Raw genomic sequence first — 225,255 nt, 5'->3', positions numbered from 1 at the left:
CGATTTCAGGAACCCGATCGCGGCCTGCACTTCATCCTGCAGCGCCGCGTCGAGGCGACCGGCGATCAGGTCGGCATACACGCCGTCCTGGTTCTGGTACGACACGACGTTCGCACCTTGCTTGCCCCAGTACGTCTTCGCATACGTCTCCTGCGTCGTACCCTGCTCGACGCCGATCGATTTGCCCTTCAGCGATTCGGCGGTCGGCAGCAGCGACGAGCCTTTCTTCACGACGAGCCGCGTCGGCTGGTTGTAGATCTTCGTCGTGAAGCCGATCTGCTGCGCGCGCTGCGGCGTGATCGACATCGACGACAGCACCGCGTCGAACTTCTTCGCTTTCAGCGCCGGAATCATCCCGTCGAAATCGTTCTCGAGCCACACGCATTTCGCCTTCAGGCGCGCACAGATCTCGTTGCCGAGGTCGATGTCGAAGCCGACGAGCTTGCCGTCGGGCGCCTTCGACTCGAACGGCGCATAGCTGGCGTCGGTGCCGAAACGGATCGTGGTCCAGTCCTTCGCGACGGCGGGGCCTGCGGATACCGCGAGCAGGGCGATCGAAACAGCGGCAATGAGTCTCTTCATGGTGCGTTCCTTGGCGTGGTGCATCCGGTTTCTGTACGACACGGTCTCCACGGACACGACTCGCGCCGTGACGCGGTGTCCGCCTGGCCATTAACGCAGAAAATAAAATTTGAGTCCAGAATGGACAAAAAATATCGATTCGTAGGAGGCCCATGCGCGATCGATGGGTGCGACCCTTGCAAAAATACGAGAATGGACTAATCTTGTTAGTAAATTCGTTTCGAGACTAACGATCATGTCACAGCCTGCGTACGATTCGCATTCCGCCGTGCCGCACGCTTCGGTCGCGCAGATGTCGGCGGCCGGCCTGCGTGCGTTTTTCAACATCGCGCGCGACTGGGAGCTGACGATCGACGAGCAGATCGTGCTGCTCGGGTCGCCGGGCCGCTCGACGTTCTTCAAGTGGAAGGCCGCGCCGGAATCGGCGCGCCTGCCGCGCGATACGCTCGAGCGGCTATCGCTGCTACTCGGCATCTACAAGGGGCTGCAGATCCTGCTGCCGCAACCCGCCGCGGCCGACGCGTGGGTCAAGCGGCCGAACGACGCAGCGCCGTTCGGCGGCAAGCGCGCACTCGACCGGATGCTGGCCGGCAACGTCGGCGATCTGGTGGCCGTCCGGCAATATCTCGACGCGATGCGGGGTGGCTGGGCGTGACGACACCGATCGAAGTCAGCCGGTGGCCCACGACCACCGTCGACTGGGCGCCAGCCTATCGCGTGATTCCTACCCGTTTTCCGGCCATCAACCTGTTCGACCGCGTCGCGTCGGCGGACGACTTCGACGCGCTCTACGCGCTCGAATCGCTGACCAACGACCGCATCCGCAACGAAGTCGGCACGCTCGACCTCGTGCCGCGCGCCGAGCGCCGCTACGGGCAGGGCTGGGGGCCGATCATGGCCGCGTTCACGCATCTGAATCCGCTGGGCAGCCGCTTTTCGGACGGCAGCTACGGCGTGTTCTACTGCACGCGCGCGCGCGACACGGCGATCGCCGAAACGCGCTATCACAGCGGACTGTTCCTCGCCGCGACGAAGGAGCCGCCGATGCGCCAGCAGATGCGGCTCTATACCGTGTTCGCGCACGGCGAGGTCGCCGACGTACGCACGTGGCCGCAGCGCGATCCCGCGTTGCTGGATCCGGTCGACTACGGCGCGGGGCAGGCATTCGGCCGCGCGGTGCGCCATGCGGGCGGCGCGGGGATCGTCTACCCGTCGGTGCGCGACCCGCACGGCGAGTGTCTCGCCGCGTTCCGCACGACGCTGCTGCGCGACTGCCAGCATGCGGCCTATCTCGAATACAACTGGAACGGCTCGGCCGTCGATGCGGTGTTCGAACTGAATCAGGTCGGCTAGCGTTCGCGTGGCCGGCGTGGTGGGCCGGTGCGTTGCGCGGCGCGGGCGCCGGCCGGCGCGTCAGGGTAGCGGCCAGTCGCCCGCATGGCGTTCGCGCGCTTCGGCCTGCGTCATCGACCATGTGCGGCCGGTGCGCGGCTCGGCGAGCGTGAGCCGGCCGGCCGGCGCGAACGCACCCGTATCGATGAACCATTGCGCGCCGATCCGCTGCGGCGCACGCACCGGCGTGTGGCCGGTGCAGGTCAGCGACAGTCCGGCCTGCCGCGTCGGATCCGCCAGCCCCTGGACGAGATCGCGGCCCCACATCAGCCGCTCGCGCACGTCGTGCGGATAGTTGCCCGTATCGAGATCCGCGTCCGAGCCGAAGAATTCCGCATGCAGCACGTTGAAGCGCGCCGGGCCGTCGCCGATCACGCGCACGAGCGGCAGTGCGTCGACCCGCGCCGCATGCGCGCGCAGCCGGTCCGGCGGCAGGTCGGCGCCCCAGTCGCCGCCGATGCCGCGCCACGCGTCGGGCGGCAGCTTGCCGCGCGCGACGAGGCTCAGCACTTCCTCGTGATTGCCGCGCACGACGTGGCACCACGGCCGGTCGAGCAGATCGAGCGCGGTGTCGGAGGCCGGGCCGCGGTCGACGAGATCGCCGACCGAGAACAGCCGGTCGCGGGCCGGATCGAAGCGGACGTCGTGCAGCAGCGCGCGCAGTACGTCGACGCAGCCGTGCAGGTCGCCGACGACGAAGTCGCGGCCGGCCGTGTTCGCGGGGTGGCGGCAGAGCAGGGGGGTGGCAGTCATCCCCTTATCTTAGGCGCTCGCGCCCATCGCCACGCAACGATGGAATGGCGATAATCGGGGCGCGTTACCCGTCGGTGCGGTGCACCGGCCGAACCCTTTCCATTTGCTTTCGGAATCACGCGATGACGTTTTATCCGCAGGTATTACGCAACCGGCCGCGCATGGTCGCGGCTTTCGTCGCCGGCGTGCTATGCGCGGTGCTGCTGCCGTTTCAGCTGCGCCCCACCGCGCGGGCGCTGATCGGCTGGGATTGCGCGGTCTGGTTGTACCTGGTGCTGATGTGGGTGCGCATGGTCACCGCGCATCATCACAAGGTGCGCGAAGTCGCGATCCGCGAGGATGAAAACGCGACGACCGTGCTGACCGTCGTGTGCCTCGCGACCGTCGCGAGCGTGGCGGCGATCGCGATCGAACTCGCGACCGTGAAGAGCGTCGGCTTCAGCGCGGGACTCAGCCACTACGCGATCACGGGCGCGACGCTGTTCGGCGCGTGGTTCCTGATTCCGACGATCTTCACGCTGCACTATGCGCGGCTCTATTACGGCTCGCCGAGCAGCGATCGCGCGCTCCGTTTTCCGGACCGCAACCCGGAGCCCGACTACTGGGATTTCCTGTATTTCGCGTTCACGCTCGCGGTCGCGTCGCAGACGGCCGACGTGTCGCTCGCGAATCGCTCCGCGCGGCGCTCGGTGCTCGCGCAGTCGGTCCTGTCGTTCTACTTCAACATGGCCGTGCTCGGCTTGTCGATCAACGTCGCGGCGGGGTTGCTGAACTGACGCCGGTTACTCGGGAGGGGCGTACGGCCTCGGCGCGCGCGCCAATCGCACGGCGCGCCGCATCGACCCGTCATGCGCGCCGCACCGCGATCCACGCACCCCAGAACAGGCTCGCGAAAAAACGCAGCGGCGCATCGAAGCCCGCCTCGCGCAGCAGCGCGAACACGGCTTCCTCGGACGCGGGCGGATCGGCGCCCTGCAGGATCTTCCCGAGCTGCGCGCGCACGGCGTCGGGCGTGGCGCCTTTCATGCGCCAGCGCTGCTGCCAGGCGTCGAGCAGGCGAGGGTGGTCCGCGTAGCGGCGATGGTTGCCGGCGAGCACGAGCGGCGCGCCGGGCTTCAGGCGTCGTGCGATCGCGTGCAGCAGCGCGGCTTTCGCGTCGTCGCCCGGCACGTGATGCAGCACGCCGATCAGCGTCGCGCCGTCGAACGCGGGCGCGTCGGGCAACGCGTCGACGCCGGCTTCGACGAACGTCGTACGCGCGCCGAACCCCGCGGCTTCGACGTTCGAGCGCGCGAGCGCGAGCATCGGCGCGGATGGGTCGACGGCCGTGAATCGCCAGCCCGGTTCGAGCGCGGCCGCGACGCAGATTTCCTGTCCCGTGCCGCCCGCGCCCGCGACGAGCATCCGTGCATCGGGCACGCCGACCGCCGACGCGAGCATGCATGCGGCGAGTTCGTGGCAGGCATCGTAGCCGGCGAGCGCGATGCGCGATTGCTCGGCGTATTCGTGTGCGCGCGACGGATCGAATTTCGCGGCGCTGGCGGGAAGCGACATGGCGGAGTTCCTCGGGTCGGGGAGCGGACGACGTGTCCGCGGGGCATGACGCAGAGCGTAGGGGCACGCGGCCAGCGCAACAAGGCGAGCGGTCATTCCGGTATGCCGACTACCCGACTCGTCGGCGTGCGCCGGCCGGTTTCCACGGGGCGGTTTGCCGGGGTCGATTCGCATTTAAAAATGTCTGACCACGATGCATCGCGATGGCGAATCCAGCGCATACTCGTTTCTCTCCCCCCAGCCTGGCTTCGCATGCCGGGCCCCGATGCGCTGCGCCATCGGCGCGGCCATGCCGCTCGGTACGCACGAGGAGCGCATGATGTCAGATTGTCCGCACGATCCGTACGCGCAGCACTACATCCATTGTTTGCCGTTTGGCGCGCAGCCCTGCGGCGCGCTCTGCACGACACCGCGCACGCATTTCCGCGTGTGGGCGCCCGGCAGCGCGCACGTTCAGCTCGAACTCGATACCGGCTACGGCCCGACGCTCGTCCCGATGACGAGCGCCGGCCCGAACTGGTTCGAAGTCTTCGTCGACTGCGGCGCGGGCGCGCGTTACCGCTATCGCCTCGACGACACCGTATCGATTCCCGATCCCGCATCGCGCTCGCAACCCGAGGGGCTCAACGGCCCGAGCGAGGTCGTCGATCCGCGCGCATTCACGTGGCGCAATACGTTCTGGCACGGGCGCGCGTGGGAAGACATCGCGCTCTATGCGATCCGTCCGCACGCGGTGGGCGGCTTCGACGGCGTGCGCCGCCGCCTGCCGCAGCTCGCGCGGCTCGGCGTGACCGCGCTGGAGTTGCTCGCGTCGCCGCACGACAGCCTGCCGTTCGCGCCGCTCGCGGCCGAAGGCGGCCCCGATGCGCTGAAGGCGCTGATCGACGATGCGCACGGCTACGGTCTCGCGGTGCTGCTGGAGCTCGACTACGCGCGCTTCGGCAGCGGCACCGATGCGCTGCGTCACTACGCGGGGCCGTTCTTCCATACGCGCGACGATCCGCTGCAGGCCGCGCCGCTCGCGCTCGATCATCCGGAAGTCTGCGATTTCTTCTGCGACAACGCGCTGTACTGGATCGACGAATACCGCTGCGACGGGCTGCGCCTGCGCGAAGCCGACCGGATCGGCGTGTCGTGGCTGCGCGAGATCGCGGATCGCGTGCGCGCCGCCGTGCCGGCCGACCGGCTGATCCATCTCGTACTCGGCAGCGAGCGGCATCCGGCCCATCTCGCCGATACCCATTTCGATGCCCAGTGGAACGGCTGCGGCGAACGCGCGCTGCACCGGCTCACGGGGCGCGACACGTCGGCGCATGAAGGCATTTCCACGCACCAGTCGATTCACACGCTCGCCCGCGCGCTGACGGCGGCCGGCGCGGCGTACCAGCCGGCCGCGTCGGCGGACGGGATGGGCGTCGACGGCGGCCTGTCGCTGACGTCGCTCGTATTGTCCGACGGCGCATGGCGCGACAGCGGCCCGGGCGATCACGGGCAGGCGGCCGGTCTGGCCGGGCTTGCGCTGTCGCTGCTCACGCCGCAGATCCCGCTGATCTTCGACGAAACCGCGCGCGACATCGACCGCGCGCATTTCGTGCAGTCGGCGCTCGCGGTGCGCGCGAAGCTGATCGCGCCGCGGCTGTCCGATTGCCGGCCGCAGGACGCCCGTGCGCTGAAAGCGGACGGCGACGGCGATGCCGACGCGCTGTGCGCATCATGGCGGCTCGCCGACGACGAAACGTTGACGATCGCGTTGAACCTGTCGCCCGATGCGGTGCCGTTCGACGCGCCGCGAGGGCGGGTGGTATTCGAGACGCCGGCGCGCGCGCGCGACCGGGTCGATGACGGGGAATTGCCGCCGTATTCGCTCGTCGCGTGGCTGACGGGCGACGTCAATCGCTACGCGCTGACGCACGATGTGCGTCGCGTCGACGACGGTTCGTGGCGCGGGATGCGTCCGAACCTGAACGCCTGACGCGATGAACGCGTGAAGCACCGAAGCCGGGCGGTCCTGCCCGGCCGCGCTGCCGCAAGGCACCGAATTACCAGAACCCGCGAATGCCCGCGACGCCGTACGCGCCATGACGGCGCGCGTCGTCGAGATGCGCGCGCGTCATGCCGCCGAGCGCGAACACGGGCATCGCGGCCTGTGCGGCCAGCGTGCCGAATTGCGCCCAGCCGAGCGTCGGCGCACCGGGGTGGCTGAGCGTCGGCAGCACCGGCGACAGCGTGACGAAATCCGCGCCCGCATGCGCGGCCAGCAGCAGGTCGTCGTGCGAGTGGCACGCGGCGGACACCCGGCGCCCGGCCGGCAGCGGCCGTTGCGCGACGGCGCGCAATGCGGTGCCGTCGAGATGCCAGCCGGCGCCGTCGAGCCGCATCACGCCGGCTGCATCGATCGGGCCGTTCAGCATCAGATACGCGCCGGCTGCGTCGCAGCGCGCGAGCGCCGCGGCGGCCAGGGACGCGAACGCGGCCGCGTCGAGCGATTTCACGCGCAGTTGCACGAGCGTTTCGCCGCGCGCGAGCACGGCCGACAGCCGGTCGAGAAACGCGGCCCGATCGGCCGCCGACGCGGACGCCGGTTCCGGCGTGATCACGCAGCAGCGCGGCAGCGGCCCGTTCATCGCGCGACGCGACGCGCGGCCGTCATTCGTCGGCCTCTTTCGCGACCCTCGGATAGACGCGCACGAGCACGATGCGCGGCCCGTTCATCTTCTTCACGACGACGTCGAAGCGATCGAACACCACGCGCTGCCCTTCGGTCGGCAGGTCGCTGAGCGCCTGGATCACGAGGCCGCCGACCGATTCCGCGCGGCCTTCGTCGATGTCGATGCCGAGCGCCTGTTCGAGCGACACGACGGGCAGGCTGCCCTTGCCCATCAACGTGCCGTCGTCGAGGCGGCTCCAGTCGGCATCGCCCTGGCGGAACTCGTCGTGGATCTGGCCGACCAGCGCGCCGAGCAGGTTGTCGAGCGTCAGGAAGCCGATCGGCTTCTCGCCCTTGTTGCCGACCAGCGCGAAGTGCGGGGCGCCCTTGCGGAAGCGGCGGAACAGCTCGAGCGCCGGCGTGTCGGGCTTCACGTACTGGACCGGGCGCACGTAGTCGGACAGGTCCTCGAGCGCGGCGCCCGCGTGACGCGCGAGCAACAGGTCCTTCAGGTGGATCAGCCCGCTCACCTGTTCGCGCGACGCATCCTCGAACAGCGGATAGCGGCTGAAGCGGTGCCGCGCGACGATCTCCATGTTGTCGGGCAGCGGCAGGTCGCGCCGCAGGCCGATCATTTCATGGGCCGGCCGCATCAGGTCCGACACGGTCATCGACGAAAAATCGAGCGAGTGCGCGAGCGTGTTCCACTCGTCGTTGGTGTACGTGCCGCGCGCCGGCTGGGCCGCATTGCCGGCCGCGCTGCGGCGGCTGCGCAGGATCAGCTTCAGCTCGTCGGTCGAATAGTGCGCGTCGCCGCCGTGGTCGGCCGACAGCCCCGCGAGCCGCAGGACCGCGTTGGCGCTGGTATTGAGCACCCAGATCGCCGGATACATCGCCCAGTAGAACGCGTAGAGCGGCAGCGCGACCCACAGGCCGACCTTCTCCGGCTGACGGATCGCCATCGATTTCGGCGCGAGTTCGCCGACGACGATGTGCAGGAACGAGATCAGCGAGAACGCGAACACGAGCGAGATCAGGTGCACGACGCGTTCGGAGTGGACGCCGATCACGTCGAGCAGCGGGCCGATCAGTTGCGCGAACGCCGGTTCGCCGACCCAGCCGAGGCCGAGCGACGCGAGCGTGATGCCGAGCTGGCACGCGGAAAGATACGCGTCGAGCCGGCCATGCACGATGCTGAGGATGCGCCCGCGCAGGCCGTGCTTGCGGGCGAGGGTCTTGACGCGCGTCGCGCGGAGTTTGACGAGGCCGAATTCGGCCGCAACGAAGAACCCGTTCAGGGCCACCAGGAACAACGCGCCGATGAGCGCGAAGATCTGTAACAAAGAATCGCTCCGGTTATGACAGGCCCATCAGTATAGAGCCGGAAAGGAATTTGTAATGTGTTGGCCGCCGCGTGCTTACACCGGCGCCTCGCAGGGAATCGAGAACGTGAGGGTGGTGGCGGCGCCGTTGGCGAACATGTCGTGCGCGAACGTGCCGCCGTGCGCGAGTGCGACGCGCTGGCACAGCGCGAGCGTCCACGCGCTGCGTTTCGCGTCGCGCTCGCGCAGCATTTCGCGCCGGGCGAACGATTCGAGCGCGTGCGGCTGCGCGGGATCGACGAGCACGCCGGCGTCCACGGTGCAGGTGGCGCGCGCGGTGAACTGCGCGCCGTCGCGCGTGCATGCGAACGCGACGCGGCTGCCCGCGGCGCTGGCCTCGACGGCCGTCGTCAGCATGGTCCAGAGCGCCTGCGCGACACGTTCGCGATCGACGGTGAGCGACGGCTCGCCGTCCGGCAGCGTCGTGTCGAGCGCGACCTGCCGTGCGTCGGCGAGCGCGAACCGCACGAGCGCGATCGTCTCGTCGAGCAGCGCGCGCAGCGCGAACGGCCGCGGCGCGAGCGCGAGCATGCGCGTTTCCGCGCGCGGTGCGTCGAGCACGTCGTCGATCAGCGCGACCTGCTGGTCGATGCCCGTGCGGATGCCCGCGAGCGCGCGCTGCAGGTTCGGATCGGCATTGGCGAGCTGGCGCTCGAGCACGTAGGCCCAGCTGTGCATCGCATTCAGCGGGCTGCGCAGGTCGTGCGACGCGGTGGAGAGCGCCTGGTCGCGCAGGAACAGCGCCGCCTGGGCGGCGTAGTGCGCTGCGCGTTCGCGCAGCAGGTCGGCGGCGGGATCGACGGAAGTGGACGTCACGGAGCAGGCCTGTCGGAAGCGGTTGGCGTGGAAGTCACGCGAATCGCCATTATAGGGACGGTGGGCGTCACGCCGGCAGCGCGTCCTCGTCCTTTTTCCGTGCGTCGCCGTTCGGCAGCAACTGGCACGCGAGCAGGCCGGCCAGCATCAGCGCGCAGCCGACGAGCGCGCGCAGCGTCAGCGTTTCGCCGAGCGCGGCCCAGCCGGCGATCGCCGCGAACACGCCTTCCATGCTGAAGATCACGGCCGCGTGTGCGGGCGCCGCGTCGCGTTGCGCGACGACCTGCAGCGTATAGCCGACGCCGACCGACAGCAGCCCGCCATACAGCAGCGTCGGCAGCGCGCCGCGCAACATCGCGACGCTGACCGGTTCGACCGCCAGGCCGACCGCGAGACACGCCATGCCGCACACGACGAACTGCAGGAACGCGAGCACGAGCGGATCGTGGCGTTTCGCGAGATGGCCGACCGCCATCACGTGCCCGGCGATGATGACGGCGCCCGCGAGCTGGAACCAGTCGCCGTAGAGCACCGAGAAGTGCTCGTCGATGCTGAGGAAATACAGGCCGATCGCGGCCAGCAACGCGCCGAACCACGTGGCCGCGCCGATCCGGTGGCGCGCGAACACGCCCATCAGCGGCACGATCACGACATACAGCGAACTGATGAAGCCGGCGTTGGCGATCCGCGTGTATTGCAGGCCGAACTGCTGCAGGGAGATCGACACGGCGAGCAGCGCGCCGAGCGCGAGGCCCGGCAGCAGCAGGGCCGGTTCGCGCCGGATTGCCGCGAGCTGCGCGCGCGACGCCGTATTCACCATCAGCAGCGGCACCAGCGCGAGCGCGCCGAGCAGGAAGCGCAGCCCGGTGAACAGGAACGGCCCGATCACGTCGAGGCTCAGGCGTTGCGCGACGAAAGCGGAGCCCCAGATCGCGGCGGCGGCGAGCATCAGCAGATTGGCGCGGAGGTGCTTGCGGGCGTCGGGCTTCATCAGTTGCTCCGAGAAACCCCGTCCTTCAGGACGGGGAGGAAAGGCGTGCTGTTGACAGACAGCTTCTTCCACGGGTTAGGATCACCTGCATGATCCTTGTCTACCGCTACCGGGTGAAATCGCTCAACGGACTGCTTAACAAGCAGAGCCGCGCGGTGAACTACGTCTGGAACTTCTGCAATGACACGCAGAAGCACGCGCTCAAGTGGGGCAAGAAGTGGCCTACAGGATTCGACCTGAACGTGCTGACGACGGGGAGCAGCAAGGAACTCGACATCCACTCCGGCACGATCAACGCGACGTGCGAGCAATATGCGAAGTCGCGCAGTCAGCACCGTCGGCCCTACCTGCGCTATCGCGGCAGGAAATCGCTCGGCTGGGTGCCGCTGAAGGGACGTGACCTGAAGCGCGAGGGCGACGCGTTCCGTTTCGCCGGCAACACCTTTCGCGTGTTTAACAGCCGACCGCTTCCCGAAGGCAAGATCAAGGACGGGACCAACTTCGCGCGGGATGCGCGCGGCAACTGGTTCCTGAATATCGTGATCGAGATGCCCGATGTGCAGGCCCGCCCGATCTGCTCCGGTGTCGGCATCGATCTCGGCCTGAAAGACTTCGCCACACTTTCGACCGGCGAGAAACTGCCCAATGACCAGTTCGGTCGACGAGCGGCGGAAAAGCTGGCGAAAGCGCAGCGAGCACGAAAGCACAAGCGACATATCGCGAAGCTGCACGCCAAGGTCGCGAATGCGCGTGCCGATTTCCAACACAAGCTCGGGCTCGATCTGGTGCGGCGCTTCGATTACATCGCGGTCGGCAACGTGTCGGCCGCAAAACTCGCCAGAACCAGGATGGCGAAGAGCGTCTACGACGCATCCTGGTCGTCCTTCCGAAACAAGCTCCGCTATAAAGCGATCGCGCACGGGGCCACGTTCGAAGAAGTGGACGAAAGCGGTTCGACCCAGTCCTGTTCGGCGTGCGGATCGAAAGACAGCACGACGCGGCCGAAAGGTATCGCGGGACTGAGAATGAGAGAGTGGGCCTGCGATGGCTGTGGTGTCGTGCATGATCGTGATATCAACGCTGCGCTGAACATTCTCCGATGCGGACGTGCATCGCCAGGTGTGGGAATCCTTTCCCTTTAGGGAGAGGAGGACGTCAACGGAATTCGTCTGGAGATTGTGGCGGAGCCCGCTAGTTTACGCCGAGATTGCAAGACTGTCGGCAAACCTGCGCAGCGCGGCGGCGGCCCGGGCGTCGCGTACGCGCGAATACAGCACGACCTGCGATGGCGGCAGCGGCGGCAATCCGAATTTCGCGCCGACGTCGACCAGCGTGCGCGGGGCGACGCGCCGCGCGAGCGGGCAGACGGCAAGCCCCGCCGCGGCGGCCGCCGTGACCGCCGCGACCCCGCCGCCCGTGAAGCGCTCGCGCCATGGCAGCCCCGCGCGGTCGAGCGCGCGCAGCGCGGCGGCCCGCACGCCGCAGGGGCCGGCCAGCACCGCGAGCGGCAGCGGCTCGCCGGCGCGCGGCGCCCAGTCGGGCGCGGCGAGCCAGGCCAGCGGCTCGGTGAACAGCGGCGTGCCGTCTTCGCGCGGCGGATCTTCGCCGGGCTCGTGCCGGACGATCACCGCGTCGAGCCGCCGTTCGTCGTATTGCGGGAGCAGGCCCGTCGATGCCCCGAGATGCATTTCCAGCGACAACCCCGGATCCTGCCGGTGCAGGCTCGTGAGCACGGCCGGCAGGTCGGGCACCGCGACGTGCTCGCTGACGCCGAGCGACAGGCGGACCGTGCCGTTCGAGATCGCACCGAGCGCATGCTCGTGCGCGTCGAGCAGCGCGCGGGCGGCCGGCAGGAAATTCTCGCCGTCGGCGGCCAGCTTGACGACGCGCGGCGTGCGCGCCAGCAGCGGCTTGCCGAGATGGGTTTCCAGCCGCTTCAGCTTCAGGCTGACGGCCGATTGCGTGGTGCCGAGCGCCTCGGCGGCGCGCGTGAAGCTGGCGAGATCGGCGACCAGCACGAACGCGCGGACGGCATCGAGATCGAGGACTTTCATTTCAAATGAAAATAAATGAAATATTGATCAATGACTGTTAATTATAGATCGGCGCACCTAACCTGACGCTGTGTTTTCGTTCTTCAACGCTACTCACCGACAGGAGCAGGACCATGCCATTCACCCGTATCGCCGTACGCGAAGGCAAGCCGGCCGCCTACCGCAGGGCCCTCGTCGACGGCGTGCACCGCGCGCTCATGCAGACGTTCAACGTCCCCGAGGACGACATCTTCATGGTCGTGACCGAGCACGCGGCCGAGAACTTCGTGTTCGGCCGTCACTACTACGATATCGAGCGCAGCGACGATCTCGTGATGATCCAGATCACCGCGAACAACACGCGCACGCTCGAGCAGAAGCGGGCGCTGTATCGGACGATCGTCGAGAACCTCGCGCAGGAGCCCGGCGTACGGCAGCAAGACGTATTCATCGGTCTCGTCGAGGTGCTGAAGGAGAACTGGTCGTTCGGCAACGGCATCGCGCAATACGCCGTCTGACGTGCCGGCTTGACCTGCCGCAGGGCGACGGGGCCGGATCGACACCTGCGCGTTTTGGCGGCGTGTACTATGGAAGCTGCTTCACGAGCGACGCCGGCGCGGTCGATGCGCCGGCGATCCTTCATGTGCAGGAGCCTCCATGTCGCGTGTGCTGGAAATCGTGTTGTCGCTGTCGCTGGAAGGGTGGCCGGTCAAGGGCGCAAGCCGCGCCCGAGGCGCGCAGCGCGACTTCGGCGCCGAACTCGTGCGTGCGTGGCGGATCTGCCCGCAGGTCCGGATGCGGCGCGGCCACGAGCGCGTGACGATCGAGCCGTGCCAGATCGAGGAGGCCGAGCGGAGCCCCGGCGCGAACTGGTGGACCTGGGTCGAATCGAACGCGCATGGCACGCGGGTCGTCGCATCGCGCACCGGGACGTTCGCCCCCGGTGTCACACAGCGCGAGCTGTTCGACGCGGAGCACGCGGGTATCGTCGTCGCGACGCCGCGGCCGGTGCTCGCGACGGCCGACGCAGCCGATGCCGACGCGCCGGCTGCCGAAGTGAACGGCGTCGCGCCGAACGCCGCCGCGCACGCCGCCGACGCGCAGCCTGAAGCGTCGGCGCTGCGCCTCGTCAGCGAACGGCGGCGCGGGCGCTGGGCCGACGACAGCGGCGTCGTGGTCGAAATGACGCTCGACGACATCACGCTGCACGGCGGCGGCGAGCCGCCGCGCCGCTACGTCGAGCTGCGCCTGGCCGCGCCCGACTGGGAGACCGTGGCCGCGCGCACGGCCGCGTTGCACGCGTTGTTTGCCGCGGCGCGCGAACTGAGCGGCGCGTGGCCCGCCTTCGTGCAACTGACGAGCGTGATCGACCGCGCCTGTGCGGGCGGGCCGGTGGCTGCCGCGCTAGTCAAGGCGCAGTCCGTCGACCTGACCGGCATCCGTACCCAGCGCGCCGCGCTGTTCGCACTGGCCGGCGACATCACCGCGCAGTGGCTCGGCAACGAATGCGGCGTGCTCGATCGCGACGATCCCGAATTCGTGCACCAGATGCGCGTCGCGCTGCGCCGCCTGCGTACGCTGATGCGCTTCTTCCCGCGCTTCACCGACCGTCAATGGAAGGACACGCTCGGCGTCGACCTGCGCTGGCTCGCCGCGCTGCTCGGCACGGTGCGCGACTGGGACGTGTTCGCGACCGAGAGTCTGCCCGCGCTGATCGAGGCCGACGGCGGCGGCGGCGACTGGGACGGCACGCTCGACGCCGCCCGCGCGCAGTCGACGGCCGCGCGCGTCGAGCTGCGGCAGGCGCTGCATTCGGCTCGCTATGCGCGGCTCACGCTCGGCTGGCTCGAATGGCTGAGCGCGCTCGCGCTGCCGGCGGCCGACGGCGACGCCGCGCCGTCGCTGCGGCGTCACGCGACCAAGCGTGTGCGGCGGCTGTTCGGCCATCTCTACGGATCGCCATCGCTCACGTCGCTCGACACCGCGGCACGCCATCAGGTGCGGATCGATGCGAAGCGGCTGCGCTACGCCCTCGAATCCTTCGCGTCGCTGGCGTCGCGTCGCACGCGCAACGAGACGATCAAGACGCTGGCGCGCGTGCAGGGCGTGCTCGGCGAGGCGAACGACGCGATGGTCGCGCTGCATCATCTCGAGCAACTGGCGGCGCCGCCGTACCAGCTCGGTTTCGTGCGCGGCTACGGCGCCGCGCTCGAACAGCGGGCGGCGCGCGACGCCGAGACGCTACTGGCCAGCCTGCGGGCGCCGAAGCTCGGCGGCAAGCCGGGCTGAGCGCCGCGCGCCGCCCCTATAATGGCCGCCCGTTTCCCGCACGCATGCCGATGATGACCGACGCACCGCATTCTTCCTCGTCCGCCGGACCGCTCGAACTGGGCGGCGAGCTGTGGCTGCGCGCCGGCGAACAGACGCTCGGCGGCGCGACGCGCATCGCACTGCTCGCGGCGATCGGCGACACCGGTTCGATCACGCGCGCGGCGAAGGCCGTCGGCCTCAGCTACAAGGCCGCGTGGGACGCGGTCGACACGATGAACAATCTCGCCGGCGAACCGCTCGTCGCGCGTTCGACCGGCGGCAAGGGCGGCGGCGGCACGACGCTGACGCCGCGCGCGACGTCGCTGATCGCCGCATTCCGCACGATCGAGCGCGAGCATCGCCGCTTCATCGAGGCCGCGAGCGCGGCCGTTGCCGGCTTCGACGTCGATTGGGCGCTGATCGGCCGGATCGGGATGAAGACGAGCGCGCGCAACCAGTTGTTCGGCAAGGTCGCGGCGATCGTGCGCGGCACCGTCAACGACGAGGTGACGCTTGCGCTGCCTGGCGGGCAATTCGTCGTCGCCGTGCTGACGCACGAAAGCGCCGAGGTGCTCGGGCTGCGGGAAGGCGCGAGCGCGTGCGCGCTGGTGAAGGCGTCGTGGGTCGTGCTCGCGGTCGACGATGGCGGGCCCGCCCTGAAGGTGTCGGCGCGGAACCAGCTGTGCGGCAGCGTCGAAGCCGTCGCGGCGGGTGCGCTGAACAGCGAGGTGACGCTGGCGCTCGACGGCGGCGGGACATTGACGGCCGTCGTGACCAACGACAGCGTCGACGCGTTGCAGCTCGATGCGGGCCGGCGCGCGATCGCGCTGTTCAAGGCGTCGAGCGTGATTCTGGCGGTGACGGGCTGACCCGGCGGGCAGCGCGGCTCGCCGCGGGGCGGGGCGAAGCCGGTGCCGCACCCGTCTGCATCGCACCGGCTTCGTTTCCGCTTTCAGCATGTGCCGCAACGCGGCGTCTCTCAGGCTTCAACGTGGCGGCCAGCGCCACGGTCACGACCACGGCGTCGCGCGTTCAGGTGACGCGCGTCGGCCACTCGGCGTGCGGCGCGCTCGCCCGCACGCGTCCTTCGCTCAACTGCACGACCTGATCGCCGAAGGCGGCGACGTCGTCGGGATCGTGCGAGATCAGCACCATCGGGATGTCGAGCCGCGCCTGCAATTCGGCGAGCTCATGGCGCATGCGCTGGCGCATCGCGCCGTCGAGCGCCGCGAACGGTTCGTCGAGCAGCAGGATGCGCGGCTGCGCGACCAGCGCGCGCGCCAGCGCCACGCGCTGCTTCTGCCCGCCCGACAACTGCGACGGATATTGCCCCGCGAGCGATTCGAGGTCGAACGCGCGCAGCCAGTACGCGACCTCCGGCGGCGCCGTCTTCGCGCGCGGGTTGCGCAGCCCGGACGTGAGCCCGAACGCGATGTTCTGCCGCACGTTCAGATGCGGAAACAGCGCGTAGTCCTGGAACAGGTACGCGACACGGCGTTCGCGGGTCGGCACGTCGATGCGGCGCGCGGCGTCGAACAGCGGCTCGCCGTTCAGCGCGATCGTGCCTTCGTCGGGCGTCAGCAGTCCGGCGATCGCCTGCAGCGTCATGCTCTTGCCCGCACCCGACGGTCCGAACAGCACGACGCGCTGCGTCGTCGCCGTGAACGACATGTCGAGCGTGAAGCGGCGCTCGGCGTTTGCATAGGTCTTGCGGATATCGACGACGAGGCTCATTCGACCCTCCGCCGAAGCAGGCCGGCCGCCTGGCGACGCCGGCGATACGGACGGGACGGGCGCTTCATGTCAGCTGGCTCCGCCGGGCGCGCGACGGCACGAGCCAGCCGGTCGCGAGCAGCACGAGCACGCAGGTGATCGACGTCACCAGCACGAGGAAGTTGGCCGTGCCGTCGTCGCCGGCCTGCACGGCCGCGTAGATCGCGACCGACAGCGTCTGCGTGCGGCCGGGCAGGTTGCCGGCGATCATGAGCGTCGCGCCGAATTCGCCGAGCGCGCGCGCGAACGCGAGCAGCGCCCCCGCGAGGATCCCGCGCGCGGCGAGCGGCAGCGTCACGCGGAAAAACACCGCGACTTCGCCGAGCCCGAGCGTGCGCGCGGCGCGCTCCAGATGCGGATCGACGCCCTCGAACGCCGCGCGCGCCGATTTCAGGATTAGCGGAAACGCGACGACCATCGACGCGATCACCGCACCCTGCCACGTGAACACGAGCTCGATGCCGAGCTTGTCGAGCCATGCGCCGAATACGCCGCGCCGGCCGAGCAGCACGAGCAGGTAATAGCCGAGCACCGTCGGCGGCAGCACGAGCGGCAGCGTCAGCACGGAATCGACGACGTCGCGCAGCGGCGAGCGCCACCGCGCGAGCACGAACGCGGCCGCGACGCCGAGCACGATGTCGAGCGCGGTCGCCCAGCCGGCAACCTTCAGCGACAGCAGCAGCGGGACCCAGGCGTCTTGCATCGCGATACGCTCACTTGGTGGGCTTGAAGCCGAACGTCGACAGCACGGCCTGGCCCTGCGGCGACGCGACGAAATCGATGAACGACTGCGCCTGCGCGGCGTGGCGGCTGTCCTTGACCACGGCGATCGGGTAGGTGATGGCCGTCTGGGTCGGCACCGTCAGCGCGACTTTCACGCGGCCCGGCATGATCGCGGCGTCGGTGCCGAACACGAAGCCCGCGTCGACCTCGCCGCGCGCGACGTAGTCGAGGCTCTGGCGCACGTTGGCGGCCAGCACGCCCTTCGCGCTGACGGCGTCCCACACGCCGGCCGCGCGCAGCGCGCCCTCGGTGTAGCGGCCGACCGGCACCGAGGCAGGGTCGCCGTACGCGATGCGCTTCACGCCGGGCGCGGTCAGGTCGTTCAGCGACGTCGGCGCGGCCGCGTGGCTGTCCGCCGGCACGATCAGCACGAGCGAGTTCGCGGCGAAATCGCGGCGCGTGCCGGGCACGATCACCTTCTCGCTCACCGCGCGATCCATCGCCTTCTGATCGGCCGACGCGAACACGTCGGCCGGCGCGCCCTTGGCGATCTGCTGCATCAGCACGTCCGATGCGCCGAAGTTGAACAGCACCTTGGTGTCGGGATGCTGCTTCTCGTACGCGTCGCCGACCGCCTTGAACGCATTCGTCAGGCTGGCGGCCGCCGACACGACCAGTTCGTCGGCGGCGGAAGCAGGCGCGCTGAACGCGACCCCGGCGGCAAGCGTGACGATCGGCAGCAGGCGAAGCAGGGCGCGGCGAAGCGGACGGACGGATGAGCGCATGGCGAATTCGTTTTGAATGGGTGGAAACCGTAATCGTAATATAGGGCGGGTTATAACGCTCGACATACTGCGCATGCGACGGTGCGCATGAAATGGTCAGACGTAAAAAGGGGTAGCCGTCACGCGTGAAGCGTATGCGGTGCCGATTCGGTGCGCTGCAGCGACGACGGTTGCGATGCGGGGTGGTAGTTCGGGTTGGCCTTCCAGCGCGCGCGGACGAACGGGCGCTCGTGGCCCGACAGTTGCAGCGCGACCTGGGTGACCCAACGGTGCGACGGCACCGTGAGGCCGTGCAGCGCCACGGTGACGAGCGCGAGGCTCGCGACGACCGCCGGTACCGACCAGCGGTGCGGCGTCGCGCGCCACGAGCCGGCGATGAACGCGAGCGCGGCGAGCGCGCCGACGATGCAGCCGGTGACCGATTCGGACGGCGAATGCGCGTCGAGCGCGACCCGCGACACGCCGACCGCGACGCCGGCCGCGAGCCCGAGCGCGATGCCGGCGATCCGCACCGGCGTGCGCGTGCGGATCAGCGCGAGGAAAATCGCGACCGGATACACCGACGTCGACAGCATCGCATGCCCGCTGAACCCGGTGAAATCCCACGCACGGATGCCGATGCCCCAGCCGAGGAACGCGATCTTCGTGAGCGCCACCACGCCGATCGCGGCCGCGAGCACGCCGAGCCACGCGGCCGCGCGCTGCCACGAGTAGCCGAGCGCGAGCCAGACGGCGATCGTGATCGCGAGCGGCAAGGTCAGGCCGGCGCCGCCGAACGCGGTGATCATGATCCACAGGTGAACGGGCAAGTCGAACATCGGGAAGGGGCGAACGAAGGCGGGGAGAATGCTTAAATCAACGCGCGAGCCGGGAAGAACGACTACAACGGATACAAGCGACCAAGCCCTCAGTATAGCGCCGCGTCCGCATGAGGCCCGTTTTTGCATCGCCGCCGGGAACGATCGGCGTGCAGGAAAAATCCTGGAAACAATGTTATGGTGCATTGCACAAAGTCGAACGATGCATCCGTTACGGCGCTCTGATGGCGCCCCTATTTTTCCTGACTGCGAGCCCGATCGATGACCAAAAGTCTGACCAAGGTGTGGCTGGGCGGCGTGAAACGCATGCTGTCTCCGGCCGCCAAGCGAGCGGCGCGCGATGCGCAGCGCATCACCCGCGACGCACTCGAGGCTGCGGCCTCGCCAGCCGTGTCCGATCCGTCCCCGCCACGCGAATCGCGCGTACGGCCGCGCGCGGCCGCATGGGCGGCGGGCGAGTGGACGCGCGGCGAACATCCGATGGCGCCCGCGCTCGGCCGCCTCGTCCAGAATCTCGCGTATGGGCTTTACGTGCCGCCCGGCCGCCGGCGTGGCGCGATGCCGCTCGTCGTGATGCTGCACGGCTGTCAGCAGTCCGTCGATGAATTCGCGCAGGGCACGCGGATGAACCTCCTGGCCGACAAGCACGGCTTCGCGGTGCTGTATCCCGAGCAGTCGCTGCGCGCGCACGCGCATGGTTGCTGGCACTGGTACGAGGACACCGATCGTGCGGGGCGGGGCGAGGCGGACGCCGTGGCGTCACTGGTCGGCGCGCTGGTCGATGAGCACGGCTTCGACGCATCGCGCGTCTACGTCGCGGGGCTGTCGGCCGGCGCGGGCCTCGCATCGCTTCTTGCGCTGCACCATCCGGAGCGCTTCGCGGCGGTCGCGTTGCACTCCGGCCCCGCGCTCGGCGAGGCGAATTCCGGCATCGCCGCGATGGACGTGATGCGGCGCGGCCTGCGGGAGAACCCGGCCGCGGCGGTCGATGCGCTGGTCGAGGCCGGCGCGTATCCGGGCATGCCCGCGCTGATCGTCCAGGGCGACGGCGATCGGGTCGTCGCGCCGAAGAATGCCGACCAACTGACCGTGCAGTTCATGCGCCTGAACGGCCTCGCCGACAGCCGGGGCGCGTTGCGCGGCGGCGAGCGGGTCGAGACGCGCGAAACCGGCGCCCAGATTACCGACGTGTGCCGCGACGGCGAGCCGGTAGTGCGGCTTTGCCACGTGAAAGGGCTCGATCACGCGTGGGCCGGCGGCGACGAAGCCGTGCCGTTTCACGCGGCAGTCGGCCCCGACGCAAGTGCGATGATCTGGGCCTTTTTTGCCGCCAATCAGCGCACTGTGGCGGCCGAACGACGCATCGTTTGATTGACGCTGGCCAAAGACTAGGGTTTTCCCTATAATTCGGGAAAACCCTAGTCATAGAACCTTTGCGAGATCGAACATGTACCTGCTGAGCCACCTCTTCCTGATGCTGACCAAGAATGCTGAAAAGGCCGCGAAAGAGCGCGCCGACGCGTACCTGGCCGAAGCCACCGATATTTACGACCTCGAATTCCGCATGCGCAAGATCGATCGCGACGCGGCACTGAACCGCCCGTATTCGATCGGCGCGCGCTAAGCGGCGCACGCGGGCCTGCCGGCCCGCCATTTCGACGATTCGCGCAAAAAAGGGCGCGTGCGGCACCATGCCGCACGCGCCTTTTTTTGCATTTTGCCGAATCTGCGTCGCGTCAGACGACCGTCAGGCGCACCGGTACGTTGTTGCGCGTGGCGTTCGAATACGGGCACACGTGGTGCGCCTTGTCGACCAGCGCCTGCGCGTCGGCCTTGTCGAACCCCGGCAGCGACACGCGCAGCTCGATGTCGAGCCCGAAGCCGCCGGCATCGTTCGGGCCGATGCCCACTTCCGCCGTGACTTGCGTATCGGTCGGCAGCGCCTGCTTGTTCTGGCCCGCGACGAATTTCATCGCACTCAGGAAACAGGCCGAGTAACCTGCGGCAAACAGTTGCTCCGGATTCGTGCCTTCCGCACCCGTGCCGCCGAGTTCGCGCGGCGCGGCCAGCTTCACTTCCAGCTTGTGGTCGGCGGATACCGCGCGGCCGTCGCGGCCGCCCGTGCTCGTGGCGCTGGTCTTGTACAGAATGTTCATCGTGCAGCTCCTGTCGGGAAGAGGGGAAAAAGCGGGCCGGTGAGACGGGGTGTCGCCGGCCACGAGGAAAATATAGAACACAAATCATTAGTGTGCAAATGAAATTTGCGAGAAAAACCCGGCGGCGCCGGGGGAGTCGGTCGGCGCTCGAGTGTCAGCGGTCGTTGGCCACCGACAGCGCGTCGCGCAACTGCTGCAGATCGGCGCGCAGCCTGATCAGGAATTCGGGCGTTTGCTGCATCGCGCAAAAGAGGTCGGCGGGCACCGAGCGCGCGCGATCCTTCAGCGCACGGCCTTCCGGCGTCACGCGCACGTTGACGACGCGCTCGTCAGTCGCGCTGCGCACGCGCTCCACGTAACCGAGCGCTTCCAGCCGCTTGAGCAGCGGCGTGACCGTGGCCGGATCGAGATCGAGCCGCGCGGCGACGTCCTTCACGGCCATGTCGTCGCGTTCCCACAGCACGAGCATTGCGAGATATTGGGGGTAGGTCAGCGACAGCTTGTCGAGCAGCGGCTTGTACGCCTTCGTCATCGCGTGCGAAGTCGAGTAAAGCGCGAAGCACAGTTGCTCGTCGAGCGTCTGGGGCAGCGGAGGCAGGCGATCCATGATTCAGGGAAGCGCGGTGGTTGCGCGAACGATTTGTACGCAAATTATTTTGCGCGCAAAAGATCGCGTTGAACAGGGGCGACCCGAGGCGGTCGATACCGAAAAAGGGGGAAGACCAAACGCGCGCCGGGCGACGACCCGACGCGAGAAACGGCATGACGGCCGGCGACACGCGGCGGCCGGAAGAAGAGTCAGCGGCCCGACATCGTCGTGGTCGCGCCCGGTTCCTGTACGCCGAAGCAGCCGCGATAGGTCGCGTAGAACGAGCAGTACAGCATCGTGACGATGATGATCGTCACCGGCATCATGATCGTCAGCGCATACGCACCGGCGCCGAGCGCCTGCAGCAGCAGCGACAGCGCGAGCGACGTGCCGAGCGCGACGCTGAACCACAGCACGCCGTACACGATGAACGCGCCGCGATTGCGCCAGCAACTGACCACGCTGAAGAACAGCGCCTTCGCGGGCGGGACGTCATGCCACGCGACCAGCACCGGCGCGAACCAGAACAGCATCGCGACCGGCAGATAGAGCAGCGTCGCGAAGAACAGCGCGCCGAGCGTGCCTTGGGCAGCCAGCGTCTCGGGCGTCGTGTTCGCCTCGTCGGCCGCGCCCATCATCACGTGGAACAGCGCGCCGCCGTCCACGAACGACGAAGCGGCGAACACCAGCACCATCGACGCGACGTAGATCACGCCGAGCGCGAGCAGCCGCTGGGTCGCGACGGCGCCGTACGAGCGAAAGCCGTCGACGAGGATCGTCGGCATCACCGTCTTGCCGGCCACCGTGTCGCGGCACGCGGCCATGAAACCGACCGCGATGCCGGGAATGAACACCAGCGGCAGCGCCGCGCCGATCACGGGCACCAGCGACACCAGCGTAATGGCGAGCAGGTACGTGAAGAACAGCGTGATGAACGCGAGCGGATTCCGGCGGAACAGCCAGATGCCTTGACGGAACCAGACATAGCCCGTTTTGGCGGGCACTTCGATCAGTTGCATGCGGTTTGGATCTCGGGAAGCGCGGGCGTATGCGCGATACGCTCCCGCAGAATGCGTTCGAAATGACCGGGGTCGTGCGGCTTGAGCATCTCGGCCGCGCGCGGCAGGTAGAAGTCGTACAGGCGCGACACCCAGAAGCGGTACGCACCGGCGCGCAGCATGTCGCTCCAGTGCCGGCGTTCCTCGGCCGTGAACGGCCGGACCGTCTGGTATGCGCGCAGCAGCGCGTCGGCGCGCGCGACGTCGAGCACGCCGGTCGCGAGATCGACGCACCAGTCGTTGACGGTCACCGCCACGTCGAACAGCCACTTGTCGCAGCCCGCGAAGTAGAAGTCGAAGAAGCCGCCGAGGCGTACGTCGTGGCCGGTGCCGGGCGCCGCGTGGGCGAACAGCACGTTGTCGCGGAACAGGTCGCAATGGCACGGCCCGGCCGGCAGCGCCGCATAGTCGTCCGACGCGAAGAAGCCGGCCTGGTGCGCGAGCTCGCCTTCGAGCAGCGTACGTTGCGCGTCCGTGACGAACGGCACGATGGCCGGCACGTTCTCCTGCCACCACGGCAGGCTGCGCAGATTCGGCTGGCTGCGCGGATAGTCGCGCCCCGCGAGGTGCAGGCGCGCGAGCATCTGTCCGACCTCGATGCAGTGTTCGATCCGGGGCGCGAGTTCGGCTGCGCCGTCGAGCTTCGTGACGATCGCGGCCGGCTTGCCGTGCAGATCGCCGAACAACGCGCCGTCGTCGCGCGGGACCGGGTCCGGCACCGGCACGCCGTGGGCGGCCAGATGGCGCATCAGGTCGAGGTAGAACGGCAGCTGCTGCGCCGTGAGCTTTTCGAAGATCGTGAGGACGTATTCGCCGCGCGTCGTCGTCAGGAAGAAATTGCTGTTTTCGATACCGGACGGAATGCCGCGGAACGCAAGCACGTCGCCCAGTTCATAGTGGCGCATCCATTGCGCGAGATCGGAGTCGGAAACAGCGGTGAAAACGGCCATGCGGGATGCGTGAGGTCAGGGTGTCGGCACGCGGGCGGCGTGCATCGCGACAGCAGGTGAAGGGGCGGCGCGGCGCGATCGGCGCGCGGCGCCACGGGATCAGTAGCGCAGGTTCAGCGACGGCAGGCGCGTGATCGGGACGCCCGCGTCGTGCGGCTTCGGCGACGTGTCGGGCGTCGAGCTCATCTGGTAGCGCGTGCCGAAGTTCGACTTCACGTCGATCTCGACCGGCTTGCCGCGGTCGCGGTACTCGGTGACTTCGGTGCCGTTCTTGCTTTTTTCGTGGAAGCTCGGCGTGCGGCGGATGTCGGCGAAGTCCACTTTCGACGTGACTTCGGCGCCCGGCCGGTTGATCTTGCGGAGATCGGGCAGGCCGGCGGCTTCGTTGGCCTCGGCCCGGGCCTGCGCGTCGGCGTCAGGCGTGCCGCCGGCGGCGTGAGCGACGCTGGCGGCGGCAAACGCGACGGCAGCGGCGACGAAAATGAGCGGCTTCATGATGAGTCTCCAGTGAACCTACCGATTTTAGCAAATACTGCGCGCCGTCCGGCCCCCGCGTGCGCAGGGGCAGCCATAAAGGCGACCGGGTTCCGTGGTAATGTCGTCGGATCTGACGAGGTGATGAAAATGAAGAACGATTTGAGCCGCCGGCACCATGTGCTGACGCCCGAAAGCCCGTCGGTCGAGGCTTTCGACGATCCGATCGCCGCCGTCGCGCGGCTGTCCGCCATTTACGACACGAATACGGGCTTCCTGCGCGATGCGTTTGCGCGCTATCGCCGCCACGAAGCGATCACCGAGCACGTTCGCGCGTGCTACCCGTTCGTGCGGATCCGCACCGACGTCAACACGCACGTCGATTCGCGCCGCTCATACGGCTTCGTCGCGGGCCCCGGCGTATTCGAGACGACGGTCACGCGCCCCGATCTCTTCGCGAACTACTACCGCGAGCAACTGCGCCTGCTGTCGAAGAACCACCATGTGAAGATCGAGATCGGCGTGTCGTCGCAGCCGATTCCGATCCATTTCGCGTTTCCGGAAGGCATTCATCTCGAGGGCGAACTCGATCGCGACCGCCTGCTCGCGATGCGCGACATCTTCGACACGCCCGACCTGTCGTATCTCGACGACCGCATCGTCAACGGCACGTTCGAGCCGGCGCCGGGCGAGCCGCATCCGCTCGCGCTGTTCACGGCCGCACGCGTCGACTTCTCGCTGCACCGGCTGCGCCACTACACGGCGACGTCGCCCACGCACTTCCAGAACTACGTGCTCTACACGAACTACCAGTTCTACATCGACGAGTTCGTGAAGCTCGGCCGCGCGATGATGACGGAGAGCGACGATCCCGAGGTGCGCGCGTACCGCAGCGAGTACAGCGCGTTCGTCGAGCCGGGCGACGTCGTCACGTACAACGCGAACCTCGGCGGCGAACCGGCCGAGGGCACCGCGCCGCCGCGCCTGCCGCAGATGCCCGCGTATCACCTGAAGCGCGCGGACGGCAGCGGGATCACGATGGTCAACATCGGCGTCGGCCCGTCGAACGCGAAGACGATCACCGATCACATCGCGGTGCTGCGTCCGCACGCGTGGGTGATGCTCGGTCACTGCGCGGGGCTGCGCAACACGCAGCGTCTCGGCGACTACGTGCTCGCGCACGGTTACGTACGGGAGGATCACGTGCTCGACGCCGACCTGCCGCTGTGGGTGCCGATCCCTGCGCTGGCCGAAGTGCAGCTCGCGCTCGAGCGCGGCGTGGCCGAGGTCACGCGGCTGGAGGGCGCGGAACTGAAGCGCGTGATGCGCACCGGCACCGTCGCGAGCGTCGACAACCGCAACTGGGAGCTGCGCGACCATCGCGAGCCCGTGCAGCGGCTGTCGCAGAGCCGCGCGATTGCGCTCGACATGGAAAGCGCGACGATCGCCGCGAACGGCTTCCGCTTCCGGGTGCCGTACGGCACGTTGCTCTGCGTCTCGGACAAGCCGCTGCACGGCGAGCTGAAGCTGCCGGGCATGGCCGACACGTTCTATCGCGGGCAAGTCGATCAGCATCTGCAGATCGGCGTGAAAGCGATGGAGGTCCTGCGCACGAACGGGCTCGACAAGCTGCATAGCCGCAAGCTGAGAAGCTTCGCGGAAGTGGCGTTCCAGTAAAGACACGCCGCAACGGCGTCCATCACGACAAAGGCCGCACGCGAACTCGCGTTCGCGTGCGGCCTCGTTCTTTTCGTGTCGGCGCGAAGGCCGGATGGCCCCGTGCTTGGGCGCTCAGCACTCGCCCTTTTTCGCGTGCCCCGGCGGGCAGTGATAGCCGCCATGGCCGCGATAACGTTGATGATCTTCCCACTCGCGGCGTTCCCAGTAGCGGCGGCCGTCCCAGTAGCGGTCGCCGTGCCAGCCGACGATGACCGCCGGCGCCGGAGCGACCACGACGGGCGCGGGCGCGACGACGACCGGCGCGGGCGTGCCGATGTTGACGTCGACGTTGACGGCATGAGCGAGGCCGGACAGCGAAAGGCCGAGGCCGGCGAAAGCGAGGGCGATCAGCGAGCGTTGCATGTTCTTTTCCGTGGTGTCGTGATGAAGGAGCCGACGCGACGCGATGGAAGCGAGGGGGACCGTTCCACCGGGGGAACGCCGCGCCGACACGATGCAGTGTGCTGCCGTGCGATGGAAAACGCGAGTCGTGATTATTACGGAGGATTGGCGGCGCGCAGACGCGCGACGGGCCATCCATTTGACAGTGGCGGCCGCCGGTATGGCTGATTCCGCCACATCGCGCAGCGCCGACCGCGGGGATTTGACATTCGACCGCGCGCGGCGGCGAACGGGCATTAACGGCGCGTTACAAACTCCCGCCCGGCGGCCCGCCGGATCGCGAGGTCCGTTGCGTGAAAAGCACGACGCCGGCCGTTGGGCCGGCTGTCGTCACTGACCGGTTACAGATAGAACATCCGGTCTTCTTCCGGGCGCGGCGGATGATCTTCCTCGTCCGAGCCTTCTTCCTCGCCGCTGTCCTCGTAGAACGCGAGCACCGCGTCGAGCACCTGGTCGGGATCGTCGATCACCTGCATCAGATCCATGTCTTCCGGATTGATCAGGCCCATCGGAATCAGCTGATCGCGGAACCATTGCAGCAGCCCCTGCCAGAAGTCGCTGCCGACGAGGATGATCGGCACGAGGCGCGACTTCTTCGTCTGGATCAGCGTGAGCACTTCGGACAGCTCGTCGAGCGTGCCGAAGCCGCCCGGCATCACGATCACCGCATCCGAGTTCTTCACGAACGTGACCTTGCGCGTGAAGAAGTGGCGGAAGCGCAGCGAGATGTCCTGATAGTGGTTGCCGGCCTGCTCGTGCGGCAGCTCGATATTCAGGCCGACCGACGGCGCCTTGCCGGCGTGCGCACCCTTGTTCGCGGCTTCCATGATGCCGGGGCCGCCGCCGGAGATCACGGCGAAGCCGGCATCCGACAGCTTGCGCGCGATCTGCGCGGCGAGCTTGTAGTGCGGCGTGTCGGGTTTGAGGCGGGCAGAACCGTAGATGCTGACGGCCGGGCGGATCTCCGACAGGTACTCGGTCGCCTCGATAAACTCTGCCATAATCGTGAACATCTGCCACGATGCGCGCGCCTTCTTGGCCGTCGCGCGTTCTTGATCTGCGAGCGAACGCAGACTCGGAATCACTTTTCTCTTGTTCATAATGCCTGAAGAACGAAATCTGGAAGGTAAGACCCTGCTATTGGTTGACGGTTCGAGCTATCTGTATCGGGCTTACCATGCGATGCCTGATTTGCGTGGCCCTGGCGGGGAGCCGACCGGAGCGCTCTACGGAATCATCAACATGCTGCGCCGTATGCGCAAGGAAGTCAGTGCAGAGTATAGCGCTTGCGTGTTCGATGCAAAGGGCAAGACGTTCCGCGACGACCTTTATGCCGACTATAAGGCAAACCGTCCGTCGATGCCGCCCGATCTCGCGTTGCAGGTCGAGCCGATCCACGGCGCCGTGCGCGCGCTCGGCTGGCCGCTGCTGATGGTCGAAGGCGTCGAGGCCGACGACGTGATCGGCACGCTCGCGCGCGAGGCCGAACGGCACGGGATGAACGTGATCGTGTCGACCGGCGACAAGGATCTCGCGCAGCTCGTGACCGACCGCGTCACGCTCGTCAACACGATGACCAACGAGACGCTCGACCGCGGCGGCGTGATCGCGAAGTTCGGCGTGCCGCCGGAGCGGATCATCGACTACCTCGCGCTGATCGGCGACACCGTCGACAACGTGCCGGGCGTCGAGAAATGCGGGCCGAAGACGGCCGTGAAATGGCTGTCGCAATACGACAGCCTCGACGGCGTGATCGAACACGCGGCCGACATCAAGGGCGTGGTCGGCGACAACCTGCGCCGCGCGCTCGATTTCCTGCCGCTCGGCCGCCAGCTCGTGACGGTCGAGACGGCCTGCGATCTCGCACCGCATCTCGAATCGATCGAGGCATCGCTGAAGAGCGACGGCGAGGCGCGCGACCTGTTGCGCGACATCTTCGCGCGCTACGGCTTCAAGACCTGGCTGCGCGAAGTCGACAGCGCGCCCGCGGAAGGCGGCGGCGCCGATGCGCCGGAAGGCGAGCCGGCCCCGGTGATCCCGGCCGACGTCGTGCGCGAATACGACACGATCCAGACCTGGGAACAGTTCGACGCATGGTTCGCGAAGATCGACGCGGCCGCGCTGACCGCGTTCGACACCGAGACCACCGCGCTCGATCCGATGCTCGCGCGGCTCGTCGGCCTGTCGTTCTCGGTCGAGCCGGGCAAGGCAGCCTACCTGCCGGTCGCGCACCGCGGCCCCGACATGCCCGAGCAGCTTCCGCTCGACGACGTGCTCGCGCGCCTGAAGCCGTGGCTCGAATCGGCCGATCGCAAGAAGGTCGGCCAGCACCTGAAGTACGACGCACAGGTGCTCGCGAACTACGACATCGCGCTGAACGGCATCGAGCACGACACGCTGCTCGAATCGTACGTGGTCGAATCGCACCGCACGCACGACATGGACAGCCTCGCGCTGCGTCATCTGGGCGTCAAGACGATCAAGTACGAGGACGTGGCAGGCAAGGGCGCGAAGCAGATCGGGTTCGACGACGTGGCGCTCGCGCAGGCCGCCGAATACGCGGCCGAAGACGCCGACGTCACGCTGCAGCTCCATCACGTGCTGTATCCGCAGGTCGCGCGCGAGCCGGGCCTCGAGCGCGTGTATCGCGAGATCGAGATGCCGGTGTCGCTCGTGCTGCGCAAGATGGAGCGCACGGGCGTGCTGATCGACGATGCGCGCCTGCAGGCGCAGAGCACCGAAATCGCGACGCGTCTGATCGAGCTCGAAGGGCAGGCGTACGAACTGGCGGGCGGCGAATTCAATCTCGGCTCGCCGAAGCAGATCGGGCAGATCTTCTTCGAGAAGCTGCAGTTGCCGGTCGTGAAGAAAACCCCGAGCGGCGCGCCGTCGACCGACGAGGAAGTGCTGCAGAAGCTGGCCGAGGATTACCCGCTGCCGAAGCTGCTGCTCGAGCATCGCGGGCTGTCGAAGCTGAAGTCGACCTATACCGACAAGCTGCCGCGCATGGTGAACCCCACCACCGGCCGCGTGCACACGAACTATGCGCAAGCGGTCGCGGTGACGGGCCGACTTGCGTCGAACGATCCCAATCTTCAGAACATTCCGGTGCGCACGGCCGAAGGCCGGCGCATCCGCGAGGCGTTCATCGCATCGCCGGGCCACCGGATCGTGTCGGCCGACTATTCGCAGATCGAATTGCGGATCATGGCCCATATCTCGGGCGACGCGTCGCTGCTGCGCGCGTTCGCGCAGGGCGAGGACATCCACCGCGCGACGGCCGCCGAAGTGTTCGGCGTGACGCCGCTGGAGGTCAATTCCGACCAGCGCCGGATCGCGAAGGTGATCAACTTCGGGCTCATCTACGGGATGAGCGCGTTCGGGCTCGCGTCGAACCTCGGCATCACGCGCGACGCGGCGAAGCTCTATATCGACCGCTATTTCACCCGCTATCCGGGCGTCGCGCAGTACATGGAAGATACGCGCGCGACGGCGAAGGAGAAGGGCTACGTCGAAACCGTTTTCGGTCGCCGCCTGTGGCTGCCCGAGATCAACGGCGGCAACGGCCCGCGCCGCCAGGCGGCCGAGCGCGCGGCCATCAATGCACCGATGCAGGGCACGGCGGCCGACCTGATCAAGCTGTCGATGATCGCGGTGGACGACTGGCTCACGCGCGACGGGCTTGCATCGCGGATGATCATGCAGGTGCACGATGAACTGGTGCTCGAGGTGCCCGAAAGCGAGCTGTCGCTCGTGCGCGAGAAATTGCCGGAAATGATGTGCGGCGTCGCGAAGCTGAAGGTGCCGCTGGTCGCCGAAGTAGGTGCCGGCGCGAACTGGGAAGAGGCACACTGACGCACCCCCGAGCGGTTCCCGTTTCCCGCGGCATATTGTTGCAGGGATGCTGAATATTGAGATGGTTTGCTTGTAGTCAACGCGCAAGCTCCCGGACAATGCATGTCAGTCATGTCATTGACGCGAGGCGGCGCGCCCCGCGTTCCGGATCGGCCGCATCGAAGTGCTTCGAACTGCACATCGATGATGTCCGAACCGGTTAATCCACCGGGCGGCGCGAGTGCATCGCGTTTGCTTCATCCGGCGGCAGCAGTTTCGAATCGCAAAGGGGGAATCAGATGCATCGGATCATCATCGTAGGCGGCGGCGCGGGCGGCCTGGAACTGGCGACGCGGCTCGGCGATCGTTACGGCGCGCGCGGCAATCGTCCCGCGCGTGCGCTTGTCACGCTCGTCGACCGCAATCCGACGCACATCTGGAAACCGCTGCTGCACGAGGTCGCGGCCGGCAGCATGGACCCGTTCACGCAGGAACTCGAATATGCGGCGCAGGCGCGCTGGCACGGCTTCGAGTTCCAGCAGGGCGAGCTGACTGGGCTCGACCGCGCGGCGAAGCGTCTCACGCTGTCGGCCCTCAACGACAGCGACGGCGCGGAACTGTTGCCGGCACGCGAGCTGGAATACGACACGCTCGTGATCGCGATCGGCAGCACGACCCACTTCTTCGGCGTGCAGGGCGCCCCGGAAAACGCAATCGCACTCGACACGGTCGGGGAGGCCGAGCGCTTCCGCAAGCGGCTGATCGCGGCATGCATGCGCGCCGAGCACCAGGCGCCGGCACCGACCGCGCCGGGCGAGTCGGCCGAGCCGCGCATCCAGGTCGTGATCGTTGGCGGCGGCGCGACGGGCGTCGAGTTGTCCGCGGAACTGCGCAACACCGCGCAGGTGCTGTCGGTGTACGGGCTGCACAAGCTCGATCCGCGCCACGACGTCGGCATCGTGCTGATCGAATCGGGGCCGCGGATTCTGCCGGCACTGCAGGAGCGCGTGTCGGGGGCGACGGCCGAACTGCTGGAGAAGCTCGGCGTGCGGCTGATGCTGGGCGAGCGCGTGACCGAGGTGGCGCCCGGGTTCGTGCATACCGCGAGCGGCAAGGCGGTGCGTGCGGACCTGACGGTCTGGGCCGCCGGCATCAAGGCGCCGTCCGTGCTCTCGCATCTCGACGGCCTTCAGGTCAACAAGCTCGGGCAGCTCGACGTGCGCCGCACGCTGCAGACCTTCACCGACGACAACGTGTTCGCGCTCGGCGATTGTGCGGCCTGCGCATGGCCCGGCAACGAACGCAACGTGCCGCCGCGCGCGCAGGCGGCGCACCAGCAGGCGAGTTTCCTGCTGAAGGCGATCGGCTGCCGGCTCGAAGGGCGTCCGCTGCCCGAATTCACGTATCGCGATTTCGGTTCGCTCGTGTCGCTCGGTCACTTCAGCGCGGTCGGCAACCTGATGGGCGGGCTGATCGGCGGCAACATGCTGATCGAAGGGCTGTTCGCGCGCTTCATGTACATGTCGCTGTACCGGCTGCACGTCGCGGCGTTGCACGGTTATCCACGGATGATCCTCGACACGGTCGCGCACTGGCTGCGGCGCACGACGTTGCCGCGCGTCAAGCTGCACTGATCGCGTACTCGCGTGTGGGGCGGGTGGAGAATGCGCATGTCGTGCGGGTTCGCCGCCCGTTTTTCTTTTCGATTCGCAAGGATTGGGTCGCGCGATGTACGTCGATATGCGTAGCCACGCGGTGATTCGGCAGGCCGCCGGCAGGCTGCCGCGCCATGTCGATTCGATCGCCGCCACGCGTCGTAATCGAGTCTTACACATCTGACAGTTGACGCGACAACGGATTATTGGGCATCTTGTCCGGGTTTTCGTTCGCGGCGGCGTGCCGACCGCCGCGACATCCGCGCCGCGCGCCGGTGCGATGCCCCGTCATGCCGTATCCGCGATCGTGACGGCGGCGCCCAATCGAGGAGTGCATTCATGTTGAAACCCGAAGTCGACAGCCTGGTCCCCCATGTCCCGTTCTCGCGCCGCAAGTTCATGCAGGCCGCGCTGGGCGGCACCTTCGCGGCGGCCGTGCTGCCCGTGTCGGCGCAGACGGTCACGACCGACAGCACCGGGCTGGACGTCGACACCATCGAGATCCGCTCGGGCGATGCGAGCGTGCCGGCTTATCGCGCCCAGCCGGTCGACAAGACGAACCTGCCGGTCGTCATCGTGATTCACGAGATCTTCGGCGTGCACGCGCATATCGCCGACGTGTGCCGGCGCTTCGCGAAGCTCGGCTATCTCGCGATCGCGCCCGACCTGTTCGCCCGGCAGGGCAACGCGGCGAAGTATCCGACGATGAAGGAGCTTTACGACCACATCATCAGCAAGGTGCCGGACCGGCAGGTCACCGAGGATCTCGATGCGACCGTCGCGTGGGCCGGCAAGAACGGCGGCGACCTGACGCGTCTCGGCGTGACCGGGTTCTGCTGGGGCGGCCGCCAGGCGTGGCTGTATGCGGAACATAATCCGCACGTGCGGGCCGCCGTGGCGTGGTACGGGTTCGTCGAAGGCAAGACCGACGAGATGACGCCGTTCAACCCGGTCGACCACGCGTCGTTGCTGAAGGTGCCCGTGCTCGGGCTATACGGCGAGAAGGATCAGAACATCACGCAGGCGTCGCTCGCGGACATGCGCAAGGCGATTCAGACGAGCGATTCGAAGCTCGCGCGCGAATCGGAGATCGTCGTGTATCCGGATGCCGGTCACGCGTTCTTCGCCGATTACCGGCCGAGTTACGTGAAAGGCGATGCCGAGGACGGCTGGAAGCGCGCGATCGAGTGGTTCCACAAGTACGGCGTGATGTAAACGACAAGCGGCGGCAACTGCCGCCGCGGCAACTGCCGCCGCGGCAACTGCCGCCGCGGCATCGGCCGCCGCGGCAACTGCCGCCGCGGCATCGGCCGCCGCGGCATCGGCCGCCGCATCGTCATCGTCGCGCCGCGCGGGTGCTCAAGGATTCGGGCCGGTCGCGATCGGCCGCGACGGATCGGCGCTCCATTCGCTCCACGAGCCCGGGTACAGCGACGCGCCGTGCAGGCCCGCCACTTCCAGTGCCAGCGCGTTGTGGCATGCGGTGACGCCGGAGCCGCATTGCAGGATCACGCGGTTCGGCTCGGTGCCGGCCAGCACGGTGGCGAATGCCTCGCGCAATTCATGGCCGGTCTTGAAGCGGCCGTCGGCGGCCAGGTTGTCCTTGAAGAAGCGGTTGCGCGCACCCGGGATGTGGCCGCCCACCCGATCGATCGTTTCATTTTCGCCGCGATAGCGATCCGGTGCGCGTGCATCGATCACGACGCGCGCGGGCGACGATACGTTCGCGAGCACGGTCGCGGCGTCGACCGTCGATTCGAGCGGCGTGGCCGAGCGGAAGTCGCCGGCGGCCGGTTGCGGCACGTCGGTCGTCAGCGGCTGGCCGGCCGCTTCCCAAGCCTGCAGGCCGCCGTCGAGCACGGCAACCGAATCGTGGCCGAGCCAGCGCAGCAGCCACCACAGGCGCGCCGCATACGCGCCGCCTTGCGCGTCGTACGCGACGACCTGCTGGCCCTGCTTGAGGCCGCGGCTGGCGAGCAGCGTGGCGAGCGCGTCGCGGGTCGGCAGCGGATGGCGGCCGTTGGTGCCCGCCTTGCGGCCCGACAGATCGCGGTCGAGATGAAGATAGTGCGCGCCGGGGAGGTGGCCGGCCGCGTAGGCGGCTTCGCCGGCGCCGGGATCGGCGAGATCGAAGCGGCAGTCGAACAGCGCGACGCTGCCGGGCGCCGCGGCCAGGCGCTCGGCGAGATTGGCGGCGGAAATGAGCGTGGTGTAATGAGTGTGTGGCATGACGGCTCCCTGGAGTGCAAATGGCCTGACACTCCAAGTCTAAACAAAAAAAGACGGGCCGAAGCCCGTCTTTTCGTTTGCCGGCGGCCGCGCGGCGTCAAAGCGCCGCACCCGCTGTCAGAGGTCGCCGAGGTGGCGGCGCAGGAACTCGTGGAAGTGCTGCATGCCGTCTTCCATCGGGCTCTGGTACGGGCCCACTTGCGATTCGCCGCGGGCCATCAGCGCACGGCGGCCTGCGTCCATCCGCATCGCGATCTCGTCGTCCTCGACGGCCGTTTCCATATAGGCGGCACGCTCGGCCTCGACGAATTCGCGTTCGAACAGCGCGATTTCCTCGGGGTAATAGAACTCGACGATGTTGGTCGTCTTCTGCGGCCCGCGCGGAATCAGCCACGACACGACCAGCACGTGCGGATACCACTCGATCATCAGGCCCGGGTAGTAGACCATCCAGATCGCGCCGAACTCCGGCGGTACGCCGTTGCGGAACTTCAGCACCTGCTCGTGCCATTTCTGGTAAGTCGTGCTGCCCGGTTTCGCGAGGGCGTTGTGCACGCCGACCGTCTGCACGCTGTACCAGTCGCCGAACTCCCATTTGAGATCGTCGCACGACACGAAGCTGCCGAGGCCCGGATGGAACGGGACGACGTGATAATCCTCGAGGTAGACCTCGATGAACGTCTTCCAGTTGTAATCGCACTCGTGCACTTCGACGTGATCGAACTGGTACTCGGCGAAGTCGAAGTGATGCTTCGTGCCGAGATGGGCGAGGTCGCGCGCGACGTTGCGGCCCTCGGCCTCGAACAGCAGCCCCTGCCAGTTCTGCAGCGGGCTCTTGCCGAGGTTCAGGCACGGCTTGTCGGGGAAGTGCGGCGCGCCGAGCAGCTGGCCTTCCAGATCGTACGTCCAGCGGTGCAGCGGGCACACGATGTTCTGCGCATGGCCGCGCCCGTTGAGCATGATCGCCTGCCGGTGGCGGCACACGTTCGACAGCAGTTCGATCTGGTTCGTCTGGTTACGGACCAGCACGCGGCCTTCCTTCTCGGACGGCAGCGCAAAATAGTCCCCCGCCTCGGGCACCATCAACTCGTGCCCGACGTAACGAGGTCCTTTCTTGAAGAGGGTTTCGATCTCGCGCTCGAGTAGCGCCTCATCGAAATATGCAGTGACTGGAAGCTGGCTGTGGGCCGACTTCAACTGAAGCGCATCGCTCAGATTGGACATTCCCACTCCCGGTGTTAGCGTGAAAGCAGTGAACAACCCAACCATCGAAAAATCGATTTAGGGAAACGGGGAATTATACCCGGTTCGCCTCGCAAGGCTAGGATTAAGTGCCTGATTTGTGTCAATTTTTTGTCGGGCGACCATCGAAAGGCGCACACTGTGCATCGGAGATGGGGCCGGATTTGTGCGCGGGCGCCCACGACGGCAGGTCGGAAAATTCTCTTTTGCCGTAGAATGTCCGACTTGTTTTGAAATTTGACACCCTCGTCCATGGCGAAAACCGCATCCCCAGGCGCCACGCCGCCCGGCAATGGCACCGAACCGTTGCCGGACAATTACGAGATGGCGCTCGCGGAACTCGAGACGCTGGTTGCCCGGATGGAAGGCGGCGCGTTGAGCCTCGAGGATTCGCTGGCGGCGTATCGCCGCGGTGCGACCCTCGTTGCGTTTTGCCAACAGCAGCTTGAGAAAGTGGAGCAGCAGGTTCGCGTGCTCGACGGCGCGACGCTGAAGCCGCTTTCGTCCGGAACGGCCGCCACGGACGGCGAAGACGACGATCTATGACATTCGAACAATGGATGCGGTCCGTGCTTGACCGTGTCGAGGACGCACTCGGCCACTATCTGCCGGCCGAAACCGCGATGCCCGCGAAACTTCACGAGGCGATGCGCTACGCGGTCCTCGGTGGCGGCAAACGCGTTCGCCCGCTGCTGTGCCATGCAGCAGGCGAGCTGACCGGTGCGACGGAGGCGGCACGCAACGCCGCGGCGGCGGCGCTGGAGATGATCCACGTCTACTCGCTCGTGCACGACGACATGCCGTGCATGGACGACGACGCGCTGCGTCGCGGCAAGCCCACCGTGCACGTGCAGTACGACGAGCCGACGGCGCTGCTGGTCGGCGACGCGCTGCAATCGCAGGCGTTCGTGGCACTGACCGATGCCGATGCGCTGTCGCCGGTGCAGCAGGCGGCGCTCGTGCGCGAGCTGGCGCTCGCGAGCGGCTCGATCGGCATGGCCGGCGGGCAGGCGATCGATCTGGCGAGCGTCGGCCTGAAGCTGACGCGCGAACAGCTCGAGACGATGCACCGGATGAAGACGGGCGCATTGCTGCGCGCGGCCGTGCGGATGGGCGCACTGGCCGGCGAGACGCCTTCGGCGGAAACGATGGCGGCGCTGGATGTTTACGCGGGGGCCGTGGGTCTGGCGTTCCAGGTCGTCGACGACATTCTCGACGTCACGACCGATTCGGCGACGCTCGGCAAGACGGCCGGCAAGGACGCGGCGAACGACAAGCCGACCTATGTATCGATCCTCGGTCTCGAGGCGTCGCGCGAGCTGGCAGCGCAGCTTCGTGCCGAAGCGCACGACGCGCTGAAACCGTTCGGCGCACGCGCACAGCGTCTCGCCGAACTTGCCGACCTGGTAGTGAACCGGGTTAGCTGACGCGAAAGCCCGCCGCCGCGCACCTGTCACGGTGCGCGCAAAAGAATGCGGGCGCGTTTGATTTCCTACAATGGAACGACGATGTACGACTTGCTGAAAACCATCGACGACCCGGCGGATTTGCGCCGCCTCGATCGTCGCCAACTGCAACCGCTCGCGGATGAACTGCGCGCGTTCGTGCTCGACAGCGTGTCGAAGACGGGCGGCCACTTGTCGTCCAACCTCGGGACGGTCGAGCTGACGATCGCGTTGCACTACGTGTTCAACACGCCGAACGATCGCATCGTCTGGGACGTGGGCCACCAGACCTACCCGCACAAGATCCTGACGGGCCGCCGCGACCAGATGCATTCGCTGCGTCAGTACGACGGCATCTCGGGCTTCCCGCGCCGCAGCGAGTCGGAATACGACACGTTCGGCACCGCGCACTCGAGCACGTCGATCTCGGCCGCGCTCGGCATGGCGATCGGCAGCCAGCTGAACGGCGACGATCGCTTCTCGATCGCGGTGATCGGCGACGGCGCGATGACGGCCGGCATGGCGTTCGAGGCGATGAACAACGCGGGCGTGTCGGAAGATGCGAAGCTGCTCGTGATCCTGAACGACAACGACATGTCGATCTCGCCGCCGGTCGGCGCGCTGAATCGCCATCTCGCCCGCCTGATGTCGGGCCGCTTCTACGCGGCCGCGCGTGCGGGCGTCGAGCGCGTGCTGAGCGTGGCGCCCCCGGTGCTCGAACTCGCGCGCAAGCTCGAGGAGCACGCGAAGGGCATGGTCGTGCCGGCCACGCTGTTCGAGGAATTCGGCTTCAACTACATCGGCCCGATCGACGGTCACGATCTCGATTCGCTGATCCCGACGCTGCAGAACATCCGCGAACTGCGCGGCCCGCAGTTCCTGCACGTGGTGACGAAGAAAGGCCAGGGCTACAAGCTCGCCGAAGCCGATCCGGTGCTCTACCACGGCCCCGGCAAGTTCAACCCGGCCGAAGGCATCAAGCCTTCGACGACGCCCGCGAAGAAGACGTACACGCAGGTGTTCGGCGAGTGGCTGTGCGATGAAGCCGAGCGCGATACGCGCGTGGTCGGCATCACGCCCGCGATGCGCGAAGGCTCGGGCATGGTCGAATTCGAGAAGCGCTTCAAGGATCGCTATTACGACGTCGGCATCGCCGAGCAGCACGCGGTGACGTTCGCGGGCGGTCTCGCGACCGAAGGGCTGAAGCCCGTCGTCGCGATCTACTCGACGTTCCTGCAGCGTGCGTACGACCAGTTGATCCACGACGTCGCGCTGCAGAATCTGCCGGTCGTGTTCGCGATCGACCGCGCGGGCCTCGTCGGCGCGGACGGTGCGACGCATGCGGGCGCGTACGATCTCGCGTTCCTGCGCTGCATCCCGAACATGACGGTCATGGCCGCATCCGACGAGAACGAATGCCGCCAGATGCTGCACACGGCGCTGCAGCAACCGAACCCGACCGCGGTGCGCTATCCGCGCGGCGCGGGCACGGGCGTGGCGACGGTGAAGGAATTCACCGAGATCCCGCTCGGCAAGGGTGAAGTGCGTCGCCGGACGTCGCAGCCGGAAGGCAAGCGCGTCGCGATCCTCGCGTTCGGCACGATGGTCGCACCGTCGCTCGCCGCTGCCGAGGAGCTCGATGCAACGGTCGCGAACATGCGCTTCGTGAAACCGGTCGATGCGGCGCTCGTGCGCGAGCTGGCCGAAACGCACGATTACCTCGTCACGGTCGAGGAAGGCTGCGTGATGGGCGGCGCGGGCTCGGCCTGCGTCGAAGCCCTGATGGAGAGTGGGGTTATCCGACCCGTAATACAATTGGGCCTCCCTGACCAGTTCATCGATCACGGCGACCCCGCGAAGCTGCTGTCGCAATGCGGCCTCGACGGCGCGGGCATCGCGAAATCGATTCGCGAACGCTTTCTGAGCCCGGCGGCCGATGTCGCCGATCAGGCGAAGCGCGTCGCGTAAGCCGGCGCCGCCCGCGGGCGGTGGCGGTGCGACTGGCGCAACCGGTCTTCATTGATGCGGAAAACATGGGCCTGCGGGCCCATGTTGCTTTTCCGAGCCGCGTGACGCGGCGTGCGCGTCGTCGGACGCGCGGCTTACAAGGATTGAACAAAGATGAACCAGATGAACCCCGCCTTCGTGATGCCCGACGTGCAGAGCACGGTGGATACCCGTCAGATCCCGATTCAGCGCGTGGGCGTGAAGGCGGTCCGGCATCCGTTGACGGTGCGCACCGAAAGCGGCGACGTGCAACCGACCGTCGGCGTCTGGAACCTCGACGTCCGTCTGCCTGCCGATCAGAAGGGCACGCACATGTCGCGCTTCGTCGCGCTGCTCGAGGAGAATCGCGCACCGCTGACGGTCGAGCGCTTCCGCGAGATGCTCGCGTCGATGCTCGCGAAGCTCGAAGCCGAGGCCGGCCGCATCGAAGTCACGTTTCCGTACTTCGTGAACAAGACCGCGCCGGTGTCGGGCGTGCAGAGCCTGCTCGACTATGAAGTGACGCTCGCGGGCGAAAGCCGCAACGGCGACACGCGTCTGTTCCTGAAGGTGCTCGTGCCGGTGACGAGCCTGTGCCCGTGCTCGAAGAAGATCTCGCAATACGGCGCGCACAACCAGCGCTCGCACGTGACGATCGATGCGGAGCTGGCCGCCGATCTGCCGGTCGAAGCGCTGATCCGCATCGCCGAAGAAGAAGCGTCGTGCGAACTGTGGGGGCTGCTGAAGCGTCCGGACGAGAAGTTCGTCACCGAGCGTGCCTACGAGAATCCGAAGTTCGTCGAGGATCTCGTGCGCGATGTCGCGCAGCGTCTCGATGCGGACGAGCGGGTGGCCGCCTACGTGCTCGAAGCCGAGAACTTCGAGTCGATCCACAATCACAGCGCGTATGCGCTGATCGAGCGCGACAAGCGGCACGCTGCATGAACGCCGCGGCGTTTCGCCGCGCCAACGAGAAAGGCAGCTCGGAACCGAACCGAGCTGCCTTTTTGTTTTCCCGCTTGCGGCCGAGCGTGGCGCGATTCAGCGTGCGAGCGACGCGAGATCCCAGCGCGGCTTCACCGTGAACGCGTAGTCGGCATTCGCCTGTTCGGGCCAGCGGCCGAGCCGCAGCGCGCCCGCGAGCGCGATCATCGCGCCGTTGTCGGTGCAGAGCGCGAGATCGGGGTAGTGCACGTCGAAGCCGCGCTTGGCCGCGGCCGCCGACAGTGCCGCGCGCAACTGGCGGTTCGCGCCGACGCCGCCCGCGATCACGAGGCGCTTGAGCTTCGTCTTCTTCAGCGCGGCGAGCGACTTCGCGACGAGCACGTCGACGGCCGCATCGACGAAGCCGCGTGCCAGATCGGCCTTTGCCCGTTCGAGTGCTTCGCCGTCGAGCTTCGCCGCTTCGAATTTCTTCATCTGCGTGAGCACGGCGGTCTTCAAGCCGCTGAAGCTGAAGTCGAGATCGCCCGAATGCAGCATCGGGCGCGGCAGCACGACCGCGCCCGGCGTGCCCGTTTCCGCGAGTTTCGATACTTCGGGGCCGCCCGGATAGCCGAGGCCGATCAGTTTCGCCGTCTTGTCGAATGCTTCGCCGGCCGCGTCGTCGAGCGTTTCGCCGAGCGTCTCGTAGACGCCGACGTCGGTCACGCGCATCAGTTGCGTGTGGCCGCCGGAAACCAGCAGCGCGACGAACGGGAACGGCGGCGGCTCGTCGACCAGCAACGGCGACAGCAGGTGGCCTTCGAGGTGGTGGATGCCGACGGTCGGCTTGTTCCAGGCGAGCGCGAGCGCATTCGCGATGCTCGCGCCGACCAGCAGCGCGCCGGCGAGGCCGGGGCCCTGCGTGAACGCGATCGCGTCGATGTCGTCGCGGCGCGTGCCGCTTTGCGCCATCACTTCCTCGAGCAGCGGCAGCGCGCGGCGGATGTGGTCGCGCGACGCGAGCTCGGGCACGACGCCGCCGTATTCGCGGTGCATCGCGATCTGCGAATGGAGCGCGTGCGCGAGCAGGCCGCGCTGCGTGTCGTAGAGCGCGAGGCCGGTTTCGTCGCAGGAGCTTTCGATGCCGAGAACGAGCATGGGTACGGGCAGGGCGCGCCGTTTCGGACGCACCGCAGATAGGTCGACGTAACCGGAAAGTATAGCAGGCGGGGCAGGCCGGCGCCGGTGGCGGCCCGGCCCCGATGTCGGGCAGGTACAATCCGCGCCATGGAAACTTATGACATCGCCGTGATCGGCGCGGGCGCCGCCGGCATGATGAGCGCCGCGGTCGCCGGGCAGCTCGGCCGCCGCGTCGTGCTGATCGATCACGCGCCGCGGCTCGCCGAGAAAATCCGCATCTCGGGCGGCGGCCGCTGCAACTTCACGAACCTGTATGCCGGGCCGGACAACTACCTGTCGTCGAATCCGCATTTCGCGCGCTCGGCGCTGGCGCGCTATACGCCGCGCGACTTCCTCGGGCTGCTCAAGCGCCATCACGTGACCTGGCACGAAAAGCACAAGGGTCAGCTCTTTTGCGACCACGGCAGCGATGCGATCATCGACGTGCTGAAGCACGAGTGCGACGCGGGCGGCATCGCGTGGCGCCGGCCCGTCGTCGTCGATGCGGTGCGCCATGCGCCGTCCGACGGCTTCACGCTCGACACGCAGCAGGCCGGCCCGATCGGCGCGCGCGCGCTGATCGTCGCGACCGGCGGTCTGTCGATCCCGAAGATCGGCGCGACCGACTTCGGCTACCGGCTCGCGAAGCAGTTCGGCCACAAGCTCGTCGATACGCGTCCGGCCCTCGTGCCGCTGACGTTCGCGCCGCAGGACTGGGCGCCGTTCGCGCCGCTGTCCGGCGTATCGCTCGAAGTGCGTGTCTCGACCGGCGACAAAAAGCGCGGCGGCGAATTCGTCGAGGACCTGCTGCTGACCCATCGCGGGCTGTCCGGGCCGGGCATCCTGCAGATCTCGAGCTACTGGCAGCCAGGCGATCCGATTCGCGTCGACCTGCTGCCGCAGCGCGACACGGTGGCCGACCTGCTCGACGCGAAACGCACGTCGAAGCGCCAGATCGGTTCGCTGCTCGCCGACTGGGTGCCGTCGCGCCTCGCGCATGCGTGGCTCGACACGCATCGCGTCGCGGCCGACGCGCGGCTCGCGGACTTGCCCGACAAGACGCTGCGCCAGATCGGCGACGCGCTGTCCGGCTGGACGCTGACGCCGAACGGCACCGAAGGCTACAAGAAGGCCGAAGTGACGAAGGGCGGGGTCGATACGCGGGAGCTGTCGTCGGCGACGATGATGAGCGCACGCGTGCCGGGGCTGTTCTTCATCGGCGAGGCGGTGGACGTGACGGGCTGGCTCGGCGGCTACAACTTCCAGTGGGCGTGGGCGTCCGGCACGGCGGCCGGGCAGGCCGCGGCCGAGTACGCGCGAGCCGCGTGACGCCCGGCGCCGCGCCGTTCCGGCGGGGCCCGGCCCCGTGCCTTTGGATAATCGCTCTGCTATACTCAGTAGTCTTTCCCTGCAAACCTTTATTCGTGTCGGATCATGACGATCATTCGCGTTAAAGAGAACGAGCCGTTCGAAGTTGCAATGCGTCGCTTCAAGCGCACGATCGAGAAGAATGGTCTGCTGACCGAGCTTCGTGCGCGCGAGTTTTACGAGAAGCCGACCGCAGAACGCAAGCGCAAGAAGGCCGCTGCGGTGAAGCGTCATTACAAGCGTATTCGCAGCCAGACGCTGCCGAAGAAGCTGTACTGAACGATTGGGCGCCGCGCGGTTCGCTGAGCGGCGCACCGGCGACTCCGTGCGATCGGGTGCGATCGCGCAGCCGATCAGGCGGCGAGTCGCCGATGCCGGATTCGAGCAACCCGCTTGAGACACTGTCCCAAGCGGGTTTTTGTGTTGACGCCCATTCGCGGGCGTCGGATTCACGTTTCCATCCCGGGTGAAAGATGAGTTTGAAAGAGCAGATCAGCGAAGACATGAAGGCCGCGATGCGTGCGAAGGAAAGCGAGCGCCTGGCAACGATTCGCCTGCTGATGGCCGCGATCAAGCAGCGCGAAGTCGATGATCGGGTCACGCTCGACGACGCGGGCATCACGGCCGTGATCGACAAGATGATCAAGCAGCGCAAGGATTCGATCAGCCAGTTCCAGGCGGCCGGCCGCGACGATCTCGTCGCGAAGGAGCAGGCCGAGCTGGTCGTGCTGGGCGGCTACATGCCCGCGCAACTGTCGGACGCCGAGGTGGCGGCCGAAGTCCAGGCGGCGGTCGCGCAAACCGGCGCGGCCGGCCCGCAGGACATGGGCAAGGTGATGGGCGTGCTGAAAGGCAAGCTCGCCGGCCGTGCCGACATGACGGCCGTTTCCGCGCAGGTCAAGGCCGCGCTCACGAAGTAAAACCCGTTCCCGGCGCGCCCAGCGATGTGTGCGCCGGGCGTCGTATTGTCTTTTTTTCGCTCGATCCCACGGTGATTCCGCATTCGTTCCTGCAGGACTTGCTGAACCGCGTCGATATCGTCGACGTGGTGGGTCGGTACGTGCAGCTCAAGAAGGGCGGCGCCAATTTCATGGGGCTGTGCCCCTTCCATAACGAGAAGAGCCCGTCGTTTACCGTCAGCCCGACCAAGCAGTTCTACCACTGCTTCGGTTGCGGCGCGCACGGCACCGCGATCGGCTTCCTGATGGAGCACGCGGGGCTCACGTTCCCGGAAGCCGTGCAGGAGCTCGCGCAATCCGTCGGCCTGACCGTGCCGCACGAGCCGTCGATGCGCGGCGGCGGTGGGGGCGCGGGCGGGGGCGGCGACTATCCGGCGCCCGTGTCGAAATCGGTGGCGACCGCGCTGTCCGACGCGATGACGGCCGCGTGCGACTACTACCGCAAGCAGTTGCGCGGCGCGACCGTCGCGATCCAGTACCTGAAGAACCGGGGGCTGACCGGCGAGATCGCCGCACGTTTCGGTCTCGGCTATGCGCCGGACGGCTGGCAGAACCTCGAAGCCGCGTTCCCCGACTATCGCGACGAGTCGCTCGTCGAGGCGGGGCTCGTGATCGTCAGCGAGAAAACCGATGCGCAGGGCGTCGCGCGCCGCTACGACCGGTTCCGCGAGCGGATCATGTTCCCGATCCGCAACGTGAAGGGGCAAGTGATCGGTTTCGGCGGCCGCGTGCTCGGCAGCGGCGAACCGAAGTACCTGAACTCGCCGGAAACGCCGCTGTTCAACAAGGGCAGCGAGTTGTACGGGTTGTTCGAGGCGCGGCTCGCGATTCGCGAGCGCAAGTACGTGCTGGTCGTCGAAGGCTACATGGACGTCGTCGCGCTCGCGCAGCTCGGGTTCCCGAACGCGGTCGCGACCCTCGGCACCGCGTGCACGCCGATTCACGTGCAGAAGCTGCTGCGTCAGACCGACACGGTCATTTTCAGTTTCGACGGCGATTCGGCCGGGCGGCGCGCGGCCCGGCGCGCGCTCGAGGCATGCCTGCCGCATGCGGGCGACAACCGCACGATCCGGTTCCTTTTTCTGCCGACCGAGCACGATCCGGACAGCTACGTGCGCGAGTTCGGCGCGGACGCGTTCTCCGAGCAGGTCGAACGCGCGATGCCGCTGTCCCAGTTTCTGTTGAACGAAGCAATTGCCGGCAAGGCGCTCGATCAGCCGGAAGGCCGCGCGAAGGCGCTGTTCGATGCGAAGCCGTTGTTGCAGGCGCTGCCCGCGAACGCGTTGCGCGCGCAGATCATGCACATGTTCGCCGATCGCCTCGATATCCCGTTCGAAGAGGTTGCGGCGCTGTCGGACGTCGATACGCGTATCGCGGCGCCGCCGCGCCAGGCGCCCGCGCGCAGCGAGCGGCGCCGCGTGACGGACAGCGAAAAGCGCGCGTTGCGCACGCTGGTGATGCATCCGCGCATCGCATCGCAGCTCGACGACGAACAGATTGCGACCCTGCGCGCGCTGCCGCGCATCGGCGAGTTGTTCGCGGAAGTCGTCGATCATGCGCGTGCGCTGGGCGACGGCGCGGAGTTCCGGCTGCTGTCGGATGTCCTGAGGACGTCCTCGAACGGGGCGACTTACGAGGAAATCTTCCGCGAAATTCTGGACTATGATGAAAACGTCCGCGATTTGCTGTTACAGAATCCGGAAGACGAGACGGTGCCCGAGCGGCAGCGTGAGCAGGAGCGGATTGCGGGGGAGGAGCTGCAGGCAGCGGTGCTCAAGATGCGCTATGACGCCTGCTGCGACCGGCTGGACAGGCTGGCGCGGCAATCCACCTTTACCCCCGAGGAACTGGCCGAATTGACGGAATTGAACCAGCAGCGAACCGACATGAAGCGTCGGCTCGGGCTGTAGGCGGCCGGGGCGCTTAGAGAGGGCTCCCCAGCGTGCTATAATATAAGGTTTCCAGCGGTTTGTTTTCCAAGCAGAGGCGAGAATCGCGATGGCAAAGACGACAGGCGGAAAGAAAGCAGCAGGCAAGGGCTCGACGGAGCCGACCAAGAAGGTCACAGCGGCCAAGTCTGCTTCTTCCTCCAGGACAACGTCTTCGGCCACGTCAGCCCCTGCGGGAAAGAAAACCGCGGCCGGCACTGCTCAGGCTGCGCCGGCACCGGCAGCCAGAACACGGGCTGCCGCCAGACCCGACTCCGGGCCGGCCAAGCCGGCGGCGAAGCGGGCAAGTGCGAAAAGCGCAAGGGACACGACTGCCGACGCGGACGAAACGGCAGTACGTACTACTCATGCACCCACGGTTCAACCGGCTGTCGTCCAGCAGCCGCGAGTCGATATAGCCGGTACGGCGAACTCCATGACCAAAAAGCTGAACGAAGTAACCGTCGAAGACGACGCAAATCAGAGCGACGAGCAGCCCGCAGCCGCAGCTGCGGCTGCCCCGGGCAAATCCAAGGTGCGCGATCGTCGCGCCAAGGAAAAGGCGCTGCTGAAGGAAGCGTTCGCGACGAGCACGCCGGGCACGGCCGAGGAGCTCGAAGAGCGCCGCGTGAAACTGCGCGCGCTGATCAAGCTCGGCAAGGAGCGCGGCTTCCTGACGTACGCCGAAATCAACGACCACCTGCCGGACAACTTCACCGAGACCGAAGCCCTCGAGGGCATCATCGGCACGTTCAACGACATGGGCGTGGCGGTATACGAGCAGGCGCCGGACGCGGAAACGCTGCTCCTGAACGACAACGCGCCCGCCGCGTCGTCGGACGATGAAGTCGAAGAGGAAGCGGAAGTCGCGCTGTCCACCGTCGATTCTGAATTCGGCCGTACGACCGATCCGGTCCGGATGTACATGCGCGAGATGGGCACCGTCGAGCTGCTCACGCGCGAAGGCGAAATCGAGATCGCGAAGCGGATCGAGGACGGCCTGCGCCACATGGTGATGGCCATCTCCGCGTGCCCGACGACGATCGCCGACATCCTCGCGATGGCCGAACGCGTCGCGAACGAAGAGATCCGCGTCGACGAGCTCGTCGACGGCCTGCTCGATCCGAATGCGTCGGACTCCGCCGATACGGACGGCTTCTCCGCGAAGGAAGCGGAAGCCATCGAGAACGAGGACGAGGAAGCCGAAGAGGAAGAGGAAGAAGAGGAAGAGGAGGAAGACGACGGTGCCGCGCAGGCATCGGCCAACGCCGCCCAACTCGAAGCCCTCAAGCGCGCGTCGCTCGAGAAGTTCTCGCAGATCAGCGAGTGGTTCGACAAGATGCGCCGCGCGTTCGAGAAGGAAGGCTACAAGTCGAAGGCTTACCTGAAGGCGCAGGAAACGATCCAGAGCGAGCTGATGACGATCCGCTTCACCGCGCGTACCGTCGAACGCCTGTGCGACACGCTGCGTGCGCAGGTGGACGAAGTGCGCCAGGTCGAGCGTCAGATCCTGCACATCGTCGTCGACAAGTGCGGCATGCCGCGCTCGGAATTCATCGCGCGCTTCCCCGGCAGCGAGACGGATCTCGACTGGGCCGAGAAGATCACCGCGGAAGGCCATTCGTACAGCGCGGTGCTGTCGCGTAACGTCCCGGCGATCCGCGAACAGCAGCAGCGTCTGCTCGACCTGCAGGCGCGCGTCGTGCTGCCGCTGAAGGACCTGAAGGAAACCAACCGCCAGATGGCGGCCGGCGAACTGAAGGCACGTCAGGCGAAGCGCGAAATGACCGAGGCCAACCTGCGTCTCGTGATCTCGATCGCGAAGAAGTACACGAACCGCGGCCTGCAGTTCCTCGATCTGATCCAGGAAGGCAACATCGGCCTGATGAAGGCGGTGGACAAGTTCGAATACCGTCGCGGCTACAAGTTCTCGACCTATGCGACGTGGTGGATCCGTCAGGCCATCACGCGCTCGATCGCCGACCAGGCGCGCACGATCCGTATTCCGGTTCACATGATCGAGACGATCAACAAGATGAACCGCATCTCGCGGCAGATCCTGCAGGAAACCGGTCTCGAGCCGGATCCGGCCACGCTCGCCGAGAAGATGGAGATGCCGGAAGACAAGATCCGCAAGATCATGAAGATCGCGAAGGAGCCGATCTCGATGGAAACGCCGATCGGTGACGACGACGATTCCCATCTCGGCGACTTCATCGAGGACACCAACACGGTCGCGCCGGCGGATGCCGCGCTGCATGCCAGCATGCGCGACGTCGTGAAGGACGTGCTCGATTCGCTGACGCCGCGCGAGGCGAAGGTGCTGCGGATGCGTTTCGGTATCGAGATGAGCACCGATCACACGCTCGAGGAAGTCGGCAAGCAGTTCGACGTCACGCGCGAGCGGATCCGTCAGATCGAGGCCAAGGCGCTGCGCAAGCTGCGTCACCCGAGCCGTTCCGACAAGCTGAAGTCGTTCCTCGAAGGGAACTGATTTCCAGCGTCTGTGCCACGAACGCCGCCGGTATCCGCATGATGCCGGCGGCGTTCGTTCCCTCCGTCGTCTTTGTTGTTACAATGCCGGCCCGGCCTCGTTGCCGGGGCAGCGTGTAGCACGCTTTGCTTCTCGTCTGGGCCCCTAGCTCATGCTTGGTTAGAGCAGCGAACTCATAATTCGTTGGTGCCGGGTTCGACTCCCGGGGGGCCCACCAGATTCGCTTCCACGGTTGTCCGGGGGAGCGTCGAAACCCGCGATGCCGCACGGCGTCGCGGGTTTTTTCTTGGGTGCGTCGCCTGAATGTGTCGAACGTATTGAACGCGTGCGCGCCGGCGCCGCATGTCGCATCTTCGCCACCGCGGAAACACCGAAAGCGTGCCGCCGCGATATCAATCGAAGTATGCTGTAGCGCGATCCGGTCGCACGCCGGTCCGTAGCGCGCGTGCCGTGGACCCGCGCCGCGCTCCGTCCGGCAGCCAGCCAGAACAAACACAATCCGACTTCGCCCGACATTGGGCGGCCAACATGATCATGCTGCGTTCGTGGGGTGCGATTCTTTCGTTGCTGATGCTCGTCGCATGCGCGAGCCTGCCGCCGCAGGCCGACCGCGCGCCGACGCATGCATTCACCGATACCGACGATACGCGCCTCGGCATGGCATTTCGTCAGCAGGCTGCCGCCCATCCGGGGCAGGACGCGTTTCATTTGCTGACCGATCCGGTCGACGCGCTGGATGCGCGCGTGCTGCTCGCCGATCGCGCCGACCGCTCGCTCGACCTGCAGTACTACATCTGGCACGACGACCTGACCGGGCACGAACTGGCCGATGCGATCATTCGCGCGGCTGATCGCGGCGTGCGCGTGCGCGCGCTCCTCGACGATCTCGGCACCAACGCGGACGACCGCAAGCTGCTCGAAATCAGCTCGCATCCGAACATCGAGATCCGGCTGTTCAATCCGGTGGCCACGCGCCGGTTCAAGAAGATCGGCACCGTGTTCGAGTTCTCGCGCGTCAATCGGCGCATGCACAACAAGGCGATGATCGCGGACAACCAGGCGGCGATCGTCGGCGGCCGCAATATCGGCGACGAATATTTCGGCGCATCGTCGATGCTGGAGTTCGGCGATCTCGACGTCGTCGTTCACGGCCCGGTCGTGAAGGACATCTCGACCGAATTCGATACGTTCTGGAATTCGCCGTACGCGTATCCGGTCGATACGCTGGTCGGGCACGATGCGGCGCCGGGCGGGCTCGACCGCGAGCGCGAACGGTTGCGCGATTACCTGAGGGCCATGGAGGACAATCCGTACGTGCTCGAGGCCCGGCAGCGACTCGACCGGATCGTCCATGGGCAAGGCACGGAGCTGTCGTGGGGGCATGCGACGGTGCTGTACGACGATCCGTCGAAGATCGCGCACGCGCCGAAGGACAGCGACGGGCACCTGATGCCGCAGTTGCGTGCGCTGGCGTTGCAGCCCCGGCACGACCTGCTGATCGTGTCGCCGTATTTCGTGCCGGGCAAGGAGGTGGTCGAGCGGCTGCGCGCGCTCACGGCGCGCGGCGTGCGCGTGACGGTGCTGACCAACTCGCTCGCCTCGACCGACGTGGCGGCCGTGCATGCCGGCTACCGGCGCTATCGACGCGATCTGGTGAACGCGGGCGTGCGGCTTTACGAGCGCCGGCCATCGGGCGACAAGAGCATTTCGAAGCAGGTCATCGTCGGCTCGTCGCGCGCGTCGCTGCACGCCAAGACCTACGTGTTCGATCACACGAGCATCTTCATCGGGTCGATGAATCTCGATCCGCGCTCGCTGAACCTCAATACGGAGATCGGCGTCTACTGCGAGAATCCCGCGATCGCGTCGCAGGTCGCCAACGATCTGGAGGCGCGGCTCGACCAGATCGCATGGCGTGTCGAGGCGAGAACCGATCCGGCCGGCAAAGGGCAACTCAAGTGGATTCAGACCGATGCGGACGGGAAGATCACCGAGATCGATCATGAGCCGGAAGTGTCCGCCCCACGACGGATGGAAGTGTGGTTTCTCGGGCTGTTTCCGATCGAATCGCAATTGTGAGCGACATTCAGCGCCGCGCGCGGCGGTGCTGGTCGATGACGTTCGCGAACTGTACCGCGGCTGTCTCGATCGTCGCGTCGCTCAGCCCGGAATAGCCGAGCACGAAGCCGTTGTACCGGAGGCCGTCGCCGACGCAGTAGCTGCTCAACGGTTGCAGCAACAATCCCTGGGCGGTTGCCGTGCGCGCGACGTCGGTATCGTGCAGCGGCGCCGCGAGATCCGCGGAAAGATGCATGCCGCCCGGGCTTTCACGCACGGTCAGCGACGTGCCGAGATGGCGGGCGAGCGCTGCTTCGAGGCTGCTGCGCCGGTCGGCGTAGAGCGCCCGCATCTTCCGCAGATGCCGCGCGAACAGGCCGGTATCGATGAACTCGGCCATCGCCAACTGGTCGTCCGAGTGACCGCGATGGACGAGTTCGCGCAGCGTTCTCGTGAAGCGTTCGACGAGCACCGGCGGCACCACCATGAAACCGAGCCGAAGGGCGGGAAACATCGTCTTGCTGAACGTGCCGAGATAGCACACCGGGGCATCGGCATGCAGGCCCTGGATCGCGGGCAGCGGCTGGCCGCCGTGACGGAATTCGCTGTCGTAATCGTCCTCGATGATCCACGCGCCGCATGCGCGGGCGCGCTCGACGAGCGCCGCGCGCCGCCGGGGGCTCATCAGCGCGCCGAGCGGGTACTGGTGCGACGGCGTCGTATAGATCAGCCGGGGCGGGCGGGTGCGCCACTGCTCGTCGGTCGGCGCCATGCCGTCGCGATCGACCTCGATCGGCACGGGAATCAGGCCGGTCGACCGGAACGCGGTCCGCGCGCCGTTGTAGCAAGGGTTCTCGAGCCAGCCGTATTCGCCGGGATTCGCGAGCATGCGCGCGCAGAGTTCTAGGCTGCTCTGCGTGCCGTCGGTGATGAATACCTGGTTCGCGTCGCAGCGCACGCCGCGCGAGACGCGGATGTACGCAGCCACCGCGCGCCGCAGTTCGGGCAGCCCTTCGACCGGCCCGTACGCCAGCCGGACGGGCGTGATGGTCTTCCACGCACGCTCGATGCAACGGCGCCATTGGGCGACCGGGAATTCGTCGAGGGAGGGGAGGCCGGGAACGAACGGCAGCATGCGTTCGGGCTCGGGATCGGCATTCTCCAGCCCCTGCACGCGCGCTGACAGCCGAACCGGTGCCGGGCCGTCCTCGTGGCCGGCGCTCGGCCGGCCGCATCCGTCCCACAACGTGATCGTGCCGTTGCGCGTGGCCGCCACGAAGCCTTCCTCGGCCAGGCGCTCGTACGCATAGACCGCGGAATTGCGCGCGATGCCCAGTTCGGCCGCAAGCACGCGCGTCGACGCGAGCCGCGTGCCGGGCGGAAGGTGCCCGTCAAGCAGCATGTCGCGCAGGCTCCGGTAGAGGGCTTCTTGCCGGCTATGCGTCGTCGCGCCGTCCTGTCTGGAAAGCGAGGAGATGAGCAGCGCGAGATCCATGGGCTGGTTCCAGAAATTTTCCTTGTGCTGGTTCTTTCGAAGATGCCGCGCGCATCGTATCGTTCACGTTCTCGCGGGGCAGGCCGGTGTACGCGCATTTTTAGCAATCGGCGCGGATTGGGGTACGCGCGTATTTTGCTCGATTCGGCAAGCGACTGTCGATGGGCCGGGCAGCCATGCGTTCACGCACGGATACGGCACGATGCCGATACAATTAACTTCGCAGTACGAATATATGAACGATCGGACCACTCTCTCTTCCACGCCCCGTACGACCATTCGCCGGCTGCCTGAGCTGGCGAGCCACGATCGCACGATGCTCTACCGCATCGTGGACGACGCGTACGTCTGTCACATCGCGTTCGGCGACGGGCAGGACACGCACTGCATCCCGACCGCGCACTGGAGAAGGGGCGACGACCTCTATATCCACGGGTCCAACGGCAGCCGGATGATCAAGGCGCTGGCGGGCGGCGCGCAGGCTTGCGTCGCGATGACGCTGCTGGACGGCCTCGTGCTGGCGAGGTCCGCCTTCAATCATTCGATGAATTATCGATCCGCGGTGATCTACGGGCAGTTCGACGTGATCGAGGGCAGCGCGGCAAAACTCGCCGCACTGGATGCGTTGATGGACAAGATCGCACCGGGTCGCAAGCATGAAACGCGGCCGGGCAATTCGAAGGAAATCAATGCGACCAGCGTGCTGCGGATATCGATGGCGGAAGCGGCCGTGAAAATCAGCGATTCGCTGCCGTCCGACAAGGAAGAGGATCTGGGGCTCGCTGTCTGGGCCGGGATCTTGCCGTTGAAGACGGCACGCGGCGCGCCGGTTCATGCCGACGGTAACGTGCCGGTGCCGGATTATGTCCGGAACTGGGCCGATTGAGCGGCGCGGCAAGGCCCGCGTCGGAAGAGGCGAGACGACGCCGCAAGCAGGGAACCCGCGACGGCTTCGCAGCCTTCGCGGGTCGTCGGACGCGGTTGCGTACGATACGTCGCGCTCCCGCATCCGGTTCGGTCAATGGCCCATCAGCGCGCGAAATCCGACGTGCTCTGGATGAACGCGTTCAGCTTCGAGATGTTCACGCTGCCGAAGCCCGTCGTCGCATCCCAGCCGGCCTTCGCCTTGTAGCCGTAAGTGCCGCTGCCGTTGTTGCCGGACGTGACGTCGTGCAGCAGCGCCGCGTTGGTCGGGAAATACTTGTAGATACTCGACGCGGGGAACCCGAGCGCATTGTTGTTGGCCGACTGCAGCCGCGCCCAGATGCCCGTGAAGATCGGCGCGGCGAGGCTCGTGCCGCCTTCGTTGTTCAGGTAGCCCGACCCCCACAGCGTGTCGGACGTCTGGCCGTTCACGACGAGAATCGCGCCCGTGCGCAGGTCGGCGTCGAAGCCGACGTCGGGTAGCGCGCGCTTGGTCGAGCCGGTGAGGGTCGACGACTGCCACGTCGGCGCGGCCTCGTACTTGCTGTACCCGCCGCCCGTCGACCATACGGTGCCCGGCTGCCAGCTCGGATCGTTCCAGACGATTTCGCTGTTGTACGCATTGGTCGACGTATTGGTGAACAGCGTCGTGCCGCCCACCGCGATCACGTACGGCGACGTGGCCGGCTCGCTCACCGTGTAGGTCGAGCGCGACGGCGTGCCGCTCGCGCATTCGTACGCACCGTGGTCGCCGGCGGAAACCGAGAAGGTTTGCCCTTGTGCGACCGCCTGCTTGAAGATGGTGTCGTCGGTGGCCTGCGAACCGGTGCTGTACGCGGACGATTCACATACGCCGAGGGACACGTTGATCACTTTCGCGACGTTGTCGGTCACGGCCTTGTTGTACGCGGCCGTGATCGCGGTGAGCGTCATCGACGGCGCGGCGTAGAACACGACCTGCTTCACGCTGCCGCCGGCCGTACCGACGATCGACTGGCTGTCGAGGTTCCATTCGACGGTGCCGTCGGTGTCGGTGTACGAGCTGCCGGCCGGGCCCGTCTTCACGATGCTGCTGCTGATCGTGCCGAGGCCGTTGTTCGCGGCGAACGTATCGAGGTCGCTCACCGTCTGCGACAGGTCGCCTTCGGAGATGATGCCGACCGTGGTCTGCGAGGCCGTCGGCGTGCCGTCGCCGCCGTAGATCGACGAGAACTCGGTCGGGTTGTGCGGCACCGCCGACGCGCCGGCCGGGATCGTCAGGTTGCTGGTGTTGCCTTGCGGCTTGCTGCCCGCGCCCGTATGCATGAGTTCGACGTTCTGCAGGCCGAGCACCGCGCCGACGATGTTGCCGATCGCGTTCGGCACTTGTGCGGCGTCGGTGTTCGCATACACGCTGCGGCCGTTGCGCGTGAAGCGCTTGAGGGTCGTGCGGAACGCGGACTGGACGGTTCCCGCGGTGCCGGACGCGGAGACCAGCAGCCGGTTCGGCGCGACCACGATATTCACGAAGCCTGCCTTGTGCAGATGGGCGACGACGGACGCGACCTGCTGGTCGGTCGGCGCATATTGCGCGGCGAATTGTGCCGGCGTCAGGAACTGCCGGTAGTGCGGCGAGCCGGGCGTATGCAGGTCGCGCAGGTACTGGTCGAGCTGTGCTTCGTTGCGCAGGTTCAGCCCGAGCACGATGTCCACCGATTCGCCGGGCGCCATGTCGATCGCCGCGGCGGCTGCGGCAGTCGTGCTCGCGGCGGGCGCGCCGGCCGTGCCGGCTTCGTTCTGCTGCACGAGCGGCAGGAACCCCTTGGTGCGCGTTTCCGTCCACCCGGCCGCAGGCGCGGCATGGGCGGTCGCCATGCCGAACGACGCGGCTGCTGCGGCGGCGAATGCGAGTTTGACGATGCGAATGTGCTTTTGTTTCTTGTCTGCAACCTGATTCATTTGAATTACCCCTCCGGTTGAACAACGAACGGCACGAACAACAACGGTCGACAGCGGTGCGGGTCATGCACCGCAGTTTTCTGTCGCATGCGCGCGGATGGCGCGGACGCGACAGGGCCTTTCGCCCGATCCGGAAAGCGGTTTTTGTCCGGGGGCGAAATACGAAAAGCGGTAACGGAAAGGCTGCGCCGCGGGGCGGGGCAGTCGCGCCGGATTCGGCGCGGGCGGGATTGCTAGAGCAACAGCTTCGTTATCCTGCTCATTTGATTCGATCCTTCGACCCGCTGCCGGATGGCAGCCGTCCAGTGAAATGCATCGGGATCCTGCACGCGCCGGCGGGCGAACGAATCATTCGGCGGCGCGTACTTCGGTGCAGCGGAAACGAAAAAACGTGGAGCGGAATCGATTGCGTGGCGGGCGATCCGTCGGATTGCTTGCATCGGACGGTATCAAGAATGAAAGCGCGATGTCAAACTTTTTTTGATTATATGAAACAAAATTAAATCGAATAAGCCGCAATGATTTTGAAAAGATCGGCGGTATTTTGTAATGTTCGAAACCGGTCACGCAGGTAATGCCGAACGAGACTCGCTGATCCTTTCCGATGCGTGTTTAAACGGGCAATCGTCATCGAGGAAATGCTCGAATCGCGCGCGCCTGTCGTTCGGCGACCTGAAGGTCGTCGACGAACCGGAACAGTTCGTCGACATGCTGAAGCAGCGCATCGCGCGAGGAAGCGTCCGCATCGATGGCGAGTGTCCTGATGGCGTCGAGCCGGATTTCGAGTTCAGCGAGCTGTGTCGCGCCATTGGCCGATCGCTGCCAGGATCCGGCCCTGGCGTCGCGCGATATCGAAGCGGACCTGGGCGGCGAATGGGTCGAGCCTTTTCTTCAGGCGGTACGGGTTCGACCATCCCGATGCGGAGCGGATCGCGTTCTAACGGCTGCCCTACGCGTTTTTGAGTTTGAACGCGTGTTCGGATGACGTCCGGGACGATTTGCCTGTTCCGTACGTCACCCTGTTTTCGTAGTACTCCTGCTGTTTCAGTGCGAAATTCCGCCTCCGCTACGAAGGCCCTGCGTCAGTCGCGATCTCGCCCCGCGTACGTGAAACGAAGGCCGTCGCCGAGCGTGCACTGGAAAACCTGCGCGGGCGCGATGGGCTGGTATGTGGTGGGCGAAAGCGAGCGTACCGTCACCGTTGCACTTTCATCCTGCATCACGTGGTACTGGATCAGCTCGAGTACGGTCGCGCCGCTTGGCTGGACGGTGAGGTGCTGGTTGGCGAACGCGAGCGTATTGCCGGCGACTTCCATGAAGTCGCGTATCGCGAAGCCACCCGACACGGTGGGCGCCGCTGCCTGGGTGGCCGCCTGCTGCGCGTGCTGGCACTGGTTCGGCGAAAAGATCGCGGTGACCGTCACGCCGGCAAAGAGCCGCGCGCGCAACTGACGATACGAATTGGCGCCGTCCGGTTGGGGGCTCGCGGCGGCTGCCGCGAGACTGGTTGCCGCGCCGGCGGCAACAAGAACGATGGCGAAGCGATTCAGCATTTTCCTGTCTCCGTGCGATGAAACCAACGGCACGATAGCACGGGGTGTCCGCATTGTTCAGACGGTTGATGCGTAGTCGCGCTACGGCTTGGCGCCGGCATGTCGCAGGGCGTCCGCGGCATACGTGTTGTCGTGCGTCAGTGCGAGCTGAAGCAGCGACTGGCCGCGCCGGTCGACATGGTTCGGATTTGCGCCATGCGCGACGAGCAGCGGAATCAGCTCGAAGCGGTTGAACAGCGTCGCGAACCCCAGCGCGGTTTCGCCGGCGCCGTTCGTCTGGTCGATCGGGCAGCGCGTGTCGAGCAGGCGTCGCGCGATGGCGGGCTCGTTTCGGAAGAGGGCGCCCATCAGCGCGGTGTTGCCGTGACGATCGCCGACGCACGCGTCGGCGCCGGCCGACAACAGGTAATCGAGCGCCGCGGGCTGGCCGTCGTACGACGCGAGGATCACGGCCGTGTAGCCGTGGCTGTCGACGGCGTCGACCGGGTAGCCTGCGTCGTGCAACGCGCGCAGGATATCGACGCGGCCGACGCGCGCGGCGTCGAACCAGTCGCCGTCATAGCGGCGCAGCGCGGCAGGATCGGCCTTGCCGTATGCCGGCTGGTCGGGCAGGTGCGCACAGCCGGCGAGCGCGGCCAGCGCGAGCGCCGCCGCGGCCGCGCGGATCGCATGGGTGAAGCGTTCTGATCGCATGGGGAGGAAGTCCTGATGAAGGGGGGCGGCCGACGTGCGCGGCGCGCTCGCACACGTCGGCGGCGACCGGCGCCGCGGGATCAGTCGTCGCTCAGCTTCGCCGCGAGCGACTGCACTTGCTGGACGTTCGCGTGAACGGCCTGCGCGAGACGCGTACCGTAATCGGCGTCGGCCTTGTAGAAGTACGACAGCATCGCGTACTGGTTGCGCGCGTTCTTCACCTGGCCGAGATCGCCGGACAGTGCGGTGACGAGATCGTCCTTGTCCTGCTGCGACAGGCTACGGTAGTACTCGCCCGCCTGACGGAACGGCAGTTTCTTGCGGATCGCTTCCTGTTGCGTCGTGCCGCCGAGCGCCATGCGGACCGACTTGTACTGCGGATCCTGCGCGAGTTCGTTCAGCGTCGACGGTTCGTAATTCACCTCGCCCTTGCGGTCGCCGGCATTCATCTTGCCGTCCTGGTTGTTGTTGACGACCGGCACGGCCGGGCGGTTGATCGGCAGATCCATGTAGTTCGCGCCGAGCCGGTACATCTGCGTGTCGGCGTACGCGAACAGGCGATCCTGCAGCATCCGGTCTTCGGACGGTTCGATGCCCGGCACGAGCCGCGACGGTGCGAAGGCCGATTCCTCGGTCGACTGGAAGTAGTTGTCGGGCACGCGGTTGAGCGTCATCGTGCCGATCTTGCGTTCAGGCACGCCGGTCCAGACCTTCGTATCGTCGAGCGCGTCGAAGTCGAAGCGGCTCAGGTCCTTCGGTGTGAGCACCTGCACGTACAGGTCCCACTTCGGGAAATCGCCCTGTTTCAGCGCGCCGTACAGGTCGTTCGTCATCATGTTCCAGTCGCGGCCGATCGATGCGGCGATCTCTTGCGGGCGCAGGCCGTGTACGCCTTGCTGGCTTTTCCAGTGGAACTTCACGTAGTGCACGTCGCCCTGCGCATTGACGAACTTGAACGCATGCACCGCGAAGCCGTCCATGCGGCGATACGAATCGGGCATGCCCGCGTTCGTATACAGCATCGTCAGCATGTGGGTCGCTTCAGGCGTGTGCGCGAAGAAGTCGAACGCGAGGTTCGGATCCTGCACGCCGGTCACCGCGCTCGGTTTGTTCGCGTGCACGAAGTCGGGGAACTTGATGCCGTCGCGAATGAAGAACACCGGCCAGTTGATGCCGACCATGTCCCAGTTGCCCTGCTGCGTATAGAACTTCACCGCGAAGCCGCGCGGGTCGCGCGCCTGCTCGGGCGAGCCGCGATAGCCCATCACGGTGGAGAAGCGCACGAACACCGGCGTGCGGGTGCCCGGCGTGAAGACTTTCGCTTTCGTCAGGTCGGAGATGTCGGCGCTCGGCACGAACTCGCCGAATGCGCCGGTGCCCCGTGCGTGCACGACGCGTTCCGGAATGCGCTCGCGATCGAAGCGCTGCAGTTTCTCGATGAGCGCGGAGTCCTGCAGCAGCACCGGGCCGGCCGGGCCGGCCGTCTGCGAATTCTGGTTGTCGCCCACGGGCGCGCCGGTGTCGCGCGTGAGTTCGGCGGCGTACGGGGAAGCGGAGAGGGCCACGCAGATCGCGGCGACTGCGTGCCGCAGCACGCGATGGGAAGTTGAGGACATGACGATGGAACTCCTTGAATCCGATCGGTGGTGGGGAAGCCGACTGAATTAGAAGAGATCGTCAGACGATTGGCTAATTGATATTCGATATGTTTTCGATAGCCGTGGCATCGATGTGGCGCGCGCCCGTTCGTTGCGCAAGAAACGAAGCGGTATCGTTGCGCGCGCAATGAGTCGGCGCGGCGCGCATGATGCATCGGTCGTGCATGATTTGCTTCGGCGCCGTCAACCGGCGCTTGCCTGCCATCCGAGCCCGAGGCTCTTCTGCACGGACACGTAGTCCTTGATCAGTTCGGCTTGCCCGGCGATCACGTTCTGCTGCGCGGACAGCGCCTCGCGTTGCGTATCGAGCAGGTCGATCATCGACGCGACGCCCGCGCGATAGCGCTGGTCCATCAGCGCGCGCGAATGCACGGTGGACGTCTGCACCTTCGTCAATGCGACGACATGCTCGCGCTGATGCCCGTAACGCTGCAGCGCGGTATTGGCATCCTGCAATGCACCGAGCACGGCCTTCTGATAATTCGCTTCCGCTTCGTCGCGCGACGCTTCGGCCGCGCGTACCGCGCCGCGCGTGCGTCCGAAGTCGAGAATGTTCCATTGCAGGTACGGCGCACCGATCCACGTGAAATTCTGCTTGCGGAACAGGTGGCCGGGGTCGGTCGCGCTGAAGCCGAGATCGCCGAGCAACGTCACCTTCGGGAAATAGTCGGCGATATGCTCGCCGATCTGCGCATGGCTCGACGCGAGCCGGCGTTCGGCCGCGCGGATGTCGGGGCGCCGTTTCAGCAGCGTGGCCGGATCGCCGATCGCGACGCTGCCGGGCAGCGTCGGCAATATCGCGTCCGGGGCCGACAGCGCGGCGTCGAGCGCGCCCGGCGCGCGGCCCGTCAGGATCGCGAGCCGGTCGAGCGATTCGGTTACCTGGGCATCGAGTGGGATCAGCGACGCGCGCGTGTTCTCGACCTGCGTCGTCAGCCGCTCGATGTCCGCATCGGCCGCGACGCCGCGCGCGCGGCGCTGCTGCGTGAGTTCGAGCATCTGCTGCTGTAATTGCGCGGTGCGCCGCGACAACGCGAGTCGCTGCTGCTGGTCGCGCAGGTCGACGTACGCATTCGCGACTTCGGCCGCGATCGACACCTGCGTGTCGGCGAGATCGGCATCGACGGCTTCGGCCTGCGCGGAAGCGGCTTCGACCGCGCGCCGCGTGCCGCCGAACAGGTCGATTTCCCAGGTCGCGTCGAAGCCCGCCGAATAGAGTTGCAGCGGCCCCGAGCCGCCGAGCGACGGCGACGCGCCGCCCGGCTGGCCCGCGCCGTTCGACGGCAGCAGCGAACCGAGCGCGCCGACGTCCGGTTCGCGCATGCGGATGGCCGCGACGGTGGCAGACGATTTCGGCATCTGCGCCGCGCGCTGTTGCGAGAGTTGCGCGCGTGCCGCGCGCAAGCGTGCCTGCGCGGCGTGCAGATCCGGGTTGTACACGAGCGCGGCGACGATCAGCTCGTCGAGCTGGCGATCGTTCAGCGCATGCCACCATGCGCTCGGCGCGGGCGCGGCGGTGTCGACGCCGGTGGCCGGCGCCCGCACGAAGGTCGGTGCATCGGGCGCGGCGGGCGCGCCGCGGTAGTCGGGGCCGACCGTGCAGCCGACGAGCAGGCATGCGGTCGCGCACAGGGTGAGCGCGGGGCGGCGGGGCAGGGAGAAGGGTTTCATCGCGTATGACGGGTCAATGGCCGGACGACATCGGTTGCGGCCCGCGCGGCGTTCTCAGCAGCAGTGCGAGCGGCACGCAGGCGAGTAGCGCCAGGCCCAGCAGATAGAAGGTTTCGGAATAGGTCATCACGACGGCCTGGATCTGGATCTGCTGCGCCAGCTGGCCGAGCGCGCGCATGTTCGAATACGCGAGATCGCCGGTGTGCGCGAACCAGTTGGCCGCATAGGCCGACAGTCGATCCTGTCCGATCGACGCGTTCGCGGTGACCGATTCGCGCAGCGCGGCCGTATGGAAGGTCGTGCGCCGGTCGATCACGGTGCCGATGATCGCGAGCCCGATCGAGCCGCCGAGGTTGCGCGCCATGTTGTAGAGCCCGGCCGCATCGCCCGAGTCTTCGCGCGCGACGGCCGCCATCGACGCCTGGTTGAGCGGCATCATCGCGAGCATCTGCGCGAGGCCGCGGATCAGCTGCGACCACACGAAATCGTGGCCGACGCTCTGCGCGGTCAGGCTGATGTCGAGCATGCAGCTCAGGCAGAACAGCAGCAGTCCCGTGATCACGAGAATGCGGAAATCGACCTTGCCGAGCAGGCGCGGCAGGATCGGCATCACGAGAAAGGCCGGCAGCCCCGACAGCAGCATGATCGCGCCGGCCTGTTCCGCGTTGTAGCCGGCGACGATCGCGAGGAACTGCGGCAGCAGGTAGGACACGCCATACAGCCCGGCGCCGACCGCGGACACGATCACGATCACGCTCGCGTAGCGCGGGTTGCGCATCAGCGACAGCCGCATGATCGGCCGTTTCGCGAAGCGCTGCGACAGCGCGATCAGGATCATCCCGGCGAACGACACGATGCTCAGCGTGACGATCATCTGCGATTCGAACCAGCGTTCTCGCTGGCCTTCCTCGAGCACGACGGTCAGCGAGCTCAGGCCGATCGCGAGGCCGAGGATGCCGAGCCAGTCCGCGTTGAAGAACGCACTCCATTGCGGGCGGTCCGACGGCAGGCCGAACACCAGCAGCGCCATCAGCAGCAGGCAGACGGGCAGGTTCAGGAAGAAGCACCAGCTCCAGTTCACGTTTTCCGCGAGCCAGCCGCCGAGCACCGGGCCGAACAGCGGCCCGAGCAGCACGATCAGGCCGAACAGCGTCATCCCGACCGGCAACTGCGACAGCGGCAGGCGCGTGCGGATGATCGTCTGCGCGGTCGGGATCAGCGCGCCGCCGGTGAAGCCCTGGCCGATCCGGCCGGCGATCATCATCGGCAGCGAATGCGACCAGCCGCACATCATCGAGAAGGCGATGAACAGCGCGGAGTTCGTCAGCAGGAAATTGCGCAGCCCGAACACGCGCGTGAGCCATGCGGCGAGCGGGATCATCACGATTTCCGACATCAGGTAGCCGGTCGAGATCCACGTGCCTTCGGTGCCGGTCGCGCCGATTTCGCCCTGGATCTGCGGCAGCGCGGAATTCGTGATCGAGATGTCGAGCGTCGCCATCAGTGCGCCGAGCGCGCCGGCCGCGACCGCGATCCAGTCGGTCACGCTCGCGCGACCTTCGTGCGGCGGCGTGGGTATCGTGGTGGGCGTATCAGCCATGACGCTGCTCGTCGCGGGCCGAACGCGTATCGACGTCGACCGTCACCGACAGCCCCGGCAGCAGCATGCGTTGCGCGCGGGCATTCGCGGCGAGACGGATGCGCACGGGCACGCGCTGGACGATCTTCGTGAAGTTGCCGGTCGCGTTTTCGGGCGGCAGCAGCGCGAACTGCGCGCCGGTGCCGGGCGCGAAGCTGTCGACGACGCCGGACAGCGAGCCGTCCGGCAGCGCGTCGACATGCAGCTCGACGGGCTGGCCGATACGCATGTTGCCGATCTGCGTTTCCTTGAAGTTCGCGACGAGATAGATCGAGTCGACCGGCACGACGGTCAGCAGCCGCGTGCCGGGCTGCACGTATTGCCCGACGCGCACCGTGCGATCGCCGACGCGGCCCGCGAGCGTGCTGCGCACGATCGTGTTGTCGAGGTCGAGTTGCGCCTGTGCGGCGCTGGCCTGCGCGGCCTCGAGCTGCGCGCGTGCCTGCTGGAGCTGCGCGGTGAACGACGCGATCTGCGTGCGGGCGGCGGCGATCGACGCGGTGTTCGCGGCGAGTGTCGCGAGCGCCTGGTCGCGCGTGCTTTTCAGGTCGGCCACGCGTTCGTGCGTTTCGGCGCCGGTCGCCGCGAGCGGCGCATAGCGCGTGTACTCGTCGCTCGCGTGCTGCGCGTTGATCCTCGACACCTTCGCCTGTGCGTCGGCCTGTTCGAGGTTCGCGTGCTGCTGGCTGATGTCGGCTTCGGCGCGTGCGATATCGGCGCGGCGGGCGTCGACGGTTGCCAGCGCTTGCGCGAGCGCCACCTGGTACTGGCGGACGTCGAGCCGCACGAGCGGGTCGCCGGCCTTGACGGGCTGGTTGTCGCGCACGTAGACGTCGGTCACGTAGCCGGCGACCTTCGGCGCGGCAGTCATGCTGTCGGCCTGCAGGTACGCATCGTTGGTGCTTTCGATGAAGCGGCCGACCGTCCACCAGCGGCCGAGCCAGACCGCGCCGCCGACGGCCGCGAGCACGGCGACCACGAGCAGGATGCGCCGCTTCGTTCCGCCGTTGCCGTTGCGCGGCGTTGTTCCGTTTTCCTGACGATCTGCTTTCTGTGGCGGGTCTTGTGGCGTCGACATGCGGGATCCAATTTATTCCAAGTGGAAGAATTATTCCAGTTGATAAAATTGTGTCAAGTAGAATGTCGATCGATCGAATGACGAGGAAGGCATGAACGAAGCGAAGAAGCTGCGCCGCACGTCGGCGGGCGGCTACGCGCGCGGCGACGAAACGCGCCAGCGGATCATCGAGGCGGCGATCGAATTGTTCGGCGAACGCGGGTTCGCGGGCGCGTCGACGCGCGAGATCGCCGCGATGGCGGGCGTGAACGCGCCGGCGCTCCAGTACTACTTCGAGAACAAGGAAGGCGTGTACCGCGCGTGCGTCGAGACGATCGCCGAGAGCGGCTGGCAGGTGTTCGCGCCGGCGGTCGGCCATGCGCGGGCGATGCTCGACGGCCATGCGAGCGTCGACGAGCTCATCGATGCGTTCGTCGGGCTGCTGCGTGCGTTGTCGGACCGGATGTTCACCGCGCCGAAGACGATGAACCAGCGCATGTTCTTCGCGCGCGAGCAGGGCGGCCAGGAACCGGCGAGCGCGAGCGAAATCCTGATGAAGCGCATGCGCAAGCCGCTGAACGACGTGAGCGCCGAGCTGATCGGCCGCATCACGGGGCGGCCGGTCGACGATCCCGTCACGCGGTTGCGCGCGCTGAGCCTGTTCGGGCAGATCACGGTGTTCCACATCGCGCAGCGTTCGGCGCTGCAGTTGCTCGAATGGGAGGCGTTCGACGGCGAGCGCGCGGCCCTGGTGACCGAAACGATCGCCGATCAGACGCGCGTGCTGCTCGAGCAATGGCATGCGCAGCGCGATGCGAGTGCCGCCGATGCGGAATCCGCCCCGAAGCGCGGGCAGGGTGCGGCGGCGAAACGCGTGGCGAAGCCGGGGGCCGTGCCTCCCGCGGCGAAAAGCACGGCGCGCGTGAAGAAGCCTGCCGCGCGTTGAGCGCGGCGAATCGCTTGCCGCCGCCGATCAACCCGGCTTGCGCTGCGCTCCGTCGGGCGACGGCGGCCGGGCTGCCGTATCGGCGGCGTTCCGCGTGTCGGGGCGCCGGTCGTTTTCATCGTCGCCGACAGGCTGCGATCCGTCCGCATAGGCCACGAGGCTGCGCTGCGGATTGGCGATCCGGATTCCGCGTTCGCGGAACGTCTGCGCGATCCGCCGGTTGAATTCGCGCTGCACGCTCCAGCGCGCCGAGTCCGTGCACTGCATCTGTCCGGACAGCGCGAGCGCCGCGCCGTCGACCTGGTCGATGCCCCAGTAGCTGAAGTCCGACAGAATGCCGTCGTGGTACTTCGGATCGTCGCGCAACGCGGCGCCGATTTCCTTCAGCGTCGCGATCGCGCGGTCGATGTCCTCGCCGTACGCGATGCTGACCTTGACCGCCGCGTTGCCGAGCCCGCGATTCGTGTTGTTGACGGTCGTCACCGAGCTGAACGGGATCGTGTACAGCGACCCGTCGCCCGCGCGCAGCCGCACGGTGCGGATCGACAGGTATTCGACCGTTCCCGACACGCCGGCGAGCGTGACCCAGTCGCCGACCTGCATCGCGTTTTCCATCAGCAGGAAAATCCCGGTGATGAAGTCCTGCACGAGCTTCTGCGAGCCGAAACCGAGCGCGACGCCGAAGATGCTGGCGCCCGCCAGCAGCGGGCCGACGTTCACGCCGAGTTCGCTGAGGCCCGTCAGCACGACGACGAGCGCGATCATCACGAACAGCAGCGAGCGCAGCATCGGCAGCAGCGTGCGCAGCCGCGCGGCCCGCACCAGGTTGCCTTCGCGCGTCCAGCCTTGCAGGCGACGCTCGATCGCGATGTTGGCCGCTTCCCACACGACGAGCGCGACGATCGCCGCGATCGCGATCGTCACCAGCGCGGACGCGAGCCGGTGGCCGATCGTGCCCGTCTCGAATGCGCGGAAGACCGGCACGCCCCAGATCTGCAACAGCAGCAAGACGGTCACGATGCCGATCGCGCCCGACACGATCCGGCGCAACAGCGGGTAGTAGCGGTACGCGTGCAGATGAACGAGCGTGCGGTCGTCCTCGCGGCGGTGGAACAGCCGCGCGAGCGCGCCGAACACGACGATCGACACCATCCGCATCGCGATCATCACGGCGATCGAGCGGCCGCCGAGCGTGATCAGCACGCGGTAGCCGTTGTGGACGTCGAGCGCCCACACGAACCACAGTGCCATCACGATGAAGACCGAGACGGGCGCCCACGCGTCCGCGAGCGCGTTGCCGACGACCATGAAGGTCGGACGATCCGCGCCGGCGGCACGGATCCGTGCCGCGACCGGGCGGCGACACTGCAGGATCAGCACCGAAACCATCACGTGCCCGACGAGCGCGACGGCCTTCAGCAGCGCGACATGGCCGGCTTCGGTCAGGCCGAAGTTCGCGGCGACCTCGACGGCCGCCGTGCACGCGCCGACCACGATCACGATTCGCGCGATCGAGCGTTGCGCGAACTCGGCCCATGCATCGCTGATGTGCAGCAGTCGCAACTGCCGCGCCTCGGGCTGGAAGAACAGCCGGCTGACGATCGTGACGAGCCGGCAAATCACGTAGGTGTCGATCAATGCTTCGAGCGCGGCTTCGATCGGCGTGCCTGCTTCGACGAGCAACGACATCGTCAGGCTCGCGATGCCGACGAACACGAGCAGCGGCACCGCGCGCAGCGCGAGACTGACGAGCGCGCGCGGCATCCGATGCAGCAGCGTGGTGTGTCGGCGTGCGTGGCCTCGGCTCGGCGACGACGAGGGGGCGGTGTCCGCTGTCTCCGCGGCTGCGGTGTCGGGCGGGGTGGAAGTATCGGGCGGCGGCGCGTGGTCCGCGTCCGATGCGGTGGAATCGGGCGCGATGTCGCGCGACGTGTCGGCGCGGCGCGCGGCCACCGTAGCCAGCGCGCGTCGCAGCAGCCGCTTCGCGAGCCATTCGACGACGAGTGCAGGCAGGAGCACCGCGAGGAGGATCCCGAGCGTGTGAGTCAGATCCGCACGCTGGTCGGCGCGCACGAGCGTGTCGTGCCACCAGCGTCCCACCGAACCGATATCGAGCAGCGAGCGCAGCGATTCCTGCAGCGCGTTGCCGATCTGGGCAGCCCAGCGCGATCCCTGGCGAACGAGCATCGACGCGAGCCCGTTCGACGCGAGCGCGCCCGGCGCCGCGGCAGCCGATGCGCCGCTGGCCGCCGCCGCCGCGCTTGCTGGCACGGCGGGCGCGCTCAACGCGCCGACGGCCGCGATGGCGCGCAGCGTCGTTTCGACCTGCGCGCGTTCGCGCGGGTTTTCCAGCACGTTCAGGGCCTGCCGCGCTTCTTGTGGCGTCAGTGCGGGCGCGGCGGCGGAGGCGGCCGACGCGGCGGCCGGAGCAGGAGCGGCCGCGTGGGCGGCCGAGACGACTGCGGCGAGTAGCCAGCCGAGGAGGATATGTCGCATGGGGTAGGCATGCGGGTGCGTCTCGTCACGCGGCCCGCGAGGCTGAATGATGGACGGAAGTTAACATGATCGCGATCGGCACCGAATAGTTCCGTCGACCACTATTCGAATCGAGCATGAACGAGGCGGCGCGGGCCTTGGCACGGCATGCGCGCACCCATGTGCCGGATACGGGCTGCCGGACATCCGATACCGCCGCGAACGTGCCGCTCGCCTCGTCGTAAGGTATCTGTAACGCGTGTTCGCCGGTGCCGGTCGGCGATGCGCCGCTGCGTGAGCGTTCGTCCGGCCGCGATCGACCCTTGCACCGCACCATATGGATTCCTGATGAATCACGCTTGCTCGTCGTGAAATACCGGCAAGACATGCTCGGCGATTTCTTCGATGACGTCGCGCACGGGCCGGTCCGATCCGAGGTTCAGCGTGACATGGTGCGTCCCCGCCGCACGCATCTCATGCAGGATGTCGACCAATGCGCGGCGCCCGGTTGCATAACCGAGCGGCAGCGCGGTGGCGGGCGTATCGGCATGCACGGCAAGGTCGAGCCGCATCGATACGCCGAATGCGCGAAATTCCGGCGACGCGAGCCGGTCGACCGCCGCGCGCCACATCGAATAACGGGCGCGCTGCGTATCCGGATCGCGGTGATACGTCATCCAGCCGATCGAATGCCGTGCGATCCAGTCGACGCTCTGTCCGCCCGAGCCGACCGCAAGCATCGGCACCGCGCCGCCGTCGCGCGGCAGCAGCGTGAATTCGGGCGCATCGGGCGGCGCCCGGTCGGGCAGCACGCGCGACGGCACGCCGAGCGCGGCCGCGACGACGTCCCAGTGCGCGCGATAGCGGTCGCGCCGGGTTTCCGCATCGACGCCGAACGCCGCGTATTCGGGCGGCCGGTCGCCGGAGCCGAGCCCGAGGATGAAGCGCCCGCCCGACAGCGTCGCGACCGACAGCGCGCCTTTCGCGATATGCAGCGGATGACGCAGCGGCAGCACGATCGCGCCGCTGGCGAGCGCGATCCCGCGGGTGCGCGACGCCAGTGCGCCGAGCAGGACCCACGGGTCGAGGTGGCCGACCGGGTCGGGATAGTCGGCGCTGTTCAGCGGCACGTCGCGAATCCACAGTGCGCGAAAGCCGAGCGAATCGGCCAGCGCCGCGAGTTCGAGCTGTTCGTTGAAGTCCGCGACGATGCGGCCGCTGCGAAGCAGCGGAAGCGTGAGGCCGATCGACAGCCGCCCGGCCGAGAAGACACGCTGCGCGACGTCGGGGCGGGCGGGAATGGGTGGGGTCATGGCGAATCCTTGGACGCGAGGCAGCGGGAACGTGCGGCGCTTCGTGTCCGAATGCTAGCGTGTTTGTGCGATGCCCGAGCGGGACGGCCAAGCGTCGCGCTACCCGCACCCGTGGGGGCGCGCCGCAGCACGATTCCCGGGCGTGACGCCGCGCGGTTGTCGCGACCGGTGCCGTAGACCGGCGGGCGGGAGTCGATATCCAGCCGCTGCTTCGTGTCGGGCATGCGGCGAGTGCCGGTTCCGGCTGGTCGGTGGCGAGTCGCGGGAAGCGGCGAGGCCGGCCGCTCGCGTCCGACGGCGGGCGAGCGCTGGATGTGGGGCGCTTGTAACGTGACCGGCATGCACCCTGCAGCAACGACGCGACGATGCCGGCGGTGCGTTTCAGTTTCGAAACGTTCGCGCTTTTTGACGGGGCGCGATGCCTGCCCGCGGTCTGGCCTGGCCCCGCGAGGCCTTGCGGCATGAGACATGGTGCGCTCCTTGCATGGTTGTATGGGCCGTGAGTGCGATCGCGGGTGCAGTCGGCTCGGCAATCGCTTCAGTGGGTCGGACGTATCGAAGACGGGGACAAGAGAATGAAAAAAGACCGAAACGCAACGCATCGTGTTGCAAACATGAATCGCCGACCTCCCAGGGTAGTCGCCTCGCCGTGGATTGCGGCGACGTGAGCGAGTGGCTTTCCGTTCCATCCGAGCAATCGGGTCCGTTCTGAACGACGGCGTGCATGCGTGACGCACAAGTCCGACCGGTGCCGGTCGGCCGTCGGGGATGAACCGCGAACGCAGGCGGATGGCCCGGCCCGAATCCCGGAATCGTCATGCCTTGGCGCAACGCACGTCGTCGCGCGGCGAATGCGTTTGCACGCCGCGCATTGCGCCGGCGTGACGGGCGCGGCGACCAGGATCGGGTCGGGTCGGGAAGCCGGTAACGCGCCGATGGGCGCGGCAGCGCCGGAACACGCGGAGTCCGGGGAGCGTCCGTCGATCGCGGCATGACGGACGTCGCAATATTGTGCTGTCAGTTGATCCACTACCCCGATGGATCAATTGTTGAAGCGCCCGTCGCCGAGCGGCGACGGGCGTCTTTTTGTGCACCGGCGTGCCGTCCGCGGCGGCGCGCCCGATCGCATGACGTTCTGTATCATGTGCTGGCGTGCCTGGCCGCCCGTGCGGGCGCACGGCTTGCCGGCGCGACCGATCACGTTGCCAACATGAACGATAAAGCCTTGCCCGATTCCCCCATCGCCGACGTTGGTCCTGCCGAGCTCGATGCGCTGCAGACGTTCGTCGAGCGTCATCCTCGCCTGCTCGTGCTGACCGGCGCGGGCATCAGCACCGATTCCGGCATTCCCGGTTACCGCGACCGCAATGGCCAATGGATGCGCTCGCCGCCGATTCAGCTTCAGGAATTCCTCGGCTCCGATGCCGCGCGGCGCCGCTACTGGGCGCGCAGCATGATCGGCTGGCCGGTCGTCGGCCGCGCGCGGCCGAACGGGTCGCACGTCGCGCTGGCGCGGCTCGGCGGCGCGGGCCGGATCGAGCGCCTCGTCACGCAGAACGTCGACGGCCTGCATCAGCGCGCGGGCAGCGGCGACGTGATCGAGCTGCACGGCGGCATCAACGGCGTGACCTGCCTCGACTGCGGCGCGCATCACGCGCGGGCCGCGATCCAGGCCGTGCTCGAAGCCGACAATCCCGAGTTGCTGGGCGCGCAGGCCGAGCCGGCCGCGGACGGCGACGCGCATCTCGAATGGGCCGCGCTCGATACGTTCCGCATCCCGGCGTGCCCCGCGTGCGGCGGCCTGCTGAAGCCGGCGGTCGTGTTCTTCGGCGAGAACGTGCCGCGCGAGCGCGTGGCGCTGGCGTCGCAGGCGCTCGAGGCGGCCGACGCGTTGCTCGTCGTCGGCTCGTCGCTGATGGTGTATTCCGGCTATCGCTTCTGCGTGTGGGCACAGGCGCAGCACAAGCCGGTTGCCGCACTCAATCTCGGCCATACGCGCGCCGACCCGATGCTGACGCTGAAGGTCGAGGCGCGCTGCGCCCCCGCGCTCGACGCACTCGTGGCGCGGCTGGGGCTCGGGCGCTACAGCGATACGAAGGAGCATGCATCGTGACCGGCGCCGCTTCCTCCCCCGATCCGTCCGCGCGGCTGTCGGCGCCGGCGGCCGAACGCAATCGCGGGCCGATCCTCGACGTGCTGCGTCGCGTGCTGCCGGCGAGCGGCAGCGTGCTCGAAATCGCGAGCGGCACCGGGCAGCACGTCGTCCACTTCGCGCAGGCGTTGCCGGGCCTGCGCTGGCAGCCGAGCGATCCCGATGCGCAGGCGCGGCGTTCGATCGCCGCGTGGGTCGCGCATGCGGGCCTCGCGAACGTTGCCGGGCCGCTCGCGTTCGACGTGCGCGACACGCCATGGCCGGTCGCGGCGCTCGACGCGATCATCTGCATCAACATGATTCATATCTCGCCGTGGGCCTGTACCGACGCGCTGTTCGCGGGCGCGTCGCGCGTGCTGCGGCCGGGCGGCGTGCTGTTCCTGTACGGTCCTTACCGTCGCGAAGGCCGGCATACGGCGCCATCGAACGAGGCCTTCGACCGGCAGTTGCGCAGCCGCGACCCGTCGTGGGGCGTGCGCGATCTCGAGACCGTGGTCGCGCTCGGCCTCGATCGCGGGCTCGACTGCATCGAGGTCGTCGAGATGCCGGCGAACAACCTGAGCGTCGTATTCCGGCGCCTGCCGCACGCGGAGCAATGACACGCAAGCGCGCAACGCCGCCGGGTTTCCACTATCCTTTCGCCTGTGCGCGCGGCCCGGCTCGGGTCGCGCCCCGTTTTTTCCGGAGAATTGACTAATGGGCAAACAAGCAATCGGTGTGATCGGGCTCGCGGTGATGGGCCGCAATCTCGCACTCAATATCGAGAGCCGCGGTTACGCGGTGTCTGTGTTCAACCGCAGCCGCGAGAAAACCGACGAACTGATCGCCGAATTCCCCGGCCGCAATCTGGTGCCGACCTATACGCTCGAAGAATTCGTCGCGTCGCTCGAAACGCCGCGACGAATCCTGATGATGGTGAAGGCCGGGGAAGCGACCGATGCGACGATCGCATCGCTCAAGCCGCTGCTCGAGAAGGGCGACGTGCTGATCGACGGCGGCAATACGCACTTCACCGACACGATCCGCCGCAACCAGGAACTCGCGCAGTCGGGCCTGCACTTCATCGGCACCGGCGTGTCGGGCGGCGAAGAGGGCGCGCTGCGCGGCCCGTCGATCATGCCCGGCGGCCAGCGCGACGCGTACGACCTCGTCGAGCCGATCCTCAAGCAGATCGCCGCGAAGGCGCCGTCCGACGGCGAGCCGTGCGTCGCGTACATGGGGCCGGACGGCGCGGGCCACTACGTGAAGATGGTCCACAACGGCATCGAATACGGCGACATGCAGCTGATCGCCGAAAGCTACTCGGTGCTGAAGGACGTCGCGGGCCTGACCAACGACGAACTCGGCGCGGTGTACACCGAATGGAACCAGGGCGAGCTCGACAGCTACCTGATCGAGATCACGTCGAAGATCTTCGGCAAGAAGGACGAAGAGACCGGCAAGCATCTCGTCGACGTGATCCTCGATCGCGCCGCGCAGAAGGGCACCGGCAAGTGGACCAGCCAGAATGCGCTGGATCTCGGCGTGCCGCTGCCGCTCATCACCGAGTCGGTGTTCGCGCGCGTGCTGTCGTCGCTGAAGACCGAGCGCGTCGCGGCCAGCAAGATCCTGTCGGGCCCGGCCGCCGCGCCGTTCGACGGCGATCGTGCCGCGTTCGTCGAAGCGGTGCGCCGCGCGCTGTACCTGAGCAAGGTGATCTCGTACGCGCAGGGCTTCGCGCAACTGCGCACGGCGTCGGAAGAATACGGCTGGAGCCTCGATCTCGGGACGATCGCGAAGATCTTCCGCGCGGGCTGCATCATCCGCGCGCGCTTCCTGCAGAAGATCACCGACGCGTATGCGAAGGATCCGGCGCTCGCGAACCTGCTGCTCGACCCGTACTTCAAGGACATCGCCGCGAACTACCAGACGTCGCTGCGCGACGTCGTGGTGGCCGCGGTGAAGGCCGGCGTGCCGGTCCCGGCGTTCGCATCGGCGGTCGCGTACTTCGACAGCTACCGTTCCGAGCGGCTGCCGGCGAATCTCGTGCAGGCGCAGCGCGACTTCTTCGGGGCGCATACGTTCGAGCGCACCGACAAGCCGGGCAGCTTCCACGCGAACTGGTCGTAACCGGCTGGCGGTGGCGGCATTGTTGCGAAAATCTATTCTTTGAATAGGGTTTTTCTATCCCGGATGCCGACATTGTTGGCTCCGGGGAAACAGTGTTTTCGTTCTTTCATGGTTTTCCCTAGGTGCTGTCGGGACTAAACTCTGTTCCATCGCTGCAGACATGGTGTGTGCGGCGGAGCAAAAAAATCCCGGAGGTAATCATGAAATCGCTGATCGCAACGTTCGCTGCTGCTGCTGTCCTCGCCGTCCCCGCCGTCTCGTTCGCCCAACAGAACGCGCCCGTCACCCGTGCACAGGTGAAGGCCGAACTGGCCCAGCTGCAACAGGCCGGCTACAAGCTGGGCAGCGACCGGACCAACTACCCGGAAGGCATCCAGGCTGCTGAAGCCCGTGTGAATCCGCAACAGAACGTCGCCGCTGCCGACACGACCGGCTACGGTGCGCAACCGGCCGCCGGCCAGGAATCGGGCGTACCGGCTGCCGCCAAGACTGGCTGGCAAGTCAAGCGCATCGCGGATGGCGCACCGGTCTACAAGGGTCGTTAATGGTACGGCCGCGCTGGCGACCGCATCCGACCCCCTGTAATACGACAGCCCGTCGCACCGCATAGCGGTACGGCGGGCTGTTTTCATTGGCGGCGCGCGATGCGCCGGCGTTCAGTGCAGCGGACGCCTGCCGCGCCCGATATCGCGGAACAGCGCTTCGGCCGGTTCCAGCACCTGCAGCCACGTTTCGTCGTAACCGCTCAGCGTATCGAGTGCGTCGCGCAACCGTTCGATCGCGAGGACCGGCAGCTCCACGCTGTGGCGCGTGGCGCCGGTCAGATGCGTGACGCTTGCCAGCTGGACGAGCGCATCGGCCGCTTCGGCGACGTCTGTCGCGAACACCAGGTGCCGGTTGAGCAATTCGACCAGACCGCTGGAATCGGCGAAATCGTCGGCGTCGAGCTGCACGGAGAGAAACGTCGCGTTATTCATTGTCGTGCTCCTCGTTGTCGTTGGATCGCGTTGCGCATCACCGAGTATAGGCGGCGATCGAAGCGGAGAATATGACGGGGCCGATACGGGCGGCGAGGGCGACGGCGCCCGGGAACCCCCCCGAGCGCCCGCCGGACGGCCCGCCTGGCACGGCTCGCGGCCCACTGGCGCGCGTGCGACGCCGCAAGATTGTTTCCGGATCAGCCAACTGTCGGGGCCTCGAGCGCGACAAATGGTATCTTTGCCGGTCGGGACGACGCGAAAAAGGGGCCGGTGAGCTCGTTCGCGCCGACGTTCCGCTGTGGAAACCGATGGCCGCGAAAGCGGTCGGATACTGGTTGAGCCGGCCGTTCGGCCGGACATCGTGCGTCGCGTGCCGGAGGGCGGTGGGCGGCGTAACGACGCAAAATCCGGGAGGACCCTTGAGAGAAACTATTCCCACCCACGACGCGCTCACGCGCTGGCTGCCGCAGGCGGCGCTCGTTGCCGCGGCCATCGCGCTCACGGGCTGCACGATGACGCCGTGGACCGACAGCTGGCAACCCACGCGCCAATCGGCGCCCACGTCGGCTGCGACGCCGGGCGTGATTGCCGGCTATTACCGCGTGAACCCGGGCGATACGCTGGCGGGCATCGCGAACGCCTACGGGCAGCGCGTGCAGGACGTGGCCAGCTGGAACCACATGTCGCCCACCGACGCGGTGTCGCCGGGGCAGGTACTGCGGGTCGCGCCGCCGCCGGCCGCGACCTCGTACGGGCAGCCGCCCGCGGCGGCCGCCCAGCCGGGCTCGCTCGCATGGCCCGCCACGGGTGTCGTCGCGACACCGTTCTCGGCCGGCAAGACGCGCGGCGTCGTGATCGTCGCATCCGGGCCCGACCATTCGGTGCGGGCCGCGGCAAACGGGCGCGTGGTGTACGCCGGCTCCGGCGTCAAGGCGTACGGTCCGCTCGTGATCCTGAAGCACGACAACGGGCTCATCACGGCCTACGGGCACAACGGCAAGCTGCTCGTCAACGAAGGCGACGCGGTGCGCCAGGGGCAGCCGGTCGCCGAAATGGGCACCGACGCGAGCGGTCGTTCGACGTTCGAGTTCGAAGTCCGTCAGAACGGCAAGGTCGTCGATCCGATGAACTTCCTGCCGCGCAACGGCGGCTGATCGCCGGCATCGCCACGTGTGCGCCGGGTGGCGCACACGTTCCCGCCCCCTTTCGTCCTTTCCGTCTTCATCCTTCCTTGAGCATCGCGCCGCCGGACTGTCTCGCACGATTGCCGAGCCAGCAAATGCCCAATGCGAGCGCCGCCGCGCCGAGCGCGATCAGCGAGCACTGGATCGCGACGGGCAGGTAGCCGTGCGGCCGCGGATCGACGAACGGGTAGGGATACCAGTTCTCCACCGCGCCGCGCACGAGCGTATAGCCGAGATAGACGACCGGAAAGCCGAGCCACGCGAACGCGCTGCGGCGCGGAATCGGCGAGCGCGGTTCGACATAGAGCCAGTCGCACAGCATCACGAGCGGCACGATCCGGTGCAGTACCCAGTTGTTGAACGCAGGCGTGACGTGGCGCAGCGCATCGAGCCGCGCGAGCAGGAGCTCGTAGACGATCGCGGTGATCAGCACGTACAGCACCGCCGCGCCGCGCATCGATTCGTAGCGGGCCGAGCCGGGGCGCGCGAGGCGCCACAGCCCCGCGGCCAGCATCGCGGCCGCGTAGAGGCTGCTCAGTTGCGTGAAGTAGCTGAGGTAGTTGCCGAGATGGAAGTTCGGCAGGCGCCAGTAGTCGGCGATGCTGTGCAGCGTGGTGGACACCGCGAGCAACGCGGCGATCAGCCGATAGGCCGCAACGAAGAACGCTTTGCTCATGATGCCCGCGCGCCGTCGCACCAAAGCTTCATCGTGCCACAGCCGCTCGCGCGCGCGATGCGGATTTTCCATAGGGCGGCCTTGCAGGGCGCGCGTTGACGATTCGTCGGATATTTGATCGGGCCGTGCAAAACCGGACGCCCGTGCGGCTACAATCGTCACGGCGTTGACTGGCGCAGGCCGATCGCAACTGGCGCCCTCCCCGAATACAACACGAGACCAAGCATGAGAAACATCCTCGCGAAACAGACGCGCTACAGCTCGCCCGCGATCTTCTTCCACTGGGCCATCTTCCTGCTGGTCGCGCTGGCCTACCTGGCCATCGAGATTCGCGGGCCGAAAGGCAGCGACAGCCGTGCGTTCTGGATGAACGTGCATCTGACGGCCGGGACGTTCGTCCTCGTGCTGTCGGTGCTGCGGGTGCTGTGGCGAGTCGTCAGCCGCGTGCCGGAAGCCATTCCGCAGGCGACGCTGCTGCGCTGGCTGTCGAAGCTCGCGCATGTCGCGCTCTACGTGTTCATCATCGCGCAGCCGCTGCTCGGCATCATGATGATCAACATGGGCGGCAAGCCGGTGTCGCTCGACTGGCTCGGCGTGTCGTTCACGCTGTTCGGCCCCGACAAGGCGCTGCGGCCGACGATCAAGGAAGCGCACGAGCTGATCGGCAACGCGTTCTATTTCGTGATCGGCCTGCATGCGCTGGCCGCGCTCTACCATCACTTCATCCGGCGCGACGACGTGCTGCGGCGCATGGCGCCCTGATCGTCCCGTCTCCGGCGCGCGCGGCACGCGGGGGCGCATGGTTGTGTTGACAACCATGCGCCCCCGCTTCGTTTACCGTCATGCGCACTGGTCACCACGTCGAACATTCGGTAACATCGCGGCTGCCTTTACATTTCGCTTACTCGTCGCCGTACATGCTGCACCGACATCGTCACCTGACTGCCTGGCTTGGCCTGCTCGCGATCTGGATCGCGATCGCGGCGCCGCTGGTGTCGCAGTGGCGTATCGCGCATGCGGCCACGCCAGATGCGATCGTCTGCAGTACCGAGCATGGTGCGCATCGTTCGTCCGATGCGGGCGGCATGCACGATCGTGCGCTGCATCTCGACGCATGCGGCTACTGCGGCTTCTTCGCTCATAGCCCGGCCATCGGCGCGCCTGCCGCCGCATCGGTCGGCGCCATGCCCGTCGCTTCCATTTTCGCCGCCGCGTCGCCTGCCGCCGCGGCGCGCAGCGACCGCTATCCGCGCGCCTATCCGCGCGCACCGCCCGAGCGCGCCTGACGCGTTTCCCGCCGTTCCTACTTCCGCCGATATCCGTGCGGCCCGTCGAGGCCGCGTGGAGGGCGTCACTCGGGCTTTCGACCATGATCAATTTCCAGTTGCGTGCGCCGTGTGCGTCACGCACTACCGGTGCGCGGCCGCTGCCGCGCATGCTGAAACTTACCGTTCCCGCGCTAGCTGTCGGCGCGCTGGCCGCGAGCGCTGCCGCAGCCGAAACCGCGCACGCGGCCGGTGCGACGGCGAACGACACGGCCGTGCTGCTGCCGCCCGTCGAAGTCGTCGCATCGCCGCTGTCGACGCCGCTCGTCGTCATCACGGATCCGAAGGCGCCGCGCCAGCCGCTGCCCGCCAGCGACGGCGCCGATTACCTGAAGACGATCCCCGGCTTCACGTCGATCCGCAGCGGCGGCACGAACGGCGACCCCGTGCTGCGCGGGATGTTCGGGTCACGGCTGAACATCCTGGCGAACGGGATGCCGACGCTCGGCGCGTGCCCGAACCGGATGGACGCGCCGACGTCGTATATCGCCCCGGAAAGCTATGACAAGGTCACCGTCGTGAAGGGGCCGCAGACCGTGTTGTACGGCCCGGGCGCGTCGGCCGGCACCGTGCTGTTCGAGCGCGTGACGCCGCGTTTCGAGCGCCCCGGCATGCGCTTCGACGGCAGTCTCGTCGGCGGGTCGTTCGGCCGCAACGACCAGAACATCGACCTGAGCGCCGGCACGCCGGACGTCTATGGCCGCGTGAGCGCGAACCACGCGCATTCGCAGGACTACAAGGACGGCAACGGCAACACGGTGCCGTCGCAGTGGGACAAGTGGAACGCCGATGCGGCGCTCGGCTGGACGCCCGACGACCATACGCGCGTCGAGCTGACCGCCGGCACCGGCGACGGTTATGCGCGCTACGCGGGCCGCGGGATGGACGGCGCGCATTTCCGCCGAGAGACGTTCGGCCTGTCGTTCGACAAGCGGCATCTCGGCGACGTGCTCGACCGGATCGAGGCGCGCGTGTACTACAACGAAGCCGATCACGTGATGGACAACCATACGTTGCGGCAGCCCGACCCGACGAGCAGCATGCCGATGCGGATGGCCGCGGACGTGCGACGCCGCACGCTCGGCGCGCGTGCGGCCGCGACGTTGCGCTTCGGCGACGACTTCAAGTTCGTCACGGGTGTCGATGCGCAATCGAACCGGCTCGATTCGCGCTCCGCGATGGGCTGGCAGAACTACGGCGACCAGCCGTGGGATGCGCAGGCGACGATGTGGAACGCGGGCGTGTTCGGCGAGCTGACGTGGTATGCGAGCGACGTGTCGCGCGTGATCGGCGGCGCGCGCGTCGATTATGCGAGCGCACGCGACAAGCGCGCGATGAAGCGCGGCATGATGACGAGCAAGCCGAACCCGACCTTCGACGACGATCGGACGAAGGTGCTGCCGAGCGGCTTCGTGCGCTACGAGCGCGATCTCGCGTCGCTGCCCGTCACGTGGTACGCGGGGATCGGCCATGCGGAGCGTTATCCGGACTACTGGGAACTGTTCTCCGCGACGCGCGGGCCGGCCGGTTCGGTCAATGCGTTCTCGGCGGTGCAGCCGGAGAAGACCACCCAGCTCGACGTCGGCGCGCAATACAAGAGCGACCGGTTCGATGCCTGGGTGTCGGTGTACGGGGGCTACGTACAGGACTTCATCCTGTTCAACTATGCGGCCGGCATGATGGGGCCGACCACGCAGGCAACCAACGTCAACGCGCAGATCATGGGCGGCGAAGCCGGCGTGTCGTGGCGGCCGGTCGCGCCGCTGCGCGTCGAGACGTCGCTTGCGTATGCGTGGGGGCGCAACGTGGCGAGCGGCGATCCGCTGCCGCAGATGCCGCCGCTCGAGGCGCGCATCGGGCTCGAATACACGCGCGGCGCATGGTCGGCAGGCGGCCTGTGGCGCATCGTTGCGCCGCAGCATCGCTATGCACCGAATGAGGGCAACGTGGTCGGCAAGGACTTCGGCCCGAGCGCCGGATTCGGCGTGCTGTCGCTGCATACGCAGTACAACGTCAGCAAGACCGTGCAGATCTCGATCGGCATCGACAACGTGCTCGACAAGGCCTACACCGAGCATCTGAACCTCGCCGGCAACGCGGGCTTCGGCTATCCGGCGAACGCGCCGGTGATGGAGCCGGGGCGTACCGCTTGGGTGCGCGTGAGCGCGAAGCTGTAGCGCATCGCGCATGTGCGTCGCAGCATGCGCATGCGTGAACGCCGCACCGCCCGAACGGGCGGTGCGCGTCAACCGATTAGAGAACCGTATCTAGTCGGGGAGCAAACGTTCGCGAGTCGTGCTTCACTCCCGCATTCGACACACGCGGTGCGTGCGATGCGGCGTGCGTGTCGATCCGGTGTCATTCGCACCGGCAGCACAATAATCAGGAGAACATGCATGGCCAGATCGATGCGTTCCAGGGTAATGGCAGGGGCAGTGGCATGCGCGATGAGCGTCGCGCCGTTCGCGGGGACGGCCGCGCTGACGACGCTCGCGACGACGCACACGGCGATGGCGGCAACCGCGCCCGTCGACGACTATGCGACGACGCGCTATCCGATCATTCTCGTGCACGGGCTGACCGGCACCGACAAGTATGCGGGCGTACTCGAGTACTGGTACGGCATCCAGGAAGATCTGGAGCAGCACGGCGCGACCGTCTACGTCGCGAACCTGTCGGGCTTCCAGAGCGACGATGGCCCCAATGGGCGCGGCGAACAGTTGCTGGCTTACGTGAAGACGGTGCTCGCCGCGACCGGCGCGACCAAGGTCAATCTCGTCGGTCACAGCCAGGGCGGGTTGACGTCGCGCTATGTCGCGGCCGTCGCGCCCGATCTCGTCGCGTCGGTGACGACGATCGGCACGCCGCATCGCGGCTCCGAGTTCGCCGACTTCGTGCAGGGTGTGCTCGCGTACGATCCGACCGGGTTGTCGTCGACGGTGATCGCCGCATTCGTCAATGTATTCGGGATCCTGACGAGCAGCAGCCACAACACGAACCAGGACGCCCTCGCGTCGTTGAAGACGCTGACGACCGCGCAGGCCGCCGCCTACAACCAGAACTATCCGAGCGCGGGTCTCGGCGCGCCCGGAAGTTGCCAGACCGGCGCGTCGACGGAAACCGTCGGCGGCAACACGCATCTGCTGTATTCGTGGGCCGGCACGGCGATCCAGCCGACGCTTTCCGTGCTCGGCGTGACGGGAGCGACGGACACGAGCACGCTTCCGGTCGTCGATCCGGCGAACGCGCTCGACCTGTCGACGCTCGCGCTGTATGGCACGGGCACGGTGATGATCAACCGCGCCTCGGGCCAGAACGACGGGCTCGTGTCGAAGTGCAGCGCGCTGTACGGGAAGGTGCTGAGCACGAGCTACAAGTGGAACCATCTCGACGAGATCAACCAGTTGCTCGGCGTGCGCGGCGCGTATGCGGAAGATCCGGTCGCGGTGATCCGCACGCATGCGAACCGGTTGAAGCTCGCGGGCGTGTAATCGATGGCGGCACGTGAAAGGCGCGCGCCGCTGGCGCGGCGCGTGGCGATCTATGGTGTCGTGGGGCTGGCTGCGATTGCCGGCGTCGCGATGTGGGGCGGTGCGGGATCGCATCGCGGCACGGGCGCAGCGGGCGACGCGCCGGATGCGGCCGCGGTGGGCGGCGTGGCGGCCGTCGCGCCGCAGCCCACCGTGCCGGCGAGTGCGGGCCTCCCGCCGTCGCTCGCCGGTTCCAGCGCGCCGCGGTTGCCGCTCGATGCGGGCGGCCATCTCGCGAAGTCGCGCGCGGTGCGCGACTTCTTCGACTATTGCCTGAGCGCGCGGAGCGACCTGAGCGCGGCCGCGCTCGATGCGTTCGTCGTCCGCGAGATCGCGGCGCAGCTCGAGGGCACGGTCGCGCAGGCCGAGGCGCTCGACGTGTGGCACCGGTATCGCGCGTATCTCGACGCGCTCGCGACATTGCGCGATGCCGGAGCAGTCGACAAGTCGGATCTGGGCGCGTTGCAGGTGGCGCTGGATCAGCGCGCGTCGATCGCGTATCGCACGCTCGGCGACTGGAGCCAGCCGTTCTTCGGTGCGGAGCAGTGGCGGCAGCGCCACGACCTCGCACGGTTGAAGATCGTTCAGGATCGCTCACTGACGGATGCGCAGAAGGCCGAGCGGCTCGCGGCGCTCGAACAGCAGATGCCGGCCGACGAACGCGCGGCGCAGCAGCGCGTGGAGCGGCAGCGCGCCGCGATCGACCAGATCGCGCAATTGCAGAAGAGCGGCGCGACGCCCGACGCGATGCGCGCGCAACTGACGCAGACGCTTGGCCCCGAGGCGGCGGCGCGAGTCGCGCAGATGCAGCAGGACGATGCGTCGTGGCAGGGCCGTTACGCGGATTATGCGGCCCAGCGTGCGCAGATCGACTCGGCCGGCCTGTCGCCGCAGGAGCGCGACGCACGGATCGCGGCGCTGCGGCAGCGTGTGTTCACGAAGCCCGGCGAAGCCGTGCGCGCGGCGTCGCTCGATCGCGGGGCAGGCAGCGCGCAGTAACGCGGGCGCCGCCGCGTATGACCAACCCTATGCCGCGCGCGTGATGTCCCGCGGCAGATGGTGCTCGATGGTATCGGCGAGCGTGTCGAACGCGGGCCGGATGCCTTCGTGCGCGACGCATGCATAGCCGAGCAGCAGGCCCTGCCGCGCGGTATCGAGGTTGCTGTAGTAGCTGGTGAGCGGGCGCACGATGACACCGGCGTCGAATGCGCTCTGCGTGACCGCGCGATCGTCGCATGCGTCGGGCAGGCCGAGCACCAGATGCAGGCCGGCCTCGTCGCCCATCACCGGCAGCGCGTCGCCGAAGCGCGCGCGGATCGCGTCGATCATCAGTTGCCGGCGCTCGCCGTACAGCGTGCGCATTCGTCTGACGTGCGAAGTGAGGTGGCCGTCCATGATGAATTCGGCGAGCACGGCCTGCTGCATCAGCTGGCCTTCGCGGTACAGCTCCGACAGCCCGGTGCGGAAGGTGTCGACCAGATGCTCGGGCACGACCATGTAGCCCATCCGCAGCCCCGGGAACAGCATCTTGCCGAGACTGCCGACGTAGATCACGCGGCCGCCGTCGTCGAGCCCCTGCAGCGATGCGAGCGGGCGGCTGCCGTAGCGGAATTCGCTGTCGTAGTCGTCCTCGATGATCCAGCAGCGGTGCTGGCGCGCGTATTCGAGCAGCATGCGGCGCCGCGCGAGACTCATCACCATCCCGAGCGGGTACTGATGCGACGGCGTGACGAGCACGAGCCGCGGCGGATGCTGCATGTCGCTGGCGCTCGGGTCGAGCCCTTCCTGGTCGACCGGCACCGGCGCGAGCGTGAGGCCGGTCGCCTGCAATACGCTGCGCACGCCCCAGTAGCACGGTTCCTCGACCCACGCGCGATCGCCGATGTCGGACAGCAGCCGCACCGCGAGATCGATCGACTGGTGGATGCCCGTCGTGATGATCACCTGGTCCGGCGAGCATTTGACCGAGCGCGCGACGCGCAGGTAATCGGCGAGCGCGCGCCGCAGCGGCCGGTAGCCGCCGCCCGGCGCATAGGTCAGCAGTTCCGGATTGGCCTCCTTCCACAGCCGCGCCTGCAGGCGGCTCCACGTGCGGCTGGGGAATTCCGACACGTCCGGCACGCCCGGCATGAACGCACCCCACTGGCGCCGCGAGACGCCCGCATGCTCGATCAACTGCCGCCCGCGCATCGACAGGCTGCCCTGCGCGTCGGGCGGCGGCGGTTCGTCCGTGGCCGACGGCGGCGGCGCGGCGCCCGGCACGCGGATCGCGGCGGCGTCCGGCCGCGTGTCGGCCACGTAGGTGCCGCTGCCGGTCGTCGTCAGCACGTAACCTTCGGCCGTCAGCTGGTCGTACACGTGGAGGACCGTATTGCGCGCGATCGACAGGTCGCCCGCGAGCGTGCGCGAACTCGGCAGCTTTGTTCCCGGCCCCAATTCTCCGGTCAGGATGGCCTGCTGCATCAGTTGCAGCAATTGCCGGTACATCGGTTCGGGCGAACTGCGGTCGATGCGGGCGGAGAGCCAGTCGGCGACGATCACGGTATCCAAAGTGGTCCTACTTGGAATATTGAAATGGTTCCCTATTGTAGAACCGTGCGCGCCGTATAGTGGCTCGCATCTCAAAATCAATTGTCGCGAAGCAAGGGGACAGCCACGATGAAGTCCGATGATGTGATCGTCAGCTTTCGCGGCGTGCGGAAGACCTACGACGGCGAGACGCTGGTCGTCAAATCGCTCGACCTCGATATCCACCGCGGGGAATTCCTGACGCTGCTCGGGCCGTCGGGCTCGGGCAAGACGACCTGCCTGATGATGCTCGCCGGTTTCGAATTCCCGACCGGCGGCGAGATCCGCCTCGACGGCGAGCTGCTGAACACCGTGCCGCCGCACAAGCGCAACATCGGCATGGTGTTTCAAAACTACGCGCTGTTTCCGCACCTGACGGTCGAGCAGAACGTCGCGTATCCGCTGACCGTGCGCAAGCTGCCCGCCGCCGAGCGCACGGAGCGCGTCGCGCATGCGCTGAAGATGGTGCAGATGGAGCGCTTCGCGAAACGCTATCCGGCGCAACTGTCGGGTGGCCAGCAGCAGCGCATCGCGCTGGCGCGCGCGCTCGTGTTCGAGCCGAAGCTGGTGCTGATGGACGAGCCGCTCGGCGCGCTCGACAAGCAGCTGCGCGAACACATGCAGTACGAACTGAAGGCGCTGCACGAAAAGCTCGGCGTGACCTTCGTGTACGTGACGCACGACCAGGGCGAGGCGCTGACGATGTCCGATCGCGTCGCCGTGTTCGACAAGGGCATCGTGCAGCAGCTCGACACCGTCGATCGCCTGTACGAATCGCCGTGCAACGAATTCGTCGCGAATTTCATCGGCGACAGCAACCGGCTGCGCGGCACCATCGCGCGCGTCGACGGCGAATTCTGCGAATTCCGGCTCGACGACGGCACGAAGCTCGTCGGCCGCCATATCGGCGAAGCCGCCGAGGGCGCGTCGGCCGTCGCGTGCATCCGCCCCGAACGCATGAGCCTCGCGGCACACGGCGCGAATGGCACCGCCGCCAATTGCGTGAGCGGCGAGGCACGCAGCCTCATCTATTTCGGCGATCACGTGCGCATGCGCTGCGCGCTGCCGGGCCAGGACGAATGCTTCGTGAAGGTGCCGCTCGGCACCGGCGCGCTCGACGCGTTCTCGCCCGGCGCGCCGGTCTCGCTTGCGTTCTCGCCCGAACACCTGCGCGTGTTCGCGTGAGCATGGTTTACCCGGTTTTCCGCAGCACGTCGTCAACAACAAAGCCCACTTCCACCACGAGAGGAGAGGAACCATCATGAAACGAGCAAGCTTTACCGCGCGCCGCACGGCGCTCGCGCTGGCACTGGTCGCGTTTGGCGCATCGGCCGCGGCTGCCGAGCTCACGGTCGTCAACTTCGGCGGCGCGAACGGCGACGCGCAGAAGGCCGCGTTCAACCAGCCGTTCGAGAAGGCGACCGGCAACAAGGTCACGGCCGTCGAATACAACGGCGAGCAGGCGAAGGTGAAGGCGATGGTCGAGGCGAAGCACGTCAACTGGGACGTGGTCGAAGTCGAATCGGGCGACCTGAACCGCGGCTGCGACGAAGGGCTGTACGAGAAGCTCGACTGGTCGAAGATCGCGAAGAAATCCGACCTGATTCCGGAGTCGCCGCAGGTGTGCGGCGTCGGCTTCTTCGTATGGTCGACGGCGCTGTCGTACAACGCGGACAAGCTGAAGTCGGCGCCGACCGGCTGGGCCGATTTCTGGAACGTGAAGAAATTCCCCGGCAAGCGCGGGATGCGCAAGGGCGCGCGCTATAACCTCGAATTCGCGCTGATGGCCGACGGCGTCGCGACGAAGGACGTCTACAAGGTGCTCGGCACGAAGGCCGGCCAGGATCGCGCGTTCAAGAAGCTCGACGAGCTGAAGCCGTACATCCAGTGGTGGGAAGCGGGTGCGCAGCCGCCGCAGTTCCTCGTCGCCGGCGACGTCGTGATGTCGACCGCGTACAACGGCCGCATCGACGCCGCGCAGAAGGAAGGCAAGAACCTGAAGGTCGTGTGGAACGGCAGCATCTACGACCTCGACTACTGGGCGATTCCGAAGGGTTCGCCGAACAAGGCGCTCGCCGAGCAGTACATCGCGTACACGCTGACGCCGAAGCCGCAGCAGGCGTATGCGCAGCACATCGCGTACGGCCCGACGAACGTCGCCGCGATCAAGTCGCTCGACGCGAAGACGCTCGCGAACCTGCCGAACTCGCCGGCCAACGGCAAGAACGCGGTACTGGAGGACATCGGCTTCTGGACCGACCACAGCGACGAGCTCGAACAGCGCTTCGCCGCGTGGGCAACGAAGTAACCGGTCAGGCATCCTCACGGGTGTCGTGATGCAACCGGCCGCGCGACGCGTCGATCGTGTCGCGCGGCATTCCGCCGGAACGTGCCCGGCCGGAGAGAACCGTTGAATACCATGACGATCGCGCCTTCCCCGCCGTCGGCCGCCGCGCTCAAGCGCGAGCTGAAGGCCACCGAGGCCCGCAAGCGCACGATGGCGCTGCTGCTGGTGGCGCCGCTCGCGATTTTCCTGCTGCTGATTTTCGTCGTGCCGATCGGCACGCTGCTCACGCGCGCGGTGCAGAACCCGGAGATCGCGACCGCGTTGCCGAACACGGTCGCCGCGTTGTCGAGCTGGGACCGCAAGACACCGCCGGCGGACGCCGCGTATGCCGCGCTCGCGGCCGACATGACGAAGGTGGCCGACAGCGAGGCGATGGGCGCGCTCGCACGGCGCCTGAACACCGAGATTCCCGGCTATCGCTCGCTCGTCGCGAAGACGGCGCGCGCGATGCCGCTGAAGGGCGACGGCGACGCGGCGCTCACGCCTGCGCAGACGCGCGCGAAATTCATCGACCTCGATGCGCGCTGGGGCGAGATCGCGTACTGGCAGTCGATCGCGAAGAACGGCAGCCAGGTGTCGCCGTTCTACCTGCTCGCGGCGCTCGATCACAAGCAGGACGGCTTCGGCCGCATCGTGCAGGCCGATCCCGACCAGTCGATCTACCTCGCGATCTTCGGGCGCACGTTCGTGATCGGCATCGCCGTCACGCTGTTCGCGCTGCTGCTCGGTTATCCGCTTGCATACTGGATCTCGACGCTGTCGGAACGACGCGCGAACCTCGTGATGATCCTCGTGCTGATTCCGTTCTGGACCTCGGTGCTCGTGCGCGTCGCCGCATGGATCGTGCTGCTGCAGAGCGAAGGGCTCATCAACACGGCGCTGATCGGCAGCGGGCTGATCTCGCATCCGCTGACGCTGCTGTTCAATCGCGTCGGCGTGTACATCTCGATGACGCACATCCTGCTGCCGTTCATGATCCTGCCGCTCTACAGCGTGATGAAGTCGATTCCGCCGACCTACCAGCGCGCGGCCGTGTCGCTCGGCAGCCATCCGTTCGCCGCGTTCTGGCGCGTGTACGTGCCGCAGACCTATCCGGGCGTCGGCGCGGGCGCGCTGCTCGTGTTCATCCTCGCGATCGGCTACTACATCACGCCCGCGCTGCTCGGCGGGCCGAACGACCAGATGGTCAGCTACTACGTCGCGTACTTCACGAACGTGACGATCAACTGGGGCATGGCGTGTGCGCTCGGCGGGCTGCTGCTCGCGGCGACGCTCGTGCTGTACGCGGTGTACGGGCGCTTCACGCGCACCAACGTGAGTCTCGGCTGAGCGCCGGGCACAGGGAAACGGGAAGGGGATGCCGACCATGAAACTCGCCAGGCCGCTGTTCGCGCCGCACATGTCATTCGTCGAGCGCGCGTGGTACGTCGCGTTGCGCGTGCTCGTCGTGCTGACGCTGCTGTACCTGATCCTGCCGGTGCTCGCGATCGTGCCGCTGTCGTTCTCGTCGAGCACGTTCCTCGTCTATCCGATTCCGGGCTTCTCCACGCGCTGGTACGAGAACCTGATCGCATCGGACGAGTGGCGGATGGCCGCGAAGAACAGCTTCATCGTCGCGCCGTCCGCGACCGTCGTCGCGACCGTGCTCGGCACGCTCGCGGCCATCGGCCTGACGAAGGCAGACTTCCGCGGCAAGGGGCTGCTGATGGCCGTGCTGCTGTCGCCGATGATCGTGCCCGTCGTCGTGGTCGGCGTCGGCATGTACCTGTTCTTCGCGCCGCTCGGGCTCGCGAACACCTACACGGGGCTGATCGCCGCGCACGCGGCGCTCGGCGTGCCGTTCGTCGTGACGACGGTGGCCGCGACGCTGCAGGGCTTCAACCAGAACCTCGTGCGGGCGAGCCTGTCGCTCGGTGCGAATCCGGTCACGACGTTCTTCCGCGTGACGCTGCCGGTGATCGCGCCGGGCGTGATGTCGGGCGCGCTGTTCGCATTCGCGACGTCGTTCGACGAAGTGGTCGTCACGTTGTTCCTCGCGGGCGCGGACCAGACGACGCTGCCGCGCCAGATGTTCACGGGTATTCGCGAGAACATCAGCCCGACGATCGCCGCGCTCGCCACGATCCTGATCGTCTTCTCGACGAGCCTGCTGCTCGCGCTCGAATGGCTGCGCGGCCGCAATGCGCGGCGTGCGGTGTCGTAAATAGCGGCGCCGGCCGCACCGTTCGCCAGGCCGCGAGGCCGCGAGGCCGCCGATCGTTGCGTCTTCAACGATGCCGTGCACCCGACACGGCATGGCGAAGCTTTCGTTTGGCTGACCGACGGGGCGGCCGCCTGCACGTTCGATGCGGCTCTGCAACAATACGGCTCGCGGTGCCGCGCGTCCCGTTGCCGTTGCACGGAGGATGCGGTGCCACGCCGCTCAATCCGCGACGCCGCGCGTCGCTCGTCAGCCGAGCCCATCTTGTCCGAACTCGTTTCCCCCGCCGGCGCGCACGAGCCGGCCGTCAACTGGCGCGCGATGTCCGCCGTGCTGCTGGCCGTCGCGCTCGCGACGCTCGACACCGCGATCGCGAACACCGCGCTGCCCGCCATCGCGACCGACCTGCATGCGTCGCCGGCCGCGTCCGTGTGGATCATCAACGCATACCAGCTCGCGATGGTCGCGACGCTGCTGCCGTTCGCGTCGCTCGGCGACATCGTCGGCCACAAGCGCGTGTATGTCGCCGGGCTGGCGGTGTTCACGCTGGCATCGTTCGGTTGTTCGCTCGCGTCGACGCTGCCGGTGCTGACGGCCGCGCGCATCGTGCAGGGCTTCGGCGCGAGCGCGATCATGAGCGTCAACGTCGCGCTGATCCGCGGCCTGTTTCCCGCGCACCGGCTCGGGCGCGGCGTCGGTTTCAACGCGCTCGTCGTCGGCGTGTCGTTCGCGGTGGGGCCGACGATCGCGTCGCTGATCCTGTCGGTGGCCGCGTGGCCATGGCTGTTCGCGGTGAACGTGCCGCTCGGCGTGTTCGCGCTCGCGGTGGCGATTCCGTCGCTGCCGCGGACGGCGCGCGGCAAGCATGCGTTCGATCCGGTTGCCGCGCTGTTCAACGTGATCACGTTCGCGTCGCTGATCTTCGCGCTCGGCGAATTCGCGCAGCGCGGGCCGCTGACGGTCGTGTTCGCGGCGGCCGCGGTCGCATTCGCGTTCGGCTGGCTGCTGATTCGCCGCCAGGCCGGGCATCCGGCGCCGATGCTGCCGGTCGACCTGTTCCGCCGGCCCGTGTTCACGCTGTCCGCGCTGACCGCCGTGTGCGCGTTCGCCGCGCAGGGGCTTGCGTTCGTGTCGCTGCCGTTCTATTTCGAAACCGTCCTGCATCGCAGCGCGGTCGAAACGGGGTTCCTGATGACGCCGTGGTCGGCGATCGTCGCGCTTGCCGCGCCGATCGCGGGGCGGCTGTCGGATCGTTATCCGCCCGGGCTGCTCGGTGCGATCGGCCTGGCGTTGCTGAGTGCGGGCATGGTGTCGCTTGCCGCGCTGCCGGTGTCGCCGGGCGTCGTCGACATCGGCTGGCGGATGATGCTGTGCGGCGCGGGCTTCGGCTTCTTCCAGTCGCCGAACCTGAAAGCGCTGATGTCGAGCGCGCCGCCCGAGCGCAGCGGCGGCGCGAGCGGGATCATCGCGACCGCGCGGCTGATCGGGCAGGCGACGGGCGCGGCGCTGGTTGCGCTGTCGTTCGGAATCGCTGGGCGCCACGGGCCGACGCTTGCGTTGATGCTCGGGGCGGGCTTCGCGGGCGCGGCGAGCGTCGCGAGCGGGCTGCGGCTGTTCGCGCCGTCGCATCGGGCCGGCGCGCCGGTCGTGCCGGAGCCCGTGAAGGAGCGGGCGACGGAGTAGGGGCGTGCGCGAACGCGGCGCACGTTGACGACGCAACGACGATCACGGGAACGTCACTCACGAACCGGCGCGCGGCAAGCCATCGCCGCGCGCCGGTCCTCATGCATCGCTCAGAACCCGCCCGACTTGATCAGCTGGTTGAGGTTCGCGATGTTCAGGCTGCCGAAGCCGGTCGTCAGATCCCAGCCGGTGCCGGCGGTGTAGCCATACCCCTGATAGCCGTTGTTGCCCGACACGACGTCATAGCGCACGAGCGACGGATGCGACGGAATGTCCGCATAGAAATTGGCGGCGGGGAAGCCGAGGCCCGTGCCGTTCGCCGCGAGCAGGCGCGCCCAGAAGCCCGTGAAGATCGGCGCGGCGAGGCTCGTGCCGCCGATCTGCTGCAACTGGCCGTAGTTGTAGATGTACGCGCCCGTGCTCTGCGCGGCGTCGAACGCGACGTCCGGCAACTGGCGATTGCTGCCCGACTGCCACGACGGCGCGGGCAGGATCGTGCTGACGCCGCCGCCCGTCGCCCATAGCTTGCCGTTCGAATCGAGCCCTTCGTTCCACACCGTCTCGTTCGAGAACGCACCGGCCGACGTCGTGTAGAGCGTCGTGCCGCCGATCGCGAGCACGTGCGGCGACGAAGCCGGCCACGATACCGTGTAGTTCGAGCCGTCCGGGTAGCCGCGGTTGTTGCACTCGTACACGCCTTCGTCGCCCGACGATACCGAGAAGGTTTGGCCTTGCGCCGCGGCCGTCGTGAAGATCTGCTCCTCGGCGTCGATCGTGCCGTCCGCGTTCGCATCGGTTTCGCACCAGCCGAGCGAGACGTTGATCACCTTCGCGGTGTTGTCCGACACCGCACGGTTGAACGCCTGCGTGAGGCCCGTGTTGCCGGCGGCGTTGAGGTCCGCCATGTAGAACACCAGCTTGCCGACCTGACCGCCGGCCGAGCCGACGATCGACTGGCTGTCGAGATCCCATTCGCCCTGGCCGTCCTGGTCGTCGGTGTAGCTGCCGCCCGTGCCGTTGGTCTTGACGGTCTGCGTCGTGACCGTGCCGTAGCCGTTGCTCGACGTGAACTGCTTCAGGTCCTGCAGCGTCTGCGATACGCCGCCGATCGTGATGATGCCGACGGTCACGCCGGCCGCGGTCGGCACGCCGGTTGCGTTGTAGAGGCCCGGAAATTCCTTCGGATAGTGGCCCGTCGCCGTGCCGGCGGCGAGCGCCTGCGGCTTCGCCACGTTGCCGATGCGCAGCATCGGCCGCGCACGCGCGACGCTCTGCAGCCCGAGCACCGAGCCGACGACGTCGCCGAGCGCACGCGGCACCTGCGCGGTCGACGTGTTGGCGAAGCCCGAACGGCCCGCGTACTGGAAGCGCACGAGCGACGTGTTGAACGCGGTCTTCACCGTGCCGGCCGTGCCGTGCGCGGAGACCAGCAGCCGGTTCGGCGCGACTTCGACGTTCACGAAGCCGCTCTTGTGCAGATAGTCGACGACCGACTTCACCTGCGCTTCGGTCGGCGCGTAGTTCGCGAGGAACTGCTCGTGCGTCAGGTACTGGCGGTAATGCGCGCTGCCGGGCCGGTTCACGTCGCGCGCCAGTTGCTTGAGCTGTGCGGCGTTGCGCAGCTTCAGGCTGACGACGACGTCGGCCGTCTCGCCGGCCGCGAGTTCGAGCGACGGCGCCGCACTGCGCGCCATCAACTGCGGGCCGGTCAGAAAGGCCTTCGTATGGGTATCGACCCAATCCGTCGCCGCGTGTGCCGCAGCGGCGGCGAACACGAGCGGTGCCACGCACGCAAGGCGGCGGGGCGACGGAAGGGGAAGGGCAAACCAGGCGTTCCTTTTCATCGGGAGTCCTTTTTTAGGAGAGGCGACGTTACTGGAACCCCCGGCCCTTGTGGGGCCGCGAGCGGTGACGAGCGTAGGGCGTCGGTGCCGAACGGGTAGCTGCCAGTTTCCATAGCTGTCAGTTCTGACAACGGGGGCGCACGCGTGCGTGCGCGGCGCGGTACGCACCGGTCGTGGCGGGGCCGGCGAGCGGAACCGGTTCGCGGTGCGACGGCGCGGCAACGCACGTCGCGCACACGCACGAGTCGTTCGTTGCAGCATCGGAACGTGCGCGGTCGTGGACGGGCGTGCTGCGCGTATGCATGGCGTTTGCGTGTCAATGGCTGCGCGCCGTATCGCACTATGTGGTCATTGGAAGCGACTCGTCAGGAACGGATTCGTGCAGGAACACGAATGGGGCCGGCCGAACCCGAACGTTTCCCGAACTGTGGAACAGCGCATCGGCCAGCCTTGCAGGCTGCTTTCGGATCGCATGTCGCAGTCGCGGATTAGAGGAAATGCTCGAATCCCGGTGTCGGCGCGAGCCGGTGCGACGCACGCGCCAGGCGCGCAGGAATGAACGACGGTGTTCGCGAAATTCCGCCTTGACGCGCGCCGATCAGCGGATATCCTTCAATCCATAACCAACCGGTTATGGATTTTGGACGACATGCAAACCACTCAGGACACGCTTTTCAGGACGCTTGCCGATCCCACGCGCCGCGCGCTTTTCGAGCGGCTGTGCGCGGAAGGTGAACTGACGGTCGCCGCGCTGACCGCCCATGCGGGCGTCTCGCAGCCGGCCGTGTCGAAGCACCTTGGCGTCCTGAAGCAGGCCGGGCTCGTGAATGACCGTCACGAAGGCCGGCAGACCCACTACAGCGCGCAGCCGCAAGCGCTGGCCCCGTTGATCGACTGGACGAGCCAGATGGCAGGCTTCTGGCAGAGCCGGTTCGATGCCCTCGAAGATCTGCTCAAAAGGATGGATCAGTAATGAACCAAGCCACTACCGAAACGCGCTCCGTCGTCGTCGACCGGGAGCTGCCCCATCCGCCGGAGAAGATCTGGCGTGCGCTCACGCAACCGCACCTGATCGAGGCGTGGCTCATGAAGAGCGACTTCGAGCCCGTCGCGGGCCATGCCTTCAGTTTCCGCGCGGATTGGGGCTCGGTCGACTGCACGGTCCTCACGATCGAGCCGCACCGCGCGCTGTCCTATACGTGGGCGGCCCACGGGCTCGAAAGCATCGTGACGTGGACGCTCACGCCGACGCCGGCCGGCACGCATCTGCGCATGGAGCATGTCGGCTTCCGCCCCGACCAGGAGCAGGCATACCGCGGCGCGCAGTACGGCTGGGTTCGGTTCTTCGAATCGCTCGAACAGGTGCTGTCGCGTCCCGACGAAGGCACGGAGGCCCGCGCATGAGTGCAACGGACCTCACCCCGTCGGCGCGCATCGATGCGCTGATCGCAGGCATCGCCGACTGGCGCGGCAAGACCTTCGCCGACGTGCGCCAGACGATCCTCGCCGCGCAAGCGGGCATCGTCGAGGAATGGAAATGGATGGGCAGCCCCGTCTGGTCATGCGACGGAATGATCGCGGTTGCGAACGCGCACAAGGGCAAGGTGAAAGTGACCTTCATGCACGGCGCGCAGCTTCCCGATCCCGACAAGCTGTTCAACGACGGCCTCGACGGCAATGCGCGACGCGCGATCGATCTGTTCGAAGGCGACAAGCTCGACAAGCGGGCGTTGAAGAACCTCGTGCGCGCGGCGATCGAATACAACCGCACGCACCTGAAGAAGAACGCGCGAGGGGCGGGCGCGAAGGCGCGCGCGGACAAGGCGGCTTAAGGCGGCTTAAGGCCGCGTAAGGCCGCATGAAGCGCGGACGAAAAAAAGCCCGGCACGAGGTCGGGCATCCAAATCGGCCGCAACCGCCCGCGAGGCGGCTGCGGCACCTGCAAAAGCAGGGCGCTTACGCTGCGAGCAGCGAGCGCAGCACGAACGGCAGGATCCCGCCGTGCTTGTAGTAGTCGACTTCGATCGGCGTATCGATGCGCAGCAGCACCGGCACGCGCTGCGTTTCGCCGTTCTTGCGATGGATCACGAGCGTGACGTCCTGCTGCGGCTTGAAGTCGTCGCCGAGGCCTTCGATGTCGTACGTCTCTTCACCGGTGATGCCGAGCGACTGGACGCTGTCCGCGCCCTTGAACTGCAGCGGCAGCACGCCCATGCCGACCAGGTTCGAGCGGTGGATGCGCTCGAAGCTGCGCGCGATCACGGCCTTCACACCGAGCAACTGCGTGCCCTTCGCGGCCCAGTCGCGCGACGAACCCGTACCGTATTCCTCGCCCGCGAACACGACGGTCGGCGTGCCGGCGGCAACGTACTGCATGGCCGCGTCGTAGATCGACTGCTGTTCGCCGCTCGGCTGGTGGATCGTCAGGCCGCCTTCGACGCGCGTGCCGTCCGCCTTCACGGGGATCATCAGGTTCTTGATCCGGACGTTCGCGAACGTGCCGCGCATCATCACGTCGTGGTTGCCGCGGCGCGAGCCGTAGCTGTTGAAGTCGGCCTTCTGCACGCCGTTTTCCTTCAGCCACTTGCCTGCCGGCGAATCTTCCTTGATCGAGCCTGCCGGGCTGATGTGGTCGGTCGTGACCGAGTCGCCGAAGATGCCCAGTGCGCGCGCGCCCTTGACCGTCGGGATCGATGCAGCCGGCTCCATCGAGAAGTCGTTGCCGAAGAACGGCGGCTCGGCGATGTAGGTCGACTTCGGCCAGTCGTAGACCTCGCCCGATTCGCCCTCGATCTTGCTCCAGAGGTCGCCCTTCTTGGTCAGCTTCGAGTAGTTGTCCTCGAACTTCTTCGGATCGAGCGCGAACTTGAGCAGCGCGTGGATTTCGTCGCTCGTCGGCCAGATGTCGCCGAGGTAGATGTCGCGGCCGCCCTTGCCCTTGCCGACCGGCTCGGTCATCAGGTCGCGCGTGATGTTGCCGGCGATCGCGTACGCGACGACGAGCGGCGGCGAGGCGAGGAAGTTCGCGCGGATGTTCGGGTGGATACGCGCTTCGAAGTTACGGTTGCCCGACAGCACGGCCGCCGCGACGATATCGTTCGTCGTGATCGCTTCGTTCAGTTCCGGCGTCAGGTCGCCCGCGTTGCCGATACAGGTCGTGCAGCCATAGGCCGCGACTTCGAAGCCGAGCTTGGACAGGTAGGGCAGCAGGCCCGTCTTCGTCAGGTACTCGGTGACGATGCGCGATCCCGGCGCGAGCGACGTCTTGATCTTCGGATCGACCGTGAGGCCGGCCTCGACCGCCTTCTTTGCGAGCAGGCCCGCGGCCAGCAGCACGCTCGGGTTCGACGTGTTCGTGCACGACGTGATCGCGGCGATCAGGATGTCGCCGTTCTTCACGTCGACGCCGTTGCTCGTCGTGTATTGCGCGTTCAGGTCGTCCGCGTTCTTCGCGAAGCCGTTCTCCGCGACCGGCTTCGAGAACAGGTCGGTGAACGTCGACTTGACGTGGCCGATCTCGATGCGGTCCTGCGGGCGCTTCGGGCCGGCCAGCGACGGGGCGACCGTCGCCAGGTCGAGCGTCACCGTCTTCGTGTAGTCGATGTCGCCGGCCTTCGGAATGCCGAACAGCTGCTGCGCCTTGAAGTAGTTTTCGAACGTGGCGATTTCGGCCTTCGTGCGGCCCGTGCCTTCGAAGTAGTCGATCGTCTTTTCGTCGACCGGGAAGAAGCCCATCGTCGCGCCGTATTCCGGCGCCATGTTGCCGATCGTCGCGCGGTCCGGCAGCGACAGCGACTTCGTGCCTTCGCCGAAGAATTCGACGAACTTGCCGACGACCTTCTCCTTGCGCAGCATTTCGGTGATCGTCAGCACCAGGTCGGTGGCCGTCACGCCTTCGCGCAGCTTGCCCTTCAGCTCGACGCCGACGACGTCCGGCGTCAGGAAGTACACCGGCTGGCCGAGCATGCCGGCTTCCGCCTCGATGCCGCCCACGCCCCAGCCGACCACGCCGATGCCGTTGATCATCGTCGTGTGGCTGTCCGTGCCGACGAGGGTGTCCGGGTAGTACACGGTGTCGCCGCCGTCCGCCTTCTTGTGGACGCCGCGCGCGAGGTATTCGAGGTTCACCTGGTGGACGATGCCGACGCCCGGCGGCACGACCTTGAACGTGTCGAACGCCTGCATGCCCCACTTCATGAACTGGTAGCGCTCGTTGTTGCGCTGGAATTCCAGCTTCATGTTCAGGTCGAGCGCGTCCTTCTGGCGGAAGTAATCGATCTGGACCGAGTGGTCGACGACGAGATCGACCGGGACCAGCGGTTCGATCTTCTTCGGGTTCTTGCCCGTGCGCTCGGCGACGCCGCGCATGGCCGCGATGTCGGCGAGCAGCGGCACGCCCGTGAAGTCCTGCAGCACGACGCGCGACACGACGAACGGAATCTCGTCGACGCGCTTCGCGGTCGGCTTCCAGTTCGCGAGCTGCTCGATGTGCTCTTCGGTGATCTTCTTGCCGTCGTAGTTGCGCAGCACGGACTCGAGCACGATGCGGATCGACACCGGCAGGCGTTCGATCTTCGTCTTCAGCTCCTTGCCGAGTTGCGGCAGCGAGTAGAACTTGCCTTTGCCGGAACCGCTGTCGAATTCCTTGAGGGTCTTGTGGAGATTGTGGGCCATGGTGATTTTCCTGGGTTTGAGGCTAGGAAACAAAGAGTCCTGTAGGGCTATATCACATACAAGTCGACGTACTCATCGACCGGCATCGCGTCGAGCTTTGCCTGGTCCAGCGACACGTCGAGAATCGCTTGTTGCTGCTTGGCCGGGAAGCGGCGGGCGAGGTTGGTCCGGAATTTATCGACCAGCAGCGGGATGCCGTCCGCACGGCGGCGCCGATGGCCGAGCGGGTACTCGACCGCCACTTCGGCAAGCTTCGATCCGTCCGTGAACTCGATCGTCAGCGCATTCGCGATCGATCGCTTGTCCGGATCGTGATAATCCTTCGTGAACTGCGGATCCTCGACGCACACGGTTTTCGCGCGCAGCGCGTCGATGCGCGGGTCCGCCGCGGCCGAGTCTTCATAGTCGGCCGCGGTCAGTCGGCCGAACAGCAGCGGCACGGCGACCATGTACTGGATGCAGTGGTCGCGGTCGGCCGGATTGGCGAGCGGGCCCTGCTTGTCGATGATGCGGATCGCGGCCGCATGCGTGCGGATCGTGATCCGGCTGATGTCGTCGGTCGTGCGGCCCGCCGCGGCGAGCTGCGCGTGCAGTTGCAGCGCGGCCTCGGCGGCCGTCTGCGCATGGAATTCGGCGGGGAACGCAATCTTGAACAGCACGTTTTCCATCACGTACGTGCCGTACGGGCGCTGGAAGCGGAACGGCTTGCCGTCGAACAGCACGTCGTAGAAGCCCCAGGTCTTGGCGGTGAGCGCCGACGGGTAGCCCATTTCACCCGTTTTCGCGATCAGCGCGAGGCGCACCGCGCGGGACGTGGCGTCTCCGGCCGCCCAGGATTTGCGCGAACCGGTGTTCGGCGCATGGCGGTAGGTACGCAGCGCGTGGCCGTCGACGAACGCATGGGAGACCGCGTTGATCAGCTCGTCGCGCGTGAGCCCGAGGAGGCGCCCGACGACGGCCGTCGATGCGACCTTCACGAGCAGCACGTGGTCGAGCCCGACCGCGTTGAACGAATTCTCGAGGGCGAGGCAGCCCTGGATCTCGTGGGCCTGGGTCATCGCGACCAGCACGTCGCGCATGGTAAGCGGCTTCCGGCCGGCCACGCGGGCCGTGCGGGAGAGCCAGTCGGCCGTCGCCAGGATTCCGCCGAGGTTGTCGGACGGATGACCCCATTCGGCGGCGAGCCAGGTGTCGTTGAAGTCCAGCCAGCGGATCATCGCGCCGATGCCGAACGCGGCCTGGACGGGATCGAGCTGGAAGGACGTGCCGGGCACCTTCGCGCCGTTCGGCACGATCGTGCCGGGCACGACGGGGCCGAGCAGCTTGGTGCAGGCAGGGTAGGACAGCGCCTCGAGTCCGCATCCGAGCGTGTCGATCAGGCAATGACGCGCCGTCTCCAGCGCAAGCGCGCTGTCGATACCGGTGTTCAGCACATAGTCGACGATATCGACGAGTACCGTATCCGGAGCAGGGCGGACGTTGGAGACCGGGGCGGACATCGAGGGGCCGGGGGAGCGGAAAAACGCGCGCGCTTAGTTCGTTGCCGGCTTCAGCTCGTTCGCCTGCGTCGGTGCTGCCGTGCCTTGCGCCATTTCCGGCGTCACGCATTCGTCCGCGAGACGCTCGCCGCCGTTTGCGTCGGAGAACAGCATCGCCTTGGTCGGGATCACGACCAGCTTGAAGCCTGCTGCCGGATCGTAGAACGTGTCGGCGCCCGTCGTCGTGGCCTGACGCGGCAGCTTGTAGTTCTTCTTCGCCCAGTGAACCGTGACGACCTGGTCGCGCTTCATGTCGCCGGCGAGGTCGAACGACAGACCTTCCTTACAGGACCACTTGACCGCGCCGTCCGGTACCGGATCGACCTTGGCCGCTGCGCGCGCCTGTGCCTTCTTGCTGCGCGGGATGATGCGCTTGGCCGGCGCCGGGCGCTTGGCCGTTGCCTTCTTCGCGGTCGTGGTGGCCGTACCCTGGGCAAACGCGCTCGGAGCCGACACCAGCATCGTGGCGGACAAGGCGCCGATGGCGGTAGCGATCAGGAGTTTCTTCATGGAGTCAGAACCTTTCGATAATCAGTTGACAAGGGCCGGCAATCGAAACCGCCGGCCGGTTTGAAACTGCACGCGCCCCGAAAGCGCGCAGCGGCCGCTATTTTCACCTATTTGGCCGCGCATATATCAGGTTTTCGGGCTCCGTTACGTTTTTTGTCGTTTCGCAAACGTCTGTCCGGTTCGCGCCTCGGCGAATGCATGAAACTCGTGTAGCGGCGGGCGGCGCGCACTCAACGCGCAGCGCCCGCGGTGGCCGGACCGAACAGCGGCGCGGCCTCGTCCGGCACGGGCTGGCCGGTGGCCCGCGCGCGGCGCAGCACCGACCAGTAATAACGATAACTCGCGCGATCGTGCAGCGTATCACCGTGGCGCGTCGGGCCCCAGTCGGCGGCCTGCGCGGCCAGCAGGATCTCGGCGGCCAGCGTGACTTCGTCGGTGCGCGGTGCGAACGCGTCGACGATCGGACGGATCTGCGCGGGGTGGATGCTCCACATCCGCGTGAATGCGAATTCGTCGCGCGCGCGGCGCGCGTCGCCGGCGACGACGCCCATGTCGCGCACCTCGGTCGTCACGTTGTGCGACGGCGTCTTGCCGTGCGCGTGACAGGCCGCGGCGATTTCCAGCTTCGCGCGGCGTACGAGCGGGTGGTCGAACTGGCCGGGCGAGCGCATCGCGGAATCGGGAATCGCGCCGTGGTGCGCGGAGACGAAATCCATCAGCCCGAAGCTCAGCGTGCCGACCGTCGGCAGCGCGGCGAGGGCGGCCGCCTGCGCGAGCGCGCCGTGCGTCTCGACCAGCACGTCGACCGGAATCGGCTGCGCGATGCCGAGCTCGCGGCGCGTGCCTTCGATGAACGCGGTCATTTCGGCCGCGTCGGCGGCGTTCGCGACCTTCGGCAGCGTGATGTAGGCGGGTACGCGCGATGCGCGCAGCACGATGCGCACGTCGTCGCGCCAGTGCGGGTGGGAAAAGTCGTGGATGCGGACGCCGACGCGGCCGAAGCGGTTCTCGGCGCTGCCGAGCAGCTCGGCGACGAGCGCCGCGTGCGCGGCTTCCTGGCCGACGGCCGCGCCGTCCTCGCAGTCGAGCGTGAGGTCGAACACCGGGCCCAGCTCGGCCTGCAGCGCAAGCGACTTGCGCATCAGCTTCTCGCTGCCCGCGTAGTGATCGCAGCAGGACAGGATCGCGGGCGGTGACGCCCCGTCGTACAGCACTTGTGCAGGAGTGAGCGCGGCCATCTCTTCTACGTCAGGGAAGCGGGTCAACGTGGAGAAAATCGGATTCGGGCAGGTTCTGGGCCGCAGCGTCGGGCGCGGGGCGGCAAAACGTGCGCGGATCGGATCGGTCGGCAGGGCCGGCGGCGTGCCGGCCCGTGCCGAAGCCGGGCGCCCGCAGGCCGCCCGGCGCGATGCGTGATGCTTAGTTCTTCAGCAGGTGGGCGACGCCGTCACGCTCTTCGAGCAGCTCGGCCAGCGTGCCGTCCATCTTCTCGCGCGAGAACGCGTCGATTTCCAGGCCTTCGACACGCTTGTATTCGCCGTTTTCGCAGGTGACCGGCACGCCGTAGATGATGTCTTCGGGGATGCCGTACGAGCCGTCCGACGGGATGCCCATCGTGACCCACTTGCCGTTCGTGCCGAGCACCCAGTCACGGACGTGGTCGATCGCTGCGTTGGCTGCCGACGCGGCCGACGACAGGCCGCGCGCTTCGATGATCGCCGCGCCGCGCTTGCCGACGGTCGGGATGAACGTGTCGCGGTTCCAGACGTCGTCGTTGATCAGCTTCAGCAGCGATTCGCCTTCTGCGGTCGCGAAGCGGAAGTCGGGGTACATCGTCGGCGAGTGGTTGCCCCACACGGCGAGCTTCTCGATCGACGCGACCGGCTTGCCCGACTTGGCGGCGAGCTGCGACAGCGCGCGGTTGTGGTCGAGGCGCAGCATGGCCGTGAAGTTCTTCTTCGGCAGATCCGGCGCCGACTTCATCGCGATGTACGCGTTCGTGTTCGCCGGGTTGCCGACGACCAGCACCTTCACGTCGCGGCTCGCGACTTCGTTCAGCGCGGCGCCCTGAACCGTGAAGATTTCGGCGTTCGCCGACAGCAGGTCCTTGCGCTCCATGCCCTTCGAGCGCGGACGCGCACCGACCAGCAGCGCGACGTCTGCATCCTTGAATGCGACCTTCGGATCGTCGGTGGTCACGACGCCCGAGAGCAGCGGGAACGCGCAGTCGTCGAGTTCCATCACGACGCCCTTGACGGCGCCTTGGGCTTGCGGGAGGTCGAGCAGTTGCAGGATGACCGGCTGGTCCTTGCCGAGCAGGTCGCCGTTCGCGATGCGGAACAGCAGGGAGTAAGCGATTTGACCTGCGGCGCCGGTGACGGCAACGCGCTTTGCGGGCTTAGCCATTGAAAATCTCCAGGACGGGTGAAGCGTTGGACGCGAGCGAAAACGCCATTCTATGCGCGTTGTGCGTAGCGTTGCATTGAAGCAGGGCGGAGGACTCGCGATGGCAGACGCGGTGAACCTGGAGACGGCCGTGGCACGTAGCCGGGGACGCGCTGTTGCACCCGCGAACCCTTGCTCGACCGGGAGTGTAGGAGGCGTCACGCGCAAAGTCAAACGGTATCATATGTCTTATATAAGACAGATGTTTTGCGGAAATTGAGTGGACGAAAAAGTGCGGTTTGTGATGAAATGCGCGCCATGACATCGAACCAGGCGAACACCGCGAATCAGACCGGCGCAGGCGGCCCAGGGCAGCCGGGCGCGGGCGACGCCGCGGCCTCGCCCGCGGCGTCCGCATCGCCGACGTTCAGCCCGTTATACCAGCAGATCAAGTCATTGATCACGCAAAGCCTCGAATCCGGCGAATGGAAGCCCGGCGAGATCATCCCCAGCGAAGTGGAGCTCGCGGCCCGTTACAAGGTCAGCCAGGGCACCGTGCGCAAGGCGATCGACGAGCTGGCCGCCGAAAACCTCGTGGTCCGGCGCCAGGGCAAGGGTACTTTTGTTGCAACGCACAACGAGGATCGCGCGCAATTCCGCTTCCTGCGTCTGCTGGCCGACGACGGCGCCGAGCATCCGCACGTGAGCCGTCTGCTCGAATGCCGGCGCCTGCGCGCGCCGGCCGAGATCGCGCGGCAGCTCGACCTGAAGCCGGCCGATCCCGTCGTGCAGGTGCGCCGCCTGCTGGAATTCGACAGCGAAGTGACGGTGCTCGACGAGATCTGGCTGCCGGGCGCGATGTTCCGCGGGCTCACGTTCGAGCGGTTGAGCGAGTACAAGGGGCCGCTCTACGCGATGTTCGAGACGGAGTTCGGTACGCGGATGATCCGCGCGACGGAGAAGATCCGCGCGGTGGCGGCGGATCCGGCGGTGGCCGACCTGCTGCACGTGCCGGCGGGCTTCCCGCTGCTGTCGGTCGAGCGCGTGTCCTATACGTACGGGGACCGGCCGGTGGAAGTGCGTCGCGGCTGGTATGTCACAACCGGGTACTACTATCAGAATGACTTGAGCTGACGACGTTCGGCTCAGCCGCGTGCATTCGCGTTTCCCACGCTCGCGAAGCACGTTTCGGGCCGCCTTTATTCTAGTTCGCGCAACTATCCAGAGCAGACTTTCGCTGCAGCGCGATATAAAAAGGCGCTAAAATCGCGGATTAGTGTGACAACATAGTAGGGGTCTAGCATGACTGACGCAGTAAGAAAGCCGAGGCCGGAATACCGGAACATCGGAATCGGCGACATCACGTTGAAATATCGCATGCCGCTGGCGGCGACATTGTCGATTCTCCACCGAGTCAGCGGCGCGCTGCTGTTTCTGTTCCTGCCGTTCCTGCTGTTCCTCTTCGACCAGAGCCTCACCTCCGAGCTCAGCTTCGAAGTCTTCAAGGTTTTCCTCTCCAACATCGTCGTCAAGCTGATCGTCCTCGCGTTGTCGTGGGCCTTCTTCCACCATTTCTGCGCCGGCATTCGCCACCTGCTGATGGACGTCAACCACGACGCCGTCACGAAGGAAGGCGGCAAGCGGACGGCCGTCGTCGTCTTTGTCGTCTCGATCGCACTGACGATCGCCATGGCACTCAAACTGTTCGGAGCATTCTAAGAAAATGGCAGCCAATAACCGAATCGGCTCGAAGCGCCTCGTCGTCGGCGCACACTACGGCCTGCGCGACTGGCTCGCGCAGCGCGTCACCGCCACGATCATGGCGGTCTATACGGTCATTCTGCTCGTCCTGTTCTTCGGCGCGCACGATTTTTCGTACGAAGGCTGGGCCTCGATCTTCGCCGCGCAATGGATGAAGCTCGCAACCTTCGTGATGCTGCTTTCCCTCTTCTACCACGCATGGGTCGGCGTGCGCGACATCTGGATGGACTACGTGAAGCCCGTCGGTGTGCGCCTGCTGCTGCAATCGCTGACCATCGTCTGGCTGCTCGCATGTGCGGGCTACGCCGCGCAGATTCTCTGGAGAGTGTAAAGAATGGCTGCAATCAAAACTTCCCTCCCGCGCCGCAAGTTCGACGTCGTGATCGTCGGTGCGGGCGGCTCCGGCTTGCGCGCGGCGCTGCAACTGTCGCGCGCGGGCCTGTCGGTCGGCGTGCTGTCGAAGGTGTTCCCGACGCGTTCGCACACGGTGGCCGCGCAAGGCGGTATCGGTGCGTCGCTCGGCAACATGAGCGAAGACAACTGGCACTTCCACTTCTACGACACGATCAAGGGCTCCGACTGGCTCGGCGACCAGGACGCGATCGAATTCATGTGCCGTGAAGCGCCGAACGTCGTGTACGAACTCGAACACTTCGGCATGCCGTTCGACCGCAACGCGGACGGCACGATCTACCAGCGCCCGTTCGGCGGCCACACCGCGAACTACGGCGAGAAGCCGGTCCAGCGCGCTTGCGCGGCCGCCGACCGTACCGGTCACGCGCTGCTGCACACGCTGTACCAGCAGAACGTCGAAGCGAAGACGCAGTTCTTCGTCGAATGGATGGCGCTCGACCTGATCCGCGACGCGGACGGCGACGTGCTCGGCGTGACGGCCCTCGAGATGGAGACGGGCGACGTCTACATCATGGAAGGCAAGACGACGCTGTTCGCGACGGGCGGCGCAGGCCGGATCTTCGCGGCATCGACCAACGCGTTCATCAATACCGGCGACGGCCTCGGCATGGCGGCGCGCTCGGGCATCGCGCTGCAGGACATGGAGTTCTGGCAGTTCCACCCGACCGGCGTGGCCGGCGCGGGTGTGCTGATCACCGAAGGCGTGCGCGGCGAAGGCGGCATCCTGCGCAACGCGAACGGCGAGCGCTTCATGGAGCGCTATGCGCCGACGCTGAAGGATCTGGCGCCGCGTGACTTCGTGTCGCGTTCGATGGACCAGGAAATCAAGGAAGGCCGCGGCGTGGGTCCGAACAAGGATCACGTGCTGCTCGACCTGTCGCACATCGGCGCCGAGACGATCATGAAGCGTCTGCCGTCGATCCGCGAAATCGCGCTGAAGTTCGCGAACGTCGATGCGATCAAGGAACCGATCCCGGTCGTCCCGACGATTCACTACCAGATGGGCGGCATCCCGACCAACATCCACGGTCAGGTCGTCGGCACGTCGCGGGATCACAAGGAACCGGTCAACGGCTTCTACGCGGTGGGCGAGTGCTCGTGCGTGTCCGTGCACGGCGCGAACCGCCTCGGCACGAACTCGCTGCTGGACCTCGTGGTGTTCGGCCGCGCGGCCGGCAACCACATCGTCGAGCACGTGAAGAGCCAGAAGGAACACAAGCCGCTGCCGGCCGATGCAGGCGAATTCTCGCTGGCGCGTCTGAACAAGCTCGACAAGTCGACGTCGGGCGAATACACGCAGGACGTCGCGAACGACATCCGCGCGACGATGCAGAAGCACGCAGGCGTGTTCCGCACGTCGGCGCTGCTGAAGGAAGGCGTCGACCAGATGGCCGGCCTGGCGGCGCGCGTGGAAAGCATCCACCTGAAGGACAAGTCGAAGGTGTTCAACACCGCGCGCGTCGAAGCGCTCGAGCTGGAGAACCTGATCGAAGTGGCCCGCGCGACGATGGTGTCGGCGGAAGCGCGCAAGGAAAGCCGCGGCGCGCACGCGCACAGCGACTACGAACACCGCGACGACGAGAACTGGCTGCGCCACACGCTGTGGTACAGCGAAGGCGATCGCCTCGACTACAAGCCGGTTCAAATGAAGCCGCTGACGGTCGAATCCGTGCCGCCGAAGCCGCGCACGTTCTAAGCCGAGTCAAAGGAATCCGAAATGGCAAAACGCATTTTTGAAGTCTACCGCTACGATCCGGACAAGGACGCAGCGCCGCGCATGCAGACGTACGAGCTCGAGATCCAGCATGAGCGCATGCTGCTCGACGCGCTGGTCAAGCTGAAGGCACTGGACGAGACGCTGTCGTTCCGCCGTTCGTGCCGCGAAGGCGTGTGCGGTTCAGACGCGATGAACATCAACGGCAAGAACGGTCTCGCGTGCCTGACGAACCTGAACGACCTGCCGCAGAAGATCGTGCTGCGTCCGCTGCCGGGCCTGCCCGTCGTGCGCGACCTGATCGTCGACATGACGCACTTCTTCAACCAGTACCACTCGATCAAGCCGTACCTGATCAACGACGCGCCGCCGCCGGAGAAGGAACGCCTTCAGTCGCCGGAAGAGCGCGACGAACTCGACGGCGTGTACGAGTGCATTCTGTGCGCGAGCTGCTCGACGTCGTGCCCGAGCTTCTGGTGGAACCCGGACAAGTTCGTCGGCCCGGCCGGCCTGCTGCAGGCTTACCGCTTCATCGCGGACAGCCGCGACACCGCCACCGGCGAGCGTCTCGACAATCTGGAAGACCCGTACCGTCTGTTCCGTTGCCACACGATCATGAACTGCGTCGACGTTTGCCCGAAGGGCCTGAACCCGACGAAGGCGATCGGCAAGATCAAGGAACTGATGGTTCGCCGCGCGGTTTAAGGCCGGAGCAATGAGCGACGATTCGCATCAATCCGACCCGCACCGCCGCGCGCGCCTTCGCTGGCGCGCGCGGCGGGGTCTGCTGGAAAACGACATCGTATTCGAGCGTTTCTTCGGCAGATACGAGCATGACCTCACCGATGCAGACGTAGGCGCGTTGTCGCGCCTGCTCGATCTGAGCGACAACGACCTGATGGACTTGCTCCTCGCGCGCAAGGAACCAGAGGGCGACCTAGACAGCCCGGACATCCGCCGGCTGTTGGAGATGCTGCGCAACGTGTAACACGTTACGCCCGTTATCGAATCCCGTTTCTTTATTTCGATTGAGGATGTGCCATGACTCCGTCTGATGTTAAAGCCACGCTATCGTTCAGCGACAACTCGCCGAGCGTCGAACTGCCGATCTACAAGGGCACGATGGGCCCGGACGTGATCGACATCCGCAAGCTGTACGGCCAGACCGGCAAGTTCACTTACGACCCGGGCTTCATGTCGACGGCAGCTTGTAATTCGGCGATTACGTACATCGACGGCGACAAGGGCGAACTGCTGTACCGCGGCTACCCGATCGACAACCTCGCGCAGAACGCGGACTTCCTCGAAAGCTGCTACCTGCTGCTGAAGGGCGAACTGCCGAACGCCGCGCAGAAGAAGGAATTCGTCGACACCGTCACGAAGCACACGATGGTGCACGAGCAGATGCACTTCTTCTTCCGCGGCTTCCGTCGCGACGCGCACCCGATGGCGGTGCTGGTGGCGGCCGTCGGCGCGCTGTCGGCGTTCTATCACGACTCGCTCGACATCAACGACCCGCGTCACCGCGAAGTGTCGGCGATCCGCATGATCGCGAAGCTGCCGACGCTCGTCGCGATGGCGTACAAGTTCAGCATCGGCCAGCCGTTCGTCTATCCGAAGAACGAACTGTCGTACAGCGCGAACTTCATGCACATGATGTTCTCGAACCCGTGCGAAGAGTACAAGGTCAACGACGTGCTGGTCCGCGCGCTCGACCGTATCCTGATCCTGCACGCCGATCACGAGCAGAACGCATCGACGTCGACGGTCCGCCTGGCCGGTTCGTCGGGCGCGAACCCGTTCGCGTGTATCGCGGCCGGTATCGCGTGTCTGTGGGGCCCGGCGCACGGTGGTGCGAACGAAGCCGCGCTGAACATGCTCGAGCAGATCGGTTCGCCGGACAACATCCCCGAATTCATCAAGCAGGTGAAGGACAAGAATTCGGGCGTGAAGCTGATGGGCTTCGGTCACCGTGTGTACAAGAACTACGACCCGCGTGCGAAGCTGATGCGCGAAACGTGCTACGAAGTGCTGAACGAACTGGGCCTGCACGACGACCCGCTGTTCAAGCTCGCGATGCAGCTCGAGAAGATCGCGCTGGAAGACGAATACTTCGTGTCGCGCAAGCTGTACCCGAACGTCGACTTCTACTCGGGCATCGTCCAGCGCGCGCTGGGCATCCCGACGTCGATGTTCACGTGTATCTTCGCGATGGCACGTACGGTCGGCTGGATCGCACAGTGGAACGAAATGATCGCCGATCCGGAACAGAAGATCGGCCGTCCGCGTCAGCTGTTCATCGGCGATACGCCGCGCGAAGCAAAGCCGCTCAACGCACGTTGAACCGTGTGCGGCGCGAACGGCCGGCAGGCCGCTCGCGTCGGGCAATCGCAACGCCACGACACCCCGACGGGTCAGCCCGTCGGGGTGTTTTCATTTGCGCGGCCGACGTTGGCCCGATCCGGCGAGGCGCTCCAGCGACGGCGGCCGGGTGTCGAGCGCCGGCGCATCGTCGTCGGGCGCGTGGCCGTGCTGCTTGAAGAACTGCCGGTACGCGCCGGGCGTCGTGCCGCGCGCGGCGAGGAACTGGCGATTGAAGTTCGCGGCATTCGGAATGCCGCAGCGCTCGGCCACCGTCGCGATCGGCCAGTCGGTGGCGACGAGATGGCGGCAGGCGTGCGCGAGCCGCAGCCGTTGCACGTAGCGGCCGACGCTTTCGCCGAGATGCCGGACGAACAGCCGTTGCAGCGTGCGTTCGGACAGGTGGGCGGCAGCGGCGAGTGCGTCGATGCGCAGCGGTTCGTGGAAATGCCGGTCGATCGCGTCGAGCACGCGATCGAGGCGTTCGGTTTCGGGCGCGGCCGAGTCGGCGGCCGAGGATGCGCCGTCGGGCCGGTCGTACGCGTGCGCGGTGGCGAGCGGTTCGCCGCCGGCTTCCGCTAGATCGGCAAGCGTGTCGAGCGTGGCCGCAAGCCTCACGCGCGGCGACGGATCGAGCAACAACGCCAGTCGCGCGCGCATCGCGCGGGCCGTCTTCACGTCGAAGCGCAGGCCCGGCGCCGCGCGCCGCAGCAGCGAGCGCAGCGGCGCGTATTCGGGGCAGCAGTCGGCCAGCCGCCGCACCCAGTCTCCGTCGAACCAGACGACGAGCGCGACCTCGGGCGCGTCGCGATCGATGCGCGCGTTCGACGACCACGTATGCGGCAGGTTGGGCGGCACGAGCACGAGATCGTCGTCCGCGTAGCGCGCGACATGATCGCCGATGAAGCGCTGGCCGCGGCTGTTGAGCGTCAGCGTCAGTTCGTACTCGGGGTGGCGATGCCACTCGAACGGAATCCGCGCGAGCTGACGGTGATAGACGCGGATCGAACAGCCGGGCGCGAACGTCACGTGCTCGTATTGCGGTTTCATCGCGGCCTCCGGTAGGGGCGGGCAGCGCGTCGTGGCATGATCGTGAGCGATCGTCACCACGGAGCGATGCCATGTTTTCACATGTTTGCGTGGGCGTCAGCGATACGGCGCGCGCCTACGATTTCTACGCGCCGCTGTTCGCGGAACTCGGCCTGCGCCTGAAATTCCGCGAACCGGACGGCTGGTCGGGCTGGATGCCGGCCGACGCCGAGCGGCCGCTGTTCTTCTTCGGCAAGCCGCTCGATGGCCGGCCGCCCGAACCGGGAAATGGCCACACGATCGCGTTCGATGCGCCGACCCGTGCACACGTCGATCGCTGCCACGCGCTCGCGCTGCGACAGGGCGGCAGCTGCGAAGGGCCGCCGGGCCTGCGGCCGCACTATCACCCCGACTACTACGGCGCCTATTTCCGCGACCCGGACGGCAACAAGCTCTGCGTGGTCTGCCATCGTCGCGAGTGATGCACGATTGTCAGGATTGTATCGATCATTGACCGGATAGTAGTGATATCGGCCATGCGCCGGCCGTACGCTGACAGCACATCACGACGCGCTTCAGCGAGGAGACGACGATGCAACTGACGATTGACGATCTGCCGGCCGCGATCCAAGCGGCCAAACGGGCGCTGCGCGCCGACCTGCCCGGTTATGCGGCCACGTTCCGCGAGCTGGAAGGCGACATCGCACGGCAGGTCGACGCGATCCGCCGCGCGCACGCGCAGGGCCACGACGTGATTCCGGTCGTGCCATTCGCGGATATCTCGGCCGGCAAGATCGATCCGCACGCGATTGCCGCGATCCGCACGCATGGCGCGGTCGTGATCCGCGGCGTGTTCGATGCGCGGCAGGCGCGCGACTGGAACGACGAGATCGGCGCGTATCTGGAGGCGAACCGCTTCGCCGACCGGTTGCACGCGCGCGCGGAAGACCGCTATTTCGGCAACCTCGCGTCGGGCAAGCCGCAGATCTACGGCGTTTATTGGTCGAAGCCGCAGGTCGCTGCGCGCCAGTCGCCGGCGCTCACGCAGGCGCGGGTGTTCCTGAATCGCCTGTGGCGGCATGCGGACGGCGCACGCACGCATTTCGATCCCGACCAGGTGCCCGCCTATGCGGACCGGATTCGCCGCCGGCCGCCCGGCTCGACGTCGCTCGGGCTGTCGCCGCACGTCGACGGCGGCTCCGTCGAGCGCTGGCTCGGCGCGAATTTTCGCCGGGTTTATCGCCACGTGCTGGCCGGCCGCTGGCGCGATTACGATCCGTTCGATGCGGCGTTTCGTCCCGACGTCGAGGAGATTCCGTCCCCGGCCGTCTGCTCGATGTTCCGCACGTTCCAGGGCTGGACCGCCCTGACACCGCAGGGGCCCGGCGACGGTACGCTGCAGCTGATCCCGGTCGCGAACGCGATGGCCTATGTCGTGCTGCGTGCGCTGCAGGACGACGTCGCCGACGACGACCTGTGCGGCGCGCGTCCCGGCCGCGCGCTGTCGATCCGGCCCGAATGGCATTCGCTGCTGCTCGACGCGCTGGTGCCGATCCCGCACATGGCGCCGGGCGACGCGGTGTTCTGGCACGGCGACGTCGTGCATGCGGTCGAGGATGCGCATCGCGGCAGCGGCGACAGCAACGTGATGTACATCGCGGCCGCGCCCGGCTGCGCGAAGAACGACGCGTACCTGCACCGCCAGCGTTCCGCGTTCCTGCGTGGCGACAGCCCGCCCGATTTCCCGGCCGATCATTTCGAGGTCGAATTCGACGGGCGCGCGGGGGAGGGCGAGCTCACGGCGCTCGGCCGTGCGCAGATGGGATTCGAGCCCGGCGCGTAACGCGCGTGCGGCGGGCGAAACGGCCGTTCGCGAGACGGCGAACGGCCCGTCTGCCGAATCCGCTGCGGGGTGCGCGCAATTCGACGCAAACGGCTGTCGGCGCCGCCGAAATCGACGCGAATTGCGCAATTTGGCTTCCGATAATGGTCCGGACACAACGCCGCCGGCCCGTGCGCCGCACGGAGGCGGCGCAGATCATGGAGGAGTCGATGCAATTCACGCAAGCGATCGTTCGCCGTCCCGCGCTGTCCTGTGGCGCGGGCCTCACCACCGCCGCGCTCGGGGCGCCCGACTACGACAAGACGCTCACGCAGTTCCACGCATACTGCGACGCGCTGCGCGGGCTCGGCGTCGCGCTGACCGAACTGCCGTCGCTCGATGCGTTTCCCGATTCGCATTTCGTCGAGGACGTCGCCGTCGTCACGCCGGAATTCGCGGTGATCACGCGCCCCGGCGCGCCCGCCCGGCGCGGCGAGACGGTTCATATCGAAGCGGCGCTGGCCGCCCATCGCGACCTGCTGCCGATGCAGTCCGGCCGCCTCGACGGCGGCGACGTGATGCTGGTCGGCAAGCGCTTCTTCATCGGCCTGACGAGCCGCACCGATGCCGAGGGCATCGCCGCGTTCGACGCGCTGGTGTCGCGCCATGGCTATTCGGTCGTCGCGGTGCCGGTCGGCGCCGGCCTGCACCTGAAATCGGTCGTCAACGCACTCGACGACGACACGCTGCTCGTGACCGACGCGCTGGCCGCGCATCCGGCGTTCGCCGACTATCGCCGGATCGCGATCGCGGCCGCGGACGAATACGCGGGCAACACACTGCGCGTGAACGGCACGCTGATCACACCGGCCGGTTATCCGCGCGTGCATGACGCGATCGCGTCGCTCGGTTTGCCGCTGCACGTGATCGACACGAGCGAGTTCCGCAAGATGGACGGCGGCCTGACCTGCCTGTCGCTGCGGTTCTAGCCGATTGGCGCGCGGCCGCTTCGGCCGGATAATGTGGCCCCGCCGCGCGGAACGGCAGACGCTCCGCGCATGAGCCAGGACCCGACCGGAGCGAACGCGGATGACCGACAAGAAGATGCAGCTCGACAAGATCGATCTCCGGATCCTCGACATCCTGCGTACCGACGGGCGAATTTCCTACCGGAAGCTGTCGGAACGCGTGAACCTCACGCCGCGGCCGTGCCAGGCGCGCGTGGAGCGGCTCGAGGCGCTCGGCGTGATCGAAGGATATCGCGCGGTGATCAAGGCGCCGCGCGCGACCAAGCCGATCGTCGTGATCGCGCAGATCGTGCTGGCCGATCATGGGCGCTCGCAGGCACCGTTCGAGGAGGAAATGCGCGCGAATCCGGCCGTGCTCGATTGCTGGCTCGTCAGCGGCACGTTCGATTTTCTCGTGCGGCTCGCGTGCGAGGATCTCGACGAGTACCGGCGGATCGCGAACGCGTGGCTGGAAAGTCCGCGGTTCCGGATCGAGAAGATCGTGACGACGGCCGAACTGCAGGCGATCAAGCGCAGCGTCGTGTGAGGCGACCGGCCCGGCAGGGCCGATTTCAACGCGAATGGCCGGATCAATCGATTTGCATTCCAAATCAAATCGATTGGCCGGGTCACAATCAGGATGAACACTATGGATACTATGCAAGCGGCAGCGCAGACGGCCGCGCCGTCCGGGACGACGCTGAAGCGCCGGCTGCAGGGCCGCCACATCGCGATGATCGCGATCGGCGGTTCGATCGGCACGGGGCTGTTCGTCGCGTCGGGCGCGTCCGTCGCGCAGGCGGGGCCGGGCGGAGCGATCGCCGCGTATCTCGCGATCGGAATCATGGTCTACTTCGTCGTCACGGGGCTCGGCGAGATGGCCGCGCTGATGCCGGTATCGGGCTCGTTCGCGATCTACGGCGAGAAGTACGTCGACGAAGGTTTCGGCGTCGCGCTCGGCTGGACCTACTGGTACAGCTGGGCGGTGACGATCGCGATCGAACTGGTCGCCGCGCAAATCGTGATGCGCTACTGGTTTCCGTCGGTGCCGGGCGTGTGGTGGGGCGCGAGCTTCCTCGTGCTGATCTTCCTGCTCAATACGCTGTCGGTGCGCGGCTTCGGCGAATCGGAATACTGGTTCTCGCTGATCAAGGTCGTCACCGTGATTGCGTTCATCGCGGCCGGGCTGCTGATCGCGGCCGGCGTGCTCGGCGGCGGGCATACCGGCGGCGGGCATACCGGCACCGGGCATCCGGTCGGCTGGCGCAACTTCACGACCGGCGACGCGCCGTTCGTCGGCGGTGTGCACGCGATGATGAGCGTCGCGCTGATTGCGGGTTTTTCGTTCCTCGGCACCGAGCTGGTCGGCATCACGGCCGGCGAATCGGAAAACCCGCGCAAGACCATCCCGCGCGCGGTGAAGCAGATCTTCTGGCGGATCATGCTGTTCTACGTGCTCGCGATTTTCGTGATCGGCCTGCTCGTGCCGTACACCGATCCGAACCTGCTGAAGAGCGACGTGACCGACATCGGCGTGAGCCCGTTCACGCTGGTGTTCAGCCACGCGGGGTTCCCGCTCGCCGCCGGCGCGATGAATCTGGTGATCCTGACGGCCGTGCTGTCGGCCGGCAACTCCGGCACCTACGCGGCGACGCGGATGCTGTACAACCTCGCATCGGAAGGGCGCGCGCCGGCCATGTTCGCGACGCTGTCGCCGGGCGGCGTGCCGCGCAACGCGCTGTACGCGACGATGGCCGTCGGCGGATTGTGTTTCCTCACGTCGTTGACCAACAACCAGCGCATCTATCTGTGGCTGCTGAATACGGTCGGCATCACCGGGTTTATCGCGTGGCTCGGCATCGCGGTCTGCCATTACCGGTTCCGCAAGGGATTTTTGAAGCAGGGCTATCGGCTCGATCAACTGCCGTATCGCGCGAAATGGTTTCCGTTCGGGCCGGTGTTCGCGATCGTGGTCTGCATCGTGATTTCGCTCGGCCAGGATTACCAGGCGTTCTTCGCGGCGCGCATCGACTGGATGGAAGTGCTGTCGATCTATGTGTGGATTCCACTGTTCGTCGCGATCTGGTGGGCGTATCGCCGCGCGCGCAAGAGCCGGCTCGTGCGCTACGAGGAGATGGACATCGGGCCGTGGCTCACGCGCTCGGTCGAGGCCGTCGACGCGGCCGCCGCGCAGCACGCGCAGCACGGGCAGCCGCACTGACCGCCCGCGCGGGTGCGGACCTTGCCGGCGTTACTTGTCCAGCTCCGGATAGTGCCGGAAGATCCCCATGTCGTTGAACGGGATGCGGCGCTCCGACTCGAGGTAGCGCGCGACGGGCGGGTGCTGCGCGACGCGATCGTGCAGCGCGACGAGCGCCGCGACCTTGCGCTCCGCGCGCTTCATCGCTTTCGGGAACGCATAGCGCAGGCCCTCGATCAACTGGAACATCGACAGGTCCGCATAGCTGAGCGCGCTGCCCGCGATATAACCGCTCTTGTGCGGGTTCTGTTCGAGCACGCGATCGAAGTAGCCGAGGAATTTCGGCAGCCGGTTCTCTAGGAAATCGGCCGCGCGCTCGGCCGCTTCCGCCTTCTGGTCCTCGTAGTACAGGCCGCTGCCGATCGGATGGTGCGTGTCGTGGATCTCGGTGATGAAATCGGCGGCGGTCAGCTGGATCTGGTGCACCCACAGCCGGCCGGCTTCGTCGTCCGGCGCGAGCCCGAGCCGCGCGCCGAGAAACAGCAGGATGTTCGCGGTCTGCCCGACGACCACGTCGCCCGCTTTCAGGAACGGCGGCGCGAACGGCACGCATTCGGCTTTCGTGCTGTCCATCATGCGCATCATCGCCGACACGCCCATCCCGCGCCCCGATTCGCGCGCGACGTCGACGTAATCGGCTTCGGCCGCTTCGAGCGCGAGCCGCACGTATTCGCCGCGACCCTGGATTTCGGGCCAGTAATAGAGTTCATATCGCATGCTGTTCTCCTGTTCGTTGCACCGAATGCTGCCGGCTGCGTGACGGTGGGGCGGCCATGCGCGCCCGCTGCGAATAGACAGTCTAGGAGATCGTCTGAAAAGTGCCGCGCGCGTCGTGCGTCACGCGCCGCGTTCGCCGCCTTCGGGGCCGTAGAAGAACACCCACGTCGAGAAATCGTCCGAGAAGCCGACGAAGCGGTGCTCGGCGTGCGCGGGGACGAACAGCGCGTCGCCGGCCGCGACGTCGCATTCGCGCCCGTCGACGACGAAGCGCGACGTGCCGGCGGCGATCACGTAGATCTCGTCGCGCACATGCGGAGCCTGCCGGTCCTCGATGCGCGGCCGGTACAGCTCGACGTCGAGCGTGCCGTGGCGAAACAGCGTCGTGAACAGTGTGCCCGCCTCGTCGAGGCGCGCAAGCGATTCGTTCAGGCCGAGTTTCATGGGGGCTCCGGGTCCGGATCACGGGAACGTGCGTTGCGCCATCGTAGCGCGCATGTCGATATCTCGAAACTCCGCGATGGCCATCGGCGAAACAAAGGCGCGATCAGCTCGCCACATGTGAAACGGATTCGACCATCGACGGAACGGAGCAGCAGCCGGGCGGATTCGATCGGTATTTTCACCGCAATTTAACCGACGCCGCCTACGATCGCGCTTCGTCAGTCAACCACACGTCGCGATGCCGATTCGTGCGTGATTGCCCGATGGCCTTTCCCTTTGATCCCGCGAAATCCGGCGATCGTGCCTGCAGTCATGCGCGCTCGTTATTCGCATTCTTTCGTCTCGCACTCATGAGTCAGCATTCCCCGGTTTCGTCCCGCAGAACGTTCCTTTCCGCCGCGCCGGCCGTCGCGGCGGCTTCATTGCTCAGCGCGTGTGGCGGCGACGACGTCACGTCGGCGCCGATCGGCGACGCCGCGCTCGCCGCGCAAATGTCCGCGAAACTGAACGCCCAGCTCGGTGATGCGGCGACGGTCGATGCGATCGTGCCGGCGATGACCGATGTCGGCTTCACATGGGCGCTGCCGACGGCGCCGGCCGCGCGGATCGGCGCGATCGTCGCGTACAGCTTCGGCAATCGCCCGAACGCGGCGAGCGGTAATACGTCGAGCACCGGCGGCAACCAGTCGGCGCTGCCCGACCCAGGGCCGGTGAACGAAGCGCTCGCGGACGCCGTGTACCGCATCCGCCAGTTGAAACCCGTCAAGATCTACGCGCAGTGGGAAATCGCGCGTTTTCTCGTGTCGAAATACGGGCTGGGCGCCGACGCGCTGTCGTCGATCGAGCCGGTGATCGCGAGCGACGGCTCGATCGTGTACCTGAGCACCGCGGGTGTCGCGGCCGTGGCGGTATCGCGCGCGGGCGGGGCGGCGGCGATGGGCACCGTCGCGGTGGTCGGCCATCGCGATCATGCGAAGCGCTGCATCCAGACCTCGCAGCAGGCGGGCATGACGGCCGCTGCGGTCGCCGAGGTGCCGCTGCCGACGACGTACGACCCGCAGTCGGGCCAGCCGTGGACGCGCAACCGCAGCCTCTATCTCGTACACGACATGTATGCGCAGATGCTGACGCACGCGATGACCGCGACGATGCAGGCGTTCCCCAAGGGCTGATGCTTTCCATTGTTTTTCATTCGACTCCCGTGACCATGACGAACCGCCGCCATTTCCTGGCTTCCACTTCATTGCTCGCCGCATCGTGCGCCGCCGCCGCACCCGCTTTCGCGGGCGACGTCCCCGTTTCCGATGCGGAACTGCAGCGCCAGATGCTCGGCAAGCTGACCAACGAACTGAACGATCGCGCGACCGCCGCCGACGAAACCGGTTACCTGCTCGACACGTTTTTCTCGTGGACGCCGCCGACCGTCGACGCCGCCGCCATCGACACGATCGTCGCGTTCGGCTTCGGCAGTCGCGCCGGGGCATCGGCCGCCACGCCGGTGCCGGGCCCCGTGAACGAGGCGATCGCCGATACCGTGTTCCAGCTCCGGCAGAAAGTCGCGGTGCCGATCTTCGCGCAGCAGGAAGTCGCGAGCGTGCTCGCGTCGAAGTACGGACTGGCGGCCGGCGTGACGTCGATCCCGACGCCTGCCGCGGTCGCAGGCAGCCCGATATCGACGCCCGATGGCGTGGCCGCCTCGATCGTCAGGCAGGTCGGGTCGGCCGCGGCGCTCGGCAAGATCGGCGTGGTCACCCATCGCGATCAGGCGTCGATCGCCGTGCGCGTATCGAACGCGGCGGGGATGCAGGCAGCGGTGCCGGGAGGGCTGTCGCTGCCGAACGTCTACGATGCATCGGCGCAGCAGGCGGCGATGCGACGGCGCGATCTTTACCTGATGAGCAACGCCGGCATGCAGCTCGCGATGCTGCGGCTCGAATTGATCAATCGCGAATATCCGAACGGCTGAGCGAGGGCACGGATACAGGCGCCGCACGCGCGCTCGCCGCGCGCCGGCTCGTGCGTGCCCCGTTTTGGCTGGTAATGCCGATACAGGTATTGGCACTACCAGCCAAACCACTGTTTTTAATGGGTTTTTTCGCGTCCTGCCTGCGCCGTGGCGGGTTCCGCGTGGCATAATCGACCGCATCCGCAAGGCTTGTAGTCACAACGACCCCGCATACCCATGGCACAGACTCTCTACGACAAACTGTGGAACACCCACGTGGTCCACACCGAGGAAGACGGCACGACCCTGCTCTACATCGACCGTCAGCTGCTGCATGAAGTCACGAGCCCGCAGGCGTTCGAAGGGCTGAAGATCGCGCAGCGTCCGGTGTGGCGCATCAGCGCGAACCTGGCCGTGTCGGATCACAACGTGCCGACGACGGACCGCAGCCACGGCATCGCCGATCCCGTCTCGAAGCTGCAGGTCGACACGCTCGACGCGAACTGCGACGCATTCGGCATCACGCAGTTCAAGATGAACGACATGCGCCAGGGCATCGTCCACATCATCGGGCCGGAGCAGGGCGCGACGCTCCCGGGCATGACGATCGTGTGCGGCGATTCGCATACGTCGACGCACGGCGCGTTCGGCGCGCTCGCGCACGGCATCGGCACGTCGGAAGTCGAGCACGTGCTCGCGACGCAAACGCTCCTGCAGAAGAAGAGCAAGAACATGCTCGTGAAGGTCGAGGGCGCACTCCCGCGCGGCTGTACCGCGAAGGACATCGTGCTCGCGATCATCGGCAAGATCGGCACCGCGGGCGGCACGGGCTACGCGATCGAATTCGGCGGCTCGACCATTCGCGCGCTGACGATGGAAGGCCGCATGACCGTCTGCAACATGGCCATCGAGGCCGGCGCGCGCGCCGGCATGGTCGCCGTCGACGATACGACGATCGATTACCTGAAGGGCCGTCCGTTCGTGCCGACCGGCGCGGAATGGGATCAGGCCGTCGAATACTGGCGCCAGTTCAAGTCGGACGACGGCGCGCAGTTCGATCGCGTGGTCGAGCTGAACGCGGCCGAGATCGTCCCGCAGGTCACGTGGGGCACGTCGCCGGAAATGGTCACGTCGATCGACGGGCGCGTGCCCGATCCCGAGCGCGAAAAGGATCCGGTCAAGCGCGACGCGATGGAGCGCGCGCTGGCCTACATGGCGCTCGAGCCGAACACGCCGATCGAAGCGATCAAGGTCGACAAGATCTTCATCGGCTCGTGCACGAACGCGCGGATCGAAGATATTCGCGCGGCCGCGTATGTCGTGAAGAAGCTGAACCGCCGCGTCGCGTCGAACGTGCGGCTCGCGATGGTCGTGCCGGGCTCGGGCCTGGTGAAGGCGCAGGCCGAGCGCGAAGGGCTCGACAAGGTATTCACCGATGCGGGCTTCGAATGGCGCGAGCCGGGCTGCTCGATGTGCCTCGCGATGAACGCCGACCGGCTCGAGCCGGGCGAGCGCTGCGCGTCGACGTCGAACCGCAACTTCGAAGGGCGGCAGGGCGCGGGCGGTCGCACGCACCTCGTGAGCCCCGCGATGGCCGCGGCCGCGGCGATCGAAGGTCACTTCGTCGACATTCGCCAGTTGGGGTAACGCGTGACGGCATCGAAAATCATTGCGCGGCTGGTTGCCGTGCTGGCGCTGGCGGGGCTGGGCTTCGGCCTGGCCGGCTGCAATACCGTCCGAGGCTTCGGCGAGGACGTCCATTCCGCCGGCAACGCGCTGCAGCGCGCCGCGGACTGACGCCGCCACCGAGAATTTGTCGATGTGCGCCGGCTGAACGCCGGCCCTTCAACCGGATAGACGGATCATGGAAAAATTCACTGTACATACCGGCGTCGTGGCGCCGCTCGATCGCGAGAACGTCGACACCGACGCGATCATCCCGAAGCAGTTCCTGAAGTCGATCAAGCGCACGGGCTTCGGTCCGAACGCGTTCGACGAATGGCGCTACCTCGATCACGGCGAGCCGGGCCAGGACAACTCGAAGCGTCCGCTGAACCCGGACTTCGTGCTGAACCAGCCGCGCTACCAGGGCGCATCGGTGCTGCTCGCCCGCAAGAACTTCGGCTGCGGCAGCTCGCGCGAGCACGCACCGTGGGCGCTGCAGCAGTACGGCTTCCGCGCGATCATCGCGCCGAGCTTCGCGGACATCTTCTTCAACAACTGCTACAAGAACGGTCTGCTGCCGATCGTGCTGACCGAGCAGCAGGTCGATCACCTGTTCAACGAGACGGCCGCGTTCAACGGCTTTCAACTGACGATCGATCTCGACGCGCAGGTCGTGCGTGCGGGCGACGGCCGCGAGTATCCGTTCGAGATCGCCGCGTTCCGCAAGTACTGCCTGCTGAACGGTTTCGACGACATCGGCCTCACGCTGCGCCACGCGGACAAGATCCGCCAGTTCGAAGCGGAACGGCTCGTGAAGCAGCCGTGGCTCAACACCAAGCTGGTCGGCTGATCGCGCGCTGCGGGCGGGCGCGCCGCGCGTGCGCCCGGCCGCCGGTCTCCCCAACACCCTACCCAGTCAGGAATTTCGCATGAAGATTGCAGTGCTGCCCGGCGACGGCATCGGGCCGGAAATCGTCAATGAAGCGGTGAAGGTGCTGAACGCACTCGACGAGAAGTTCGAACTCGAACAGGCGCCGGTCGGCGGCGCGGGCTACGAGGCGAGCGGCCATCCGCTGCCCGACGCGACGCTGGCGCTCGCGAAGCAGGCCGACGCGATCCTGTTCGGCGCGGTCGGCGACTGGAAGTACGACTCGCTGGAGCGCGCGCTGCGCCCCGAGCAGGCGATCCTCGGGCTGCGCAAGCACCTCGAGCTGTTCGCGAACTTCCGCCCGGCGATCTGCTATCCGCAGCTCGTCGATGCGTCGCCGCTGAAGCCCGAGCTCGTCGCGGGCCTCGACATCCTGATCGTGCGCGAACTGAACGGCGACATCTACTTCGGCCAGCCGCGCGGCGTGCGTGCGGCGCCGGACGGCCCGTTCGCCGGCGAGCGCGAAGGCTTCGACACGATGCGCTATTCGGAGCCGGAAGTGCGCCGCATCGCGCACGTCGCGTTCCAGGCCGCGCAGAAGCGCGCGAAGAAGCTGCTGTCGGTCGACAAGTCGAACGTGCTGGAGACGTCGCAGTTCTGGCGCGACGTCATGATCGACGTGTCGAAGGAGTACGCGGACGTCGAGCTGTCGCACATGTACGTCGACAACGCGGCGATGCAGCTCGCGAAGGCGCCGAAGCAGTTCGACGTGATCGTCACCGGCAACATGTTCGGCGACATCCTGTCGGATGAAGCGTCGATGCTGACGGGCTCGATCGGCATGCTGCCGTCGGCGTCGCTCGACAAGCACAACAAGGGCCTGTACGAGCCGTCGCACGGTTCGGCGCCGGACATCGCGGGCAAGGGCATCGCGAACCCGCTCGCGACGATCCTGTCGGCCGCGATGCTGCTGCGCTACTCGCTGAATCGCGCGGAGCAGGCCGATCGCATCGAGCTCGCGGTGAAAACGGTGCTCGAACAGGGCTACCGAACGGGCGACATCGCGACGCCGGGCTGCAAGCAGGTCGGCACGGCCGCGATGGGCGACGCGGTGGTCGCCGCGCTGTAAGCGCTTGGAAATGAAGTGCGGTAATTAATGTGGAAAAGGGTGCGAACGGGCCGTAAAAATCGGCCGGTTCGCGCGCGGTTGGCCGTTGTGCGGGCCACCGGCTTTGTGTAGACTCGAACGATGGCGCTGATTTCCCTGATCTCCCCGGTCCTGAAACTCCACGGCAACACTGCCCGTGCGGGTGCGCGCGCCATCGTCATCACGAAAACCATTACCACGAAAACGATCATTAAACGCTGATCGCCGTCGTGCCCGCCTGTTTCCCCGCGCGGTCACGCGGGGACGGAAATGGCGGGGAAGCTCCATTCAAAGCAAAGGGTTAGTCATGAACGTAGGTCTCGTAGGTTGGCGCGGCATGGTCGGCAGCGTCCTGATGCAGCGTATGCAGGAAGAGGGCGATTTCGACCTGATCGAACCGGTGTTTTTCAGCACCAGCAACACGGGCGGCAAGGCGCCGTCGTTCGCGAAAAACGAGACCACGCTCAAGGACGCGACCAACGTCGACGAGCTGAAGAAGTGCGACGTGATCATCACGTGCCAGGGCGGCGACTACACGAACGACGTGTTCCCGAAGCTGCGCGCGGCCGGCTGGAACGGCTACTGGATCGACGCGGCATCGTCGCTGCGGATGAAGGACGACGCGGTCATCATCCTCGATCCGGTCAACCTCGACGTGATCAAGGACGCGCTCGTCAAGGGCACGAAGAATTTCGTCGGCGGCAACTGCACGGTCAGCCTGATGCTGATGGCGCTCGGCGGCCTGTTCCGCGAGAACCTCGTCGACTGGATGACGGCGATGACGTACCAGGCCGCATCGGGCGCGGGCGCGCAGAACATGCGCGAGCTGCTGTCGCAGATGGGCACGCTGAACGGCGCGGTGCAGGAACAGCTCGCCGATCCGGCTTCCGCGATCCTCGACATCGACCGCCGCGTGCTGGCCGCGATGAACAGCGATGCGATGCCGACGAGCCACTTCGGCGTGCCGCTCGCCGGTTCGCTGATTCCGTGGATCGACAAGGATCTCGGCAACGGGATGTCGAAGGAAGAGTGGAAGGGCGGCGCGGAAACCAACAAGATCCTCGGCAAGCCGGCGATGGGCGAGCCGGGTTCGATCCCGGTCGACGGCCTGTGCGTGCGGATCGGCGCGATGCGCTGCCACTCGCAGGCGCTGACGATCAAGCTGAAGAAGGACGTGCCGCTCGACGAGATCAACGGCATCCTCGCGTCGGCGAACGACTGGGTGAAGGTCGTGCCGAACGAGCGTGAAGCGTCGATGCGCGACCTGTCGCCGGCGAAGATCACCGGCACGCTGTCGGTGCCGGTCGGCCGCCTGCGCAAGCTCGCGATGGGCGGCGAATACCTGTCGGCGTTCACGGTCGGCGATCAGCTGCTGTGGGGCGCGGCCGAGCCGCTGCGCCGCATGCTGCGCATCCTGCTCGACAAGTAAGCCCGCTCCGCTGTCCGGCCCGCAGGCCGGGCTGCACCACATGACGCGCCGCGTCGGCCTCGAGATTCAGGGCCGGCGCGGCGCGTTTTTTCATGCGCGGCTCAGCGCAGGTTCAGCAGCGTCTGGTCGACGGCCTGCTGGGTCTTGATCGTCTGCGCATTCGCTTGGTAATTGCGTTGCGCGGTGATCAGGTTCACGAGCTCGGTGGTCAGGTTGACGTTCGAGTTTTCCAGCGCGCTTCCCTGCAGCGTGCCGTGGTTCGTGCTGCCCGGCGCGGAGATCTGCGGCACGCCCGACGCGGCCGTTTCCGCATACTGGTTGCCGCCGATGTTCACGAGCCCGTTCGGGTTGTTGAAGTTCGCGAGCGCGATCATGCCGAGCACCGCGCTCTGGCCGTTCGAGTAGTTGCCGGTCAGCTTGCCGTCGGTGCCGATCGAGAACGTCGTCAGCGTGCCGCTTGCGAAGCCGTCCTGCGCGAGGTTGTTCACGCCGTCCTTGCCGCCGTACTGCGTCGTGCCGCCCAGGTCGAGCGTCAGGTTCTGCGGATTGGCGCCGCCCGTCGTGTTCGGGATCGCGAATGCGAACTGGCCGAGGCTCGGCGTCGGCTGGCCGGTCGCGGCCGACGTCGTCGAGCTGATCCGGCCCGATGCGTCGAACGTGACGGTGCCGAGATTCGTCGGCGTCTGGCCGTGCGCACCCGCGTAGGCCTGCCACGTGCCGGCCGCACTCTTCGCGAAGTACATCGTGACCTGTTGCGAGCCGCCGAGCGTGTCGTAGACCTGGATCGACGAGTTGTAGTTGTACGTCGTGTTGTCGTTCGCGTTGAACGGCGTCTTGCTCGGCACCTTGTCCTGCGCGTTCAGGTTGAACTGGCCGGTGATCTTGCTCGTCGCCCGCGGCGCGATGTTGCTGGTCGGCGCCTGCAGCGGCACGGTCTGCGCGGTGTTGATCACGCCGCCCGCGCCTGCCGCATGGCCCATCAGGTTGCGGCCTTGCGAGTCGACGATCGCGCCGTTCTTGTCGCGATGGAACGTGCCGTCGCGCGAGTACGTGGTCACGCCGTTGCTCGACATCTGGAAGAAGCCGTTGCCGTTGATCGCGACGTCGAGCGACGATTTCGTCGAATCGATCGTCCCCTGGCCGAAATTCTGCTGCACCGACGCGAGCCGCGTGCCGATGCCGATCTGCGTGTTGACCGACGTCGCGACCGAATTCGCGTACATGTCGGCGAAATTCGCGCGTCCCTGTTTGAAGCCAACCGTGTTTGCGTTCGCGATGTTGTTGCCGATCACGTCGAGATTGCTCGACGCACCGGCCAACCCGCTCAAACCCTGCTGATAGCCCATGTTCGTCCCCGTAACGAGCTGGTGAGTGAATGCAGTCGTGCGACTGTGCGATGGCCCTTCGGTACTTCACGGCATCAGCCCGGCCAAGCGCGTTTCCGTCTTTCCGGCATGGGCACGCGCGAGGTCGAAATGTGCCGATTGCTGTTTGAAGACGATCGTATCGGCGGTGATTATCGGATCTGTGTAATTTTGTGTAATGAAATTGAATTGATGCAGAAATGACCGTTTTTATATGAGTAATGGGCCATGCGGAATGGGATGAAAGCCTTATGGGGTGTTGCTTTGGCGGTGTGAATTTTTATTTCGTCGATAAGAGAGGAGAATTGTCTTCTTATCGACGAATTGGAATGGGTTGGAGGGGGATTGATTGCCGGTCGGGATTTGTTTTGATTTTCGGCTGTTGATTCATTAACGGCGGGCAGGGTGGATGGTCGAGGGCGCGCTTGCGATTCCGTCGCCGTGATCCTGCGGCGTACACACGGTGAACACCAGAAAGCCGCATCATTCGAACGGTGGGGCGATGTCGCCGCGAGGGAGTTTTCGACAGCACGCGCAGGTTCGCTTCGATCGATCGGATGCATGGGCTGCGGCAGGCCCGGCGGACTCGCGCGACACGAGCGCCCGCCCGCGGCCGGTAGCACTGGCGATCGACGAATTCGGCCGGAACCCGATCGCGTGAAGTAAACTACGCGGTTACGACGCACAGAGCCGCCAAAAGCGTCGCGTTCCGCGCGACGCTTTTGCATTTCTGCAGCCACTTTATTGACGCTTCCAACCGCGAATCCGAGCCGCGCCCGCGCGCGGCGATAGAGCCAACGATGTCCCGAATTTCCTTGTTTCCGCGTCAGTCCCGTCTGTCGCGCGCCGTGCATGGCGCGCTGGCGATCCTGGCGCTCGGCGCGGCCGTATCGGCGTGGGCAGCCGGCACCGGCGAATTGCCGGCGTCCGCCGCCGGCGCCGCCGCCCCGCTTACCGTGACGGTCCAGCCGGGCCAGTCGCTGAACGACATCGCGAAAGCGGCCACGCAGTCGCACGATCCGGGCGTGCTCGCGCGCGCGGGCCGTGCGCTGTTCGACGCCAATCCGCAGGCGTTCATGAAGCGCGACGCGAGCCGCCTGAAAGTCGGCGCGACGCTGACCGTGCCCGCGCTCGATGCCACCGGCGCGGCGCTCGTGCCGGCCGGGGCGTCGGCTGTGTCCGCTGCATCCGGTACGGCGGCCGCTTCCATGCCCGCCGCCGCATCGGGCGGGGCGGCGAGCGCGCAGCATGGCGCATCCGCGCCGCATCCCGGCTCGGCCGTGCAGCCCGCGTCGATGGCGCCGGCCGTACATGCCGCTCCGGTGAGCGGGGCGAGTGCGGCGGCGGGGGCATCGGCTTCGAGCGGGGCTTCGGCTTCAATCGGTGCTTCGGCTTCGACCGGCGCGTCGGCCGCATATGGCGCGTCGGCTGTCGACAGCATGCAGCCGGTGGCGCCCATGGCCGGGGCAAGCGGTCCGCATGTATGGAGCGGTGCGATCCAGTCGGCGCCGTCGTCGGCGAGCGAGGCCGCGGGGCCGTCGATGCCGGGCAGCCCGGTTTCCGGCGTGCACGAACCGGCCGGTGCGGCGCCCGCCGTGGGTGCGTCGCAGCCGCGGCCGTCGAGCCTGCAGCAATTGCTGGCATTAAAGAACCGCGTGCTGATGGAGTTGCAGAAGCACGGCTTCGGCAAACCGGCAACGACGACCGGCATTGCGCCTGCGCCCGCGCCCACCGCGCCGCGTCCGGCCGCGAATGACGCCGGTGCGTCAGCCGCGGCTTCGACGGCAGACGAAGCCGCGTCGGGTGTGGCCGCCAGTGCGCCGCAACCGGCGTCGGCTTCGGTACAGCCGGTCGCACCCGTCGCGACGCCTGCACGTCGTACCGAACAGATGGACTGGCGCCCGGCCGCCGTGGCCGGCGCCGCCTTGATCGTGCTCGCGGCCGGCTTCGCGTGGCGCAAGCGCCGGAAGAGTCGCCGCGCGGACGATGCGGGTACGGCTGCGACCGCGGCAGGCGGTGCCGCGGTTGTAGAAGCGGAAGCCCCGCCGTCCGTCGAACGCGAACTGCCGATCACACCCGAGATGCCGGTTGCACGCGATGCGGCGTCCGACATGAATCTCGCCGCGGCGACTGCCGCTGCGGCGGAGACGGTCGAGCCGCCCGCAGCGGACACATCGTCCGCGCCCGAAATGACGGCGCCGCGCGACGCGTCGCCTGAATCGCCGCCTGCTCACGCCGCGGAGCCGCCCGCGAACGCGGCAACCCCGGCTCCGAGCGAGGCTTCGCACGACGCGGAACCGGCCGAAAAAGCCGCTGCCGCCGACAAACCCGCCGAGCCCGCCACCGCATCCGCAGCCCCTTCGACGACCGAAGCGCAGCACGCGACGCTGATGCAGAACGCGATCAGCGCGCTCAACAGTCTCGACATGCCGTTGCCGCCGCGGGCGGCAGACGAACCATCGTCGGCGGCGGAAGAACCGTCTGTACGGGATGTGCAGTCCGATGCCGATAAAATCGCAACTAACGGTCAACCCACCGAGCACCCGTCGATGGGTTCGGGTGAGACGACCCCGGAACATCCGGCCGACCAGGACGACGAGTTCGACTGGGATCCGGATGCGGCGACGCCTGCCGGCGATGCGGGCAACCCGCCCGCGACGTCGTCGCTGCCGCCGCTCGGCGGCGCGCAGTTCGGCGCGCTGAAGCTCGACTTCGATCTCGACCTGCCGTCCACGCCGGGCGCCGCGCTGCCCGCGCTCACCCCGGACGAACTCGCGCGCATCGCCCGCAACAAGCTGGACCTCGCTGCCGAATACGTCGAACTGGGCGACCTGTCCGGCGCGCGGACGCTGCTGCAGGAAGTGGTCGACGCGAACGACGCCGCGACGCGCGACGACGCACGCGCGCTGCTCGCGAAACTGGCGGACGAGGCGTGATGCGGATCGCGCTGGGCATCCAGTACGACGGCGCGGCGTTCTGCGGCTGGCAGGCGCAGCCGCACGGCAAGACCGTGCAGGACCGGCTCGAACATGCGCTGGCCGAGTTCGCGCGGGTGCCGCTGCACACGACGGTCGCGGGGCGGACCGACACCGGCGTGCACGGGCTCGGGCAAGTCGTGCATTTCGACACCGACCTCGAGCGCGAAGTGTTCTCGTGGGTGCGCGGCACCAACGCGTTCCTGCCGCCGACCGTCTCGGTGCAATGGGCGAAGCCGATGCCGGACACGTTCCACGCGCGTTTCTCGGCGTTCGAGCGCACCTACTACTACGCGCTGTACGTGCACCCCGTGCGCTCGCCAATGCTGGCCGGCCGTGCGGGCTGGATCCACACGCCGCTCGACGACGACGCGATGCGCGCCGCCGCCGCGCACCTGATCGGCGAACACGATTTTTCGTCGTTCCGGTCGTCGGAATGCCAGTCGAAGACGCCGGTCAAACACCTGTATCAGATCGACGTGCGGCGCGCGGGGCATTTCATCCATTTCCGCTTCCGCGCGAACGCGTTCCTGCATCACATGGTGCGCAACCTGATGGGCTGCCTCGTTGCGGTCGGGCGCGGCCGCTACCCGGCCGACTGGCTCGCCGACGTGCTGGCCGGGCGCGACCGCAACCTCGCGGCGCCCACGTTCATGGCCGACGGGCTGTACCTCGCCCGCGTCGGCTACCCGGCGGAATTCGCCGTCCCGCCTGCGCAGCTCGGCAGCGTGCCGTGGAGCAGCGTCTGGGCGGATCTGGACCCACTATCATGACGGATCACGACGTGCCTTCTTCGAATTCCGCCGCGGCGGGCCTGCCGCCGCGCACGCGCATCAAGCTGTGCGGGCTGTCGCGCCCCGAGGACGTGCTGCACGCGGCGGCGCTCGGCGCCGATGCGATCGGCCTCGTGTTCTACCCGAAGAGCCCGCGCGCGGTGACGATCGCGCAGGCGGCCGAACTGGCGGGCCTAGCGCCGCCGTTCGTATCGGTGGTCGGGCTGTTCGTGAATGCGACCGAAGCCGAGATCGAGGCCGTCGTGCGCGACGTGCCGCTCACGGTGCTGCAGTTCCACGGCGACGAGACGCCCGAGCAGTGCGATGCCCTTGGCCGCGCGGCGCGCCTGCCGTGGTTGCGCGCGGTGCGCGTCGGCCCCTCGACGCAGCCGTCCGATTTGGTAGAATCGGCTCTTCATTATTCGAAAGCGCGCGGCCTCCTGTTCGACACCCTGGTGCCGGATTACGGCGGTAGCGGCAAGGTCTTCGATTGGTCTCTTATTCCCGCAGAGCTCGCGCGTCGGGCCGTTTTGAGTGGTGGCTTGAACGCGCAAAACGTCGGTGATGCGATCCGCCAGCTGCGTCCGTTTGCTGTCGATGTCTCGAGTGGCATCGAAGTGGAGGGCGCGAAGGGCGTGAAGGATCACGCCCGGATGGCGGCGTTCGTACGCGCGGTGCGCGAAGCGGACGCCGGGTGATGCAAGCCGGTGCGGCCCCCAAAGCGGGCGCACCGACCGATCGAGAGAGACACCATGTACAACCTTCCTGATGATCGCGGCCATTTCGGCCCGTATGGCGGCGTGTTCGTCGCCGAGACGCTGATTCACGCGCTGGACGAACTGCGCGCCGCGTATGAAAAGTTCCAGAACGATCCCGACTTCGTCGCCGAATTCGAGCGCGAGCTGAAGTATTTCGTCGGCCGCCCGTCGCCGATCTATCACGCGCAGCGCTGGAGCGAGATGCTCGGCGGCGCGCAGATCTACCTGAAGCGCGAAGACCTGAACCACACGGGCGCGCACAAGATCAACAACGTGATCGGCCAAGCGCTGCTCGCGAAGCGCATGGGCAAGAAGCGCGTGATCGCGGAAACCGGCGCCGGCCAGCACGGCGTCGCGACCGCGACGATCTGCGCGCGCTTCGGGATGGAGTGCGTGGTCTACATGGGCTCGGAGGACGTGCGCCGGCAGGCCGCGAACGTCTACCGGATGAAGTTGCTCGGCGCGACGGTCGTGCCGGTCGAATCGGGTTCGCGCACGCTGAAGGACGCGCTCAACGAGGCGATGCGCGACTGGGTCACGAACATCGAAAGCACGTTCTACATCATCGGCACGGTCGCGGGCCCGCACCCGTACCCGATGATGGTGCGCGACTTCCAGCGCGTGATCGGCGACGAGTGCAAGGTGCAGATGCCCGAGCTCGCAGGCCGGCAGCCGGACGCGGTGATCGCCTGCGTCGGCGGCGGGTCGAACGCGATGGGCATCTTCTATCCGTACATCGACGATCGATCGGTGCAGCTGATCGGCGTCGAAGCGGCCGGCGACGGCCTCGACACGGGCCATCACGCGGCATCGCTGATCGCCGGCAGCCCGGGCGTGCTGCACGGCAACCGTACGTATCTGCTGCAGGACGACAACGGCCAGATCATCGAGACGCATTCGGTGTCGGCGGGCCTCGACTATCCGGGCGTCGGCCCCGAACACGCATGGCTGAAGGACAGCGGCCGCGCGCAGTACGTGCCGATCACCGACGAGGAAGCGCTGAAGGCATTCCACGACTGCTGCCGGATCGAGGGGATCATTCCCGCGCTCGAGTCGAGCCACGCGATCGCGTATGGCGTGAAGCTCGCGCCGACGTTGCCGAAGGACAAGCTCCTGCTCGTCAACCTGTCGGGCCGCGGCGACAAGGACATGCACACGGTCGCCGAGCGATCGGGCATCGAGCTCTGACCCCCACCGATGCGTGACCTGATCGAAGAGCCGGGCGGCGGCGCCGCGAGCGAGGCGGAGGCGGTTCAGCCCGCCGCCGCCGTGCCGCGCGTGCTGCCGCCCGGTATCGAACTGCACAACCGCGATTTCCTGACCGATGCCGTGCACCTGCCGGATGCGTCGATCGACCTGATCGTCGCCGATCCGCCGTACGGGCTCGGCAAGGACTACGGCAACGACTCGGACAAGCGTTCGGGCGACGATTTCCTCGCGTGGACGCGCGAGTGGCTCGAGCTCGCGATTCCGAAGCTCAAGCCGAGCGGGTCGATGTACATCTTCTGCACGTGGCAGTACGCGCCGGAAATCTTCAGTTTCCTGAAGACGCAGCTCACGATGGTCAACGAGATCATCTGGGACCGGCGCGTGCCGAGCATGGGCGGCACGACGCGCCGTTTCACGTCGGTGCACGACAACATCGGCTTTTTCGCGGTTTCCAGGGCGTATTACTTCGATCTCGATCCGGTCCGCATCCCGTACGACGCCGACACGAAGAAGGCCCGCTCGCGCAAGCTGTTCGAAGGCAGCAAGTGGCTGGAGATGGGCTACAACCCGAAGGACGTCTGGTCGGTCTCGCGCCTGCACCGGCAGCACGCGGAGCGCGTCGATCATCCGACCCAGAAGCCGCTGGAAATCATCGAGCGGATGGTGCTCGCGAGCTGCCCGCCGGGCGGCCGCGTGCTCGATCCGTTCATGGGCAGCGGCACGACCGCGGTGGCCTGCGCACGGCAGGGGCGCGACTTCGTCGGCTACGAGATCAACGAAAGTTATTGCGCGATCGCGCACGAGCGCGTGAACGCGCTCGCCGCACCGGCGTGCGCGTGAGTCGCGCCGCCGCGTTGCCGATCGCCTCAAGGAAAATTGCCATGTCCCGTATTCAGCAGACCTTCGCCGCGCTTGCCGAACAAGGCCGTAAGGGCCTGATCCCGTTCATCACGGCCGGCGATCCCGATCCCGCGAAAACCGTCGAATTCATGCACGCGCTCGCCGCGGGCGGCGCGGACGTGATCGAACTCGGCGTGCCGTTCTCGGACCCGATGGCCGACGGCCCCGTGATCCAGCGCTCGTCGGAACGCGCGCTCGCGCGCGGCGTCACGTTGAAGAGCGTGCTCGCCGACGTGAAGCGTTTTCGCGAAACCGACCCCAAAACGCCCGTCGTGCTGATGGGCTATGCGAATCCGATCGAACGGATGGGCGTCGACGCGTTCGCGGCCGAAGCGCACGCGGCCGGCGTCGACGGCGTGCTGGTGGTCGACTATCCGCCTGAAGAGGCGGGGGTGTTCGCGGAAAAGATGCGCGCCGCGCAGATCGATCCGATCTTCCTGCTCGCGCCCACGTCGACCGACGAACGCATCGCCGACGTCGGCAAGATCGCGAGCGGCTACGTGTATTACGTGTCGCTCAAGGGTGTGACCGGCGCGGGAAATCTGGATGTTTCGAGCATTGCAGGTAAAATCCCGGCCATCAAGTCGCGCGTGCCGGTTCCGGTGGGTGTCGGCTTCGGTATCCGCGACGCCGAAACGGCGCGCGCGGTGGCCGAGGTATCGGACGCCGTCGTGATCGGCAGCCGCCTCGTGCAGCTGCTCGAAAGCGCTGCGCCGGAAGGTGCCGCGGCCGCGCTGCAGGCCTTCATTGCCGAGCTGCGCGCCGCGCTGGACGGCGCGGGCAAGACGGCCGCCTAAACAACAGATGAAAGCGGGCCCGGGTGCATGTCGCCCGGCCCGCCACGGAACAGGAAACCATACGATGAGCTGGCTCGACAAACTGTTGCCGCCGAAGATCAAGCAGACCGACCCGAAAAGCCGCAAGGGCATTCCGGAAGGCCTGTGGGTCAAGTGCCCGTCCTGCGAGGCCGTTCTCTATCGCAACGACGTGGACGCGAACCTGCACGTGTGCCCGAAGTGCGATCACCACATGCGCATCGGCGCACGCGAGCGTCTCGACGGGCTGCTCGATCCGGAAGGCCGCTACGAGATCGGCCAGGAAATCGTGCCGGTCGACTCGCTGAAGTTCAAGGACAGCCGCAAGTACCCCGATCGTCTGAAGGAAGCGATGGACGAAACCGGCGAGACCGACGCGATGGTCGTGATGGGCGGAGCGATCCACACGTTGCCGGTCGTGGCAGCCTGCTTCGAGTTTTCGTTCATGGGCGGCTCGATGGGTTCGGTCGTCGGCGAGCGCTTCGCGCGCGGCGCGCAGAACGCGCTGGAACAGCACGTGCCGTTCATCTGCTTCACCGCATCGGGCGGCGCACGGATGCAGGAAAGCCTGCTGTCGCTGATGCAGATGGCCAAGACCACCGCGATGCTGACCAAGCTGGCCGAAGCGAAGCTGCCGTTCATCTCGGTGCTGACCGACCCGACGATGGGCGGCGTGTCGGCGAGCTTCGCGTTCCTCGGCGACGTCGTGATCGCCGAGCCGAAGGCGCTGATCGGCTTCGCCGGGCCGCGCGTGATCGAGCAGACGGTCCGCGAGAAGCTGCCGGAAGGCTTCCAGCGCGCCGAATTCCTGCTGAAGACGGGCGCGATCGACATGATCATCGACCGCCGCAAGATGCGCGACGAGATCGCGCAATTGCTCGCGCTGCTGCAGCGACAGCCGGCCGACGCGCTGGCTTGACCGGCGCAAGGTTGTGAACTCCGCGCGTCGCCTGGCTTCAGCTAGGGCCTGTTCACGCTAATAATGGGCTTGCGCTGGCCCCCAGAAGGGCCGAGCGCGAGGATTGCGACGAAGCGAATACTCGACGTATTCGCGAGGAGCATGACGCGGCGATCGGCCCTTCTGGGGGCCAGCCCCACGAATGCATTTTTCTAAACAGGGGAACGTGCCTTTGCGCCCGCATGGCGGCGTCGTTCGTCGTTGCAATAGCAACGGCTATTGCGCCTCCTCACTCCTTGCCCTGCGGGCGCAAAGGCACGTTCGCAAGCCCGTTATTAGCGTGAACAGGCCCTAGGCGGCGCGCTTCGTTTTTTGGCGTAGTGGCCGTACCGATCCTGATTTGATCCGATGAGCACTTTTACCACTCTCGAAGCGTGGCTTTCGCATCTCGAACGCGCGCACCCGGTCGGCATCGACATGGGCTTGACCCGCATCGGGCAGGTCAAGGCGGCGCTGCAGCTCGAATTCGCGTGCCCCGTGATCACCGTCGGCGGCACGAACGGCAAGGGCTCGACCTGCGCATTCCTCGAGACGATTCTCGTGCGTGCGGGCTACAAGGTCGGCTGCCACACGTCGCCGCACCTGCTCGAATTCAACGAGCGCGCACGGGTGAACGGGCAGAACGTGACCGACGACGAACTGCTGCCGCACTTCGAGGCCGTCGAAGCCGCGCGCACGTCGCTGGCCGAGCCCGTATCGCTCACGTATTTCGAATTCACGACGCTCGCGATCCTCCACCTGTTCGCGGCGCGCGGGCTTGACGCGGTGATTCTCGAAGTCGGCCTCGGCGGCCGGCTCGATGCGGTCAACATCATCGATACCGATTGCGCGATCGTCACGAGCATCGACATCGACCACACCGAATACCTTGGCGACACGCGCGAGAAGATCGCGTTCGAGAAGGCCGGGATCTTCCGCGCGGGCAAGCCGGCGATCTGCGGCGATCCGGCCGCGCCGCAGACGCTGATCGACCACGCCGAAGCGATCGGCGCCGATCTGTGGCTCGTCGGCCGCGATTTCCGCTACGAGGCGCAGGCGGGCGCCGAGCGCCAGCAATGGAGCTACCTCGGCCGCGAGAAGCGCTATCCGGCACTCGCGTATCCGGCGCTGCGCGGCGCGAATCAGCTGATCAACGCGTCGGCCGCGCTCGCCGCGCTCGAGGCGCTGCGCCCGCTGCTGCCGGTGTCCGCGCAGGACATCCGGCTCGGGCTGGCGAACGTCGAGCTGCCGGGGCGCTTCCAGGTGCTGCCCGGCAAGCCGGCCATCGTGCTCGACGTCGCGCACAATCCGCATGCGTCGGCCGTGCTCGAGCAGAACCTCGGCAACATGGGCTTCTTCCCTTACACGTACGCGGTGTTCGGCGCGATGCACGACAAGGACATCGACGGCGTGCTGCAGCACCTGAAGGGCGAGATCGACCACTGGTGCGTGACCGACCTGCCGCTGCCGCGCGCGGCCTCCGCGGAGCAGCTCGAAGCCGCGCTGCGCAAGGCCGGCGTGGAGGAGGGGCCCGATTCGAGCGTGACGCGTTACGCGTCGCCCGCGGAAGCGTTTCGCGATGCACTAAAAAGAGCATCCGAGAATGATAGAATCGTGGTTTTCGGCAGTTTCCATACGGTTGCCGGCGTGCTGGCCTACCGTAAATCGCAGCAACACTGACTGACGGGCAGTTTCGGATTCAGCCATTCATGGGAATTTTCTCGTTCGGCAAAAAAGACGACGACGCGCCTCCGCGGCGCGGCGGTCGCACCGGGGCCTCCCGGAACGTGCGCACGGAGCGCACTGAACGCGTCGAGCGACGCTCGCGCCGCACCGAGCGTCCGGAATCGGACGCACTGCTCCTCGATCCGACCCTTCCAGAAAAGCAACGCGCGCGCCGTCGCCTCGTCGGCGCGATCGCGCTCGTCGTGGCCGCGGTGATCGTGCTGCCGATGGTGCTCGATTCGCACCCGAAGCCGGTCACCGACGACATCGCGATCGACATCCCGAACCGGCCCGCCCACCAGGCGGTCGCGCCGCGCGACGACGATGTGTCCGACGTGCAGGCAGGCGTCGCGCACGACGAACCGCCGGCCTCCGACACGGCCGTTGCGGCCGCACCGGCGCCCGCGCCGAAGGATGCCGCCAAGCCGGCCGCGAAACCCGATACGACCGCCACGGCGAGCGTGACGCCGCCGAAGCCCGCGCCGAAGCCGGCTGCTCCCGCGGCGAAACCGGCCGCGCCGAAGCCTGCGCCCGCAACCGTCGCGAATGCCGACGCCGCCAGCCCGGACAGCGGCGACGCATCGTCGCCGGCATCGCCGGCCGGTGCGCGCTTCGCGGTGCAGCTCGGTTCGTTCAAGGACGACGCGACGGCCCGTTCGTGGGCGACCAAGTTGAAATCGGCGGGTGTGCCCGCATATGTCGAGCATCGCAAGCAGGCAGACGGCAGCACGGCTACACTGTTGCGTGCCGGCCCGTTCGCGGATCGCTCGGCGGCCTCCGCCGCGATCGCGAAGGTGCGCGAAGCCGGTCTGACGCAGTAAGGCCACGATGCTGACGGCTTTCGACTACGCTGTATTGGCGGTGATCGTGTTGTCGGCGCTGCGCGGCGCGTGGCGCGGCTTCGTGTCCGAGATTTTCGGGCTGATCGGCTGGATCGCGGCGATCGTGATCGCGGGCCGCTACGTCGGGCTGGTCGTGCCGTACATTCCGGCGAACTGGCCGGGCGGTGCGCTGACGCAGTGGGTGATCGCCTTCGCGTTGCTCGTGATCGGCGTCGTGCTGGTCGCCGGCGTGGCGAATGCGCTGCTGTCGCGGATCGCGCAGGCGAGTGGCCTGGGCGGCGTCGACCGCTCGCTGGGCATGATGTTCGGGCTGGTGCGCGGCTGCGTGCTGGTGGTGCTGCTGGTCGCGGCGGCCGGGCTGACCGAACTGCCCAAACAGGATTTCTGGCGCAATGCGCTATTGCGTCCTTTTGCCGAACAGGGCGTGCACGAGCTGAAGCAGCTCCTGCCCGACGGCATGGCCCAGTACGTACGCGTGTGACGACGCGGCCGGGCAGGACGGAACCGATTTTGTCATCTTGAAGGACATGCCATGTGCGGCATCGTAGGCGTTATCTCCCAATCCCCGGTCAATCAGCTGATCTATGACAGCCTGCTGCTGCTGCAGCATCGCGGTCAGGACGCGGCGGGCATTGCGACGGCGGACGGCAGCAATTTCCACATGTACAAGGCGAACGGCATGGTGCGCGACGTGTTCCGCACGCGCAACATGCGCAGTCTGCCCGGCACCTACGGCATCGGCCAGGTGCGCTACCCGACGGCCGGCTCGGCGTCGAGCGAGGCCGAGGCGCAGCCGTTCTACGTGAACGCACCGTTCGGGATCATCCTCGCGCACAACGGCAACCTGACGAACTGGCAGCAATTGAAGGACGAGATGTTCCGGATCGACCGCCGGCACATCAACACCAACTCCGACAGCGAAGTGCTGCTCAACGTGTTCGCGCACGAGCTGCAACTGTCGACCACGGGCCTCGAGCTCGATCCGGCGTCCGTGTTCAAGGCGGTTTCGGGCGTGCATCGCCGCCTGCAGGGTTCGTACGCGATCGTGTCGCTGATCGCCGGCTACGGCCTGCTCGCGTTCCGCGATCCGTTCGGCATCCGTCCGCTGTGCATCGGCAAGCTCGAGACCGAAAACGGCACCGAATGGATGGTCGCGTCGGAGTCGGTGGCGGTCGAAGGCATCGGTTTCGAATTCGTACGTGACCTGGAGCCGGGCGAAGCGATCTTCATCGACAAGGCCGGCAACTTCCACAGCCAGCAGTGCGCGGAGAACCCGACGCTGAATCCGTGCATGTTCGAATACGTGTATCTCGCCCGTCCGGATTCGTGCCTCGACGGCGTGCCGGTCTACAACGTGCGCCTGCGCATGGGCGACTATCTCGCCGAGAAGATCAAGCGCGAACTGCCGAACGTGCCGATCGACGTCGTGATGCCGATTCCCGATTCGTCGCGCCCGGCCGCGATGCAGGTCGCCGCGAAGCTTGGCGTCGAGTATCGCGAAGGCTTCTTCAAGAACCGCTACGTCGGCCGGACGTTCATCATGCCGGGGCAGGCCGTGCGCAAGAAGTCGGTGCGCCAGAAGCTCAACGCGATGAGCATCGAGTTCAAGGACAAGAACGTGCTGATCGTCGACGATTCGATCGTGCGCGGCACGACCTCGCACGAAATCGTGCAGATGGCGCGCGATGCGGGCGCGAAGTCGGTGATCTTCGCGTCGGCGGCGCCGCCCGTGAAGTTCCCGAACGTGTACGGCATCGACATGCCGACGCGTGGCGAGCTCGTCGCGCACGGCCGCACCGACGAGGAAGTCGCGAAGATCATCGGCGCCGACCACCTGATCTACCAGGACGTCGACGATCTGCGCCGCGCGGTGCGCGACATCAACCCGAAGCTCGAGCACTTCGAGGCGTCGTGCTTCGACGGCAACTACATCACCGGCGCCGTGACGCCCGAGTATCTCGATGCGATCGAGCGCGCGCGCCTCACGCCGGCGTCGCAGGCCGATCGCGACACGGCCGGCGAAACCGAGCGTTCGCAGATGAACCTGCAACTGTCGGTGGAGTAACGCCGGCGCACGCTTTTATCGAGGCGTGATAGGATGTGGCCTTGCGTCGATTTGATATCAGCTTGCGGACGCGGGGCAACTTCCCAAAACAGCTAAAGCGAAGGCCGGCGGCAGCCGGCCCGAGTCGATCGCTGTCGTACCGCACCGAAGCCCGCTGATGCCGACGCATAGCGGGCTTTTTGTTTTTGGCCTGGGTTTTGACCGGGTCCGCGCCTCATGCATGACCGTCGGCGCGGCCATCGAATACGGAAAACGGAACATGGACGACTCCCTCAACTTCGACACGCTTGCCGTGCGCGCGGGCACGCTGCGCAGCGACTTCAACGAGCATTCGGAAGCGCTGTTCCTCACGTCGAGCTTCTGCTTCTCGAGCGCGGCTGAAGCTGCCGAGCGCTTCGCGAATTCGGAAGACTATTTCACCTACTCGCGCTTCACGAATCCGACCGTCACCATGTTCCAGGAGCGTCTCGCCGCGCTCGAGGGCGGCGAGGCGTGCATCGCGACGGCGTCGGGCATGGCCGCGATCATGTCGGTCGTGATGTCCGCGCTGCAGGCGGGCGACCACCTCGTCAGCTCGCGCAGCCTGTTCGGCTCGACGCTCGGGATGTTCTCGCAGATCTTCAGCAAGTTCGGGATCACGACGACCTTCGTCGATCCGACCGACCTGAACGCGTGGCAGGAAGCCGTGCGGCCGGAAACGAAGATGTTCTTCCTCGAGACGCCGTCGAACCCGCTGACCGAGCTCGCCGATATCGAAGCGATCGGCAAGATCGCGAAGGCCGCGAATGCATTGTTCGTCGTCGACAACTGTTTCTGCAGCCCGGTGCTGCAGCAGCCGCTGAAGCTCGGCGCGGACGTCGTGATGCACTCGGCGACGAAATTCCTCGACGGGCAGGGCCGCGTGCTCGGCGGCGCGCTGGTCGGCTCGAAGGAATTCATCATGGGCAAGGTGTTCCCGTTCGTGCGCAGCGCGGGCCCGACGTTGTCGGCCTTCAACGCGTGGGTGCTGCTGAAGGGAATGGAGACGCTGTCGCTGCGCGTCGAGAAGCAATCGGCGAACGCGCTGGAGATCGCGCGCTGGCTCGACTCGCATCCGGCGGTGGCGCGCGTGTTCTATCCCGGGCTCGAATCGCATCCGCAGCATGAACTCGCGAAGCGCCAGCAGAAGGCGGGCGGCGCGATCGTGTCGTTCGAACTGAAGGGCGACACGCCCGAGCAGCAGCGCGCGAACGCATGGCGCGTGATCGACGGCACCCGGCTGGTGTCGATCACCGGTAACCTGGGCGACACGCGCACGACGATCACGCATCCGGCCACCACGACGCACGGCCGCATCACGCCGGAAGCGCGTGCGGCGGCGGGGATCACCGAGGGGCTGATCCGCCTCGCGGTCGGCCTCGAGCACGCAGCCGACATTCGCAACGATCTGGCGCGCGGTCTGGGCGGCTGATCGATACAGCCGATGTTCGTCGCTCGGCATCAATGAAACGGGCCGCTCGAGAGAGCGGCCCGTCGTCGTTTTGGCGCATGCCGTCGCGCGTGTTTCCCGTTCAGCCAGCGGCGTGCCCGTGCGGTGCGGCACGCATCGCGTCCACCATCCATCGCAGCGTTTCGTCGAGCGGCGTGACAGGTAATTCGCCCACCGCGCGCCGCAGCTTGTCGCGCGACCCACTCAGGCTTTTCACTTCATTGTGTCGCACGAAACGCGGATCGATCGTCACGTCGATCACGTAGCCGGCGATGCGCGACAGCATCGCCAGCACTTCCTTCAGCGAATACGCGCGCTCCGAGCAGACGTTGAACGTCTCGCCGGCCGGCGCGGCTTCGACCAGCTTCAGATAGGCGGCCGTCACGTCGCGCACGTCGGAGAAATCGCGGCTCACGTCGAGGTTGCCGAGCGAGATCCGCGGTGCGTTGGACGCGTAGTGCGCGACGAGCTTCGGCAGCAGATACGCGTCGCTCTGGCCGACGCCCGTGTAGTTGAACGGCCGCGCGATCACGATCGGGAGCCGGTCGGCCCATAGCTTCGCCGCATATTCCATCGCGAGCTTGCTGACCGCGTAGTCGTTCGCCGGGGCAGGCACGACGGCTTCGTCGAGCACGCCGGCCGTCGAGTTGCCGTAGATGTTCGCGCTGCTTGCCAGCAGCACGGCCGACGGGCGGCGGTCGAGGCCGGCGAGCGCCGCCAGCAGGTTGCGCGTACCGACGATGTTGACCGCGTAGGTTTGCGACGGCTCGTCCTGGGCGACATGCGCGCGCGCGGCGAGATGCACGACCGCGTCGGGTCGTGCGTCGGCCGCGGCTGCGCGCATTGCCTCCGTGTCGAGCAGATCGACGGGCAGCAGCGTGCAGTGTGCGAACGCCGGATCGGCCGGGTGGGGCGTGCCGGGCGCGACCGTGCCCCAGACGTCATAGCCGGCCGCCTGCAGGCGTTCGGCCATGTAGCGACCGGTGAAGCCCGTCAGGCCCGTGACGAATGCACGGCGCGACGGACTCCCGGTTTCAGAACGTGTCATGGTGTTGGTTCCGCGTCAAATCCGCTTCGACCATCATCTGGCAAAGTTGTTCGAGCGTCGTCTTGGGTGCCCAGCCAAGTTTGCTTTTCGCCTTGTCCGCGCAGCCGATCAGCAGGTCGACTTCGGCCGGGCGGTAGAACTTCGGGTTCACTTCGACGAGCACGTTGCCGGTCGATGCGTCGAGGCCACGCTCCTGCTCGCCCTTGCCGGTCCATTCGATCTGGTAGCCGGCCGCCGCGAACGCCATCCGCACGAAGTCGCGCACGGTTTCGGTCCGGTTGGTTGCCAGCACGTAGGTGTCGGGCTCGTCGGCCTGCAGCATCCGCCACATTCCTTCGACGTATTCGAGCGCGAAGCCCCAGTCGCGTTTCGCGTCGAGGTTGCCGAGTTCGAGGCGCGTCGCCTTGCCCAGCTTGATCTTCGCGATCGTGTCGGTGATCTTGCGCGTGACGAATTCCCGGCCGCGCAGCGGCGATTCGTGGTTGAACAGAATCCCGCTGCTGCCGAACAGGCCGTACGATTCGCGGTAGTTCACGGTCATCCAGTGTGCGTACAGTTTCGCGACGCCGTACGGGCTGCGCGGATAGAACGCCGTGGTTTCCGTTTGCGGAATGGCCTGGACCTTGCCGAACATCTCGGACGTCGACGCCTGGTAGAAGCGCGTCTTCGGGCTCACGACGCGAATCGCCTCGAGCAGGTTCAGCGGGCCGATGCCGGTCACTTCGGCGGTCGTCGCCGGCTGGTCGAACGACACGCCGACGAAGCTTTGCGCGGCGAGGTTGTAGAGCTCGTCCGGCTGCGTGCGTTCGAGCAGGCGCAGGCTCGAACCGGCGTCGGTCAGGTCGTGTTCGACGAGCGTCAGGTTCGGGTGCGTGTCGACGCCCAGTTCGGCGATACGCCAGAAATTCACCGAGCTGGTGCGGCGGTAGGTGCCGGTGACCTCGTAGCCCTTGTCGAGCAGCAGTTTGGTCAGGTACGCACCGTCTTGCCCCGAAATTCCGGTGATGATGGCCTTTTTACGAGTTTGGCTCATGGCGTTGTCCTGGTAGAAGCGATGGATGATGAAATTCAGGCGGTCGTGCCGGCGGCAGCCGGCACCGCGCGGCGCGCAGGCCCGCGCGTCAGGCGCCGTTCGAAGCCGTACCAGCTCAGGGTCGCGTAAGCGAGCGTGATCGCCAGCGCGAGCGCGGCCGTGACGAAGCGGTTCAGGTGCAGCGGCCACAGCGCGTACAGCACGCTCAGGTGGATCAGGTAGACGGTGTAGCTGACGGTGCCGACGTAGACGAGCAGCGGGTTCGTCAGCACGCGCTGCACGAGGCCGCGGCCGCGCAGCGCGATCACGACGATCGACGTGCACAGCAGCAGCGAGATGCTGTAGAGCGCCGCATTCGACATCGGCGTGTTCGCCGCACGAAAGCGCGGGAACGACAGGTGCAGCCAGCCGAGGATCGCCAGCGACACGAGCGCGCCGACGATCGCGAGCGGATAGAACGGCTCCAGCGCGCGCCGGTCGCGGCGCAGCATGATCGCGAGCAAGGCGCCGGCCGCGAGCAGGTCCATCCGGAACGGCGTCAGGTAGTAGATCGGCCAGAACGAATCGAACCACGGCGTCGCGATCGCGCGCAGCACCGGTGCCGCGACGATCAGCGCGGCGGCGACCCACAGCAGCGCGCGCTCCGAGCACCAGAGCACGACGAACGGCCAGAAGATGTAGAACTGCTCCTCGACCGCGAGCGACCACAGCACGTTCAGGCTGTCATGGCCGATGCTGCCGAGCGACAGCCCGATATTGGTCGAGAAGAACGCGAACCACGGCCAGTGCGGCAGCCAGCTCGCGCCGAACAGCAGCGTCGACACCACCAGCAGCAGTACGTACGGCGGCAGGATGCGGCGCACGCGCCGCGCATAGAAGTGGCTGAAGTACGACTGCCCGCGCGCCTTGCGATCGAGCAGGATGCCGGTGATCAGCAGGCCGCTCAGCACGAAGAACAGATCGACGCCCATCCAGAGCGGCGCCTTCAGTGCGTGCTGCAGGAACACGGCGCCCACGGCGATCGCGCGCAGCCCGTCGAGCTGGACGATGCGGCCGTGTTGCGGCGGGGCGAGGTCGGCGGGGCGCGACAGGGCCGTCATCGCGCGGCTCCTTCACGACCCGCATCCGATGCGTGTACGTATTGCATGCCTTTAAATGGAATATGGAATCGAAATCGATTCTAGGGAAAATAAATCGGTAAAAAAACGCGCGACATTTATCCGCCGACAAATATCAAAATGCCGTTTATTACGGTCGCGTGATGAAAGGTTGGCGCCCGGGCGGCCGCGACAGGCGGCGCGGAGCGGAATTTTCTACATGGCAGTGGCTGAAAGGCGGTCGTTATTGCCGTTTCCGGACGTCATTTACACCCTGTTCCGGTTCGATATTTCAGGCGGAAACATCCCCAAATATTTCCAAATTTCTTGTGATTATTTTTGCTTGTAACCTGCATCGCGACGTTTGAAACCCATTTAGCGACAGGGCGCGGCCGCGGGCGATCCGTGGCGGCGCCGGCCGCTGTTGCATCGAGTCTGGAGAAGCGCATTGCGACGTCTGATTCTGGTTGGCATGACGGTATGCGCGGCGCTGCTGACGAGCGCCGTGCCGGCCGAAACGGTGTTGCCCGCGACGACGTCGTGGATCGGCAACACGTTCGGCTATGGCGACGGTACATGGACGCAGATCGACATCCGCGCGATCGCGGTGACGCCCGAGGGCAAGGTGTATACGAATGCGCCGTGGGACGAGAGCGGCGCCGAGGCGAGCGTCTACCAGGACGGGAAGATGCTCGGCTTCGCGGGCGGCACGCACGGCTGGGGCAATCTCGGCGGCAACGCGATCGCGGTGAACGGCAAGTACGCGTATGTCGCGATCGGCGTGGGCAACGAGCGCGGCCACCTGCAGTCGCCCGGCATCTGGCCGGACAAGGGCAAGCAATGGTTCGGCATCTCGCGGCGCACGATCGGCGACATGAAGCAGCCCGCGCCGTTTCGCGCGTCGCCGCAGGTCGCGCCGGGTGGCCGCGCCGATGCCGGCCGCGCGCGGATGGCCGCGAGCTTCATGATGATGAACGAGGTGCCGGCGCCCGCACGTTCGGAAGTGGGCGACGCGAAGGCGGAAGTGGGCGGCCTCGCGGCCGACGACAAGACGCTGTTCGCGACCAATCCGTCGCGCGACGTGGTGGATGTGTATGACGCGGAGACGATGCAGCAGAAGGGCACGTGGAGCGCGCACGAGCCGGGCCGCATCGCGCTCGCGGGCGACGGCACGCTGTGGCTGCTGACCGATACGCTGGGCGGTCCCGCGCATCTCGTGCACGTGCGGGCCGACGGCCGCAAGATCGAGGACGCGCCGGCGCTGCCGGAAGGCACCGACGCGGTGGACGTGGCGGTCGATGCGAAAGGGCGCGTGCTGGTCGCGGACAACGGGCCGCGCCAGCAGATCCTGATCTTCTCGAAAGGCGGCAAGGGTTATGCGCAGTCGGGCACGCTCGGCGAGCGCGGCGGCATCTTCGCGGGCCCGGTGCCGGGCCGGCCCGGGCCGCAGCGCTTCAACGGGCTGACGGGCGTCGGCGTCGACCGTGCCGGCAACATCTATGTGTCGATGAACGGGATCGGGCCGCGCCACGACACGATCGGCGCGGGGCTCGGCGCGGTGCTGGAAAGCTACACGCCGGACGGCAAGCTGCGCTGGCAGGTGCAGGGGCTGCTGTTCGTCGATGGCGCGTGGCTCGACCCGGCGCGGCCGAACAGCGTGTACACGGGCAACAAGCGCTTCGAGCTCGACCTGTCGAAGCCGCCGGGCCAGGACTGGAAATACGTCGGCTTCCTGTCGAACCGCTTCAAGTATCCGGACGATCCGGTGTTCCACACGGACCAGTATCCGGGCATGCCGATCGCGCGGCGCGTCGACGGCCGTACGTTCCTGTACCTGACCGACATGTACGCCGATCACCTGAAGATCTACCGCTTCGACGCGAAGCGCGACGGCGAGGTCGCGATTCCGTCCGGCCTGATCGCGGGCCGTGCGCGGCCGGTCGACAAGGTGCCGAACAAGCCGCCGGGCGGCGACTGGCTGTGGCGCGACGCGAACGGCAACGGCCGGATCGATGCCGACGAGTCCGAGATCAACACGACCGGCAAGGCGAAGGCGGGCGGCTGGGGCTGGTGGGTCGACACGAAGGGCGACATCTGGCGCACGAGCGACGTGCGCGGCATCCACCGCTTCCAGTACGGCGGCGTCGACAAGGCCGGCAACCCGATCTACTCGTACGACAAGGTCACGACCTACCCGATGCCGCAGCCGTTCACGCAGTTGCGCCGGGCGATCTACGAGCCGCAGACCGACACGCTGTACGTGACCGGCTATACGGCCGACGCGCCGCCGCAGCCGGGCATCAACAAGGAAGTGGGGCGCGTGCTGATCCGCTTCGACAAGTGGTCGACGGGCTCGCCGGTCGTGCGCTACCAGGTGGCGCTGCCGTGGAAGCTCGATGCGAAGCCGATCTTCGACCTGATCGGGATCACGGTCGAGGGCCGCTACATCTTCACCGTGGAGCCGGTCGGCAAGATCCACGTGTACGACAAGGACACCGGCAAGGAAGTGGGCGTGATGAGCCCGGGCGCCGAGGTCGGCAAGGCCTCCGGCTGGGTCGACGTGCCCTTCGGCATCAGCGCATTCCGGCGCGAGAACGGCGAATACCTCGTGTTCGTCGAGGAAGACGCGCGCGGCAAGGTGCTGATGTATCGCTGGAAACCGTGACGGGCGGCGCGCGGCTCACGACATCGTCGCCGTCACACAAGGCACAAGCATGGACAAAGGCATACTCAAGAACGTTTCGATCAACTTCATCGGGCTGATCCTGCCGACCTTCGTGTCGCTGGTGACGGTGCCCGCCTATATCCATGCGCTCGGCGTCGAACGCTACGGCGTCGTCAGCCTCGTATGGACGCTGATCGGCTATTTCGGGATCCTCGATCTCGGGATGAGCATGGCCGCGCAGAACCATATCTCGAAGGCGCTCGCCAGCGGCAACGCCGACGAAAGCGCGCGCGTGTTCTGGAGCGCGTTCTGGCTGAATCTCGGCACGGGGATCGCGGGCGGGCTGCTGATCTACTTCGGCGCGTTCGTCTACACCGCGTATTTCACGAAGGTGTCGGCCGCGATGCAGCACGAGGTGTATCTGGCGCTGCCGTGGCTCGCGCTCGCGATTCCGCTCGCGAACGTGTCGTGGGTGTTCGCCGGCGCGATCAATGGCGCCGAACGGTTCGGCGTGTTCAACACGAACCAGACGATCGGTACGTTCCTGTTCCAGCTGCTGCCGCTCGGCGCCGCGTGGTGGATCGCGCCGAACCTGCAGACGGTGCTCGCCGCGGCCGTCGTCGCTCGGCTGATCGCCGCGGTGATGCTCGGTCACGCAAGCATCAAGGTGCTCGGGATCCGGCGCATCGACCCGCCGCAGTGGGGCACCGCGAAAGGGCTGTTCAACTTCGGCGGCTGGATGCTGATCGCGAGCATGACGAGCATGATCGCCGACACGCTCGATCGCGTGATGCTCGGCGCCGGCATGGGCGCGAAGTTCGTCACCTACTACACGGTGCCGCAGAACCTCGTCACGCGCCTGAACATGCTGCCGAACGCGCTGGTGCGCACGCTGTTCCCGCGCTTGTCGGCAGTCGGCCGCGACCATGCCGACACGCTCGCGCGCCAGTCGCTCGAATTCCTGAACGGCGTGTTCACGCCGGTCGGCATCGTCGCGATCTTCGCGCTCGCGCCGTTCCTCACGCTGTGGGTGGGCGCCGATCTCGCCGCGCATTCGGCGCCGGTGGGCCGCGTGCTGGTGATCAGCGTGTGGCTCGTCGGCCAGGCGAGCGTCACGCGCATCCTGATCCAGTCGCAGGTCAACCCGGCCCGTGCGGCATTTGCCGGGCTCGTCGAGATGCCGTTCTTCGTCGGCGGCCTGTGGTTCGGCATTCATCACTTCGGGCTGATCGGCGCGGCGGTGGTCGTCGCGGCGCGCGCGCTCGTCGACTACGGCGTGCTGCTGTACCTGTCGGCGATCCGGATGCGCGCGATCGTGCTCGACATGCTCGCCCATCTCGCCTTCCTGCTCGCTAGCCTGTTTCTGGCGCAGGCGTGGTCGGGGCTCGGCGAGTCGATCGGCATGTGCGCGGTCGTGCTGGTGCTGAACGTCGCGTGGTCGCTCACGATGACGCCGGGGCTGCGCGCGCTCGTGCGCGACCTGTTTGTCCGTCTCAATGCGAGGAAAACCGTATGAATCGCGATCTGGCGGAACACGCCGTATTGAATCTCGCCACGGCCGATGCCGCCGTGGCCCACGCGGGCGATGCCGCCGCGCTGCACCGCGCGGTGCCGGCCGAGCGCGCCGGCGCGCGGCAACCGGCGCGCGCGCTGCGCGTGGCGATCGTCCACGACTGGCTCGTCACCTATGCGGGCGCCGAGCGCGTGCTCGAACAGATCGTCGCGTGCTTTCCCGACGCGGACCTGTTCAGCCTCGTCGATTTCCTCGACGACCGCGCGTTCGTGCGCGGCAAGCGGGTGACGACGTCCTTCATCCAGAAGCTGCCGTTCGCACGTACCAAGTACCGCAGCTACCTGCCGCTGATGCCGCTCGCGATCGAGCAGCTCGACGTGTCCGAGTACGATCTCGTGATCTCGAGCAGCCACGCGGTCGCGAAGGGCGTGCTGACCGGGCCGGACCAGGTGCACATCAGCTACGTGCATTCACCGATCCGCTATGCGTGGGATTTGCAGCACCAGTATCTGGAACAGTCGAACCTCACGCACGGGCCGAAATCGCTGCTCGCGCGGATGATCCTGCACTACATCCGCAACTGGGATACGCGTACCGCGAACGCGGTGGACGGCTTCGTCGCGAACTCCGCGTTCATCGCGCGGCGCATCAAGAAGGTCTACCATCGCGACGCGGCGGTGATCTTCCCGCCGGTCGACGTCGACGCGTTCTCGCTGAACGCGGTGAAGGAGGACTTCTACCTGACCGCGTCGCGGATGGTGCCGTACAAGAAGATCGACCTGATCGTCGAAGCGTTTTCGCGCACGCCCGAGCGCAAGCTCGTCGTGATCGGCGACGGCCCCGAGATGCAGAAGATCCGCGCGAAGGCCGGCCCGAACGTCGAGATCATGGGCTACCAGCCGTTCGCGGTGCTGCACGACCGGATGCGGCGCGCGAAGGCGTTCGTGTTCGCGGCCGAGGAGGATTTCGGGATCTCGGTCGTCGAGGCGCAGGCGTGCGGCACGCCGGTCATCGCGTACGGCAAGGGCGGTGCGCTCGAAACGGTGCTCGACCCGCAATCGAGCCCGAATCCGACCGGTCTCTTCTTCGACGAACAGACGCCGCACGCCGTCGTCGCGGCCGTCGACGACTTCGAGCGCGCACCGCAGCGCTTCACGCCGAACGCCTGCCGCGCGAACGCGGAGCGGTTTTCCGCCGATACGTTCCGGCAGCGCTTCCTCGACTACGTGGAGCAGGCGCTGCCCGGCTCGACCGCGCAGCGCGGCACCGCCGCCCCGATGCCGGCCGCGCGCGGCCCGGCGACGCTCGTGCTCGACCAGAGCGGCGTGCTCGGCGGCGCGGAGCTGTCGCTGCTCGAGATCATGAAGCACATGCGCGCGAACGCCGACGTGCTGCTGTTCGACGACGGCCCGTTCCGCGCGGCGCTCGACGAGATCGGCGCGCGCGTCGACGTGGTCGAGCAGGGCGCGCTCGCGGGCGTGCGCAAGCAGGGCGGCGTGTCGTTCGGCGCGGTGAAGCAGCTCGTGCGGCTGGTGCGCGACGTCGCCCGGCGCGCGCGCCGCGCCGAGGTGATCTATGCGAACACGCAACGCGCGATGGTGGTCGCCGCGCTCGCCGGGCGGCTTGCGCGCAAGCCGGTGGTCTGGCACCTGCGCGACATCGTCAGCACCGACCATTTCGGCGGCAAGCAGCTACGGGCGATCAAGTACTGCGCGCGGTTCGGCATCACGCGCGTGATCGCGAACTCCGACGCATCCGCGCAGGCGTTCCGCGCGCTGACGGGTTTCACGCCGCAGCACGTCGACGTCGTGTTCAACGGCATTTCGGCCGAACCGTTCGATGCACTGGAAGGCGTGAGCCAGGCCGCGCTGCGCGCGCGTCTCGGGTTGCCCACGGACGCCTGGCTGGTCGGCTCGTTCAGCCGTCTCGCGCGCTGGAAGGGGCAGCACGTGCTGCTGGAGGCCGCCGAGCGGCATCCCGACATGCACGTGGTGCTGGTCGGCGCGCCGCTGTTCGGCGAGGACGAGTATGCGGCGCAACTGCACGAATACGTCGCGCAGCACGGGATGGACGAACGCGTGCATTTCCTCGGGTTCCAGCGCGACGTGGCCGCGTGCATGACGGCGGTCGACGTCGTCGCGCATACGTCGATCACGCCGGAGCCGTTCGGGCGCGTGATCGTCGAGGGGATGCTCGCGCGCCGGCCGGTCGTCGCGGCCCGCGCGGGCGGCGTCGTCGAGATCATCGAGGACGGCGACAACGGGCTGCTCTGCGAGCCGGGCAACGCGGCCGCGCTGGCCGATGCGCTGGCGGCGCTCAAGCGCGATCGCGCGCTGCGCGAGCGGCTCGTCGCGAGCGGGCGTGCGACCGCGGTGCGCCGGTTCGGGACCGAAACCTACGTGGAGCGGGTCGAGAAGATCCTCTCGGATACCGCCAAGGCCGCCAAGGCTGCGAAGGCGAAGAAGTAGCGGCAACGGTCGGCGCGAGCCGGCGGGAAACGGGCCCCCATGCGGCGTTGCGCTGCGTGGGGGTTTTGCTTTTCAGCGGGTGGAGCGTCCGGTCGTGACGGACGGGCGGGTTGCGCGCCCGGGTCGGAGTCGGGCGCGAGCGTGGCCGGTCGTCATCTGGAACGGGATCGGGCCGTCGGGAACGTGAGGCGATCCGGCGCCGTGGATATCGCCAGGGGTCGCCACGCGGGCCGTGGCGCGGTCGGACAGCAGCAGTCTGCCGGGTCCCTCCCGACCCGGCCGGCAACCGCGTGCCGGCCATGAAAAAGCCCCCGCGCGGCGAGACACCGCGCGGGGGCTTCGACCCGGACGGGCCGACCGACCCGGCCGGCCCGCGTCAGACGGCCTGTTCGGGCGCCGACGCGACGACGCGGGCGGTGCGGGTCGGCTTGAAGCTGGCCGACCACATCATCGCCGGCCGTTCGAACATCCGGTAGAACAGGTACGCCACCGGAATCGCGACGGCCATGAACGCGAACGACGGCCAGATCGACAGTTGCAGTTCGGAGTGGAACAGCACCGAGCCGAGGCAGACGAAAAGCGGCAGGTGGACCAGGTACAGCGAGTAGCTGAAGTCGCCGAACCAGCTCAGCACGCGCAGTGGCGGCGTCGGTCGCGGCGGGCGGGCGAGCGCGCGGTACAGGAAGCACGCGAAGCCGGCCGACCACAGCTGGAATGCGCCGTACTGGCCGAAATGGAATGCGCCGCAGCCGGCGGCCAGCAGCACGGCGGCCGCGACGTACCACGCGCGCGACGGCACGACGGCCGTGCCGCGAGACTGCTGCGCGCGCACGTCCGCGATCCATGCGCCGATCGTCCAGGACAGCCAGTACGACGTGAAGAACTGCAGGTCGTGCCGTTCGAGCAGCCACGCCGACGCGACGTTGACGAGCGCGACCACGGCCACGACGGCCGGCATGCCGATGCGCCGGCGCAGCGCGAACAGCAGCGGGTAGATCGCGTAGAACTGCACTTCGAGCGACAGCGTCCACAGGGCGCCGTTCGACCCGTACGTGTAGCCGGCGACGCCCTGCAGCGAGAACAGGTTCACGAGGAACGCGACGAGGCCGACGTCGCGGATCTTGTGGCTGACGGGCTCGATCTGCAGGCTGACCGCATCGAGCGCGAGCGTGAACAGCAGCGCGGCGAGCAGCACCGGATAGATGCGCGCGAAGCGGCGCACCCAGAAGTTCGGTGCGTCGAGCCGGTACGCCGGATTGGCCGCGAGCTTGAGCGCCGCGTTGCGGTGGATGCAGTAGCCGCTGATCACGAAGAAGATCGGGACGCCGGCGGAGCCCCACGCGAACGGGAGGGTCAGGTAGCCGGCGATCACGCCCGGGCTCAGTGCATGACCGTAAGCATGATGGAAGCTCTGCATGCCGACCCAGACGACCTGGCGGCAGTGGAAATAGGCGACGAGCAGCGCCGCGAAGCCGCGCATCGCGTCGATCACGTGTTCCTTGTGATCGGCGACGGGCGGCGCGGCCAGAGACGATCCGCTGAAAGCTTGCATGCGATTCGATTCCTTGCGACGGATGGACGGGAAGTTTCATCCAATCGTAATGCGCAAGAATTCGGTCAATGAATAAAAAAATCTCGCCCCGGAAATCCCGGTATTCCACATCATGGATTTATCCCGGTCTGAAAGCAGGCTCTCGACGAGCTCAAATTATTTGCCGATTTTTTTCTGATAATTTGAAGCTCCAGTTGATTGATGCAAGGAGCGGCAAGATGGACATGCATTGGATCGCGAGCGCTGCAGTACTGCTGGTCATGGTCGTGCTGTCGGCGTACCGCGAGGCGCTGAAGAACGAACCGATCCGCCCGGGCTTCGAGCGGGGCGGCGTGCCCTATATCGAGGAATTCGAATCGTAAGAATTTGTATCTGGAAAATCGGTAATTTGTTTCTGCTTCGGCAATCGGTTCGGCAATATCGACCGGCTTGAAACGATTATATTTTTTCAGAAATAATTGGGCAACCAGTTCATATCGAAAATGAGCGGAGTGGAATTGGCGGTGCCGTCGATTCTCGATATGCCGTTCGGAACACAATCGCGCCGGGTCGCGGGTCGACGCGGTGCAGTCAACGCTATCAGGATGCGAACATGTTGAAAGTCACCAGGGCCGTGTTTCCCGTTGCCGGTCTCGGCACGCGGTTCCTCCCGGCAACGAAGGCGAGCCCGAAGGAAATGTTGCCCGTCGTCGACAAGCCGCTGATCCAGTACGCGGTCGAGGAAGCGATCAACGCCGGTATCACCGAGATGATCTTCGTGACCGGGCGCAGCAAGCGCGCGATCGAGGATCATTTCGACAAGTCGTACGAAATCGAGGCCGAGCTCGAGGCGCGCGGCAAGGAAAAGCTGCTCGAGCTCGTGCGCGGCATCAAGCCGAGCCACGTCAACTGCTTCTACGTGCGCCAGCCGGAAGCGCTCGGCCTCGGCCACGCGGTGCTGTGCGCGGAGAAGCTCGTGCACGGCGAGCCGTTCGCGGTGATCCTCGCCGACGACCTGCTGCACGGCGAACAGCCGGTGCTCAAGCAGCTCGTCGACGTGTTCGACCACTATCACAGCTCGGTGATCGGGGTCGAGACGATCCCGCGCGAGGACAGCCGCTCGTACGGCGTCGTCGAAGGCCGGGAGTGGGAAGAGGACATCATCAAGCTGTCGGGCATCATCGAGAAGCCGGCGCCCGAGGATGCACCGTCGAACCTCGGCGTGGTCGGCCGCTACGTGTTCATGCCGACGATCTTCGATCACCTGCGCAAGCTCAAGCCGGGCGCGGGCGGCGAACTGCAACTCACCGACGCCGTCCAGTCGCTGCTCGCGAACGAGCAGGTGCTCGCGTATCGCTACTACGGCACGCGTTTCGACTGCGGCAGCAAGATCGGCTATCTGAAGGCAACCGTCGAGCTCGCGCTCCAGCATCCGGAAGTGAGCCGCGAATTCGAGGCGTACCTGCGTACCTGTTTGCCCGCGCTGGCTGCCGTCGCTTAAGCGGCCGCGCGCTCCGTCGTTTCAGGTGGTGGTTGTTCCGTTGGCCCCGGCCGCTCGCGCGCCGGGGCTTTTTTGTTTTTGCGGGCGCACGAGCATGGTGCGCGACGTCTGCATGTGGTGCGGGGAATGTCCGGAAGGTGGCGGCACGCGGCACGCGAAGCGTGCCGATGACGGGGGACGTCGCGCGTGAAACCGGTGCGGAAGCATTCGCCGGGCGAGTGGATCGGTGGATGGGGGGGCGGTCTGCACGACGCTTGCGCCGGTGTTGCCCGATGACGCGGCATCGGCTGTCATGCCATCGGCCGCCGGGCGTCGTCACCGGTATCGCGGCGTTGCGATCCGGCCTCGGCCTCGGCCTCGGCCGCGCGCCGCGCCCGTGTGCCGCTCAGCGCGGCGACGCGCTCGGCTGCGCGGCGAAGTACCGGGCCAGCATCGCGGCGATCGGCTTCTTGAAGTCGAGCAGGCGCTTCTCGAGATAGCGCCAGGACAGGTGCGCGAGCAGCACGGCGAGCGCGAATTGCAGCATTTCCGGCAGCGCGTCGCGGACGATGTCCGGCATCGGCACGTGGGCGAACGACGCAGGCAGCACGCCGAAGCGCGCCGGAATCAGGTTGTGGAACAGATAGAAGCCGTAGCTGATCGTGCCGAGATAGGCGAGCGGCGTCCAATCGAGCAGCGCGACGACGGGATGCTCCGGTTCGCTGACGATCCACAGCATCAGTGCGCCGAGCGACACGGACAGGCCGAGATCCGCGAGCCCCGCGACCGCATCGGGCAACGCCGTGCAGGCGGGCAGCACGAGGAAGAAGGCGACGCCGGCCGCGCCGAGCCAGCCGGGCGGCACGCGGCGCGCGGCGGCCGCGCCGCGATCGGCGAGCGCCATCGCGCCGACGCCGCCGAGCGCGATCAACGCGAAATTCCACGGGGAAAACGCGTAGATCAGCACCGGCGACGCGTCCGACAGGTAGAGCGCGAGATGCGCGAGCGCGCACAGCGCGACGGCCGCGATGCCGAGCGCGACGTGTCGCGCGGCGGGCACCGCGAGCAGCGCGAGGGGGGCGATCAGATAGAACTGCTGTTCAACGGCGAGGCTCCAGAAGTGCGACGTGGAGCCCGGCCAGCCGTCCTTGACGACGCCGATCCAGTAATTCGACAGGAACGCCGCGTGCCATGCGAGCCCGAGGTTGACGCCGCGCTGGTAGAACAGCGCGTGCGCGATCGCGAGCGCCGCGAGCAGCAGGTAATACACGGGAAAGATCCGCAGCGCGCGCTTCGCGAGGAACAGCGCCAGCGCGTGGCGGCGCGTCATGGTGCCGCGCTCGATCGCCTGGCGGTTGCGATGCAGCTCGCCGACGATCAGGAATCCGCTGATGAGGAAAAACGTCCACACGCCAAGCTTGCCGACGTCGACGGCAAGGACATGGCCCTTGTGGGACAGGAAAACGAGGATGACGGCGAGGGCTCGCAGGCCGTCGAGTCCTTTGACGTATCTGACTTCGCGCATGGAGGCATCCGGGCATTGAGCGAGCCCAGTATAGGTGCGCAAATATCGAACGTAATTCGCGTTCGGACGTATACGTGAAGGTGTTTTTTTACGCTCGAGCGTCGATGAAGTCGGTCGCGCGCAACAAAACCTGCGGGAAACCCCGTGAAAACGCATAAAAGTACTGCACGAAGCGTCAAGGCGCTTGTAGAATCCGGCGTTGAAGCGCGCGCGTTGCACGCTTCGTGTATCCAACGACCACACCTGGTAGGAGAAACATGGCGACTTCCGCAAAAAAGGTGGCCAAGAAGGCTGCCGCACCGGCCACCAAGAAAGTGGCTGCCAAAAAGGCTGCGCCCGCGAAGAAAGTAGTGGCCAAGAAGGCTGCCGCGAAGGCAGCACCGGCTGCTCCGACGCCGCTGAAGGACAAGTTCACGAAGGCATCGCTCGCAACGCACATCGCTGAGCGCGCAGCTGTCGAAGTGAAGGCGGTCAAGGCAGTTCTCGTCGCACTCGAGAACGTCGTGCTGGGCTCGGTTCACAAGAAGGGCGCAGGCGAGTTCACGCTGCCGGGTCTGCTGAAGATCACGGCACAAGTCGTGCCGGCGAAGAAGAAGCGCTTCGGCAAGGATCCGTTCACGGGCGAAGAGCGTTGGTTCCCGGCGAAGCCGGCCAGCGTGCGCGTGAAGGCACGTGCGCTGAAGAAGCTGAAGGACGCGGCAGCGTAATGCCGCGCAACGACTGCCGAATGCAAGTCGGCAGCCGTTGCGATGTCCCGAGATCCCCGTACGCGACAGCGTGCGGGGATTTTTATTGCGCTGCGCAAATCGCGCGGCGGCGAATAGCCGGCCCGGCGATGACGGGTTTGCCCGACGCAGGATGGGCGGCGGATCGCATGCCGCGCATTCGCATTCGCATCCGCATCGCCGAGCGGCAACTTTCGTTCGCGCGCCGCGTTGTTTCGTCGCGTTCCGTTGCGAGCGCATCGCCATGTTCGCCATCGTGACTGACCTCATCCCGCACGACATCGCCGGACAGGTCGTCGCCGCATGCGCCGCGATCGAACGGCAGCTCGGTGCGACGCTGCAAGCGATCCACCTGTTCGGATCGGCGCTCGACGGCGGCCTGAAACCGCGCAGCGACATCGATTTGCTGGTGACGGTAGCGGTGCGCCCGGACGAAGCAGTGCGGCGCGCGCTGATGTCGGACCTGCTCGGCGCGTCGGCACCGCTCGGTTGCGGCGGCGACATGCGTGCGCTGGAGGTCACCGTCATCGCACACGGCGACGTGGTGCCGTGGCGCCATCCGGCGCGACGCGAGCTGCAGTTCGGCGAATGGCTGCGCAGCGATCTGGAAGCCGGCATCGTCGAGCCGCCGCTGGTCGATCACGATCTGGCCATTCTGTTGACGAAGGTGCGACAGCACGGTGTCGCGCTGGTCGGGCCGCCCGCGAACGTGCTGTTCGAGCCGGTGCCCGCGCGCGACTTCGTCGCCGCGCTGCTTGCGACCGTTGCACAGTGGAAGGCCGAACCGGACTGGCGCGGCGACGAATGCAACGTCGTGCTCGCGCTCGCACGCATCTGGTACAGCGCCGCGACCGGCAGGATCGCGCCGAAGGACGTCGCCGCGACATGGGTGCTGGAGCGCTTGCCGGACGTGCACCGGCCGGTTGTAGCGGCTGCACGTGCTGCCTATCTCGATGGCGAAGCGGGCGCGACGATCCTGTCGGGCGAGCCGCTGGCCGAATTCATCGGCTACGCGCGGCGGACGGTCGAGTCGATGCTGTCGGCGGAGCAACGGGCGCCCACGATGCACGCTACCGGTTCAGCGGCCGGCCACGGATAGCGAACGCCTGCGAGCCGGCTCCATGCGCAAACCGTCGAGCCGCGTGCATGCGGGCGGCCCGGCCCGGCGCGGCGTCACATAAGCGTTGCCCGCCGCCGGTCGTCAGCCCGCCGTGCCCGCAAAGGCGGCCTTCAGCGCGGCGTCGTCGAACTTGGTCATCTGCATCATCGCGGCGGCCACGCGCCCCGCCTTGACCGCGTCGCGGTCGGCCATCATCGGGATGAGCGCTTCCGGAACGATCTGCCACGACACGCCATAACGATCCCTCAGCCAGCCGCAGCCGTCGGCCGTGCCGCCGTTGTCGAGCAGGGCGCTCCAGTAGCGGTCGAGTTCCGCCTGGTCCGCGCAACTGACGAGCAGCGAGATCGAATGGTTGAACGCTTCCGTGCGCGGGTGGCTCATCGCAAGGAATGGCTGTCCGAACAGCTCGAATTCGACCATCCGCGTGCCGTCGGTGCCGGGCACCGCCGTGACGCGCACGATGCGCGAATCCGGAAAGATGCCGGCATAGAAGGCCGCTGCTTCTTCGGCTTCAGTCGAATACCAGAGAAAAGGCGTGATCTTCTGAATCGTCATGACGAATCTCCTGTCTGTATGGGTTCGGGGCAAACCGTATGCCGCCATCGATACGACGGACGACGCCTGCCGGAATCGACACGCGGCGCAAACAAATCCCGCATCGATCGAGCCCGGCGACGCCGGCTGTGCGGATGGTAGTCGTCCTACGGAGAAACGGCGACCTCTTTGGGCTGGGGGAACGGTGTTGCGGGTGCATTGCAGCCGTCAGGCGCCGCTGCCAGCCCGCCGACCCATGGTTGGAGCGTCGGCTTTCGCGCGGCGGCCCTGCAGGCGATGTCGGCCCCTCGCCGGCCGGAGCCGGACGAAAAAAAAGCCAGCCGCGGCCGAAACCGGGGCTGGCTTTCCAGGTCGGTGCGCAAGGCGTCGGAGACGCCATGCACGCCGGATACTTCGTTTTTAGAACTTGTGACGCAGGCCGAGTGCGACGATTTCCTGCGAGCTCTTGCCGGCGATGCCGTACGAGCCGACCGACGCTTGCGCATCGCTGCCGTCGGCGTTGTGGCCGCTTGCGTGCTGGTACGCGCCAACCAGGTAGATGTCCGTACGCTTCGACAGCGAGTAGTCCGCACCGAGCGAAACCTGGTGGTACTTGGCGTCCGTCTGGCCGCTACCCTTCGTGTAGATGTAGCCGACGCCCAGCAGCAGCGGTGCCGATGCCTGGTACGTGACGAATGCGCGGCCCGTGTTGTACTTCTGGTTCGTGCCGAAGCCGGAGTTCGCATCAGCCTTGTACTGCGCGTTGCTGTAGCCGAGACCGAACGTCACCGGGCCGAATGCATACTGACCAGCGACTTGCGCGATGCCGATCGACGATGCCGACGAGTACGCGTTGTTGATGAAGGTGCCCGAGCCGTCGAAGATCGCGTCCGACGTGCCGGCCCAGCCGGTGCGCTGGCCCGTTGCGCTCAGCGGAGCCGAGTTGTTCGCGTGGAAGTAGCCGGCAGCCAGGCCGAGCGGGCCGTTGTTGTACGCTGCCGCTGCCGCCCACGTCTGACCCTTGCCGGTTGCGCCGGCGACGCCGCCGAGTGCGTACATCGCTTCGACCTGCAGGCCTGCCCAGACCGGCGACGTGTACTTGATCGCGTTGCTGACGCGCAGGCTGTTGTCGTTGTTGTCGACGTCACCCGGCGTGGCGAACACGCTGCCGAAGTAGTTGTCAGCCGTGACTGCCTGAACCAGGTCGACGAGCGGATCGTACTGGCGACCCAGCGTCAGCGTACCGTACTGGTCGCTTTGCAGGCCGACGAAAGCCTGGCGGCCGAACATGCGCTGGCCTTGGCCCAGTGCGCCCGATGCCGAGTTGAAGCCGTTTTCCAACTGGAAGATCGCCTTCAGGCCGCCACCGAGGTCTTCCGAACCCTTCAGGCCGAAGCGGCTGCCTTGCAGGTTGCCGCTACCCATCGACCACGAATTGTTACCTTGACCATCGTTACCGTGAACGTAGGTGATCGACGTGTCGATCACGCCGTAGAGCGTCACGCTCGACTGAGCTTGAGCAGCGCCGGCAGCGCCCAGCAGGGCGAGCGAGAGGGTCGAGAGAGCAAGTTTCTTCATCGTTGAGTTTCTCCACGCAAGTGATTCATCGTTATTTGTTGCGGATTGGAGAATAGCTCAGTGCCATACACGCAAGAAAGCTTAAAAAATAAAGTGTCTCGAAAAGGTAACAGCGGGAAAAAGTCTATATATATCAAGCACATCAGCAACTGTTCCTGTTTATGAAATAGTTGACAATTGCTGCGCTGCGATTGTTTCAATAGTTGATGCGCATGTCGGCAGACCCCCTGTTTCGGCCCGTTGCAGCAGGAAAACGAGGGTGTGCAAACGTTTGCGGTTGCAGGTACGTGCGCGTCGACGTGGCAAGAAGCGCCGACGCCGCGTGAATGCGCGGCGGACGTCGGGGTTGTGAAGGCGCGAGCGAGTGTGCCGGGGGCGCGAGAGAGATCGATGTGCGGCCGTTTTCAGCGGGCGGGTGAATCAGTCGTCGCGCGGGCGATTTTCCGCTTGACCGGCTTGATGGCCTTGATCGGCAGCTTGAGCGGGCGCTCCCGGCGCCGAATTCTCGGCCGCCCGATGCGCGTTGCCGCGGGCCGCCGCGAATTCCGCGCCGAGCAGCAGCACGACCGCGGAGAAGTACAGCCACATCAGCAGGACCGCGAACGATCCGGCCGCGCCGAACGCGCTCGCCGTGCCCGCACGCGCGAGGTACAGCGCGAACAGCTTCTTGCCGCCGGAGAACAGGATCGCCGACACGATGCCGCCGATCGCGGCGTCGCGCCACGCGACGCGCGCATCGGGCAGGAACTTCATCAACGACGCGAACGCGGCCGCGAGCACCGCGATGCCGACGAAGAACTGCACGAGGTTCGTGACGACCACGTACGGCGAATTGCCCAGCAGCCAGGTGCCGATGAAGGTGATCGCGGTGTCGAGCACGAGCGACACGATCAGCAGGAACGCGACGCCGAGCACGAGCCCGAACGAGATCAGTCTTACCCGCACCAGCCCGAGCATGCTCGACCAGCGGCTTTCGGTGGCCGGCCAGATCACGCTGAGCGCCGCGCTGAGCGACGCGAACGTGGCCGACGCGCCGACCGCGAGCGCGGCGAACGAGATCAGCGTGGCGAGGCCGCCGCGCTCGCCCGCGCGGTGCGCGTTCTGCACGATCGTCTGGATACTGGCCGCCGCGTCGTCGCCGATCAACTGGTGCGCCTGTTCGAACACCTGGCCGCGCGCGGCGTCGTCGCCGTAGAACCAGCCGGCCACCGCGATCACCATCACGAGGGTCGGCGCGAGCGAGAACGCGGAGAAAAACGCGATGCCCGCGGCCATCGCGGAGCAGCGATCGGACGAGAAGCGCTTGAACGCGGTGAGGGCCCAGTTGGCCTGCTGCTGGGCGAGACGGGTGGCTTCGGAAGTGATCTGTCGTTTCATGACGGTTCGGTTGCGCGCGGAACGCGGATCATCGGAGTTTGATCGCAGGTTAATCGGACAAATCGGTATTGATCCGAGGATTCGATCATAGTTGCCTGAACTGTCTATAATTCCTTTCAGTTTCCCCCCACCCCACAATAACGCCGAGACCGCCATGCTACAAATGTCCCGGCGCCAGTTCCTGAAGGTGACGGCCACGTCGCTTGCCGGATCGAGTCTTGCCCTGATGGGCTTTTCTCCGTCCGAAGCGCTGGCCGAGGTCCGACAGTACAAACTGGCGCGCACAGTCGAAACGCGCAACACCTGTCCTTACTGTTCAGTGGGTTGCGGCATCCTGATGTACAGCCTCGGCGACGGCGCGAAGAATGCGCAACCGAGCATCATCCACATCGAAGGCGATCCCGACCACCCTGTCAATCGCGGCACGCTGTGCCCGAAGGGCGCGAGCCTGATCGACTTCATCCACAGCCCGAACCGCCTGACGCATCCCGAGTATCGTGCGCCCGGCTCGGACAAGTGGGAACCCATCTCGTGGAACGACGCGCTCGACCGCATCGCGAAGCTGATGAAGGCCGACCGTGACGAGAACTTCGTCGAGACGGCGGAGGACGGCGCAAAGGTCAACCGCTGGCTCACGACCGGCATGCTGGCCGCATCCGCGGGCAGCAACGAGGTCGGCTACCTGACGCACAAGACCATCCGCAGTCTCGGGATGCTCGCATTCGACAATCAGGCGCGTGTCTGACATGGCCCGACGGTGGCAGGTCTTGCCCCGACGTTTGGCCGTGGAGCGATGACGAACCATTGGGTCGACATCAAGAACGCGGACGTGATTCTCGTGATGGGCGGCAATGCAGCCGAGGCCCATCCGTGCGGTTTCAAGTGGGTGACGGAGGCGAAGGCGCACCGCAAGGCGCGGCTGATCGTCGTCGACCCGCGCTTCACGCGTACGGCCTCGGTGGCCGATTACTACGCGCCGATCCGCACCGGCACCGACATCGTCTTCCTGGGCGGCGTCATCAATTATCTGCTGACGAACGACAAGATCCAGCATGAGTACGTGAAGAACTACACGGACTTCTCGTTCATCGTGCGCGAGGACTACGCGTTCAACGACGGCATCTATTCCGGCTACGACGCCGACAAGCACGCGTACCCGGACAAGTCGAGCTGGGACTACGAGCGCGGCGACGACGGTTTCGTGAAGGTCGATCCGACGCTGCAGCATCCGCGCTGCGTCTACAACCTGCTGAAGCAGCACTACGCGCGCTATACGGCGGACATGGTCCAGCAGGTCTGCGGCACGCCGAAGGACAAGTTCCTGAAGGTGTGCGAGATGCTCGCGACCACGGCCGTTCCGGGCCGTGCCGGCACGGTGCTGTACGCGCTCGGCTGGACCCACCACTCGATCGGCGCGCAGATCATCCGCACCGGCGCGATGGTGCAGTTGCTGCTCGGCAACATCGGCATCGCCGGCGGCGGGATGAACGCGCTGCGCGGTCACTCGAACATCCAGGGGCTGACCGACCTCGGGCTGATGTCGAACCTGCTGCCGGGCTACATGACGCTGCCGATGCAGGCCGAGCAGGACTTCGACGCGTACATCAAGAAGCGCGTGCAGCTGCCGCTGCGGCCGAACCAGTTGAGCTACTGGAAGAACTACAAGGCGTTCCACGTCAGCTTCATGAAGTCGTGGTGGGGCGACGCGGCCACCGCCGAGAACAACTGGGCCTACGACTACCTGCCGAAGCTGGACAAGCAGTACGACCTGCTGCAGGCGATCGAACTGATGAATGCCGGCAAGATGAACGGCTACATCTGTCAGGGCTTCAATCCGCTCGCGGCGGCGCCGTCGAAGGTGAAGACGGCGGCAGGTCTCGCGAAGTTGAAGTGGCTCGTGATCATGGATCCGCTCGCGACCGAGACGTCCGAGTTCTGGAAGCATCACGGCGACTACAACGACGTGGATGCGTCGAAGATCCAGACCGAGGTGTTCCGCCTGCCGACCACCTGCTTCGCGGAGGAAAACGGCTCGCTCGTGAGTTCGAGCCGCGTGCTGCAGTGGCACTGGAAGGGCGCCGAGCCGCCGGGCGAAGCGAAGAGCGACCTCGAGATCATGTCGGGGCTGTTCCTGCGCATGCGCAAGCTGTACCAGAAGGACGGCGGCAAGTACCCGGACCCGATCGTGAACCTGACGTGGCCGTACGCGAATCCGGAAAGCCCGACGCCCGAAGAACTGGCGATGGAGTTCAACGGGAAAGCGCTCGCCGATCTGCCCGATCCGAAGGATCCGGCGAAGCCGCTCGTGAAGAAGGGCGAGCAGCTCGCCGCGTTCGCGCAACTGAAGGACGACGGCACGACCGCGAGCGGCTGCTGGATCTTCTGCGGTGCATGGACGCAGGCCGGCAACCAGATGGGCCGGCGCGACAACTCCGACCCGACCGGCATCGGCCAGACGCTGAACTGGGCGTGGGCGTGGCCGGCGAACCGGCGGATCCTGTACAACCGCGCCTCGTGCGACGTCGCCGGCAAGCCGTTCGACCCGACCCGCAAGCTGGTCGGCTGGAACGGCAGCGCGTGGAAGGGCGTGGACGTGCCGGACTTCAAGGTGGACGAACCGCCCGAAAACGGGATGGGGCCGTTCATCATGAACCCGGAGGGCGTCGCGCGCTTCTTCGCCCGCGCGGCGATGAACGAAGGTCCGTTCCCCGAGCACTACGAGCCGTTCGAGACGCCGCTCGCCGCGAATCCGCTGCACCCGAACAACCCGCTGGCGCTGAACAACCCGGCCGCCCGCGTGTTCCCGGACGATCGTGCGTCGTTCGGCAAGGTGTCCGAGTTCCCGCATGTCGCGACGACGTACCGGCTGACCGAGCATTTCCACTACTGGACCAAGCATGCACGGCTGAACTCGATCATCCAGCCCGAGCAATTCGTCGAGATCGGCGAAGACCTCGCGAAGGAAGTCGGCGTCGCGCATGGCGAACACGTGAAGGTGTCGTCCAAGCGCGGCTACATCATCGCGGTCGCCCTCGTCACGAAGCGGATCAAGCCGCTGACGGTCGACGGCAAGAAGGTCCAGACGGTCGGCGTCCCGTTGCACTGGGGCTTCAAGGGCCTGACGAAGCCCGGCTATCTCGCCAATACCCTGACTCCGTCCGTGGGCGACGGCAACTCCTATACACCGGAATTCAAGTCGTTCCTGGTGAAGGTCGAAAAGGCGTAAGGGGGAAGAGATGGCATTGCAATCGCTGGATATCAAGCGGGTCTCGGCCACCACGACGCCACCGCCTACGGTGCGCGAGCCGGTGACCGGGAGCGTCGCGAAGCTGATCGACGTATCGAAGTGCATCGGCTGCAAGGCATGCCAGACGGCATGCATGGAGTGGAACGACCTGCGCGACGAGGTCGGCACCAACGTCGGCGTGTACGACAACCCGGCCGACCTGACCGAGCATTCTTGGACGGTCATGCGGTTCTCCGAATACGAGAACCCGGCGGGCGACCTCGAGTGGCTGATCCGCAAGGACGGCTGCATGCACTGCGAGGATCCGGGCTGTCTGAAGGCGTGTCCGTCGCCGGGCGCGATCGTGCAGTACAACAACGGGATCGTCGATTTTCACGAGGAGAACTGCATCGGTTGCGGCTACTGCGTGACCGGTTGCCCGTTCAACGTGCCGCGGATCTCGAAGAAGGATCATCGCGCGTACAAGTGCACGCTCTGTTCCGACCGCGTCGCGGTCGGACAGGAACCGGCCTGCGTGAAGACCTGCCCGACGGGCGCGATCGTGTTCGGCACCAAGGAGGACATGAAGCAGCACGCGGCCGAGCGAATCGAGGACCTGAAGGAGCGCGGCTTCGAGCATGCGGGGCTGTACGACCCGCAGGGCGTCGGCGGCACGCACGTGATGTACGTGCTGCATCACGCGGACAAACCGTCGCTGTACCACGGGCTGCCCGACAATCCGTCGATCAGCCCGATGGTGAAGCTGTGGAAGGGCATCGCGAAACCGCTCGCGGTCGCGGGCCTCGCGCTGACCGCGCTGGCCGGATTCTTCCACTACGTCCGCGTCGGTCCGAACGAGGTGAGCGACGAAGAGGAATCGGCCGCGCGCGACGAAGCGCGACGCATCAAGGAGGACGCGAAATGAACCACGACGACCCCAACCTGATCGTCCGCTACACGCCGAACGAGCGCACGAACCACTGGATCACCGCGATCACGTTCGTGCTGCTCGCATTGTCCGGGCTCGCGCTGTTTCATCCGTCGATGTTCTGGCTCACCGCGCTGTTCGGCGGCGGCCAGTGGACGCGGATCCTGCACCCGTTCGTCGGTCTCGTGATGTTCGTGTCGTTCGCGATCCTCGTGGTGCGCTTCTGGCACCACAATGTGCTCGACGCGGACGACCGGCAGTGGCTGAGGCAGATCGACGACGTGCTGACCAACCAGGAAGACAAGCTGCCGCCGGTCGGGCGCTATAACGCCGGGCAGAAGCTGCTATTCTTCACGCTGGTGGCGTGCCTACTGCTGCTCCTGCTGTCGGGAATCGTGATCTGGCGGCGCTACTTCTCGTTCTACTTCCCGATCGGGGTGATCCGCGCGGCCGCTGTCGTGCATGCCGTGGCGGCCTTCGTGCTGATCGCGAGCATCATCGTGCACATTTACGCGGCGTTGTGGGTGAAGGGTTCGATCGGCGCGATGGTGCGCGGCACCGTCACGCTGGGCTGGGCCCGCAAGCATCACCCGAAGTGGTTCCGTGAAAGCGTGAAGTAACGCAGCGGAGCGGGGCGGTAAGCCGATTGCGGCGTATCGTTCCGCCCACCGCCGGAATCGCCCGAAAGCGCCGATTCGTCGGCGCTTAGTTTTTTGGAAGACATTTTCGTGACACAACGCATTCTGGAGCCGACCGAGATCTCGGCACTCGATCATTCGGCCATTCCGCGCTTTCGCCTGCCGGAGCGTGCGACCGCGTTCGCCGCGCGCGCCGCGCGGCTGCGCAAGCTTGCCGACCTGAACCCGATCAGCGGCTACCTGCGGCTGATGGCCACCGTCGCCGACGCGCAGCACGCGACGCTGCAGACGCTGGAGTTGCCGCTGCCGTCGAAGGAATCGATCGCACGCGCGCAGGAACATTCGATGCCGCTCGTGCCGGCGCTCGACGGCGAGCGCGATTCGCGCTGGCGTGCCGTGCTGTATGAACTGCTCGATCGCGTCGAAAGCGCCGGGCTCGTCAATCCGCCGCTCGCGAAGCTGCTCGACCGGCTGCGCCTGATGGCGCCCGCCGAACTCGACGCGCAGGCCGATGCTGTCCTCGCGCTGCGCTTCGCCGAGGTCGACCCGGCCACCGCGCCATTCCTGATGGCCGCGCTGCAGGTCGCGTGGACGGATCTCGCGAGCCGCGTGACGCCGGCCGATGTCCCGTATCTCGACCAGCCGGGGCTGTGCCCGGTGTGCGGCACGCATCCGGTCGCGAGCGTGGTGCGCGTCGGCGGCCAGTATCAGGGCTACCGTTTCCTGCAGTGCGGGCTGTGCACGACCGAGTGGCACATGGTGCGCACCAAGTGCTCGCACTGCGATTCGACGAAGGGCATCGCGTATCACGGGATCGAAGGCGGCAGCGAAGCCATCAAGGCCGAATCGTGCGACGAGTGCAAGACCTATCGCAAGATCGGCTATCAGGAGAAGGACTACGAGTTCGAGCCGCTCGCGGACGATCTCGCGAGCCTCACGCTCGACCTGCTGATGAACGAGGCCGGCTACCAGCGCAGTTCGCCGAACCCGCTGCTGTGGCCCGACGTGTCGCGCGAAGCGGACTGACGGCACGGGGCCGGGGCGGTGCGCGAGCGCCGGCCCCGGCCGACTGCGAAGCATGAGACTGGAGCCACCACGACGTGACCGAACCGGGAGTGAATGAACTGAATGCCGTGCTGGCGCGCGTGCCGTCGGTCGAACGTGTGCTGTCGTCGGCGCCGCTGCAGCCGCTCGTCGCGGACTATGGCCGCACGCGCGTGCTCAATGCCGTGCGCGCCGAACTGGAACGCTGGCGCACGGCGGCGCAGCACGATCCCGCGGCGGCCGAGCCGCTCGACGAGCCGCGCATCGCCGCGGCCGTCGCGCACACGTTGGCCGCACAGAGCGCGAGCGCCGTGCGCACCGTGTTCAACCTGACCGGCACCGTGCTGCACACGAACCTCGGGCGCGCGCTGCTGCCCGACGACGCGGTGCGCGCCGTGGTCGACGCGCTCACGCGGCCCGTCAACCTCGAGTTCGATCTCGCCACCGGCCGCCGCGGCGACCGCGACCACCTGATCGACGATCTGCTGTGCGAACTGACGGGCGCGGAAGCCGCGACCGTCGTCAACAACAATGCGGCGGCCGTGCTGCTGACGCTGTCGGCGCTCGCGACGAAGCGGGAAGTGGTCGTGTCGCGCGGCGAGCTGGTCGAGATCGGCGGGGCGTTCCGCATTCCCGACATCATGAGCCGTGCCGGCGCGAAGCTGCACGAGATCGGCACGACCAATCGCACGCACCTGCGCGACTACGCGGACGCGATCGGCCCGCGCACGGCGCTGCTGATGAAGGTGCACTGCAGCAACTACGCGATCAGCGGCTTCACGAAGGAGACGACGCTCGCCGAACTCGCGCCGCTCGCGCGCGAGCACGGGGTGCCGATCGCCGTCGATCTCGGCAGCGGCACGCTGGCCGACCTGTCGCAATGGGGCTTGCCGCACGAGACGACCGTGCAGGAAACCGTCGCGGCCGGCGCAAACGTCGTCACGTTCAGCGGCGACAAGCTGCTCGGCGGCCCGCAGGCCGGCCTGATCGTCGGCGATCGTGCGCTCATCGCGAAGATCAAGAAGCATCCGCTCAAGCGTGCGCTGCGCGTCGGCAAGCTGACGCTCGCGGCGCTCGAACCCGTGCTGCGCCTCTATCAGTCACCCGAATTCCTGCGCGACCGGCTCACGACGCTGCGCCTGCTGACGCGCCCGCAGCGCGAGATCGCCGAAACCGCCGAACGCATGCGCCCGGCGCTGCAGGCCGCGCTCGGCAGCGATTTCGACGTGACGGTCGAGCCGATGTTCAGCCAGATCGGCAGCGGTGCGCTGCCGGTCGACCAGTTGCCGAGCGCCGGGCTCGTCGTGCGCTCAGCGGACGGCAAGCGCGGCGGCCGCGCGCTCATGCAGCTGGAAAAACGCCTGCGCGAATGGCCGCGTCCGGTGCTCGGCCGCGTGGCCGACAACGCGCTGCGGTTCGACCTGCGCTGCCTCGAAGCGGCCGACGAAGCGGCGTTCGTCGCGCAATGCGTGCCGCTCGCGGGGCCCGCTGCATGATCGTCGGCACCGCGGGACACATCGACCACGGCAAGACCACGCTCGTGCGCGCGCTCACGGGCGTCGACACCGATCGGCTGAAGGAAGAGAAGGCGCGCGGCATCTCGATCGAGCTTGGCTATGCCTATACGCCGCTCGACAACGGCGACGTGCTCGGCCTGATCGACGTGCCGGGCCACGAGAAGCTGATTCATACGATGGCGGCCGGTGCGTGCGGCATCGACTTCGCGCTCATCGTGATTGCCGCGGATGACGGCGTGATGCCGCAGACGCGCGAGCATCTCGCGATCCTGCAACTGCTCGGCGTCACGCATGGCGCCGTCGCGCTGACGAAATGCGATCGCGTCGATGCCGCACGCGTTGCCGAGGTGCGCGACGAGATCGCCGCGTGGCTGCACGACTCGACGCTGGCCGGCGTGCCGATCTTCGAAACGCGTGCGACGGTGGCCGACGATCCGGGCGTCACCACGTTGAAGCAGCATCTGGCCGACGCGGCGATCGCATGGCGCGCGCGTCGCGACGACGGGCTGTTCCGGCTCGCGGTCGATCGCGTCTTTACGCTCGCCGGGCAAGGCACCGTCGTGACGGGTACCGCGTTCGCGGGCCGCGTCGCGACGGGCGACACGCTCGCGATCGTGCGCACGGGCGGCGCGGCCCGCGTGCGCAGCATCCATGCGCAGAACCGGCCGGTCGAGGCCGGCCATGCGGGCGAGCGTTGCGCGCTGAACCTGGCCGGCGTCGACAAGGCCGACGTCGAGCGCGGCGACACCGTCGCCGATGCGCGGCTCGTCGCGACGTCGCCGCGTCTGGACGTCGAGCTGACGCTGCTCGCGGACGCGGGGCTGACGCTGACCCACTGGGCGCCGCTGCACGTGCATCTCGGCACGCTGCATCGCATGGCCCATGTCGCGCTGCTCGACGGCGACACGCTCGCGGCCGGCCAGCGGATGCGTGTGCAACTGGTGTTCGACGAGCCGGTGTTCGCACTGCCGGGCGACCGCTTCATCGTCCGCAATCCGCAGGCGACGCGCACTGTCGGCGGCGGCCGGGTGCTCGATCCGTTCGGGCCGGCGCGCAAGCGCCGCACGCCTGCGCGCCGCGCATGGCTCGATGCGCTCGCGACGTGGCTCGACGAAGGGCGCCTCGATGCGCTGCTCGCGCAGGCGCCGCTCGGCATTGCGCGCGCGACGCTCACGCATCTGACGGGATTCGCACCCGATGCGCTGGCGTTGCCTGGCGATGCGCTGGCGATCGGGCAACGCGATGCCGCGTCGAACGAAGGCGCGGTGATTGCGCATGCGCACTGGCGTGCGTTGCAGACGCGGGCGGTCGATACGCTGCGCGTGTATCACGAACGCATGCCCGACGAACAAGGGCTCGACGCCGCACGCCTGCGGCGAATGGCTGCGCCGCTCGTCGGGGATGCGCTGTGGCGGGCGCTCGTCGATGCGCTGGTGTCCGGCGGCGAAGTCGCGCGCAGCGGGCCGTGGCTGCATCTGCCGTCGCATTCGGTGAGCCTCGAGCCGCGCGAGGAAGCGCTGGCGCGGCAACTGCTGCCGTTGATCCACGCGGGGCGCTTCGATCCGCCGTGGGTGCGCGACCTGGCCCGCGATACGGGCACGGCCGAGGACGCGGTGCGCGCGCTGCTGCGCAAGCTCGCACGGCGCGGCGACGTGCATCAGGTCGTGCGCGACCTGTTCTATCATGCGGACGTCGCGCGCGAACTGGCGGAACTGGTCGCGCATCTCGCGCCGTTGCGCGGCGGCGGGCTCGATGCGGCGACGTTCCGCGATGCGACGGGCCTCGGTCGCAAGCGCGCGATCCAGATTCTCGAGTTCTTCGATCGGGTTGGGTATACTCGCTTCCGCCGCGATCTTCACTACCTGCGGCCTGACAGCGGTTGGGTGGGTATTCAGGCGTAGGCGCTCGTCGTTCTTGTGTTTTTTCTCCGCGGAAGGCATTCGTATCCGGTGGTACGGCCGGGCTTCAAACCCGGTTGGGGGTGTCAGACACTCCCGGGTCAGTTCGACTCTGGCTGCCTTCCGCCAATCATGGCTTCGTGCGCATTCCGGTGGCTTCGGCGGCTCCTCCAACCGATATGGACGAAGCCAGCGACCGCACGTCGCGTACGCGGCCGTATCAAGGCAATATTCGACGCTGAAACAGTCATGGACCATCGTACTGGCGGTGAGCGCTCGATGCACACCGTCTATTCATGAGCGTGCGACACGGGCAATCTGATTCCGATCAGATGTGCAATGGGCTTGACGTCCTCCCTGCCTTCAGACAGGGAGGACGTCAAGGTCATGCCTTACGCTCTCAACGTTCCTTGCCGATTGGCTAAAGGCGTTCTTACCATCCGCGCTGAATACCGGTCTTCACGATGTGCGCGTCATAGTCTTCCTCGGAACTGAGCTGGGCTCTGAGGGCATTGTAATAGTCAGGAGCTTGAACACCATGGATCTGATGTTCGCTCCCATTCGGCGCCTGATAATACGGGTTCATTCCGGGCCGATCTGGCACGACGACGGCCTGCGGATATACCGACTGACGCGCGGCTAATTCCCGATCAACTTGACGAGCGGTGTGCGCATGCGATTGCGGGACGTAAACGCCACGAAACTCTGACGGCGGAATACCGTGACGGGTGTCTTCGTACGGGGATGCATATGCCGCTGGGGCACTTGCGTGCGCTGTCACCATAAAAGTATTCTGCATCCGATGGTAGGCCTGAGATTGCCCGTGAGGTGACAAACCTGTTGTTTGTTGATTCCTCGCCATCATCGCGAGAAGCTGCTCAGGCTCCATACCGCCATTCACCAATTCTTCAAAATCCTTACGTTGTTCGGGACTCAACGAGCGAAGCACCTCTTCCGTTGATGGCGCGTGTGTTTCAGTATGCAGCCGGCCGTATCCATGGCGCTCGAGCGCGACGGACAGCGCCCCATGCGCAGGATTTTCCAGAGCCATGCGCGCGGCGCGCTCCCGCTGTTGAGGGTCCGAGCTACCCTGTATCCGGGTAACATCAATATCGTTCCGCTCCACTCGACCGTCGTGTGATTGATTAAATGCAATGTTCCGATCTCGCATCTGGTTTTGAGAAAGGACACCGTTTCGCCTTACGCTGCTATAGGAGGCGGCAAACGCGGGATCGGTCGTCGTTGGCGCAGAAGATGGACGCCCGTGGAATGCCGGCGGCATCCCATGGATAGGAGGCTGCGTGTGAGAGGCGGGCCAAGTCCCCGACCCTGCCCCCGAGCCGGGCGCTGGGTACGGTTCATGAAAATCAGTCGTGTAAGCCTGGTTGCCGTACGTCACTCGAGGAAAGCTGTTGTTGCCCGTCATGTGGGTTTCTCCGGTTAACACAAGGTGTACTACCGATATTAATGATGTAGGCCGACCCGGAAGCCTCGCTCACGCGCAATAAAAGCATGAAACGCGAACCAGAGAACGCTTCAATCTGAAAGCGGCAATTGACTGGAAGTAGTGCAACTAAAGATTGCATCTGCTTACTACCGGCGCGAATCCGGCCCGGTACGTCGATCACCGACAACTTGTGTTGCCACGCTCGACGAAGCGTTCGCACGTCGAGCATCATTCCATGGACAGCGCTTCGTGTCCGTGGTGACCGCTCCATTTTATGAGCCGATTGCGTGCGGACGCTGCGTCGGTCGCCGGGGGCGATTCGACGGGCACAGCGTGGCCGATGGCCGGCGCGCATCGACCGGTGGCGGGGCGTCTTCGACGCCGGGCATCGAGCAAGTCCCCGCCTTTCGATACACGGCGAGCGATCCGGCCTATCGCACCGATCGATCCCGTCGCGGTCGGTTTTCTTCTCCGTGCTCTCTTCGCATCCCGATCGTTCCGTTCGCATCGCGTCGGCGAAAGCCGACCCGATACAAGAGACTAACCGCCAGGGGACGCCCACGACGCACGAGCCGACAGCAAGCGCGGCACGGCTGTGCGCAGCGCCGCCGTGCGCTTTTTGATTGCAGCACTCCAGCAGACGAGGACATCGTGACTTACACAGGATGCAGGGATGAGATTGCCGGCGGCCTAACCAAGGTGCTGTGGACGGCTTCGCAGCTCGACGACGAAGCCGACTTCGAGGATCTCCTCGAAGCGATCCGCGTGCTTTGGCCCAGGTGGCCCGGGGCGGGGACGGTCGCCGCGTGGCGCTACGTCCGGCGCCAGGCATGGGGCGACGCGCGCCGCGTGCTCGAAGACGACGACACCGAAGCGAAGCGCTCGGGGCTTCATGCCGCACTGATGGCGGTGTGTCTTTTCGGCCTCGAAGACCCGCTGTGGCACAGCTATGCGCTCAGCGCGGCCGAGCAGCGCGAAAGCATCGAGGGCGCGAAGATCGGCGCGCGTCTGCTCGAGCGTGCCGCAAAGCTCGACGCCAGCGTTCGAGCGCCTGCGTCCACCGACGCACCGGCGAGCACGCACGGCGTGCCGGCCGACAACAGCGGATTCTCCGCGTCGATGACGTGGGTCCGCGCATGAGCAGCTGTTTTCACCTTTTCCGCGCGCCGGGCGATTCGCATTTCAATTGCGGCCTTCGCATCGGTGCGCTTGTAGCAGCGGCAGCAACCTAGACTGACTTTGCCTCGTAGTACCGACGGTCACGCAAACACTTACCCGACAGGAAGAAGACATCATGAATCTGAACGTTCCGAGTATGACCACCTACCCCACCGATCCGGCGAGCTACCTGCAACGGCTGACCAACGGTGCCTCGGCGAGCTCGACGCAGGACGTGCTCAAGGATCTCATCGGCCTCATTAGCCAGTTGCTCCAGCAGATGCAGACCGGGCAGAACGGGCAGGCCGGCGGCATGCCGGGCGGCGCCGGCGGTGCTGGCGGCATGCCCGGTGGCGGCGCGGGCGCAATGCCCGGCGGTATGGGGGCAACGCCCGGCGGTGTGGGGGCGACGCCCGGCGGCATGGGGGGCGCAGGCGCCATGCCGGGCGGCACCGGGGGGATGACGGTGCAAAACGCGGCGGGCGTGCTGGCCTCGTACATGGGGCAGCATGGCATCAGTGCGTCGGACCCGAACGCGATGTACAAACTCGCGTCGAACGCCGACGGCGGCACGCCGCCCACGGTGCAGCAAGCGGCGCAGACGATGCTCGCGAACCCGGGTGCCTACCAGCAGATCGAGACGCACGACGTGGCGGGCACCGACGGCAAGTCCGGGGTCGGCAATTTCCAATGGGCGGCTCAAGGCGGACTCGGTGCGGCGGGCAACGCAACGGGCGGCGCGGGCGGCGTGGCGGGGCAGCCGGGGACGACCGGCGGCTTGCCTGGCACGGGCGGTTTTCCGGCGAACACCAGTACGCTGCCGACGACGGGCGGCTTGCCGGCAACGGGCGCGACGGCAGGCTTCACACCCGGTACGGGCGACCTGTTGAAGGACGGCAAGCCGCTGCAGATGGCCGACGAAGGCAAGGCGCTGGCCAACTTCAACGCGCAGGATGGTGCCGACTTCCAGGCCATGGAAAGCGCGTTGTCGCACGGCGACGGCAATGCCGCGGCGAAGACGCTCGCCAACGCGGTGAAGTCGGGCAAGTTGAGCCAGTCGGATGCGGCGGCGATCGGCGCACAACTGCAGCAGACGGCGAACGCGCATGGCGGTGGCAAGATCAGCCACGACGCGAGCAAGGCGCTTTCGGATGCGCTGGGCGGCGCGAACGTGCTGACGCCGGGCAAGACGCGCGCCGCGGTCGCCTTCGAGAACATCACCGGCATTCACACGGGTACGATCGCCGGCGTCAGTACGAAGTAACGTCGCCGGCAGTTCCGGCGATCATCCCGATCGGCGGCCCGAGCGGCCGCTGATCGGGGGCTGCAGGAAGCGATGATCGGCGACAATCGGCGGCCGCGCTGCGAAACACCGCAGCGCGGCCGCTTCGTTGTTTACCGGCGCAACCGACGTCCCGATTCAGCCCGCCATCTGCTGACGAAGGGACGCGTTCAGCGGGCTCCATTCGAGCAAGGCGACGAAGCCGTCCTGCGCGGCGACCACGACCCAGCGCCGGTACTGATGCACGATCTGCCCGGGCTCGTACGTGTGTGCTTCCTGCCAGGCGGTGGCGCGCCGCACGTGGACGGTCGTGCCGAAGAGCGGCGCGATCGATTCGACGTTCCCGCAGGCCCGCACGACGCGCATCACCTCGGCCACGGGCTGCGCGAAATCGATCGTGCGCTCGGCATCGGCGACGCGCGGCCAGTAGCTGCCCGCACCTTGCGGACGCCGTTCGTTCCAAAGCCGATCGAAGTCGCGGGCCACGCGCGTGGCCAGCCGACGGGCAGCCATCTGCAGCTTCAGCTGCAGCGTCTCGTGCCATTCGTCGGCATCGAGTGGAAAGCATTCGGAATCGACGATCTCCCCGGTATCGAAATCGGCATCGATTCGATGGCAACTGACGCCCCACTCGCGCCGCCCCTCGAGGATGGCGCGCATGGCCGGGTACGGGCCGCGCCCGTCGGGCAGCGGTGACGGATGAAAGTTCGCCGCATGGCGCAGATAGGGCTGCCACGCCGGAATCTTCCAGTTGTAGCCGGCCACGATCAGTGCCTCGCATTGCCGTGCGGCGAGCCAGCGCAGATCGTCTTCGTCGATGCGCGACAGCTGCACCGGAATGCGCAGCTTGTCCGCGCGCTCGACGAGTTCGCTATTGAAGTCGAGCCGGTTGTCGACCGGAAACGAGTAGAGCGCCACAGGCTCCCAGCCGGCGGCCACGAACGCGTCGAAGACGACACGCCAGCGATCGAAGCCGGCGAACGCGAATCGCATGGTCGGTTCTCCCTTTCACAATGAAGGTCATGGCGGCATGGACGGCGATGACGGCCGACGGCCACACCCCGCTTCACGGTAAGCGCGCACGGTGGAGGACAGCCTGTGCATTCCGAAGTTTCGTCGAGTGCCGCGAACCGGCAAATGAATCGCCGACTGCGCGCCGCGGCGAGGACGTCGCTATTGCGCCTTACGCCGCGCCGCGCGTCAAGACCTCAGCCCGAGGTTCTTCTTGATGGCGTCCTCCGCCGTCTTGGCGGCGGTTGCCGTGAGGCCGGGCTGCCCGATGATGTTGGCGATCTGCTTGAGCCGCTCGCTGTCGGTCAGCGGTGCGGCGCTCCGGCTGGAAGCCGACGTATCGCGCGGCGCCGTCGCCGCTTGCGGTTTTTCGCGCCGCGCGCGTGCCAGCTGTGAAAGCAGCAGTGCCGCTTCGCCCTTCGGAATGCCGCTGTCTGTCAGCAGCGTGTGCGCGGCGATCAGATCCTGATTGCGGCTCGCGCGCGGATGGTTGCCCACGATCGCGAGCGCCTGCCTCGCGCGCTGTGCGCCTGATGCATCGACTGCCATGTCGGCACCCGCGAGCGCCGCAAGCGAGGCTGGATCGAGGCGCCCGATGCTCTTGGTGACCATCGACAGAATATGCTTGACCACGATGTCGCGCTCGGCATCCTTGTGTACCTTCGCCTTGTCTTCAGCATGCATGCCCGAGATCAAGCGCTTGCTGAACGACGTCGCGCTGTTGGCGTAGCGGCGTGCATCGTCATAGAGCGACGCATAGATACCCGCCTGCGCCTGCGGGCTACGCAAGTCCGCAGGCAGGCCTTCGTCCTCCGGCCGAGCCTCCATCGCGCGCAGATCGTCGATCTTCGCGCGGCTCGTTTGCAGCGCCGCGCGCAGGCGCTCGTCCTGCGTCTGGCCCGTGTAGTCGTGCGGGGCCAATACCGTGTCGACGTAGCGTTGAATCGTGGCGGCCTTCGCATTGCGCAGGTTTTGCCGCCCTTCGACAAACGGCTTCTTCAAATCGAGCGCTTCCTTGACCGCGTTGGTCAGGTGCCCGGATGCCGCGAGCGGTGCCAGCGCGCCGTGCGAGCCGCCAATGAGCAGCCCGCTTGCCGTCAGACCGATTGCGGACGTGACCGACTGGTAGAGCGCGCCGTTACGTTGTTTGCCCTTGTTCTCCGCGATGCTCATGGCGGTCAATACGTCGCGGGCACGCTGCGTGAGCGGATGCGCGTCGTCTCGCGCAATGCGCGAGAGCTTGCCTTTGTCGTATTGCCATTCTCCCTTGCTGTTTTTCGTCAGCAGCAGGTTGTCGACCTGGTTCGGCATCGGCGCGCCCGGCGGGCGTTTTTCGGGGTGCTCGAAGCGTTCGACGTCGGCGGCGAGCATCGCCTTGACCTTGGTTTCGTAACGGCTATGGATCGAATGCGCGGCGGCGGCGTTCGAGCCCGAGGCCAGCGCGTTCACGAGGTCGGTGGCGGGCGCCGCGTCGTAGCCGAACTGTCCGTGCGCCGCCGTCGATGCACCGTTCAGGCCGTCTTTCGCGGGCCGCTTGGCGGCGAAGGCCGTCAACGTCATGCCTTTGCGGTTGACGCCCATCGCGTGCGCGAAATCGGCGAAGAGCCGGCCCTTGCCGCCGGCGCCCGGTACGAATGCGCCGATGTCGTCCACGCCGGGCTTTTGCGGCGCGATAGCCGCTGCGGGCTTCGGAGCAGCGGGCGCGGCGGGCGGACCTTCCGCGCACGGGCGCTTGCCGAGGCTGCCGAGTTCCTCGATGAGCGCGCCGGCACTCGCGCGCCGCGTCGGCATCGGCGCGGGTTTCGCTCCGGTGGAGGGGCCGGGGTCGCTCGGTGTGCGGGTGAGGGACGCGGATTCGATTGCATGCGACGGGAACGCGATCTTGGGTGGGGGCGCCATGATGTTTTCGGACCAGGAGACAAGATGGACTGCACTGTGCGAGCCGGTCATGACACTCCCGTGAACCGCGCGAAGCATCGTTCGGATTGGCGAAGCAGGTTCGCGGCGGCATACCGCCGAGCCGTCTCGCGGGTGTTGCTCATTCGGTTTTCGCGGTGCGGCTTCGCGCGCGCGAACGCTTTCGCATCCGCATTCATTAGATTGGAACGAGGGCCGCCTTCATGCGGTTCGGTGTCGCGCGTTTCATCGAACGCGCGTTTCGTTCACGATCAAGGAGAAAACGAATGAGCTTCATCGGCAATATTGTGAAGAGCGTAGTCGGGGATGTCACCAAGGCTGCAGGGGATGTTCTCCATGGTGTCGGCAACGCGCTGCACGGCGCGGCGACGTTCGGCAAGGGGCTGCTGAGCGGCAACCCGAAGGAAGCCCTTGCGGGGGCAGGGGCCATTGCGAAGGGTGGGCTCGAGGCGCTCGAGGGCGGCACGGCGCTCGCGGAAAACCTGACGCCGGAGGGCGCCGCTACCGCGCTCGCATTGGCGGGCGGCAAGGAGGCGGTGCGAACGCTGACCTCAGGCACGGGCGCCGCCTGATGCACGGACGGTGACGAGCATGATGGAGCTTCTTACCGAACGGCCGGCCGATGCGCCGGCCATGGCGCAGGCGATCATCGAGCATATCGAGGCCAACGAGCTGGACGAGGCCGAGGCGCTGCTGGCGCACATGCACGATGTCTACCCCGAAACGCGCGAGGTGCACGTCTTTGCCGTGACGATCGCATTGGTGCGCGGGCGTCCGCACGAAGCGTGGCAGATCGTGAACGGATTGCCCGACGATCGCGCGCCCGAACTGAAGGCGATCTGCCTGAAACTCCTCGACGATCCGTCGTGGCATGGCTATGCGACGGCACACGAGGACAGTACCGATCCCTACGTGCGCCTTGCCATGCGGCGCCTGCTCGAAAGAGACTGATGACCGCTCCCGGGGCCTTCGGCCCCGCTCGGCGAACCCCATCGAGTCGTTTCCGTCGAATCCGGGTAGTCGATGTATTGCCGACGAGCGGCGTTTTCGCGCGGCGGAAAATGCCGTGCAAAGAAAATCCCGCCCGGACATCGGGCGGGATCGTGCGAGCTTCAAACGCCCCGGGGGGCGGACGCGTTCGCGTTCAGAGACCTTGCGCGAGGAATTGCTCGGCGTACTTGTTGCGGTTTTCCATTTGCGGATCGGTGGCCTGTTCGTAGTCCTTGTCCCAGACCAGTGCCGCTTGTTCCGCCGTCGTCGTCTGCTTGATGTCCGTGATCGTCTTGCTGTACGTCGTGTCGAGTTCCTGATTCATGAAGCCGATGTTGGCTTCGAGGCTGCCCGGGTCGAGCCCGTGCTGCTTCGCATAGTTGATTTCGCCTTGTTTGCGCGTGCCGCCCCATTGTGCAAGACCCCAACCGTTGGCGTTGTCGTCCGCGAAGTTGCCGGAGGGCGCGCCTGTCGCTCCGCCTTGATTGACGTTGCCTTGCAGCCCGCTTTCCTGCTGCAGGTTGCCGAGCACGCCAGCGACCTGCGCGTCGGTCAGGCCGTAGCGCGATTTGAGATCCTGTGCGATGGCGTGCGCGGCGTCGCCGCCCGATACATTGGGCAGCGTGTTGCCGTTGCCGCCGCCACCGCTTCCACCGCCGCCTATTCCCGGCGACGCGCCGCCACCGCCCTGGCCGCCACCGCCGCCACTCATGCCCGCGGGAGCGCCTCCGCCACCGCCGGCATAGGCGGGCGGCGCGGAGTACGAAGGCGTACCGCCGCCGATGCCGCCCACACCACCCGCATCGCCTGAATTCTGGCTGGAGGGGTCGAGAATCTGCTTGATTTCTTCGATGAGCAACTCGAGCAGTTGTACGAGCTGCGATTCGTTCGTGCCGCCGATGCCGCCGACATCGTCGATGCCGTTCAGATAGCCGGCGTTATAGCCTTGCACTGCCGTGGTGGACATGATTTTCTCCGCGTGAGAATGACGTTATTCATCAGCTGCTGATGGAGGGCCGATAGCGGCCGCGTGCGAAACCTAATTTATTGCCCGGCGCTTACGGCGCCTTGACGGATGCGAAGCCGTCGCCGGATTGCCGAACCGCCGAACCGCCGAACCGCCGAACCGCCGAACCGCCGAACCGCCGAACCGGGTGGCGGCCGCGATGCCGATGCAAGCGGCTTGCGGCAGGCGAGCCGCCGCGCCACGGATGCGGCCACCCGCACGAACCTTTCGTTTCGCTAGCTCGGCACGGCCCGTGTGATCAGGCGGTCGTGCGATGCATCACGCCGAGTTCCACCGCGTTGTCGGCGTCGACCGTTCGCCCCTCGTTCGACCGGTTCGACGGGCTCGACGTGCTCGCGGCAAACGGCAGGCATCCCGCGATGATGAGCAGTGCGCCCAACGCGTTCTCCGTGAAGTTCTTATCGCCGGCGGACCAATCGCTTCTACCCCCCACCGCGTGATTGACCACGGCGGTGGCCGCATAAAGGGAGAGGAACAGGCTGAGACGCGCGATTCCCGCGCCGGCCGCCTTGTCCCCGAGCTGCCTGGCCGTGCTGGTTTCGGAGGTGTCGATCTTGCCCCAGCTCAGGCGCAGCGACTTCAGTTCATCGAGCGCCTTGCCCGTGAAGCCGTGCGTCGAGATTTCCGAGGCCACGCGTCCCCCGATCGCATCCAGCCCCTCGCCGGCGGCATTCGCTGCCGAATAGCCGAACAGGCCTTTGATCGATGCGTTGGTCTTCGTGTGGTGAATGAGGCTGTCGACGTAGGACGTGGCCGACCATTGCGAGCTGGCCTGCGCGGTGTTCACGGCGAGCTGGTTCACGAAATACGGAGCGCCGTTGAGCGCCTGGCCTCTGACGGGGCGCTCGTAGCCTGCGTCGTGATTGCCTTCGAGCGGGCGGAACACGTTGATCACGTCGCGCGCCAGATATGCGTACGATTTGATCGCGCTAGGCAGCATGCCGGCGAGCTGCCCAAGATGCCCGTTGCCCTCGTCGTTCTTGCCGGCATGGGCGGCGAGCCCCACCGTCATTACCAGTGCGATGAGCTGCGCACCGTGGCCCGCGTAGGTCTTCTTGTCCGCGGTGCCGGTGTGATACTTGTGCAACATCGCGACCAGGTTGCCCATCGCCGCCGCAGTGAACAGCGAGGCCGTGATGACGCCGCGTGTTTCGGGCCCGGCGCCGGTCTTGTCGAGGACGGCTTCGGTCGCCATCGAGCACAGCTCCCGGAAGAGCGTGGCGCCGCCGGTCGCGACGAATTCATGACTGAACGCGTTGACGAGGTTGGCCGTCCACCCTTTGAGCGGTTGCGCGGCGCCGTAGGGGTTCCGAGTCAGCATGTCGCCGACGTTCGAGATGAACGACCGGATTTGCCCCGGCCGGGACAGCGCCGCCGAAAGGTGGTCGCTGATCGCGGCGGCCGATGCCGGACGTATGTCTTCGGGTTCCGCGACCGCCGATGTCCCGGCGGGGGCCAGCGTGCGGGTTTCCAGGGCTATCCGGGACGACGAACTCGGAACGGTTGTCTCGGGCTGGACTTCGGGATCCTGAATGTCGGTATCGTGCGCGACGAGGTGAGGCGCCGAGAAGCTGGCCGGATTCGGGGAGAGCGGGCTCCGGGACGTCGTGTCGTGCTCCTCGGGCAACGAAGGTGTCTCGGGTAGGCGCGACGATGACGCCTCCGCGTGGGAAGGCATCGTGAAAGTATTTTTTGCCGGCACGGGTTTGTCTTCGGGGGGCTCGGAAACAGCTTTTCCCAGCGCAGGTTTATGTTGATCGAAGACGGGGCTGGACGGAGCGGATGAGGAGGCGTCCGATGCGGCGCGGGGGAGCAAGGCCGGGTTCGCCCCCTTGTCGAGCGACAGCGTGCCGGTCGCGCGGGACGTTTCGGGTTTCGATTCGGCCTCGCTCGTCGTCGCGGTTGTCAGCCCCGTGGCTTCCTTCTCGTGCGGCAGCGGGCTGGCCGAACGCGACGTGGCCGGTTGCTTGCCGGCAGTTTTCGTTTCCACCGGCTCCTGAGGTCGAACGGGCGCCGCACTGTCGTGCTGCGATGCCGGCGTGTGTGGCTGCAGTTCCTCGTGTACGGGCAATGCTTCGCTCGACTGCCCGCCCCCCGACAAGTCGAGCACCGACACCGTCTCGTCTCCCAGGGCTGCACGTTGAGCGCTCAGCTTGCCCGAACCGGGCAGCGACCGTGAGCCTCCACCGTGGCGGCCGATCGCGGAGCCTGACGACGATGATGCGCGCGGAGGGAGCGAGTTGCGCCTGACGGGCAACGGTGCCGGCAGCGCCGGCGATGGGGGCTGCGCCGTCCCAGCCGGTTGCGATGTTGTCGAAAGCGGGCCCGCCTGCGCCGGTGCATGGGTGCCGGTATGCGCCGGAAAGGCGGGTGCATTGCTCAGCGCACCGAGCAATGCGCCGCCGGAGGGGCGCGGGCCGGGCATCGATGCGCTTCGTTGGCGCGGGGCCGGCGCGGGCTGCGTGTCGTTGCGCGGGAGGTCGAGCGATGAAGACCGTACTTGCGTGCTGTTGCTGATCGTCATGACGTTTCCTTTCGGTTGATTTCGATCGTTCGACGTCGCCTCGCGACAAAGGCCTCGATGGACTTGCGCGCTGCCTCATCGCGTCCAGGCGGTCGACGTGCCTTCGCCCGTCGATTCCGTCTTCGCGCTTTGCGAACGTGGGTTCTCGTGGTGGAAAGGTAAAACGACATCACGGTGACAGCCTGCCGATTCCGAAGTGGCGTGCAAAAAAACGCACGTCGATGCCAGCGCCGGTGCTACGACCGCGGATCTCTTTGCGCACTTCATCGCATGTGCCGCATGCGCGCTTCGCAATTTCGCTCGCCGCGTCGCGTCGCTTGCGTTGCGCAATGCCGTGGCGCATAAGCTTGCGCTTGCATTCCTCGATATCGCTCCGCGTGAGTGGGATGCGGGGACCGTGCCGCACCGACATCGAGCGATGTTGCTGGCGACGGAAATCGTCATGTCACTCAAGGAGTTCGCCATGAACAACTTAGGAATTCGGCCGGGGCTCGTCCAGTCCCGTGTCGCGGAGTTCGAGAAAGGGACGAAGAACGGTGCGGCCGACGGCGCACAAAAGCAATCGCCCGCGCGCAGCAAAGGCCAACTGGACGGGCTATCCAGCTTCAAGGGGGCCGATGGCGCGCCGCCACCTCCGCCTCCGCCGCCCCGCAACTTTGCCAGCCTGCCGGGGCGCGCGGGGAACGTCGGCGCACAGGTGCTGAGTTCGGCGCTTCATGCCGGAAGTCACTTTCTGCCGCCCGGCGTCGCGTCCACCGCCATGCATGCGGCGGGTGACATCGTGCGTCCATCGGCCCTTGGCGCAGGGGACCCCGTGACGCAAATGGCTGCGATGCAACACGACTTCATGAAGCAGCAAAACGAGATGACGCGGCTCAACAACGCGAACACGATGGCGGCCGCGGTCAACCAGCAGTCGCAGGAGCTCACGTCGGCGCTGGCGTCGGTGGGCAACAAGGGCGCCAGCAACATTTCGAACGCCGCCAAGGGGCAGTAACGGCTGCGGCGGGCCGCGGCGTTTTCGCGCGCGGCTCGCGAACGCCCCGGTCCGATCGTCCACGCTTTGTTCCTGCTTCGTCCCCGCTTGGCGCTTGCCTTGGCGCTCGCGATACGGGACGACTTCCTCATGCAACGTCGCTTTCTCTCTCGATGACGTTCGCGGGCAGCCGGGTCTCCCCGGCTGCCCCTGCTCGGCCTACTGCCCGTCATCCGCCAGCTTCATGCGCTCGACGATGCGTTCCACCGAACGCGCGTAGCGGTCGCGCTCGGCAGGTGTCTCCGAATGGTAGGCGCCGATCGCCGCCCAGGTATTCCCGTACTTGACCATCATCTTGTGCAGGTGCCACGCAGCCACGTAGACGCTCGAGCATGGGTTCATGAGGTCGTCCGCCGAGACGCCGTAGCGCGACAGCAGCGGAAGGTGAATCGAGTTGATCTGCATCATGCCGTAATCGGTCGAACCGTTCCGGTTGCGATGGAGCGCGTTCGCATTGGCATGCGATTCCTGCCACGCGATCGCGCGCAGCACGACGGGGCTCACATGTTGATAGGCCGCGGCCGCCGCAAAGCAGTCGGGGGTCTGCGCGCGCACGTCGGTGGGCCGCGCGGACAGAACGGCAAGCGCCAGCGCGAGCGCCGGCTTGGGTGTGAATAGTCGCATCATGGATCATCCGGTAAGAGCAGCGGTGCGGGAATCGCTTCGCACCGGCGTGCGAATGAAAACGCCGTCCGACCCACGCGTTTGCGTTTCGTCGGACGGCGTGGGCGGAAAAATGCCGCGGGCCGGCCGTGTTACCGATCGGTGGTGCAGGCGCTTTGGCGCCGCACACCGCTGCCCTCAGCGGCCCATCGTCTCCGAGGGCGCTTCCTGGAACACGCGCCGGTAGCCGTTGACCAGCGTCGAACGATGGCGCACGCCCCACTTGTTCGCGACGTCGAGCACGCGCGTGGCCGGTGCGCCGTCGTCGAGCAGATCGTCGCGAATGCGCTCCATCCGCTGGCGCCGGATCAGCTCGCTCGGCGACAGCCCGAGGTGGTTCTTGAACGCTGCCTGCATCGCGCGCTCGGTCACGCCCACATGCGATGCCACTTCGCGCACCGAAAGGTCCTTCTGGTCGAGGTTGTCCATCAGGTAGCGATAGGCGCGGCGGTATTTCGCCGGCAGGCGGGCGCTCACGTCGTCGGAGCGCTGCGCCGTGCGCGATGCCTGCATGTGATCGGCCGCGGCGGCGGGCATCGACATGCTGTCCGCGCGCACATGCTGAATCGAGGCGAGCGCGTAGCGGCCGTAGAACTGTGCGAATTCCTGCGTGCGCATCTGCTGCTGCATGATCTTCGCGCGGCAGTAGAGGTAGTCGAGGTACCAGCGCGCATGCTGGCTGCCTTGCGAATTCGCCGCGCCGGACGCATCAAGCATCGCTTCGGCCAACGGCGTCGCGTGGCCGGCGATCGCGGCCAGCGTGATTTCGAGGCACAGGCTGCGGTGATAATCGTTGAGGCCTGCCTGGCGGCTCCAGCTCACGTATTGCTTGAGCGTTTCGCCCGCGCTCGTCCGGCCGTCGGCCAGCGAAACGAGCCGGTTCAGGTGCGAGAGTCGTTCGGCCAGCAGCGGCAGCGCGGTCCCGGCGGGCTGCGAGCCGGGTACCGGTGCCTCGCTCGGCTCGAACTCCGCGATAGCCGAGCGCCAGTAGATGTGGTCGGCGAGTCGCTCGGCACCGTGCAGTTCGTGCTGCGCGAAGAGGTCCCGCCGCAGCGCCTCCACGAGGTAGCTCCAGCGGCGATCGTCATGCGTTGCCGCCAGCGCGGCCAGCTCACCGAGGCGATGGCACGCCGCCTGGATCAAGCCCAGATGAAACGAAACGAGTGTCGCACCGACGAGGCTGTCGAGACGCTGGCGCGGCGTGGCTGCCTTTTCCTCGCCGACACGTTTGAAGCAACTGAGCGCGACGTTGAACTGGTTGCGGAACAAGGCTTGCCAGCCGGTATTGCGGCACGACGCGATCCGCAGATCGTCGCGATGGGCGCGAATGGCTTTTTGCGCGCGGCGATACGTTTCCTCCGCTTCTTCATGGCGGCCGAGCATCAGCTCGAGGTCGGCGCAGACTTGCAGCAGTGCGTAGCCGGGCTGAGCTTGCGCCGTGTCGGTATCGGCATGGCGTGCGGCGTGGCGGACAGCGTCGAGAAACTGGCCTTGGAGCATTTTCGAGGCGACGTCCGCAGGGGTATCGTCGAAAGCGAGGGCCGAGGCGGCGGCGAAGTAGATCGTTGAGAACATGTCGTGCTCCTGACTCAATGAGCGATGCGTTACGCGGCGTGAAACGATTCGTGAAGCAGTGAGCGCATGTTTTCATCGCGGGCCGATTCAGTCGCGTGTTTGTGATGGTTTGTTACCTTCGGCTCGGCATCGGCATTTGTCGGAGAGGGCGGTGCCGCGGTGGACTTTCACGCACGAGCGGGAGGCGTGCGTCGCGGTTGTTTGATGATTTGTTACGTTTGCCGCCGCCGTGCGCTGTTTGGCGCGGTGCACGGCGAGCCTGTCTGCGCGACGAAGGCGTCGTGCGCTCCCGTCACGATTGGAAGAGCGCCATGAATCGGTTCGCGCTTGTTTATCAAGAACGATTAAACATTGGAGTCTTAATCTCAATCCGACTCACACACGGAAATTCGGATATCTTCTGCACGGCACCCAATTGGCGACTCGCGCGCGAACGGTGCCGTAGCACATTATTGTATCTGGCATATTTCCACGGGCCGCGATTCCGCGATTCGCGTCGAAACGTTCCAAAAAGCGTGTCGGATGCCGCAGCGCCTTGCTGGGCGGGGATTGTGTCGCGAGGACGACGCGCTCGCGTCAGTGCCTGTATCATCCATGCCGGCCGAGAATGAATGATTTTCCGCGAGTATTTTTTTACTTAAAGGTGCGGTTTACTTTGTCGTAAACATTCATTGAGCTGTAGTGCTATCCTTACGCGTCGTTACTGTTTTCTTACAGAATTTCTTTCGAATTCCTGACGCCTTTCGGTACTGCTTTCAGGGCAGCTATTGACATGGTTCAAGCAGATTGAAAAGAACGTGGCAACAAAAAAAATAGAGCTTCCGGTGCGTCCGAGGTGCGTGAGCGACAAGAGGTGGAACCGGGCGAGGGCGAATGTCTGGAGAGCGGTGATGCCGTTGGCAATTCGGGCGCTGCTGTGCGGCGTCTGGTTCGCCTGCACGGTCGCGCACGCTTCCGATCAGCAAGTCATCGTCGACGGCGGGCAGCGCCTGGGCGGCGTCGTGCGCTCGGGCGGCCACGACGTTCCGCTGCTGCGCGCGCTCGAGCAGATCATGCCGACGAGCTACAGCATCAATGTGCCGAACGCGGGCGCATGGGCCGACGCGCCCGTGAGCTGGCGCGCCGGCTCGTCGGTCGTGCACGCGCTCGGCGAGGTGCTGTCGGGCGATCCTGCGCTGCAGGCGCGCATCGATACGGATATGCGTTTGCTCACGGTGACGGCGCATGCGCGGCGTGCAAACGTTGACGCGCCGCAGCCTTCCTCGCCTGCGCCCGGCGCGGCCTCGCGCATGAACGGTGCCGCGACGAATGCGTCTTCCACCTTGCCCACGGGCGCGGCGCCGATGGCTCCCGCGGGACTTGCCATTGCACAGGCGCAGACCGTGGCGCAGGCGCGCGTTTCGACGTCGACGCCTGCAACACCGGCATCGGCTCGCACACCGGCGGTCCCGCCCGTGCCGGCACCGGCACCGGCGCCCGCTCCGGTGATGTCGCCCGCACCGGCAGCCGGGCCGGCCACGCCGGCATCGGTACCCGCACTTGTTTCAGCACCGCCGCGAGCGCGGGTACCCGCGCCCGCCAAGCGTGACGCCATGGCGCCCCCGCTGCTCGCCGCCACGCAACCGGCGTCCGGCCCGGACTCGCCGGCGCCGTCGTCGGCGCCCGCCGCGACGCCGGCGTTCGTACCCGCCGCGCCGCCCGAGCGCACGGAGTGGCAGATGCGCCTGTCGGACGGCTCCGTGCGCAATGCGCTCTCGCGCTGGGCGAGCGAAGCCGGCTGGCAATTCATTTGGGACGTGCCGACCGATTTTCAGGTCGACGCGACGGCCACGATACACGGCACGCTCGCCGAAGCGCTGCGTCAGGTGACCAATGCGCTCGCCGGCTCGCAGGTGCCGATTCAGGTGGTCTTGTACCAGCGCAACCGCGTCATGCGCGTCGTTCCCAAAGGAGCAAGTTGATGAGCGTTCTCCGTCGTCCTTTCGTCATCCTTGCCGCATGCCTCTCGCTGCTCGCGGGGTGCACCGGTCTGCTGGACAAGATCGAGCGCAACTCGCAGGCCGATACCGCGCGTGCGGGGCAACTGCTCGGCAAGCTCTCGAACGGCGACAACCGCGCGGTGCCGGGCAGTGACGGCGTCATCGTCAAAGACGAACTCTGGCTTTCGGGCAAGACGATCAAGATCGCGACGAAATCGACGCTGCCGAAGCTCTTCGACGAGCCGGCGAGCTTCGACGGCACGGTCGATTCGCTGCGCATGTTCGCCGATCGCATTTCACGCCTCGCGCACCTGCCGGCCAAGGTTGCGCCGGGCACGAGCGAAGCGGCCGCGCGCGCCACGCAGACCGCGGTCGATACGGGGGGCGCCGGCGCGTATCTCGGCGTGCCGCCGCTGCCCGCCGGCCTGCTGCAGGGGCCCGCGCCGAGCACGAGCGCCGCGACGGTGGCCGCGCGCGTGCCGAGCGTATCCTCGCCCGTGCGTATCGCGTATTCGGGCGGCACGCTGCGCGGGCTGCTCGACACGGCGTCGGCGCGCTTCGGCGTCTACTGGAAGTACGAGGACGGCGCGATCGTCTTCTTCTACACGGCCACGCGCGTCTATCAGGTTGTCGCCATTCCGGGCGACTCGAAGCTGGATACGAACGTCGTGAGCGGTGCGAGCAACAGCGGTGGCGCGTCGAGCAACAGCGCGGGGGGCGCGGGCGGATCGGGCGCCGGTGGCGCGGGCATCGGCGGCGGAGGCGGCGGGACGTCCGGTTCGCCGTCCGTGTCGTCGGACAACACCGCGAACATCACGATGAACGCGCAGCTCTCGGTGTACAACGGCTTGCAGACGGCGATCAAGGCGATGCTCTCTCCGGTAGGCTCGGTCATCACCTCGCCGGCCACGGGCTCGATCTCGGTCACCGATACGCCCGATGTGCTCGAGCGCGTGGGCGAGTTCATGGAGCAGCAAAACCGCGTGCTCGCGCGGCAGGTGCTCGTGAACGTGACGGTGCTCTCGGTCACGCTTTCCGCACAGGACAGCTACGGCATCAACTGGCACGCGGTCTATCAGGCGCTCGGCACGCAGTTCGGCATCACCACCGCGTTCACGAGCATGATCCAGAACCCGAGCGAGCTCTCGGCCACGGTGATCACGCCGTCGAGCCGCGCGTCGAGCACGACGGCCATCATCGATGCGCTTTCGACGCAGGGCACGGTGCACCGCAAGACCTCGGCCTCGATCACGACGCTCAACGATCAGCCCGTTCCCGTGCAGGTGGCCGAGCAGCAAGGCTATCTCGCGCAGATCTCGACGACCAACACCGTCAACGTCGGCAGCCAGACGTCGCTCACGCCGGGCACGATCACGACCGGCTTCAACCTCACGGTGCTGCCGCACATCCTCGACGACGGCACGATCATGATGCAGTTCTACAGCAACATTTCGTCGCTCGTGAACCTTGTGCCGTTCGGCCCGACGAACCAGCAGATCCAGCTGCCGACCGTCGATACGCGCAACTTCCTGCAGCGCATCGCCGTGAAGTCGGGGCAGACGCTCGTCATCAGCGGCTACGAGGGCATCACCGATCTGGATAACCGGCAAGGCGTCGGCCATCCGTCGAACTATGCGATGGGCGGGTTCAACGCCTCCGGCACGCGCGAGGTGATCGTCATCCTGCTTTCGCCGATCGCGATCAACGGCGCTTGACGCGCGCTCGGGCACAGGATCCGTCATGGCGACGCAAATCATCGAGATCGGCCGCCAGCGTTTCATATGCGGCCTTTTCTGGCAATCGCTGTCGCGCCGGCACGCGCTGCGCGCGGAGGCGGTGGAACTTGCCGCGCGCCTGAATTTCGATGCGATGGTGCTGCGTATCGACCGCACCTTCGCGGGCGCGGGTTTTGCGAGCACGCGCGAGGGCGCGCAACTGGGCTTGCCGTCGCTGGGCGCGCTCGTGTCGAAGACGATCGCGGCCGAAGGCGCGTTCTACGACGGGCGCCAGCAGCCGGCGCCGAACTGGCTCGGCGCGTTTCATCTGCCCGACGGGCGCTGGGCCTACTTCGCCGTGCGCGACGGCGCGTTTCTGCCGAACGGCGATTGGATCGGTTCCAGCGAAGAAGTGTTCGAGCGGCTGCACAGCGATTACAGCCTCGGCGGCTGGAACGTCGTCATCGGCGATCCGCAGCTGGAAGTGCAGGGATTCCACAACTTCTACGCGCGGCGTATCGAGGACATGATCCCGCGCCGGGGCGGCAAGCCGAATTTGCCGCGCTGGCTCAACCTGTCGCGTGTCTCGCGGCGCGCACCGCGGCGCGAGGTGCTGCTGGTCGCCGTTGCGATCGTGGTGGTGGCCGCGGTCGTGGCCGGCATCGTCGCGTACCGGCGCCACCGTATGGAACTCGAGCGGCAGCAGGCGTTCGAGCGGATGCGCGCGGAGCTCGCGCTGCATCCGCCCAAGCCCGCGGCACCGCCCGAAGCCGCGCACCCATGGGCCGGCGAGCCGCGGCCCGATGCGTTCGTTCGCGCGTGCCTCGATCATTTCACGCACATCGCGCCGGGCGGCTGGGAACTCGACGACTACGTTTGCCGCGCCTCGAACGTCAGCTACAGCTGGTCGCGGGGCGGATCGAACGTGGCGATGTTGATGGCGGCGGAGCCGCGCGCGACGATCGACGGCAACGGCGAGCATGCGAGCTACGTGGAGCCGCTGGCATTGCCCGTGGGGGGAGACGAAGTGCTCGATGGCGTGCGCGGCGTGCGCTTGCGCATGCTTTCCGCCTTCCAGTTGCTTGGCATCGGTCTGACGTTCACGCTGCAGCCGGCAAGCGCGCCGCAGCGCAGCCTCGCTTCGCAAACGCTGGACCGGCTGCATCCGGGCGGCGGCCCGCCCCCGGCGCCGAGCTGGCAGACCTGGCGCATGTCCGCGCAACTGGGCGACGTGCGGCCCGACAGCCTCATCAGGTACCTCGACGAGCCGGGCGTGCGCGTCGAGACGCTTTCATACAAATCCGGGCAGTGGACGCTCGACGGAGTGCTTTATGAGAAATGACGAAGCATGGACTGTGCTGGTGCTCGCCTGCTGCTGCGCGTGGCCGTTGGCCGCGTTCGGCGAGGCCAGCGCCGCAGCTGCCGCGGCCGCCGCGCCCGCTGAAGCGGCGCCGCGCATGAACGTCGTTCCGACACCGGCCGCCGTGCAGGCCGCCAACGAACTGATGCGGCTACAGGAGGAAACGATGATCCTCAAGGCACAGCTGAAAAAGCTCGATGCGCAGGCGCAGGTGGCGGAGCGGCAAGAAGCGCTGCACCGGATGGGCAGTACCGTCTCCTCGTATTCGGACGTGTCGCTCGTGGCGACACAAGGGCTCGGCAAGAAGCTCGGCGCAACGGTGGCGACGAGCGACGGAGCGGAGTTCGACGTCGGGCCCGGCGATACGCTGCCCAACGGCATGCGCGTGGCGGCCATTCGCCCGGGTGCGATCGTCCTCGCATCGCAAGACGGACGGCGCACGACGCTGACCGTCTCCGCGAGCGCGCGGCAGCAGCCCGCCCGCAACCTGGCGTCGACAGGCTCGCCCGGCGTGCCGCCGCTGCCTGCTTTGCCGATGCCTGCGAGGTGATGCGATGAGTTCGTCTCCGACACCGCCGGGCAAGACGCCTGCAAGCGTGACGCCGCTGATTCTCTCGCGTGCCGTGAAGCCGATCGAAACCGATCCGTCTCTTGCGGAGGTTCAGCCCGCGGCTCCCGCCGCGCCGGCGCTCGCGCCCGTTGCGCGGCCACGCGAGCCGGCGCTGAGCGCCGTGGCCGCTGCTGCCGCCGCTTCGGTGCTGCCCGCGCAAACGGCGTCGCAAAACCCGCCACCGGGGCAGGCGCTGCCGCTCGCCGCGGTGGCGCGCCCGCTTTCCGACAGCGGCGAATTCGCCGCGAGCGACGAGGAGCGCAAGTTTCTCTGTCTGCTCGACGACGGCACGCTGCTCGTTGCCGAAGGGCACGAAATGAATCCGTTCGTGCTGTCGTACTGCGCGAGACTCGAACGGCTCAATTGCCGCTATACGACGCGGCTCGTGACACTCGACGCGATCAGACGCAGCTATCAGGGCCCGCGCCGGGACGGCAGTGCCGAGCGCATCGATCACACGCAGATGCAGGTCGTCGCGAAGAACCTGATCACGCGGGCGTGCGACGCGCGTGCCTCGGATATCCATATCCGCGTGAACCGCTTCAGCACGGAGATTCTTTTTCGCATCCACAACGAACTCGTGCGCATGTCGGAGCAGACGCGCGAGTACGGCGAGCGGCTGCTCGCCACGCTTTATGCGGCGATGTCGAGCGTATCGGACAACACCTACAAGCCGAACGAACGCCAGGACGCGGCCATCGGCGATCGCGACAAGCTGCCGGACCGGCTTTTCGGCGTGCGGATCGCGACGGCGCCCACGAGCGTCGGCAGCGTCATGGTGCTGCGGCTGCTCTACAACGATGCGGGCGAGGCGACTGCCCTGACGGAGCTCGGCTTCACGGTGGCGCAGGCGAACGCGTTCGAGCTGCTCGCGCAGCAGCCGCACGGCATGAACATCATCAGCGGCCCGACCGGCTCGGGCAAATCCACGACGTTGCAGCGCGTGCTGACGAAGCAACTGCGCGAGATGGCCGGCTCGATTCACGTCATCACCGTGGAAGATCCGGTGGAGTACCCGATCGAGGGCGCCGTGCAGACGCCCGTCGTCAACGCGCCGACGGAAGAGGCGCGCTCGCTCGCGTTCGCCGCCGCGATCGCGAATGCGATGCGGCTCGATCCCGATACGATCATGATCGGCGAGGTGCGCGACCGCGCATCGGCGCAAAGCGCGTTGCGCGCCGCGATGACGGGCCATCAGGTCTGGACGACGGTGCACGCGAACGGCGCGCTCGCGATCGTGGACCGTCTCGTCGATCTCGGCTTGCCGATCGCGATGGTGACGGACGAATCGCTCGTCACGGGGCTCATCAGCCAGCGGCTCGTCAAGCTGCTGTGTCCGCACTGCTCGCGCCCGTTGGCCGAGGCGATGGCGCAGCTCGACATGGGGCTCGTCGCGCGCGTGAAGCGGGCCGTCGGCGCGCGGTTCGACGCGGTGCGCGTGGCCGGGCCCGGTTGCCCGCATTGCAAGAACGGCACGGTCGGCCGGACCGTGGTGGCCGAGGTCGTGCGCACCGACGCGACGTTTTGCGAATTGCTGCGCGCCGGGCGCAAGCCCGATGCGCAGGCGTACTGGCTCGGCGAGCTCGCGGGGCAGACGGTCGCGCAGCACGCGCTCGAAAAAGTGGCGGCGGGTCTCGTCGATCCGCGCATGGCGGAGCGGGTGGTCGGCCCGTTCATGCCGGGCAGCGGGGGGCGGCCGCAGCCGCTCGGAAGCGGCTATGGCACTTGAGCTCAACCGGCGCTGGGCGCGCCTGCAACTCACGACGCAGGCGCGTCTGCGGCTCTATCGCAAGATCGCGAAAATGCTCGCGAACGGCTTGCCGTTGCTCAAGATTCTCGAGGAGCTCGAGTTGCGTGCGTCGCACGAGGGCCGCAAGCCGAACGAGCCGCTGGCATTGACGCTCGCGGACTGGCGCAGCGTCGTGCAAAACGGCGGCATGCTGGCCGAGGCAATGGCGTGGTGGGTGCCGCATACCGAGCAGATGATCGTCATGGCCGGCGAGCAGTCGGGGCGCCTCGAGGCCGCGCTGCTGAACGTGTGCAACGTCGTGCAGTACAGCCGCCGGATCCGCACGGCCATCGTCGGCGGGTTGACCTACCCGTGCGTGATCGTGGCGATGACGATCGGGTACGTGTACCTCTTCGGCAAGCTCGTGATTCCGCGCTTCGCGTCGATCGTGAGCCCGGAGCGCTGGCACGGCGTGGCGAAGTCGCTCTACGAGCTGTCCCGGTTCGTGCAGGGCGGCATGATCTACTGCCTCGTGGTGCTCGCGATCCTCGTCGCGGCGCTCTTTTACTCGATGCCGCGCTGGTCCGGCAACGTGCGGGTCTGGCTCGACCGCTACCCGCCTTACTCGATCTATCGGCTCATTACGGGCTGCGGTTTTCTCGTCGCGTTTTCGTCGCTGCAGGCGGCGGGCTTCACGGTCGAGCGCTCGCTCGCGCGGCTGGCCACCGATGCGAAGCCGTGGCTCAGGCAGCGAATCGACGACATGCTGTTCGGCGTGAAGTCGGGGCTCAACGTCGGCGAGGCGATGAAGAATGCCGGCTACCGGTTTCCTTCGGAGGAGATCGTCGACGATCTGTGCGTGTATGCCGAATACAAGGGCTTCGCCGAGGCGCTGCACGCGATCGCGAACGAATGGATGACCGACGGCGTGGAGACGATCGAGGCGCAGATGCGCGTGGTCAACGGCGCGGCGATCGTCGTGCTCGCGCTCGTGCTGTCGTGGCTCATCAGCGGCTTCTTCGGAATTCAGCAGGAAATTGCGGCTTTGGCTCGGAGTCTGCATTGAGCCTGCCGTGTAATGACGTGCAGGCGCAGCGCAAACGAACGGGTGTTGAAAGGAGAGGGCACGTCTTTCTCGAGTGCCGATTGAGGAAACCAAGGAGAGCAACATGAAGGTCAAGACCGTCGCATCGATTCGCGCCAGGGTGGGCAGCCGGGGGGCGCGGCGCACGCAGCGTGGCGCCACCCTGCTCGAGGCGATCGCCTATCTCGGGATCGCCGCCATCGTCGTCATCGGCGCCATTGCGCTGCTGCGCGGCGCATTCGGCAGTGCTTCGTCGAATCAGACGGCCGAGCAGGTGACGGCCATCCAGACCGGCGTCAAGAAGCTGTATATGGGGCAGACCAACGGCTACAACGGGCTGGCGACGACCGTCGCCATTTCGGCCGGCATCATCCCGACGACGCTCGTCATCGACACCGCGGCAAATACCGTCACCGATGCCTGGGGTGGCGCGGTAACCGTTACGGGCACCGGCACCGGTACATTCACGATCGAATTCGATTCCGTGCCGACGGACGTATGCATCAACGCGGCATCTGCGGGCGGAACGTGGACGGCCGTCTCTATCGGCGGTACGGCGCAAACCGTGCCGGTAACGCCCGCCGCCGCTCAGGCGGCTTGTACCGGTGGTGCGAAGAACATCATCTGGACCTCCGCCTGATCGAGGCCCGAGTCTCGGCCTTCGCTCCGATTGACGCCACGAGCCGCCCGCCATGTTCCTGATCTGGATCGTCGCCGCCTTCGCGATGCTTACCGGTGCCTACGCGCTGCTCGGCGCCGAGGCGGCGCCGGCACCGCTCGCGCCGTCGGCGATGGCGCTCGCGGCGAACATGAGCGCCTACCGGCAGGCCGTGGCGGCCTTCGCGCGCGCCAACCCGTCGTTCGCGGGCAGCGTGCCGGCGGCGAGCCTCGCGCCTTACCTCGGGGCGACCGTTCCCGATCCGATGTGGCGGAACTACGTCCAGCCCAATACCGGTTATGCGGGCAGCCTGGTCGTGGTCTATGCGGCGTCGGCAGCGGCCGCGGCAGCGGCCGCGGTCGACGGCATCGAGCAGATTGCGCAGGGCTCGGCGCTGGCCGGCGTGGCGCTCGGCGCCAACCTCGTGTCCCCCGGCAACCCGGCGGTGCCGCTGCCGGCCGCACTGGCGAACGCGATCCCGAACGGCATGCCGGTATGGATGGCGCAAGCGTATGACTGAGCGCACCCATACCGTTGCCCGCACCGGCATGCGTCGTCCCGGCCCCCGCGCGTGGCCGGCTCGCCGTATGTCCGGCTTCACGATGGTGGAGATGCTGGCCGTGCTTGCGCTCGCCGCATTGATGATGGCGGGCCTTGTCGCGCTCACGAACTCGTCGCTCGACGATACGCGCGCGCAGCAGGCCGCGCTTTATCAGTCGCAGCTGACGGCGGCTGCCACGCGGCTCATTCGGCAAAACTACACGGCGCTCGCGGCCCAGGCCACGACCACCTCGCCGGTGATCGCGAAAATGACCGGCTCGACGTATCAGCTGTCGACCTACCTTCCGAATGCGTTGAGCGGCACCAACCCCTATGGTCAGGCGCCGTGCCTGCTCGTCTACGCGGCCCCGGGCGGCGCCAATCCGGTGGCGTTGCAGGCGCTGCTCGTCACGGAGGGCGGCCGGACTATTCCCGATCCCGAACTCGGCTACATCGCGGCGAATGCCGGCCCGGGCGGCGGTTCGATCCAGGCGACGAACAATGCGACCGGCGCGGCCACCGGCGCCTTCGGCACCTGGAAGGTCGATACGCCGAACCCGGCGAATACATCCTGCACGAACAAGAAAACGGGCACGGGCCATCTGGCGAGCCTCATTTTCTACGACGGCACGCAGGCGCAGAACGTCGACTATCTGTACCGCGTGGCCGTGCCGGGCAATCCGCAGGCGAACACGATGCAAGTGCCGATCGTGCTCGCGCGTCAGATCGACTATGCCGCCTGCACGCAGCCCGGCGCCATCGCGGCCGACGCTTCGGGCAACGTCCTGAATTGCGATGGAACGCAGAACCTCTGGGTGCCGCAGGCGGCCTATCACTGGCGCGAACCGGTGGCCAACGAAGCGGCGCTCGGGGGCGTTGCCGCGCATCAGGGCGACGTGCGGCTCACCGCCGCGACGAATCGGGCCTATGCGTACGACGGCGCCACATGGCAGGCGCTGGCGGTGGACGAAGCGGGCAATCTCGCGCTCGGCAACGCGCACAACGTCGGCGACCCATGCCCGCCCGCGCCGCAGAATTCGGCCATCGCACCGGCGTCGGCGAGCACGACGCTCGTCTCCACCGATGCGAACGGGCGCGTGCTGTCGTGCCGCGGCGGCCGGTGGCAAACGCAAAGCGAAATCGAGCCGGCGTCGTCGCTCACCGGCTGTCAGCTCGTGATGGCCAACCCGAACGGCGCGGGCGATTACTCCGCCTGCACGGGCCAGCCGGCGACGAACTTCCAATCGGGCGCCTATTCGTACAACGGCAGCAACGGTACGTACTCGTATACGTTCAGGACGACCGTCAACCTCACCAAGCCGGGGATCATCGTCGCGTCCACCTGGGCGCACTTGAACGACGGCATGTGCAACGGCCCCTCCGGCAACCGGGGGCAGCTCTCGCAGAGCATCGACATCACCGACGGCGGCAACCGCAACCTCGGGCATACGGAGAGCCAGACGCCGACGCTTCAGGACGATTCGGGCGGGATCAACAACGCGCTGTCCCAGGCCGGCACGCCTGGCACCTACACGATCATCGTGACGACGAACTGGGCGACGTACGCCGGCATCACGACGCCGTGGGTCAGCAGCTTTTGCGGGGAGTCCGGCCAGACGGTCTGGAACACGCCCGTCGCGGCGGGCTGGACGATCAACTCCTACTACTGAGCGCCCAACCGTGAACCGATCGACACCGCACACCTTCGCAGCACCGCCACGCACGGCGCGACCGGCGAAAGCGACGCCATTGCGCCGGCACCGCCTTCGCGGGGGCTCAGTGCGGCGCGAGCGTCTGCAGCATTTCGTGCAGCTCGAGCCGGTTGTAGGTCGCGCGCAGCACGTCGCGCGGCAGGCATTGCTGCTTCGATACGAGGCTGAAGAGGTGATCGTTGAGCATGCGGGACATGTTGTCCTCCTTGCGCTTCATGAACTCGGCAAGGTACGGCAGCTTGCCCGGATCGGTCAGCAGGCCGCTGATCTGCTGATTATTGTTGAAGAGCAGTTCGCTCGCGAGTACGAAGTTCTCGCCATCCTCCGTCGGCACGAGGCATTGGCAGATCACGCCGATGAGGCAGTTCGCGAGCGCGGCCGCATAGCGCTCGCGCTGCTCGGCCGGAAAAAACGACAACAGCCGCGTGAGCGTGCCGATCGCGCTGCCCGTGTGCATCGTCGCGAGCACGAGGTGGCCCGATTCGCCGGCCTGCAGCGCCGTCTCCGCCGTCTCGGGGTCGCGCACCTCGCCCACCATGATGACATCGGGTTTTTGCCGCAGCGCCTCGCGCAGGCCGGCCGAGAAGCTCGGCGTGTCGGTGGGCACTTGCCGCTGCGAGACGATCGACGTGCGGCCCTCGAGTTCGTATTCGATCGGCTCTTCGATCGTGACGATGTGGCTGTTGCGCGTGCGGTTGATGTGCTCGAGCAGCGAGGCGATCGTCGTCGTCTTTCCCGAGCCGGTCGGGCCCGTCACGAGGATCAGCCCCTTGGCGCTGTCGATCATCGAGCGCACGTAGGCGGGCAGGCCGAGCTTGTCGAGCGCGAGCGGCTGCAGCGGCAGGCGCCGGATCGAGATGACGAGCTTGCGGCCGCCATTGGTGCGGTAGATGTTACAGCGAAGGCGGCAGCGCGTGAGCACGAACGGGCGATCGATCGCGCCGTGCTGAAGCTGCGCCTCCCAGTCCGGTTCGATCGAGGCCAGTGTGGGCAGCATTTCGTCGTGGAGCACGGGCTCCTCGCCGACGGCGAGCCAGCCGCGCGGCGCCTTGATCATGATCGGCCGGTCCTGCTCGATATGGATGTCGGTGAAAGTCTGCCGCAGGTCGATCAATTCGAGAATCTCGCGCGTCAGGTCGCGACGTTCGTGACTCGGAGCGTTCATCGTCAGTGCCCTTCCTATGAAAGATAGTCGGAACTTACATGAAAATTTTGTCGATGTGTCGGAGAAGCACCGGGCTGCGGTGCGTACGTTTCATCGCGGGCGGCGCGTCATGAACTGGGCTCGCCGACTGGGCACCGTGGCCCTCGCCGCCGCGCTCGCATTCGGGGCGACCGCCCCCGTTGCCGAGGCGGCAGCCGTGCGCTGGAAGTCGTCGATCGTCGATTACGAAGCGCAGGGCAAGGACATCAAGGATGTGCTGCGCGACTTCGGCGCGAGCCAGGGCGTCCCCACGCGCATCGCGGCCGATGTGAGCGGCACCGTGAGCGGCAAGTTCCATCTGCCGCCGCGGCGCTTTCTCGATACGCTCGCGGCGTCGTTCGGCTTCGTGTGGTACTACGACGGCGAAGTGCTCGACGTCACGACGGCTGCCGAACTGCAGAGCACGCTCGTGAAGCTCGATTCGGCCGATACGGGCGCGCTGCGCGATGCGCTCGACCGCCTGCGCATCGCCGACGAGCGTTTTCCGATCGTCTACGACAGCGCGCAGGGCACGGCGCTCGTGAGCGGGCCGCCTCGCTACGTGCAGATGGTGACGAACGTGGCCTCGCGGCTCGACAACAACGCCGCGCATCGAAGCGGCACGCAGGTACGCGTCTTTCCGCTCTATCACGCGTGGGCACACGACCGCACGGTGCCCATCGACGGCCAGCAGGTCACGCTGCAGGGCGTGGTGGCCGTGCTCAACGGCATCTACCACCCGGGCACGGCCAAGGCCGCCGACAAACGCGGCGAGGGCGGTCGCGCGGCGAGCGGCGTGAAGCGCAACACGCCGATCAACGACGTGAACGGCAATGCCTACAACGGCCCGTACGTTCCGCCGCCGGTGCCGTCGGGCGCGGCCGGCAAGGGCATGTTCGCCGGGCTCACCGGACAGCCGTCGCCGGCCGTGGCGGCGGCGGTGGGCGAGCCGCCGCCGCCGCAGAACACGAGCACGGCGCCGGCGAGCGACGATCAACTGCCCGTCATCGTCGCGGACCAGCGCACCAACTCCGTCGTGATTCGCGATACGGCCGACCGGATGGATCAGTACGGCAAGCTGATCGATCGCCTCGACGTCAAACCGCAACTGATCGAGATCGAGGCGCACATCATCGAGATCGACGACGACGCGCTGCATCAGCTCGGCGTCGACTGGACCGCGCACAACAGCCACGTCGACGTGCAGACCGGTACCGGCACGCTCGCACAGAGCACCTACAACGGCACGCTCTCGCAGACCTTCGGCCAGACGGCGCTGCCGGGCAACCTGCTCGCGGCGGCGACGCCCGTGGGCGCATCGGTGGCCGCCGTGCTCGGCGACGCCGGCCGCTATCTGATGGCACGCATCTCGGCGCTGCAGCAGACGAAGGCCGCCAAGATCGACGCGAGTCCGAAGGTCGTCACGCTCAACAACATCGAGGCCGTGATGGACAACCAGACGCAGTTTTTCGTGCCGGTGTCGGGATACACCTCGGGCGATCTCTACAGCGTGTCGACCGGCATCTCGCTGCGTGTGCTGCCGATGGTCGTGGAGGAGGACGGGCGCACGCGCATCAAGCTCGACGTGGCGATTCAGGACGGCCAGCTCACCGATCAGACGGTCAGCAACCTGCCGGTGATCCAGAACAGCACGATCAACACGCAGGCGTTCATCGAGGAGGGGCAGGCGCTGCTCATCGCCGGCTATCGCGCGGACAGCGCGACGATGGGCGTGACCGGGGTGCCCGGGCTCTCGAAGATTCCGTTGATCGGCGCGCTCTTCAGGACCGACAACCGCCAGAAGAGCCACATGGAGCGGCTCTTCCTGTTGTCGCCGCGCGTCATCTCGCCGTGATTCACCGCAACCGCCCGCACCGGAGAATGCAGGAGGCCATGTGAACGAATCCCATACTCAGCCGCATTCGCGGCCCGACGTGCAGCCTGGGCAGCAGTCCGAGCCGCGGCCCACCCAACCGGGCTTGCCCGCCGACGCATGCGGCGGGGGCGCTGCCGATCGCGGCCTGTCCGACGACGAGGCGCGCCGCCTGCGCGGCACGCTGCGCGGGCTGCCGTGCGGGGTGATCGTGCTCGATCGCGCGGGTGCGGTCGTGCACGCGAACGCGCGCGCGCTCGAGATGCTGGCGATGACGCTGCCCGCGGGCGTCGATTTCAGCGTGGCGCTGAGCGAGCGCTTCGAGATGACGGACGTGCCGCGGCTGCGCGATCTCGAAGCGGGCCGCGAGGTACGCGTGGACGATTCGACCTTCTGGATTCAGGCGGGTCCCGCCGGTGCGTGCGCCGGTGCGGGGGTGGGCGAATCCGTCATCGCCGTGACGGACGTGACGCCGTTCGCACGCTCGCTCGACGAGCGAGCCATGTCGCTGCGCTTTTTGCTGCACGATCTGCGCTCGCCGCTCAATTCGATCAGCGCGCTCACGCAGCTCGATGCGAGCGACCCCGAGGCGTTCGAGCGTTGCGGCGGCATGCAGCAGATCACCGCGCTCGCGCAGTACGTGCTCTCGCTCGGCGAGCAGTTCATCTTCTCGTCGGTGACCGAGCATTTGCAGGCGCGCGACTTCAAACGGTTCGATCTGCGCGCGACGCTGCGCCAGATCATCTCGCAACTGGAGGTCACCGCCGTCTATTGCGGCGTCGCGCTACACTTGTGGCTGCCCGACAGCGCGCCGCTGTGGGTGAGCGGCATGCGCAACTTCGTGGCGCGCGCCGTCCAGAACGTCATCGACAATGCCGTTCGTGCGTCGCCGCGCGGCGAGGCGGTGACGGTGTCGATCCGGCAGGCCGACGGTTTCGCCGAGGTGGTCGTCGACGATCGCGCGGGCGGGCTGCCGGGGCTCGTCGACGGCGATCGGCTGACCGACTTCGAGAAGCTCGGCAAGCGGACGGCAACGGGCTTCGGTCTCGGGCTCAAGCTCGCCGTGCAGATCGTCGGCATGCACGGCGGCGCACTTTACGCCGAGCTCAACGGACAAGGCGGTACCATGTTCGTGCTGCGTCTGCCGTGCCTGAATCCTGTCGCCGCGAAGCCGCACGCGACATCGCTTGTCGATGCCGACCGCGCGTTGCGCGCGGCGCGCGGCGAGTGAGGCGCCAGGGCGTGGCCCGTATTCGTTTGACACGCGTTGCGCGGACCGGGCACCGGCTCCCGCGCGGCCGTCGGAACCAAGGGTTCACATGAAATCGCTTGCAGGCAAACCCGTACGCATTCTGTTCGTCGAGGACGACGTCGCGCACCACGCGCTCATCCATTCCTGGCTCAAGAGCGAGGGCTACCACGTCGACGCTTTTCACAGCGGGCTCGACGCGCAGCAATTTCTGTCGGAGCAGTGGGCCGATCTCGCGATTCTCGACTGGGACCTGCCGGGCGTTTCCGGCGACAAGCTGCTGCAAAAGATCCGCAGTCGTTCGCAATCGATCATGCCCGTGATTTTTCAGACCGTGCACTCGGCGGAGTCCGACATCGTGCGCATACTCGATGCGGGTGCGGATGACTATCTCGTGAAGCCCTACGACAGGCAGGTGCTGCTCGCGCGCATGCGCGCGCTGCTGCGGCGCTTCGCGCCGATGAACGTGCAGGGCCGCAAGATGTTCGTCGACGGCGAATGCGCGCTCGATCAGCAGGCGCGCTCGCTCGTGGTGGCGGGCGTGGCGCACAAGCTCGGCACCAAGGAGTTCGACATTCTCTGGCATCTCGCGCGGCACACGGGCGCCGTCGTGCTGAGGCAGGATCTGATGAGCGTGGTCTGGGGCTGGGATGCGGCCGTGCAAAGCCGCTCCGTCGACATGTACGTGAGCCGGCTGCGTGCGAGCCTGAAGGCCGCCGGCGTCGGCTGGACCGTGCAATCGGTCTATGCGACGGGTTACCGCCTGACCCTCAAGCCGGATATGGAGCAGACGGGCGCCGGTGCGTCGGGCGCCGATGCGTCCGGCGCCGGTGCGTCGCCGGAAGGCGCCGCATGAGCGCGGCACGAATGCGAGCGCTCGCGCGCGGCGCCGTCGCTGCCTTCGTCTGCACGGTCACCGTGCATGCGCAGGCGGCGAGCATGGAGTGGGCCGGGGGCCCCGGCGCCCGCTTCGTCTACGTGACGAACGGTGCGAGCCTCGCGGAGGTCCTGAATGCCTTCGCCGCGGGGCAGCACGTTGCCCTGCGCATCGACGGTCGAGTGGAGGGCGCCGTGAGCGGCCGTTTCGCGATGCCGCCGCAGCGCTTTCTCGATGTCATGAGCCGGTCGTACGGATTCGTCTGGTACTACGACGGTGCGGTCCTGCATGTGTCGCCCGCGAACGAGCAGGCGCATGTCGCCATCCGGCCTCACTTCCTTTTGGCGAATGCGCTGCGGGCGTCGCTCGAGCAGGCAGGTCTTGCCGATACGCACTTCCCGTTGACGGTGGATGCCGCCGCGCAAACGGTGAACGTGCGCGGGCCGGCGACCTACGTGGAACGTATTCGTGCCGCGGCCGAGCGCTTCGAGCGCGACGCGCGAAAGCGCGTGCGTTTGTCCGTGCGGGTGTTTCGCCTGAGTGCCGCGAATGCCGCCGACGAAACGCGCGTGGTCGATGGCCGCACGCTCGTCGTGCCCGGTGTGGCCACGCTCTTGCGGCGCCGTTTCGAGCGCCCGGCCGTTGCGAGCGGGGCCGCCGTTTCCGATGCACCGCGGATCGTCGAGTTCGATGCAGCGTTGCCGGCGATCGAAGCGGATGCGACCACGAACTCCGTCCTGGTACGCGATCGGGCCGAGCGCATTGACGCCGACGGCGCGCTCGTCGCCAGCCTGGACGTGCGTGCACAGCTCGTATCGGTCCAGACGTGGGTGGTGGATGTCGATGGCGACGCGCTCGACACGTTGCGATCCGCGCTGCCGCCGGCCATGGCCGACGGGGCAGGCGCGGAGCAGGCAACGGCGGCCGCGCGCGAGCACCGTGCAGGTATCGCGCCCGACGGCGGCCGCGCGCTGCTCGCGCAGCTCAAGGCATTGGCCAGGAGCGGCCGCGCCGAAATCGAGGTGTCGCAAACGGCGCTCACGCACGACCGCTCGCCGGCCGTCATCGACCGCCACGAGGCACGTCTCGCCCGCCGCGATGAGGATGACCTGCCCGATGACGATGCCCGCGATCTGTGGCTCTCAATTGCACCGACGGTCGAAGGCGCCGCGTCGATGCCGCGTATCGGCTTGCGCGTGGAACTGGGGCGCCGCCGCGATGCGCGCCGCTATCGGGCCGTCGACGAGAGCCTGGCGCCGGGCGAGTGCCTCGTCATCGAGGGACCGGCGCGACACGGGAGCGATGTCGAGCGCCGCGCGGACGACCCCGATTCGGGCAGAGAGGGAGAGGAGGGTACGCGTCGCCGTCTCGTCTTGCTGATGCCACGCGTGGCAGCCTAGGGCCAGCGCAAGCCCGTTATTAGCGTGAACAGGCCCTAGCGCCGATCGGGCGAGCGCCCGCGATGGCGTGAGTGTGAAGCGACGTGCCGGATACGAACGGATGCGATGGCTGGCCAGGCGTCGATGCGTGCGCGGATGCGCCCCTTGGCTGAGGCACGCTTGCGCTCACCGGGCTTACGCCCGCAGCCACATGAAATTGCCCGAGGCGATGCCCTCGAACATTTCGTCGGGCGATTCGAGGATGTTGTTTTGCCAGTAGCGGCCGTGTTCGGCGTAGTGCGAGAACAGATCGGCGAGATAATCGCCGGTGATCGTCGGGCCTATCGGCAGATGGACGAGCAGCACGACGTTGCCCGTATCGGATTCGAGGCACAGTTGCGCCTGATCCTGCGCGTAGACCAGCAGGTTGGCCTCGAGCATGAGCCGGAAAACGACGAGCGAGCGGCCGGGCGTGACGGCGCCGTAATGAAAGCTGACATAGACCGAATCGGGGTCGGTCTCGTGGTGGTCGAGATGGACGTCGAACCCTTCGATCTCGAGCGTTTGCGTCTCGACGACATACTCGGCGTCGGGCAGCCCGACCACCGCGCAAACCTCGTGAATCAACTCGACGAAACGTTCCCTGCTCATGGGCGGCAATCTCCGGCGAAAATAGGGCGGCCCGCTTGCAAAAAAGCGGGGGCACGTAGCCGGAAAGCCAGGCTTTCCGCTTTCGTGCCCCTCGCGCGAACGGACCGCGGCAACGCGAGTGGCTTACTGGCCCTTCGCGGCGTCGGCGATGTTCTTCGCGCCGTTGTTGCCGACGGACGCGAGCGCCGACGTTTCCTGCTGCTGCATGTTGATCTGCATGGCGGCCATCGTCATGGCGTTGTTCTGGTTGGCCATGGCTTGCATCTGGCCGACCATGTCGGCGTTTTGCGAACCGGCTTGCGAGACGCCCGAGCTTCCGATCGATGAAGACATGATGTATTCCCCTTATCAAGAAAGTGATGGAAAAAGCACTGCTATGGGTTGACGCCTGATGCTTCGGTAAAAGGCCCTTGGCCGTGGTGGCCGCCGGTCCGGACCGGCTGACGCGCAGCCGGATGCTGCAACTGCAAACTGTTCAACCGTCTTCCGTATCGCCGCGGATGCCGTCAAAGCGCCGCGCCACGGGCGCTGTGGCGCTCCTGCAGCGTGAGCACGATGCGGCGCGCCGCGATCATCCCGCGATAGAGCTTTTGGAGATCGAGCCGCTCGCGCTCGTCGGCCGCGGACTGCGTGGCCGTACTGATCCGGCGCGCGGTTTCATCGAAGGCCGCCGCGATGCGCGCGACCCGTTGCGCGCCGTCGGGCGCCGAGAGCGTGGCATCGAGCGCGTTCAGATCCTGCGCGATGGGAAGCAATGCGTCGTACATGTCGGTTCCTTTGGTGGTCGAGGTCAATTGTTTGCTTCGTCCCTGCTGCTCGCGAACAGATGCTTCGTGCCGTCGGGCGTCTCGATGTAACGCAGCCCGCCCGTGGCGATCACCGCCGTGTACTCGACATCGGGCGTGAGCGCCTGCGCCTCCTTGACATCGACGTCGACGCGCTTGACGTTGTCGCCGAGGTCGGCCCTGATACCTGCTATCAGCGTGCGGAAGGTCGTCATCGACTGCACGCTGCCGCTCACGCGGAAGATGCCGTGGCCTTGGTAACTCACTGCCGCGCCCGTGCTGGCGAGCGACTGCTGGATGTTGTCCACGTCTTGCTGCGCGACGTCGTATTCGCGCCGCACCTTGCCGCGCGCGAGGCTGTCCATGATCCGCTGCGCCTTCGCGCTTTCGTCGGTGCTCGTCACGATGCCGCGCACCGCCACACTGTTCGTGCGTGCCATTGCCTGCAGATCGCCGAGGCCTTCGCGGTGCAGGGCCTCCTGCAACTGCCGTGCGAGCGCGTCGGCGTCGAACCTCACGCTCGCCGCTTCGCTCGACTGCGTGCCCGCGAACATCACACCGGCCACGGCGATGCCGCCGATCGCAGCGGTGCAGGCGAGCGCCAGCACGGCCGTGCGCCAGCGCACCTTGGGCGAAGCGGCCGGCGCATGGTCGGCGCCGGCTTCGTCCGCATGGGCCGGGCCCCGATCCGGCGCGCCTCTTTCCGCGTCAGCCCCCGTCGCGGTGTCGGCGTCAGGCGGCTCGGCCGTCTTCCAGAGGCCCGCCAGCAAATCGAGATCGCGCGGCCAGACTTCGCCATCGGGGCCCACGCACAACACGACATCGCCGAACGGCACGGCCACGAAGTCCGCCACGAGCACCTCGTCGCCGTTCGCCGAGCGGATCCGCGCCACACCGTCCTCGCCCACGCAAAGCTCGATGTCCTCGACCGTCCAGTCGCTGATGCAGACATCCGCGTGCTCGGTGGCGCCGATCCGGTAGGCGCCGCTCGTGAGCCGGACCTGGGCTCCGGCGTGGGTGCCGGTCAGTACTCGAAGCGCTTTCATGATCGTGGTATCCGTGTATCCGACGTGTGTCATGCGGTTGCGGTTGCTCTTGCTGGTCGTCGCTCCGGCGTTTCGCTGCTTCGCGCATCGGGCCGCCAGGCCTTGACCGTCGAAATCAGTTTAGGGTTTTGCCGTTGGCGCAGCCGGCGCCATGCGAACTTCGAACGTCTTATCCGAAGCGCCGGCCGTGGGCTTGGCCGCCTCTTGCCGCGCGGCGCCGATTTGACCACCGATCGCGCCGCCCGTCGCGCCGCCCGTGACGGCGGCACCGGCTGGTGCCCCGCTGGCCGGCAGCGCGGCTTGCGTGTCGAGAATGCGTTGCTTCACTGCCGCGATCGATTGATCGTCGTACGAGTATTCGATGCCCGCGCTCTGGCGCGCGAGCGTGTTGTCGAGCGATACGCCGAGAAGCCCCGCCACCGCGGCGGCCTTGCCCGGGGTCGCGGCGCTTTGCATCAGTGCCGCATGGCGGTGCGCGTGAAGCCGGGCGGCATTGCGCCGGAGCGCCATCGGCGAGCGCATGGCGAGCAGCATCGGCACCGCCAGCAAGGGTCCCAGCTCGATCTGCGCGGCAAGCCGCAGCACCTCCTTCGCGCACGTCGCCGCGAGCTCGGCCGGCAAGTCCGGCGCACCGAGCCTTTGCCTCGCGAGCAGTTGCATCGTGGCCGCGAGCGGCTGGCTGCGCGCGGCGGCCTTGGCCCGGCCCGCCTTGCCGATCGCGAACTTGCGCGGTTTGTCGCGGCCTTCGCCGGACTGACGGCCGTCGCGCTCAGGCTGCCCGTCGCGCGGCGCACGCTGCTGCGGCTGCCCCTGCTCTTCGCCTTGCTGATTCGAGCCGCGATCGTGCCCATGGCCGTTGCGATGCTGTTGCTGCCCGTCGCCGTGTTGCCGATCGCGCTCGCGCTTTTGCTGCTGCCCCTGCTCGTGCTTGCGTTCGCGCTCGTGCGGGTGTTCGTGCTCGTGCTCGTGCCTGGGCTCGAGCGCGTGCGGGTCGTCCGGCCGTTCGTGAGCCGATGCGTCTTTGCCTTGCGCCTTCGCCGACCCCCCCGGCCGCGGCCGTTGGCCGAGCTGGCGCATCAGCTTTTGCGCGGAAGGGGCCGGCGGCTTGTGCATGCCTTCGGCAAAACGCTTGCCGCGGTAGAAAGCGGCGGCGAGCATCTTGTTGTGCTGCATGCGCACGCGCTGCATTTTCGTGTGCTGCACCTTCGCGCCCGTGAAGCCGCGCGCCTGGGTCATCTGCCCCGTGTGCTCGGCGTCGGCCTGCGCCTGCTGCGCGAGATCGGCGGCGTGGTGGCCGTGGTTGTTGCGGATCGGCGAATTCACGACGGCACCGCGAGCGTGATGATCTGATTGGCGAAGCGCAGGATCGCGGCGGCGCCCCAGGCGCCGATCATGAGCACGGTGGCCACGACGGCCACGAGCTTCACCGCGTACGAGATGCTTTGGTCCTGCATCGACGTGATGGCCTGCACGAACGAAATCGCGAGGCCGGAGAGCGCGGCGACGGCCACCACCGGCATCGAGACGGACAGGCAGAGCAGCAGGCCCTGCGAGGTGATGCGAACGAGCGTATCGGTTTCCATGGTGCGCCTCAGCGATAGGTCATGACAAGACCGTGAATCAATGTGGACCAGCCGCTCATGACGACGAACAAGAGCAGCTTGAACGGAATCGCGACGTTCGTTGGCTGGACCTGATTCAGGCCCATCGCCATCAGCACGTTGGCGATGACGAGATCGACGACGATGAATGCGATGTACAGCAGAAAGCCAATCTTGAAGGCGTCGGCCATCTCGGTCAGCGTGAAGGCCGGGGCGAGGACGATGAGGTCGTCCTCACGGATCTTCGCCGCCATGTCCTTCGGCCATACCACGGTTGCCGAGCGCACGAAGAACTGCTTTTCGCGCTCGTGCGCGTGCTTCTTCAGAAAGGCGCGAAACGGCTCCTTTGCCGCATCGAAGGCATCGAGCACGACGAGCGACGTGTCGCCGCCGGGGGTACGGTGCATCGTCTGCATGGTTTGCATGGCCTGCATGCCGATCGGCGCCATCACGTAAGCGGAGACGAGGACCGCGATGCCGTTGAGCACCATGTTCGGCGGCACCTGCTGCACGCCCAGCGCGTTGCGCAACAGCCCGAGCACGACCACGATCTTCGCGTACGAGGTCGCGACCATGGCGACGAACGGGATCAGGCTGATCGCGACGACGGTGATCAGCAGCCCGGTGAGATCGCTAAACTGAACCATGGCCGCGCGACAGCTGAACGAGACGCACGCCGAGATGATCGCCGACGCTCACGAGTTCGCCGAAGCCGATCGTCTGCCCATAGGTGACGAGCCGCACGCGCGCATCGGGCAGCGCGGTGGGAAGCTCGAGCACATAGCCCGCGCGCAGCGCCGAGAGCTGCGCGACCGGCATCGAAACCGTGTCGATCTCCAGCTTCAGCGGCAGGTCCAGCTGGCTGATTTCGACGGGCGTGTCGATCGAATCGGTAAGCGGCGCGTTGAACTGCGTCTCGTGGCTCATGGTGGGGTCCTCGCTCAAGGTCATCAGGTGGTGGGTGACGTCTGCCACGGCGCGCAGCTGCCGCGTCCCGTAGCGGCCCCAGACGACTTGCATCGGGGCGGACGACCGCTCGCTCGCGAAGAGCGCGCGGGTGGCTTCGGGTACGGCACGCAAGATGACGTCGCCCGCGCGCAGCGAATCGAGCGTCGTCACGTTCATCGTTTTCTCGCCGATCTGCAGCCGGCCCGGTACGGCGATCTCGCTGACGTGGGTGGCGAACGGCGTGCATTGCCGGGCCACGAGCGTTTCGAGCGCGTCGAGCCAGCCGCTGTCGATGTGCTCGATAACCGCATCGAAGCGGGTATCGCCGACGCGCAGCGAGAGCGCGCAGCAAGGCGCGCTCGGCGGCTGACGCGCGGCACGTTCGAGCGAGACGACTTCCACGCCGTCGAAGCCGAGCGCTTGCAGCGCGCGCCGCAGCGGATCGAGCAGGATGGCGCACACGGCATGGCGCAAGCGCTCGTTGACGGGCTCGTCCGACGCGACGACGCTCGCGAGCCCCGTGTGCTGTCCGACGTCGATGCGTACCGAGGCCGTCTCCATGCCCCAGCGCACGCGCACGACGGCGGCGCGCTCCGGCTCGACGAAATCGTGCGCACCGACGCTGAAGGCGGAGACGCCGAGTGCGTGAGCGAGCAGTGCGCTCAGGCGCGCGTCGACGGCGAGCCGATGCTGGCGCGCGGTGGCGGCCGCAAGCGCGGGCAGCCGCGCGGGATCGAGCAAGACGGCCGCCGCCGGCGCTTGGGCGCCCGCCGCAACGTGGTCCGTCAGTAGCGTTCGTGTGGTGTCCATATTGGTTTTACGTGACGATGATCTCGACGCTGCGCGCGCCGTCGAAGCGGTTTTGCATCACTTCTTCGAGGCTGGCGCGCAACGTCGCTGCATGTTGTGAGATTAGTTCGCGCGAGCGTGCGTCCGTGGTGTCGAAGCGAAGCGTCAATTGGAAATGCGAAAGCGCGAGGCTCAACGTGCAGCCTGGCAGCAGCGCGGGATCGACGGGAATCGTGATCTGCCAGTCGCCGCTTTCGAACACGATCGGATTGGCGCAGAAGTCCGACACCTCGGCGACGATCGAATCGACGAACCGGTTCATTTCCTGGCCCGTGCGCGCCGGTGCCCGCACGGCGACCACGGCGTGCGGGCCGCCTGTTCCGGGGCGCTGCGGCCCGCGCGCGGCTTGTACGCGCGGCGTGTCCGGCGCAGCCGTCGATGGCCGGGCGTTGGGCGGCCTCGGCGGTGACGGCGGCGCCGCGCCGCGCGCCGGCATCGACGTCGGCGCGGGCATCGTCGAATAGGCCGGCACATGCATGAGCGCATGCATGGCCGAATGCACCGGTACGCGCATCGTCGAATGCATGGGCGGATGAATCGTCGCAGGTACCGGAGCCGGCACCTGCGCTGCCGATGGAGCGTGCGCGGCAGCGTCATCGCGTTCGTCGCCGGAGCCGGCCTGTGCGTCGTCGTCGCGCTCGCCGCTGCCGGCATCGTCGCGATGTTCGTCCGCGGCGAACCCGGCGACCGGGTAGAGCGGGGCGGCTTGCTCGGCGAAGGGAGGCGCGGCCGGTGCGGCGCATGGCTGCTCGTCGCCGGGCGTTTCCGAGGCGCCTTCGCGCACGCCTTCGCGCAGGCGCTGAAAAAGGGCGGCCTGGCGGCTCAACTGCGCGGCCGGCATCTCGGGTGCGGGATCGGTGTGCGTGGCCGGCGCCGCGATGACGCGGGCGCGATGAAGGGCGGAGGAGTGCATGGCGCGGCTCGCTCGATCACATCGCCAGGCGGCCGACGGGCTGGAGATCGACATACGCGCCGAGCTCCTGGTACGAATACACGGGCAGCCAGGGCAGCGGTGCCTCGATCATGCGCTTGATGTAGCGCCGGATATCCATCGAGGCGACGAGCGCCAGCGGCTGGCGCGGCGTATCGCCGACGATGTCGGCGATCTTGCCGACGAGCTGGGCGATTTCGTCGGGCGGCAGCGCGAGGAAGTTGCCCGTGGGGGTCTGTTTGATCGACTGCCGGATGTGCTGCTCGACCTGAACGTCGACGAGTACGACGGGCAAATCCCGCACGCCGCCCGTCGCGCGATAGGCGATGAGCCGGCCGAGCTCCATGCGGATGTATTCGGTCAACATCAGCATGTCCTTCTCCTTCGGTCCCCAGACGATCAGGCTTTCGGTGATGCTGCGGATATTGCGCACGGGCACGCCTTCCTCCAGCAGCCGGCGCAGCACGTCCGCCATCTTCTGCAGCGGCAGTGCCTTTTGTACTTCCGCGACGAGTCCAGGGTAGTCCTCGTTGAGCTGATCGAGCATCCACTGTGCTTCCTGAATGCCGAGAAAGAGATGAGCATTGCGCCGCAGCAGGTCGATCGTGTGGCGTGCAATCAATGCTTCCGGTGTCGCGGCGGCGGCAGGCGCGTCCGCGGCGCCGCCGTCGGCCGCCGCGTGTACCGCGCGCGTTTCGGCGAGCGTGGTGCGTCCTTGCGGCACGTCGAAGATGAGCACTTCGTAACTGTCTTCGGGCAGTGTGCCGTCGGACCACATCATGATGCCGGGGAACGGCAGGCCGACTTCCGATTGCAGCGCATGGCGCTGTGCGTCGAACGCACGGTCAAGGGCATCGGCCGCGAGACGCGCGCTGACATCGGCTGCGAGGCGCACGCCGAGCGGGCAGGTGAACTGCGGCGGGCGCGGCAGGATCGAGGGCGCGTCACCCTTGGCACCGGCGCGCTGCAGTGCCCCTACGGGCTTGCCGGCGCCTTTGGCCGGACCGTCCTGCTTTTTCTGCAGACGGTAGCCGACGAAGCCGAGCAGCCCGGCGAGCAGCGCGAAGAGCGCCGCCGGAAAACCGGGCACGGCGGCGAAGCCGAGGAGCAGCAGCGCGGCGAAGTACAGCGCGCGCGAGCTGCTCGTGAACTGGCGCCTGATGTCTTCGCCGAGGGAGGAATTTCCATGGTCGCCGCCTTCGTCCACGCGCGTAATCATGACGCCCGCGGCCACCGAGATCAGCAGCGAGGGAATCTGCGAGACCATGGCGTCGCCGATCGAGAGGACCGAGAAGCGGTTGGCCGCCTCGCCGGCCGACATGCCGTGATAGGCGACGCCCACGGCGATGCCCGCGACGATGTTGATCATCGTGATCATGAGGCCGGCGATCGCATCGCCTTTCACGAACTTCATCGCGCCGTCCATGCCGCCATGCAATTGGCTTTCGATGGCGAGCCTCGCGCGTTTCCTGCGGGCCTCGTCCGGCGTCAGGATGTTCGCGCGCAAGTCGGCGTCGATGCTCATCTGTTTGCCGGGCAGCGCATCGAGCGTGAAACGGGCCCCCACTTCGGCGACGCGCTCCGAGCCCTTGGCGATCACGATGAACTGCACGACGGAGATGATGACGAACACGACGAGGCCGACGACGAGATTGCCGCCCACGACGAGCTGGCCGAAGCTTTCGATGATTTCGCCGGCATCGGCATGCAGCAGGATCGACTTCGTCGACGCGATATTCAGCGAGAGCCGGAAAAGCGTCGTGAAGAGCAGCACGGACGGGAACGCCGAGAGCGTGGCGATATGGCCCACGTACATCGTCACCATGAGTAGCGTGATGCTGATCATGATGTTGATCGCGAGCAGCCCGTCGATGATGGCGGGGGGCAGCGGCAGGATCATCAGCGAGACGATCGCGATCAGCAGGACGGCGATGCCGGCCTCGCCGATGCCGGGCAGTTTCATGGTCTTGAACATGTCCACTACTCCGTGGTGGCGGTTTGAGGCGCGAGGCCGTCCACCCAGCGAAGAATCGCGGCGACGACTTCGAACAGTTCTTCGGGAATCGGCTGATTGAGCGGCACCTTGTGCAGCATGCGCGCGACGGGCGGGTTCGCGACGATGGGCACGCGCGCGTGCATCGCCTGCTGGCGCAGCCGCAGCGCCTGCTCGTCGAGGCCCTTGGCGAGGACGACGGGCAGCGGAAACTCCGCCGGGTCGTAGCGCAGCGCGACCGCGTAGTGAACCGGGTTGACCACGACGACGTTCGCGCGCGCGACACCGCCTTTCGGGCCTTCCTGCGACATCTCCCTGGCCATGCGCTTGCGCTCGCCCTTGAGTTCGGGGTTGCCTTCGCTCTCCTTGTGCTCGCGCTTCACCTCGTCTTTCGACATCCGGTTCTTGCGGATGAAGAGCCACTTCTGCAGCTTGTAGTCGAACGCGCCAATGACGACGAACACGCCGAGCGCGACCGCGACCACATGCATGAGCACGGACCACAGCACGCCAATCAACTGCGGTACCGACTGATCGAGCGCGCTCGCCACCACGGGCATCGCGCTTTTGATCGTCTGCCACATGACGGCGGCGAGAACCGCGGCCTTGCCGACCATCTTCGCGAGGTCGATGGCCGAGTTCATCGAGAAGATGCGCTGAAAGCCGGAGCCGGGGCTGACCGACGCAAGCTTCGGCATGACGGCTTTCAGCGAAAACTTGAGCCCCGTCTGGGGGGCGAGCGCGATGATGGCGGCGACGAGCGCAACGGCCGCGATCCCGCACAGCAGGCCGAGCGCCTGCAGGCCGATATGAACGAGGACGGTCCAGAGGTCCTGCAACTCGCGCTCGCCGTGGGTGAAATCGACCGCCTCCTTGACGATCGCGCGCAGCGTATCGGCCAGGTAATGCTGGCCCGCCGTCAGCACGAGCACGATCGAGCCGAGCGACGCGACTTCGACGAGGTCGGAGCTCTTCGCGACCTGGCCTTCCTCGCGGACTTTGTCCAGCTTCTTGTCTGTGGGCTCTTCGGTTTTCTCGTCGCTCATGACCGCTGTCCTTCGCTTGTCGCAGGCGCGCACCCGGGATGGGGCGGCCCGATGCAACGTTAGCGGCGCCGCGGTATCCGGCGCGATGGCGATGCGAAGCAAGGACGAGGGCTGCGAAGCGAGGCGGCGCGACGGCGCGTCGCTCGGGCGCAGGCCGCATGAGCAAGGCAACCCGCGTGGCGGCGGGCACGAGCGCAGACGTTCGCGGCAGCGGCACCGACCGGCGCCCATCGCATGCGGCGCTTCGCAATTCGTTGTGCGACTTCGTGCCCGGCAGGTGGCGCGCCCATCGCGTTGCGTAACTTAGCGTCAACGGAAGGCCACGCCTCATCGGGTGTGGCCCATCGGATCGAATCTGATTTCCTTGGGGGAAAGGATGGACGTTCTGAAGGATCGGCCGCAGTGCCCATCGGGAGTCGTCGGCGCGATCGTCGACCTGGTCAGGGTGGCAATGGCCCGCGCGGGCACGCCGGAGCAAGTCGATATCGACGATCTCGAGCACCTCGTCGAAGTACTGCATCTGTTGCGCCCGGATTCCGCCGAATTCGCGTTTTTCGACGGCTGGCTGCATTTGGTGCGCGAGGAATGGAGCGAGGCCGAACGGCTCTTTCGCGATCTGGTCGAGCGCTCGGTCTGCCTGCCGGCCAGCAAGGGAATGTTGCTGCAGTGCCTGAAGGCCCGCCAGGAGTTCGGTTGGCAGGAGGAGGCCCGACACCTGCTGGAGGAAGGCGGCAACGAAGAGGTCGAACGGCTCGCGAAGGTTCTGCTTGCGAGCGAGGAGCTGAAGCAGGCGGTCGCGACCGCGAAGCGCACGGGCCGCTTCGTTGCGCCGGATTCCGCGCTCGCGTTCGAGAACGGAGCGCATGCCGAAGACGACGAAGCGGTCGCGACGCCGTCGTCCTCATCCAGCGACATGCTGCTGACGATGCAGTACATGCGCGTCTGAGCCTGTTGCCCCTACCAGGAGAAACGAAATGAGCATCACGACTGCATCGCAACTCCAGTACGAACTGGCGCGCGTCACCGGCACGACGCCCGCGGCGCCGAATGCGGACGCGGTATCGCAGCCGCTCGTCGACAAATTCCAGGCGATGATGGCTTCGGAGCGCCAGCATGCGGCAGCCGTCCACCCGACCGAGCGCGCGGACCTCGTGACGAAAGCAGTCGAGGAGCAGGCGGACTACTACCGGCAAGTGCCGAACGACGTGCTCTATATGACTCAGCACATGAGCGCGCTGTCGATGGAGCGCCTTGCCGCCGCCGACATGACCATCCAGCTCGAGATCGCAAGCCTGAATGCCGATCTGCAGGTGAAGATGGCAACCGTGCAGTCGTCGAAGGACGCCGTGCAGACGCTCATGAAGAACCAGTGACTTGACGTCCTCGTCTCCCTAAAGGGAGAGGATTCCCACACCTGGCGATGCACGTCCGCATCGGAGAATGTTCAACGCAGCGTTGGTATCTCGATCATGCTCGACACCGCAGTCACTACAGGCCCATTCTCTTACTCGCAGTCCCGCGATACCTTTCGGCCGCGTCGTGCTGTCTTTCGACCCGCACGACGAACAGGACTGGGTAGAACCGCTTTCGTCCACTTCCTCGAACGTGACTCCGTGCGCGATCGCTTTGTAGCGGAGCTTGTTTCGGAAGGACGACCAGGATGCGTCGTAGACGCTCTTCGCCATCCTGGTTCTGGCGAGCTTTGCGGCCGACACGTTGCCGACCGCGATGTAATCGAAACGCCGCACCAGATCGAGCGCGAGCTTATGCTGGAAATCGGCACGCGCATTCGCGACCTTGGCGTGCAGCTTCGCGATATGCCGCTTGTGCTTTCGCGCCCGTTGCGCTTTCGCGAGTTTCTCGGCCGCGCATCGACCGAACCGATCGTTAGGCAGCTTCTCGCCGGTCGAAAGTGTGGCGAAGTCTTTCAAGCCGAGATCGATGCCCACACCGGAACGGATCGGGCGGGCCTGCACATCGGGCATCTCGATCACGATGTTGAGAAACCAGTTGCCGCGTGCATCCTGCGCAAAGTTGGTCCCGTCCTTGATCTTGTCTTCGGGAAGCGGTCGGCTGTTGAACACGCGAAACGTGTTGCCGGCAAAGCGAAACGCGTCGCCCTCGCGCTTCAGGTCACGTCCCTTCAGCGGCACCCAGCCAAGCGATTTCCTGCCGCGATAGCGCAGGTAGGGGCGACGACGCTGGCTGCGCGACTTCGCATATTGCTCGCACGTTGCGTTAACCGTGCCGGAGTGAATGCCAAGTTCCTTACTGCTACCAGTGGTGAGCACATTCAAGTCGAATCCCGTCGGCCACTTCTTGCTCCACTTGAGCGCGTGCTTCTGCGTGTCATTGCAGAAGTTCCATACGTAATTCACCGCGCGGCTCTGTTTGTTGAGCAGTCCGTTGAGCGACTTCACGCGGTAGCGGTAGACAAGGATCATGTCGGTGATCCTACCCCGTGGAAAAAGCTGTCTGTCAACAGCAATCCTTTCCTCCCCGTTCTGAAGGACGGGGTTTCTCGGAGCAACTGATGAAACCGAACCTCATGCCTTCGAAGCTGCCCGCCGCATGGCGGCTCGTCGCGGTGGCGGCGCTCGTGCTGTCGCTTGCAGCCTGCAAGCAGGAGCTCTACGGGCAATTGACCGAAAGCGACTGCAACGAAATGGCGGCCGCGCTGCTGATGTCCGGCGTCGACGCGCAAAAGAGCACGCCCGATGGCGGCAAGACCTGGTCGGTCAGCGTCGACGAAAAGCAGATCGTGCATGCCGTGGAAGTGCTGCGCGCACGCGGCCTGCCGCGCAAGAAATTCGACGACCTCGGCTCGCTGTTCAAGAAGGACGGGCTCGTTTCCACGCCGACCGAGGAGCGCGTGCGCTTCATTTACGGTTTGTCGCAGGAACTCGATGACACGTTGTCGAAGATCGACGGCGTGGTCGTGGCGCGCGTGCAGATCGTGCTGCCGAACAACGACCCGCTCGCACAGTCGGTCAAGCCGTCGTCCGCATCGGTCTTCATCAAGTACCGGCCCGACGCGAATCTCGAGCGGATGACGCCGGCGATCAAGAACCTGGTCGTGCACAGCATAGAGGGGCTGACCTACGATCAGGTCAGCGTGACGAGCGTGCCGGCCGATGCGCTCGATCCACCTGCCCACCCGCACCGGCAGGACGGCTGGGTGGTCTATGCGGGCGGCGCGCTCGGCGTGCTGCTGTTGATGATCGCCGGCGGCTTCGCGTTCTTGCGCGGCAACCTGCTCAAGGGCGGCGGCGGACTTGCGGGCCTGCTCGCGCGCCGGGCTGGGCGTGCGGCGAAAGCGCCGGCATGACCTTCGATCCGAACGATCGCATGGCCGGCATGGCAAGCACGGTGAGCAGATGATGAGCGCATACGACGCAGCCGATGCATACGACGCAGCCGCCGACAGCGTTGCCGCCCCGAACGGCGAGACGCCGGCGGCCGTGGCGGCGAGACTGGCCGCCTACCATCGGCGCCGGCGTACGCTGTTCGACTGGATGCATCCGACGTGCCTCGCACGCGTGCCCTGTGCGGACCGGCTCGGCGCATGCAGCCCCGCGCAGGCCGAGGCGCTTGCCGATGCGCTGCTCGACGAATGGGGCATGCCCGCGCCGCCGCTTGCCGCGTTCAACGCGCCGGAAACGGCGCTTGCCTTGCTGCCGGCGCACGATTGTCTGACCGTGTTCCGCTTGCGCGCGCTCGTGGAGCAGGCGGAGCCATTGCGCGCCTGGATCGACCGGCCGCGTCGCGAGAAGTTGACGGGCTGGATCGGGGGGCGCGGCGTCAATCTGCTCTTCGCGCGCGGACGCGAGCTTGCCGGCGATGCGCGCTCGCTCGCCGCGCGCGCACGCCACGCGGCATCGGTCATGCAAGCGCCGCTCGACGCGGCCGATGGCGATGCCCTCGCGTGGCTGGGTTTTCGGCTGTTCGAGCACGACTGCCGATGGGCGCCGGGTAGTCCGCTCGCGATCCTGCGGTTGGCCATGCCGGCGCGCGACGACGGGGGTGCGTTGCCGTCCCCTTCGTTGCCGCTGTCACGACCGTCTTCGGAAGGCGCGAGCCCGAGCCTTTCGATCGTCTCGCAACTGCCCGACTTGTTTCCGGAGGGGTCATGGTGATCTGGTTACGCAATCCGCAGGCCGAAGGCACGGACCTCGGCGTGGGCGTCGAAGGCGACGTCCTGCGCCATGAACGCGTCGCGGCGATCGTCGAGATCGATGCGGCGTACGCCGAGATGCGCCGGCAGTGCGACGAGGCGCTGGACGCGGCACGCGCCCAGGCCCGCATGCTGCTCGACGAAGCCCGCGCCCGCGCGGACGAGCTCGTCGAGCGTGCCCTGCGCGAGTTCGCGCAAGCGGCCGAGCGGGGCTACGACGACGGTTTGCGGCGGGGGCTGACCGATTGGCACGAACGCGCGGCGGCCGCGCACGCCGAAGCCTGCCGGCTCGCGCCCGGGCAGCAGGACCGGCTGGCCGGGCTGGTGACGCTGGCGGTCGAGCAGATCGTCGCGTCGGTGGATCCCAAGGCGCTTTTCGCGCGCGCGGCCGCGACGGTCGAGCGGATCGTCGCCGACGGCAGCCCCGTTCATCTGCGTGTTCATCCGTCGGATCTGGCCGCGGCGAGCGCGGCCTTCGACGAAGCGGCCGCGGCGTGGCGCGAGGCAGGGCGCTCCGTGCGGCTGTGCGTGGCGGCCGACGCGACGCTTGCGCCCGGCGCATGCGTCGCCGAAACCGACCTGGGCGCGATCGACGCGAGCTTGTCGCTGCACTTGGCGGCGATGCGCGGCGCCCTGGCGCGCGCGGTGCGAAGCGTGGATGAGGACTGCTGGCGCGAGGCGCCGGATGCGCGGCCCGGCGACGACGCACAAGCCGTCGACGCGCAGGCTTGTGTCGCGGGCAACGCCGAGGTGCCGATCGGCGAGTACGCCGTCGCAGCCGGCGACGGCCTGGCGGACCCGGATGCGCACGCGGACGACGGCGGCGATGGCGACGACGACATCGGCGACGAAGCAGGTTGGCAAGACGATGCCGCGGCCCTGCAAACGGCGGGCGACCCACGCGACGAGCGTTGGGCCGATGCCGCGTATGCCGACGCCGACGCGATGTCCATTTGAACCGGCCTTCGAGCGGCACACGGAAGAAGACATGACAAGGAAGGGAGCGCCATGATCGACAGCGCGGACGATTTCGGAACCGACGAAGCGAGCGGGGTGCGCATCGCGCAGCCACGGGCCGTACGCGGCTTTTCGGCGCTGATGGATGCGATGGAGCGCGAACTGCGCGCCCGCGCACAACCCGCGGCATGCGGCAAGGTGCAGGAAGTGATCGGCACGCTCGTACGCGTATCGGGGCTCGACGCGACGCTCGGCGAGCTGTGCGAGCTGCGCTCGCCCGACGGCGCGTTGCTGCAGCGTGCCGAGGTGGTCGGCTTCTCGCGCGACGTCGCGCTGCTCTCGCCGTTCGGCAGGCTCGGCAGCGTGTCGCGCGCGACACGCGTGGTGGGACTCCGGCGTCCGCTTTCGCTGCGCATCGGCCCCCGCCTGCTCGGCCGCGTGATCGACAGCCTGGGCGAGCCGATCGACGGCAAGGGGCCGCTCGAATGCGACGAGTGGCAGCCCGTCATCGCCGATCCGCCCGATCCGATGTCGCGGCCCGTCGTCGATACCCCGATGCCGACGGGCGTGCGCGTCGTCGACGGCATGATGACGCTGGCCGAGGGCCAGCGCATGGGCATCTTCGCGCCGGCTGGCGTCGGCAAGAGTACGTTGATGGGCATGTTCGCGCGCGGGGCGCGCTGCGACGTCAACGTCATCGCGCTGATCGGGGAACGCGGCCGCGAAGTGCGCGAATTCTGCGAGCACATTCTCGGGCCCGACGGAATGGCCCGCTCGGTCGTCGTCTGCGCGACGTCGGATCGCTCGTCGATCGAGCGCGCGAAGGCAGCCTACGCGGCAACGGCGGTGGCCGAATACTTCCGCGACCGCGGCATGCGTGTGCTGCTGATGATGGATTCGCTGACGCGCTTTGCGCGCGCGCAGCGCGAAATCGGCCTGGCGATGGGCGAGCCGCCGACGCGGCGCGGCTTTCCACCGTCGATCTTCGCGGAGCTGCCGCGGCTGCTGGAGCGCGCGGGCCGCTCGGAGCACGGCTCGATCACCGCCCTTTATACCGTGCTGGCCGAGGACGAATCGGGCGGCGACCCGATCGCCGAGGAAGTACGGGGCATTCTCGACGGCCACATGATTCTTTCGCGCGAGATTGCGGCACAGAACCGCTATCCGGCGATCGACGTGCTCGGCAGTCTGTCGCGCGTGATGACGCAGGTGGTGCCGCGCGAGCACGTGGCGGCGGCGGGGCACGTGCGGCGGCTGATGGCCAAGCACAAGGAGGTCGAACTGCTGCTGCAGGTGGGCGAGTATCAGAGCGGCACCGATGCGCTGGCCGACGAAGCCATTGCGAAGATCGACGCGATTCGGGCTTTCCTCGGCCAACCGACCGATCTGCTCGTCGACCCGGGCGACACGCTCGCGGCCCTCGACGAGATCGTGCAGTCCTGACGCCGGAGGCAAGCGATGAAAGACCGCCGCGTTGCCGCGTTCGAGCGCGTGCTCGCGCGTCGCCGTCAGCTCGATCGCAAGCTCAATGCGGCGCTGGGCGGTTTGCGCGGCGAGCTGCAGGGGCTCATGGACGCGTTGGAGGAAAGCCGCGCGGCGGTGCGCGCGCATGCGGCCGGGCTCGCCGCGCACGATGGCAAGATCGACGCGATGCTCGGCGGCGTTTCCTTCCGGGCCGACGAGTATCTGAAGCTGCGCGAATTCCGGGCGCACGCGGCCGAGCAGCACGCGATGCTCGAGGCCCGGGCGGCGCAGGCCGGGCAGGCGCTGGCGGCGAAGGAGGCGCAGATCGGGACGCTGCGCACGGAGATCCTGCGCAACCGTGCCCGCATCGACATCTACGGCAAGCGGCGCGACACGCTCGTCAAGGCCATCGAGCTCGCGATCGAGGACGCGCAGGACGAGGAAACATCGGAGAGCCGCCGACCCAACCCGGCGTTTTGAAGCGGCGAGCGCGCTCGCCAGCCGGCATCCATTGAACGACAGGCGACTGAAATGAGCGAGATTACATTCGCATCGATCGAATCGAGCCACCAACTGGTCAGGTTTCTGATCGTGCTGGGCCTTTGCAGCGAACGATTGATGGTCCTGATGATGATTTTTCCGCCGACGTCCGACAACGTCGTGCAAGGCCGCGTGCGCACCGCGCTGGCGCTGCTGTGGGGCAGCTTCATCGCCTACGGGCAACGCGGCCTGCTCGAGCAGGGGGAGGCGATGATCCTCGTGGGCATCGGGTTGAAGGAGGCGCTGATCGGCGTCGGCCTTGGCTTCGCGGCGTCGACGGTGTTCTGGGCCGCCGAAAGCGTCGGCACGTACGTCGACGATCTGACCGGTTTCAATCAACTGCAGATGCAGAACTCGAGCCAGGGGCAGCAGACGTCGCTGACTTCCACGCTCCTGAGCCAGTTCGCGATCGCGGCGTTCTGGTGTCTGGGCGGCATGACGTTCCTGCTCGGCGCGATCTACGAATCGTATACCTGGTGGCCGCTTGCGAACCTCACGCCGGCCGGGGGGGCGGTACTCGAATCGTTCGTGCTGCTGAAGACCGACTCGCTGATGGAAACGGTGGCGAAGCTCGCCACGCCGATGATGCTGATGCTGCTGCTGATCGATATCGGCTTCGGCTTTACCGGAAAGGTGTCGCAAAAGCTCGATCTGCCGTCGCTGGCGCAGCCCGTGAAAGGCGCGCTCACGATCCTGATGCTCGCCCTGATGGCGGCGATTTTCATCGATCAGGTACGCGATCAGCTGTCGCTCGTGGGCATCGCGGCCGAGGCGAAGGCGCTCGCGAGCGGCAAGTGAAACGCGCTGAATGCGCGAGCGGGCGCAAATATGCGTTCGTCGGTGGCGATTGGCTGAAAAAGCCTGGAGAAGAACATGATCGAGACGTTGAGCGACAACGTGATCGTTACGGGGATGATGGACGTGCTGTGGGCCGGCGCGGCGCTGGATACGTTTTCGGACGTTCAGGACCTGCTCGATGCGATGGCGGTGCTGCGTCCCGGGAACGGCGAAATGCGCGAGGTGCTGGCTTGGTGGCATGTGCGTGCACGCGCCTGGGGCGAGGCGCTGAGCGAATTGCGCCGGGTGGAGCGCGATGGCACGCTGTCGTCGCGCGGCATGGCGCTCGCGGCTGTATGTCGTTACGCGCTTGGCGATGCATCGTGGCGTACCTATGCCTACGCGGCGGCGTACAAATCCGACGACCCGATGGCGACGCGCACCGCCCAGGCGCTGCTCGCAGCGCCCGCGATCGGGCGCGGATAGGTGTGATTCGCGGATTGCCAGGCTGGCCGTCCAGCATGCCCCGGATCAGGCGGATGGAGTGCGAATAGTCGTCGCCGAGCACGGGCCCGAGAACCGTCACCGGATTGATCGCGGACAGTTGCATGCCGCGTCCTTCTCGCGCGACGAAATCCCACGCCGTGCGTTCCGACAACGTCTTCGACTTCTGATAAGGCCAGACGTCGGCGGTCGCCAGGTTGCTCCAGTCGGTCTCGTCGAACGGGCGGCTCATCGGCCCGTGTCCGGCGCAGATCGCGCCGAAAGCGGAGATCAGCACGACACGCTTGACGCCGGCGTCAAGCGCCGCACGCAGCACGCAGCACGCGCAGCGTGCCTGCCACGGCGGGCTTGGCCCAATCGTCTTCGCTCGTCTGCGTGCCGGTCGGCGTGGGCGACGCGCCATGCACGACGTAGGCGCAGCCGGCGGTTGCCTGTTGCCAGCCGTCGTCGGCGAGGAGATCCGCCGCGACGAATGACAGACGGTCTCCGGGTTCTGCGCCGCCTCTTTCGAGCTGCGCGCGCACTTGCGTCTCGCGCGCGAGCGAACGAACGGTGGTTCGCACCTGATCCGGGAATTTGCGGTGGGATCGCCCATCGGTGCTCCTGTTTTGGCTCGGAAAGATCGGGCCGCGGTGCAATATCCAACCTTCTCCGGCGCGACTGTCACGTCCGGTGACGTCGCGTGATGACCGTCAATCGAGGCCGACGACGCGGCCGCAGTCGAGGAAATTCGCCGGGTCATCGGCGATTCTCCCGGCCACGGGCATCGCCGGGCGTGGGACTGTTGTGCAATATCGTCCCGCTCGGCCTCGACCCCGACGTCGCCACGGTGGCAAGGTGGCAAGGTGGCCGTCGTGCGTAGCAGTCAGCGATGGTGTTCGGACGGCTTCGAGTTCCGCGTTGCGACAACCGGATCGCTTTCAATCGTCGGATTCGCTATGACGATCAGGCGCAAAACTGGCTTGATGAGACGATCGGTAATGTCGTCATCGACCGCCCGGTGAGCAACCCTCGTTACAGCAAGACGGATGGGGACAACAACGGCTCGCTGAAGCACTACGTTCCGTACAACTGGATCATGAAGAATATTGCGGACAACCATGTCATTGGCCAAACGAGAAGGACCGTCGTCGCCAATGTTTCCGCGCTGTTGGGTCGAATAGGGCTGCCGGCGCTCGGTCAGCCGACCAATCCGGTCGATTTTGATACATCGATTCGCGACAGCGTCTATGCGATCTGTGACTGGGAGGAAAACCTGTTCAGGTCGGCATCGTCGGGCGACGCGCGCGGGACAAGGCTCGATGTCCCCAATGATCCCGGCGTGCTTGCGCGGGTCCAACAGGCGCGAACCGCGCTGGGCGGTCTGGCAAATCCGCCGCTTCAATGAGACGAGGTTGCCGGCGTCGTCACCGCGCCATTGGCGCGCCGGCAACTCACGACGCGGCGGCTCGACTGCGCGGGAAGGACGATGGCTGTCACCGCTCCCCATCGGCTGCACCGGGTTGAACGCGAAGCAGTTGCGCGATCCAAACCGTGCTCACGGTCGAGATTGGAAAAACTTGATCGGTAAAAGCACTGAAACGCAGTGATTTTTTTCCCGGCTATAGTGGAATGGCTGGTCAGGGGTGCGGTACCGATGCTGGCCAGGTCATGACCGTAGAAGGGTGCTGTATGCAAAACAAAATCGACAAGACCGTCGGACCGATCTGGGGTGTGGCAGCAGGATTGCTTCTTGCTGGTGCAGGATTGAGTCTGGGTATTTTCCCGGCGGCGCTGCGCAGCTCGGGCAGCGCAAACGACTTCATGGCGTCAGGCGCCGCGATGCTGGGCATCTTCCTCGTCGTCTATTCCACACGCGAACTGCGAAGAAAGCGCGCGCATTGAGCGTTCGCGCGCCGCTGATTCACGACAATCGACTCGAGCCGGCCGACGGCTCGGGGCGCGTTACGTCTTGCGGATTTCGTGGTTGTAGACGAGTTCGACGATTCGCTTCGTCGGAATACTCGCGCGCAGACGGTCGACACTGTCGATCGGAAACCACTTGCATTTCTCGATCTCGTTGCTCGCTTGCGGCGTCTGGTCCGGCCCGACTTCCGCGAAGAACACGTGATGGATCTTCGCGAGCCCGGTGAACTGCATCGAGTACACCAGATCCTGGCCGGTCATGCCGGTTTCTTCGCACAATTCGCGATGCGCGGCTTCGAGCGGTGTTTCCCCGCGCTTGATCGTGCCGCCGGGAAGGGCCCAGCGCGACGCGGCACGCGTGACGAGCAACACGCGCGCGTCTCGATAGCAGACGACGGTCGCGCGTTCCTTGATCGGAACGGCAGTCGTTTCGGGGGCTTGGTCGGGCGCGAGGGTTTGGGGCATGCCGCGATTCTAACCAGCACAAATCGATCGGCCAAGGCGGCCTGACGCGGTTTGACGATTGATTGCCGCCGATGCGCGGTCGGTACGCTACGTGCACGTCCAATGCACAAGGCCGGCGGCGGGGCCGTGCGCCGGACTGCCGATGCCGTTTGGCACGACGACCGGCCCGGCCCGTCCCGCGCGCCACGTCGTCATGCGGTCCGCACCGCGATCGCCTTTACTTCTTTTCCGGCAGGAACCAGTTCATCACGAGCGCGCAGATACCGCCCGTCGCCACGCCCGATTCCAGCACGTTCTTCAGTGCATGCGGCAGGCTGTTCAGAATGTCCGGCACCTGCGACACGCCGAGGCCGAGCGCGAGCGACACCGCGATGATGAGCAGCGCGCGACGATCGAGGTGGACGCCCGCGAGGATATTGATGCCCGACGCGGCCACCGCCCCGAACATCACCATCGCCGCGCCGCCGAGCACGGGCTCGGGCACGGCCTGCAGCACGCCGGCGACGACCGGGAACAGGCCGAGCACCACCAGCATGCCCGCGATCCAGATACCGACGTGGCGGCTCGCGACGCCGGTGATCTGGATCACGCCGTTGTTCTGCGCGAATACCGAGCTCGGGAACGTATTGAACACGCCGGCCAGCAGCGAATTCGCCCCGTTGACGAGCACGCCGCCCTTGATGCGCTGCATCCACACCGGCCCTTCGACCGGCTCGTTCGAGATCTTGCTGGTGGCCGTCACGTCGCCGATCGCTTCGAGCGACGTGACGAGATAGATGATCAGCATCGGTACGAACAGCGCCCACGAGAAGCCGATGCCGAAGTGCAGCGGCGTCGGCACCTGGAACAGCGCGGCCTGGTGCATGCCGGTGAAGTCGAGGCGACCGAGGAACGCGGCCGCGCAGTAGCCGATCGCGAGCGCGATGACGAGCGCGGTGCTGCGCACCCAGACGACCGGCACGCGGTTCAGCAGGATGATCGTGCCGAGCACGAGGCCCGACAGCGTGAGGTTCTCCGCGCTCGCGAACGTGCCCTTGGCCATCGCACCGTAGCCGCCGCCCATGCTGATGAGGCCGACCTTGATCAGCGTGAGGCCGATCAGCAGCACGACGATGCCGGTGACGAGCGGGGTGATCAGGCGCTTCACGAACGGCAGGATGCGCGACACGCCCATCTCGACGAACGACCCCGCGATCACGACGCCGAAGATCGCGGCCATCACGGTCTCGACCGGCGTGCCCTGCTTGACCATCAGGCTACCGCCGGCGATCAGCGGGCCGACGAAGTTGAAGCTGGTGCCCTGGACGATCAGCAGGCCGGCGCCGAGCGGGCCGAAGCGCTTGCACTGGACGAAGGTGGCGATGCCGGAAATCACCAGCGACATCGACACGATCAGGGTCGTATCGCGGCTGGACACGCCGAGCGCCTGACAGATCAGCAGGCCCGGTGTGACGATCGGCACGATGATCGCCAGCAGGTGCTGCAGCGCGGCAACGAAGGCGACCATCGGCGCCGGCCGGTCGTTCGGGCCGTAGACGAGGTCGCGGGCCGATTCTGCGGCGTCGGCGCCGTGGGAGGCGGATGGGGCGGAGGAGGCGGGTTGCATGGCGAGCGGGCCGGACAAGGTGGAAAGTGCGGCATTTTAGCCGAAGGGCCTGCCGGCGCCGTCGCGCCGGCCCGCAATGGTGGAGATTCGGCGGCGCGCAGAAAGGAAGCCGGATCGGCGTCCGGCGATCGGCACATGGGCTGCGTGGCGATCGCGGGTGGCGTCGCCATGGCGCGGAACCCGGCAGTTCCGGAATGCGCTGCGCCATGAACTGCAGGAACGTGCGGGTCCGCAGCGGCAGATGCCGGCGCGACGCGTACACGAGATGCTGCGTGTGCGACGGCATGTGCCACTTCGGCAGCAGCCGGACGAGTTGCCCGGCGTCGATCAGATCCTGGACCAGCCACGCCGGTGCGCTGCCGACCGCGTGGCCGGCCAGGAAGCATTCGCGCAGCGCGATCGAACTGTTCACGCGACACCGGCCGCATACCGCGACGCCCACCTTCTCGTCGCCCCGCGCGAAGGTCAGATCGCTGCCGATGATGTCCGCGCGGGCGTAACCGACATACTCGTGCTTCGCGAGATCTTCCGGACGGCGGATCCTCGGTGCCTGCGCCACATACGCGGGCGCCGCCGCGGCGTTGCCGGGCGGCCGCCTCGGCCGCGCCGACGAAGTCGGGGAAGCGATCGCGTTCCTGCTGGGCAACCGCTTCATGAATGGCGAAATCCTGCACATCGACGGCGGCGGTCGGCTGGTCTGAGCCGCGCGACTTCAGCCGGCGGCGCGTGCGCCCGTGCCGCGCGCCGTGGCGCGTGGCGGACGGGCATCCGGATACGCGCGCTGGCAGACGGCGATGACCGTGTCGCGCAGGCGGCGATGCACGGGGTCGCCGTGCATGCGCGGATGCCACAGCGCGGACACCAGGATCGACGGCAGGCGGACCGGGATCTCGAAACTGCATAGCCCGAGGGCTTCGGTGAGCCCGGGCGAGCATGCGTTGCCGAGGCTCGAGCGCGGCACCAGCGCGATCAGGTCGGTGCTGGCCGCGACACGCATCGCGTCCGGATAGCCCGGCACGACGACGTGCACGGCGAGGCCCGGATCGGTCTCGCCGGTCGAGCCGTCGGCCGGCCCGCCGAAATCGCCGAACTGGGCCGCAATGACGTGACGGCAGGCTGCATAGCGCGCGCGCGTGATACGGGCCGACGCGAACAGCGGATGCCCGGCGCGCGCCACCGCGACGTGCCAGTCGTGAAAGAGCATGCGCGTGTGCAGTTCGGGTGCGTCGTCGCCGCGCTTGCCGATTTCCAGGTCGACGGTGCCGTCGCGCAGCGCTTGCGGATCGCGGCCGAGCTTCGGGACGAAGCGAATACGCACGTGCGGCGCGACGTCGGCCAAGGCGGCGACGACCGGGCCGGCCAGCATTTCCATGAACGATGCGGCCGCCCGGATGGTGAACGTGGCCGTGAGCGTCGCGAGATCGACGTCGGCGGCCGCCGGCCGAAGCACGGCGCGCGCGTCGCTCGCGACGGCATGCACGCGGTCGCGCAACGCGGCTGCGTGCGGCGTCGGCACGAGCTTGCGCCCGGCGCGCACGAGTAGTGGGTCGCCGGTCGCGATGCGCAGCCGCGTGAGCGTGCGGCTCATCGCCGACGTGCTCAGGCCCAGCCGGCGCGCGGCGCCGGTCACGCTGCCTTCCGACAACAGCACGTCGAGGGCGGTGACGAGGTTCAGGTCGATGTCTTCCATGCGGACAGGATACGCCATCATGCGGTTTGACATGGCGTCTGGTGCAATGATGGATTGCATTCGGTGCGTCTGGCGCATGTCGTGGTGCACGCCTATAGTGAGCGCATGACGAAACACGGCAAAGGCGAAAAACCCATGCAATCTACGGAATCGAATCGACGAAACGTTCCCACGATCCTGCTCGTTGCGGCGTCGCGCGGCCTCGGGCTGGCGATGGCGGAGGCATTCGTGAAGAAGGGCTGGAACGTGACGGGTACCGTGCGCGAAGGATCGGGGCGCACGAAGCTGCACGACCTGGCCGACCGCTTCGACGGCCGCATCGAGATCGGCACGCTCGACATCTGCGAGCCCGCGCAACTGGCTGCGCTGCGCGAGCGTCTGTCGGGCCGGCGCTTCGACATGCTGTTCGTGAATGCGGGCACGACCAACGATCCGAATGAAACGATCGGCGAAGTGACGACCGACGAATTCGTGCGCGTGATGATCACGAATGCGCTCGCGCCGATGCGTGCGATCGAGACGCTGCAGGATCTGGTGACCGACGACGGGCTGATCGGCGCGATGTCGTCGGGACAGGGCAGCGTCGCGAACAACGTCAGCGGGATGCGCGAGGTGTATCGCGGCAGCAAGGCCGCGCTGAACCAGTTCATGCGCAGCTTCGCGGCGCGTCAGGCCGATACGCGCCGCGCGATGGCGCTGATGGCGCCCGGCTGGGTCCGCACCGAACTCGGCGGCCCAGATGCGCGCCTGACCATCGACGAGAGCGTGCCGAGCCTCGTCGACGTGCTGCTGGCGAAGCGGGCGCGGCCCGGGCTCGAATACCTCGACTATCTGGGGCGGACGGTGCCTTGGTAGCCGGGGTGGCGGCGCAAGCGCGCGGCGGCCGGCCAGGTTCCGGCTCGCCGTTAACGTGCTGCGCGATTCGGCCTGCTGTCCGCGGCCCGGTCGCGGCACTGCGAAGGCCGTGCCGATTCAATACAATGCGACGACGCGTCACTGATACGGTGCCACCTCATCGCGTTTGAATCCATCCGGTTCATGGCGGATGGGGTGCGCTCCCGTCGCGACGGGCTTGTGTCGAACATGGAGCGCAGCATGAATGAACCCTATCTGCAGGTCATCGCGCATTTCTTCGCGAAACCCGGCAACGGCGACCGCGTGGTCGAACTGCTTGCCGAACTCGCGCCGGCCACGCGCACCGAGCCGAAAAACCTCGACTATGCGTACTTCCGTTCGCCGGAAAACCCCGACCACATCGTGATCCTCGAGCGTTACAGCGATGCCGACGGCCTCGACGTGCATCGGGAAACGCCGCATTTTCAGCGGATCGGTGTCGGCGCGATCATGCCGTTGCTCGATCGTCGCGACGTGATCCGCTACATGGTGCAGCCGGACACCGGCACGGCGACGCCACCGGGAGGCACCCGATGAACCCGTTTCAATTCCGTACCGTTCCGACGCAGATCGTCGAATTCCGCGCCGCGCGCCGGCTCGGCGCGCTGTTGCGCGAACGCTTTCCGGCGCTCGTGCGGTTGTGCGTCGTCACCGACGCGTTCCTGCATCGCAGCGGCGTGCTCGTGCCCGCGCTGGAGAGCCTCGCCGCGCACGGCTGGCAGGTTACCGTGATCGACGACGTGATCGCCGATCCGCCCGAGCACGTGGTGCTCGAAGCGACCGAGCGGGCCGTCGCGGCCGATGCCGAGATCGTGCTCGGCCTGGGCGGCGGCTCGTCGATGGACGTCGCGAAGCTGATTGCGGTGCTCGCGCCGGGGCGGCAGGCGCTGGCCGACATGTACGGCGTGGACAAGGTCGCCGGCGGGCGGCTGCCGCTCGTGCAGATGCCGACCACGGCCGGCACCGGCTCCGAGGTTACGGCCGTGTCGATCGTCACGGTTGGCGAGGCGCGCAAGATGGGCGTCGTGTCGCCGCACCTGTTCGCGGACGTCGCGATTCTCGACGCGGAACTCACGCTTGGCCTGCCGCGCGCGGCGACGGCCGCCACCGGTATCGACGCGATGGTGCATGCGATCGAGGCGTACACGTCCGCGCGGCTGAAGAATCCGGTATCCGACATGCTGGCCACGCACGCGCTGACGCTGCTGTCGCGCAACCTGCTGGCCGCATGCGACGACGGGCAGAATCGGCATGCGCGCGAAGCGATGCTGGTCGGCGCGATGTTCGCGGGGCAGGCGTTCGCGAATGCGCCGGTCGCGGCCGTACACGCGCTGGCCTATCCGGTCGGCGGGATCTTCCACGTGCCGCACGGGTTGTCGAATGCGCTCGTGCTGCCGCACGTGCTGCGCTTCAACGCGCCGGCCGCCGCGCCGCTGTATGCCGAACTGGCGGCCATCGTCGCGCCGTCGGCCACAGGCAGCGACGAAGCGAAAACGCATGCGCTGATCGCGGAAATCGACCGGCTGATCGTCGCGACGGGGATTCCGCGCGCGCTGCGCGAGGTCGGCGTCGGCGAGGACGACCTGCCGAGGATGGCGTCGGACGCAATGCTGCAGACGCGCCTGCTCGTGAACAATCCGCGCGAGGTGACCGCGGCCGACGCGCTGGAGATTTACCGGCAGGCCTGGTGAGGGGGCGGCACATGGAAGTCGACGCGCACGTGAAGGAACCGGGGAAGTCGTTGCAGGCGTGACGGCTACCGGTCGTGCTTCGTCAGCAGCGGCGGGAACGCCGTTTTCAGCAGATCGACGACGGCGCGCACGCGCGGCGGCAGCGGCCGCTGCGCGTGCACCAGCACGTTGAGCGCCGCGCTCCACGACCCTGACGTAGATACGCATCGTCGCCAACAAATCCATGAAAGCGCGCCTTTTATCTTCCGGTTCGATTTTTGCCGATCGACGGATGGTACCAAAGCAGCGCACGGGCGACGGTGTGCGCCGGGCCGATACTGACTATCGGCCGGAACGCGACCGACACCGCCGAAGCCGCGTGCGTTCATCCGCGCCGTGAGCGAAAATCGGCTTCCTTCCGCGCGAACGACAGGAGACCCGACATGACGCCACGGAATGAAGCCCGACGGACGCACTGCGTTGCATGGCAGATCGTGCAGACGTGGCAGGCGGCCGAATGGTGCCGGCTCGACGAGTCAAAAACGGGCATCGCGCTGTCGGGGGCGGTGGCGGGTGCGATCGACGGCACGCCGTTTCGCATCGAGTACGCGATCGCATGCGGGACCGACTGGCTCACGCGCTCAGCGCGCGTGACGCGGTGGACCGGTACGGAGCCGCCCCGGCAATGGGGCATCGCCTGTGATGCAGGGCGGTGGACTATCGACGGCGTCGATGTGCCGATGCTTGCGGGCGCAACCGACATCGATCTCGGCTTCAGTCCGTCGACCAATACGCTGCCGATCCGGCGGCTGGCGCTCGCCGTCGGCGAATCGGTCGCGATTCTCACCGCATGGCTGCGTTTTCCGGATTTCGACATCGTGCGCGGCGAGCAGCGCTATACGCGCACGGCGCCGCACGTGTATCGATACGAGAGCGGTACCTATGCGGCCGATATCGCGATCGACGACGCGGGCCTCGTCACCGACTATGACGAATGGCGGCGCATCGGCGCGGCGCCTGCGTCGTGACGCGTCCCATCGCGAATCGCGTGCCTGCGCCGGCGGACATCAGCGCGCGCTGGCCACCGACAGCTTGCCCGGAATCAGCTTCAGCGTGCTGAACGCGTCGGCGATGTTCTGCTGATACGCGACCGTCGCGTCGGTGATCGGCTGCACGCCGTAGCCGGCGCGCTTGAGCGCGACTTCGAGCGTCGGCGCGTCGAGGCCGACGAGCGGCGACAGTTGCGCGGCCACCTCGGGCACGTGATCGCGCGCCCAGCGATCGATCGCGTCGACTTCGTCGAGCAGCGCGCGCAGCACCTGCGGGTGCGCGGCCGCGTACCTGCGCGCCGCGAGGTAGTACTGCGTGTTGCGCACGAGCCCATCGCCGTTCGCGATCACGCGCGCGCCGAGCTGCCGTTCGGCGGCGGCCAGATACGGATCCCAGATCACCCACGCATCGACGCTGCGCTGCACGAACGCGGCGCGCGCGTCGGCCGGCGTCAGGTAGATCGGCTGGATGTCGGCATACGTGAGGCCCGCATGCTCGAGCGCCTTCACCAGCAGATAGTGGACGTTCGAGCCCTTGTTGAATGCGACCTTCTTGCCGCGCAGTTGCGCGACGGTGCGGATCGGCGAATCGGGCAGCACGACGATCGCCTCGCCCTGCGGCGCGGGCGGCTCGTTGCCGATGTAGACGAAATCGACGCCGGCGGCCTGCGCGAAGATCGGCGGGGTTTCGCCGACCGTGCCGACGTCGATCGCGCCGGCGTTCAGCCCTTCGAGCAATTGCGGGCCGGCCGGGAATTCGAGCCATTGCACGGTGACGCCCTGGCCCGCGAGACGCTTCTCGAGCGTGCCGCGCGCCTTGAGCACGACGAAGTTGCCGTATTTCTGGAAACCGATGCGCAACCGCGTGCCGCTGGCGTCGGCGCGCGCGGGCACGGCCGCGAGCGGCCCGAGCGCGAGCCCCGCCAGCCCGGCGGCCGCGCCGTGCAGCCACCGGCGGCGGCGCGGGTTCGCCGGGGTCGTTTCAAGGTCTGCGTGCGGTGTGTCGTTCATCGAGGCGTCCTGCTGGCGGGTTCACGGGTCGCGCGGGCATGGCGCGACCGGCACGGGACGCGGCCGGTGCCGGGCGATGCGCGCGGCCGGCCCGCGCCGGACTCAAGACGATACGGTCATGCGGGACGGCGGCCAACCAATGAATCCGCATATGCAAATCAGCGGCCGGACGATACGTGAACGATGACGCGGCAGGGCGCCGCCGCGCTCACTCGGTGACGAGCAGGCTTTCCTCGATCGAATCGACGCGGTCCGGATAGAACGCGAGGTGTCCGCGAATCGATTCGACCGCCGGATTCGGATGCTCGTACGTCCACACCGCATTGGTCGCGCGTTCGCCGCCGGCCGGAATCGAGTAGTACGCGCAATCGCCCTTGTACGGGCAGTAGGTCGCGTGGTCGGTGCGTTCGAGCAGCGACATGTCGGCATCCTCGCGCGGAATGTACAGCACCGCCGGATAACTGGCCTCGCGCAGCACCAGTGCATG

At 66.9% G+C, this 225,255-nt stretch carries 202 protein-coding genes, 2 tRNA genes and 4 pseudogenes (2 of these 208 running past the window's edge); 128 read left to right on the top strand and 80 right to left on the bottom strand.

The window, feature by feature from the left end; translation table 11 throughout:
• Nucleotides 1-582: the 5' portion of an ABC transporter substrate-binding protein gene (locus HWX09_RS07040; protein ID WP_027782521.1), read on the bottom strand. It extends 201 nt beyond the left edge of the window; the window shows 582 of its 783 coding nt (coding positions 1-582); its start codon is at nucleotides 580-582; its stop codon lies beyond the left edge, outside the window.
• A gap of 235 nt (nucleotides 583-817) precedes the next feature.
• Between HWX09_RS07040 and HWX09_RS07035 the strand changes: the two genes are divergently transcribed.
• Nucleotides 818-1,237, top strand: a complete 420-nt coding sequence (locus HWX09_RS07035) for an MbcA/ParS/Xre antitoxin family protein (protein WP_027782522.1) — start codon at nucleotides 818-820, stop codon at nucleotides 1,235-1,237.
• The gene (locus HWX09_RS07030; RefSeq protein WP_034185272.1) at nucleotides 1,234-1,935 is read left to right on the top strand and encodes an RES family NAD+ phosphorylase; all 702 of its coding nucleotides are present in this window, start codon (nucleotides 1,234-1,236) and stop codon (nucleotides 1,933-1,935) included. The genes HWX09_RS07035 and HWX09_RS07030 overlap by 4 nt, the downstream gene beginning before the upstream one ends.
• Before the next feature lie 60 nt (nucleotides 1,936-1,995).
• Here HWX09_RS07030 and HWX09_RS07025 read toward each other — a convergent pair whose 3' ends face one another.
• Nucleotides 1,996-2,727 carry a metallophosphoesterase gene (locus tag HWX09_RS07025; protein ID WP_027782524.1) on the bottom strand — a complete coding sequence of 244 codons (732 nt, stop codon included), beginning with the start codon at nucleotides 2,725-2,727 and terminating at the stop codon, nucleotides 1,996-1,998.
• A gap of 122 nt (nucleotides 2,728-2,849) precedes the next feature.
• Here HWX09_RS07025 and HWX09_RS07020 point away from each other — a divergent pair, with 122 nt between their 5' ends.
• On the top strand, nucleotides 2,850-3,503 hold the full coding sequence (locus HWX09_RS07020; protein ID WP_027782525.1) for a DUF1345 domain-containing protein: 654 nt from the start codon (nucleotides 2,850-2,852) through the stop codon (nucleotides 3,501-3,503).
• A 70-nt stretch (nucleotides 3,504-3,573) separates the two neighbouring features.
• Here the strand turns inward: HWX09_RS07020 and HWX09_RS07015 are convergent, their stop codons facing one another.
• Nucleotides 3,574-4,281 carry a class I SAM-dependent methyltransferase gene (locus HWX09_RS07015; protein ID WP_027782526.1) on the bottom strand — a complete coding sequence of 236 codons (708 nt, stop codon included), beginning with the start codon at nucleotides 4,279-4,281 and terminating at the stop codon, nucleotides 3,574-3,576.
• A gap of 319 nt (nucleotides 4,282-4,600) precedes the next feature.
• Between HWX09_RS07015 and HWX09_RS07010 the strand changes: the two genes are divergently transcribed.
• Nucleotides 4,601-6,253: a DUF3459 domain-containing protein gene (locus HWX09_RS07010; protein ID WP_027782527.1), complete on the top strand. Its 1,653-nt coding sequence runs from the start codon at nucleotides 4,601-4,603 to the stop codon at nucleotides 6,251-6,253.
• Nucleotides 6,254-6,320: 67 nt separating this feature from the next.
• On the opposite strand, the gene HWX09_RS07005 is transcribed toward HWX09_RS07010, so the two are convergent.
• From HWX09_RS07005 to HWX09_RS06990, 4 genes are all read right to left on the bottom strand, one after another.
• A complete protein-coding gene (locus tag HWX09_RS07005; RefSeq protein ID WP_027782528.1) occupies nucleotides 6,321-6,905 on the bottom strand; it encodes a thiamine phosphate synthase in 585 nt (194 codons plus the stop codon).
• 22 nt (nucleotides 6,906-6,927) lie between these two features.
• On the bottom strand, nucleotides 6,928-8,271 hold the full coding sequence (locus HWX09_RS07000; protein WP_027782529.1) for a hemolysin family protein: 1,344 nt from the start codon (nucleotides 8,269-8,271) through the stop codon (nucleotides 6,928-6,930).
• A 75-nt stretch (nucleotides 8,272-8,346) separates the two neighbouring features.
• Nucleotides 8,347-9,126 carry a HAMP domain-containing sensor histidine kinase gene (locus HWX09_RS06995; RefSeq protein WP_027782530.1) on the bottom strand — a complete coding sequence of 260 codons (780 nt, stop codon included), beginning with the start codon at nucleotides 9,124-9,126 and terminating at the stop codon, nucleotides 8,347-8,349.
• 67 nt (nucleotides 9,127-9,193) lie between these two features.
• On the bottom strand, nucleotides 9,194-10,117 hold the full coding sequence (locus tag HWX09_RS06990) for a DMT family transporter (protein ID WP_027782531.1): 924 nt from the start codon (nucleotides 10,115-10,117) through the stop codon (nucleotides 9,194-9,196).
• Nucleotides 10,118-10,206: 89 nt separating this feature from the next.
• Between HWX09_RS06990 and HWX09_RS06985 the strand changes: the two genes are divergently transcribed.
• Nucleotides 10,207-11,259 carry an RNA-guided endonuclease TnpB family protein gene (locus HWX09_RS06985; RefSeq protein ID WP_027782532.1) on the top strand — a complete coding sequence of 351 codons (1,053 nt, stop codon included), beginning with the start codon at nucleotides 10,207-10,209 and terminating at the stop codon, nucleotides 11,257-11,259.
• A gap of 54 nt (nucleotides 11,260-11,313) precedes the next feature.
• Here the strand turns inward: HWX09_RS06985 and HWX09_RS06980 are convergent, their stop codons facing one another.
• Complete coding sequence (locus HWX09_RS06980; protein WP_027782533.1) at nucleotides 11,314-12,171, bottom strand: LysR family transcriptional regulator; 858 nt, start codon at nucleotides 12,169-12,171, stop codon at nucleotides 11,314-11,316.
• 113 nt (nucleotides 12,172-12,284) lie between these two features.
• Between HWX09_RS06980 and HWX09_RS06975 the strand changes: the two genes are divergently transcribed.
• From HWX09_RS06975 to HWX09_RS06965, 3 genes are all read left to right on the top strand, one after another.
• On the top strand, nucleotides 12,285-12,668 hold the full coding sequence (locus HWX09_RS06975) for a tautomerase family protein (protein ID WP_027782534.1): 384 nt from the start codon (nucleotides 12,285-12,287) through the stop codon (nucleotides 12,666-12,668).
• A 139-nt stretch (nucleotides 12,669-12,807) separates the two neighbouring features.
• Nucleotides 12,808-14,439: a CHAD domain-containing protein gene (locus HWX09_RS06970; protein ID WP_027782535.1), complete on the top strand. Its 1,632-nt coding sequence runs from the start codon at nucleotides 12,808-12,810 to the stop codon at nucleotides 14,437-14,439.
• A 53-nt stretch (nucleotides 14,440-14,492) separates the two neighbouring features.
• Complete coding sequence (locus tag HWX09_RS06965) at nucleotides 14,493-15,329, top strand: TOBE domain-containing protein (protein WP_027782536.1); 837 nt, start codon at nucleotides 14,493-14,495, stop codon at nucleotides 15,327-15,329.
• Between the two features lie 163 nt (nucleotides 15,330-15,492).
• Here HWX09_RS06965 and HWX09_RS06960 read toward each other — a convergent pair whose 3' ends face one another.
• From HWX09_RS06960 to HWX09_RS06945, 4 genes are all read right to left on the bottom strand, one after another.
• Nucleotides 15,493-16,194, bottom strand: coding sequence for an ATP-binding cassette domain-containing protein (locus HWX09_RS06960; protein WP_027782537.1), 702 nt, complete (start codon nucleotides 16,192-16,194; stop codon nucleotides 15,493-15,495).
• 64 nt (nucleotides 16,195-16,258) lie between these two features.
• A complete protein-coding gene (modB, locus tag HWX09_RS06955) occupies nucleotides 16,259-16,936 on the bottom strand; it encodes a molybdate ABC transporter permease subunit (RefSeq protein WP_027782538.1) in 678 nt (225 codons plus the stop codon).
• 10 nt (nucleotides 16,937-16,946) lie between these two features.
• Nucleotides 16,947-17,741 carry a molybdate ABC transporter substrate-binding protein gene (modA, locus tag HWX09_RS06950; protein WP_027782539.1) on the bottom strand — a complete coding sequence of 265 codons (795 nt, stop codon included), beginning with the start codon at nucleotides 17,739-17,741 and terminating at the stop codon, nucleotides 16,947-16,949.
• Nucleotides 17,742-17,860: 119 nt separating this feature from the next.
• Entirely contained in the window at nucleotides 17,861-18,559 is a 699-nt protein-coding gene (locus HWX09_RS06945; protein WP_027782540.1) for a phosphatase PAP2 family protein, read from the bottom strand.
• A 261-nt stretch (nucleotides 18,560-18,820) separates the two neighbouring features.
• On the opposite strand from HWX09_RS06945, the gene HWX09_RS06940 reads away from it, so the two are divergent.
• Nucleotides 18,821-19,930, top strand: coding sequence for a PHB depolymerase family esterase (locus HWX09_RS06940; RefSeq protein WP_027782541.1), 1,110 nt, complete (start codon nucleotides 18,821-18,823; stop codon nucleotides 19,928-19,930).
• Between the two features lie 76 nt (nucleotides 19,931-20,006).
• A complete protein-coding gene (locus HWX09_RS06935; protein WP_080681241.1) occupies nucleotides 20,007-20,183 on the top strand; it encodes a DUF3563 family protein in 177 nt (58 codons plus the stop codon).
• A 112-nt stretch (nucleotides 20,184-20,295) separates the two neighbouring features.
• On the opposite strand, the gene HWX09_RS06930 is transcribed toward HWX09_RS06935, so the two are convergent.
• The 5 genes from HWX09_RS06930 to HWX09_RS06910 form a co-directional block, all read right to left on the bottom strand.
• Nucleotides 20,296-20,715: an organic hydroperoxide resistance protein gene (locus HWX09_RS06930; protein ID WP_027782542.1), complete on the bottom strand. Its 420-nt coding sequence runs from the start codon at nucleotides 20,713-20,715 to the stop codon at nucleotides 20,296-20,298.
• A gap of 154 nt (nucleotides 20,716-20,869) precedes the next feature.
• Nucleotides 20,870-21,322, bottom strand: coding sequence for a MarR family transcriptional regulator (locus HWX09_RS06925; RefSeq protein ID WP_027782543.1), 453 nt, complete (start codon nucleotides 21,320-21,322; stop codon nucleotides 20,870-20,872).
• A gap of 191 nt (nucleotides 21,323-21,513) precedes the next feature.
• Nucleotides 21,514-22,323: a BPSS1780 family membrane protein gene (locus HWX09_RS06920; RefSeq protein ID WP_027782544.1), complete on the bottom strand. Its 810-nt coding sequence runs from the start codon at nucleotides 22,321-22,323 to the stop codon at nucleotides 21,514-21,516.
• Nucleotides 22,314-23,312 carry a homoserine kinase gene (locus HWX09_RS06915; protein WP_027782545.1) on the bottom strand — a complete coding sequence of 333 codons (999 nt, stop codon included), beginning with the start codon at nucleotides 23,310-23,312 and terminating at the stop codon, nucleotides 22,314-22,316. Before HWX09_RS06915 ends, HWX09_RS06920 begins: the two co-directional genes overlap by 10 nt.
• 99 nt (nucleotides 23,313-23,411) lie before the next feature.
• A complete protein-coding gene (locus tag HWX09_RS06910) occupies nucleotides 23,412-23,807 on the bottom strand; it encodes a hypothetical protein (protein ID WP_027782546.1) in 396 nt (131 codons plus the stop codon).
• Between the two features lie 129 nt (nucleotides 23,808-23,936).
• Between HWX09_RS06910 and HWX09_RS06905 the strand changes: the two genes are divergently transcribed.
• The gene (locus HWX09_RS06905) at nucleotides 23,937-25,463 is read left to right on the top strand and encodes an AMP nucleosidase (protein ID WP_027782547.1); all 1,527 of its coding nucleotides are present in this window, start codon (nucleotides 23,937-23,939) and stop codon (nucleotides 25,461-25,463) included.
• A 114-nt stretch (nucleotides 25,464-25,577) separates the two neighbouring features.
• Here the strand turns inward: HWX09_RS06905 and HWX09_RS06900 are convergent, their stop codons facing one another.
• Together HWX09_RS06900 and HWX09_RS06895 are read right to left on the bottom strand one after the other, a co-directional pair.
• On the bottom strand, nucleotides 25,578-25,868 hold the full coding sequence (locus tag HWX09_RS06900; protein WP_027782548.1) for a hypothetical protein: 291 nt from the start codon (nucleotides 25,866-25,868) through the stop codon (nucleotides 25,578-25,580).
• A gap of 380 nt (nucleotides 25,869-26,248) precedes the next feature.
• A complete protein-coding gene (locus HWX09_RS06895) occupies nucleotides 26,249-27,007 on the bottom strand; it encodes a TIGR00730 family Rossman fold protein (RefSeq protein WP_027782549.1) in 759 nt (252 codons plus the stop codon).
• A 1-nt stretch (nucleotide 27,008) separates the two neighbouring features.
• On the opposite strand from HWX09_RS06895, the gene polA reads away from it, so the two are divergent.
• The 3 genes from polA to HWX09_RS06880 all read left to right on the top strand — a co-directional run bounded on the left by polA (nucleotide 27,009) and on the right by HWX09_RS06880 (nucleotide 32,611).
• Nucleotides 27,009-29,762, top strand: a complete 2,754-nt coding sequence (gene polA, locus HWX09_RS06890; RefSeq protein ID WP_027782550.1) for a DNA polymerase I — start codon at nucleotides 27,009-27,011, stop codon at nucleotides 29,760-29,762.
• 278 nt (nucleotides 29,763-30,040) lie between these two features.
• Nucleotides 30,041-31,375, top strand: a complete 1,335-nt coding sequence (locus HWX09_RS06885; RefSeq protein ID WP_027782551.1) for an NAD(P)/FAD-dependent oxidoreductase — start codon at nucleotides 30,041-30,043, stop codon at nucleotides 31,373-31,375.
• 360 nt (nucleotides 31,376-31,735) lie between these two features.
• Nucleotides 31,736-32,611, top strand: a complete 876-nt coding sequence (locus HWX09_RS06880) for a dienelactone hydrolase family protein (RefSeq protein ID WP_027782552.1) — start codon at nucleotides 31,736-31,738, stop codon at nucleotides 32,609-32,611.
• 144 nt (nucleotides 32,612-32,755) lie between these two features.
• Here the strand turns inward: HWX09_RS06880 and HWX09_RS06875 are convergent, their stop codons facing one another.
• Nucleotides 32,756-33,625 carry a sulfurtransferase gene (locus tag HWX09_RS06875; protein ID WP_027782553.1) on the bottom strand — a complete coding sequence of 290 codons (870 nt, stop codon included), beginning with the start codon at nucleotides 33,623-33,625 and terminating at the stop codon, nucleotides 32,756-32,758.
• 117 nt (nucleotides 33,626-33,742) lie between these two features.
• A complete protein-coding gene (locus HWX09_RS06870; RefSeq protein WP_027782554.1) occupies nucleotides 33,743-34,849 on the bottom strand; it encodes an aromatic ring-hydroxylating dioxygenase subunit alpha in 1,107 nt (368 codons plus the stop codon).
• A 270-nt stretch (nucleotides 34,850-35,119) separates the two neighbouring features.
• On the opposite strand from HWX09_RS06870, the gene HWX09_RS06865 reads away from it, so the two are divergent.
• The 4 genes from HWX09_RS06865 (at nucleotide 35,120) to folE2 (ending at nucleotide 39,243) form a co-directional block, all read left to right on the top strand.
• Entirely contained in the window at nucleotides 35,120-35,413 is a 294-nt protein-coding gene (locus HWX09_RS06865; protein ID WP_006479428.1) for an exodeoxyribonuclease VII small subunit, read from the top strand.
• On the top strand, nucleotides 35,410-36,294 hold the full coding sequence (locus tag HWX09_RS06860) for a polyprenyl synthetase family protein (protein WP_006479426.1): 885 nt from the start codon (nucleotides 35,410-35,412) through the stop codon (nucleotides 36,292-36,294). The genes HWX09_RS06865 and HWX09_RS06860 overlap by 4 nt, the downstream gene beginning before the upstream one ends.
• 81 nt (nucleotides 36,295-36,375) lie before the next feature.
• Nucleotides 36,376-38,280 (top strand): 1-deoxy-D-xylulose-5-phosphate synthase, encoded by a 1,905-nt coding sequence (dxs, locus tag HWX09_RS06855; protein ID WP_027782555.1) that lies wholly within the window; start codon nucleotides 36,376-36,378, stop codon nucleotides 38,278-38,280.
• A gap of 153 nt (nucleotides 38,281-38,433) precedes the next feature.
• Complete coding sequence (folE2, locus tag HWX09_RS06850; protein WP_027782556.1) at nucleotides 38,434-39,243, top strand: GTP cyclohydrolase FolE2; 810 nt, start codon at nucleotides 38,434-38,436, stop codon at nucleotides 39,241-39,243.
• Nucleotides 39,244-39,339: 96 nt separating this feature from the next.
• On the opposite strand, the gene tsaD is transcribed toward folE2, so the two are convergent.
• Nucleotides 39,340-40,380, bottom strand: a complete 1,041-nt coding sequence (gene tsaD / locus HWX09_RS06845) for a tRNA (adenosine(37)-N6)-threonylcarbamoyltransferase complex transferase subunit TsaD (RefSeq protein WP_027782557.1) — start codon at nucleotides 40,378-40,380, stop codon at nucleotides 39,340-39,342.
• A gap of 120 nt (nucleotides 40,381-40,500) precedes the next feature.
• On the opposite strand from tsaD, the gene HWX09_RS06840 reads away from it, so the two are divergent.
• From HWX09_RS06840 to HWX09_RS06810, 7 genes are all read left to right on the top strand, one after another.
• The gene (locus HWX09_RS06840) at nucleotides 40,501-41,730 is read left to right on the top strand and encodes an NAD(P)/FAD-dependent oxidoreductase (RefSeq protein ID WP_268907362.1); all 1,230 of its coding nucleotides are present in this window, start codon (nucleotides 40,501-40,503) and stop codon (nucleotides 41,728-41,730) included.
• Nucleotides 41,731-41,835: 105 nt separating this feature from the next.
• Entirely contained in the window at nucleotides 41,836-42,048 is a 213-nt protein-coding gene (gene rpsU, locus HWX09_RS06835; RefSeq protein ID WP_006479415.1) for a 30S ribosomal protein S21, read from the top strand.
• Between the two features lie 194 nt (nucleotides 42,049-42,242).
• Entirely contained in the window at nucleotides 42,243-42,689 is a 447-nt protein-coding gene (locus tag HWX09_RS06830; protein ID WP_027782559.1) for a GatB/YqeY domain-containing protein, read from the top strand.
• A 71-nt stretch (nucleotides 42,690-42,760) separates the two neighbouring features.
• A complete protein-coding gene (gene dnaG / locus HWX09_RS06825; RefSeq protein ID WP_027782560.1) occupies nucleotides 42,761-44,638 on the top strand; it encodes a DNA primase in 1,878 nt (625 codons plus the stop codon).
• An 88-nt stretch (nucleotides 44,639-44,726) separates the two neighbouring features.
• Entirely contained in the window at nucleotides 44,727-47,150 is a 2,424-nt protein-coding gene (gene rpoD, locus HWX09_RS06820; RefSeq protein ID WP_027782561.1) for an RNA polymerase sigma factor RpoD, read from the top strand.
• Nucleotides 47,151-47,288: 138 nt separating this feature from the next.
• Nucleotides 47,289-47,367 (top strand) — tRNA-Ile (locus tag HWX09_RS06815).
• 311 nt (nucleotides 47,368-47,678) lie between these two features.
• Nucleotides 47,679-49,229, top strand: a complete 1,551-nt coding sequence (locus HWX09_RS06810; RefSeq protein WP_027782562.1) for a phospholipase D family protein — start codon at nucleotides 47,679-47,681, stop codon at nucleotides 49,227-49,229.
• A gap of 7 nt (nucleotides 49,230-49,236) precedes the next feature.
• Here HWX09_RS06810 and HWX09_RS06805 read toward each other — a convergent pair whose 3' ends face one another.
• Nucleotides 49,237-50,703: a PLP-dependent aminotransferase family protein gene (locus HWX09_RS06805; protein WP_027782563.1), complete on the bottom strand. Its 1,467-nt coding sequence runs from the start codon at nucleotides 50,701-50,703 to the stop codon at nucleotides 49,237-49,239.
• 235 nt (nucleotides 50,704-50,938) lie between these two features.
• On the opposite strand from HWX09_RS06805, the gene HWX09_RS06795 reads away from it, so the two are divergent.
• Nucleotides 50,939-51,589, top strand: coding sequence for a pyridoxamine 5'-phosphate oxidase family protein (locus HWX09_RS06795; protein WP_027782564.1), 651 nt, complete (start codon nucleotides 50,939-50,941; stop codon nucleotides 51,587-51,589).
• 143 nt (nucleotides 51,590-51,732) lie between these two features.
• On the opposite strand, the gene HWX09_RS06790 is transcribed toward HWX09_RS06795, so the two are convergent.
• On the bottom strand, nucleotides 51,733-53,565 hold the full coding sequence (locus tag HWX09_RS06790; RefSeq protein WP_027782565.1) for a S53 family peptidase: 1,833 nt from the start codon (nucleotides 53,563-53,565) through the stop codon (nucleotides 51,733-51,735).
• An 808-nt stretch (nucleotides 53,566-54,373) separates the two neighbouring features.
• On the opposite strand from HWX09_RS06790, the pseudogene HWX09_RS33535 reads away from it, so the two are divergent.
• Nucleotides 54,374-54,506, top strand: a pseudogene (locus tag HWX09_RS33535) (APH(3') family aminoglycoside O-phosphotransferase); the annotation flags it as partial.
• 141 nt (nucleotides 54,507-54,647) lie between these two features.
• Here HWX09_RS33535 and HWX09_RS06780 read toward each other — a convergent pair.
• From HWX09_RS06780 to HWX09_RS06755, 6 genes are all read right to left on the bottom strand, one after another.
• Nucleotides 54,648-55,118, bottom strand: a complete 471-nt coding sequence (locus HWX09_RS06780; protein WP_027782566.1) for a VirK family protein — start codon at nucleotides 55,116-55,118, stop codon at nucleotides 54,648-54,650.
• Nucleotides 55,119-55,199: 81 nt separating this feature from the next.
• Complete coding sequence (locus tag HWX09_RS06775) at nucleotides 55,200-55,811, bottom strand: ankyrin repeat domain-containing protein (protein ID WP_027782567.1); 612 nt, start codon at nucleotides 55,809-55,811, stop codon at nucleotides 55,200-55,202.
• A gap of 80 nt (nucleotides 55,812-55,891) precedes the next feature.
• Entirely contained in the window at nucleotides 55,892-57,427 is a 1,536-nt protein-coding gene (locus tag HWX09_RS06770) for a catalase (protein ID WP_027782568.1), read from the bottom strand.
• A gap of 225 nt (nucleotides 57,428-57,652) precedes the next feature.
• Nucleotides 57,653-59,140, bottom strand: a complete 1,488-nt coding sequence (locus tag HWX09_RS06765; protein ID WP_027782569.1) for an efflux transporter outer membrane subunit — start codon at nucleotides 59,138-59,140, stop codon at nucleotides 57,653-57,655.
• Between the two features lie 13 nt (nucleotides 59,141-59,153).
• Nucleotides 59,154-60,740, bottom strand: a complete 1,587-nt coding sequence (locus tag HWX09_RS06760; RefSeq protein WP_027782570.1) for an MDR family MFS transporter — start codon at nucleotides 60,738-60,740, stop codon at nucleotides 59,154-59,156.
• Nucleotides 60,733-61,857 carry an HlyD family secretion protein gene (locus HWX09_RS06755; protein WP_027782571.1) on the bottom strand — a complete coding sequence of 375 codons (1,125 nt, stop codon included), beginning with the start codon at nucleotides 61,855-61,857 and terminating at the stop codon, nucleotides 60,733-60,735. The genes HWX09_RS06760 and HWX09_RS06755 overlap by 8 nt, the downstream gene beginning before the upstream one ends.
• A 91-nt stretch (nucleotides 61,858-61,948) precedes the next feature.
• On the opposite strand from HWX09_RS06755, the gene HWX09_RS06750 reads away from it, so the two are divergent.
• Entirely contained in the window at nucleotides 61,949-62,782 is an 834-nt protein-coding gene (locus tag HWX09_RS06750) for a CerR family C-terminal domain-containing protein (protein ID WP_027782572.1), read from the top strand.
• Nucleotides 62,783-62,809: 27 nt separating this feature from the next.
• Here the strand turns inward: HWX09_RS06750 and HWX09_RS06745 are convergent, their stop codons facing one another.
• Together HWX09_RS06745 and HWX09_RS06740 are read right to left on the bottom strand one after the other, a co-directional pair.
• Nucleotides 62,810-65,278, bottom strand: coding sequence for a mechanosensitive ion channel domain-containing protein (locus tag HWX09_RS06745; protein WP_027782573.1), 2,469 nt, complete (start codon nucleotides 65,276-65,278; stop codon nucleotides 62,810-62,812).
• A 332-nt stretch (nucleotides 65,279-65,610) separates the two neighbouring features.
• The gene (locus HWX09_RS06740) at nucleotides 65,611-66,570 is read right to left on the bottom strand and encodes an LLM class oxidoreductase (RefSeq protein ID WP_027782574.1); all 960 of its coding nucleotides are present in this window, start codon (nucleotides 66,568-66,570) and stop codon (nucleotides 65,611-65,613) included.
• A 1,210-nt stretch (nucleotides 66,571-67,780) separates the two neighbouring features.
• On the opposite strand from HWX09_RS06740, the gene HWX09_RS06735 reads away from it, so the two are divergent.
• From HWX09_RS06735 to HWX09_RS06720, 4 genes are all read left to right on the top strand, one after another.
• Entirely contained in the window at nucleotides 67,781-68,683 is a 903-nt protein-coding gene (locus tag HWX09_RS06735) for an NAD-dependent protein deacetylase (protein ID WP_034185363.1), read from the top strand.
• Nucleotides 68,680-69,321, top strand: coding sequence for a DUF938 domain-containing protein (locus tag HWX09_RS06730; RefSeq protein ID WP_027782576.1), 642 nt, complete (start codon nucleotides 68,680-68,682; stop codon nucleotides 69,319-69,321). The genes HWX09_RS06735 and HWX09_RS06730 overlap by 4 nt, the downstream gene beginning before the upstream one ends.
• A 97-nt stretch (nucleotides 69,322-69,418) precedes the next feature.
• Nucleotides 69,419-70,831, top strand: coding sequence for an NADP-dependent phosphogluconate dehydrogenase (gndA, locus tag HWX09_RS06725; protein ID WP_027782577.1), 1,413 nt, complete (start codon nucleotides 69,419-69,421; stop codon nucleotides 70,829-70,831).
• A gap of 200 nt (nucleotides 70,832-71,031) precedes the next feature.
• Nucleotides 71,032-71,376 (top strand): DUF4148 domain-containing protein, encoded by a 345-nt coding sequence (locus tag HWX09_RS06720; protein ID WP_027782578.1) that lies wholly within the window; start codon nucleotides 71,032-71,034, stop codon nucleotides 71,374-71,376.
• Between the two features lie 111 nt (nucleotides 71,377-71,487).
• Here the strand turns inward: HWX09_RS06720 and HWX09_RS06715 are convergent, their stop codons facing one another.
• The gene (locus HWX09_RS06715) at nucleotides 71,488-71,808 is read right to left on the bottom strand and encodes a hypothetical protein (protein ID WP_027782579.1); all 321 of its coding nucleotides are present in this window, start codon (nucleotides 71,806-71,808) and stop codon (nucleotides 71,488-71,490) included.
• 422 nt (nucleotides 71,809-72,230) lie between these two features.
• Between HWX09_RS06715 and HWX09_RS06710 the strand changes: the two genes are divergently transcribed.
• Entirely contained in the window at nucleotides 72,231-72,965 is a 735-nt protein-coding gene (locus tag HWX09_RS06710) for a peptidoglycan DD-metalloendopeptidase family protein (protein ID WP_027782580.1), read from the top strand.
• A gap of 67 nt (nucleotides 72,966-73,032) precedes the next feature.
• Here HWX09_RS06710 and HWX09_RS06705 read toward each other — a convergent pair whose 3' ends face one another.
• Nucleotides 73,033-73,671, bottom strand: a complete 639-nt coding sequence (locus tag HWX09_RS06705) for a Pr6Pr family membrane protein (protein ID WP_027782581.1) — start codon at nucleotides 73,669-73,671, stop codon at nucleotides 73,033-73,035.
• A gap of 225 nt (nucleotides 73,672-73,896) precedes the next feature.
• Here HWX09_RS06705 and HWX09_RS06700 point away from each other — a divergent pair, with 225 nt between their 5' ends.
• The 5 genes from HWX09_RS06700 (at nucleotide 73,897) to HWX09_RS06680 (ending at nucleotide 79,525) form a co-directional block, all read left to right on the top strand.
• Nucleotides 73,897-74,433 carry a cytochrome b gene (locus tag HWX09_RS06700; RefSeq protein ID WP_027782582.1) on the top strand — a complete coding sequence of 179 codons (537 nt, stop codon included), beginning with the start codon at nucleotides 73,897-73,899 and terminating at the stop codon, nucleotides 74,431-74,433.
• A gap of 155 nt (nucleotides 74,434-74,588) precedes the next feature.
• Nucleotides 74,589-74,957 carry a DUF2946 domain-containing protein gene (locus HWX09_RS06695; RefSeq protein ID WP_027782583.1) on the top strand — a complete coding sequence of 123 codons (369 nt, stop codon included), beginning with the start codon at nucleotides 74,589-74,591 and terminating at the stop codon, nucleotides 74,955-74,957.
• Between the two features lie 83 nt (nucleotides 74,958-75,040).
• Nucleotides 75,041-77,173 (top strand): TonB-dependent copper receptor, encoded by a 2,133-nt coding sequence (locus HWX09_RS06690; protein WP_027782584.1) that lies wholly within the window; start codon nucleotides 75,041-75,043, stop codon nucleotides 77,171-77,173.
• Nucleotides 77,174-77,392: 219 nt separating this feature from the next.
• A complete protein-coding gene (locus HWX09_RS06685; RefSeq protein ID WP_027782585.1) occupies nucleotides 77,393-78,487 on the top strand; it encodes a triacylglycerol lipase in 1,095 nt (364 codons plus the stop codon).
• 3 nt (nucleotides 78,488-78,490) lie between these two features.
• The gene (locus HWX09_RS06680) at nucleotides 78,491-79,525 is read left to right on the top strand and encodes a lipase secretion chaperone (protein ID WP_027782586.1); all 1,035 of its coding nucleotides are present in this window, start codon (nucleotides 78,491-78,493) and stop codon (nucleotides 79,523-79,525) included.
• Between the two features lie 27 nt (nucleotides 79,526-79,552).
• On the opposite strand, the gene HWX09_RS06675 is transcribed toward HWX09_RS06680, so the two are convergent.
• On the bottom strand, nucleotides 79,553-81,076 hold the full coding sequence (locus HWX09_RS06675) for a PLP-dependent aminotransferase family protein (RefSeq protein WP_027782587.1): 1,524 nt from the start codon (nucleotides 81,074-81,076) through the stop codon (nucleotides 79,553-79,555).
• A gap of 108 nt (nucleotides 81,077-81,184) precedes the next feature.
• On the opposite strand from HWX09_RS06675, the gene HWX09_RS06670 reads away from it, so the two are divergent.
• From HWX09_RS06670 to HWX09_RS06650, 5 genes are all read left to right on the top strand, one after another.
• Nucleotides 81,185-82,279 (top strand): ABC transporter ATP-binding protein, encoded by a 1,095-nt coding sequence (locus HWX09_RS06670; protein WP_027782588.1) that lies wholly within the window; start codon nucleotides 81,185-81,187, stop codon nucleotides 82,277-82,279.
• Nucleotides 82,280-82,355: 76 nt separating this feature from the next.
• Nucleotides 82,356-83,402, top strand: a complete 1,047-nt coding sequence (locus HWX09_RS06665) for an ABC transporter substrate-binding protein (RefSeq protein ID WP_027782589.1) — start codon at nucleotides 82,356-82,358, stop codon at nucleotides 83,400-83,402.
• A 102-nt stretch (nucleotides 83,403-83,504) separates the two neighbouring features.
• Nucleotides 83,505-84,770 (top strand): ABC transporter permease, encoded by a 1,266-nt coding sequence (locus HWX09_RS06660; RefSeq protein WP_155257311.1) that lies wholly within the window; start codon nucleotides 83,505-83,507, stop codon nucleotides 84,768-84,770.
• Between the two features lie 37 nt (nucleotides 84,771-84,807).
• Nucleotides 84,808-85,644 (top strand): ABC transporter permease, encoded by an 837-nt coding sequence (locus tag HWX09_RS06655; RefSeq protein ID WP_027782591.1) that lies wholly within the window; start codon nucleotides 84,808-84,810, stop codon nucleotides 85,642-85,644.
• 261 nt (nucleotides 85,645-85,905) lie between these two features.
• Nucleotides 85,906-87,324 (top strand): MFS transporter, encoded by a 1,419-nt coding sequence (locus HWX09_RS06650; protein WP_027782592.1) that lies wholly within the window; start codon nucleotides 85,906-85,908, stop codon nucleotides 87,322-87,324.
• A gap of 110 nt (nucleotides 87,325-87,434) precedes the next feature.
• Here HWX09_RS06650 and HWX09_RS06645 read toward each other — a convergent pair whose 3' ends face one another.
• Complete coding sequence (locus tag HWX09_RS06645; RefSeq protein ID WP_027782593.1) at nucleotides 87,435-89,168, bottom strand: S53 family peptidase; 1,734 nt, start codon at nucleotides 89,166-89,168, stop codon at nucleotides 87,435-87,437.
• Nucleotides 89,169-89,817: 649 nt separating this feature from the next.
• Between HWX09_RS06645 and HWX09_RS06640 the strand changes: the two genes are divergently transcribed.
• The 3 genes from HWX09_RS06640 to HWX09_RS06630 are packed head-to-tail and all read left to right on the top strand — an operon-like array spanning nucleotide 89,818 to nucleotide 91,000.
• Nucleotides 89,818-90,141 (top strand): metalloregulator ArsR/SmtB family transcription factor, encoded by a 324-nt coding sequence (locus tag HWX09_RS06640; protein ID WP_027782595.1) that lies wholly within the window; start codon nucleotides 89,818-89,820, stop codon nucleotides 90,139-90,141.
• Entirely contained in the window at nucleotides 90,141-90,572 is a 432-nt protein-coding gene (locus HWX09_RS06635; RefSeq protein WP_027782596.1) for an SRPBCC domain-containing protein, read from the top strand. Before HWX09_RS06640 ends, HWX09_RS06635 begins: the two co-directional genes overlap by 1 nt.
• On the top strand, nucleotides 90,569-91,000 hold the full coding sequence (locus HWX09_RS06630; RefSeq protein WP_027782597.1) for a DUF1801 domain-containing protein: 432 nt from the start codon (nucleotides 90,569-90,571) through the stop codon (nucleotides 90,998-91,000). The genes HWX09_RS06635 and HWX09_RS06630 overlap by 4 nt, the downstream gene beginning before the upstream one ends.
• 124 nt (nucleotides 91,001-91,124) lie before the next feature.
• On the opposite strand, the gene acnA is transcribed toward HWX09_RS06630, so the two are convergent.
• From acnA to HWX09_RS06605, 5 genes are all read right to left on the bottom strand, one after another.
• Nucleotides 91,125-93,842: an aconitate hydratase AcnA gene (gene acnA / locus HWX09_RS06625; protein ID WP_027782598.1), complete on the bottom strand. Its 2,718-nt coding sequence runs from the start codon at nucleotides 93,840-93,842 to the stop codon at nucleotides 91,125-91,127.
• A gap of 47 nt (nucleotides 93,843-93,889) precedes the next feature.
• Nucleotides 93,890-95,341, bottom strand: coding sequence for a bifunctional 2-methylcitrate dehydratase/aconitate hydratase (locus tag HWX09_RS06620; RefSeq protein WP_027782599.1), 1,452 nt, complete (start codon nucleotides 95,339-95,341; stop codon nucleotides 93,890-93,892).
• Nucleotides 95,342-95,374: 33 nt separating this feature from the next.
• Nucleotides 95,375-95,890 carry a hypothetical protein gene (locus HWX09_RS06615; protein ID WP_027782600.1) on the bottom strand — a complete coding sequence of 172 codons (516 nt, stop codon included), beginning with the start codon at nucleotides 95,888-95,890 and terminating at the stop codon, nucleotides 95,375-95,377.
• Nucleotides 95,891-96,120: 230 nt separating this feature from the next.
• Complete coding sequence (locus HWX09_RS06610; protein WP_027782601.1) at nucleotides 96,121-97,128, bottom strand: aldolase/citrate lyase family protein; 1,008 nt, start codon at nucleotides 97,126-97,128, stop codon at nucleotides 96,121-96,123.
• 181 nt (nucleotides 97,129-97,309) lie between these two features.
• A complete protein-coding gene (locus tag HWX09_RS06605; protein WP_027782602.1) occupies nucleotides 97,310-98,296 on the bottom strand; it encodes a malate dehydrogenase in 987 nt (328 codons plus the stop codon).
• 288 nt (nucleotides 98,297-98,584) lie between these two features.
• Between HWX09_RS06605 and HWX09_RS06600 the strand changes: the two genes are divergently transcribed.
• From HWX09_RS06600 to gltA, 7 genes are all read left to right on the top strand, one after another.
• The gene (locus HWX09_RS06600) at nucleotides 98,585-99,409 is read left to right on the top strand and encodes a GntR family transcriptional regulator (protein ID WP_080681242.1); all 825 of its coding nucleotides are present in this window, start codon (nucleotides 98,585-98,587) and stop codon (nucleotides 99,407-99,409) included.
• Between the two features lie 168 nt (nucleotides 99,410-99,577).
• Nucleotides 99,578-99,994 (top strand): succinate dehydrogenase, cytochrome b556 subunit, encoded by a 417-nt coding sequence (gene sdhC / locus HWX09_RS06595; RefSeq protein WP_027782604.1) that lies wholly within the window; start codon nucleotides 99,578-99,580, stop codon nucleotides 99,992-99,994.
• 4 nt (nucleotides 99,995-99,998) lie between these two features.
• Nucleotides 99,999-100,367 (top strand): succinate dehydrogenase, hydrophobic membrane anchor protein, encoded by a 369-nt coding sequence (sdhD, locus tag HWX09_RS06590; RefSeq protein WP_006487767.1) that lies wholly within the window; start codon nucleotides 99,999-100,001, stop codon nucleotides 100,365-100,367.
• 3 nt (nucleotides 100,368-100,370) lie between these two features.
• Nucleotides 100,371-102,146, top strand: coding sequence for a succinate dehydrogenase flavoprotein subunit (gene sdhA / locus HWX09_RS06585; RefSeq protein WP_027782605.1), 1,776 nt, complete (start codon nucleotides 100,371-100,373; stop codon nucleotides 102,144-102,146).
• A 21-nt stretch (nucleotides 102,147-102,167) separates the two neighbouring features.
• Nucleotides 102,168-102,869 carry a succinate dehydrogenase iron-sulfur subunit gene (locus tag HWX09_RS06580; RefSeq protein ID WP_006479352.1) on the top strand — a complete coding sequence of 234 codons (702 nt, stop codon included), beginning with the start codon at nucleotides 102,168-102,170 and terminating at the stop codon, nucleotides 102,867-102,869.
• 10 nt (nucleotides 102,870-102,879) lie between these two features.
• Entirely contained in the window at nucleotides 102,880-103,152 is a 273-nt protein-coding gene (locus tag HWX09_RS06575) for a succinate dehydrogenase assembly factor 2 (RefSeq protein ID WP_027782606.1), read from the top strand.
• 53 nt (nucleotides 103,153-103,205) lie between these two features.
• The gene (gltA, locus tag HWX09_RS06570; protein ID WP_027782607.1) at nucleotides 103,206-104,507 is read left to right on the top strand and encodes a citrate synthase; all 1,302 of its coding nucleotides are present in this window, start codon (nucleotides 103,206-103,208) and stop codon (nucleotides 104,505-104,507) included.
• A gap of 90 nt (nucleotides 104,508-104,597) precedes the next feature.
• Here the strand turns inward: gltA and HWX09_RS06565 are convergent, their stop codons facing one another.
• Complete coding sequence (locus tag HWX09_RS06565) at nucleotides 104,598-105,575, bottom strand: AraC family transcriptional regulator (protein WP_027782608.1); 978 nt, start codon at nucleotides 105,573-105,575, stop codon at nucleotides 104,598-104,600.
• Nucleotides 105,576-105,646: 71 nt separating this feature from the next.
• Between HWX09_RS06565 and HWX09_RS06560 the strand changes: the two genes are divergently transcribed.
• From HWX09_RS06560 to HWX09_RS06540, 5 genes are all read left to right on the top strand, one after another.
• Nucleotides 105,647-106,036, top strand: a complete 390-nt coding sequence (locus HWX09_RS06560; protein WP_027782609.1) for a VOC family protein — start codon at nucleotides 105,647-105,649, stop codon at nucleotides 106,034-106,036.
• A gap of 110 nt (nucleotides 106,037-106,146) precedes the next feature.
• The gene (locus HWX09_RS06555) at nucleotides 106,147-107,397 is read left to right on the top strand and encodes a DUF1479 domain-containing protein (protein WP_027782610.1); all 1,251 of its coding nucleotides are present in this window, start codon (nucleotides 106,147-106,149) and stop codon (nucleotides 107,395-107,397) included.
• Between the two features lie 209 nt (nucleotides 107,398-107,606).
• A complete protein-coding gene (locus tag HWX09_RS06550) occupies nucleotides 107,607-108,365 on the top strand; it encodes an arginine deiminase family protein (protein WP_027782611.1) in 759 nt (252 codons plus the stop codon).
• A 100-nt stretch (nucleotides 108,366-108,465) separates the two neighbouring features.
• Nucleotides 108,466-108,930, top strand: coding sequence for an Lrp/AsnC family transcriptional regulator (locus HWX09_RS06545; protein ID WP_027782612.1), 465 nt, complete (start codon nucleotides 108,466-108,468; stop codon nucleotides 108,928-108,930).
• Between the two features lie 102 nt (nucleotides 108,931-109,032).
• Complete coding sequence (locus tag HWX09_RS06540; RefSeq protein WP_027782613.1) at nucleotides 109,033-110,604, top strand: amino acid permease; 1,572 nt, start codon at nucleotides 109,033-109,035, stop codon at nucleotides 110,602-110,604.
• Between the two features lie 30 nt (nucleotides 110,605-110,634).
• Here HWX09_RS06540 and HWX09_RS06535 read toward each other — a convergent pair whose 3' ends face one another.
• On the bottom strand, nucleotides 110,635-111,360 hold the full coding sequence (locus tag HWX09_RS06535) for a glutathione S-transferase (protein WP_027782614.1): 726 nt from the start codon (nucleotides 111,358-111,360) through the stop codon (nucleotides 110,635-110,637).
• 120 nt (nucleotides 111,361-111,480) lie between these two features.
• The gene (locus HWX09_RS06530) at nucleotides 111,481-111,804 is read right to left on the bottom strand and encodes a cupin domain-containing protein (protein ID WP_027782615.1); all 324 of its coding nucleotides are present in this window, start codon (nucleotides 111,802-111,804) and stop codon (nucleotides 111,481-111,483) included.
• A 350-nt stretch (nucleotides 111,805-112,154) separates the two neighbouring features.
• On the opposite strand from HWX09_RS06530, the gene HWX09_RS06525 reads away from it, so the two are divergent.
• The 8 genes from HWX09_RS06525 to asd all read left to right on the top strand — a co-directional run bounded on the left by HWX09_RS06525 (nucleotide 112,155) and on the right by asd (nucleotide 118,858).
• Nucleotides 112,155-112,976: a hypothetical protein gene (locus tag HWX09_RS06525; RefSeq protein ID WP_027782616.1), complete on the top strand. Its 822-nt coding sequence runs from the start codon at nucleotides 112,155-112,157 to the stop codon at nucleotides 112,974-112,976.
• 35 nt (nucleotides 112,977-113,011) lie between these two features.
• Entirely contained in the window at nucleotides 113,012-113,770 is a 759-nt protein-coding gene (locus tag HWX09_RS06520; protein ID WP_027782617.1) for a hypothetical protein, read from the top strand.
• 216 nt (nucleotides 113,771-113,986) lie between these two features.
• The gene (leuC, locus tag HWX09_RS06515) at nucleotides 113,987-115,396 is read left to right on the top strand and encodes a 3-isopropylmalate dehydratase large subunit (RefSeq protein ID WP_027782618.1); all 1,410 of its coding nucleotides are present in this window, start codon (nucleotides 113,987-113,989) and stop codon (nucleotides 115,394-115,396) included.
• 3 nt (nucleotides 115,397-115,399) lie between these two features.
• Nucleotides 115,400-115,546, top strand: coding sequence for an entericidin A/B family lipoprotein (locus HWX09_RS06510; protein WP_027782619.1), 147 nt, complete (start codon nucleotides 115,400-115,402; stop codon nucleotides 115,544-115,546).
• Between the two features lie 67 nt (nucleotides 115,547-115,613).
• On the top strand, nucleotides 115,614-116,264 hold the full coding sequence (gene leuD, locus HWX09_RS06505) for a 3-isopropylmalate dehydratase small subunit (RefSeq protein WP_027782620.1): 651 nt from the start codon (nucleotides 115,614-115,616) through the stop codon (nucleotides 116,262-116,264).
• Between the two features lie 79 nt (nucleotides 116,265-116,343).
• On the top strand, nucleotides 116,344-117,411 hold the full coding sequence (leuB, locus tag HWX09_RS06500) for a 3-isopropylmalate dehydrogenase (RefSeq protein ID WP_027782621.1): 1,068 nt from the start codon (nucleotides 116,344-116,346) through the stop codon (nucleotides 117,409-117,411).
• A 120-nt stretch (nucleotides 117,412-117,531) separates the two neighbouring features.
• On the top strand, nucleotides 117,532-117,651 hold the full coding sequence (locus HWX09_RS06495) for a hypothetical protein (RefSeq protein WP_006756675.1): 120 nt from the start codon (nucleotides 117,532-117,534) through the stop codon (nucleotides 117,649-117,651).
• Nucleotides 117,652-117,736: 85 nt separating this feature from the next.
• Entirely contained in the window at nucleotides 117,737-118,858 is a 1,122-nt protein-coding gene (asd, locus tag HWX09_RS06490; protein ID WP_027782622.1) for an aspartate-semialdehyde dehydrogenase, read from the top strand.
• Nucleotides 118,859-118,959: 101 nt separating this feature from the next.
• Here asd and flgE read toward each other — a convergent pair whose 3' ends face one another.
• Nucleotides 118,960-120,204, bottom strand: a complete 1,245-nt coding sequence (gene flgE, locus HWX09_RS06485) for a flagellar hook protein FlgE (protein ID WP_027782623.1) — start codon at nucleotides 120,202-120,204, stop codon at nucleotides 118,960-118,962.
• A gap of 818 nt (nucleotides 120,205-121,022) precedes the next feature.
• Here flgE and HWX09_RS06480 point away from each other — a divergent pair.
• The 12 genes from HWX09_RS06480 (at nucleotide 121,023) to HWX09_RS06425 (ending at nucleotide 134,671) form a co-directional block, all read left to right on the top strand.
• The gene (locus tag HWX09_RS06480; RefSeq protein ID WP_027782624.1) at nucleotides 121,023-123,158 is read left to right on the top strand and encodes a FimV/HubP family polar landmark protein; all 2,136 of its coding nucleotides are present in this window, start codon (nucleotides 121,023-121,025) and stop codon (nucleotides 123,156-123,158) included.
• The gene (gene truA / locus HWX09_RS06475; protein ID WP_027782625.1) at nucleotides 123,158-123,970 is read left to right on the top strand and encodes a tRNA pseudouridine(38-40) synthase TruA; all 813 of its coding nucleotides are present in this window, start codon (nucleotides 123,158-123,160) and stop codon (nucleotides 123,968-123,970) included. The genes HWX09_RS06480 and truA overlap by 1 nt, the downstream gene beginning before the upstream one ends.
• Nucleotides 123,967-124,668, top strand: a complete 702-nt coding sequence (locus tag HWX09_RS06470) for a phosphoribosylanthranilate isomerase (RefSeq protein WP_027782626.1) — start codon at nucleotides 123,967-123,969, stop codon at nucleotides 124,666-124,668. The genes truA and HWX09_RS06470 overlap by 4 nt, the downstream gene beginning before the upstream one ends.
• Before the next feature lie 54 nt (nucleotides 124,669-124,722).
• Nucleotides 124,723-125,916 carry a tryptophan synthase subunit beta gene (gene trpB / locus HWX09_RS06465; RefSeq protein WP_027782627.1) on the top strand — a complete coding sequence of 398 codons (1,194 nt, stop codon included), beginning with the start codon at nucleotides 124,723-124,725 and terminating at the stop codon, nucleotides 125,914-125,916.
• Between the two features lie 9 nt (nucleotides 125,917-125,925).
• Nucleotides 125,926-126,777, top strand: a complete 852-nt coding sequence (locus HWX09_RS06460; RefSeq protein ID WP_027782628.1) for a site-specific DNA-methyltransferase — start codon at nucleotides 125,926-125,928, stop codon at nucleotides 126,775-126,777.
• Nucleotides 126,778-126,818: 41 nt separating this feature from the next.
• Entirely contained in the window at nucleotides 126,819-127,634 is an 816-nt protein-coding gene (trpA, locus tag HWX09_RS06455; RefSeq protein WP_027782629.1) for a tryptophan synthase subunit alpha, read from the top strand.
• Nucleotides 127,635-127,698: 64 nt separating this feature from the next.
• Nucleotides 127,699-128,571 (top strand): acetyl-CoA carboxylase, carboxyltransferase subunit beta, encoded by an 873-nt coding sequence (gene accD / locus HWX09_RS06450; RefSeq protein ID WP_027782630.1) that lies wholly within the window; start codon nucleotides 127,699-127,701, stop codon nucleotides 128,569-128,571.
• Nucleotides 128,572-128,958: 387 nt separating this feature from the next.
• Entirely contained in the window at nucleotides 128,959-130,269 is a 1,311-nt protein-coding gene (gene folC / locus HWX09_RS06445) for a bifunctional tetrahydrofolate synthase/dihydrofolate synthase (RefSeq protein ID WP_027782631.1), read from the top strand.
• Between the two features lie 29 nt (nucleotides 130,270-130,298).
• Complete coding sequence (locus tag HWX09_RS06440; RefSeq protein ID WP_027782632.1) at nucleotides 130,299-131,135, top strand: SPOR domain-containing protein; 837 nt, start codon at nucleotides 130,299-130,301, stop codon at nucleotides 131,133-131,135.
• 7 nt (nucleotides 131,136-131,142) lie between these two features.
• Complete coding sequence (locus HWX09_RS06435; RefSeq protein ID WP_027782633.1) at nucleotides 131,143-131,637, top strand: CvpA family protein; 495 nt, start codon at nucleotides 131,143-131,145, stop codon at nucleotides 131,635-131,637.
• A 51-nt stretch (nucleotides 131,638-131,688) separates the two neighbouring features.
• Nucleotides 131,689-133,221, top strand: a complete 1,533-nt coding sequence (purF, locus tag HWX09_RS06430) for an amidophosphoribosyltransferase (RefSeq protein WP_027782634.1) — start codon at nucleotides 131,689-131,691, stop codon at nucleotides 133,219-133,221.
• Nucleotides 133,222-133,480: 259 nt separating this feature from the next.
• Nucleotides 133,481-134,671 carry an O-succinylhomoserine sulfhydrylase gene (locus HWX09_RS06425; protein WP_027782635.1) on the top strand — a complete coding sequence of 397 codons (1,191 nt, stop codon included), beginning with the start codon at nucleotides 133,481-133,483 and terminating at the stop codon, nucleotides 134,669-134,671.
• A 100-nt stretch (nucleotides 134,672-134,771) separates the two neighbouring features.
• Here the strand turns inward: HWX09_RS06425 and HWX09_RS06420 are convergent, their stop codons facing one another.
• The 3 genes from HWX09_RS06420 to HWX09_RS06410 are packed head-to-tail and all read right to left on the bottom strand — an operon-like array spanning nucleotide 134,772 to nucleotide 137,870.
• Complete coding sequence (locus tag HWX09_RS06420; protein ID WP_027782636.1) at nucleotides 134,772-135,737, bottom strand: NAD-dependent epimerase/dehydratase family protein; 966 nt, start codon at nucleotides 135,735-135,737, stop codon at nucleotides 134,772-134,774.
• Nucleotides 135,724-136,770 (bottom strand): GDP-mannose 4,6-dehydratase, encoded by a 1,047-nt coding sequence (gene gmd / locus HWX09_RS06415; protein ID WP_027782637.1) that lies wholly within the window; start codon nucleotides 136,768-136,770, stop codon nucleotides 135,724-135,726. The genes HWX09_RS06420 and gmd overlap by 14 nt, the downstream gene beginning before the upstream one ends.
• A 35-nt stretch (nucleotides 136,771-136,805) precedes the next feature.
• Nucleotides 136,806-137,870, bottom strand: a complete 1,065-nt coding sequence (locus HWX09_RS06410) for an acyltransferase (RefSeq protein ID WP_027782638.1) — start codon at nucleotides 137,868-137,870, stop codon at nucleotides 136,806-136,808.
• Nucleotides 137,871-138,339: 469 nt separating this feature from the next.
• Between HWX09_RS06410 and HWX09_RS06405 the strand changes: the two genes are divergently transcribed.
• The 3 genes from HWX09_RS06405 to HWX09_RS06395 are packed head-to-tail and all read left to right on the top strand — an operon-like array spanning nucleotide 138,340 to nucleotide 144,513.
• Nucleotides 138,340-140,532, top strand: a complete 2,193-nt coding sequence (locus HWX09_RS06405; RefSeq protein WP_027782639.1) for a hypothetical protein — start codon at nucleotides 138,340-138,342, stop codon at nucleotides 140,530-140,532.
• Nucleotides 140,533-140,581: 49 nt separating this feature from the next.
• Nucleotides 140,582-142,048, top strand: coding sequence for a flippase (locus HWX09_RS06400; RefSeq protein ID WP_027782640.1), 1,467 nt, complete (start codon nucleotides 140,582-140,584; stop codon nucleotides 142,046-142,048).
• Nucleotides 142,045-144,513, top strand: coding sequence for a glycosyltransferase family 4 protein (locus HWX09_RS06395; RefSeq protein ID WP_027782641.1), 2,469 nt, complete (start codon nucleotides 142,045-142,047; stop codon nucleotides 144,511-144,513). The genes HWX09_RS06400 and HWX09_RS06395 overlap by 4 nt, the downstream gene beginning before the upstream one ends.
• 376 nt (nucleotides 144,514-144,889) lie before the next feature.
• Here HWX09_RS06395 and HWX09_RS06390 read toward each other — a convergent pair whose 3' ends face one another.
• Nucleotides 144,890-146,065: an acyltransferase gene (locus HWX09_RS06390; RefSeq protein WP_027782642.1), complete on the bottom strand. Its 1,176-nt coding sequence runs from the start codon at nucleotides 146,063-146,065 to the stop codon at nucleotides 144,890-144,892.
• A 218-nt stretch (nucleotides 146,066-146,283) separates the two neighbouring features.
• Between HWX09_RS06390 and HWX09_RS06385 the strand changes: the two genes are divergently transcribed.
• Together HWX09_RS06385 and galU are read left to right on the top strand one after the other, a co-directional pair.
• Nucleotides 146,284-146,427 carry a hypothetical protein gene (locus HWX09_RS06385; protein WP_162836110.1) on the top strand — a complete coding sequence of 48 codons (144 nt, stop codon included), beginning with the start codon at nucleotides 146,284-146,286 and terminating at the stop codon, nucleotides 146,425-146,427.
• Nucleotides 146,428-146,657: 230 nt separating this feature from the next.
• The gene (gene galU / locus HWX09_RS06380) at nucleotides 146,658-147,545 is read left to right on the top strand and encodes a UTP--glucose-1-phosphate uridylyltransferase GalU (RefSeq protein WP_027782643.1); all 888 of its coding nucleotides are present in this window, start codon (nucleotides 146,658-146,660) and stop codon (nucleotides 147,543-147,545) included.
• Nucleotides 147,546-147,930: 385 nt separating this feature from the next.
• Here galU and HWX09_RS06375 read toward each other — a convergent pair whose 3' ends face one another.
• Nucleotides 147,931-149,049 carry an acyltransferase gene (locus HWX09_RS06375; protein WP_027782644.1) on the bottom strand — a complete coding sequence of 373 codons (1,119 nt, stop codon included), beginning with the start codon at nucleotides 149,047-149,049 and terminating at the stop codon, nucleotides 147,931-147,933.
• 257 nt (nucleotides 149,050-149,306) lie between these two features.
• Here HWX09_RS06375 and HWX09_RS06370 point away from each other — a divergent pair, with 257 nt between their 5' ends.
• The gene (locus HWX09_RS06370) at nucleotides 149,307-149,756 is read left to right on the top strand and encodes an HU family DNA-binding protein (protein WP_027782645.1); all 450 of its coding nucleotides are present in this window, start codon (nucleotides 149,307-149,309) and stop codon (nucleotides 149,754-149,756) included.
• Nucleotides 149,757-150,030: 274 nt separating this feature from the next.
• Complete coding sequence (locus tag HWX09_RS06365) at nucleotides 150,031-150,873, top strand: AadA family aminoglycoside 3''-O-nucleotidyltransferase (protein ID WP_051421367.1); 843 nt, start codon at nucleotides 150,031-150,033, stop codon at nucleotides 150,871-150,873.
• A 102-nt stretch (nucleotides 150,874-150,975) separates the two neighbouring features.
• Here HWX09_RS06365 and HWX09_RS06360 read toward each other — a convergent pair whose 3' ends face one another.
• From HWX09_RS06360 to HWX09_RS06350, 3 genes are all read right to left on the bottom strand, one after another.
• Complete coding sequence (locus HWX09_RS06360; RefSeq protein ID WP_027782646.1) at nucleotides 150,976-151,449, bottom strand: VOC family protein; 474 nt, start codon at nucleotides 151,447-151,449, stop codon at nucleotides 150,976-150,978.
• A 399-nt stretch (nucleotides 151,450-151,848) separates the two neighbouring features.
• Nucleotides 151,849-153,006, bottom strand: a complete 1,158-nt coding sequence (locus HWX09_RS06355) for a porin (RefSeq protein WP_027782647.1) — start codon at nucleotides 153,004-153,006, stop codon at nucleotides 151,849-151,851.
• Nucleotides 153,007-153,426: 420 nt separating this feature from the next.
• Nucleotides 153,427-154,383: a YihY/virulence factor BrkB family protein gene (locus tag HWX09_RS06350; protein ID WP_027782648.1), complete on the bottom strand. Its 957-nt coding sequence runs from the start codon at nucleotides 154,381-154,383 to the stop codon at nucleotides 153,427-153,429.
• A 154-nt stretch (nucleotides 154,384-154,537) separates the two neighbouring features.
• On the opposite strand from HWX09_RS06350, the gene fdnG reads away from it, so the two are divergent.
• From fdnG to HWX09_RS06315, 7 genes are all read left to right on the top strand, one after another.
• Entirely contained in the window at nucleotides 154,538-157,609 is a 3,072-nt protein-coding gene (fdnG, locus tag HWX09_RS06345) for a formate dehydrogenase-N subunit alpha (protein ID WP_143751655.1), read from the top strand.
• 10 nt (nucleotides 157,610-157,619) lie between these two features.
• On the top strand, nucleotides 157,620-158,534 hold the full coding sequence (gene fdxH, locus HWX09_RS06340) for a formate dehydrogenase subunit beta (protein ID WP_027782651.1): 915 nt from the start codon (nucleotides 157,620-157,622) through the stop codon (nucleotides 158,532-158,534).
• Nucleotides 158,531-159,157: a formate dehydrogenase subunit gamma gene (locus HWX09_RS06335; RefSeq protein ID WP_027782652.1), complete on the top strand. Its 627-nt coding sequence runs from the start codon at nucleotides 158,531-158,533 to the stop codon at nucleotides 159,155-159,157. The genes fdxH and HWX09_RS06335 overlap by 4 nt, the downstream gene beginning before the upstream one ends.
• Nucleotides 159,158-159,265: 108 nt before the next feature.
• On the top strand, nucleotides 159,266-160,201 hold the full coding sequence (gene fdhE, locus HWX09_RS06330; RefSeq protein ID WP_027782653.1) for a formate dehydrogenase accessory protein FdhE: 936 nt from the start codon (nucleotides 159,266-159,268) through the stop codon (nucleotides 160,199-160,201).
• A gap of 74 nt (nucleotides 160,202-160,275) precedes the next feature.
• On the top strand, nucleotides 160,276-161,715 hold the full coding sequence (selA, locus tag HWX09_RS06325) for an L-seryl-tRNA(Sec) selenium transferase (RefSeq protein WP_027782654.1): 1,440 nt from the start codon (nucleotides 160,276-160,278) through the stop codon (nucleotides 161,713-161,715).
• Nucleotides 161,712-163,637: a selenocysteine-specific translation elongation factor gene (selB, locus tag HWX09_RS06320; protein ID WP_027782655.1), complete on the top strand. Its 1,926-nt coding sequence runs from the start codon at nucleotides 161,712-161,714 to the stop codon at nucleotides 163,635-163,637. Before selA ends, selB begins: the two co-directional genes overlap by 4 nt.
• A gap of 30 nt (nucleotides 163,638-163,667) precedes the next feature.
• Nucleotides 163,668-163,763 (top strand) — tRNA-Sec (locus tag HWX09_RS06315).
• 304 nt (nucleotides 163,764-164,067) lie between these two features.
• On the opposite strand, the gene HWX09_RS06310 is transcribed toward HWX09_RS06315, so the two are convergent.
• Nucleotides 164,068-164,685, bottom strand: a complete 618-nt coding sequence (locus HWX09_RS06310) for a hypothetical protein (RefSeq protein ID WP_155257315.1) — start codon at nucleotides 164,683-164,685, stop codon at nucleotides 164,068-164,070.
• Nucleotides 164,686-165,732: 1,047 nt separating this feature from the next.
• Between HWX09_RS06310 and HWX09_RS06305 the strand changes: the two genes are divergently transcribed.
• Together HWX09_RS06305 and HWX09_RS06300 are read left to right on the top strand one after the other, a co-directional pair.
• Nucleotides 165,733-166,221, top strand: a complete 489-nt coding sequence (locus tag HWX09_RS06305) for an HrpB1 family type III secretion system apparatus protein (protein WP_027782656.1) — start codon at nucleotides 165,733-165,735, stop codon at nucleotides 166,219-166,221.
• Between the two features lie 154 nt (nucleotides 166,222-166,375).
• Nucleotides 166,376-167,503: a hypothetical protein gene (locus HWX09_RS06300; protein ID WP_027782657.1), complete on the top strand. Its 1,128-nt coding sequence runs from the start codon at nucleotides 166,376-166,378 to the stop codon at nucleotides 167,501-167,503.
• Between the two features lie 156 nt (nucleotides 167,504-167,659).
• Here the strand turns inward: HWX09_RS06300 and HWX09_RS06295 are convergent, their stop codons facing one another.
• Nucleotides 167,660-168,514 (bottom strand): formyltransferase family protein, encoded by an 855-nt coding sequence (locus HWX09_RS06295; protein ID WP_027782658.1) that lies wholly within the window; start codon nucleotides 168,512-168,514, stop codon nucleotides 167,660-167,662.
• Between the two features lie 207 nt (nucleotides 168,515-168,721).
• Complete coding sequence (locus HWX09_RS06290; protein WP_027782659.1) at nucleotides 168,722-170,482, bottom strand: hypothetical protein; 1,761 nt, start codon at nucleotides 170,480-170,482, stop codon at nucleotides 168,722-168,724.
• 233 nt (nucleotides 170,483-170,715) lie between these two features.
• Here HWX09_RS06290 and HWX09_RS06285 point away from each other — a divergent pair, with 233 nt between their 5' ends.
• Both HWX09_RS06285 and HWX09_RS06280 read left to right on the top strand, forming a co-directional pair.
• On the top strand, nucleotides 170,716-171,021 hold the full coding sequence (locus HWX09_RS06285) for a hypothetical protein (protein ID WP_027782660.1): 306 nt from the start codon (nucleotides 170,716-170,718) through the stop codon (nucleotides 171,019-171,021).
• Between the two features lie 19 nt (nucleotides 171,022-171,040).
• Entirely contained in the window at nucleotides 171,041-171,400 is a 360-nt protein-coding gene (locus tag HWX09_RS06280; RefSeq protein ID WP_027782661.1) for an HrpB1 family type III secretion system apparatus protein, read from the top strand.
• 193 nt (nucleotides 171,401-171,593) lie between these two features.
• Here HWX09_RS06280 and HWX09_RS06275 read toward each other — a convergent pair whose 3' ends face one another.
• Both HWX09_RS06275 and HWX09_RS06270 read right to left on the bottom strand, forming a co-directional pair.
• Complete coding sequence (locus HWX09_RS06275; RefSeq protein ID WP_027782662.1) at nucleotides 171,594-172,406, bottom strand: phage tail tip lysozyme; 813 nt, start codon at nucleotides 172,404-172,406, stop codon at nucleotides 171,594-171,596.
• 298 nt (nucleotides 172,407-172,704) lie between these two features.
• The gene (locus HWX09_RS06270; protein ID WP_230469074.1) at nucleotides 172,705-174,990 is read right to left on the bottom strand and encodes a hypothetical protein; all 2,286 of its coding nucleotides are present in this window, start codon (nucleotides 174,988-174,990) and stop codon (nucleotides 172,705-172,707) included.
• 196 nt (nucleotides 174,991-175,186) lie between these two features.
• On the opposite strand from HWX09_RS06270, the gene HWX09_RS06265 reads away from it, so the two are divergent.
• Nucleotides 175,187-175,987, top strand: coding sequence for a hypothetical protein (locus HWX09_RS06265; protein WP_230469075.1), 801 nt, complete (start codon nucleotides 175,187-175,189; stop codon nucleotides 175,985-175,987).
• Nucleotides 175,988-176,185: 198 nt separating this feature from the next.
• Here the strand turns inward: HWX09_RS06265 and HWX09_RS06260 are convergent, their stop codons facing one another.
• Complete coding sequence (locus tag HWX09_RS06260; RefSeq protein WP_027782665.1) at nucleotides 176,186-176,653, bottom strand: lytic transglycosylase domain-containing protein; 468 nt, start codon at nucleotides 176,651-176,653, stop codon at nucleotides 176,186-176,188.
• A 174-nt stretch (nucleotides 176,654-176,827) separates the two neighbouring features.
• Nucleotides 176,828-178,264 carry a helix-turn-helix transcriptional regulator gene (locus tag HWX09_RS06255; RefSeq protein ID WP_027782666.1) on the bottom strand — a complete coding sequence of 479 codons (1,437 nt, stop codon included), beginning with the start codon at nucleotides 178,262-178,264 and terminating at the stop codon, nucleotides 176,828-176,830.
• A gap of 890 nt (nucleotides 178,265-179,154) precedes the next feature.
• On the opposite strand from HWX09_RS06255, the gene HWX09_RS06250 reads away from it, so the two are divergent.
• The 9 genes from HWX09_RS06250 (at nucleotide 179,155) to pilV (ending at nucleotide 189,609) form a co-directional block, all read left to right on the top strand.
• Nucleotides 179,155-180,225: a toxin co-regulated pilus biosynthesis Q family protein gene (locus HWX09_RS06250; RefSeq protein WP_027782667.1), complete on the top strand. Its 1,071-nt coding sequence runs from the start codon at nucleotides 179,155-179,157 to the stop codon at nucleotides 180,223-180,225.
• Entirely contained in the window at nucleotides 180,225-181,958 is a 1,734-nt protein-coding gene (locus tag HWX09_RS06245) for a PilN family type IVB pilus formation outer membrane protein (RefSeq protein WP_034185275.1), read from the top strand. The genes HWX09_RS06250 and HWX09_RS06245 overlap by 1 nt, the downstream gene beginning before the upstream one ends.
• 25 nt (nucleotides 181,959-181,983) lie before the next feature.
• Nucleotides 181,984-183,300, top strand: a complete 1,317-nt coding sequence (pilO2, locus tag HWX09_RS06240) for a type 4b pilus protein PilO2 (RefSeq protein ID WP_027782669.1) — start codon at nucleotides 181,984-181,986, stop codon at nucleotides 183,298-183,300.
• On the top strand, nucleotides 183,290-183,868 hold the full coding sequence (pilP, locus tag HWX09_RS06235; protein WP_027782670.1) for a type IV pilus biogenesis protein PilP: 579 nt from the start codon (nucleotides 183,290-183,292) through the stop codon (nucleotides 183,866-183,868). Before pilO2 ends, pilP begins: the two co-directional genes overlap by 11 nt.
• A 4-nt stretch (nucleotides 183,869-183,872) precedes the next feature.
• Nucleotides 183,873-185,657 (top strand): ATPase, T2SS/T4P/T4SS family, encoded by a 1,785-nt coding sequence (locus tag HWX09_RS06230; protein WP_027782671.1) that lies wholly within the window; start codon nucleotides 183,873-183,875, stop codon nucleotides 185,655-185,657.
• On the top strand, nucleotides 185,647-186,723 hold the full coding sequence (locus tag HWX09_RS06225; RefSeq protein ID WP_027782672.1) for a type II secretion system F family protein: 1,077 nt from the start codon (nucleotides 185,647-185,649) through the stop codon (nucleotides 186,721-186,723). Before HWX09_RS06230 ends, HWX09_RS06225 begins: the two co-directional genes overlap by 11 nt.
• Nucleotides 186,724-186,826: 103 nt before the next feature.
• Nucleotides 186,827-187,381 (top strand): type 4 pilus major pilin, encoded by a 555-nt coding sequence (locus HWX09_RS06220; protein ID WP_034185276.1) that lies wholly within the window; start codon nucleotides 186,827-186,829, stop codon nucleotides 187,379-187,381.
• 52 nt (nucleotides 187,382-187,433) lie between these two features.
• Nucleotides 187,434-187,919: a type IV pilus biogenesis protein PilM gene (gene pilM, locus HWX09_RS06215; protein WP_027782674.1), complete on the top strand. Its 486-nt coding sequence runs from the start codon at nucleotides 187,434-187,436 to the stop codon at nucleotides 187,917-187,919.
• Entirely contained in the window at nucleotides 187,912-189,609 is a 1,698-nt protein-coding gene (gene pilV, locus HWX09_RS06210) for a shufflon system plasmid conjugative transfer pilus tip adhesin PilV (protein WP_051421343.1), read from the top strand. The genes pilM and pilV overlap by 8 nt, the downstream gene beginning before the upstream one ends.
• A 106-nt stretch (nucleotides 189,610-189,715) precedes the next feature.
• Here the strand turns inward: pilV and HWX09_RS06205 are convergent, their stop codons facing one another.
• Entirely contained in the window at nucleotides 189,716-190,816 is a 1,101-nt protein-coding gene (locus tag HWX09_RS06205; protein ID WP_027782676.1) for an ATPase, T2SS/T4P/T4SS family, read from the bottom strand.
• Nucleotides 190,817-190,925: 109 nt separating this feature from the next.
• On the opposite strand from HWX09_RS06205, the gene sctC reads away from it, so the two are divergent.
• The 4 genes from sctC (at nucleotide 190,926) to HWX09_RS06185 (ending at nucleotide 196,233) form a co-directional block, all read left to right on the top strand.
• Nucleotides 190,926-192,689, top strand: coding sequence for a type III secretion system outer membrane ring subunit SctC (gene sctC, locus HWX09_RS06200; protein WP_027782677.1), 1,764 nt, complete (start codon nucleotides 190,926-190,928; stop codon nucleotides 192,687-192,689).
• A gap of 40 nt (nucleotides 192,690-192,729) precedes the next feature.
• On the top strand, nucleotides 192,730-193,938 hold the full coding sequence (locus tag HWX09_RS06195) for a PAS domain-containing sensor histidine kinase (RefSeq protein ID WP_027782678.1): 1,209 nt from the start codon (nucleotides 192,730-192,732) through the stop codon (nucleotides 193,936-193,938).
• 88 nt (nucleotides 193,939-194,026) lie between these two features.
• Entirely contained in the window at nucleotides 194,027-194,812 is a 786-nt protein-coding gene (locus HWX09_RS06190) for a response regulator transcription factor (RefSeq protein ID WP_034185277.1), read from the top strand.
• Nucleotides 194,809-196,233 carry a secretin N-terminal domain-containing protein gene (locus HWX09_RS06185; RefSeq protein WP_027782679.1) on the top strand — a complete coding sequence of 475 codons (1,425 nt, stop codon included), beginning with the start codon at nucleotides 194,809-194,811 and terminating at the stop codon, nucleotides 196,231-196,233. The genes HWX09_RS06190 and HWX09_RS06185 overlap by 4 nt, the downstream gene beginning before the upstream one ends.
• Nucleotides 196,234-196,407: 174 nt before the next feature.
• Here the strand turns inward: HWX09_RS06185 and HWX09_RS06180 are convergent, their stop codons facing one another.
• From HWX09_RS06180 to HWX09_RS06160, 5 genes are all read right to left on the bottom strand, one after another.
• On the bottom strand, nucleotides 196,408-196,863 hold the full coding sequence (locus HWX09_RS06180; RefSeq protein ID WP_027782680.1) for a molecular chaperone Tir: 456 nt from the start codon (nucleotides 196,861-196,863) through the stop codon (nucleotides 196,408-196,410).
• A gap of 123 nt (nucleotides 196,864-196,986) precedes the next feature.
• Nucleotides 196,987-197,196, bottom strand: coding sequence for a hypothetical protein (locus HWX09_RS06175; protein ID WP_006765597.1), 210 nt, complete (start codon nucleotides 197,194-197,196; stop codon nucleotides 196,987-196,989).
• Nucleotides 197,197-197,369: 173 nt separating this feature from the next.
• Nucleotides 197,370-197,630, bottom strand: coding sequence for a hypothetical protein (locus HWX09_RS06170; RefSeq protein WP_011660757.1), 261 nt, complete (start codon nucleotides 197,628-197,630; stop codon nucleotides 197,370-197,372).
• A gap of 23 nt (nucleotides 197,631-197,653) precedes the next feature.
• On the bottom strand, nucleotides 197,654-198,694 hold the full coding sequence (gene hrpD5, locus HWX09_RS06165; RefSeq protein ID WP_230469077.1) for an HrpD5 family protein: 1,041 nt from the start codon (nucleotides 198,692-198,694) through the stop codon (nucleotides 197,654-197,656).
• Nucleotides 198,695-198,814: 120 nt separating this feature from the next.
• Nucleotides 198,815-199,867: a helicase gene (locus HWX09_RS06160; protein ID WP_230469078.1), complete on the bottom strand. Its 1,053-nt coding sequence runs from the start codon at nucleotides 199,865-199,867 to the stop codon at nucleotides 198,815-198,817.
• On the opposite strand from HWX09_RS06160, the gene HWX09_RS33530 reads away from it, so the two are divergent.
• Nucleotides 199,859-200,044, top strand: coding sequence for a hypothetical protein (locus tag HWX09_RS33530; RefSeq protein WP_230469079.1), 186 nt, complete (start codon nucleotides 199,859-199,861; stop codon nucleotides 200,042-200,044). The genes HWX09_RS06160 and HWX09_RS33530 overlap by 9 nt on opposite strands.
• On the opposite strand, the gene sctS is transcribed toward HWX09_RS33530, so the two are convergent.
• The 6 genes from sctS to sctU all read right to left on the bottom strand — a co-directional run bounded on the left by sctS (nucleotide 200,014) and on the right by sctU (nucleotide 206,062).
• A complete protein-coding gene (sctS, locus tag HWX09_RS06155) occupies nucleotides 200,014-200,277 on the bottom strand; it encodes a type III secretion system export apparatus subunit SctS (protein WP_027782683.1) in 264 nt (87 codons plus the stop codon). The two genes, HWX09_RS33530 and sctS, sit on opposite strands and share 31 nt — an antisense overlap.
• Nucleotides 200,278-200,285: 8 nt before the next feature.
• Nucleotides 200,286-200,942 (bottom strand): type III secretion system export apparatus subunit SctR, encoded by a 657-nt coding sequence (gene sctR / locus HWX09_RS06150; protein WP_027782684.1) that lies wholly within the window; start codon nucleotides 200,940-200,942, stop codon nucleotides 200,286-200,288.
• Nucleotides 200,929-201,984 (bottom strand): type III secretion system cytoplasmic ring protein SctQ, encoded by a 1,056-nt coding sequence (gene sctQ / locus HWX09_RS06145; RefSeq protein WP_230469080.1) that lies wholly within the window; start codon nucleotides 201,982-201,984, stop codon nucleotides 200,929-200,931. Before sctQ ends, sctR begins: the two co-directional genes overlap by 14 nt.
• Before the next feature lie 76 nt (nucleotides 201,985-202,060).
• Nucleotides 202,061-203,059, bottom strand: coding sequence for a type III secretion system protein SctP (sctP, locus tag HWX09_RS06140; protein WP_230469081.1), 999 nt, complete (start codon nucleotides 203,057-203,059; stop codon nucleotides 202,061-202,063).
• Nucleotides 203,022-204,998: an FHIPEP family type III secretion protein gene (locus tag HWX09_RS06135; RefSeq protein ID WP_027782687.1), complete on the bottom strand. Its 1,977-nt coding sequence runs from the start codon at nucleotides 204,996-204,998 to the stop codon at nucleotides 203,022-203,024. Before HWX09_RS06135 ends, sctP begins: the two co-directional genes overlap by 38 nt.
• Before the next feature lie 5 nt (nucleotides 204,999-205,003).
• Nucleotides 205,004-206,062: a type III secretion system export apparatus subunit SctU gene (gene sctU / locus HWX09_RS06130; RefSeq protein WP_027782688.1), complete on the bottom strand. Its 1,059-nt coding sequence runs from the start codon at nucleotides 206,060-206,062 to the stop codon at nucleotides 205,004-205,006.
• A gap of 376 nt (nucleotides 206,063-206,438) precedes the next feature.
• On the opposite strand from sctU, the gene HWX09_RS06125 reads away from it, so the two are divergent.
• Nucleotides 206,439-207,008, top strand: a complete 570-nt coding sequence (locus HWX09_RS06125; protein ID WP_027782689.1) for an HrpB1 family type III secretion system apparatus protein — start codon at nucleotides 206,439-206,441, stop codon at nucleotides 207,006-207,008.
• A 28-nt stretch (nucleotides 207,009-207,036) separates the two neighbouring features.
• Complete coding sequence (locus HWX09_RS06120; RefSeq protein WP_027782690.1) at nucleotides 207,037-207,435, top strand: serine kinase; 399 nt, start codon at nucleotides 207,037-207,039, stop codon at nucleotides 207,433-207,435.
• A gap of 18 nt (nucleotides 207,436-207,453) precedes the next feature.
• Here HWX09_RS06120 and HWX09_RS06115 read toward each other — a convergent pair whose 3' ends face one another.
• Nucleotides 207,454-208,506 carry an RNA-guided endonuclease TnpB family protein gene (locus HWX09_RS06115; protein WP_027782691.1) on the bottom strand — a complete coding sequence of 351 codons (1,053 nt, stop codon included), beginning with the start codon at nucleotides 208,504-208,506 and terminating at the stop codon, nucleotides 207,454-207,456.
• Between the two features lie 89 nt (nucleotides 208,507-208,595).
• On the opposite strand from HWX09_RS06115, the gene sctJ reads away from it, so the two are divergent.
• The 7 genes from sctJ (at nucleotide 208,596) to HWX09_RS06080 (ending at nucleotide 214,460) form a co-directional block, all read left to right on the top strand.
• Complete coding sequence (sctJ, locus tag HWX09_RS06110) at nucleotides 208,596-209,390, top strand: type III secretion inner membrane ring lipoprotein SctJ (RefSeq protein WP_027782692.1); 795 nt, start codon at nucleotides 208,596-208,598, stop codon at nucleotides 209,388-209,390.
• A gap of 52 nt (nucleotides 209,391-209,442) precedes the next feature.
• Nucleotides 209,443-210,198 carry a type III secretion protein HrpB4 gene (locus HWX09_RS06105; protein ID WP_027782693.1) on the top strand — a complete coding sequence of 252 codons (756 nt, stop codon included), beginning with the start codon at nucleotides 209,443-209,445 and terminating at the stop codon, nucleotides 210,196-210,198.
• Nucleotides 210,192-211,193 (top strand): type III secretion system stator protein SctL, encoded by a 1,002-nt coding sequence (gene sctL / locus HWX09_RS06100; RefSeq protein ID WP_027782694.1) that lies wholly within the window; start codon nucleotides 210,192-210,194, stop codon nucleotides 211,191-211,193. Before HWX09_RS06105 ends, sctL begins: the two co-directional genes overlap by 7 nt.
• Before the next feature lie 51 nt (nucleotides 211,194-211,244).
• Nucleotides 211,245-212,636: a type III secretion system ATPase SctN gene (gene sctN, locus HWX09_RS06095; RefSeq protein WP_027782695.1), complete on the top strand. Its 1,392-nt coding sequence runs from the start codon at nucleotides 211,245-211,247 to the stop codon at nucleotides 212,634-212,636.
• Nucleotides 212,637-212,651: 15 nt separating this feature from the next.
• Nucleotides 212,652-213,137, top strand: coding sequence for a type III secretion system protein (locus tag HWX09_RS06090; protein ID WP_027782696.1), 486 nt, complete (start codon nucleotides 212,652-212,654; stop codon nucleotides 213,135-213,137).
• A gap of 51 nt (nucleotides 213,138-213,188) precedes the next feature.
• A complete protein-coding gene (gene sctT / locus HWX09_RS06085; protein WP_034185278.1) occupies nucleotides 213,189-213,995 on the top strand; it encodes a type III secretion system export apparatus subunit SctT in 807 nt (268 codons plus the stop codon).
• A 75-nt stretch (nucleotides 213,996-214,070) separates the two neighbouring features.
• Nucleotides 214,071-214,460, top strand: a complete 390-nt coding sequence (locus tag HWX09_RS06080; RefSeq protein ID WP_027782698.1) for an HrpB1 family type III secretion system apparatus protein — start codon at nucleotides 214,071-214,073, stop codon at nucleotides 214,458-214,460.
• Between the two features lie 4 nt (nucleotides 214,461-214,464).
• On the opposite strand, the pseudogene HWX09_RS06075 reads toward HWX09_RS06080, so the two are convergent.
• A pseudogene (locus HWX09_RS06075) lies at nucleotides 214,465-215,044 on the bottom strand (NAD-dependent epimerase/dehydratase family protein); the annotation flags it as partial.
• An 88-nt stretch (nucleotides 215,045-215,132) separates the two neighbouring features.
• Between HWX09_RS06075 and HWX09_RS33525 the strand changes: the two are divergent.
• The 3 genes and pseudogenes from HWX09_RS33525 to HWX09_RS06065 all read left to right on the top strand — a co-directional run.
• A pseudogene (locus HWX09_RS33525) lies at nucleotides 215,133-215,377 on the top strand (IS3 family transposase); the annotation flags it as partial.
• Nucleotides 215,350-215,865, top strand: a complete 516-nt coding sequence (locus HWX09_RS06070) for a hypothetical protein (RefSeq protein WP_027782700.1) — start codon at nucleotides 215,350-215,352, stop codon at nucleotides 215,863-215,865. The pseudogene HWX09_RS33525 and the gene HWX09_RS06070, both read left to right, overlap by 28 nt.
• Before the next feature lie 284 nt (nucleotides 215,866-216,149).
• Nucleotides 216,150-216,362 (top strand): hypothetical protein, encoded by a 213-nt coding sequence (locus tag HWX09_RS06065; RefSeq protein ID WP_080681281.1) that lies wholly within the window; start codon nucleotides 216,150-216,152, stop codon nucleotides 216,360-216,362.
• Between the two features lie 60 nt (nucleotides 216,363-216,422).
• Here HWX09_RS06065 and HWX09_RS06060 read toward each other — a convergent pair whose 3' ends face one another.
• From HWX09_RS06060 to HWX09_RS06050, 3 genes and pseudogenes are all read right to left on the bottom strand, one after another.
• Nucleotides 216,423-216,848 carry an NUDIX hydrolase gene (locus tag HWX09_RS06060; RefSeq protein ID WP_027782701.1) on the bottom strand — a complete coding sequence of 142 codons (426 nt, stop codon included), beginning with the start codon at nucleotides 216,846-216,848 and terminating at the stop codon, nucleotides 216,423-216,425.
• A gap of 217 nt (nucleotides 216,849-217,065) precedes the next feature.
• A complete protein-coding gene (locus HWX09_RS06055; RefSeq protein WP_027782702.1) occupies nucleotides 217,066-218,454 on the bottom strand; it encodes a nucleobase:cation symporter-2 family protein in 1,389 nt (462 codons plus the stop codon).
• Nucleotides 218,455-218,710: 256 nt separating this feature from the next.
• A pseudogene (locus HWX09_RS06050) lies at nucleotides 218,711-219,013 on the bottom strand (LysR substrate-binding domain-containing protein); the annotation flags it as partial.
• Nucleotides 219,014-219,035: 22 nt separating this feature from the next.
• Between HWX09_RS06050 and HWX09_RS06045 the strand changes: the two are divergent.
• Nucleotides 219,036-219,155, top strand: a complete 120-nt coding sequence (locus tag HWX09_RS06045; RefSeq protein ID WP_230469083.1) for an SDR family oxidoreductase — start codon at nucleotides 219,036-219,038, stop codon at nucleotides 219,153-219,155.
• Nucleotides 219,156-219,166: 11 nt separating this feature from the next.
• Here the strand turns inward: HWX09_RS06045 and HWX09_RS06040 are convergent, their stop codons facing one another.
• Entirely contained in the window at nucleotides 219,167-220,144 is a 978-nt protein-coding gene (locus tag HWX09_RS06040) for a LysR family transcriptional regulator (protein ID WP_027782704.1), read from the bottom strand.
• 135 nt (nucleotides 220,145-220,279) lie between these two features.
• Between HWX09_RS06040 and HWX09_RS06035 the strand changes: the two genes are divergently transcribed.
• The 4 genes from HWX09_RS06035 to HWX09_RS06015 all read left to right on the top strand — a co-directional run bounded on the left by HWX09_RS06035 (nucleotide 220,280) and on the right by HWX09_RS06015 (nucleotide 223,736).
• Nucleotides 220,280-220,999, top strand: coding sequence for an SDR family oxidoreductase (locus HWX09_RS06035; RefSeq protein ID WP_027782705.1), 720 nt, complete (start codon nucleotides 220,280-220,282; stop codon nucleotides 220,997-220,999).
• Nucleotides 221,000-221,239: 240 nt separating this feature from the next.
• On the top strand, nucleotides 221,240-221,575 hold the full coding sequence (locus HWX09_RS06030; protein ID WP_027782706.1) for a putative quinol monooxygenase: 336 nt from the start codon (nucleotides 221,240-221,242) through the stop codon (nucleotides 221,573-221,575).
• Complete coding sequence (locus HWX09_RS06025; protein ID WP_027782707.1) at nucleotides 221,572-222,729, top strand: iron-containing alcohol dehydrogenase; 1,158 nt, start codon at nucleotides 221,572-221,574, stop codon at nucleotides 222,727-222,729. Before HWX09_RS06030 ends, HWX09_RS06025 begins: the two co-directional genes overlap by 4 nt.
• Nucleotides 222,730-223,151: 422 nt before the next feature.
• The gene (locus tag HWX09_RS06015) at nucleotides 223,152-223,736 is read left to right on the top strand and encodes a putative glycolipid-binding domain-containing protein (RefSeq protein WP_027782708.1); all 585 of its coding nucleotides are present in this window, start codon (nucleotides 223,152-223,154) and stop codon (nucleotides 223,734-223,736) included.
• Between the two features lie 39 nt (nucleotides 223,737-223,775).
• Here the strand turns inward: HWX09_RS06015 and HWX09_RS06010 are convergent, their stop codons facing one another.
• Both HWX09_RS06010 and HWX09_RS06005 read right to left on the bottom strand, forming a co-directional pair.
• Entirely contained in the window at nucleotides 223,776-224,768 is a 993-nt protein-coding gene (locus HWX09_RS06010) for a sulfonate ABC transporter substrate-binding protein (RefSeq protein WP_027782709.1), read from the bottom strand.
• 208 nt (nucleotides 224,769-224,976) lie between these two features.
• Nucleotides 224,977-225,255, bottom strand: partial view of a DUF427 domain-containing protein gene (locus HWX09_RS06005; protein WP_027782710.1) — the 3' portion only. The gene runs 129 nt beyond the window's last position; 279 of the gene's 408 nt are visible here — the last part of the coding sequence; its start codon lies beyond the right edge, outside the window — the gene reads right to left on this strand; the stop codon is at nucleotides 224,977-224,979.

Source organism: Burkholderia sp. BCC1208 (genome assembly GCF_902833095.1).
Lineage (GTDB): Bacteria > Pseudomonadota > Gammaproteobacteria > Burkholderiales > Burkholderiaceae > Burkholderia.
The sequence above is the reverse complement of the archived record's forward strand: the minus strand, read 5'-3'. Positions and strand labels throughout refer to the sequence as shown.

What these genes read in the sequence shown, in the direction of transcription:
- HWX09_RS07035 (WP_027782522.1), top strand. Translation starts at nt 818, where the DNA reads ATGTCACAGCCTGCGTACGATTCGCATTCCGCCGTGCCGCACGCTTCG.
- HWX09_RS07025 (WP_027782524.1), bottom strand. Translation starts at nt 2,727, where the DNA reads ATGACTGCCACCCCCCTGCTCTGCCGCCACCCCGCGAACACGGCCGGC.
- HWX09_RS07020 (WP_027782525.1), top strand. Translation starts at nt 2,850, where the DNA reads ATGACGTTTTATCCGCAGGTATTACGCAACCGGCCGCGCATGGTCGCG.
- HWX09_RS07015 (WP_027782526.1), bottom strand. Translation starts at nt 4,281, where the DNA reads ATGTCGCTTCCCGCCAGCGCCGCGAAATTCGATCCGTCGCGCGCACAC.
- HWX09_RS07010 (WP_027782527.1), top strand. Translation starts at nt 4,601, where the DNA reads ATGTCAGATTGTCCGCACGATCCGTACGCGCAGCACTACATCCATTGT.
- HWX09_RS07005 (WP_027782528.1), bottom strand. Translation starts at nt 6,905, where the DNA reads ATGAACGGGCCGCTGCCGCGCTGCTGCGTGATCACGCCGGAACCGGCG.
- HWX09_RS06990 (WP_027782531.1), bottom strand. Translation starts at nt 10,117, where the DNA reads ATGAAGCCCGACGCCCGCAAGCACCTCCGCGCCAATCTGCTGATGCTC.
- HWX09_RS06985 (WP_027782532.1), top strand. Translation starts at nt 10,207, where the DNA reads ATGATCCTTGTCTACCGCTACCGGGTGAAATCGCTCAACGGACTGCTT.
- HWX09_RS06980 (WP_027782533.1), bottom strand. Translation starts at nt 12,171, where the DNA reads ATGAAAGTCCTCGATCTCGATGCCGTCCGCGCGTTCGTGCTGGTCGCC.
- HWX09_RS06975 (WP_027782534.1), top strand. Translation starts at nt 12,285, where the DNA reads ATGCCATTCACCCGTATCGCCGTACGCGAAGGCAAGCCGGCCGCCTAC.
- HWX09_RS06970 (WP_027782535.1), top strand. Translation starts at nt 12,808, where the DNA reads ATGTCGCGTGTGCTGGAAATCGTGTTGTCGCTGTCGCTGGAAGGGTGG.
- HWX09_RS06965 (WP_027782536.1), top strand. Translation starts at nt 14,493, where the DNA reads ATGACCGACGCACCGCATTCTTCCTCGTCCGCCGGACCGCTCGAACTG.
- HWX09_RS06960 (WP_027782537.1), bottom strand. Translation starts at nt 16,194, where the DNA reads ATGAGCCTCGTCGTCGATATCCGCAAGACCTATGCAAACGCCGAGCGC.
- modB (WP_027782538.1), bottom strand. Translation starts at nt 16,936, where the DNA reads ATGCAAGACGCCTGGGTCCCGCTGCTGCTGTCGCTGAAGGTTGCCGGC.
- modA (WP_027782539.1), bottom strand. Translation starts at nt 17,741, where the DNA reads ATGCGCTCATCCGTCCGTCCGCTTCGCCGCGCCCTGCTTCGCCTGCTG.
- HWX09_RS06945 (WP_027782540.1), bottom strand. Translation starts at nt 18,559, where the DNA reads ATGTTCGACTTGCCCGTTCACCTGTGGATCATGATCACCGCGTTCGGC.
- HWX09_RS06940 (WP_027782541.1), top strand. Translation starts at nt 18,821, where the DNA reads ATGACCAAAAGTCTGACCAAGGTGTGGCTGGGCGGCGTGAAACGCATG.
- HWX09_RS06935 (WP_080681241.1), top strand. Translation starts at nt 20,007, where the DNA reads ATGTACCTGCTGAGCCACCTCTTCCTGATGCTGACCAAGAATGCTGAA.
- HWX09_RS06930 (WP_027782542.1), bottom strand. Translation starts at nt 20,715, where the DNA reads ATGAACATTCTGTACAAGACCAGCGCCACGAGCACGGGCGGCCGCGAC.
- HWX09_RS06925 (WP_027782543.1), bottom strand. Translation starts at nt 21,322, where the DNA reads ATGGATCGCCTGCCTCCGCTGCCCCAGACGCTCGACGAGCAACTGTGC.
- HWX09_RS06920 (WP_027782544.1), bottom strand. Translation starts at nt 22,323, where the DNA reads ATGCAACTGATCGAAGTGCCCGCCAAAACGGGCTATGTCTGGTTCCGT.
- HWX09_RS06915 (WP_027782545.1), bottom strand. Translation starts at nt 23,312, where the DNA reads ATGGCCGTTTTCACCGCTGTTTCCGACTCCGATCTCGCGCAATGGATG.
- HWX09_RS06910 (WP_027782546.1), bottom strand. Translation starts at nt 23,807, where the DNA reads ATGAAGCCGCTCATTTTCGTCGCCGCTGCCGTCGCGTTTGCCGCCGCC.
- HWX09_RS06905 (WP_027782547.1), top strand. Translation starts at nt 23,937, where the DNA reads ATGAAGAACGATTTGAGCCGCCGGCACCATGTGCTGACGCCCGAAAGC.
- HWX09_RS06900 (WP_027782548.1), bottom strand. Translation starts at nt 25,868, where the DNA reads ATGCAACGCTCGCTGATCGCCCTCGCTTTCGCCGGCCTCGGCCTTTCG.
- HWX09_RS06895 (WP_027782549.1), bottom strand. Translation starts at nt 27,007, where the DNA reads ATGAACAAGAGAAAAGTGATTCCGAGTCTGCGTTCGCTCGCAGATCAA.
- polA (WP_027782550.1), top strand. Translation starts at nt 27,009, where the DNA reads ATGCCTGAAGAACGAAATCTGGAAGGTAAGACCCTGCTATTGGTTGAC.
- HWX09_RS06885 (WP_027782551.1), top strand. Translation starts at nt 30,041, where the DNA reads ATGCATCGGATCATCATCGTAGGCGGCGGCGCGGGCGGCCTGGAACTG.
- HWX09_RS06880 (WP_027782552.1), top strand. Translation starts at nt 31,736, where the DNA reads ATGTTGAAACCCGAAGTCGACAGCCTGGTCCCCCATGTCCCGTTCTCG.
- HWX09_RS06875 (WP_027782553.1), bottom strand. Translation starts at nt 33,625, where the DNA reads ATGCCACACACTCATTACACCACGCTCATTTCCGCCGCCAATCTCGCC.
- HWX09_RS06870 (WP_027782554.1), bottom strand. Translation starts at nt 34,849, where the DNA reads ATGTCCAATCTGAGCGATGCGCTTCAGTTGAAGTCGGCCCACAGCCAG.
- HWX09_RS06865 (WP_006479428.1), top strand. Translation starts at nt 35,120, where the DNA reads ATGGCGAAAACCGCATCCCCAGGCGCCACGCCGCCCGGCAATGGCACC.
- HWX09_RS06860 (WP_006479426.1), top strand. Translation starts at nt 35,410, where the DNA reads ATGACATTCGAACAATGGATGCGGTCCGTGCTTGACCGTGTCGAGGAC.
- dxs (WP_027782555.1), top strand. Translation starts at nt 36,376, where the DNA reads ATGTACGACTTGCTGAAAACCATCGACGACCCGGCGGATTTGCGCCGC.
- folE2 (WP_027782556.1), top strand. Translation starts at nt 38,434, where the DNA reads ATGAACCAGATGAACCCCGCCTTCGTGATGCCCGACGTGCAGAGCACG.
- tsaD (WP_027782557.1), bottom strand. Translation starts at nt 40,380, where the DNA reads ATGCTCGTTCTCGGCATCGAAAGCTCCTGCGACGAAACCGGCCTCGCG.
- rpsU (WP_006479415.1), top strand. Translation starts at nt 41,836, where the DNA reads ATGACGATCATTCGCGTTAAAGAGAACGAGCCGTTCGAAGTTGCAATG.
- HWX09_RS06830 (WP_027782559.1), top strand. Translation starts at nt 42,243, where the DNA reads ATGAGTTTGAAAGAGCAGATCAGCGAAGACATGAAGGCCGCGATGCGT.
- rpoD (WP_027782561.1), top strand. Translation starts at nt 44,727, where the DNA reads ATGGCAAAGACGACAGGCGGAAAGAAAGCAGCAGGCAAGGGCTCGACG.
- HWX09_RS06810 (WP_027782562.1), top strand. Translation starts at nt 47,679, where the DNA reads ATGATCATGCTGCGTTCGTGGGGTGCGATTCTTTCGTTGCTGATGCTC.
- HWX09_RS06805 (WP_027782563.1), bottom strand. Translation starts at nt 50,703, where the DNA reads ATGGATCTCGCGCTGCTCATCTCCTCGCTTTCCAGACAGGACGGCGCG.
- HWX09_RS06795 (WP_027782564.1), top strand. Translation starts at nt 50,939, where the DNA reads ATGAACGATCGGACCACTCTCTCTTCCACGCCCCGTACGACCATTCGC.
- HWX09_RS06790 (WP_027782565.1), bottom strand. Translation starts at nt 53,565, where the DNA reads ATGAATCAGGTTGCAGACAAGAAACAAAAGCACATTCGCATCGTCAAA.
- HWX09_RS06780 (WP_027782566.1), bottom strand. Translation starts at nt 55,118, where the DNA reads ATGCTGAATCGCTTCGCCATCGTTCTTGTTGCCGCCGGCGCGGCAACC.
- HWX09_RS06775 (WP_027782567.1), bottom strand. Translation starts at nt 55,811, where the DNA reads ATGCGATCAGAACGCTTCACCCATGCGATCCGCGCGGCCGCGGCGGCG.
- HWX09_RS06770 (WP_027782568.1), bottom strand. Translation starts at nt 57,427, where the DNA reads ATGTCCTCAACTTCCCATCGCGTGCTGCGGCACGCAGTCGCCGCGATC.
- HWX09_RS06765 (WP_027782569.1), bottom strand. Translation starts at nt 59,140, where the DNA reads ATGAAACCCTTCTCCCTGCCCCGCCGCCCCGCGCTCACCCTGTGCGCG.
- HWX09_RS06760 (WP_027782570.1), bottom strand. Translation starts at nt 60,740, where the DNA reads ATGGCTGATACGCCCACCACGATACCCACGCCGCCGCACGAAGGTCGC.
- HWX09_RS06755 (WP_027782571.1), bottom strand. Translation starts at nt 61,857, where the DNA reads ATGTCGACGCCACAAGACCCGCCACAGAAAGCAGATCGTCAGGAAAAC.
- HWX09_RS06750 (WP_027782572.1), top strand. Translation starts at nt 61,949, where the DNA reads ATGAACGAAGCGAAGAAGCTGCGCCGCACGTCGGCGGGCGGCTACGCG.
- HWX09_RS06745 (WP_027782573.1), bottom strand. Translation starts at nt 65,278, where the DNA reads ATGCGACATATCCTCCTCGGCTGGCTACTCGCCGCAGTCGTCTCGGCC.
- HWX09_RS06740 (WP_027782574.1), bottom strand. Translation starts at nt 66,570, where the DNA reads ATGACCCCACCCATTCCCGCCCGCCCCGACGTCGCGCAGCGTGTCTTC.
- HWX09_RS06735 (WP_034185363.1), top strand. Translation starts at nt 67,781, where the DNA reads ATGAACGATAAAGCCTTGCCCGATTCCCCCATCGCCGACGTTGGTCCT.
- gndA (WP_027782577.1), top strand. Translation starts at nt 69,419, where the DNA reads ATGGGCAAACAAGCAATCGGTGTGATCGGGCTCGCGGTGATGGGCCGC.
- HWX09_RS06720 (WP_027782578.1), top strand. Translation starts at nt 71,032, where the DNA reads ATGAAATCGCTGATCGCAACGTTCGCTGCTGCTGCTGTCCTCGCCGTC.
- HWX09_RS06715 (WP_027782579.1), bottom strand. Translation starts at nt 71,808, where the DNA reads ATGAATAACGCGACGTTTCTCTCCGTGCAGCTCGACGCCGACGATTTC.
- HWX09_RS06705 (WP_027782581.1), bottom strand. Translation starts at nt 73,671, where the DNA reads ATGAGCAAAGCGTTCTTCGTTGCGGCCTATCGGCTGATCGCCGCGTTG.
- HWX09_RS06700 (WP_027782582.1), top strand. Translation starts at nt 73,897, where the DNA reads ATGAGAAACATCCTCGCGAAACAGACGCGCTACAGCTCGCCCGCGATC.
- HWX09_RS06695 (WP_027782583.1), top strand. Translation starts at nt 74,589, where the DNA reads ATGCTGCACCGACATCGTCACCTGACTGCCTGGCTTGGCCTGCTCGCG.
- HWX09_RS06690 (WP_027782584.1), top strand. Translation starts at nt 75,041, where the DNA reads ATGATCAATTTCCAGTTGCGTGCGCCGTGTGCGTCACGCACTACCGGT.
- HWX09_RS06685 (WP_027782585.1), top strand. Translation starts at nt 77,393, where the DNA reads ATGGCCAGATCGATGCGTTCCAGGGTAATGGCAGGGGCAGTGGCATGC.
- HWX09_RS06680 (WP_027782586.1), top strand. Translation starts at nt 78,491, where the DNA reads ATGGCGGCACGTGAAAGGCGCGCGCCGCTGGCGCGGCGCGTGGCGATC.
- HWX09_RS06670 (WP_027782588.1), top strand. Translation starts at nt 81,185, where the DNA reads ATGAAGTCCGATGATGTGATCGTCAGCTTTCGCGGCGTGCGGAAGACC.
- HWX09_RS06665 (WP_027782589.1), top strand. Translation starts at nt 82,356, where the DNA reads ATGAAACGAGCAAGCTTTACCGCGCGCCGCACGGCGCTCGCGCTGGCA.
- HWX09_RS06655 (WP_027782591.1), top strand. Translation starts at nt 84,808, where the DNA reads ATGAAACTCGCCAGGCCGCTGTTCGCGCCGCACATGTCATTCGTCGAG.
- HWX09_RS06645 (WP_027782593.1), bottom strand. Translation starts at nt 89,168, where the DNA reads ATGAAAAGGAACGCCTGGTTTGCCCTTCCCCTTCCGTCGCCCCGCCGC.
- HWX09_RS06640 (WP_027782595.1), top strand. Translation starts at nt 89,818, where the DNA reads ATGCAAACCACTCAGGACACGCTTTTCAGGACGCTTGCCGATCCCACG.
- HWX09_RS06635 (WP_027782596.1), top strand. Translation starts at nt 90,141, where the DNA reads ATGAACCAAGCCACTACCGAAACGCGCTCCGTCGTCGTCGACCGGGAG.
- HWX09_RS06630 (WP_027782597.1), top strand. Translation starts at nt 90,569, where the DNA reads ATGAGTGCAACGGACCTCACCCCGTCGGCGCGCATCGATGCGCTGATC.
- acnA (WP_027782598.1), bottom strand. Translation starts at nt 93,842, where the DNA reads ATGGCCCACAATCTCCACAAGACCCTCAAGGAATTCGACAGCGGTTCC.
- HWX09_RS06620 (WP_027782599.1), bottom strand. Translation starts at nt 95,341, where the DNA reads ATGTCCGCCCCGGTCTCCAACGTCCGCCCTGCTCCGGATACGGTACTC.
- HWX09_RS06615 (WP_027782600.1), bottom strand. Translation starts at nt 95,890, where the DNA reads ATGAAGAAACTCCTGATCGCTACCGCCATCGGCGCCTTGTCCGCCACG.
- HWX09_RS06610 (WP_027782601.1), bottom strand. Translation starts at nt 97,128, where the DNA reads ATGGCCGCGCTCACTCCTGCACAAGTGCTGTACGACGGGGCGTCACCG.
- HWX09_RS06605 (WP_027782602.1), bottom strand. Translation starts at nt 98,296, where the DNA reads ATGGCTAAGCCCGCAAAGCGCGTTGCCGTCACCGGCGCCGCAGGTCAA.
- HWX09_RS06600 (WP_080681242.1), top strand. Translation starts at nt 98,585, where the DNA reads ATGCGCGCCATGACATCGAACCAGGCGAACACCGCGAATCAGACCGGC.
- sdhC (WP_027782604.1), top strand. Translation starts at nt 99,578, where the DNA reads ATGACTGACGCAGTAAGAAAGCCGAGGCCGGAATACCGGAACATCGGA.
- sdhD (WP_006487767.1), top strand. Translation starts at nt 99,999, where the DNA reads ATGGCAGCCAATAACCGAATCGGCTCGAAGCGCCTCGTCGTCGGCGCA.
- sdhA (WP_027782605.1), top strand. Translation starts at nt 100,371, where the DNA reads ATGGCTGCAATCAAAACTTCCCTCCCGCGCCGCAAGTTCGACGTCGTG.
- HWX09_RS06580 (WP_006479352.1), top strand. Translation starts at nt 102,168, where the DNA reads ATGGCAAAACGCATTTTTGAAGTCTACCGCTACGATCCGGACAAGGAC.
- HWX09_RS06575 (WP_027782606.1), top strand. Translation starts at nt 102,880, where the DNA reads ATGAGCGACGATTCGCATCAATCCGACCCGCACCGCCGCGCGCGCCTT.
- gltA (WP_027782607.1), top strand. Translation starts at nt 103,206, where the DNA reads ATGACTCCGTCTGATGTTAAAGCCACGCTATCGTTCAGCGACAACTCG.
- HWX09_RS06565 (WP_027782608.1), bottom strand. Translation starts at nt 105,575, where the DNA reads ATGAAACCGCAATACGAGCACGTGACGTTCGCGCCCGGCTGTTCGATC.
- HWX09_RS06560 (WP_027782609.1), top strand. Translation starts at nt 105,647, where the DNA reads ATGTTTTCACATGTTTGCGTGGGCGTCAGCGATACGGCGCGCGCCTAC.
- HWX09_RS06555 (WP_027782610.1), top strand. Translation starts at nt 106,147, where the DNA reads ATGCAACTGACGATTGACGATCTGCCGGCCGCGATCCAAGCGGCCAAA.
- HWX09_RS06550 (WP_027782611.1), top strand. Translation starts at nt 107,607, where the DNA reads ATGCAATTCACGCAAGCGATCGTTCGCCGTCCCGCGCTGTCCTGTGGC.
- HWX09_RS06545 (WP_027782612.1), top strand. Translation starts at nt 108,466, where the DNA reads ATGACCGACAAGAAGATGCAGCTCGACAAGATCGATCTCCGGATCCTC.
- HWX09_RS06540 (WP_027782613.1), top strand. Translation starts at nt 109,033, where the DNA reads ATGGATACTATGCAAGCGGCAGCGCAGACGGCCGCGCCGTCCGGGACG.
- HWX09_RS06535 (WP_027782614.1), bottom strand. Translation starts at nt 111,360, where the DNA reads ATGCGATATGAACTCTATTACTGGCCCGAAATCCAGGGTCGCGGCGAA.
- HWX09_RS06530 (WP_027782615.1), bottom strand. Translation starts at nt 111,804, where the DNA reads ATGAAACTCGGCCTGAACGAATCGCTTGCGCGCCTCGACGAGGCGGGC.
- HWX09_RS06525 (WP_027782616.1), top strand. Translation starts at nt 112,155, where the DNA reads ATGAGTCAGCATTCCCCGGTTTCGTCCCGCAGAACGTTCCTTTCCGCC.
- HWX09_RS06520 (WP_027782617.1), top strand. Translation starts at nt 113,012, where the DNA reads ATGACGAACCGCCGCCATTTCCTGGCTTCCACTTCATTGCTCGCCGCA.
- leuC (WP_027782618.1), top strand. Translation starts at nt 113,987, where the DNA reads ATGGCACAGACTCTCTACGACAAACTGTGGAACACCCACGTGGTCCAC.
- leuD (WP_027782620.1), top strand. Translation starts at nt 115,614, where the DNA reads ATGGAAAAATTCACTGTACATACCGGCGTCGTGGCGCCGCTCGATCGC.
- leuB (WP_027782621.1), top strand. Translation starts at nt 116,344, where the DNA reads ATGAAGATTGCAGTGCTGCCCGGCGACGGCATCGGGCCGGAAATCGTC.
- HWX09_RS06495 (WP_006756675.1), top strand. Translation starts at nt 117,532, where the DNA reads ATGGCGCTGATTTCCCTGATCTCCCCGGTCCTGAAACTCCACGGCAAC.
- asd (WP_027782622.1), top strand. Translation starts at nt 117,737, where the DNA reads ATGAACGTAGGTCTCGTAGGTTGGCGCGGCATGGTCGGCAGCGTCCTG.
- flgE (WP_027782623.1), bottom strand. Translation starts at nt 120,204, where the DNA reads ATGGGCTATCAGCAGGGTTTGAGCGGGTTGGCCGGTGCGTCGAGCAAT.
- HWX09_RS06480 (WP_027782624.1), top strand. Translation starts at nt 121,023, where the DNA reads ATGTCCCGAATTTCCTTGTTTCCGCGTCAGTCCCGTCTGTCGCGCGCC.
- truA (WP_027782625.1), top strand. Translation starts at nt 123,158, where the DNA reads ATGCGGATCGCGCTGGGCATCCAGTACGACGGCGCGGCGTTCTGCGGC.
- HWX09_RS06470 (WP_027782626.1), top strand. Translation starts at nt 123,967, where the DNA reads ATGACGGATCACGACGTGCCTTCTTCGAATTCCGCCGCGGCGGGCCTG.
- trpB (WP_027782627.1), top strand. Translation starts at nt 124,723, where the DNA reads ATGTACAACCTTCCTGATGATCGCGGCCATTTCGGCCCGTATGGCGGC.
- HWX09_RS06460 (WP_027782628.1), top strand. Translation starts at nt 125,926, where the DNA reads ATGCGTGACCTGATCGAAGAGCCGGGCGGCGGCGCCGCGAGCGAGGCG.
- trpA (WP_027782629.1), top strand. Translation starts at nt 126,819, where the DNA reads ATGTCCCGTATTCAGCAGACCTTCGCCGCGCTTGCCGAACAAGGCCGT.
- accD (WP_027782630.1), top strand. Translation starts at nt 127,699, where the DNA reads ATGAGCTGGCTCGACAAACTGTTGCCGCCGAAGATCAAGCAGACCGAC.
- folC (WP_027782631.1), top strand. Translation starts at nt 128,959, where the DNA reads ATGAGCACTTTTACCACTCTCGAAGCGTGGCTTTCGCATCTCGAACGC.
- HWX09_RS06440 (WP_027782632.1), top strand. Translation starts at nt 130,299, where the DNA reads ATGGGAATTTTCTCGTTCGGCAAAAAAGACGACGACGCGCCTCCGCGG.
- HWX09_RS06435 (WP_027782633.1), top strand. Translation starts at nt 131,143, where the DNA reads ATGCTGACGGCTTTCGACTACGCTGTATTGGCGGTGATCGTGTTGTCG.
- purF (WP_027782634.1), top strand. Translation starts at nt 131,689, where the DNA reads ATGTGCGGCATCGTAGGCGTTATCTCCCAATCCCCGGTCAATCAGCTG.
- HWX09_RS06425 (WP_027782635.1), top strand. Translation starts at nt 133,481, where the DNA reads ATGGACGACTCCCTCAACTTCGACACGCTTGCCGTGCGCGCGGGCACG.
- HWX09_RS06420 (WP_027782636.1), bottom strand. Translation starts at nt 135,737, where the DNA reads ATGACACGTTCTGAAACCGGGAGTCCGTCGCGCCGTGCATTCGTCACG.
- gmd (WP_027782637.1), bottom strand. Translation starts at nt 136,770, where the DNA reads ATGAGCCAAACTCGTAAAAAGGCCATCATCACCGGAATTTCGGGGCAA.
- HWX09_RS06410 (WP_027782638.1), bottom strand. Translation starts at nt 137,870, where the DNA reads ATGACGGCCCTGTCGCGCCCCGCCGACCTCGCCCCGCCGCAACACGGC.
- HWX09_RS06405 (WP_027782639.1), top strand. Translation starts at nt 138,340, where the DNA reads ATGACGGTATGCGCGGCGCTGCTGACGAGCGCCGTGCCGGCCGAAACG.
- HWX09_RS06400 (WP_027782640.1), top strand. Translation starts at nt 140,582, where the DNA reads ATGGACAAAGGCATACTCAAGAACGTTTCGATCAACTTCATCGGGCTG.
- HWX09_RS06395 (WP_027782641.1), top strand. Translation starts at nt 142,045, where the DNA reads ATGAATCGCGATCTGGCGGAACACGCCGTATTGAATCTCGCCACGGCC.
- HWX09_RS06390 (WP_027782642.1), bottom strand. Translation starts at nt 146,065, where the DNA reads ATGCAAGCTTTCAGCGGATCGTCTCTGGCCGCGCCGCCCGTCGCCGAT.
- HWX09_RS06385 (WP_162836110.1), top strand. Translation starts at nt 146,284, where the DNA reads ATGGACATGCATTGGATCGCGAGCGCTGCAGTACTGCTGGTCATGGTC.
- galU (WP_027782643.1), top strand. Translation starts at nt 146,658, where the DNA reads ATGTTGAAAGTCACCAGGGCCGTGTTTCCCGTTGCCGGTCTCGGCACG.
- HWX09_RS06375 (WP_027782644.1), bottom strand. Translation starts at nt 149,049, where the DNA reads ATGCGCGAAGTCAGATACGTCAAAGGACTCGACGGCCTGCGAGCCCTC.
- HWX09_RS06370 (WP_027782645.1), top strand. Translation starts at nt 149,307, where the DNA reads ATGGCGACTTCCGCAAAAAAGGTGGCCAAGAAGGCTGCCGCACCGGCC.
- HWX09_RS06360 (WP_027782646.1), bottom strand. Translation starts at nt 151,449, where the DNA reads ATGACGATTCAGAAGATCACGCCTTTTCTCTGGTATTCGACTGAAGCC.
- HWX09_RS06355 (WP_027782647.1), bottom strand. Translation starts at nt 153,006, where the DNA reads ATGAAGAAACTTGCTCTCTCGACCCTCTCGCTCGCCCTGCTGGGCGCT.
- HWX09_RS06350 (WP_027782648.1), bottom strand. Translation starts at nt 154,383, where the DNA reads ATGAAACGACAGATCACTTCCGAAGCCACCCGTCTCGCCCAGCAGCAG.
- fdxH (WP_027782651.1), top strand. Translation starts at nt 157,620, where the DNA reads ATGGCATTGCAATCGCTGGATATCAAGCGGGTCTCGGCCACCACGACG.
- HWX09_RS06335 (WP_027782652.1), top strand. Translation starts at nt 158,531, where the DNA reads ATGAACCACGACGACCCCAACCTGATCGTCCGCTACACGCCGAACGAG.
- selB (WP_027782655.1), top strand. Translation starts at nt 161,712, where the DNA reads ATGATCGTCGGCACCGCGGGACACATCGACCACGGCAAGACCACGCTC.
- HWX09_RS06310 (WP_155257315.1), bottom strand. Translation starts at nt 164,685, where the DNA reads ATGGCTCTGGAAAATCCTGCGCATGGGGCGCTGTCCGTCGCGCTCGAG.
- HWX09_RS06300 (WP_027782657.1), top strand. Translation starts at nt 166,376, where the DNA reads ATGAATCTGAACGTTCCGAGTATGACCACCTACCCCACCGATCCGGCG.
- HWX09_RS06295 (WP_027782658.1), bottom strand. Translation starts at nt 168,514, where the DNA reads ATGCGATTCGCGTTCGCCGGCTTCGATCGCTGGCGTGTCGTCTTCGAC.
- HWX09_RS06290 (WP_027782659.1), bottom strand. Translation starts at nt 170,482, where the DNA reads ATGACCGGCTCGCACAGTGCAGTCCATCTTGTCTCCTGGTCCGAAAAC.
- HWX09_RS06285 (WP_027782660.1), top strand. Translation starts at nt 170,716, where the DNA reads ATGAGCTTCATCGGCAATATTGTGAAGAGCGTAGTCGGGGATGTCACC.
- HWX09_RS06280 (WP_027782661.1), top strand. Translation starts at nt 171,041, where the DNA reads ATGATGGAGCTTCTTACCGAACGGCCGGCCGATGCGCCGGCCATGGCG.
- HWX09_RS06275 (WP_027782662.1), bottom strand. Translation starts at nt 172,406, where the DNA reads ATGTCCACCACGGCAGTGCAAGGCTATAACGCCGGCTATCTGAACGGC.
- HWX09_RS06270 (WP_230469074.1), bottom strand. Translation starts at nt 174,990, where the DNA reads ATGACGATCAGCAACAGCACGCAAGTACGGTCTTCATCGCTCGACCTC.
- HWX09_RS06260 (WP_027782665.1), bottom strand. Translation starts at nt 176,653, where the DNA reads ATGATGCGACTATTCACACCCAAGCCGGCGCTCGCGCTGGCGCTTGCC.
- HWX09_RS06255 (WP_027782666.1), bottom strand. Translation starts at nt 178,264, where the DNA reads ATGTTCTCAACGATCTACTTCGCCGCCGCCTCGGCCCTCGCTTTCGAC.
- HWX09_RS06250 (WP_027782667.1), top strand. Translation starts at nt 179,155, where the DNA reads ATGCCGTTGGCAATTCGGGCGCTGCTGTGCGGCGTCTGGTTCGCCTGC.
- HWX09_RS06245 (WP_034185275.1), top strand. Translation starts at nt 180,225, where the DNA reads ATGAGCGTTCTCCGTCGTCCTTTCGTCATCCTTGCCGCATGCCTCTCG.
- pilO2 (WP_027782669.1), top strand. Translation starts at nt 181,984, where the DNA reads ATGGCGACGCAAATCATCGAGATCGGCCGCCAGCGTTTCATATGCGGC.
- pilP (WP_027782670.1), top strand. Translation starts at nt 183,290, where the DNA reads ATGAGAAATGACGAAGCATGGACTGTGCTGGTGCTCGCCTGCTGCTGC.
- HWX09_RS06230 (WP_027782671.1), top strand. Translation starts at nt 183,873, where the DNA reads ATGAGTTCGTCTCCGACACCGCCGGGCAAGACGCCTGCAAGCGTGACG.
- HWX09_RS06225 (WP_027782672.1), top strand. Translation starts at nt 185,647, where the DNA reads ATGGCACTTGAGCTCAACCGGCGCTGGGCGCGCCTGCAACTCACGACG.
- HWX09_RS06220 (WP_034185276.1), top strand. Translation starts at nt 186,827, where the DNA reads ATGAAGGTCAAGACCGTCGCATCGATTCGCGCCAGGGTGGGCAGCCGG.
- pilM (WP_027782674.1), top strand. Translation starts at nt 187,434, where the DNA reads ATGTTCCTGATCTGGATCGTCGCCGCCTTCGCGATGCTTACCGGTGCC.
- pilV (WP_051421343.1), top strand. Translation starts at nt 187,912, where the DNA reads ATGACTGAGCGCACCCATACCGTTGCCCGCACCGGCATGCGTCGTCCC.
- HWX09_RS06205 (WP_027782676.1), bottom strand. Translation starts at nt 190,816, where the DNA reads ATGAACGCTCCGAGTCACGAACGTCGCGACCTGACGCGCGAGATTCTC.
- sctC (WP_027782677.1), top strand. Translation starts at nt 190,926, where the DNA reads ATGAACTGGGCTCGCCGACTGGGCACCGTGGCCCTCGCCGCCGCGCTC.
- HWX09_RS06190 (WP_034185277.1), top strand. Translation starts at nt 194,027, where the DNA reads ATGAAATCGCTTGCAGGCAAACCCGTACGCATTCTGTTCGTCGAGGAC.
- HWX09_RS06185 (WP_027782679.1), top strand. Translation starts at nt 194,809, where the DNA reads ATGAGCGCGGCACGAATGCGAGCGCTCGCGCGCGGCGCCGTCGCTGCC.
- HWX09_RS06180 (WP_027782680.1), bottom strand. Translation starts at nt 196,863, where the DNA reads ATGAGCAGGGAACGTTTCGTCGAGTTGATTCACGAGGTTTGCGCGGTG.
- HWX09_RS06175 (WP_006765597.1), bottom strand. Translation starts at nt 197,196, where the DNA reads ATGTCTTCATCGATCGGAAGCTCGGGCGTCTCGCAAGCCGGTTCGCAA.
- HWX09_RS06170 (WP_011660757.1), bottom strand. Translation starts at nt 197,630, where the DNA reads ATGTACGACGCATTGCTTCCCATCGCGCAGGATCTGAACGCGCTCGAT.
- hrpD5 (WP_230469077.1), bottom strand. Translation starts at nt 198,694, where the DNA reads ATGAAAGCGCTTCGAGTACTGACCGGCACCCACGCCGGAGCCCAGGTC.
- HWX09_RS06160 (WP_230469078.1), bottom strand. Translation starts at nt 199,867, where the DNA reads ATGCAGCACAACAAGATGCTCGCCGCCGCTTTCTACCGCGGCAAGCGT.
- sctS (WP_027782683.1), bottom strand. Translation starts at nt 200,277, where the DNA reads ATGGAAACCGATACGCTCGTTCGCATCACCTCGCAGGGCCTGCTGCTC.
- sctR (WP_027782684.1), bottom strand. Translation starts at nt 200,942, where the DNA reads ATGGTTCAGTTTAGCGATCTCACCGGGCTGCTGATCACCGTCGTCGCG.
- sctP (WP_230469081.1), bottom strand. Translation starts at nt 203,059, where the DNA reads ATGTCGATCTCCAGCCCGTCGGCCGCCTGGCGATGTGATCGAGCGAGC.
- HWX09_RS06135 (WP_027782687.1), bottom strand. Translation starts at nt 204,998, where the DNA reads ATGTTCAAGACCATGAAACTGCCCGGCATCGGCGAGGCCGGCATCGCC.
- sctU (WP_027782688.1), bottom strand. Translation starts at nt 206,062, where the DNA reads ATGAGCGACGAGAAAACCGAAGAGCCCACAGACAAGAAGCTGGACAAA.
- HWX09_RS06125 (WP_027782689.1), top strand. Translation starts at nt 206,439, where the DNA reads ATGGACGTTCTGAAGGATCGGCCGCAGTGCCCATCGGGAGTCGTCGGC.
- HWX09_RS06120 (WP_027782690.1), top strand. Translation starts at nt 207,037, where the DNA reads ATGAGCATCACGACTGCATCGCAACTCCAGTACGAACTGGCGCGCGTC.
- HWX09_RS06115 (WP_027782691.1), bottom strand. Translation starts at nt 208,506, where the DNA reads ATGATCCTTGTCTACCGCTACCGCGTGAAGTCGCTCAACGGACTGCTC.
- sctJ (WP_027782692.1), top strand. Translation starts at nt 208,596, where the DNA reads ATGAAACCGAACCTCATGCCTTCGAAGCTGCCCGCCGCATGGCGGCTC.
- HWX09_RS06105 (WP_027782693.1), top strand. Translation starts at nt 209,443, where the DNA reads ATGAGCGCATACGACGCAGCCGATGCATACGACGCAGCCGCCGACAGC.
- sctL (WP_027782694.1), top strand. Translation starts at nt 210,192, where the DNA reads ATGGTGATCTGGTTACGCAATCCGCAGGCCGAAGGCACGGACCTCGGC.
- sctN (WP_027782695.1), top strand. Translation starts at nt 211,245, where the DNA reads ATGATCGACAGCGCGGACGATTTCGGAACCGACGAAGCGAGCGGGGTG.
- HWX09_RS06090 (WP_027782696.1), top strand. Translation starts at nt 212,652, where the DNA reads ATGAAAGACCGCCGCGTTGCCGCGTTCGAGCGCGTGCTCGCGCGTCGC.
- sctT (WP_034185278.1), top strand. Translation starts at nt 213,189, where the DNA reads ATGAGCGAGATTACATTCGCATCGATCGAATCGAGCCACCAACTGGTC.
- HWX09_RS06080 (WP_027782698.1), top strand. Translation starts at nt 214,071, where the DNA reads ATGATCGAGACGTTGAGCGACAACGTGATCGTTACGGGGATGATGGAC.
- HWX09_RS06070 (WP_027782700.1), top strand. Translation starts at nt 215,350, where the DNA reads ATGGTGTTCGGACGGCTTCGAGTTCCGCGTTGCGACAACCGGATCGCT.
- HWX09_RS06065 (WP_080681281.1), top strand. Translation starts at nt 216,150, where the DNA reads ATGCAAAACAAAATCGACAAGACCGTCGGACCGATCTGGGGTGTGGCA.
- HWX09_RS06060 (WP_027782701.1), bottom strand. Translation starts at nt 216,848, where the DNA reads ATGCCCCAAACCCTCGCGCCCGACCAAGCCCCCGAAACGACTGCCGTT.
- HWX09_RS06055 (WP_027782702.1), bottom strand. Translation starts at nt 218,454, where the DNA reads ATGCAACCCGCCTCCTCCGCCCCATCCGCCTCCCACGGCGCCGACGCC.
- HWX09_RS06040 (WP_027782704.1), bottom strand. Translation starts at nt 220,144, where the DNA reads ATGGAAGACATCGACCTGAACCTCGTCACCGCCCTCGACGTGCTGTTG.
- HWX09_RS06035 (WP_027782705.1), top strand. Translation starts at nt 220,280, where the DNA reads ATGCAATCTACGGAATCGAATCGACGAAACGTTCCCACGATCCTGCTC.
- HWX09_RS06030 (WP_027782706.1), top strand. Translation starts at nt 221,240, where the DNA reads ATGAATGAACCCTATCTGCAGGTCATCGCGCATTTCTTCGCGAAACCC.
- HWX09_RS06025 (WP_027782707.1), top strand. Translation starts at nt 221,572, where the DNA reads ATGAACCCGTTTCAATTCCGTACCGTTCCGACGCAGATCGTCGAATTC.
- HWX09_RS06015 (WP_027782708.1), top strand. Translation starts at nt 223,152, where the DNA reads ATGACGCCACGGAATGAAGCCCGACGGACGCACTGCGTTGCATGGCAG.
- HWX09_RS06010 (WP_027782709.1), bottom strand. Translation starts at nt 224,768, where the DNA reads ATGAACGACACACCGCACGCAGACCTTGAAACGACCCCGGCGAACCCG.